The 228645-nt window shown below is 49.1% G+C and carries 222 protein-coding genes, 1 tRNA gene, 1 other RNA gene, 1 pseudogene and 1 riboswitch; of the genes and pseudogenes, 97 read left to right on the forward strand and 128 right to left on the reverse strand.

What is annotated here, in order from left to right; translation table 11 throughout:
• The 25 genes from ABF87_RS14740 to ppc form a co-directional block, all read right to left on the reverse strand.
• Window positions 1-286 (reverse strand): hypothetical protein (locus ABF87_RS14740; RefSeq protein ID WP_205012655.1); only part of this gene is annotated, 286 nt, incomplete at its 3' end.
• A gap of 14 nt (window positions 287-300) precedes the next feature.
• Window positions 301-972 (reverse strand): Bax inhibitor-1/YccA family protein, encoded by a 672-nt coding sequence (locus ABF87_RS03630; RefSeq protein WP_160827778.1) that lies wholly within the window; start codon window positions 970-972, stop codon window positions 301-303.
• A gap of 143 nt (window positions 973-1115) precedes the next feature.
• A complete protein-coding gene (locus ABF87_RS03635) occupies window positions 1116-1556 on the reverse strand; it encodes a hypothetical protein (protein WP_160827779.1) in 441 nt (146 codons plus the stop codon).
• 23 nt (window positions 1557-1579) lie between these two features.
• Window positions 1580-2623 carry a Holliday junction branch migration DNA helicase RuvB gene (gene ruvB / locus ABF87_RS03640; protein WP_160827780.1) on the reverse strand — a complete coding sequence of 348 codons (1044 nt, stop codon included), beginning with the start codon at window positions 2621-2623 and terminating at the stop codon, window positions 1580-1582.
• Window positions 2624-2648: 25 nt separating this feature from the next.
• Window positions 2649-3233, reverse strand: a complete 585-nt coding sequence (gene ruvA, locus ABF87_RS03645; protein ID WP_160827781.1) for a Holliday junction branch migration protein RuvA — start codon at window positions 3231-3233, stop codon at window positions 2649-2651.
• Window positions 3230-3748, reverse strand: a complete 519-nt coding sequence (ruvC, locus tag ABF87_RS03650) for a crossover junction endodeoxyribonuclease RuvC (RefSeq protein WP_160827972.1) — start codon at window positions 3746-3748, stop codon at window positions 3230-3232. Before ruvC ends, ruvA begins: the two co-directional genes overlap by 4 nt.
• Before the next feature lie 26 nt (window positions 3749-3774).
• Entirely contained in the window at window positions 3775-4500 is a 726-nt protein-coding gene (locus tag ABF87_RS03655) for a YebC/PmpR family DNA-binding transcriptional regulator (RefSeq protein ID WP_160827782.1), read from the reverse strand.
• Between the two features lie 149 nt (window positions 4501-4649).
• Entirely contained in the window at window positions 4650-6497 is a 1848-nt protein-coding gene (gene glmS, locus ABF87_RS03660) for a glutamine--fructose-6-phosphate transaminase (isomerizing) (protein WP_160827783.1), read from the reverse strand.
• A 51-nt stretch (window positions 6498-6548) separates the two neighbouring features.
• Window positions 6549-7922, reverse strand: a complete 1374-nt coding sequence (gene glmU, locus ABF87_RS03665) for a bifunctional UDP-N-acetylglucosamine diphosphorylase/glucosamine-1-phosphate N-acetyltransferase GlmU (protein WP_345789869.1) — start codon at window positions 7920-7922, stop codon at window positions 6549-6551.
• Window positions 7923-8149: 227 nt separating this feature from the next.
• Window positions 8150-8572, reverse strand: coding sequence for a F0F1 ATP synthase subunit epsilon (locus ABF87_RS03670; RefSeq protein WP_160827784.1), 423 nt, complete (start codon window positions 8570-8572; stop codon window positions 8150-8152).
• 17 nt (window positions 8573-8589) lie between these two features.
• Window positions 8590-9969 carry a F0F1 ATP synthase subunit beta gene (gene atpD, locus ABF87_RS03675; protein ID WP_160827785.1) on the reverse strand — a complete coding sequence of 460 codons (1380 nt, stop codon included), beginning with the start codon at window positions 9967-9969 and terminating at the stop codon, window positions 8590-8592.
• A gap of 30 nt (window positions 9970-9999) precedes the next feature.
• The gene (atpG, locus tag ABF87_RS03680) at window positions 10000-10884 is read right to left on the reverse strand and encodes a F0F1 ATP synthase subunit gamma (protein WP_160827786.1); all 885 of its coding nucleotides are present in this window, start codon (window positions 10882-10884) and stop codon (window positions 10000-10002) included.
• A 4-nt stretch (window positions 10885-10888) separates the two neighbouring features.
• Window positions 10889-12430 (reverse strand): F0F1 ATP synthase subunit alpha, encoded by a 1542-nt coding sequence (gene atpA, locus ABF87_RS03685; protein WP_160827787.1) that lies wholly within the window; start codon window positions 12428-12430, stop codon window positions 10889-10891.
• A gap of 10 nt (window positions 12431-12440) precedes the next feature.
• Window positions 12441-12977 carry a F0F1 ATP synthase subunit delta gene (locus ABF87_RS03690; RefSeq protein WP_160827788.1) on the reverse strand — a complete coding sequence of 179 codons (537 nt, stop codon included), beginning with the start codon at window positions 12975-12977 and terminating at the stop codon, window positions 12441-12443.
• Window positions 12977-13450: a F0F1 ATP synthase subunit B gene (locus ABF87_RS03695; RefSeq protein ID WP_160827789.1), complete on the reverse strand. Its 474-nt coding sequence runs from the start codon at window positions 13448-13450 to the stop codon at window positions 12977-12979. The genes ABF87_RS03690 and ABF87_RS03695 overlap by 1 nt, the downstream gene beginning before the upstream one ends.
• Before the next feature lie 45 nt (window positions 13451-13495).
• Complete coding sequence (atpE, locus tag ABF87_RS03700; protein WP_046848906.1) at window positions 13496-13768, reverse strand: F0F1 ATP synthase subunit C; 273 nt, start codon at window positions 13766-13768, stop codon at window positions 13496-13498.
• A 55-nt stretch (window positions 13769-13823) separates the two neighbouring features.
• On the reverse strand, window positions 13824-14633 hold the full coding sequence (atpB, locus tag ABF87_RS03705) for a F0F1 ATP synthase subunit A (protein WP_160827790.1): 810 nt from the start codon (window positions 14631-14633) through the stop codon (window positions 13824-13826).
• A gap of 24 nt (window positions 14634-14657) precedes the next feature.
• On the reverse strand, window positions 14658-15038 hold the full coding sequence (locus tag ABF87_RS03710; protein ID WP_160827791.1) for an ATP synthase subunit I: 381 nt from the start codon (window positions 15036-15038) through the stop codon (window positions 14658-14660).
• A 236-nt stretch (window positions 15039-15274) separates the two neighbouring features.
• Entirely contained in the window at window positions 15275-16411 is a 1137-nt protein-coding gene (locus ABF87_RS03715; protein WP_160827792.1) for a PilT/PilU family type 4a pilus ATPase, read from the reverse strand.
• A 34-nt stretch (window positions 16412-16445) separates the two neighbouring features.
• Window positions 16446-17486, reverse strand: a complete 1041-nt coding sequence (locus tag ABF87_RS03720) for a type IV pilus twitching motility protein PilT (protein ID WP_160827793.1) — start codon at window positions 17484-17486, stop codon at window positions 16446-16448.
• A gap of 423 nt (window positions 17487-17909) precedes the next feature.
• Complete coding sequence (locus ABF87_RS03725; protein ID WP_160827794.1) at window positions 17910-18158, reverse strand: YfhL family 4Fe-4S dicluster ferredoxin; 249 nt, start codon at window positions 18156-18158, stop codon at window positions 17910-17912.
• Window positions 18159-18175: 17 nt separating this feature from the next.
• The gene (gene coaD, locus ABF87_RS03730; RefSeq protein ID WP_160827795.1) at window positions 18176-18655 is read right to left on the reverse strand and encodes a pantetheine-phosphate adenylyltransferase; all 480 of its coding nucleotides are present in this window, start codon (window positions 18653-18655) and stop codon (window positions 18176-18178) included.
• Entirely contained in the window at window positions 18648-19205 is a 558-nt protein-coding gene (gene rsmD / locus ABF87_RS03735) for a 16S rRNA (guanine(966)-N(2))-methyltransferase RsmD (protein WP_345789870.1), read from the reverse strand. Before rsmD ends, coaD begins: the two co-directional genes overlap by 8 nt.
• An 11-nt stretch (window positions 19206-19216) precedes the next feature.
• Complete coding sequence (locus ABF87_RS03740) at window positions 19217-20524, reverse strand: pitrilysin family protein (protein WP_160827796.1); 1308 nt, start codon at window positions 20522-20524, stop codon at window positions 19217-19219.
• Between the two features lie 63 nt (window positions 20525-20587).
• Window positions 20588-23383, reverse strand: coding sequence for a phosphoenolpyruvate carboxylase (ppc, locus tag ABF87_RS03745; RefSeq protein WP_193567991.1), 2796 nt, complete (start codon window positions 23381-23383; stop codon window positions 20588-20590).
• 135 nt (window positions 23384-23518) lie between these two features.
• Here ppc and hemC point away from each other — a divergent pair, with 135 nt between their 5' ends.
• The 3 genes from hemC to ABF87_RS03760 all read left to right on the forward strand — a co-directional run bounded on the left by hemC (window position 23519) and on the right by ABF87_RS03760 (window position 26602).
• A complete protein-coding gene (gene hemC / locus ABF87_RS03750) occupies window positions 23519-24475 on the forward strand; it encodes a hydroxymethylbilane synthase (RefSeq protein WP_160827798.1) in 957 nt (318 codons plus the stop codon).
• A gap of 2 nt (window positions 24476-24477) precedes the next feature.
• A complete protein-coding gene (locus tag ABF87_RS03755; RefSeq protein WP_160827799.1) occupies window positions 24478-25266 on the forward strand; it encodes a uroporphyrinogen-III synthase in 789 nt (262 codons plus the stop codon).
• 160 nt (window positions 25267-25426) lie between these two features.
• Window positions 25427-26602 carry a heme biosynthesis HemY N-terminal domain-containing protein gene (locus tag ABF87_RS03760; RefSeq protein ID WP_160827800.1) on the forward strand — a complete coding sequence of 392 codons (1176 nt, stop codon included), beginning with the start codon at window positions 25427-25429 and terminating at the stop codon, window positions 26600-26602.
• Between the two features lie 176 nt (window positions 26603-26778).
• Here ABF87_RS03760 and ABF87_RS03765 read toward each other — a convergent pair whose 3' ends face one another.
• Window positions 26779-27816, reverse strand: a complete 1038-nt coding sequence (locus ABF87_RS03765) for a CDP-6-deoxy-delta-3,4-glucoseen reductase (RefSeq protein ID WP_160827801.1) — start codon at window positions 27814-27816, stop codon at window positions 26779-26781.
• Window positions 27817-27863: 47 nt separating this feature from the next.
• On the opposite strand from ABF87_RS03765, the gene ABF87_RS03770 reads away from it, so the two are divergent.
• The 5 genes from ABF87_RS03770 (at window position 27864) to aroG (ending at window position 33233) form a co-directional block, all read left to right on the forward strand.
• The gene (locus ABF87_RS03770) at window positions 27864-28760 is read left to right on the forward strand and encodes an SDR family oxidoreductase (protein WP_160827802.1); all 897 of its coding nucleotides are present in this window, start codon (window positions 27864-27866) and stop codon (window positions 28758-28760) included.
• A gap of 299 nt (window positions 28761-29059) precedes the next feature.
• Window positions 29060-30283 (forward strand): type II secretion system F family protein, encoded by a 1224-nt coding sequence (locus tag ABF87_RS03775; RefSeq protein WP_160827803.1) that lies wholly within the window; start codon window positions 29060-29062, stop codon window positions 30281-30283.
• 37 nt (window positions 30284-30320) lie between these two features.
• Window positions 30321-31181, forward strand: coding sequence for an A24 family peptidase (locus ABF87_RS03780; protein ID WP_160827804.1), 861 nt, complete (start codon window positions 30321-30323; stop codon window positions 31179-31181).
• A gap of 3 nt (window positions 31182-31184) precedes the next feature.
• Complete coding sequence (gene coaE, locus ABF87_RS03785) at window positions 31185-31805, forward strand: dephospho-CoA kinase (protein WP_160827805.1); 621 nt, start codon at window positions 31185-31187, stop codon at window positions 31803-31805.
• 369 nt (window positions 31806-32174) lie between these two features.
• Window positions 32175-33233 (forward strand): 3-deoxy-7-phosphoheptulonate synthase AroG, encoded by a 1059-nt coding sequence (gene aroG / locus ABF87_RS03790; protein WP_160827806.1) that lies wholly within the window; start codon window positions 32175-32177, stop codon window positions 33231-33233.
• 73 nt (window positions 33234-33306) lie between these two features.
• Here the strand turns inward: aroG and ABF87_RS03795 are convergent, their stop codons facing one another.
• Window positions 33307-33771, reverse strand: coding sequence for a Fur family transcriptional regulator (locus ABF87_RS03795; protein WP_205012656.1), 465 nt, complete (start codon window positions 33769-33771; stop codon window positions 33307-33309).
• Window positions 33772-34175: 404 nt separating this feature from the next.
• Between ABF87_RS03795 and ABF87_RS03800 the strand changes: the two genes are divergently transcribed.
• Window positions 34176-36275 carry a TonB-dependent receptor gene (locus ABF87_RS03800; protein WP_160827808.1) on the forward strand — a complete coding sequence of 700 codons (2100 nt, stop codon included), beginning with the start codon at window positions 34176-34178 and terminating at the stop codon, window positions 36273-36275.
• A gap of 63 nt (window positions 36276-36338) precedes the next feature.
• Here the strand turns inward: ABF87_RS03800 and ABF87_RS03805 are convergent, their stop codons facing one another.
• The 5 genes from ABF87_RS03805 to ABF87_RS03825 all read right to left on the reverse strand — a co-directional run bounded on the left by ABF87_RS03805 (window position 36339) and on the right by ABF87_RS03825 (window position 41674).
• Window positions 36339-37439, reverse strand: a complete 1101-nt coding sequence (locus ABF87_RS03805; RefSeq protein ID WP_160827809.1) for a calcium-binding protein — start codon at window positions 37437-37439, stop codon at window positions 36339-36341.
• A 68-nt stretch (window positions 37440-37507) separates the two neighbouring features.
• Window positions 37508-37855 carry a YdbL family protein gene (locus tag ABF87_RS03810; RefSeq protein ID WP_160827810.1) on the reverse strand — a complete coding sequence of 116 codons (348 nt, stop codon included), beginning with the start codon at window positions 37853-37855 and terminating at the stop codon, window positions 37508-37510.
• A 28-nt stretch (window positions 37856-37883) separates the two neighbouring features.
• Complete coding sequence (locus tag ABF87_RS03815; protein WP_160827811.1) at window positions 37884-38099, reverse strand: YnbE family lipoprotein; 216 nt, start codon at window positions 38097-38099, stop codon at window positions 37884-37886.
• Between the two features lie 110 nt (window positions 38100-38209).
• Window positions 38210-40642, reverse strand: a complete 2433-nt coding sequence (locus ABF87_RS03820) for a YdbH domain-containing protein (RefSeq protein ID WP_160827812.1) — start codon at window positions 40640-40642, stop codon at window positions 38210-38212.
• 231 nt (window positions 40643-40873) lie between these two features.
• Window positions 40874-41674 (reverse strand): hypothetical protein, encoded by an 801-nt coding sequence (locus ABF87_RS03825; protein WP_160827813.1) that lies wholly within the window; start codon window positions 41672-41674, stop codon window positions 40874-40876.
• Window positions 41675-41956: 282 nt separating this feature from the next.
• On the opposite strand from ABF87_RS03825, the gene ABF87_RS03830 reads away from it, so the two are divergent.
• Window positions 41957-42967, forward strand: a complete 1011-nt coding sequence (locus tag ABF87_RS03830) for a metal-dependent hydrolase (protein ID WP_160827814.1) — start codon at window positions 41957-41959, stop codon at window positions 42965-42967.
• A 23-nt stretch (window positions 42968-42990) separates the two neighbouring features.
• Here the strand turns inward: ABF87_RS03830 and ABF87_RS03835 are convergent, their stop codons facing one another.
• Window positions 42991-43692, reverse strand: a complete 702-nt coding sequence (locus ABF87_RS03835; protein WP_160827815.1) for a type 1 glutamine amidotransferase — start codon at window positions 43690-43692, stop codon at window positions 42991-42993.
• A gap of 161 nt (window positions 43693-43853) precedes the next feature.
• Here ABF87_RS03835 and ABF87_RS03840 point away from each other — a divergent pair, with 161 nt between their 5' ends.
• From ABF87_RS03840 to ABF87_RS03850, 3 genes are all read left to right on the forward strand, one after another.
• Complete coding sequence (locus ABF87_RS03840; RefSeq protein ID WP_160827816.1) at window positions 43854-45239, forward strand: DUF2868 domain-containing protein; 1386 nt, start codon at window positions 43854-43856, stop codon at window positions 45237-45239.
• A gap of 3 nt (window positions 45240-45242) precedes the next feature.
• The gene (locus tag ABF87_RS03845; protein ID WP_160827817.1) at window positions 45243-46640 is read left to right on the forward strand and encodes a GTPase/DUF3482 domain-containing protein; all 1398 of its coding nucleotides are present in this window, start codon (window positions 45243-45245) and stop codon (window positions 46638-46640) included.
• A 534-nt stretch (window positions 46641-47174) separates the two neighbouring features.
• Window positions 47175-48017: an HDOD domain-containing protein gene (locus tag ABF87_RS03850; RefSeq protein WP_160827818.1), complete on the forward strand. Its 843-nt coding sequence runs from the start codon at window positions 47175-47177 to the stop codon at window positions 48015-48017.
• Window positions 48018-48129: 112 nt separating this feature from the next.
• Here the strand turns inward: ABF87_RS03850 and ABF87_RS03855 are convergent, their stop codons facing one another.
• Window positions 48130-49224 carry an acyltransferase gene (locus ABF87_RS03855; RefSeq protein ID WP_164503136.1) on the reverse strand — a complete coding sequence of 365 codons (1095 nt, stop codon included), beginning with the start codon at window positions 49222-49224 and terminating at the stop codon, window positions 48130-48132.
• 186 nt (window positions 49225-49410) lie between these two features.
• On the opposite strand from ABF87_RS03855, the gene ABF87_RS03860 reads away from it, so the two are divergent.
• A complete protein-coding gene (locus tag ABF87_RS03860) occupies window positions 49411-49920 on the forward strand; it encodes a CinA family protein (protein WP_160827976.1) in 510 nt (169 codons plus the stop codon).
• A 20-nt stretch (window positions 49921-49940) separates the two neighbouring features.
• On the opposite strand, the gene ABF87_RS03865 is transcribed toward ABF87_RS03860, so the two are convergent.
• From ABF87_RS03865 to ABF87_RS03940, 16 genes are all read right to left on the reverse strand, one after another.
• Window positions 49941-50558 (reverse strand): YqhA family protein, encoded by a 618-nt coding sequence (locus tag ABF87_RS03865; RefSeq protein WP_164503137.1) that lies wholly within the window; start codon window positions 50556-50558, stop codon window positions 49941-49943.
• 208 nt (window positions 50559-50766) lie between these two features.
• Complete coding sequence (locus ABF87_RS03870; RefSeq protein ID WP_160827819.1) at window positions 50767-50925, reverse strand: DUF2442 domain-containing protein; 159 nt, start codon at window positions 50923-50925, stop codon at window positions 50767-50769.
• The gene (locus ABF87_RS15230; protein ID WP_160827978.1) at window positions 50922-51044 is read right to left on the reverse strand and encodes a DUF4160 domain-containing protein; all 123 of its coding nucleotides are present in this window, start codon (window positions 51042-51044) and stop codon (window positions 50922-50924) included. Before ABF87_RS15230 ends, ABF87_RS03870 begins: the two co-directional genes overlap by 4 nt.
• A 137-nt stretch (window positions 51045-51181) precedes the next feature.
• A complete protein-coding gene (locus tag ABF87_RS03880; protein WP_160827820.1) occupies window positions 51182-51802 on the reverse strand; it encodes a DUF3465 domain-containing protein in 621 nt (206 codons plus the stop codon).
• A gap of 270 nt (window positions 51803-52072) precedes the next feature.
• Window positions 52073-52960 (reverse strand): succinate--CoA ligase subunit alpha, encoded by an 888-nt coding sequence (sucD, locus tag ABF87_RS03885; RefSeq protein ID WP_160827821.1) that lies wholly within the window; start codon window positions 52958-52960, stop codon window positions 52073-52075.
• Between the two features lie 12 nt (window positions 52961-52972).
• Window positions 52973-54154 (reverse strand): malate--CoA ligase subunit beta, encoded by a 1182-nt coding sequence (locus ABF87_RS03890; protein WP_160827822.1) that lies wholly within the window; start codon window positions 54152-54154, stop codon window positions 52973-52975.
• A 248-nt stretch (window positions 54155-54402) separates the two neighbouring features.
• Window positions 54403-55350: a CoA ester lyase gene (locus ABF87_RS03895; protein WP_160827823.1), complete on the reverse strand. Its 948-nt coding sequence runs from the start codon at window positions 55348-55350 to the stop codon at window positions 54403-54405.
• Window positions 55351-55810: 460 nt separating this feature from the next.
• Window positions 55811-56779: an ADP-ribosylglycohydrolase family protein gene (locus ABF87_RS03900; protein ID WP_160827824.1), complete on the reverse strand. Its 969-nt coding sequence runs from the start codon at window positions 56777-56779 to the stop codon at window positions 55811-55813.
• Between the two features lie 9 nt (window positions 56780-56788).
• Window positions 56789-56971, reverse strand: a complete 183-nt coding sequence (locus ABF87_RS03905) for a Trm112 family protein (RefSeq protein ID WP_160827825.1) — start codon at window positions 56969-56971, stop codon at window positions 56789-56791.
• A gap of 207 nt (window positions 56972-57178) precedes the next feature.
• Complete coding sequence (locus tag ABF87_RS03910; RefSeq protein ID WP_160827826.1) at window positions 57179-58015, reverse strand: ParB/RepB/Spo0J family partition protein; 837 nt, start codon at window positions 58013-58015, stop codon at window positions 57179-57181.
• A 41-nt stretch (window positions 58016-58056) separates the two neighbouring features.
• Complete coding sequence (locus tag ABF87_RS03915) at window positions 58057-58815, reverse strand: ParA family protein (protein WP_160827827.1); 759 nt, start codon at window positions 58813-58815, stop codon at window positions 58057-58059.
• Window positions 58816-58868: 53 nt separating this feature from the next.
• Window positions 58869-59516, reverse strand: coding sequence for a 16S rRNA (guanine(527)-N(7))-methyltransferase RsmG (rsmG, locus tag ABF87_RS03920; protein WP_160827828.1), 648 nt, complete (start codon window positions 59514-59516; stop codon window positions 58869-58871).
• Window positions 59513-61411: a tRNA uridine-5-carboxymethylaminomethyl(34) synthesis enzyme MnmG gene (gene mnmG, locus ABF87_RS03925; protein ID WP_160827829.1), complete on the reverse strand. Its 1899-nt coding sequence runs from the start codon at window positions 61409-61411 to the stop codon at window positions 59513-59515. The genes rsmG and mnmG overlap by 4 nt, the downstream gene beginning before the upstream one ends.
• 386 nt (window positions 61412-61797) lie before the next feature.
• On the reverse strand, window positions 61798-64176 hold the full coding sequence (locus ABF87_RS03930; RefSeq protein WP_160827830.1) for a fatty acid cis/trans isomerase: 2379 nt from the start codon (window positions 64174-64176) through the stop codon (window positions 61798-61800).
• Between the two features lie 87 nt (window positions 64177-64263).
• Window positions 64264-67536 carry a DUF748 domain-containing protein gene (locus ABF87_RS03935; protein WP_160827831.1) on the reverse strand — a complete coding sequence of 1091 codons (3273 nt, stop codon included), beginning with the start codon at window positions 67534-67536 and terminating at the stop codon, window positions 64264-64266.
• Window positions 67537-67823: 287 nt separating this feature from the next.
• Window positions 67824-68231, reverse strand: a complete 408-nt coding sequence (locus ABF87_RS03940; RefSeq protein ID WP_240143507.1) for an FKBP-type peptidyl-prolyl cis-trans isomerase — start codon at window positions 68229-68231, stop codon at window positions 67824-67826.
• Between the two features lie 206 nt (window positions 68232-68437).
• Between ABF87_RS03940 and ABF87_RS03945 the strand changes: the two genes are divergently transcribed.
• The 6 genes from ABF87_RS03945 (at window position 68438) to ABF87_RS03970 (ending at window position 73024) form a co-directional block, all read left to right on the forward strand.
• Window positions 68438-68905, forward strand: a complete 468-nt coding sequence (locus ABF87_RS03945; protein WP_345789871.1) for a YbaN family protein — start codon at window positions 68438-68440, stop codon at window positions 68903-68905.
• A 243-nt stretch (window positions 68906-69148) separates the two neighbouring features.
• Window positions 69149-70639 carry a PAS domain-containing methyl-accepting chemotaxis protein gene (locus ABF87_RS03950; protein ID WP_160827833.1) on the forward strand — a complete coding sequence of 497 codons (1491 nt, stop codon included), beginning with the start codon at window positions 69149-69151 and terminating at the stop codon, window positions 70637-70639.
• 244 nt (window positions 70640-70883) lie between these two features.
• Entirely contained in the window at window positions 70884-71249 is a 366-nt protein-coding gene (locus tag ABF87_RS03955; RefSeq protein ID WP_160827834.1) for a DUF3135 domain-containing protein, read from the forward strand.
• 41 nt (window positions 71250-71290) lie between these two features.
• The gene (locus ABF87_RS03960; RefSeq protein WP_160827835.1) at window positions 71291-72079 is read left to right on the forward strand and encodes a polyamine aminopropyltransferase; all 789 of its coding nucleotides are present in this window, start codon (window positions 71291-71293) and stop codon (window positions 72077-72079) included.
• Window positions 72080-72178: 99 nt separating this feature from the next.
• Entirely contained in the window at window positions 72179-72370 is a 192-nt protein-coding gene (locus ABF87_RS03965) for a DUF3460 family protein (protein ID WP_160827836.1), read from the forward strand.
• 141 nt (window positions 72371-72511) lie between these two features.
• Complete coding sequence (locus tag ABF87_RS03970) at window positions 72512-73024, forward strand: hypothetical protein (RefSeq protein ID WP_160827837.1); 513 nt, start codon at window positions 72512-72514, stop codon at window positions 73022-73024.
• 44 nt (window positions 73025-73068) lie between these two features.
• Here the strand turns inward: ABF87_RS03970 and ABF87_RS03975 are convergent, their stop codons facing one another.
• Window positions 73069-73905 carry an SDR family oxidoreductase gene (locus ABF87_RS03975; RefSeq protein WP_160827838.1) on the reverse strand — a complete coding sequence of 279 codons (837 nt, stop codon included), beginning with the start codon at window positions 73903-73905 and terminating at the stop codon, window positions 73069-73071.
• A gap of 285 nt (window positions 73906-74190) precedes the next feature.
• Between ABF87_RS03975 and ABF87_RS03980 the strand changes: the two genes are divergently transcribed.
• Both ABF87_RS03980 and ABF87_RS03985 read left to right on the forward strand, forming a co-directional pair.
• Entirely contained in the window at window positions 74191-74556 is a 366-nt protein-coding gene (locus ABF87_RS03980) for a DUF6164 family protein (RefSeq protein ID WP_160827839.1), read from the forward strand.
• Window positions 74557-74688: 132 nt separating this feature from the next.
• Window positions 74689-75213: a cytochrome P460 family protein gene (locus tag ABF87_RS03985; RefSeq protein ID WP_160827840.1), complete on the forward strand. Its 525-nt coding sequence runs from the start codon at window positions 74689-74691 to the stop codon at window positions 75211-75213.
• A gap of 54 nt (window positions 75214-75267) precedes the next feature.
• Here ABF87_RS03985 and ABF87_RS03990 read toward each other — a convergent pair whose 3' ends face one another.
• Window positions 75268-76320: a hypothetical protein gene (locus ABF87_RS03990; RefSeq protein WP_160827841.1), complete on the reverse strand. Its 1053-nt coding sequence runs from the start codon at window positions 76318-76320 to the stop codon at window positions 75268-75270.
• 201 nt (window positions 76321-76521) lie between these two features.
• Here ABF87_RS03990 and ABF87_RS03995 point away from each other — a divergent pair, with 201 nt between their 5' ends.
• Both ABF87_RS03995 and zapD read left to right on the forward strand, forming a co-directional pair.
• Window positions 76522-77451, forward strand: a complete 930-nt coding sequence (locus tag ABF87_RS03995) for a histone deacetylase family protein (protein WP_160827842.1) — start codon at window positions 76522-76524, stop codon at window positions 77449-77451.
• Window positions 77452-77569: 118 nt separating this feature from the next.
• Complete coding sequence (gene zapD, locus ABF87_RS04000; RefSeq protein ID WP_160827843.1) at window positions 77570-78325, forward strand: cell division protein ZapD; 756 nt, start codon at window positions 77570-77572, stop codon at window positions 78323-78325.
• A 194-nt stretch (window positions 78326-78519) separates the two neighbouring features.
• Here zapD and ABF87_RS04005 read toward each other — a convergent pair whose 3' ends face one another.
• Both ABF87_RS04005 and ABF87_RS04010 read right to left on the reverse strand, forming a co-directional pair.
• Entirely contained in the window at window positions 78520-80040 is a 1521-nt protein-coding gene (locus ABF87_RS04005; protein WP_160827844.1) for a chemotaxis protein CheW, read from the reverse strand.
• Window positions 80040-82868 (reverse strand): PAS domain-containing methyl-accepting chemotaxis protein, encoded by a 2829-nt coding sequence (locus tag ABF87_RS04010; protein ID WP_160827845.1) that lies wholly within the window; start codon window positions 82866-82868, stop codon window positions 80040-80042. The genes ABF87_RS04005 and ABF87_RS04010 overlap by 1 nt, the downstream gene beginning before the upstream one ends.
• 476 nt (window positions 82869-83344) lie before the next feature.
• Between ABF87_RS04010 and arfB the strand changes: the two genes are divergently transcribed.
• Together arfB and ABF87_RS04020 are read left to right on the forward strand one after the other, a co-directional pair.
• Complete coding sequence (gene arfB / locus ABF87_RS04015) at window positions 83345-83812, forward strand: alternative ribosome rescue aminoacyl-tRNA hydrolase ArfB (protein WP_160827980.1); 468 nt, start codon at window positions 83345-83347, stop codon at window positions 83810-83812.
• A gap of 70 nt (window positions 83813-83882) precedes the next feature.
• A complete protein-coding gene (locus ABF87_RS04020; RefSeq protein WP_160827846.1) occupies window positions 83883-84881 on the forward strand; it encodes a serine/threonine protein kinase in 999 nt (332 codons plus the stop codon).
• A gap of 80 nt (window positions 84882-84961) precedes the next feature.
• On the opposite strand, the gene cphA (ABF87_RS04025) is transcribed toward ABF87_RS04020, so the two are convergent.
• The 6 genes from cphA (ABF87_RS04025) to ABF87_RS04050 all read right to left on the reverse strand — a co-directional run bounded on the left by cphA (ABF87_RS04025) (window position 84962) and on the right by ABF87_RS04050 (window position 94309).
• Window positions 84962-87535, reverse strand: coding sequence for a cyanophycin synthetase (gene cphA, locus ABF87_RS04025; protein WP_160827847.1), 2574 nt, complete (start codon window positions 87533-87535; stop codon window positions 84962-84964).
• Window positions 87532-89853 (reverse strand): cyanophycin synthetase, encoded by a 2322-nt coding sequence (cphA, locus tag ABF87_RS04030; protein ID WP_160827848.1) that lies wholly within the window; start codon window positions 89851-89853, stop codon window positions 87532-87534. Before cphA (ABF87_RS04030) ends, cphA (ABF87_RS04025) begins: the two co-directional genes overlap by 4 nt.
• A gap of 225 nt (window positions 89854-90078) precedes the next feature.
• Window positions 90079-90552 (reverse strand): DUF1854 domain-containing protein, encoded by a 474-nt coding sequence (locus tag ABF87_RS04035; RefSeq protein WP_160827849.1) that lies wholly within the window; start codon window positions 90550-90552, stop codon window positions 90079-90081.
• Window positions 90549-92846 (reverse strand): ABC transporter ATP-binding protein, encoded by a 2298-nt coding sequence (locus tag ABF87_RS04040; RefSeq protein ID WP_160827850.1) that lies wholly within the window; start codon window positions 92844-92846, stop codon window positions 90549-90551. The genes ABF87_RS04035 and ABF87_RS04040 overlap by 4 nt, the downstream gene beginning before the upstream one ends.
• 291 nt (window positions 92847-93137) lie before the next feature.
• On the reverse strand, window positions 93138-93746 hold the full coding sequence (locus tag ABF87_RS04045) for a DUF3619 family protein (protein WP_160827851.1): 609 nt from the start codon (window positions 93744-93746) through the stop codon (window positions 93138-93140).
• Complete coding sequence (locus ABF87_RS04050; RefSeq protein ID WP_160827981.1) at window positions 93743-94309, reverse strand: RNA polymerase sigma factor; 567 nt, start codon at window positions 94307-94309, stop codon at window positions 93743-93745. Before ABF87_RS04050 ends, ABF87_RS04045 begins: the two co-directional genes overlap by 4 nt.
• 286 nt (window positions 94310-94595) lie before the next feature.
• On the opposite strand from ABF87_RS04050, the gene ABF87_RS04055 reads away from it, so the two are divergent.
• Both ABF87_RS04055 and ABF87_RS04060 read left to right on the forward strand, forming a co-directional pair.
• Complete coding sequence (locus tag ABF87_RS04055) at window positions 94596-94781, forward strand: DNA gyrase inhibitor YacG (RefSeq protein ID WP_160827852.1); 186 nt, start codon at window positions 94596-94598, stop codon at window positions 94779-94781.
• Window positions 94781-95938 (forward strand): sensor domain-containing diguanylate cyclase, encoded by a 1158-nt coding sequence (locus ABF87_RS04060; protein WP_160827853.1) that lies wholly within the window; start codon window positions 94781-94783, stop codon window positions 95936-95938. The genes ABF87_RS04055 and ABF87_RS04060 overlap by 1 nt, the downstream gene beginning before the upstream one ends.
• 50 nt (window positions 95939-95988) lie before the next feature.
• Here ABF87_RS04060 and ABF87_RS04065 read toward each other — a convergent pair whose 3' ends face one another.
• The 3 genes from ABF87_RS04065 to argJ are packed head-to-tail and all read right to left on the reverse strand — an operon-like array spanning window position 95989 to window position 99066.
• The gene (locus tag ABF87_RS04065; protein WP_345789873.1) at window positions 95989-96951 is read right to left on the reverse strand and encodes a Nudix family hydrolase; all 963 of its coding nucleotides are present in this window, start codon (window positions 96949-96951) and stop codon (window positions 95989-95991) included.
• Window positions 96948-97829 carry an ATP-binding protein gene (locus ABF87_RS04070; protein WP_160827854.1) on the reverse strand — a complete coding sequence of 294 codons (882 nt, stop codon included), beginning with the start codon at window positions 97827-97829 and terminating at the stop codon, window positions 96948-96950. The genes ABF87_RS04065 and ABF87_RS04070 overlap by 4 nt, the downstream gene beginning before the upstream one ends.
• Window positions 97830-97839: 10 nt before the next feature.
• On the reverse strand, window positions 97840-99066 hold the full coding sequence (gene argJ, locus ABF87_RS04075) for a bifunctional glutamate N-acetyltransferase/amino-acid acetyltransferase ArgJ (RefSeq protein WP_160827855.1): 1227 nt from the start codon (window positions 99064-99066) through the stop codon (window positions 97840-97842).
• 336 nt (window positions 99067-99402) lie between these two features.
• Here argJ and ABF87_RS04080 point away from each other — a divergent pair, with 336 nt between their 5' ends.
• Window positions 99403-100659, forward strand: a complete 1257-nt coding sequence (locus ABF87_RS04080; RefSeq protein ID WP_240143509.1) for a D-alanyl-D-alanine carboxypeptidase family protein — start codon at window positions 99403-99405, stop codon at window positions 100657-100659.
• Between the two features lie 34 nt (window positions 100660-100693).
• On the forward strand, window positions 100694-100921 hold the full coding sequence (locus tag ABF87_RS04085; RefSeq protein WP_160827856.1) for a sulfurtransferase TusA family protein: 228 nt from the start codon (window positions 100694-100696) through the stop codon (window positions 100919-100921).
• Window positions 100922-100983: 62 nt separating this feature from the next.
• Here the strand turns inward: ABF87_RS04085 and pmbA are convergent, their stop codons facing one another.
• Window positions 100984-102342 (reverse strand): metalloprotease PmbA, encoded by a 1359-nt coding sequence (gene pmbA / locus ABF87_RS04090; protein ID WP_160827857.1) that lies wholly within the window; start codon window positions 102340-102342, stop codon window positions 100984-100986.
• A gap of 77 nt (window positions 102343-102419) precedes the next feature.
• Between pmbA and yjgA the strand changes: the two genes are divergently transcribed.
• A complete protein-coding gene (gene yjgA, locus ABF87_RS04095; RefSeq protein WP_160827858.1) occupies window positions 102420-102968 on the forward strand; it encodes a ribosome biogenesis factor YjgA in 549 nt (182 codons plus the stop codon).
• A 55-nt stretch (window positions 102969-103023) separates the two neighbouring features.
• Here yjgA and ABF87_RS04100 read toward each other — a convergent pair whose 3' ends face one another.
• Window positions 103024-103848, reverse strand: coding sequence for a YiiX/YebB-like N1pC/P60 family cysteine hydrolase (locus tag ABF87_RS04100; protein WP_160827859.1), 825 nt, complete (start codon window positions 103846-103848; stop codon window positions 103024-103026).
• Here ABF87_RS04100 and ABF87_RS04105 point away from each other — a divergent pair.
• Window positions 103847-104155 (forward strand): hypothetical protein, encoded by a 309-nt coding sequence (locus ABF87_RS04105; protein WP_160827860.1) that lies wholly within the window; start codon window positions 103847-103849, stop codon window positions 104153-104155. The genes ABF87_RS04100 and ABF87_RS04105 overlap by 2 nt on opposite strands.
• 84 nt (window positions 104156-104239) lie before the next feature.
• On the opposite strand, the gene ABF87_RS04110 is transcribed toward ABF87_RS04105, so the two are convergent.
• From ABF87_RS04110 to ABF87_RS04135, 6 genes are all read right to left on the reverse strand, one after another.
• Complete coding sequence (locus ABF87_RS04110) at window positions 104240-104674, reverse strand: hypothetical protein (RefSeq protein WP_240143510.1); 435 nt, start codon at window positions 104672-104674, stop codon at window positions 104240-104242.
• A gap of 47 nt (window positions 104675-104721) precedes the next feature.
• Window positions 104722-105900 (reverse strand): acetyl-CoA C-acyltransferase family protein, encoded by a 1179-nt coding sequence (locus ABF87_RS04115; protein ID WP_160827861.1) that lies wholly within the window; start codon window positions 105898-105900, stop codon window positions 104722-104724.
• 45 nt (window positions 105901-105945) lie between these two features.
• Window positions 105946-106317 carry an Hpt domain-containing protein gene (locus ABF87_RS04120; protein ID WP_160827862.1) on the reverse strand — a complete coding sequence of 124 codons (372 nt, stop codon included), beginning with the start codon at window positions 106315-106317 and terminating at the stop codon, window positions 105946-105948.
• Window positions 106318-106320: 3 nt separating this feature from the next.
• A complete protein-coding gene (locus tag ABF87_RS04125; RefSeq protein ID WP_160827985.1) occupies window positions 106321-108234 on the reverse strand; it encodes a lytic transglycosylase domain-containing protein in 1914 nt (637 codons plus the stop codon).
• A 154-nt stretch (window positions 108235-108388) separates the two neighbouring features.
• Window positions 108389-109732 (reverse strand): NADP-specific glutamate dehydrogenase, encoded by a 1344-nt coding sequence (gene gdhA / locus ABF87_RS04130; protein ID WP_160827863.1) that lies wholly within the window; start codon window positions 109730-109732, stop codon window positions 108389-108391.
• 399 nt (window positions 109733-110131) lie between these two features.
• Window positions 110132-111418 (reverse strand): porin, encoded by a 1287-nt coding sequence (locus tag ABF87_RS04135; RefSeq protein ID WP_160827864.1) that lies wholly within the window; start codon window positions 111416-111418, stop codon window positions 110132-110134.
• Between the two features lie 288 nt (window positions 111419-111706).
• Between ABF87_RS04135 and ABF87_RS04140 the strand changes: the two genes are divergently transcribed.
• The 3 genes from ABF87_RS04140 to ABF87_RS04150 are packed head-to-tail and all read left to right on the forward strand — an operon-like array spanning window position 111707 to window position 113933.
• The gene (locus ABF87_RS04140; RefSeq protein ID WP_160827865.1) at window positions 111707-112366 is read left to right on the forward strand and encodes a protocatechuate 3,4-dioxygenase; all 660 of its coding nucleotides are present in this window, start codon (window positions 111707-111709) and stop codon (window positions 112364-112366) included.
• A gap of 14 nt (window positions 112367-112380) precedes the next feature.
• Window positions 112381-113334 (forward strand): thioredoxin-disulfide reductase, encoded by a 954-nt coding sequence (gene trxB / locus ABF87_RS04145; RefSeq protein WP_160827866.1) that lies wholly within the window; start codon window positions 112381-112383, stop codon window positions 113332-113334.
• A gap of 44 nt (window positions 113335-113378) precedes the next feature.
• A complete protein-coding gene (locus tag ABF87_RS04150; RefSeq protein WP_160827867.1) occupies window positions 113379-113933 on the forward strand; it encodes a Smr/MutS family protein in 555 nt (184 codons plus the stop codon).
• Window positions 113934-113943: 10 nt separating this feature from the next.
• Here ABF87_RS04150 and ABF87_RS04155 read toward each other — a convergent pair whose 3' ends face one another.
• Window positions 113944-114315, reverse strand: a complete 372-nt coding sequence (locus ABF87_RS04155) for a TraR/DksA family transcriptional regulator (protein ID WP_160827868.1) — start codon at window positions 114313-114315, stop codon at window positions 113944-113946.
• 98 nt (window positions 114316-114413) lie between these two features.
• Window positions 114414-114947, reverse strand: a complete 534-nt coding sequence (locus ABF87_RS04160; RefSeq protein WP_193567996.1) for a peroxiredoxin — start codon at window positions 114945-114947, stop codon at window positions 114414-114416.
• A gap of 726 nt (window positions 114948-115673) precedes the next feature.
• Here ABF87_RS04160 and ABF87_RS04165 point away from each other — a divergent pair.
• Window positions 115674-116408: a hypothetical protein gene (locus tag ABF87_RS04165; RefSeq protein WP_160827870.1), complete on the forward strand. Its 735-nt coding sequence runs from the start codon at window positions 115674-115676 to the stop codon at window positions 116406-116408.
• Between the two features lie 95 nt (window positions 116409-116503).
• Here the strand turns inward: ABF87_RS04165 and rsgA are convergent, their stop codons facing one another.
• Genes rsgA through ABF87_RS04180 form a run of 3 tightly spaced genes read right to left on the reverse strand, consistent with a single transcriptional unit; the run spans window position 116504 to window position 118988 of the window.
• Window positions 116504-117397 (reverse strand): ribosome small subunit-dependent GTPase A, encoded by an 894-nt coding sequence (rsgA, locus tag ABF87_RS04170; RefSeq protein WP_160827871.1) that lies wholly within the window; start codon window positions 117395-117397, stop codon window positions 116504-116506.
• On the reverse strand, window positions 117394-117735 hold the full coding sequence (locus ABF87_RS04175) for a 4a-hydroxytetrahydrobiopterin dehydratase (protein ID WP_160827872.1): 342 nt from the start codon (window positions 117733-117735) through the stop codon (window positions 117394-117396). Before ABF87_RS04175 ends, rsgA begins: the two co-directional genes overlap by 4 nt.
• On the reverse strand, window positions 117732-118988 hold the full coding sequence (locus tag ABF87_RS04180) for a M48 family metallopeptidase (protein ID WP_160827873.1): 1257 nt from the start codon (window positions 118986-118988) through the stop codon (window positions 117732-117734). The genes ABF87_RS04175 and ABF87_RS04180 overlap by 4 nt, the downstream gene beginning before the upstream one ends.
• Window positions 118989-119127: 139 nt before the next feature.
• Here ABF87_RS04180 and orn point away from each other — a divergent pair, with 139 nt between their 5' ends.
• Together orn and ABF87_RS04190 are read left to right on the forward strand one after the other, a co-directional pair.
• On the forward strand, window positions 119128-119673 hold the full coding sequence (gene orn / locus ABF87_RS04185) for an oligoribonuclease (RefSeq protein WP_160827874.1): 546 nt from the start codon (window positions 119128-119130) through the stop codon (window positions 119671-119673).
• Between the two features lie 144 nt (window positions 119674-119817).
• Window positions 119818-120234: an EF-hand domain-containing protein gene (locus ABF87_RS04190; RefSeq protein ID WP_160827875.1), complete on the forward strand. Its 417-nt coding sequence runs from the start codon at window positions 119818-119820 to the stop codon at window positions 120232-120234.
• Window positions 120235-120315: 81 nt separating this feature from the next.
• On the opposite strand, the gene ABF87_RS04195 is transcribed toward ABF87_RS04190, so the two are convergent.
• The gene (locus ABF87_RS04195) at window positions 120316-121716 is read right to left on the reverse strand and encodes a pitrilysin family protein (RefSeq protein ID WP_160827876.1); all 1401 of its coding nucleotides are present in this window, start codon (window positions 121714-121716) and stop codon (window positions 120316-120318) included.
• Between the two features lie 223 nt (window positions 121717-121939).
• Between ABF87_RS04195 and ftsY the strand changes: the two genes are divergently transcribed.
• The 15 genes from ftsY to ABF87_RS04270 all read left to right on the forward strand — a co-directional run bounded on the left by ftsY (window position 121940) and on the right by ABF87_RS04270 (window position 133478).
• Window positions 121940-122989 (forward strand): signal recognition particle-docking protein FtsY, encoded by a 1050-nt coding sequence (gene ftsY / locus ABF87_RS04200; RefSeq protein ID WP_160827877.1) that lies wholly within the window; start codon window positions 121940-121942, stop codon window positions 122987-122989.
• 18 nt (window positions 122990-123007) lie between these two features.
• The gene (gene ftsE, locus ABF87_RS04205; protein WP_160827878.1) at window positions 123008-123661 is read left to right on the forward strand and encodes a cell division ATP-binding protein FtsE; all 654 of its coding nucleotides are present in this window, start codon (window positions 123008-123010) and stop codon (window positions 123659-123661) included.
• A complete protein-coding gene (gene ftsX / locus ABF87_RS04210; protein ID WP_160827879.1) occupies window positions 123658-124569 on the forward strand; it encodes a permease-like cell division protein FtsX in 912 nt (303 codons plus the stop codon). Before ftsE ends, ftsX begins: the two co-directional genes overlap by 4 nt.
• 118 nt (window positions 124570-124687) lie before the next feature.
• The gene (gene rpoH / locus ABF87_RS04215; RefSeq protein ID WP_160827880.1) at window positions 124688-125539 is read left to right on the forward strand and encodes an RNA polymerase sigma factor RpoH; all 852 of its coding nucleotides are present in this window, start codon (window positions 124688-124690) and stop codon (window positions 125537-125539) included.
• Window positions 125540-125590: 51 nt separating this feature from the next.
• Window positions 125591-125683 (forward strand) — tRNA-Ser (locus ABF87_RS04220).
• A 195-nt stretch (window positions 125684-125878) separates the two neighbouring features.
• Complete coding sequence (locus tag ABF87_RS15395) at window positions 125879-127090, forward strand: integrase arm-type DNA-binding domain-containing protein (protein ID WP_160827881.1); 1212 nt, start codon at window positions 125879-125881, stop codon at window positions 127088-127090.
• Between the two features lie 105 nt (window positions 127091-127195).
• Entirely contained in the window at window positions 127196-127486 is a 291-nt protein-coding gene (locus tag ABF87_RS04230; protein WP_160827882.1) for a hypothetical protein, read from the forward strand.
• Window positions 127487-127589: 103 nt separating this feature from the next.
• Entirely contained in the window at window positions 127590-128117 is a 528-nt protein-coding gene (locus ABF87_RS04235) for a hypothetical protein (RefSeq protein WP_160827883.1), read from the forward strand.
• Window positions 128118-128223: 106 nt separating this feature from the next.
• Entirely contained in the window at window positions 128224-128454 is a 231-nt protein-coding gene (locus tag ABF87_RS04240; RefSeq protein ID WP_160827884.1) for a transcriptional regulator, read from the forward strand.
• A 2-nt stretch (window positions 128455-128456) separates the two neighbouring features.
• Window positions 128457-128969 (forward strand): hypothetical protein, encoded by a 513-nt coding sequence (locus tag ABF87_RS04245; protein ID WP_160827885.1) that lies wholly within the window; start codon window positions 128457-128459, stop codon window positions 128967-128969.
• Window positions 128962-130554, forward strand: coding sequence for a YfjI family protein (locus ABF87_RS04250; RefSeq protein ID WP_160827886.1), 1593 nt, complete (start codon window positions 128962-128964; stop codon window positions 130552-130554). The genes ABF87_RS04245 and ABF87_RS04250 overlap by 8 nt, the downstream gene beginning before the upstream one ends.
• Window positions 130551-131039, forward strand: a complete 489-nt coding sequence (locus ABF87_RS04255; protein WP_160827887.1) for a hypothetical protein — start codon at window positions 130551-130553, stop codon at window positions 131037-131039. Before ABF87_RS04250 ends, ABF87_RS04255 begins: the two co-directional genes overlap by 4 nt.
• Before the next feature lie 51 nt (window positions 131040-131090).
• Window positions 131091-131477 (forward strand): helix-turn-helix domain-containing protein, encoded by a 387-nt coding sequence (locus tag ABF87_RS04260; protein WP_160827888.1) that lies wholly within the window; start codon window positions 131091-131093, stop codon window positions 131475-131477.
• A gap of 260 nt (window positions 131478-131737) precedes the next feature.
• On the forward strand, window positions 131738-132076 hold the full coding sequence (locus ABF87_RS04265) for a hypothetical protein (protein WP_160827889.1): 339 nt from the start codon (window positions 131738-131740) through the stop codon (window positions 132074-132076).
• Between the two features lie 967 nt (window positions 132077-133043).
• Window positions 133044-133478: a hypothetical protein gene (locus tag ABF87_RS04270; RefSeq protein ID WP_160827890.1), complete on the forward strand. Its 435-nt coding sequence runs from the start codon at window positions 133044-133046 to the stop codon at window positions 133476-133478.
• 115 nt (window positions 133479-133593) lie between these two features.
• On the opposite strand, the gene ABF87_RS04275 is transcribed toward ABF87_RS04270, so the two are convergent.
• A complete protein-coding gene (locus ABF87_RS04275; protein ID WP_160827891.1) occupies window positions 133594-133767 on the reverse strand; it encodes a hypothetical protein in 174 nt (57 codons plus the stop codon).
• A gap of 294 nt (window positions 133768-134061) precedes the next feature.
• Here ABF87_RS04275 and ABF87_RS04280 point away from each other — a divergent pair, with 294 nt between their 5' ends.
• The 12 genes from ABF87_RS04280 to ABF87_RS04330 all read left to right on the forward strand — a co-directional run bounded on the left by ABF87_RS04280 (window position 134062) and on the right by ABF87_RS04330 (window position 143667).
• On the forward strand, window positions 134062-134334 hold the full coding sequence (locus ABF87_RS04280; protein WP_160827892.1) for a hypothetical protein: 273 nt from the start codon (window positions 134062-134064) through the stop codon (window positions 134332-134334).
• Window positions 134321-134512 (forward strand): hypothetical protein, encoded by a 192-nt coding sequence (locus tag ABF87_RS04285; protein ID WP_160827893.1) that lies wholly within the window; start codon window positions 134321-134323, stop codon window positions 134510-134512. Before ABF87_RS04280 ends, ABF87_RS04285 begins: the two co-directional genes overlap by 14 nt.
• A gap of 4 nt (window positions 134513-134516) precedes the next feature.
• Complete coding sequence (locus ABF87_RS04290) at window positions 134517-134696, forward strand: hypothetical protein (RefSeq protein WP_160827894.1); 180 nt, start codon at window positions 134517-134519, stop codon at window positions 134694-134696.
• Window positions 134697-134968: 272 nt separating this feature from the next.
• A complete protein-coding gene (locus tag ABF87_RS14650) occupies window positions 134969-135145 on the forward strand; it encodes a hypothetical protein (RefSeq protein ID WP_193567992.1) in 177 nt (58 codons plus the stop codon).
• A 44-nt stretch (window positions 135146-135189) separates the two neighbouring features.
• Window positions 135190-135393: a hypothetical protein gene (locus ABF87_RS04295; RefSeq protein WP_160827895.1), complete on the forward strand. Its 204-nt coding sequence runs from the start codon at window positions 135190-135192 to the stop codon at window positions 135391-135393.
• A 183-nt stretch (window positions 135394-135576) separates the two neighbouring features.
• Complete coding sequence (locus tag ABF87_RS04300; protein WP_205012657.1) at window positions 135577-135966, forward strand: ImmA/IrrE family metallo-endopeptidase; 390 nt, start codon at window positions 135577-135579, stop codon at window positions 135964-135966.
• A 597-nt stretch (window positions 135967-136563) separates the two neighbouring features.
• On the forward strand, window positions 136564-137508 hold the full coding sequence (locus ABF87_RS04305) for a glycosyltransferase (protein ID WP_160827896.1): 945 nt from the start codon (window positions 136564-136566) through the stop codon (window positions 137506-137508).
• 31 nt (window positions 137509-137539) lie between these two features.
• Window positions 137540-139594: an HAD hydrolase-like protein gene (locus ABF87_RS04310; protein WP_160827897.1), complete on the forward strand. Its 2055-nt coding sequence runs from the start codon at window positions 137540-137542 to the stop codon at window positions 139592-139594.
• Entirely contained in the window at window positions 139591-139830 is a 240-nt protein-coding gene (locus ABF87_RS04315; protein WP_160827898.1) for a hypothetical protein, read from the forward strand. The genes ABF87_RS04310 and ABF87_RS04315 overlap by 4 nt, the downstream gene beginning before the upstream one ends.
• Before the next feature lie 129 nt (window positions 139831-139959).
• The gene (locus ABF87_RS04320; protein ID WP_160827899.1) at window positions 139960-141207 is read left to right on the forward strand and encodes a lipoprotein-releasing ABC transporter permease subunit; all 1248 of its coding nucleotides are present in this window, start codon (window positions 139960-139962) and stop codon (window positions 141205-141207) included.
• Entirely contained in the window at window positions 141200-141889 is a 690-nt protein-coding gene (lolD, locus tag ABF87_RS04325) for a lipoprotein-releasing ABC transporter ATP-binding protein LolD (protein ID WP_160827900.1), read from the forward strand. Before ABF87_RS04320 ends, lolD begins: the two co-directional genes overlap by 8 nt.
• A 65-nt stretch (window positions 141890-141954) precedes the next feature.
• Window positions 141955-143667: an ABC transporter ATP-binding protein gene (locus tag ABF87_RS04330; RefSeq protein WP_160827901.1), complete on the forward strand. Its 1713-nt coding sequence runs from the start codon at window positions 141955-141957 to the stop codon at window positions 143665-143667.
• Window positions 143668-143689: 22 nt separating this feature from the next.
• Here the strand turns inward: ABF87_RS04330 and ABF87_RS04335 are convergent, their stop codons facing one another.
• From ABF87_RS04335 to ABF87_RS04375, 9 genes are all read right to left on the reverse strand, one after another.
• Window positions 143690-144013, reverse strand: coding sequence for a class I SAM-dependent methyltransferase (locus tag ABF87_RS04335; RefSeq protein ID WP_160827902.1), 324 nt, complete (start codon window positions 144011-144013; stop codon window positions 143690-143692).
• A gap of 416 nt (window positions 144014-144429) precedes the next feature.
• Window positions 144430-145521: a sulfate ABC transporter ATP-binding protein gene (locus tag ABF87_RS04340; RefSeq protein WP_160827903.1), complete on the reverse strand. Its 1092-nt coding sequence runs from the start codon at window positions 145519-145521 to the stop codon at window positions 144430-144432.
• Window positions 145518-146396 (reverse strand): sulfate ABC transporter permease subunit CysW, encoded by an 879-nt coding sequence (gene cysW, locus ABF87_RS04345; RefSeq protein ID WP_160827904.1) that lies wholly within the window; start codon window positions 146394-146396, stop codon window positions 145518-145520. The genes ABF87_RS04340 and cysW overlap by 4 nt, the downstream gene beginning before the upstream one ends.
• A 12-nt stretch (window positions 146397-146408) precedes the next feature.
• Entirely contained in the window at window positions 146409-147242 is an 834-nt protein-coding gene (cysT, locus tag ABF87_RS04350; RefSeq protein WP_160827905.1) for a sulfate ABC transporter permease subunit CysT, read from the reverse strand.
• 203 nt (window positions 147243-147445) lie between these two features.
• Entirely contained in the window at window positions 147446-148279 is an 834-nt protein-coding gene (locus ABF87_RS04355; protein WP_160827906.1) for an EAL domain-containing protein, read from the reverse strand.
• 51 nt (window positions 148280-148330) lie between these two features.
• Window positions 148331-148678, reverse strand: coding sequence for a DUF2325 domain-containing protein (locus tag ABF87_RS04360; RefSeq protein ID WP_160827907.1), 348 nt, complete (start codon window positions 148676-148678; stop codon window positions 148331-148333).
• Between the two features lie 41 nt (window positions 148679-148719).
• Window positions 148720-149724 (reverse strand): sulfate ABC transporter substrate-binding protein, encoded by a 1005-nt coding sequence (locus ABF87_RS04365; RefSeq protein WP_160827908.1) that lies wholly within the window; start codon window positions 149722-149724, stop codon window positions 148720-148722.
• A 26-nt stretch (window positions 149725-149750) separates the two neighbouring features.
• Entirely contained in the window at window positions 149751-151418 is a 1668-nt protein-coding gene (locus tag ABF87_RS04370) for an alginate export family protein (RefSeq protein WP_160827909.1), read from the reverse strand.
• A 138-nt stretch (window positions 151419-151556) separates the two neighbouring features.
• Window positions 151557-151757 carry a YezD family protein gene (locus ABF87_RS04375; RefSeq protein ID WP_160827910.1) on the reverse strand — a complete coding sequence of 67 codons (201 nt, stop codon included), beginning with the start codon at window positions 151755-151757 and terminating at the stop codon, window positions 151557-151559.
• Between the two features lie 160 nt (window positions 151758-151917).
• Here ABF87_RS04375 and ABF87_RS04380 point away from each other — a divergent pair, with 160 nt between their 5' ends.
• Together ABF87_RS04380 and ABF87_RS04385 are read left to right on the forward strand one after the other, a co-directional pair.
• Window positions 151918-152097: a hypothetical protein gene (locus tag ABF87_RS04380; RefSeq protein WP_160827911.1), complete on the forward strand. Its 180-nt coding sequence runs from the start codon at window positions 151918-151920 to the stop codon at window positions 152095-152097.
• 166 nt (window positions 152098-152263) lie between these two features.
• Entirely contained in the window at window positions 152264-152881 is a 618-nt protein-coding gene (locus ABF87_RS04385; protein WP_240143511.1) for a hypothetical protein, read from the forward strand.
• 3 nt (window positions 152882-152884) lie between these two features.
• On the opposite strand, the gene ABF87_RS04390 is transcribed toward ABF87_RS04385, so the two are convergent.
• The 4 genes from ABF87_RS04390 to ABF87_RS04405 form a co-directional block, all read right to left on the reverse strand.
• Window positions 152885-154126, reverse strand: coding sequence for a multifunctional CCA addition/repair protein (locus tag ABF87_RS04390; RefSeq protein ID WP_160827912.1), 1242 nt, complete (start codon window positions 154124-154126; stop codon window positions 152885-152887).
• A gap of 203 nt (window positions 154127-154329) precedes the next feature.
• Window positions 154330-154818, reverse strand: a complete 489-nt coding sequence (locus tag ABF87_RS04395) for a cytochrome c (protein ID WP_240143512.1) — start codon at window positions 154816-154818, stop codon at window positions 154330-154332.
• A complete protein-coding gene (locus tag ABF87_RS04400) occupies window positions 154818-155354 on the reverse strand; it encodes a DUF411 domain-containing protein (protein ID WP_160827913.1) in 537 nt (178 codons plus the stop codon). The genes ABF87_RS04395 and ABF87_RS04400 overlap by 1 nt, the downstream gene beginning before the upstream one ends.
• On the reverse strand, window positions 155351-155800 hold the full coding sequence (locus ABF87_RS04405; protein WP_160827914.1) for a plastocyanin/azurin family copper-binding protein: 450 nt from the start codon (window positions 155798-155800) through the stop codon (window positions 155351-155353). The genes ABF87_RS04400 and ABF87_RS04405 overlap by 4 nt, the downstream gene beginning before the upstream one ends.
• Before the next feature lie 159 nt (window positions 155801-155959).
• Between ABF87_RS04405 and ttcA the strand changes: the two genes are divergently transcribed.
• Window positions 155960-156862, forward strand: coding sequence for a tRNA 2-thiocytidine(32) synthetase TtcA (ttcA, locus tag ABF87_RS04410; protein WP_160827988.1), 903 nt, complete (start codon window positions 155960-155962; stop codon window positions 156860-156862).
• Here the strand turns inward: ttcA and ABF87_RS04415 are convergent.
• On the reverse strand, window positions 156854-157240 hold the full coding sequence (locus ABF87_RS04415; protein WP_160827915.1) for a DUF2784 domain-containing protein: 387 nt from the start codon (window positions 157238-157240) through the stop codon (window positions 156854-156856). The two genes, ttcA and ABF87_RS04415, sit on opposite strands and share 9 nt — an antisense overlap.
• 161 nt (window positions 157241-157401) lie before the next feature.
• Window positions 157402-157752, reverse strand: coding sequence for a BON domain-containing protein (locus ABF87_RS04420; protein ID WP_160827916.1), 351 nt, complete (start codon window positions 157750-157752; stop codon window positions 157402-157404).
• Between the two features lie 396 nt (window positions 157753-158148).
• Here ABF87_RS04420 and ABF87_RS04425 point away from each other — a divergent pair, with 396 nt between their 5' ends.
• The 3 genes from ABF87_RS04425 (at window position 158149) to ABF87_RS04435 (ending at window position 160942) form a co-directional block, all read left to right on the forward strand.
• Window positions 158149-158919: an MBL fold metallo-hydrolase gene (locus ABF87_RS04425; RefSeq protein WP_160827917.1), complete on the forward strand. Its 771-nt coding sequence runs from the start codon at window positions 158149-158151 to the stop codon at window positions 158917-158919.
• 131 nt (window positions 158920-159050) lie between these two features.
• Window positions 159051-160082, forward strand: coding sequence for a helix-turn-helix domain-containing protein (locus ABF87_RS04430; protein ID WP_160827918.1), 1032 nt, complete (start codon window positions 159051-159053; stop codon window positions 160080-160082).
• 65 nt (window positions 160083-160147) lie between these two features.
• Window positions 160148-160942: a class I SAM-dependent methyltransferase gene (locus ABF87_RS04435; RefSeq protein WP_160827919.1), complete on the forward strand. Its 795-nt coding sequence runs from the start codon at window positions 160148-160150 to the stop codon at window positions 160940-160942.
• A 24-nt stretch (window positions 160943-160966) separates the two neighbouring features.
• Here the strand turns inward: ABF87_RS04435 and ABF87_RS04440 are convergent, their stop codons facing one another.
• From ABF87_RS04440 to cutA, 7 genes are all read right to left on the reverse strand, one after another.
• Window positions 160967-161446: a cytochrome c gene (locus tag ABF87_RS04440; RefSeq protein ID WP_160827920.1), complete on the reverse strand. Its 480-nt coding sequence runs from the start codon at window positions 161444-161446 to the stop codon at window positions 160967-160969.
• Window positions 161447-161722: 276 nt separating this feature from the next.
• Window positions 161723-162961 (reverse strand): MFS transporter, encoded by a 1239-nt coding sequence (locus tag ABF87_RS04445; protein WP_160827921.1) that lies wholly within the window; start codon window positions 162959-162961, stop codon window positions 161723-161725.
• A complete protein-coding gene (locus ABF87_RS04450) occupies window positions 162948-163277 on the reverse strand; it encodes a DUF190 domain-containing protein (RefSeq protein ID WP_160827922.1) in 330 nt (109 codons plus the stop codon). Before ABF87_RS04450 ends, ABF87_RS04445 begins: the two co-directional genes overlap by 14 nt.
• 16 nt (window positions 163278-163293) lie before the next feature.
• Window positions 163294-163677, reverse strand: coding sequence for a fluoride efflux transporter CrcB (gene crcB / locus ABF87_RS04455; RefSeq protein ID WP_160827989.1), 384 nt, complete (start codon window positions 163675-163677; stop codon window positions 163294-163296).
• A gap of 81 nt (window positions 163678-163758) precedes the next feature.
• On the reverse strand, window positions 163759-164346 hold the full coding sequence (locus ABF87_RS04460) for a TlpA disulfide reductase family protein (RefSeq protein ID WP_160827923.1): 588 nt from the start codon (window positions 164344-164346) through the stop codon (window positions 163759-163761).
• A 151-nt stretch (window positions 164347-164497) separates the two neighbouring features.
• Window positions 164498-166441, reverse strand: a complete 1944-nt coding sequence (gene dsbD, locus ABF87_RS04465; RefSeq protein WP_160827924.1) for a protein-disulfide reductase DsbD — start codon at window positions 166439-166441, stop codon at window positions 164498-164500.
• Window positions 166442-166457: 16 nt separating this feature from the next.
• Entirely contained in the window at window positions 166458-166781 is a 324-nt protein-coding gene (cutA, locus tag ABF87_RS04470; protein WP_160827925.1) for a divalent-cation tolerance protein CutA, read from the reverse strand.
• A 145-nt stretch (window positions 166782-166926) separates the two neighbouring features.
• Between cutA and ABF87_RS04475 the strand changes: the two genes are divergently transcribed.
• Both ABF87_RS04475 and ABF87_RS15240 read left to right on the forward strand, forming a co-directional pair.
• Complete coding sequence (locus tag ABF87_RS04475; protein ID WP_160827926.1) at window positions 166927-167124, forward strand: hypothetical protein; 198 nt, start codon at window positions 166927-166929, stop codon at window positions 167122-167124.
• A gap of 328 nt (window positions 167125-167452) precedes the next feature.
• Window positions 167453-169564 (forward strand): methyl-accepting chemotaxis protein, encoded by a 2112-nt coding sequence (locus tag ABF87_RS15240; protein WP_275689404.1) that lies wholly within the window; start codon window positions 167453-167455, stop codon window positions 169562-169564.
• A gap of 138 nt (window positions 169565-169702) precedes the next feature.
• Here the strand turns inward: ABF87_RS15240 and ABF87_RS04485 are convergent, their stop codons facing one another.
• The gene (locus ABF87_RS04485; RefSeq protein ID WP_160827927.1) at window positions 169703-170668 is read right to left on the reverse strand and encodes an ornithine cyclodeaminase family protein; all 966 of its coding nucleotides are present in this window, start codon (window positions 170666-170668) and stop codon (window positions 169703-169705) included.
• A 161-nt stretch (window positions 170669-170829) separates the two neighbouring features.
• Here ABF87_RS04485 and typA point away from each other — a divergent pair, with 161 nt between their 5' ends.
• Together typA and ABF87_RS04495 are read left to right on the forward strand one after the other, a co-directional pair.
• The gene (gene typA / locus ABF87_RS04490) at window positions 170830-172644 is read left to right on the forward strand and encodes a translational GTPase TypA (RefSeq protein WP_160827928.1); all 1815 of its coding nucleotides are present in this window, start codon (window positions 170830-170832) and stop codon (window positions 172642-172644) included.
• Window positions 172645-172881: 237 nt separating this feature from the next.
• Complete coding sequence (locus ABF87_RS04495; RefSeq protein WP_160827929.1) at window positions 172882-174159, forward strand: hypothetical protein; 1278 nt, start codon at window positions 172882-172884, stop codon at window positions 174157-174159.
• Between the two features lie 110 nt (window positions 174160-174269).
• Here the strand turns inward: ABF87_RS04495 and ABF87_RS04500 are convergent, their stop codons facing one another.
• The 12 genes from ABF87_RS04500 to panB all read right to left on the reverse strand — a co-directional run bounded on the left by ABF87_RS04500 (window position 174270) and on the right by panB (window position 191477).
• Window positions 174270-175334, reverse strand: a complete 1065-nt coding sequence (locus ABF87_RS04500; RefSeq protein WP_160827930.1) for a PD40 domain-containing protein — start codon at window positions 175332-175334, stop codon at window positions 174270-174272.
• A 234-nt stretch (window positions 175335-175568) separates the two neighbouring features.
• On the reverse strand, window positions 175569-177176 hold the full coding sequence (locus tag ABF87_RS04505; protein ID WP_160827931.1) for a type I restriction-modification system subunit M: 1608 nt from the start codon (window positions 177174-177176) through the stop codon (window positions 175569-175571).
• Complete coding sequence (dinD, locus tag ABF87_RS04510; protein WP_160827932.1) at window positions 177173-178042, reverse strand: DNA damage-inducible protein D; 870 nt, start codon at window positions 178040-178042, stop codon at window positions 177173-177175. The genes ABF87_RS04505 and dinD overlap by 4 nt, the downstream gene beginning before the upstream one ends.
• Window positions 178035-179150, reverse strand: coding sequence for an AAA family ATPase (locus ABF87_RS04515; RefSeq protein ID WP_160827933.1), 1116 nt, complete (start codon window positions 179148-179150; stop codon window positions 178035-178037). Before ABF87_RS04515 ends, dinD begins: the two co-directional genes overlap by 8 nt.
• Entirely contained in the window at window positions 179147-180163 is a 1017-nt protein-coding gene (locus ABF87_RS04520) for a virulence RhuM family protein (protein ID WP_160827934.1), read from the reverse strand. Before ABF87_RS04520 ends, ABF87_RS04515 begins: the two co-directional genes overlap by 4 nt.
• 14 nt (window positions 180164-180177) lie before the next feature.
• Window positions 180178-181440: a restriction endonuclease subunit S gene (locus ABF87_RS04525; RefSeq protein WP_160827935.1), complete on the reverse strand. Its 1263-nt coding sequence runs from the start codon at window positions 181438-181440 to the stop codon at window positions 180178-180180.
• On the reverse strand, window positions 181427-184420 hold the full coding sequence (locus ABF87_RS04530; protein WP_160827936.1) for a type I restriction endonuclease subunit R: 2994 nt from the start codon (window positions 184418-184420) through the stop codon (window positions 181427-181429). The genes ABF87_RS04525 and ABF87_RS04530 overlap by 14 nt, the downstream gene beginning before the upstream one ends.
• A gap of 182 nt (window positions 184421-184602) precedes the next feature.
• On the reverse strand, window positions 184603-187017 hold the full coding sequence (gene gyrB, locus ABF87_RS04535) for a DNA topoisomerase (ATP-hydrolyzing) subunit B (RefSeq protein WP_160827937.1): 2415 nt from the start codon (window positions 187015-187017) through the stop codon (window positions 184603-184605).
• Between the two features lie 76 nt (window positions 187018-187093).
• The gene (gene dnaN, locus ABF87_RS04540; RefSeq protein ID WP_160827938.1) at window positions 187094-188209 is read right to left on the reverse strand and encodes a DNA polymerase III subunit beta; all 1116 of its coding nucleotides are present in this window, start codon (window positions 188207-188209) and stop codon (window positions 187094-187096) included.
• 188 nt (window positions 188210-188397) lie between these two features.
• A complete protein-coding gene (gene dnaA / locus ABF87_RS04545; protein ID WP_160827939.1) occupies window positions 188398-189774 on the reverse strand; it encodes a chromosomal replication initiator protein DnaA in 1377 nt (458 codons plus the stop codon).
• 68 nt (window positions 189775-189842) lie between these two features.
• Window positions 189843-190673, reverse strand: coding sequence for a pantoate--beta-alanine ligase (panC, locus tag ABF87_RS04550; protein WP_160827940.1), 831 nt, complete (start codon window positions 190671-190673; stop codon window positions 189843-189845).
• 12 nt (window positions 190674-190685) lie between these two features.
• Window positions 190686-191477, reverse strand: a complete 792-nt coding sequence (gene panB / locus ABF87_RS04555) for a 3-methyl-2-oxobutanoate hydroxymethyltransferase (RefSeq protein ID WP_160827941.1) — start codon at window positions 191475-191477, stop codon at window positions 190686-190688.
• Window positions 191478-191727: 250 nt separating this feature from the next.
• Between panB and ABF87_RS04560 the strand changes: the two genes are divergently transcribed.
• Window positions 191728-191898: a hypothetical protein gene (locus ABF87_RS04560; protein WP_160827942.1), complete on the forward strand. Its 171-nt coding sequence runs from the start codon at window positions 191728-191730 to the stop codon at window positions 191896-191898.
• Here ABF87_RS04560 and folK read toward each other — a convergent pair.
• From folK to ABF87_RS04580, 4 genes are all read right to left on the reverse strand, one after another.
• Window positions 191882-192385 carry a 2-amino-4-hydroxy-6-hydroxymethyldihydropteridine diphosphokinase gene (gene folK, locus ABF87_RS04565; RefSeq protein ID WP_160827943.1) on the reverse strand — a complete coding sequence of 168 codons (504 nt, stop codon included), beginning with the start codon at window positions 192383-192385 and terminating at the stop codon, window positions 191882-191884. The two genes, ABF87_RS04560 and folK, sit on opposite strands and share 17 nt — an antisense overlap.
• Window positions 192386-192395: 10 nt before the next feature.
• Window positions 192396-193781: a polynucleotide adenylyltransferase PcnB gene (gene pcnB, locus ABF87_RS04570; protein WP_160827944.1), complete on the reverse strand. Its 1386-nt coding sequence runs from the start codon at window positions 193779-193781 to the stop codon at window positions 192396-192398.
• Between the two features lie 358 nt (window positions 193782-194139).
• An RNA gene (gene rnpB, locus ABF87_RS04575) (RNase P RNA component class A) lies at window positions 194140-194438 on the reverse strand.
• A gap of 339 nt (window positions 194439-194777) precedes the next feature.
• Window positions 194778-195461 (reverse strand): hypothetical protein, encoded by a 684-nt coding sequence (locus ABF87_RS04580; RefSeq protein ID WP_160827945.1) that lies wholly within the window; start codon window positions 195459-195461, stop codon window positions 194778-194780.
• A 581-nt stretch (window positions 195462-196042) separates the two neighbouring features.
• Between ABF87_RS04580 and ABF87_RS04585 the strand changes: the two genes are divergently transcribed.
• Window positions 196043-199348 (forward strand): mechanosensitive ion channel domain-containing protein, encoded by a 3306-nt coding sequence (locus tag ABF87_RS04585; protein WP_240143513.1) that lies wholly within the window; start codon window positions 196043-196045, stop codon window positions 199346-199348.
• Between the two features lie 77 nt (window positions 199349-199425).
• On the opposite strand, the gene ABF87_RS04590 is transcribed toward ABF87_RS04585, so the two are convergent.
• The 3 genes from ABF87_RS04590 to ABF87_RS04600 form a co-directional block, all read right to left on the reverse strand.
• Window positions 199426-200793, reverse strand: a complete 1368-nt coding sequence (locus tag ABF87_RS04590) for a hypothetical protein (RefSeq protein WP_160827946.1) — start codon at window positions 200791-200793, stop codon at window positions 199426-199428.
• A 406-nt stretch (window positions 200794-201199) separates the two neighbouring features.
• Window positions 201200-202546: a TolC family outer membrane protein gene (locus ABF87_RS04595; protein WP_160827947.1), complete on the reverse strand. Its 1347-nt coding sequence runs from the start codon at window positions 202544-202546 to the stop codon at window positions 201200-201202.
• An 87-nt stretch (window positions 202547-202633) separates the two neighbouring features.
• Window positions 202634-203287: a protein-L-isoaspartate O-methyltransferase gene (locus ABF87_RS04600; protein ID WP_160827948.1), complete on the reverse strand. Its 654-nt coding sequence runs from the start codon at window positions 203285-203287 to the stop codon at window positions 202634-202636.
• A gap of 67 nt (window positions 203288-203354) precedes the next feature.
• A riboswitch (TPP riboswitch) is annotated at window positions 203355-203495 on the forward strand.
• Window positions 203496-203534: 39 nt separating this feature from the next.
• Here ABF87_RS04600 and thiC point away from each other — a divergent pair.
• The 8 genes and pseudogenes from thiC (at window position 203535) to ABF87_RS04635 (ending at window position 212776) form a co-directional block, all read left to right on the forward strand.
• Window positions 203535-205430, forward strand: a complete 1896-nt coding sequence (thiC, locus tag ABF87_RS04605; protein ID WP_160827949.1) for a phosphomethylpyrimidine synthase ThiC — start codon at window positions 203535-203537, stop codon at window positions 205428-205430.
• A gap of 33 nt (window positions 205431-205463) precedes the next feature.
• A complete protein-coding gene (locus ABF87_RS04610; RefSeq protein ID WP_160827950.1) occupies window positions 205464-206288 on the forward strand; it encodes an undecaprenyl-diphosphate phosphatase in 825 nt (274 codons plus the stop codon).
• A 493-nt stretch (window positions 206289-206781) separates the two neighbouring features.
• Window positions 206782-207218 (forward strand): annotated as a pseudogene (locus tag ABF87_RS14720) (MCP four helix bundle domain-containing protein); the annotation flags it as partial.
• 9 nt (window positions 207219-207227) lie between these two features.
• Window positions 207228-208460, forward strand: a complete 1233-nt coding sequence (locus ABF87_RS04615; RefSeq protein ID WP_345789876.1) for a methyl-accepting chemotaxis protein — start codon at window positions 207228-207230, stop codon at window positions 208458-208460.
• Between the two features lie 255 nt (window positions 208461-208715).
• Window positions 208716-209597, forward strand: coding sequence for a hypothetical protein (locus ABF87_RS04620; protein ID WP_160827951.1), 882 nt, complete (start codon window positions 208716-208718; stop codon window positions 209595-209597).
• Between the two features lie 232 nt (window positions 209598-209829).
• Window positions 209830-210318 carry a macro domain-containing protein gene (locus tag ABF87_RS04625; protein WP_160827952.1) on the forward strand — a complete coding sequence of 163 codons (489 nt, stop codon included), beginning with the start codon at window positions 209830-209832 and terminating at the stop codon, window positions 210316-210318.
• 17 nt (window positions 210319-210335) lie between these two features.
• Window positions 210336-211760 (forward strand): glutamate--cysteine ligase, encoded by a 1425-nt coding sequence (locus ABF87_RS04630; RefSeq protein ID WP_160827953.1) that lies wholly within the window; start codon window positions 210336-210338, stop codon window positions 211758-211760.
• Between the two features lie 2 nt (window positions 211761-211762).
• A complete protein-coding gene (locus tag ABF87_RS04635; protein ID WP_160827990.1) occupies window positions 211763-212776 on the forward strand; it encodes a M14 family metallopeptidase in 1014 nt (337 codons plus the stop codon).
• 27 nt (window positions 212777-212803) lie between these two features.
• Here ABF87_RS04635 and ABF87_RS04640 read toward each other — a convergent pair whose 3' ends face one another.
• Complete coding sequence (locus ABF87_RS04640) at window positions 212804-213256, reverse strand: rhodanese-like domain-containing protein (protein WP_160827954.1); 453 nt, start codon at window positions 213254-213256, stop codon at window positions 212804-212806.
• A 100-nt stretch (window positions 213257-213356) separates the two neighbouring features.
• Here ABF87_RS04640 and ABF87_RS04645 point away from each other — a divergent pair, with 100 nt between their 5' ends.
• From ABF87_RS04645 to ABF87_RS04680, 8 genes are all read left to right on the forward strand, one after another.
• The gene (locus ABF87_RS04645; RefSeq protein WP_160827955.1) at window positions 213357-214088 is read left to right on the forward strand and encodes a pseudouridine synthase; all 732 of its coding nucleotides are present in this window, start codon (window positions 213357-213359) and stop codon (window positions 214086-214088) included.
• Window positions 214089-214117: 29 nt separating this feature from the next.
• Window positions 214118-214345: a DUF2835 family protein gene (locus ABF87_RS04650; protein ID WP_160827956.1), complete on the forward strand. Its 228-nt coding sequence runs from the start codon at window positions 214118-214120 to the stop codon at window positions 214343-214345.
• Between the two features lie 102 nt (window positions 214346-214447).
• On the forward strand, window positions 214448-216112 hold the full coding sequence (gene ettA, locus ABF87_RS04655) for an energy-dependent translational throttle protein EttA (RefSeq protein ID WP_160827957.1): 1665 nt from the start codon (window positions 214448-214450) through the stop codon (window positions 216110-216112).
• A 165-nt stretch (window positions 216113-216277) separates the two neighbouring features.
• A complete protein-coding gene (locus ABF87_RS15245; RefSeq protein WP_345789877.1) occupies window positions 216278-216376 on the forward strand; it encodes a hypothetical protein in 99 nt (32 codons plus the stop codon).
• The gene (locus ABF87_RS04665) at window positions 216331-216651 is read left to right on the forward strand and encodes a DUF2442 domain-containing protein (RefSeq protein ID WP_160827958.1); all 321 of its coding nucleotides are present in this window, start codon (window positions 216331-216333) and stop codon (window positions 216649-216651) included. The genes ABF87_RS15245 and ABF87_RS04665 overlap by 46 nt, the downstream gene beginning before the upstream one ends.
• A 34-nt stretch (window positions 216652-216685) precedes the next feature.
• Window positions 216686-217279, forward strand: coding sequence for a DUF5677 domain-containing protein (locus ABF87_RS04670; protein ID WP_160827959.1), 594 nt, complete (start codon window positions 216686-216688; stop codon window positions 217277-217279).
• 66 nt (window positions 217280-217345) lie between these two features.
• The gene (locus tag ABF87_RS04675; protein WP_160827960.1) at window positions 217346-217597 is read left to right on the forward strand and encodes a type II toxin-antitoxin system prevent-host-death family antitoxin; all 252 of its coding nucleotides are present in this window, start codon (window positions 217346-217348) and stop codon (window positions 217595-217597) included.
• Window positions 217594-217848, forward strand: a complete 255-nt coding sequence (locus ABF87_RS04680; RefSeq protein WP_160827961.1) for a Txe/YoeB family addiction module toxin — start codon at window positions 217594-217596, stop codon at window positions 217846-217848. Before ABF87_RS04675 ends, ABF87_RS04680 begins: the two co-directional genes overlap by 4 nt.
• 10 nt (window positions 217849-217858) lie before the next feature.
• Here ABF87_RS04680 and ABF87_RS04685 read toward each other — a convergent pair whose 3' ends face one another.
• From ABF87_RS04685 to ABF87_RS04700, 4 genes are all read right to left on the reverse strand, one after another.
• A complete protein-coding gene (locus ABF87_RS04685) occupies window positions 217859-218362 on the reverse strand; it encodes a lysozyme inhibitor LprI family protein (protein ID WP_160827962.1) in 504 nt (167 codons plus the stop codon).
• Window positions 218343-218855, reverse strand: a complete 513-nt coding sequence (locus ABF87_RS04690) for a lysozyme (protein ID WP_160827963.1) — start codon at window positions 218853-218855, stop codon at window positions 218343-218345. Before ABF87_RS04690 ends, ABF87_RS04685 begins: the two co-directional genes overlap by 20 nt.
• A 49-nt stretch (window positions 218856-218904) precedes the next feature.
• A complete protein-coding gene (locus ABF87_RS04695) occupies window positions 218905-219954 on the reverse strand; it encodes a class I fructose-bisphosphate aldolase (RefSeq protein ID WP_160827964.1) in 1050 nt (349 codons plus the stop codon).
• A gap of 197 nt (window positions 219955-220151) precedes the next feature.
• The gene (locus ABF87_RS04700; protein WP_160827965.1) at window positions 220152-222176 is read right to left on the reverse strand and encodes a hybrid sensor histidine kinase/response regulator; all 2025 of its coding nucleotides are present in this window, start codon (window positions 222174-222176) and stop codon (window positions 220152-220154) included.
• Between the two features lie 189 nt (window positions 222177-222365).
• Between ABF87_RS04700 and ABF87_RS04705 the strand changes: the two genes are divergently transcribed.
• Both ABF87_RS04705 and ABF87_RS04710 read left to right on the forward strand, forming a co-directional pair.
• On the forward strand, window positions 222366-222695 hold the full coding sequence (locus ABF87_RS04705; RefSeq protein ID WP_160827966.1) for a nucleotide pyrophosphohydrolase: 330 nt from the start codon (window positions 222366-222368) through the stop codon (window positions 222693-222695).
• A 122-nt stretch (window positions 222696-222817) separates the two neighbouring features.
• Window positions 222818-223678: an HDOD domain-containing protein gene (locus tag ABF87_RS04710; protein WP_160827967.1), complete on the forward strand. Its 861-nt coding sequence runs from the start codon at window positions 222818-222820 to the stop codon at window positions 223676-223678.
• 123 nt (window positions 223679-223801) lie between these two features.
• Here the strand turns inward: ABF87_RS04710 and ABF87_RS04715 are convergent, their stop codons facing one another.
• Window positions 223802-224950 carry a class I SAM-dependent methyltransferase gene (locus ABF87_RS04715; RefSeq protein WP_160827968.1) on the reverse strand — a complete coding sequence of 383 codons (1149 nt, stop codon included), beginning with the start codon at window positions 224948-224950 and terminating at the stop codon, window positions 223802-223804.
• 274 nt (window positions 224951-225224) lie between these two features.
• Between ABF87_RS04715 and ABF87_RS04720 the strand changes: the two genes are divergently transcribed.
• Window positions 225225-225779, forward strand: a complete 555-nt coding sequence (locus ABF87_RS04720) for a DUF2141 domain-containing protein (protein ID WP_160827969.1) — start codon at window positions 225225-225227, stop codon at window positions 225777-225779.
• 7 nt (window positions 225780-225786) lie between these two features.
• Window positions 225787-226611 (forward strand): alpha/beta hydrolase, encoded by an 825-nt coding sequence (locus tag ABF87_RS04725; protein WP_240143514.1) that lies wholly within the window; start codon window positions 225787-225789, stop codon window positions 226609-226611.
• A 31-nt stretch (window positions 226612-226642) separates the two neighbouring features.
• On the opposite strand, the gene ABF87_RS04730 is transcribed toward ABF87_RS04725, so the two are convergent.
• Both ABF87_RS04730 and ABF87_RS04735 read right to left on the reverse strand, forming a co-directional pair.
• Window positions 226643-227767 carry an FAD-dependent monooxygenase gene (locus ABF87_RS04730; protein WP_160827971.1) on the reverse strand — a complete coding sequence of 375 codons (1125 nt, stop codon included), beginning with the start codon at window positions 227765-227767 and terminating at the stop codon, window positions 226643-226645.
• Window positions 227764-228645: LodA/GoxA family CTQ-dependent oxidase (locus tag ABF87_RS04735; protein WP_193567995.1), on the reverse strand; the 882-nt coding region annotated here is incomplete at its 5' end. The genes ABF87_RS04735 and ABF87_RS04730, both read right to left, overlap by 4 nt.

The following is a 228645-nucleotide window of genomic DNA, read 5'->3' on the forward strand; positions in this document are numbered from 1 at the left end:
ACGATAATAGAGGCAAGCCAATCATTAGGGATAGGTGAATCGGTATTGAGGCGTTGGGTGAAGCAGTTGCGACAGGAACGAATAGGAATCGTCCCGCAAGCAAAGGAATAAAGAAACTCAGCCAATCTGAAGGTGTACCCTTCGGACTATTGATTAACATCTCCCGTGTTCTTGGAAATAACACCACGATAAACATTATAAGTGCCAAGGCAGAGAAAATTTGCATCCAATCCATTTTATCCTCTTCATAAAAAAAGCCCCGGCATAGTCGGGGCTTTATATTCACTCAGCAATCCAGATTTAATCATCATTACCCATAATACCTAAGATCTGCAACAAGCTGATAAAGATATTAAAAATAGTCATATATAAACCGATAGTGGCTAACACATAATTGGTTTCCCCGCCATGGATGATACGACTTGTATCATATAAAATGAATCCACTCATAATTAAAATGACTGCTGCGGAAATTACTAATGACATAACCGGTATCTGTAGAAAAATATTAGCTAATGAAGCAAGCAAAATCAGTAGAAAACCGACCATTAAAAAACCACCCAGAAAATTAAAATCTTTTCGCGTAGCAAGTGCATATGCAGACAGACCCATAAATATTACACCTGTGCCCGCCAACGATAATGTAATAATGTTGCTGCCATTAGGTAATGATGCATACACTGTCAGTATCGGCCCTAACCCAAAGCCCAACAGACCTGTGATTAGGAAAACAATTCCTATCCCAGCCGGTGAATTGGCAAACCGGGGCAGCACAAACATCGCAATTAACATTCCACCAATCACCGAAATCAAATATGTCATCTGGGGCATATTCAAAAACATTGAAAGTGCTGCTGTGAAACCGCTGAATAACAATGTCAATGACAACAACATATAAGTATTACGCAATACTCTGCTGGTTGAGACTCCAGACGATGAACTACGCACAACTGTCGAATAGTTTTGATTCATTTGTTACGACCTCCATCTAAAATTAATACAAATCATTCTCGTGAATACTAAGACTAATATATCAAACATATGGTTCAAATTGCCGATGACATATTGTTTTCGACTAAAAATACACACTCTTAATAATAATCTGAATTCTAAATTTAAACAGTTTTAGATTTAGAAAGTGCAAAATTATAAACTAGAAAAAAGCCTCCCCGTTCGACCAACGTGATGTTGAGGCTGATCAAGCCCGCATCAAAATCTGCTGTGCCTGAATAATTAATATGTTTTTCTCCCAACAGAGAAAACGCACTGGCCATGCGGGAAAAATTCAATTCTTGAATGGTCTTGAATCGACCAAACTGGCGATACTGGGTCAGTATATTTTCTAATTGCTCATCATTTATCACTTGTTTAGTTTCAGGTGCCAAGTGAAGTAAAACAACCGATCTATCCCAGCTCGAAATTTCCTTTAGAATTTGAGTAATTGCAGGCTCTGCGCTCCGGCTATAATGATCTCTTTCTCGACCTGTATAAAAAAACAACATGATAGCGAACGTTAAAAATGCGGCGACAATAATACGAAGCGTCTGAACTTGCATAATTACTCAAAAATAAATTTTTATTAATAACTATCTTCCCAGAGACTACTATTTCCGCCATTCTGTGGAATAGCAATACCAAAATGCCGATAAGTGGCAATAGTAGCTATACGTCCTCTAGGTGTACGTTTCAGGAATCCTTGCTGGATCAGATATGGTTCCAATACCTCTTCAATCGTATCACGTTCCTCGCTGATAGCAGCAGCGAGATTATCAATGCCTACCGGGCCGCCATTGAATTTTTCCATTATCGTCAACAGCAGCTTTTGGTCCATCATATCCAATCCGACCAAATCGACATCCAACATTCTCAAAGCTTCATCAGCCACCGGACGAGTAACGTGCCCATCAACTTTAACTTCAGCAAAGTCACGAACCCGGCGTAACAATCGATTGACTATCCGGGGAGTACCGCGCGAACGCCGCGCAATCTCAAAAGCACCCTCCGATGATATTGTTACATTTAATAATCGCGCAGAGCGAGTGACTATTTTGCTGAGTTCACCAGGTGAATAAAACTCGAGGCGCGATACGATTCCAAAACGATCACGCAAGGGGTTGGTGAGCATACCGGCGCGGGTTGTAGCTCCGACTAAGGTAAAGGGCGGCAAATCAAGTTTCACAGATCTTGCTGCTGGACCCTCACCAATCATAATATCTAATTGATAATCCTCGAGTGCCGGATAGAGAATTTCCTCCACCACTGGAGATAACCGGTGAATTTCGTCGATAAACAAAACATCATTAGGTTCAAGATTAGTCAATAATGCTGCCAAATCACCGGGGCGCTCGAGAACTGGGCCAGAAGTCTGACGTAAGCTCACGCCCATTTCCCGGGAAATAATATGAGCCAGTGTGGTCTTTCCCAATCCTGGCGGACCAAACAGCAGAACATGATCGAGAGCTTCATGACGATTTTTTGCTGCTTTAATAAAAATCTGCAATTGCGCAAGAATTTTTTCCTGACCGATATATTCGTCGAATTGCTTGGGACGTAATGCGCGCTCAAACACATCTTCCTGTGAAGACGAAGAAACTGCGGTCATTAGTCGATCAGTCTCTATCATGGAATCCCTTGAATCTCATTGTTTATTATTTTTCTTTAGATAATAATTGCAGGGCTTGTCGAATACCATCTGATAACGACCCATTCACAGTAACGTTTTTGACCGCCCAGTCAGCTTCACGTTCACTATAACCCAATGATAATAGAGCATTAATTATGTCATCCGAGTTTGTGATGGGGATTGGTGATTGACTCAGCCCCCTGACTGCAGAGCTTAATTTATCGCGTAATTCCAGCAGCAGGCGTTCGGCGGTTTTTTTTCCAATCCCCGGTACTTTAATAAGCCTCGCACTATCTTGCGAAACTACCGCCTGATGCAGATCAGAAACGCTTAAACCGGAGAGGAGGGCCAATGCCGTTCTTGCGCCAATCCCAGAAATTTTCACCAATATGCGGAACGTTTGCCGTTCTGATTCCGTTAAAAAACCGAACAGCAAATGCATATCCTCACGAATGACGAGGTGCGTATAGAGCGCGACTGAAACTCCCGTTTCGGGAAGGTCATAAAATGTACTCATGGGCACATCGATCTCATAGCCCACTCCTTGCACATCCAATACTACCTGTGGAGGGTGTTTTTCACGCAATATCCCTGCCAACCGACCAATCATACTAACCGCCCCCGCTTCATACGATAACCGGTTAATGGAATTCTCCCCAAATTCAATCCATTATGTGCATGGCAGATCGCACATGCTAAAGCATCTGAAGCATCCGCACGCGGACTATCCATTAAGTTCAGCAAACGCACCACCATGTCTTGCACTTGGTTTTTTTTTGCATGACCATTACCAACCACGGCTTGTTTGATTTGCAATGCAGTATATTCTGCTATTATCAGATTTTGCTTAACTGCAGCACATATCGCTGCACCACGGGCCTGTCCTAGCAAGAGCGTTGATTTAGGATTGATATTAACAAACACCTGCTCAATTGCCACATATTCAGGTCGATATTCGGTAATAATTTCATCCAAGCCATCTAAAATCACTTTAAGTCGATCAGGTAAGGTACCTTCGGAAGTTTTAATACAGCCACTACCAATGTAGAATAAACTGCCCTCTGTATGATCAATCACACCAAATCCCGTGATCCGCAGCCCAGGATCTATACCGAGAATACGAATTTTACCCCCCGTACATACAACAGAATTTATTCGTCCAGCACGGCATTAGTGTATACATTCTGAACATCATCAAGATTTTCCAAGGCATCAATTAATTTTTGCATCTTTATTACGTCATCACCGGTCAATACAGCTTCATTGCTTGGTTTCATAGTAACTTCCGTCAATTCCGCTTTAAAACCTGCTTTTTCTAAGGCTTCCTTGATTCTTATAAATTCGTAAGGTGCAGTAATCACTTCAATGCTGCCATCATCATTAGTCACAACATCTTCTGCTCCAGCATCTAATGCCGCTTCCATAAGGCTATCTTCATTGGTGCCGGGTTCGAAGATCAGTTGCCCACAATGCTTGAATAAAAAATTGACGGAACCATCCGTTCCTAAATTCCCCCCATATTTAGTGAAAGCATGCCGCACATCAGCAACAGTACGAACTCGATTATCCGTCATGCAATCAACCATGACTGCTGCACCGGCTATTCCATACCCCTCATAGCGAATCTCTTCATAATCAACGCCTTCTAGTTCACCACTTCCACGTTTAATTGCACGTTCAACATTATCTTTTGGCATGTTCTGATCATATGCCTTGTCAACAGCCAACCGCAAACGCGGGTTACTGCTAATATCACTGCCCCCCATTCGAGCAGCCACAGTGATTTCCTTGATTAGTCGAGTAAAAACTTTTCCGCGCTTGGCATCCTGCGCAGCTTTCTTATGCTTAATATTAGCCCATTTGCTATGACCTGCCATATTTCAATTACCCTTTCTTAAGCCAACGTATACCAATAGTTGATATCAGAAGTATACAAGCTTTTCAACGATAATCAGCTCTTGTATTTCTTAATTCTGAATCAAAGCCTCTGGTCAAGTCAGAATCATCTCGATAGATAGATTTGACATTATTCGACTGTTACCGCTTTAGCTAGATTTCTCGGTTTATCGACATCCGTTCTTTTCTCCAATGCGACATGATAGGCTAGAAACTGCAAAGGAATGGTATGAAGAATTGGACTGAGTAAACCAGCATGTTCGGCTAATCGAATGGCGTGCAAGTTTTTACTTTCCGTAATGTGAGAATCAGCATCTGCAAATACATAGAGCTCCCCCCCGCGCGCATGTACTTCTTGCAAATTGGACTTGAGTTTTCCAAGCAATTGATCATTAGGTGCAATCGCAACGATTGGCATTTCGCTATCAACTAGCGCTAACGGTCCATGCTTCAACTCACCTGCTGCATATGCCTCAGCATGAATATAAGAGATTTCCTTGAGCTTCAGGGCGCCTTCCATGGCAATCGGATAATGAACGCCACGCCCCAGAAACAATGCATGTCTTTTCTGGGCAAAATTTCTGGCCCAGTTCTTGACTTGCGACTCTACTTGTAAAACATTATGTAACGCAAGAGGTAAATGTCTTAGCGCCGCAATCATTTTTTTCTCATCCTCTGGGGATAGATGGCGGCGGATTTTTGCAAGTGTTACAGCCAGCAACAAGAGTGAAGCAAGTTGTGTCGTAAAAGCTTTGGTTGACGCCACGCCAATTTCTGGGCCTGCTCGAGTTAGAAATCGCAACGTGGTCTGACGTATCAATGCGCTTTCTGGAACGTTACAAATTGCCAAGCTGTAAAGATGACCTAATTTTCTTGCGTAACTCAGCGCCGCTAACGTATCTGCGGTCTCGCCCGATTGAGAAATTCCGATGACTAGCGTATCGGGATCGGCAATAGGGTCACGATAACGGTATTCGCTGGCTATCTCGACATTACAGGGTAAGCCGGCAACACTTTCCATCCAGTATCTAGCTACCAAGCCAGCATGATAGCTGGTTCCACACGCGATGATCAGAACTTGATTGATGCGTGAAAAAATTTTTTCTGCTTCATTGCCAAATAAATTAGCCGAAATTGATTGGGCGTTGAATACCATTTCAAGTGTATTTGCGACTGCACTCGGTTGCTCGAATATTTCTTTTTGCATGAAATGAGCATAGGGACCCAATTCAATTGCTTCATTCGAAATACTACTTTCGTGCACAATACGATCAACCGCCTCGCCCGTTTGTTTATGCAAACAATTGACGATGCGGTATTCCTGGCTATTTATTTCAGCGACATCGCCTTCTTCCAGATAAATAATATTGCGAGTAGTCTTTAGCAATGCTGAGGAATCCGATGCCACGTAATTCCCATCTTTTCCTACACCGATCAACAAAGGCGCACCATTTCTTGCTACAACAATCCGCTCCGGATGAGTTTCTTCCATGACAGCAATCGCATAAGCGCCCTGAAGCTCAGCTATCGAAAGACACACGGCTTGCATCAAATCAGTCGCCTGCTTCAGCTTGAAAGCAATTAAATGTGCGATGACTTCGGTATCGGTATCCGAAGTGAATATGTAGCCTTGTTTCTTGAGAAAAATACGTATGTCTTCATGATTTTCGATGATGCCGTTATGAACGACAGCTATTCGTAATTCTTCTCCTGAAAAATGAGGATGAGCATTGCGTTCAGAAGGCTCTCCATGTGTTGCCCAGCGCGTGTGTGCAATGCCTGCCAGCCCAGATGTTTTCTGTTCTGCAGCAAGTTTTCGTAATTCAGTTACTCGCCCCGTCGTACGCAATCGATGCAAGCCATCATTGGTTACCACCAATCCTGCCGAATCATAACCTCTGTACTCTAGACGCAACAATCCCTCTAAGAGAACAGGTACTATGTTTACTTTCGCAATTGCCCCAACTATTCCGCACATCTCAACTTCTCCCTTATACAGCGAGTTTTCTCACTCAATGACGTTGGAATTTTATTTTTTAGATTTTGTTGGACGTTTCCAATCAGAAACGCTCACTTGCTTAGCTCGCGACAAAGTCAACGCATCTTCGGGCGTATCTTTTGTAATCGTCGATCCCGCTCCAATAGTAGAACCTTTAGAAACTCTGACGGGTGCGACAAGCTGTGTATCGGATCCGATGAACACATCATCTTCTATGATGGTTCGATGCTTATTTGCGCCATCATAATTGCAGGTAATGGTTCCTGCACCGATATTGACTCTCTCTCCAACCTCGGAGTCCCCAATATAACTTAGGTGATTAGCTTTACTTCCAGCAGCTATGTGGCTATTCTTCACTTCAACAAAATTACCGATATGCACTTTATCCAGAAGCATAGTGCCAGGACGAATTCTTGCAAAAGGACCAATCTTACAGCTTGCTCCTATCTCGGTATCTTCAATGACACTGCAGGGAGCAATCTGCGTTCCTGCTGCAACAATAACATTTTTCAAAATGCAATGGGAACTTACATGCACGCCATCGCCCAGCTTGACAATCCCTTCAAAAATACAATCAACATCAATTGTGACATCTGATCCACAAGTCAACTCACCTCGCACATCAATCCGCGCCGGGTCCATTAAAGTAACACCTTGATCCAATAATTTATTTGCATATTCTTTTTGATAAATTCGTTCCAGTTCGGCAAGTTGAGTTTTATTATTGACGCCCATGATCTCCCAGAAATTGTCAGGCTGAACTGATTTAACAGTTATGCCTTGGCTTGCAGCAATCTCAATGAGATCTGTCAAATAATATTCCCCTTGCGCATTTTTATTATTAATTTTTGATAACCACTCATGCAAATAACGATTGGGAATTGCCATAATTCCCGTATTAATTTCACATATATTTTGTTGTTCTTGGCTGGCGTCTTTTTGTTCGATGATTCCCGTAATCACGCCTGTCTCAGCATTTCGTAAAATTCGACCATAACCACTTGGGTTTTCCATGGTGGATGTAAGTAATGCGCAATGTTTATCTTCTACAGCATCCAGCAATTTCTTGAGAGTATCAGCCTTAATTAGTGGAACATCACCGTACAGTATCAGAGTTAAGCCCTCTGGATCGAGATGGGATTGTGCCTGCATGACAGCATGCCCCGTGCCAAGCTGATGTTCTTGTACAACCCATGTCAGATCGGCCATGGGGATTGCTTGTTTAATTTTTTCCCCGCCATGCCCTATTACTGTGCATATTTTATGAGGCATTAGCGAACTGACCGTTTTAATGATATGAAGAAGTAAAGGCATGCCCGCCAATGGATGCAGAACTTTTGGCAGAGATGATTGCATGCGCTTTCCAACACCCGCCGCAAGAATTACGATATTCAGCTTTGTCACAATAGTAGTTTCCTTCTGGTAAAAATAGATGGGTTAATCAATTTCTTAGAAGTACACAATCATTTGTATAAATCTCATTGTTTATAGATATTCTTCCAAAACAATGATTAATCTTTATCGAAGAATTTTTCAGAGCCGGTAATATTTGATTCCTAGCAAAGTCAATATCTTTTGTATAAATGAAAAAAGGCGACATATCGCATGTCGCCTTTTTAATTTTGGAACAATTAATGTCCCCGCTTTCTCAATTTATCAATTGCCGCCAATTGTGCCATCGCTTCGATCAACTCAGCTTGCGCTTTAGCATAATCCAATTCGGATTCACGATTTTGCATAGCCTCCTCTGCAACTCGTTTGGCTTCTAATGCTTTCACTTCATCAAGATCATGGCTGCGTACGGCAGTATCTGCCAGAATTGTGACAACATCCGGCTGAACTTCCAGCATACCGCCTGACACATAAATTAACTCTTCTTCTTTCAATTGTGCCTTAACGCGAACCATCCCAGACTTAATCTTCGTCAGCATAGGAGTATGACGGGGATAAATACCTACTTCTCCCATTTGCGCTGGTGCAACTAAAAATTCCACTGGTCCAGAATAAATAGACTCTTCGGCACTTACGATATCAAGATGAAAAATGGTGCCCATCACAATTATTCCTCTGATTATTGAAGAGTTTTAGATTTTTCCACAGCTTCTTCGATACTACCGACCATATAAAATGCCTGCTCAGGTAGTTCATCATATTCACCTTCAACAATACCTTTAAATCCTTTGATAGTATCCTTGAGAGAGACATATTTTCCAGGAGATCCAGTAAAGACCTCTGCAACATTAAAAGGTTGCGACAGGAAGCGTTGAATTTTACGGGCCCGGCTTACAACCAATTTATCTTCGGGTGAAAGTTCATCCATTCCCAAAATAGCGATAATGTCTCTCAATTCTTTATATCGTTGCAAAGTTTGCTGTACAGCCCGAGCGGTATTATAGTGATCTTCACCTACAACTTGTGGATCAAGTTGACGGGAAGTGGAATCTAAAGGATCTACGGCTGGATAAATTCCCAGTGAAGCAATATCACGTGACAACACGACCGTCGCATCCAAGTGACCAAAGGTAGTTGCTGGCGATGGATCAGTTAAATCGTCCGCCGGCACATAGACTGCTTGAATCGAAGTAATAGAACCTGTCTTCGTAGAAGTAATACGCTCTTGCAGTCTTCCCATCTCCTCAGCAAGGGTAGGCTGATATCCCACCGCAGACGGCATACGACCCAACAATGCAGATACTTCGGTTCCTGCTAAGGTGTATCGATAAATGTTATCGACAAAGAACAACACGTCACGCCCCTCATCACGAAATGATTCAGCCATGGTCAAACCGGTAAGTGCTACGCGAAGACGATTACCGGGCGGTTCATTCATTTGACCATACACGAGAGCGACCTTATCAAGAACTTTAGAGTCTTTCATCTCATGATAAAAGTCATTACCTTCACGCGTACGTTCTCCTACGCCTGCAAAAACTGAGTAGCCGCTGTGCTCAATCGCAATATTACGAATCAATTCCATCATATTGACAGTTTTACCGACTCCAGCGCCGCCAAAAAGCCCAACCTTTCCACCCTTAGCAAACGGACAAATCAAATCGATCACTTTGATTCCGGTTTCCAACAATTCAGTCGATGCCGATAACTCATCAAAAGCAGGTGCTTCACGATGAATCGACATATGCTGCTCGGCTCCAATATCACCCATTTCATCAATTGGACGACCCAATACATCCATGATTCTTCCCAATGTCTTCGTTCCTACCGGCACTGAAATTTGTTTACCAGTATTCTGGACGATCATTCCCCGACGTAACCCATCGGAAGATCCCAGTGCAATAGTGCGGACAACGCCATCACCAAGCTGTTGTTGCACTTCTAGCGTTAGATCTGATCCTTCCATAACCAATGCATCATAAACTTTTGGGAGGGATTCGCGCGCAAACTCCACATCAATCACTGCACCAATACACTGAACAATTTTTCCTTGACTCATCGTTGTTCCCTAAACTTATATACAAAAATTTTAAACGGCCGCAGCACCACCGACAATTTCAGACAATTCTTTGGTAATTGCGGCTTGTCGTGATTTGTTATAAATCAACGTTAATTCATCAATAACACTGCCGGCATTATCTGATGCTGCTTTCATAGCTACCATACGCGCAGATTGTTCGGATGCCATATTCTCAGTAACCGCCTGATAGATTAATGCTTCCACATAACGCACCATAATATCATCAATGACTGGTTTCGCTTCTGGCTCGTAAATATAATCCCAGGTAGTTTTAGGTTTATCACTACCCGATTCATCACTATGCATGCGTTCATCAGTCAACGGAAGCAATTGCTCCATGACAGGCTCTTGTTTCATGGTATTGATAAAACGATTATAGAAAACATATACACGATCGAATTGATCATTGGTATAACCATCTAATACCACTTTAACTGCACCTATCAGTCTTGACATGTCAGGCGTATCGCCTAAAGCCACCACTTGAGAAATGACATTCGCGCCAATTCGGCTCATGAAGCCCAAACCTTTGTTACCGATACAGCACACTTCGATTTGTTCGCCTTCTGATTGCCAATTCTTCATCTGAGTAAGAGCTCTACGCAAGATATTGGTATTTAATCCACCACAAAGTCCTTTATCCGACGTCACGATGATAATACCCACACGCTTGACTGTATCCCGAGCGATCAAAAAAGGATGTCGATACTCAGTATTAGCCCGGCTCATGTGAGCTGCCACATTACGTATTTTCTCCCCGTAGGGACGGGCCTTTTTCATGCGATCCTGAGCTTTACGCATTTTTGATGCCGCCACCATTTCCATGGCACGCGTTATCTTTTGCGTATTCTTTACGCTCTTGATTTTATTCCGGATTTCTCTGCTGCCAGCCATTTGCTTAGTATGTTCCGTTTTGCTTGAATTCTTGAATTGCTGCTGTCAACTCTTTTTCGGTTTCAGCATCCAATTCCTTACTTTTCTCAATTTTATCCAATATGGCACCGTGCTGACTGCGTATATAGCTTTTCAATGCGGATTCAAATGCTAATGCACGATTTACTTCAACATCATCAAAGTAGCCATTGTTGATTGCAAAAAGTGTGAGCGCCATTTCTGAAACGCTAAGCGTTGCATACTGGGGCTGCTTCATCAATTCTGTTGCCATCTTTCCGCGTTCAAGCTGTTTACGGGTTGCTTCGTCCAAATCCGAAGCAAATTGTGCAAATGCTGCCAATTCCCGATATTGAGCTAATGCCAAGCGTATGCCACCACCAAGTTTCTTGATTACCTTAGTTTGTGCAGCACCTCCTACACGTGAAACCGAAACACCAGCATTGATCGCAGGTCGAATCCCTGCATTAAACAAACCGGTTTCAAGAAATATTTGCCCGTCAGTAATTGAAATTACGTTGGTTGGAACGAAAGCGGTCACGTCACCAGCCTGTGTTTCAATAATCGGCAGAGCCGTCAAAGATCCAGTTTTTCCTTTTACAGCGCCGTCGGTAGCTTTTTCGACATATGCAGCGCTTACTCGCGCTGCTCTCTCTAGTAAACGAGAATGAAGATAAAAAACATCACCGGGATAAGCCTCTCGACCCGGTGGACGTCTCAATAACAGAGAAATTTGCCTATAAGCCCATGCTTGCTTGGTCAAATCATCGTAAACGATCAGTGCGTCCTGACCTTTGTCGCGAAAATATTCCCCCATCGTACAGCCTGAATACGGAGCAATAAATTGCATAGCAGCGGATTCTGATGCTGTTGCTGCCACGACGATGGTATATTCCATCGCACCATGTTCTTCCAATTTGCGAACCACGTTAGCTATCGAGGATGCTTTTTGGCCGACCGCAACATAGATACAAAGCATGTTTTGGCCTTTTTGATTAAGAATTGCATCAATGGCCACTGCAGTTTTTCCTGTTTGACGATCACCGATAATCAATTCCCTCTGGCCACGTCCAATTGGAACCATGGAATCCACTGATTTGAGCCCAGTTTGAACCGGTTGATCAACTGACTGCCGCCAAATAACCCCTGGAGCAATTTTTTCGATAGGCTCAGATTTTGCTGCTGTAATCGGGCCTTTACCATCAATGGGCTGCCCTAGCGAATTTACTACGCGACCGAGCAATCCTTCACCTACCGGTACTTCAAGAATGCGACCAGTGCACTTGACCGTGTCGCCCTCACGAATATGCTCATAAGCACCCATGATCACGGCCCCCACTGAATCTCTCTCAAGATTCAAAGCCAAACCATAAGTATTTCCAGGGAACTCCAACATCTCGCCCTGCATAACATCTGATAAGCCATGAATACGCACAATGCCATCTGTCACCGAAACAATGGTGCCTTGTGTACGAACCTCTGCTGTATCAACAAGTCCTTCTATCCTTTTTTTAATCAGTTCACTGATTTCGGATGGATTTAACTGCATTTTTTAACTCCTAGCTTTTAAGGGCAATGGCCATGGCTTCTAATTTACCGCGCACCGAGGCATCAAGAATCTCATCACCAATTTCAACTTTTACACCGCCAATTAACTCTGGATCCACACTCACCCGAGCCTCTATTTTGCGCTTAAACTTTTGTTCGAGATCGTCTACCAATTTTCTAAGCTGCTTTCCTTCTAAGGCAAAAGCGCTCACTATCTTGGCTTCTAACACCCCTTCATGCTGGGCTTTTAATTGCTCGAAGAGTTGACTAATCTGTGGCAATACCTGCATTCGTTTATTATCTGCCAATAGCATCAATAGATTACGAGCCTCTGAATTAAATTTACTCTTGCCGATCTCAAGAAATATTTCTCCCAATTGCTTCGCCGTAACCACAGGATTACCTACCAGCAATTTGAATTCGCCACTCTCGGCAATCATTGCGGCAAGTTGCAACATTTTTGACCATTGAGATAGTTCATTACTGGCCGCAGCATGCTTATACACTGCCTCAGCATAAGGTCTAGCAACTGTAATCGCTTCAGCCATTATTTCAAGTCTTCCTCAATTGAAGCTAATATATCTGCATGCGCCTTGGCATCGACTTCACGCCGCAAGATTTTAGCAGCGCCCGCCACTGCCAATTGCGCAGCATGTTGGCGCAGCGCTTCTTTGGCGCTAAACATTTCATGCTCTATATCCGCTTTGGCACCGGCAACTATTCGATCCCCTTCTTCTTTTGCGGTTCGCTTGGCTTCTTCAACTACTTCCGTTGCTCGCTTTTCTGCTTGCAGAATGATCTCGGAAGCACGTTGCTTAGCTTCTTTCAAAACATCAGACGAGCGTTGACTTGCCAGTTCTAACTCATGACGACCTCGCTCACCAGCAGCTAACCCATCAGCTATAGTTTTTTGGCGATCTTCAATCGCTCGCAATAAGGGTGGCCAAACAAACTTAATCGTGAACCAAATAAACACCGAGAAGGCTATCGCCTGAGAAATTAAAGTAAAGTTAATATTCATGACAAGCCTGTAAAATCTGATCTATACAACAGCAATAAAACATTATTATTGAATTACTGCCAGCAATGGATTGCCGAAAGCAAACAACATAGCCAATCCTACAGCAATAATGAATGACGCATCAGTCAAACCAAGTAAAAGAAATACCTTGCCTTGCAAAGTTGGAATCATCTCAGGTTGGCGAGCCGCTCCTTCTAGAAAACGACTGCACATCACACCCACACCAATACATGCTCCTGCCGCACCTAGACCGATCATCAAACCAATGCCAATCCCGGTGTACGCCTGAATCATTGCCAAAAACTGCAAATTCTCCATTATAATTTCCCTTTATCAAGATTAATAATATACAACAAAAAGAAGCTTTTAAAACTCAGTGAGATTCATGAGCCATTGAGATATAAACCACTGTTAGCATCATAAAAATGAATGCCTGCAGCGTTACGATCAATATGTGAAATATTGCCCATCCAGCACCGAGAATAGAACCAAAGATTGTGCCGGATATCCCTGTTGCCGCCCACATACCTAGCAACAAGAAAATTATCTCCCCAGCATAAATATTCCCGAATAGACGCAGCGAATGCGATAGCGGTTTAGAGACATACTCGATGAAGTTGAATAGTAGATTCAAAATCCACAGCAATGGATTACTTCCAAATGGCGTACAAAAAAGCTCATGCAACCAACCCCCGAGTCCTTTCACTTTCACATTAAAGAACAGCATCAAAAACCATATCGAAAGCGCCAAAGCAAATGTAGTATTGACATCGGTAGTTGGCACAATCTTCCAGTTATGCAAGCCGAATCCATGCTCCAGAATCCACGCCATGATGTCGATCGGCAGAATATCCATTGCATTCATCATCAGCACCCAGATAAAAACCGTCAATGCCGCAGGAGCGACAAACGCATGCCGATTACCATGAAAAGTATTTTTCACCTCATTATCTATGAATTCTACAGCGAGCTCGACAAATGCTTGTCTTTTTGAAGGCACACCTGGTGTAGCCTTACGCACTACTAGCCAAATAAAGCCGAGACTGATGACACCTAAAATTATAGATGTTATCAAAGTATCAACATGCAAAACCCAAAATGAACCTTCGCCGACTTGCGCTGTTAAATAAGTGAGATGATGATCAATATAGGATGTTGGAGTGAGTTCTGTTCCTGATGCCATGCGCTTCCCGATTACTTATATGAATTAGCTTTTCTTTGTATCATCTGTTACCAACAAGGCCAAGCTATGAATCAAAACAATAAAAATGAATGTTCCTACGAAAACTATTGCATTCACGCTCGCATAAAATTTGAATACTACCCATAACAAGCCTATCGTTAGTATTATTTTTACCGCTTCAGCTCGTAAAGCCAACCTAACTGTATCACTGGCTATGTATCCTATTTTACTGGATACGATGATTGCAAAGGCGGCTGATGACGCTACACTAACAGCTCCGCCCAATATCGCCGACATGCCACTATGCACATCAAAAAAAATCAGAAAAAATCCTGCTATTACGATAGTAATAAGGCTTTGTATACGCAGAACAATATAAAGTGGTCTATTTTTTATCCAAGACACATTACTTGATTTTTCTGCTAGAGCAGTCTTTCAGACTGTATTTCTGCACGCTTAAAAAAGCGCGTATGTTAGCCCAATTAACTTATTGAGTCAATGAATGGAAACTGGCGTGATTTTAAGGAGCAATCCGGGATTAAGATAGCTTATTGAAATAAAAATGATCTCATTTGAATGAGAAAGAGAGAGATATACAAAGAAAAGGAATAGTTACTGATCAATTCATGCATATATTTCTCTTATGTGATAGACAAGTGTTTTATATTTGATGAAAAATCTGTGTTTTTAACTTCTGCTCCGGCGATCTTAATTTGCAATCTAAGTTCGTTCATAGAATCGGCATTTCTTAACGCGTCTTCGTAACTGATTTTCCCTGTTTCATAAAGCTCGAATAGGGCGGTATCGAAAGTCTGCATACCCATTTCGCGAGATTTTTTCATGATCTCTTTAATTTCGTGAACATTACCCTTGAAAATCAGATCCGCTATCAACGGAGAATTCAGTAGCACTTCAATTGCCGCTACGCGGCCCTGACCATCTTTGGCAGGAATCAATCGCTGCGCTACTAATGCTCTTAAATTCAACGACAAGTCCATCAGCAACTGCGTACGTCGCTCTTCCGGGAAAAAGTTGATGATACGATCAAGAGCTTGATTTGCACTATTTGCGTGCAGTGTTCCCATACAAAGATGGCCTGTTTCAGCAAAGGCAATCGCATGCTCCATCGTTTCACGGTCTCGAATTTCCCCGATCAAGATGACATCCGGTGCTTGTCGCAGAGTATTTTTTAATGCCGCTTCCCACGAGTCCGTATCCACGCCTACTTCGCGCTGAGTAATTACACAATTGATATGCTCATGCACATACTCTACTGGGTCTTCAATCGTGATGATATGACCGTAACTATTTCTGTTCCTATGACCGATGAGTGCTGCCATTGACGTCGATTTTCCAGAACCGGTTCCACCGACAAAAATCACCAATCCTCGTTTGCTCATTACCACTTCCTTCAGCACTTGCGGCAACCCCAAATCATCAAACTCCGGAATTTTTGTTGTGATGGTTCGAAGCACTATACCTACGCGCTGCTGCTGAACGAAGGCATTTACACGAAAACGCCCAATTCCGGGCGGATTAATTGCAAAATTGGCTTCTTTGCGGGTTTCGAATTCTGTGCATTGACCCTCATTCATAATGGCTTTCGCCAGCATTTCGGTATGCTGTGCTGTCAGCGTTTGCTGCGAAACCGGCGTCATTTTTCCATCTATTTTCATTGCAGGCGGAAAACCCGCTGTTATAAACAGATCTGATGCTTTCTTGCTGAGCATCAAACGCAGCAGATCGCACATAAATTTCATCGCTTGTTCTTTATCCATTGCGCACCTCTAAATTCTGATTGATCTGAATCTTTTATCTGAAATTATCTTTATTCATGGCTTTACTTCTTGCTTCTGCGACTGAGATGACGTTACGTTTTACCAAATCAGTCAGATTCTGATCCAGTGTTTGCATGCCAACCCCTTGACCTGTTTGAATCGCTGAATACATTTGCGCCACCTTTGCCTCACGGATCAAATTACGAATAGCCGGCGTGCCGATCATTATTTCATGCGCTGCCACACGCCCCTTGCCGTCTTTTGTTTTCAATAAAGCTTGAGAAATCACGGCACGCAGCGACTCCGACAGCATAGCCCGCATCATTTCTTTCTCTTCTGCCGGAAACACATCGATAATACGGTCAATAGTTTTAGCTGCTGAGCTGGTGTGCAACGTCCCAAACACCAAATGACCCGTTTCTGCTGCAGTCATTGCCAAGCGAATCGTTTCCAGATCACGCATTTCGCCCACTAAAATGATGTCCGGATCCTCACGTAATGCCGAGCGAAGCGCATTGGAAAAACTCAGGGTATCTCTTCCTATTTCGCGCTGATTAATCAAGCATTTCTTACTTTCATGCACAAACTCAATGGGATCTTCCAACGTGAGGATATGACCATACTCATTTTCATTAATATCATTGATCATGGCAGCCAATGTGGTTGATTTTCCTGATCCAGTAGGTCCTGTCACCAATACGACGCCGCGAGGCTGCTTAGCAATTTCAGCGAATATCTTGGGAGCCTTGATATCTTCCAAACTGAGCACTTTGGACGGAATCGTCCGCATCACAGCCGCAGCACCGCGCTGTGTACTGAATGCATTCACACGAAAACGGGCAAGATTGGGAACTGCAAAAGAAAAATCACATTCCAGATGTTCTTCATAGAATTTTCTTTGACTATCATTCATGATGTCATAGATCATTTCATGCACTTCCTTATGATTCATTTCGGGCAAATTGATGCGCCGAATTTCACCATGAACACGAATCATCGGAGGCATACCCGCAGATAAATGCAAATCTGATGCGCTATTTTTTACCACGAAAGCCAACAGCTCCAATATGTTCATTATGATGCCCTCTTGAGACAATTTAGTGGTATTGCTAATGCGAGAAAAATATCTAGAAATACAAGCTTCGAGTTAACCAACTCCAACTTGCTAACGGGACAAGGAAATAAAAATTAAGGGTAAATTTATCAAACGAAGCACTATGTGAGACAGAAAAGATCATTCACTCTTTTCAGTCAAAGAAATAATGCACTTGAAGTTTTATCGATTTCGATTGCTTTACAGGGCGCTGTACCGATCTCTATTCAGCATAGCCATATAGGACGACGCATGTTCTTATTGCCAAGGAAAATTCACAGTAATGATCGCGAGAAATTCTGAAAAGAGGGATCGTCAAACATCGCAGATGAGCGCGATAAAAGCAGAATTTTGAGTTTGACTCCCCATATGTCTGAGCGTAGCATCTCTTCCGACACCATTCGCTTATTTGGAAACAAGAGCTTGATATTTAGCTCGTAACTCCTCTTTGCTCTCAATCTTATCAGGATTGATAATGATGCAATCGACAGGGCATACCTCAACACACTGAGGTTCATTGTAGTGTCCCACACATTCTGTGCATAAATTCGGATCGATCAAGTAGATTTCTTCACCTTGCGAAATGGCTCCGTTAGGGCACTCTGGTTCACACACATCGCAATTGATACATTCGTCGGTAATAATCAGTGCCATCTTGTTATCTCACAAACCTATCTTATAACTATTTTTTGCAGTTTTTCAGCAACCAAAGGTTGGACAAAAGTTTCAACATTCCCTCCCAGCGATGCGATCTCACGAACGATTGTGGCAGAGATGAACATATATTGCTCGGATGGCGTCATAAATAATGTCTCCACATCGGGGTACATTCCGCGGTTCATGCCAGCCATCTGAAATTCATACTCAAAATCCGAAACCGCACGTAAGCCGCGCAGAATAATTCGCGCATTCTGCTGTTGCAGAAAATTCATCAACAAACCTGAAAATGGCATGATCTTGACGTTCTCGCAATCCATTAAAACTTTCTGCGCCATATCGACCCGTTCCTCGATGGAGAAAAATGGCTTTTTACCACTATTGATAGCCACAGCTACGATGACCTGATCAAACAGACGCGAGGCACGACGCACCAGATCTTCATGTCCGCGCGTGACGGGGTCGAAAGTACCGGGGTAAACCACTTTATCCATGCGATACTAACTCCAGAAGCTGATAACAGACTTTGCCAGCTCTGCCGCTACGAGTCACATTCCACGCTTTATCAGAACACCCATTCCCTTGTGTTTCGATATAAACCGTCCCATCCTTCTCAAGATGAACTGGCAGTAATGGCAGCAATGTCGGCAACAATTCCAGACGGTAAGGCGGATCAAGAAAAATCAGATCAAATTGCCGCACATCGGATTGCAGAAAAGCCAGGGCATTCATCTTAAGCAACTCAACTTGAATCGCCGACAACCTTGTTTTATTTTCTCGAAGCGCAGCATAAGCACGTGCATCATCCTCCACCATCACAACTCGCTTCGCTCCCCGGGACGCAGCTTCGAACCCCAAGGCACCACTACCCGCAAATAAATCGAGGCAATTTAAACCGCTCAGGTCCTGCCCCAACCAATTGAATACCGTTTCCCGAATTCTATTCGCAGTTGGTCTTAAGTCCGAATAATCCGGGAAAGTCAGCAAACGACTGCGCCATTCGCCTCCAATAATGCGAACCTTGCCTCGAGTTGACACCATCATGCTTCAAAAATTCATTGATCAAGAGCACCCACTATGACAGCGACCATGCCATCCGGTTGGATACGCCGCTGAAAAGCATCTCGAATCTGCTCGACCGTCACTGCCTCAACCGCTGTCAAATAATCATCCAAGTACGTCAGCGGTAAATTATAAAAACCAATCATGGAGAGATATCCGAGGATCTTACTATTACTGTCGATACGCAATGGAAAACCGCCAATGATATTTTTTTTGGCCGCGATCAATTCCTCTGCTGTAGGCCCTTCCTTCACAAAATCTCTGAGCACCTTCAGCGTAAGTGAAAATGCATCCTCAGATTGTTCTTTCTTGGTCTGTAAGCCGATCAAAAACGGCCCTTGTTCTTTGAATGGGGAAAAATAACTGCTGACACTGTACGCCAAGCCACGCTGTTGACGAACCTCTTCCATCAAACGCGAAACGAACCCACCGCCTCCAAGAATATGATTGCCCACTAATAGCGGAAAATAATCGGGATCAATCCGACGCAATCCCGGATAAGCCAATTGAATATGACTTTGGGTTGCTGGATGCGAAATCCTTCTTATGCCTGCGACAGGAGCTTGAACGGTTGGAATTGTCACTTGACGTGATCCAGAAGGTAAATCCTCCGTCAGGGACTTAACGATAGTTTCCGCCTCACTTCGGCTTACATCGCCAATGATCGCAATCACCACTTGATTAGTCACATAATTTGATTTATAGAAATCAAGTAAATCTTGTCGCTGCAATGAACTGACGGTGTCAATTTCCCCTATTTCGTTGAGTCCATAAGGATGATCACCATAGAGCATTTTCGTGAGCTCTTGATCAGCAATATAATCCGGTTTCGTGCTCGATTCCTTGATTCCGGCCACGATTCTGGCTTTCTCGCGCGCCAATACCGTCGGTGAAAATTCAGGATGTTGAATGATGCGGGCCAGAACATCGAGCGCTTGTTTACGTTCACGATCGCTGCTCAAGGTGCGCAAAGAAATGCCGGCACGGTCGCGATCGAAGTGACCATGGATTTGGGCGCCCACATCGACCAATGCAGTAGTAATCTGATCCTCGGTCAAACCGCCAGCCCCCAGGCTGAGCATGTGTCGCACCAGATTGGCACAACCTGATTTGTTGATCACATCCCTACCACTGCCGGCGGCGAACTCGACGCTGATATCCAATATCGGCAAATCATGATTCTCGACAAAATATACGCGTGCACCAGCCGGTGTTTGCCAAAATTGAATAGGCAAAGAAGCCCATACCCATTGCGAACAAACACTGAACAATACGGCACATATCAACCGATTAATCTGCACTCACACCTCCTGCACATACACTTCAAAAACCACATCCAATCAGTCACATTACCTCAAGAAAACCTAACCGCTATTACGCAATCCGGCTGTCACGCCATTAATGGTCAAATGTATCGAACGCTTCACTTCTTCGCTATCTTCCCCTGATCGGTAGCGGCGCAATAATTCCACCTGCAAGTGATTTAGAGGATCAATGTAAGGCGTTCTATTTCGAATACTGCGCGCCAATGTTGGATTATCCTGCAATAACTCAGTATGACCAGTCACCGCAAACAGCCATTTCTGGCTCCTTTCCCGCTCTTCTTGAATCCGTCCGAAGATTTGTTCTCGTAATGTCGTATCTTCCACCAGTTCGGCATAGCGCGAAGCAATGCCCATATCCGTCTTGGCCAGAACCATATCCATATTCGACAGCAATGTTTGCATGAAAGGCCATTTCTGGAACATTTCCTTGAGTAATGCCAATCCTTCACCCTCTGCCTCTGAGCTCTCCTGATTCACAAAAGCTTCCACTGCATGGCCAAAACCATACCAGCCGGGCAGCATCATCCGGCTCAGACTCCAGCTGAACACCCAGGGAATTGCGCGCAAATCTTCAATAGCATCCGAATTCTTACGTGACGGGGGTCTGCTGCCGATATGCAATCCAGCCATCTCCCGTATTGGCGTAGATTCCAGAAAAAATTGCTTAAAGCCAGGCGTCTCATAGACCAGATCACGATAAGCTGCAAACGATGCGGAAGCGAGCTTTTCCATCGCAGCATAGTAACGATCTGCATTTGCGCCAATCACATCATGACTGAGCAACGTGGCCTCCATTGTCGCCGCAACCAATGTCTCAAGATTTCGCCGCCCTATTTCTGGTTCTGCATATTTGCTGCTGATGACTTCTCCTTGCTCAGTGACACGTATCTGGCCATTTACGCTACCGGGAGGTTGCGCCAGGATACTCTGATAGCTGGGCCCGCCCCCTCGTCCCACCGTACCACCGCGACCGTGAAATAACCGTAAGCCCACGTCATGCCTGGCAAAAATTTTGGTAAGTTCGATTTCAGCCTTATAAATTTCCCAATTTGAGGTAATGAAACCGCCATCCTTGTTACTGTCAGAATAACCCAGCATGACTTCCTGCACATTACCACGTGAATTTAATAGCTTACGATAATAGGGTAACGAAAATAATTGATCCATGATATGCCCGCAGCTACGCAGATCACCAATTGTTTCAAACAACGGGATGATATTGAGGTGTAATTGTGGATCTTTACCTGCCTCCAGCAATCCCACTTCCTGCAGCAGCAGAGCCACTTCAAGAATGTTCACAATCCCAGTAGTCATGGAAATGATGTAATTGGGCATCGCATCTCGCCCGAACCGACGATGAATTTCCGCTGCACATTGCAAAATACGCAGTTCTGATTGTGCCATTTCGGAATAAGCGGAATAAGATGCTGACAAAGGCCGCGGCGTGCTGATTTCTTCCAGTAACCATGCTATTCGTTGCTCTTCATCCAGTTGCACATATTCATGCCGTGTTCTGTGCTGGAATAATTCAGTCACGACTTGTTCATGAATTTTACTGTGCTGGCGCATATCCAAAGGAGCCAGATGAAAACCGAACACATCAACCGCGCGGCGCAAATTTCGCAATGCGCCGCGCGCTACCCACGAGGATTTATGTTGTTTCAGCGAACTAATGATGACATCGAGATCATGCAGAAATTCCGCGCTGCGTTCATACGGCTTGCAATTCGCCACCGAAACGGGTGGCGTAACCTGGTGACCGAGCTTGCGGCAAGTCTCTGCCAAGCGTGCAGCAAAACTGAGAAAAATTCGCCGGTACGGCTCATCGGATCGATTTGGAATATCGGGCGCCTTCGCAGCCAGCGCTTTTACCTCATCACTTACATCAACGATTCGCTCTGTCAAGCTCATTGAACGACCAATCTTGTTGACTTCGTCCAGATAAAAATCCAATGCCAGTCCGGATTGGCGTTCAATGGCCCGCATCATTGCTTCATGCGTGACGAAAGGATTGCCGTCCCGATCCCCGCCAATCCAACTGCCGATGCGAAGAAATGAAGTCACATATGGCGCATTCGCTCCCAGCAAACGTTCCAATAAATCCTCTATTTTGGCGTAGATATAGGGAATTTCCGTCAAGAACGTATAGCTGTAATAGGCCAAGCCATTTTCTATTTCATCATGTACCGTCAACCGTGTCGGCCGTAGCATGCGTGTTTGCCATAATATTTGAATGGTAGCCCGCAAACCTTCTTCATTATGGCGTAATTCGTTCGGAGTAAGTTCGGTGCGCGCACGTTCTTTGAGCAAACGCTCTATCGTTAACTGACAATCCAGAATGCTGCGTCGCTGAACCTCAGTGGGATGAGCGGTCAGAACCGGTGAAACAACCGCTTTTTTAAAGAATTCATTGAGGACAGTCGCGTTTTTTCCTTCCAATACACGCTCCAGCGCTAATGTTACGCTCCCCGCCTGAGGCGTGGAACCTGCCCGCAGGTGTGCACGACGACGCCGATTATGATGAACGTCTTCAGCAATGTTAGAAAGCAAGGAAAAATAGCTAAATGCCCGAACGACAGGCAATGAATCTTTGTCACTCAGTCGATTCAGAATGAGATCAAGCTCCTGCCGAGCTTTCGGGTCCTGATCCCGATGAAAGCGAATTGCAGTTTGGCGTATATTTTCAACCAGCTCAAAAGCACTTTCACCTTCTTGTTCTCGTAGGGTATCCCCCAGCATCCGGCCCAGAAAACGAATATCCTCGCGCAATGGCAGATCTTTATCTCTCTCCACTAAATTCTCGGCTCTTATAGTCCCTACATCAGCAGCACTCATTGCAATAGTCATCCACGGTTAAAAATGAATCCAGCACATGCTTGCAACAAGCCAAGTCAGTACTGACCATGCTAAAATGATTACCAATAAGATTTCTTTGAAGATTTTTTTGTAATTTTTTCATTTTATAAATTAATGCCCAACTCATTCTTACCCCCCAAGAAACTAGTCATCGCCTCCCGAGAGAGTCTACTGGCCATGTGGCAAGCCCAGTTTATTCAAAACCGTTTAAGCGAATTATACCCGCAAACTGAAATCAGCATACTCGGCATGACTACGCGCGGTGATCAGATTCTGGATCAATCGTTATCGAAGATCGGCGGAAAAGGTCTCTTCATCAAAGAACTGGAACAAGCTCTAGAAGATGGCCGGGCCGATATTGCGGTGCATTCAATGAAAGATATGCCGATGAATGTACCCGAAGGATTCAGGCTTGCCGCCATCACGGAACGAGAAGATCCTCGAGATGCTTTCGTTTCCAATCAGTATGCCAATCTTGAATCACTGCCAGCAGGCAGTATTGTAGGCACATCCAGCTTGCGCAGAGAAAGTCAATTACGCGCTCGGTTTTCCAATCTCCAGGTACAACCTTTGCGTGGCAATGTGCAGACCCGTTTACGCAAACTCGATGAGGGGCAATATGCTGCCATCATTTTGGCGGCCGCGGGGTTAAAGCGGCTGGGACTATCAGAGCGAATCACTGCGTTGCTTAGTCCTGAGCAGAGCTTACCTGCGGTAGGACAGGGCGCTCTAGGCATCGAATGCCGAGAGGATCGTACAGATTTAATAACGATGATGCAACCCTTGCATCATCCAGAAACTGCTCATTGTGTGGAGGCGGAGCGGGCTATGAGCCGCTTACTGGGAGGTAGCTGCCAGGTTCCGCTGGGGGCATTCGCGAAAATTGTCGATGGCAATCTTCAATTGCGCGGCTTTGTTTCGCAGCCCGATGGAACGCGCATTGTGAATGCTGAACTCAATGGCAAACCAGAAAACGGCATCAAAATGGGTGAGGAACTTGCTCAACAGCTTATCCAGCAAGGAGCGGATAAAATTCTGGCCAGCTTAGTTCATGCCGAGGGGTGGAAATAGCATTGCCTCTGGATCAGCAACTGAGCGGCATCAATGTCTTGGTAACCCGGCCGGCACATCAAGCAGCATTTCTCTCAGACCGCATTCGTGCCATGGGAGGTAACCCCGTTCTGTTCCCGGTGCTCGAAATTACCGATATTGATGACCAAACACCTTTGATTGACTTGATTACACGCTTGGATGAGTTTGATTGGGCAATTTTTGTCAGTCCCAACGCCATCAATAAAGCGCTGAAGCTGATTTCCGAACAACATTCTCACTTACCCCCGCAGTTGAGAATCGCTGTGGTCGGAAAAGGTAGCGCCGATGCTCTGAAACGCCACGGAATCCATGAGGTACTCGTGCCGACTGATCAGTTTGACAGCGAGGCGCTACTCAAGTTGAGCGAATTACAGAACATGAAAGGAAAACGCGTTGTCATCTTCCGGGGTAATGGTGGGCGGCAGTTATTGGGCGACACACTCGTTAGGCGTGGCGCCATTGTCGAATATGCCACGTGTTACCGGCGCGAGAAACCCAGTGTGGATACCGCACCATTATTGACGGCCTGGTCGCAAAACCAGATACATGCAGTAATCGTCACCAGCAGTGAAGGCTTGCATAATTTATTTGACATAATAGGCAGCCTTGGCCAACAATTGCTGAAATCAACCCCCATCTTTACAGTTCATGAGCGTATCGCACTAACAGCAAGAGATCTTGGGTTAAAAGAGATTGTGTATTCACCTTCACATGGAGATGAAGGATTACTTGAAAGTCTGCGCGTATATTTTAATTCGAAATTAGAATAATGATGCCAACTCAAAAAGATATGAACGACTGTCTTCAAAAAGAGACGCTTTCAGACCATCTCATTCTATCGCTTCAATTGATCGTTTTTAATATGCATGAGCAGTGCTCACCACGATTTAATTTTAATAATTGTCGATCCTACCCTAATGAGGAGAACCTATGAAACTAATAATCTGGCTACTCGCGCTGTTCGCTGCCGCCGTAGCTGTAACGCTGGCTGCTAAATATGCTACTGGGCATGCATCGATCGTCATGCCGCCCTATCAATTGGAACTCTCACTCGAGCACTTCATCATCGGGGTAGTCGCAGCATTTTTCGTTTTTTATATTTTAGTACGATTGATATTAGGGATCTTTGGGTACAGTCAGCATTATCGTCATAAAAAAACCGATACCACGTTACTGTCTGGACTAAAATCATATTTCGAAGGAAATTATGCCAAAGCACAGAAAAATGCTGCAACAGCCTTAAAATTAACCGATTCACCCATCATCACCGCGATCAGCGCTGTCATTGCGGCACGCTCAGCACATGAGCTCGACGATACCAAAGCACGCGATCAATACATCGACACCGCACTTCGCAAAGCACCGGCGGAGAAATCTTTGAGCCTGATGGCGAAAGCCGATTTTTTATTGAGCGAAGGCAATCATCAGGAAGCGCTTGAAACACTGCATGGCTTATATGCGAATGGCGGATTGCAACCCTCTTCTGCGCTTCAACTTGAACTGAAAGCACAGCAGCAAGCAAACAATTGGGATGCAGTGCTAGAACTCGCCAATATCCTTGCAAAACGCCAATCCACCAACCAAGCATTGGTGAAGAAATTGAAGCATGATGCTCAACTGGAAAATATCAAGCGCAAAGGAACTGATCTGCATACGCTCAATCACTACTGGCAAAGCCTCGCTCCGCTGGAAAAAATGGACAGCAAGGTAGCCGCTGCTGCGACCCGCGCTTATATCGCTTTGGGAAGTTGTTCGACTGCGCACCAGATCATCGAACAAAACGTTCCGGTCACGTGGGACAATGAGTTGATCGAACTGTATGCGGAATGCTTGGATTATCATGTCAACCGTCAAATCGAATGTGCCGAAGTCTGGCTCAAATCCCATCCCAACAATGCACAGTTATTGCTTACCTTGGGTAAGCTCTGTACACATTGCGAGCTTTGGGGCAAAGCGCAGAATTACCTGGAAGCCAGCCTGTCCGTGGAACCTGGACAGAAGGCACATTTTGCATTAGCGCAACTCAATGAAAAACTGGGCAAACATGAATTAGCGATGGATCATTACAATAAAGGGCTTGAACTGACGCTCAAGCAATTAAGCTGAGCTATCCCCCTGCACACTGATACTCTTGGGGAGAAACATTTAAAACAGTGGCGAATGACGCGCGATCAGACACGAGGGAAATCAGGCAAAAACGCAATTCAAGATAAAAGGAAGGATAATCAGCGTTCTGAACCTGATTCCCGGGAAACTAAGTACATAGCTTTTAAAACTCTTCGTTATGCATTACTAGTTGACGGTGTAAACACATCAGAGAAAAAAGCATCTTTAGGTAAACCGCATTGCGTCGTAAAGTCATGGTAGGCCGCTTTCACCATCAGAGGTGTGCCGCAGGCATAGACCTGATAAGCGCTCAAGTCATCAAAATCCCGCATCACCGCCTGATGCACCAGACCAGTTCCTCCTTCCCAATGATCGGATTCCAGCGGCTCGGACAGCACAGGAACATAGGTGAAATTATCGTGCTCCCGCTGCCACTGTTCCGGCAGATCAGTCAGATACAGATCCGCCTTGGTGCGCGCGCCCCAATATAGAATCATTTTCCGTTTATTTTCTCGAGTTCTCTCTTGAAAGAAAACATACTCCAGAATACTTTTGATCGGTGCAAATCCAGTGCCGCTCGCCAAAAAAATGATCGGCCCGTTCCCTGGTGTATCGCGAAGAAAAAATGAACCCAACGGCCCCCTGAACCGAAGCATGTCCTTGACCTTCATTGTGGTAAATACATGTTCGGTAAATACCCCGCCTGGGTAATTACGCGCATGTAATTGTAGAAACTCGTCATCCTGGGGTGCATTTGCAATCGAAAAACTGCGACGTTTTCCATCCTTCAGCAGAATATCGATATATTGACCGGCAAGAAATTGCAATCTCTGATTGGCCGGCAGCTTTAGAAAAATAACCATCACATCAGGTGCAACCAATTCCAGTTTTTCGACCCGACAAGGCAGCGTCTTGATTTCGATATCCTTAATAGCGCTGATCTCATGGCATTCAATAATCAGATCGGATAAAGGGGAAGCACTGCAAAACAGCGCATCGCCAGCTTCAATGTCTTCTTTGGACAGAGTCTCTTCATTATATCGACCATAATCGACCTTTCCTTGTATGATCTTGCCCTTGCAAACGCCGCAAGAACCGTTGCGACATCCGTACGGCAACGAGAACCCTTCGCGCAACGCCGCATCTAGAATTGTTTCGCCGGGCTCAACTTGTATGACATGCCCGCTGGGCTGAATAACGATTTGATACGACATTGAATAGCAAGCAAATAAAAAATATAATCAATCAAAAACTAGCGACTATGAAAAAAACTTTGTTAATTGTTGGTTGTGGTGATATTGCACAGCGCGTAGCGCCTCTGCTGCAGAAATATTATCGCATCATCGGCCTATGTCGAAATGTAGAGAACCTCGGTCAATTACAATCGCATGGAATTATTCCCATTCTCGGGGATTTAGATAATCCGAAGAGTCTTGAGAAGCTCGCTGGCATTGCACAACGGGTACTACACCTAGCTCCCCCTCCTAACCACGGATTACGTGACCGGAGAACTAAACATCTGCTGTCTGCATTGTCCAAACGAACAAAAAAACATGGCTCGATTTTACCACATCGCCTACTCTATATCAGTACCAGCGGGGTGTATGGAAATTGTGACGGCGCGCTGATTGATGAAACGTATCCAGTACATCCAGAAAATGATCGCGCCTTACGCCGACTGGATGCGGAAAAAAACATCCGTGATTGGGGAAGGCGCAACCGGGTTGCCGTCTCAATTTTGCGTGTACCCGGCATTTATGCAGCCGATCGGTTGCCCTTGAAGCGCCTTCGCGAAGGCCATCCTGCCTTATCGGCTACGGATGATAGCTATACCAATCACATCCATGCAGACGATCTTGCGCGAATAATCTGTGCAGCACTGCAGTTTGCTAAACCGAACCGAATTTACCACACCAGCGATGATTCTCATCTGAAAATGGGGGACTATTTTGACCTCGTCGCAGATTATTTCGATTATCCCCATCCACCTCGCATCACCCGAGAAGAAGCCAAGCAATGCATTTCCCCTATCATGTTTTCTTTTATGAAAGAGTCCAGACGCTTAAAAAACACACGCATGAAAAAAGAATTACATGTTCAATTGTTGTATCCGACCGTCCACCAGGGCATCGAAGCTGCCAAAGCCGCCAAACAATAGATAACTGTTCAGTTTGGCCTGGTGAGTTAAAAATGATCGTCGCTTTTCACTCAGCAATTTTTGCGAAAGAGTAAACAGCGGTCAGGCAGCACTCTTTGGTAAACGCACGGTTATGAAATTGTAAGCAGAATAAGCCTGCATTCAATGCAACCAGATCTTCAGCCTAGTCATTTTCAGAGTTTCCCTAAGAATTTAACAAACTCTGCCGTTAAGACCCGCACACATTCAGAATAATTCAGGCCACATTTTTTTCATCAACAAGCAATACTGGATTACCTTGGGATCAGGAGTTCATTCTTATGGCAACTTTAACAGCGCGTGCAGAAAAGAAAATCAAAGAAATTAACTATTCATGGGAAGGAAAAGATAAAACCGGTAAAGAAATAAAAGGTGAAATGCGCGCTGCCGGAACGGTTGTCGTCACATCTACGCTGCGCCGCCAAGGTATCAAAGTGACCAAAATAAAGAAAGTACAATCAGGCGGAAAAATTACCGATAAAGATATCACTCTGTTTACCCGTCAATTGGCCACCATGATGAAATCTGGGGTACCACTTTTGCAGGCTTTTGACATCGTGGGTAAAGGACACAGCAATCCGGCGGTACGAAAACTATTGATGGACATCAAAACCGATGTCGAAACCGGTAGTAATTTGGCAGATGCATTTCGCAAGTATCCGCTGTATTTTGATGCATTGTTTTGCAATCTTGTAAAAGCAGGCGAAGCGGCTGGTATTTTGGATAGTCTGCTGGATCGCTTGGCCACTTACAAAGAAAAAATTCAGGCTATTAAAGGCAAGGTCAAGTCTGCACTTTTTTATCCCATTTCGATCATTGTCGTCGCATTCGTGATCACAGCCGTTATCATGATTTTTGTCATTCCGGCCTTTAAAGATCTGTTCGAAGGATTCGGTGCTGAGTTACCCGCTCCCACATTGATTGTCATGAATATTTCCAACTTCTTCGTCGCGTATTGGTGGGCTATCATTGGCTGCTTGGGAGGAGGAATTTATTCTTTCATGTACGCTTGGAAGCGTTCAGTAGCCATGCAGCGCGTGATGGATCGATTTGTACTCAAGCTGCCTATCTTCGGGGAAGTCATCCGTAAGGCCACCATTGCACGCTGGTCACGAACCCTGTCGACCATGTTTGCGGCCGGCGTTCCGTTAGTCGAATCGCTGGATTCCGTCGCCGGAGCAGCAGGAAATCATATCTATTATGAAGCGACCAAAAATATTCAATTAGAAGTGAGCACAGGTAACAGCTTGACGTCATCGATGGCCAATACTACTGTATTCCCAAGCATGGTAGTACAAATGGTCGCTATTGGCGAAGAGTCCGGTTCACTGGATTCCATGCTCGGAAAGGTAGCTGACTTTTATGAAGCTGAGGTTGATGACGCTGTTGCCGCGCTATCGAGTTTGATGGAACCCATGATCATGGTCGTGCTGGGAACGCTGATCGGCGGCATGGTCGTTGCCATGTATTTACCCATCTTTAAAATGGGGATGGTCGTCAATTAATTCTGAATCTTGCAAATTATTTCCTAAAATATCGCTTATGACATTTATTTCGATGTTGCAAGACATGCCGGTTTTCTTTATTGGGTTCGTCACACTCATGGGTCTGATGGTTGGCAGTTTTCTGAATGTCGTCATCTATCGTCTGCCCGAAATGATGAAAAGAAATTGGCAGCAACAATGTGCAGAACTGCGCGGCGAAGTGATAGAGCCACAAGCAACCTTCAATTTGATTTTTCCGCGGTCGGCCTGTACTCATTGTGGACACACAATCACTGCGCTGGAAAATATTCCGGTAATCAGCTACATCGTTTTGCAGGGGCGCTGTTCTCGATGTCATACACCGATCTCGTGGCGTTATCCTCTGGTAGAGGCAATATCAGCTATCATGAGCGGTGTGGTTGCGTGGCATTTTGGCTTTGGCTTGATGACAATTGCAGCACTGATGTTTGTATGGACCCTCATTGCACTCGCAGTCATCGATTTGAATACGCAATTACTCCCCGATGACATCACCCTGCCCTTGCTTTGGTTGGGGTTGCTCATTAATATGACTCACGGCTTTACGGACATTCATTCTGCGATCATCGGCGCTGTGGCAGGATATCTTTCGCTATGGCTGGTTTATTGGAGCTTCAAGTTAATAACCGGAAAAGAAGGCATGGGGTATGGCGATTTCAAGTTGCTTGCTGCGATAGGGGCATGGTTGGGATGGCAAATGCTGCCGCTGGTTCTTCTTTCTTCATCCTTAGTTGGCGCATGCGTCGGAATCGGATTGATCGTTGCTGCAAAACTGAAGAATAATATGCCGATCCCATTCGGACCCTATTTGGTCGGTGGCGCAGTCATTGCGCTATTCTGGGGTGAACAACTCAATAATGCATATCTCCGGCTGTTTTAATCGATGCCCTTGATTATCGGACTCACCGGCGGAATAGGTTGTGGTAAATCTGCAGCTAGTCAGCTTTTTTCTGAGCTAGGAATCGATGTCATTGATACCGATGTCATTTCACAGCGATTAACCCAATCGGCAGGTTTGGCGATTGATCTGATCCAAAAAGAATTTGGGAAAGATTTCATTACTGCCGACAACGCGTTGAATAGAAGCAAAATGCGCCAATTTGTCTTTTCGAATGATGAAGCACGACTCAGGCTCGAGAACATTCTTCACCCGCTCATTCTTCAGGAAACTTTGCTGCACATTGAACAATCGCATTCGGCCTATATTATCCTGGTTGTCCCGCTGCTATTAGAAAATAAGGAATACCGCGCACTTGTTCAACGCATTCTCGTGATTGATTGCGATGAAGAACAGCAATTAAGGCGAACCATGTCGCGCAGCCGATTAACCGAACAGCAAGTAAGAGCCATCATGGCCGCTCAGGTTTCACGGCAAACTCGCTTGCGCAATGCTGACGACATCGTCGTCAATAATCATGATCTCGCTCATCTAAGGTCGCAAGTTATTCAGCTGCACCGCACATATCTCTCGCTTTCACAGAATTTGGCACCCCCAATGTCATGAATGCTCACTGAAAGTCCGAAATATCTTCTATTCGTTGATCAGCATCGCGCAATAAATCCAGCCTCCAAAGAATTCTCTGAAGAACAGAGGAATTATTCTGGCCGAATCCGTGCAAAAGCTCTGAAACAAGTGGCGAACTCGAGGCAGGCAGGATAACCAACTTTGAAAACCCAAATTCCATTTAGTATAGGACCTGATTTTAGCGCAGGCCGATATCAACCGGTCGAGTGCGTTAGCTTTTCAAAGTTTGCTTAAAGCCCGTCTTGTTCTAATGAAATGCCTGGCATAGGTTAAAATACGCAGCTTTATAACCATCGATTGACGAAATTCATCGATTCTACAAAAACTTCAGCCCATATAAGGACTTCTATGAAATACCAGACCGATGATTTGCGTATTATCGGCGTACATGAGCTTACTCCTCCGGTAGAACTGCATCGTGAATATCCGATGACGGAGTTGGCTACCGAAACGGTTTTTTCTGCGCGACAAGCCATTCATCGCATTCTTCACGGGGAAGATGACCGCTTGTTGGTGATTGTGGGTCCGTGTTCGATTCATGACGTGGATGCCGCGCTGGAGTATGCGGCCCGCCTGAAACACCTGCGTGAAACATTGAAGCAGCACCTGCATATCATCATGCGGGTTTATTTTGAAAAACCGCGCACGACCATCGGTTGGAAGGGATTGATCAATGATCCGGATTTGAACGACAGCTTTCACATCAACAAAGGATTAAGAATGGCACGCCGGTTGTTGCTCGACTTGAATACGATCGGCATGCCTTCAGCCACGGAATATCTTGATCTCATCAGTCCACAGTATTTATCAGATTTGATCTGTTGGGCCGCTATCGGCGCCCGCACGACTGAAAGCCAGGGACATCGGGAGCTGGCTTCGGGGGTATCATGCCCGATCGGCTTCAAGAATGGTACCTATGGCAATTTGAATATCGCCATTGACGCCATTGGTGCAGCATCACGCCCGCACCACTTTTTATCGGTTACAAAAGAAGGTCATACGGCCATTTTTGCTACCAAAGGAAATGAAGATTGCCATATCATTTTGCGAGGTGGCCGTAAACCTAACTATGATCCCGCCAACGTTGCTTCAGCAGTGGAAGAATTAAACAAAGCCCAATTGCCGCCCCGTTTAATGATCGATTTCAGCCACGCCAATAGTCACAAGGATTATCGACGCCAACCGGAAGTAGCGGCGAACGTGGCCCAGCAAATCTCCGCGGGAAATAATGCGATTTGTGGCGTGATGATTGAAAGTCATTTGGTTGAAGGCAACCAAAAAGCTGAAGGTAAAAAACTCGAGGAACTGACTTACGGGCAAAGCATTACCGATGGTTGCATTGGCTTTGAAACAACAGAACAGGTATTGCATCAGCTAGCTGATGCAATCGAGCAACGACGGAATTAAGAGAACTCTACATACTTCTTAGACTACAAAATACGTTCCCGAATATTGATGGATTTTTCGATCATTGTCACTTTTACTGCGGCTTGATCTGGCAATGCTCGCAAATGCCATGAAGTTCCAATTGCTGATGTGCCAGGGTAAAACCGGTGCTTTGAATGCTGCGCTCCAATTCCGCGATGATATGCTGTTTGATGCCGATCTCTTTCACACTACCACAGCGATCGCAAATCAGGAACTGAGGCGTCTCATGCTGATGCTCACAGGTGATGTGAGCACATGACATATACTGGCCAGATGTCTCAAGTTTGTGAACCAGCTTTTCCTGAATGAGAAAATCAAGCATGCGATATACCGACATTACGGGGAGTGCCTCGTGAAAATGGGTTTTATAGCGCTCAACAATTTCATACGCAGATAATGGTGTAGCAGCAGCAAGCAAAACGATCAACACGTTCTTACGCTTATCGGTCAATTTTGCGCCTGCTAAGGTGCACACTTCCTGTGATTTTTTGATGATCTGATCAATATCAAGTGGCATATCGCTGGATTTCATGGCTTTGGAACAGTATAAGAATTCTGCAAAGATATAGCTTTGAACTTCAAAATCAGAAGCATACTTTAATATGGATAGTTATTTTACTCAATGATTTTCTTGATGATTCAGATCACATCTTTTCACCGCCAGCGCCAAACTCCGATGATCGTCCACCCGATCTTGAAATAGCGCTCAGAGCAGGTAAAACACGCAGCTTCACCGTTAACCCTGAATGCAATATCACGCTCAGAATAGTCTTGTCGTCTGCTATGATATAACATAACATAAGAAATAAAACCTAGAGTTTTATTGCGATACTGATCGACCAATGAGATCGCTATCGCCTGTGGGTAAATTTGCTTATCGTGATTAGAAATAAAAGACTTCTGAAAGGGCAAGGAAGCAGCATGAGAATTTCCCGGAAAGGGCGACAAACCGCTAATCAGCACACCGTTTCTATGTCTTCAGCTCATGACGTCATCGTGCTATTGATAGTCCTAAGCATATCGCCCCTCTATGCACAAGAGGCGGCCCATTCACCAAAATTACCGGGGATGACGGTTACCGCCTCACCCTATGAGAACCGCGACGAGCCGGAAATGACACAACCGGTCAATATCATGCAAGGCGATCACTTACGTCGTAAGCGCGAAGCCAGTTTGGGCGATACCCTGTCCCAGGAATTGGGGGTTTCATCGAGCTCATTCGGTCCGGGAGCCAGCCGCCCCATCATTCGTGCTTTGGATGGTCCGCGTATCCAGATTCTGGAAAACGGTATTGGAACGCTCGATGCGTCTTCCTTGAGTCCCGACCACGCCGTTACGGTAGAGACATTGAATGCATCCCAGATCGAAATTTTACGCGGACCGGCCACTTTATTATATGGCGGAGGTGCGACTGGCGGGGTGGTCAATGTTGTGACGGATCGGATTCCGACACGATTGTTCAAAACGGCTTCGGGCAATGCTGAAATCCGCGGCAATACCGCAACCGAAGAAAAAGCAGGATCATTCAACGTTAATAAGAGTTTCGGACAGATGTCGTGGAGTCTGGGTGCTTTCAAGCGCAAAACAGAAGATTACTCCATACCTGGATATGCCAATAACAGTCATCTGCCAATTCATAGCAGCCATGATCCGCAAGCGAATCCAAATGACAGGCATATCGTCAGAAATAGTGCGGTGGATTCACAGGGCTTGTCAGTGGGAGGATCTTATATTGGTGAACGCGGATTTTTAGGTGGATCGATCTCCTTGCTGGAAAATAATTACGGAATTCCCAGTCCGGAGCTGGCGAGCGTGGATCAAACGCAAGCACGTTACAATTTGTCCGGCCAACTTGATCAACCCGTAGCCGGCATAGAAAAAATCAAAGTTCGCACCGGATACAACGACTATAAGCACAAGGAAATCGAAAACAGCGGAGAAGTCGCAACGCGCTTCAAGAACCACGAGCTCGAAACCCGCGCCGAATTCCTGCATGCACCCATCGCCGGAGTGACTGGTTTATTTGGTGTTCAATTTCAAGATCGCAAATTTTCCGCTATCGGCGAAGAAGCCATTGTGCCGATTACTCAGTCACGTTCTACTGGGATTTTTATCGTTGAGGAACGCAATTGGGAAAAGGTGCGGCTCGAATTTGGCGGCCGTTATGAACATGCCTTTCGCAACCCGCAAAATATTACCGACCCATCGCGCGGATTCGATCTTTTTAGTGGATCAACCGGCGCATCGTGGAATTTCTTTCAGGATTACCATATAGGATTGATCGCAATTCACGGTCAGCGTGCGCCGGCAATTGAAGAGTTATACGTGAATGGCATCCATCACGGTACCGCGACATTCCAAGTGGGCGACCACGCGCTGCGCAAAGAGGCTCACAACAATGTCGATCTATCCTTGAGCAAGAAATCCGGCTTTATGAGATGGAAGGTTAACGCCTTTTATAATCGATTCAACCATTATATCTTCTATAAAAGCGTCGATAGCAATGGCGACCGGTTAGCCGATCGCGTCAACCACGACGGTGAATTAACGGCGGATGGCGAATTCCTGGTGCAGAACTTGGCGCAAACCGACGCGGTATTTTATGGCGCAGAAGCGGAAGTGGTTTTTTCCCTCAGGCCGGACAATTTGGATTTACGCCTGTTTACCGATTATGTCAGAGCCAGGCTCGGTCAGCATAACGGTAACGTTCCGCGGGTTACACCACAACGGTTCGGTTTCGAATTAAATTACCGTTCCGGGCCGTTCGCAACCAACCTGACCACGATCCACGTATTGCGTCAAAATAAGGTTGCAGAACTGGAAACCCACACGTCCGGTTATACCTTGCTCAACCTTGAGGCGAGCTATCGGCTCAGATCAACCCGGTCAAACGGAATCTGGCTATTTGTACAAGGCAGGAATTTACTCGATGAAGAAATGCGCGTGCATACATCTTATCTGAAGAATTTCGCACCGTTGCCGGGAAGGGCGCTGATCGCAGGGATACGATCGGATTTTTGAAACAATCAGCACATTACCCAATCCCGTGAGTCACTCGTTATTTTCAGAACCTTCTTAGGTAACCTATACGCCTGGATTATATTCGATTCCGCTTTGCTGCAACCCGACGAGATCAATGTTCGCGGCATTGGCTTCAGAGCTTGCAGCGATTTCCAATAGTTGAGCCTGCGAAAACGCGCCGCCGCTTCCTTCCAGCAAGCCAATATAAAAATCACGATCGGCTTGTAATGGCGCCGTACCGACGACATTCAGATAGACCGTATCGACAAATGCCTCGTTGGTCAGATTGCCCATTGCGCTCAGTGCCAGTTGCGCGACATCAAACATGTTCTGTCCAACATCGAACAATTTCAGCCCGATACCCACATAATCCGGCCGCGCCTGTATCGTATCCCCATCGAAAGCAGCACCAATCAGACGGGCAGTATTGTTGGCCGATTGTCCTTCATCGAGATCGATCGCGATAGATTTATCGGCAAATTGCAAGCGCTCGACATTGGTCAGCGTATCGTTGCCATCGGGCCCGGCAATACTGAAAGTCGGAATTAACCGTGAAGTTGAATAATTCTCAAAGGCGCTGCTGAATATTGCCGTGTCGATTCCCTGACCGCCGTCCATGACGTCATCGCCTTCCAGGCCATTCAATGTATCATTTCCCGCACCAGCTTCGAAAACATCAGCCTCTTCAGTACCAAGCAGTTCATCAGCATTGTCCGTGCCCGTAATGGCCGTATCGAAGGTAATGATAGAGGTGTTGCCGGCAAAGTCGGTAGGGGAATTAATGCGCGTCGAATGATCAGCCTGCAATGATAGCGTTCCATCAGTCGGCAGTTGAGAATATGTGAAGGTGCCTGCATTCATACCGGGAAAATTTACAGTCCCATCCTTGATAAACAAAAAGTTGTTCGGAACCACATAATCGGGTGTCAGAAACCCCCGATCAGCAAAACCCTGCGTCGCTACAAGCACATTCTTGCCATTGGTCGCAGCATTCGGGAGATCGTGGGGAATCGTGAACGTGTGGGTGTCATTGCCGTCACTGGAAATAATGGAATGACCCGCCCATGACTGCTGATGATCATCATCCCCGCTAAATTCAATGAACTGTATATTTCCGTCGGCGTTCGAATACACTTCATTGACATGAAAAATATGGAAAGTCACGTTATTCTCCTTATGAAATCAGCGCTTCGATCACCGCATAATCACGACTTCGATGATTCGCTCGGCACCTATTTTTTTCTCCACTGTCCATTGATCTGAATCCAGGTTCCAGCAGGTACTTTCCGCAATATTTCTTCGGCATATACTTTACCGACCTGCTCAATATCAATGCCTTGGGCAGCCGCTTTTTCTTGATAAATGGCCTTGCGCTGAGCATTGATCGCGTCAGCCTCCGCCTGAGCACTCGGCTCACGCGCCACCACGTAGCCATCAATTCGCTCTCCAATCACGCCGGATGCTCGCAATGCCTCAAGATTCTGGGCCCATGCTACTGCTCCGCCTAATAATAGTGACACGGCAATCGCATTGATGATTCCCCGCCAGCCTTTTGTCGTTATCGTTGGGATATTGTGCATATCTTTGTTCTCCTTAATTAATAAGACATTAGAAAATGCCGGGGTTGGCTGCAATATCTTTTTTTGCTTCTTCTTCCAGTTTGACGCGAATATCCGCATCCAATTTAATATTGAGATTGATGGTGATGGGCTCTTGCGGTGTTTCGACCTTCACGGTCGGAGCGCATGAGGAAAACGCCAGGCAGCACAGAACCGCCACGATTAGAAAAAAATTCATATCAGTCGCCTGATCGGTGTCGCGCATGATTGCACTCCTCTTTGATGGATTCCGGGTCTCGGACAACGTGATGATAAGCCTGTGCTTCTATTTTCCACCTGCGGCAAATCCGTATGTTTGTCATCGAATATCGCACATCAGTTTAATTTGACCGATCCGCGCAAAATTTCATGAGACAGATTATAGCCTTGATTGATGGTATCAAGAATTTTATCAATATCAGTCTCCAGTTTGATATTCAAGCGAAAAGACCGTCCCTCCTTGACGTCGGGATTATTCCCCAGCAATGAAAGTTTGGCTATCAAATCCTGTTCTACCGATTTATCCAGGTTCAATGCCAGCTCCGAATAATGAAAATCCTGCAAGGCTTGCAGTAATAAATTCATTTCTTCGCCGGCACCGGTCAAAAATTGCGCAGCTTTTTCCGATTGAAAGCGCAGGACTCCCGGCGCTTCTGCGGACAGATGGCCGTTTGTGATCAACACCCTTTTTTTCTCCAAGGTGATGGGAACGTCTCCACTCAGGTATCCGGTGCCTGTCAGGCCTTTTACATTGATCAAGTCAAAAAAAGTATCCAGATTGATATGATCAATGAGTATCCGCAGATGGGAACGGGGCGAAGCGGGATCGATAACGGCGGGCGCAAGCGATACGGTACCATCCATCATTGAAAAATGCATATCCTCGAGTGCGAGGCGAGGCAATTTAGCAGGCTTGATTTGATAGCTCATATGCAGATTCTCGAGAGGTACGCCCGGATCAATACGGCGAACAGTGATGCGCTGTGCAGGTGGACTGCTCAGTGCGATCAAGTCGTTCAAACTGAGCCTTGCATTCAGATCATTCACGCTGGCGGCTTCGTGCTTAAACGAAATGCCTTGCAGATCGACTTTGCCGTGACTATGGCTGACTCCCTGTTTCTTCCAGTCTATATGGGCATTCGCGCTGACGGAGCCAGTCACATTTCCGAAAGCATCGAGCACCGGAAAAATTGTGCTCGGCTGTAATCCTTTGGGTTTAAAACGCAATGGCGTCAGTTGAACGGTCAGCTTTCCCTCTCCGTTTTCCGGCGCATGCTCAGCGGTTAACTTCAAATAACGCAAACCCGGCACACCGGCCGTGACATTCAGGAGGTATGTCATTGGCTTGCCCTCGGTGCGCTGATTCTCGAGATTACCGGAAACTGACACCGTCTTGAAAAATGGCTGCGGCGCCTGATGCTGCACTTGCCCAATGGCAAACCGGGCAATGTCGTTGCCGGCGGCGTTACCCAGCTGCGCATCGGCTGAAATTGCGCTAAGGCTCAAATGAGATTGCGGCAGAAGCAAAGCCGCTTCATTGAGCGCAAGCTGACCGTGATAATGCCGGTCACTGTTCAGTTGACCATTAAGAAATATTCTTCCGGGGTGGATATGCGCTTCAACCGGCGCTGATTCTGCTTTTTTAATCGACAGGCTGAGATCCGAGGAAGATAACGCAATCGCATGTTTAAGCGTCCAGCCCTGCGATGTCGCCATTAATTCCAGATCGGCTTGAGAGACCGAAAAAGTCACCGCTTTCTTGAGATTCGCCCCTGTGCCGTAATCCATCTTTCCAACAATGATCTGGGCTGGATCCCGTAATCCCGCACGCCAAGTATCCTGTCGATTCTCTATCTGTATCGGCACGACGATCGACAATTGTTCGATGCCGATGGACTCCCCATTGAATTGACCATTGCTGACGTTGACATCGAACTCGCCTGCCCATCCATCCGGGTTGTGCAGATGTCCTTTCAACGTCAATTTTTCAATGGCACCTTTGTCTGATGCAATCTTACCATTCTGCTTGGCTGGAGATTCTGCACCGACAATGTGTATGGTTGTGAACACAAAATCGAAACCTACATTCTGCAACTGGAAAGCGTCAAGAGCCAAGGCAGCTTCACCTGCGAAATGGGAAATTTTTGCTGTGGGCAAATTTAAATTACCTTCCTTGATGGATATTTGCGCTTGCCCATGGCCTTGTGGCGTTACGATGCCGGTCAACTCAGCATTGACTCGACCGAGGAGACTGTCTGCAATGGCTCCAAACTGAATTTCCTGCTTACCTACCTGAGGTTGCGAGATATGACCTGACAACGCTATCTTTATTTCTCCCGCCGTCGAGCGCAAATGAATGGCTGAATTTTTGAGTGATACGACAGGCAACCAAGGCAGGCTGATATTTCCCGAACTCGATGCCATCGATGTGGGTGGAAATGGAGATCCGTTTCGTAAATCGAGCACCACGTACAAACCGTCAATATCAATCGCGACCGGCTGTCCCACAAGCAATCCGGGCAATTGCCACGCCACATTGATCTTCCGGATGTTGAGTTCTTGATGAGGCCCTATGCTGACTTCATGCACCCGCAATGTATTGAATGTGAATTCCTCAACGGTCAGAGCGTGCAGTGGCAAACCATATTTATTCAATTCGCGGGCGATGAATGATTCCAGCACGACAACGCGTAACAGATAAAGTCCCAGCACAGCGATCAGCAGAACGCTGAATAAAATGAGCAACCCGTGTTTTAGCAGTCTAGCCATGGCTCATCATGCGTGTCGTCAAAACTTGGATTCAGTGTATCAGAGGCTCGATGACATGAATGCGATATTTTTTCTGGCTTTGGATGTAGGCAGTATAAGACTAATCGCTGGAAGAATTTTGTAAGGAAAGGAAAAAGAATCACGACAACATCATTTTCCATTAAAAAAATTTCTGAACCAAAAAATTTTGGTACTGTCCCGCGCTTAAGGCGCGGGATGATTCATACTATGTTAATCACGCAAATACTGCACGTTGACAGATTTAGACGCAGACGGGCCCAGCGTGCCTAAATTATATTGCACGGTGCCGCCATAATCACCGAGTATGGGGTCACCGAATGTTTGATCAACAGGATTACAGGAATAATCCGCAAAGTTGGTTGTTTTAGCTTCGTAAGTGATCGCTGCCGGGGTTTTCGTGATATGTCTGAGGCGAGTCGCAAATGGAATCGTATCGGCTTTCGTGCCCCATGCCGAATAGGAATCACGAGTAGCATGATGCCATTCAGCAATTGTTCCGTTGATATCCACTATGGCTAATCGTCTCAGGTTCACGTTATTGATATTGGAACCTGTTAAATTTCTGACGGTCATCTTGATGTTAAATGTACGTTCGCTATTGGCCGGTTTTGTGAATTCCTGAATCAAACGCAACCGCCCGTCGGTTGTATTGCGCGTCACCGTGCAAGTATTTCCGGAGCAATTGCATGCAGAGGTTGCGAATCCGACATCATCAAAATTAGTACTGTAACGAGGATTTGAACCACTGTTGCAGAGCGCGTACCCTTCTCTGTACATATGATTACTTTGACCGGAGGTTCCTCTGAATTCAGTGATATTGCCATCTCTGGATATGGTTACGATAGGTGTTCCAGAAAAAGTATGGCATTGAGGAGCGGCTAATTGTGGTGAAATTGCCTGAGAATTGGCATCTTCATTTCGGATGTTTCCGCTTTGTTGCGCATGAAGCATACCGATGCTTGTCAATAGCAATACGAGGAAAGAGCTAATTAATATTTTTAAATTTTTCATTGTTAATCTCCAATTTAATGAGCAAAACAGAATTACTTAACTGAAATTGTTTTAGAGAGCCTCTTGCTTTTGGTCAAATCAAGAATCAGATCTGAAAATGAACGTAAAATACATTTACTGCAGGATAGGGCGCATAAATCTTCATACCACTACTTTTACACAACCCTATCGATGAAGCGTACAACATACGTTTGATCTGAAGTGTGACAATTGTCACACTCAAACCATTAAACCATGCTCAGCATGGCCGTTATAAACAAAATTAACTCTCCGGATGAATGTATGGATTTATTAACCCAGGGCTTATTGGGCACCGCAATGGCGCAATCGGGTGCCCGGCAACAGGAAGTTCGCCTAGCAACCGGCATCGGTTTTTTTGCAGGCATTGCAGCGGATTTGGATATCTTGATTCAGTCAGAAAATGATCCTTTATTGACGATCGAATTTCACCGTCATTTTACGCACTCGCTGTTTTTTGTACCCCTCGGCGCATTACTGGTTGCGCTTGTGTTATGGCCGTTCTTGCGCAAGCGCCTGTCTTTTTCGCGCTTGTACTTATTTACATTCCTGGGATATTGCTTGAGTGGTGTTCTGGATGCGTTTACCAGCTATGGCACTCACCTGTTATGGCCTCTCAGTGATGCCCGCATCGCCTGGAATACCATTTCGGTCATCGACCCGGTATTTACGTTGATCTTGTTGATTGCCGGAATCATTGCTTTCCGGAAGCACGCACACACTGCCGCGCGCGTGGGGTTGTTACTGGCTGCGCTGTATATGTCATTTGGCTGGATGCAGTTGCAACGTGCTCACACATTGGCCGAGGAGCTGATTGCAGAAAGGGGTCATCAGGCGCAATCTGTGCTGGTAAAACCAACGCTTGCCAATCTCGTGCTCTGGCGTTCGGTCTATGAAGTCGATGGCAAATTTTATGTCGATGCCATTCGCGTGGGGTTGTGGTCAGATTCTCGCATTTATCCAGGCGAATCGATCAAAAAGTTCGTGTTTGATCGGGACCTGGATCAGGTGCCGGCGGAGTCGGTACTGGCGACGGATATTGCCCGTTTCAGTCATTTTTCGGATGGTTATCTGGCGATTCGTCCGGAACAACCGGATGTGCTGATCGATGTGCGCTATTCCAATCTGCCGATGACGGTAGCGCCGCTGTGGGGCATTGAAATCAATCCTGATCAGCCGGGTCAGCATGCCAAATATGCGCTCTATCGGGATGCATCGCACCAGACCCGGCAAATATTTTTGTCGCTGCTGCTGGGCGAGCATCTGCTCGATTGATTTTTCAGCTTATGAACGCCGCCTTATTTCAAATTGACGATCCAGTGACGATACAAGCGGTCGGCAACCGCATTCAACGCCGCCACGCGCTCAGACAGATCCTTCTCGATATCTTCCAATGATTGCACGGATGGTTCATCGAGGCTGGCAAGTTCTTCCGCACCGACGCTGCACCAGTCGATCACCAGCCGTTCGGTCATTTCGACATGGCATTGCATGCCTAAATGCATGTCCAAGGCAAATGCCTGATTCTCACAGTAAGGACTGGATAGAATGCAGGTGGCACCGTCGGGAATACTGAAGGCTTCACCGTGCCAGTGAAATGAATTGAAGCTCGTTAAATCACCGAACCACTGCCGCGCGACGGAATTATCCGGCACGCTGACTTCGCCCCAGCCCATTTCCTTGACTGGATTGGCGCTGACCTCGCCGCCGAGCGCCTTGGCCATCAATTGCCCGCCCAGGCAATGCCCCAGCACCGGCATGTTTCCGTCGACTGCCTGCCGGATCAACGCTAACGAGGACGCGATCCATGGCACATCATCATTGACGCTCATCGGACCGCCCATGAATACCAAGCCGCTGAATTCATTGACATCCTTTGGAACTGTCTCACCGGCGTCGATTTTGATCAGACGCCATGGAATATGATTGTTATCGAGAAATGTGGCAAAATAGCCTGGCCCTTCGATAGGAAGGTGTCTAAAAATTGCAATCGGCTTCATGGATTTTTCCTGCCATAAATTTGAGTGATCTAATAACGAATTCTAGCCTGTTTCAGCCATTTTTTCTGAAAAGCAGGCATACTCTCTTAGAACCCTGTGAAACACAATTACATCCGCGCTAATCATTTCTCCCTCATCATTGTTTCGAAACGGTGCATTCCATGTCAGTAAGCAAGCCTACATTCGCTGATTTGGTCCGCATCGAGCAATTACGCAAGATTGAATCCGCCAAAGCGGACGATTTGTCCTACGCCAGTATCAAAGACCTGCCGCGGTCCATCAGCGGTGATTTTCATTACTCGGAATTCATCCATCGGCTTGCTATCCGGGCCAAACGCATGATCCAGGATAATGCGCTGGACACTGTGCTGCAGCAACCTCAAAAACAATACCGCCGCGCTCATCATATTTGCGTGGCAGCCGGCATTCTTTTGGGTGGACTTGCCGCGAGTCAGGCAGTCAGCGGCGAATCCTCGACGCTGAATATTTATTGGTTGCTGGCGGTACTGTTGGGGTTCAATACGATTTCGTTATTGCTGTGGCTGTCCGGTGTGATGCTGAATCTGCAAAGCTTGAGCAGCGGCATTGTGGCGCAACTGGCAAGCTGGTTGCCTTACCGGCAAAAAAAAGAGCCCACCATCGCATCGCTGGCAACGCAGTCCTGGTGGGAAAGTTGCCTGACCGGTGAAGTTGGCAAATGGCGCGTCAGCGTATTGACGCATAAATTCTGGCTGGCGTATTTGGCGGCCGGCATAGTGCTGCTGGTGCTGCTCATGCTCGCCAAGCAATACAATTTTATCTGGGGAACGACGTTACTTCCTGATAACACGCTACCCAAGCTCACACAGATTCTCGGCGCACCGCTGGAAGCGATGGGTTTGACCATTCCGAGCGATCCGCAAACCGTCGCCAGCCGCATCGGCATCAGCAAGCAGGACGCCGAGACACGTACAGCCTGGGCCAATTTCCTGATTGGCGTGCTGCTCGTGTATGGTTTCTTTCCTCGCCTGCTAATGCTGGGCTTGTCGCGCATCATGCAAGCGTGGAGGGAACGCCGCTTTAAGCTCGATTTGTATTTGCCCTATTACATCGACCTGCGTCAACGTCTCATGGCAAGAGAAATACGCGCTGAGATCGTCGACGCCGACCCTCTGGCAGGAGCCAAACCGGCTGAAGTGACACGTCCGCCGGAAAACTTGGCGCTACCCTCCAATGCCCAGGCATTTGGCATTGAACTCGATCAAACCACTCATTGGCCGAACTCGATGATCTGCCGCATCAATATCGTTGACCAGCAATCGCAAGACGAAGCCAAGGCGCTGATCAGCACCCTGAATGGCCCGCTCGTGCTGGGCGTTGCAGCCCATCGCTTGCCGGATCGTGGCGTGCAGCGCCTCATCAAGGAATTGGTGGATAGCACAGACAAGAAGCCTTGGCTGATTCTTCTGAGCAAGCCAGCGGCACCAGTCAGCAGCGCCCGTGAATTTGCCTGGTTCCGCCTGGCTGAAGTATGCGGCATTCCGGCAGAACATGTCATTACTCAATAACGTATGGCCAATCATCCTCATCATAGCAACGCATTGCTCAATGTCGCGGTAGTCGGTCACACCAACACCGGCAAAACCTCATTGATCCGGACGATACTGCGCAGTACCGAGTTCGGCGTCATCGAAGATGCGGCAGGAACTACCCGGCATGTCGAACAAGCGACCATTTCTGCCGATAATGAACCCATTTTGAACGTGTATGATACGCCCGGGCTGGAAGACTCCCGGGCGCTGCATGCCCATATCAAGAAATTGCAGGCCAAATCGAGATTGTTATTGCCAGCGCAGGTACTGGAACATTTCGTCACGCATGTTGCCGTAAACGATCCATTGGAGCAGGAAGCCAAAGTCATCCGCCAAGTCCTACGCAGCGATATCCTGTTATATATTATTGACGTACGCGAACCCTTCCTGGAGAAATACCGGCTGGAACTGGACATACTCACGCAGGCGGCAAAGCCGATCGTTCCCGTCTTCAATTTCATTGCCGGGCATCAGCAGGAACTTGCGCTATGGCGCCAGAACCTTGCTGCCTATAATATGCACGCAACGCTGGAATTCGATACCGTGGCATTTACTTTTGAAGCCGAAAAACGCCTTTATCAGAAAATGCAGACCCTGGCGGAAACTTATTACACGCCGTTGCAAAAGCTGATCGATTACCGCGCCAAACTCTGGAATCAACTCTGTCTTTCCGGCGCCAAACGAATAGCAGACTTGATCGTCAGCGTGGCTTGCTATCGCGAGAACAAGATGATGAAGCATCATCAGATTGCAAATTCTTTAACCGAAGATCGGCTGCATGACTTTGTCCGCAAAGCCGAGCAACGTTGTTTACATGACTTATTGTCGCTGTTCAATTTCCTCGAAAAGGATGTCGCCATTCAGAACATCCCCGTCAGCAATGGCCAGTGGCAACTGGATATTTTCGCTCCCGGTATCCTCAAAGCCTACGGGCTCGATCTTGGCAGCGCCGCCGCCAAAGGAGCCGCCGCAGGCGCGGGCATCGATCTGATGGTTGGCGGCATGAGTCTGGGCGCAGCCAGCGCACTCGGCGCACTTGCCGGTGCGGGCTGGTCGACGTTCAAGCGCTATGGCGATGAAATCAAAGCAACGGTCCAAGGCACGACATGGCAGTGTGCTGACGAAAACACGCTCCGGGTGCTCTATCTGCGGCAGAAACATCTTTTGAAAAAGCTGATGCACCGCGGACACGCCGCACAGGATGCATTGCAGGTCGACCAGGTTGATCTTGAAAAACTCCCCGATCAATGGAATAAATTAATCAGCGCATTACGTCAGAATCCGACTTGGCAGGATTCGTCCGTGGCACGTAATGCCCATCCTCAATTCCGCGACATAGAAGCCAAGCTTGTGGATGCGCTTCTGGACGAACGCTAGATCCATCTCAGTGCAAACTTGCATCGCTGGATTTACCCTCCCATTCTATCCCTCTCGTTTTGCTTTGAATTTCCGGCGATTTAAGTTCCTCCGTTGACGCCCCTCATCCTGCCAAGCTGCATATCCACAACCGTTTCTTCATTCGATGAGGAATGGCATTATTTCTACGCTTATCCGACACTTCTCCCCTTAAATTAACCGGCAATACGCCGATATTGGATATGGCATAAGCGGAACACGCGGATGAAAGTACTGAAGTTGATCACTGAACTGCCGTAATCAATTTTTCTAAGGAAGCTGAAAAAGTTGCGAGCAATTTTAAGTGCGCAGGAATTGAGCGGAAAGTGCGGTTTACAAGAAATATATGCGCATATTAACTGATTTCAGCCAACGCCTGACCGAATGCAGTAATTTTTCAGAGCTTCCTAAAACTATTCGGATTGTCGGCATGCTGCAACGGGAAGACAAAAGCACTGATGACATATCCCGGCACTGCCGATAATTTGATCGCTTTTTTTGACGAGTGAAATGTAGATGGATCCCTGTACGATAGTCACCAATATTCGTTCAATTTTTTCCTTACCGGATGTTGTCGTTCGCATCAATGAATTGATCGATGCCGGCGAAACGACCAATCTCGAGCTGGAACGGGTGATTCTGAACGATCCGGCGTTAACGGCAAAACTGCTGAAGTTTGCCAATAGCTCCTATTTTGGACTTTCCGGAAGAGTCGACACGGTATTGCGGGCCATTTCCATCATCGGCCACAAAGAACTCAGAAATTTAGTGGTCGCGTCATCAGTGACGGAAACCTTCAAGGATATTCCGTCGAATTTGGTGAACATGGACACGTTCTGGTACCACAGCGTGACGAGTGGCGTTACTGCGCGTCTATTGGCTTCCAGTGTCGACAGCAGGGAACGCTTCTTTATTGCCGGATTATTGCATGGTGTGGGCCGTCTGATCCTGTTCAGTCAATATCCGAAAGAATCGGCCAAGGTTTTGAGTTGTATCAATCAAGGCGAAGAAGCCGCCATTCATGCCGAACGTAAATTTTTTGGCTTCACCCACGCTCAGTTGGGCGCTGAGCTATTGCGCCAATGGCGCTTACCGGTAAACATCTGGAAGACAGTTGAATTCCAACTGGACCCGATGCATGAAGAAACCTACAAATATGACGCCAGCACATTGTGCGCCGCCGTCAATATCGCCAATTTCATCCAGCCCTGCACCAATCAAAAGGCGAATGGTGAGAAATCCATACCGACGCATGCATTCGAAGCCTGGAATTTGTTGGGGCTGACGCCTGAGATCATAGAATCGGTGATCGCCGTGACCAGACTGCAAGTGATTGAGTTATTCAATATCGTGAGATAAGTGTAGTGCTTACTGCCTGCTTCTTGGTCGCTTCCGCCAAAATATTACGTTTCGCAGCAAGTACCGAGATTCAATCTTTTAATCTGCGAGCACGCAATTTCATCCCGGTGCTTCAAACGCCGGCAAACATCACCAATAATCCGGAAGCCAGAAACCCGCTCGGCAATGCGATATGCAGCGGTTTGCTGACAGGACGCTCCTCGAACCATTTGAAAAGCATGATGCCGACACCGACGCTGGCGCAAAGTGCCAGCATCAAACCCCATAGCTGAACCATCGGCTGGTGCGGCAAGAATCTGAAGAAGGCGGCATTGATGGCCAGCGAAACCGGGAAATGAATCAGAAAGATCGAATAGGAAGCACGTCCAATAAAAATCACACACTTCGGGATATACACATGTCTCAACGCATCGTAATAATGAACCAATCCGATGAGCAACATGGTGCCGCCTGCCACCGCCAGGCGTGAACGAAAATCGACCATCAGCGCCAAGAAAATCAGCCCGATCAGCATGATCAGCCACAACCACCGATAACGGCTCTCTAAAACCCAATACACCAAAACCCCAAGCCCGTACGAACCAAAAAAATACAACGCCGTTTCGTCCCAAACCGGATGACGATTAAAAAAGAACAACGATGCGGCTGTCAGAACGAAAATGAGCGTAAAACTCGGCCATGGCATAACTTGCAATTGCGAATGATGAATCTGGAAATGCTTGCTAATCCATAGCAACAGCACCGTTAACGCAAATAACTGAAGATCAATGGCGACATACCAAACACCAGCCGATAACGCCTCTTGGTCAAGCAGATTTTGCAACAACATGACGTGCGCCAGCAGTTGAAAAAAATTCGGCGCTGACGGAATCGAGTCATGGGACATCCAAATCCTCGCAAGGGCCGCGCAACCTATCGCCACCGTCAACGCAACGAGATAAGGCGTAATCAATCGTACATACCGTTGCTGAATCAGCCGCATGGGATGCGTGACGATGGATCGGCCGTGGGGCGCCAGTTTTGCCGCTAATAAAAAACCTGAAATGACAAAAAACATGTGCACCACGATTCTGCCATACTCGCGCAACCAATCGATCACAGCAGGCAGCAGCGGATACGCGATGCTCGACATGGGCCCGTACATGGCAAGATGATGCATTACGATCACCAAGCAGCAAGCCGCTTTCAATGCATCGATCAAGGGCATTCGGGACGAATGTTGGGAAGGAATTTTGCTATTATTAATGGCAAACAAAGAACAATAGAATATGCTTGAATACAACCACTCGACCAATAGTGTCTTGCATACTAACATGCTATGAGTTGCGAGGCTACTTAGCTTCTCAGCTTTGGTGGAGCTTTTTTCGACACTCACTCAGGAAACCATAACATTATCGAATCACATCATCTGTACGATATTGCGAGCAATGTCGGAATCCACCTGGTGGAATCCGGGTTGATGCTGGTTACGGCCGAATCATGTACCGGCGGCTGGTTAGGTCAGGCAGTGACCGCAATCTCGGGCAGTTCAAGCTGGTACGATCGCGGCTTCATCACTTACAGCAACGCCGCCAAATGTGAAATGCTGGGAGTTCAGTCAACCACGCTGGAACACTATGGCGCCGTATCGCCTCAAACCGCCCGGGAAATGGTTCTGGGAGCGCTCAACCGCAGTCACGCCCAGATCGGTGTTTCCATTACCGGCATTGCAGGGCCTGAAGGAGGCACCGCTACAAAACCGGTAGGAACGGTCTGTTTCGCGTGGGCAATGAAACAGGGGAATGTACATCAGCTAACGCGTCTGTTTCCAGGAGATCGCGACGAAATTCGCAGCCTGGCAGTCGCTACCGCATTGCAGGGCATACTTGAAATACTGAACGATGCAACACCCTCTATAGCTTGAAACAAGGCAGCGATGTCGAATCAGTGCTCGCCCGATTGCTGACTGGTCTGAGAAATAATCCGGTCGCAATAGGCAATGGCGATGGCTGAAAGCAGAAATGCCATGTGAATGCCGGTCTGTGCAAGCAGTGTTTTTTCATCATAGGAACTGGCGTTGATGAAGGTCTTCAGTAAATGGATCGACGAAATGCCGATAATGGCCGTCGCCAATTTCACCTTCAATACCGATGCATTGACATGCGACAGCCATTCCGGTTGATCGGGATGGCCTTCCAGATTCATGCGGGACACGAACGTTTCATATCCGCCTATGATGACCATAATCAGCAGATTCGAAATCATCACCACATCGATCAATCCCAGAACCACCAGCATGATCGCCGTTTCGGTCAGTTTAGTCGGCCTCTCGGCGCCCTTGATGGTAACGGTGTCGAGAATATGCTGCAATGAAGTAGGATTGCCCATCACAGCGCCGATCAGATCGGTCAATTCCACCCAGAAATGAAACACATAGACACACTGCGCCAGAACCAATCCGAGATATAACGGCAATTGCAGCCAGCGGGTGAAAAACAGAAAATAGGCAATGCGGGGAATTTTGATGGCCGGGGGAATACCGGATTTATCGTTCTGTTCCATAACTTTCTATCAGATTAAAAAATGCCGCAAGAATAGCACAACAGGGGTTAAAAATATGTGGATTCCTTGAATATTGGAGATTTTGGGCTGTTCACTTCGAATTTCAAGCGCAGCTACGAAATAGTTTGTCTTTTGGCTTTACGTTTTTCCATAGCCATTGGCGCGTAATTTCGAGGGAATGGAGCTACTACACAGCAATTTAAATAAATCACGCCATTTCAGTTTCGGTCAATCCGGCTAGCAAGGTTTCAGGGGCAATATCCTGTTCATGAAGCCACGTCATAGCTCCGAATACAATTCTTGCTTGATTGAAATAATGCACATCACGTAACTCCCGAAAAACACCGTGATGGAGATACGGTTTCATATCGAAAATCCTCTGCGGCCATTCGCTAGTTCCCAATCTGCCACCAATTCATCGCGATGAAGTTCAATCCATGCTTGTACTAATCGCAATTGTTTCCGTAGCAATTCTCCTGCAATGATTTCCCCATCATCAAATCTCCTGTTGTAGTTTGAGTTGACAAAAGAAGCTCAATATTTAGCGTACGGGATAATCTCTTTGTTTTAACGCTATTTGACGCCGAGCTCTATCCACCAATTCGATATACTTCGCTGCAATATTATTGATAAATAGCATTATTATGGAATAGCCATCCATTTTCATGAATTCCGGCGGGATCATGATGTGTCCAATGGATCACTCCGCCTTTATCATTCCACTCGTACTCACCAAAAAATTCAATCTGATCATTTAAAAACAATTCATTAATTCTTGGTGCTAAATCAATATTGTGAGAAATCAATAGCGTTTGTTTTGACTTCAATTCGATTACAAATCTTTGATGACGACTGCCATTAAGGTCATCAGATAATATGGCAACTACAGTTCCGGTTCCATAGACTTGCACATTGCTTCGAGCTTCAGCAAAAACTTTTGCTAACAATGTATCCCCATCGGGTTCTACTGTAACAAAATCAGAAATTAGACCTACTTTCAACAATCCATTAAAAGCATTTCCATAAACATAGACCTCATGATCTTTGGTTCCGATATAAATATCGGTATCCGGATAATACCGCGCCAAATACTCATCCAAAGCAACAGTTTTAGTCCCAGCATGATTAAAAAATTGTGGATAAGATTTTTCGGCAAAATCAAATAATTTATTACTATCAGCCAGAAAATTCTCAGCAAATGATATTGATGGAATTAATAACAAAAGAATAAAAATAAATTTCATAACTAAATTTCTACTCCTAAAGTAGCTATTCACGATAACCAACAAGACTTTTCTGTTACGGTAGAAATCTTCCGATTCTGAGATGTTTAAGAACTTATGATATTTTTTTAGGTCTGAAAATGATCAAAACATCAGTTAATCAATCAGTTAAGATTTATTTGTATTTTACTCAGAGAGCAAAGAAAATAGCGATGACTTCATCAATACAAATAAAAAACCCGGAAGCTAATGCTTCCGGGTTTTTTATTCTAACAATAACTTCTGTTACAGCTACAACTTCGCCAGCGCTTCCGCGACCGTTTGTCCCATCAGCGACGGGGTAGGGCAGATGGTGACGCCGAGTTCTTTGAGGAGTGCGACTTTCTCGGCGGCGCTTTCGCCAGCGGATGAAATAATCGCACCGGCGTGGCCCATGCGGCGGCCTTCGGGCGCGGTCAGTCCGGCGATATAGGCCACCAACGGTTTGCTCATGTTTTCTTTGGCAAATCTGCCGGCTTCCACTTCCTGCGGGCCGCCGATTTCACCGATCATCAATGCGACTTTCGTTTCCGGATCCTGCTCCAGTTTCTCCAGAACGTCACGATGCGAGCTACCGGGAATGGGATCGCCACCGATACCCACCGACGTCGAGATTCCAATGCCCAGCAAGCGCATCTGATCGGCAGCTTCGTATCCAAGCGTACCAGAACGCCCGACCACGCCGACATTGCCGCGGATATAGATGTGCCCTGGCATGATGCCCAGCATCGCGCGTCCCGGACTGATGGTGCCGGCACAGTTGGGGCCTGTCAGCATCATGCGTTTTTCCTTGGGAAAGCGGCGCAGAAAATTCTTGACCGTCATCATGTCCTGAGTGGGAATGCCGTCCGTGATCGAGACACAGAATTGAATGCCCGCATCTGCAGCTTCCATGATCGAATCCGCCGCGAAGGCTGGTGGCACGAATACGATACTGGCTTCGGCGCCGACCTGATCGACCGCTTCCTGCACGGTGTTGAATACCGGTAATCCCAGATGGGTTTGCCCGCCTTTTCCAGGTGTTACGCCGCCGACGACGTTGGAACCGTACTCGATCATTTCCTGCGCATGAAAAGTGCCGATTCTGCCGGTGAAGCCTTGAACGATAATGCGTGTTTTTTCATTGATTAATATGGCCACTTCTTTGTACTCCTAGGCGTTTTGGGCGACGACGTCGTTGCGGGCGCGGACGACTTTTTCCGCGGCTTCCGCCAACGTATCGGCAGTAATGATCGGCAAACCGCTCTCGGCAATGATGCGGCGTCCTTCCTCGACATTGGTTCCAGATAACCGGACCACCAACGGAATTTTCATATCGATATTTCTGACGGCCTGAACAACGCCTTCTGCAATCCAGTCGCAACGATTGATACCCGCAAAGATATTGACCAGCATCGCTTTGACATTGGCGTCCGCCAACACTAACCGGAACGCCTTCTCGGTACGCTCGGCTGATGCGCCGCCGCCGACATCGAGGAAGTTGGCCGGTTCACCGCCGGCCAATTTGATCATATCCATCGTCGCCATCGCCAAACCAGCGCCATTGATCATGCAACCGATATCGCCGTCCAAGCCGACATAACTCAAGCCGGCTTCCGCAGCAGCCACTTCACGGCTATCCACTTGCGTGTTATCCCGCAGTTCGGCAATTTTATGGCGACGGAACAACGCGTTTTCGTCAAACACCATTTTGGCGTCCAGCGCCATGATGTCATTCGTGGCGGTGATGACGAGTGGATTGATCTCCAGTATATTCGCATCGAGATCGCGCAAGGCGCGATAACAGCCTTTGATGGTTTTGACCGCATGATTCAGTTGCGCGGCATCGATACCGAGTCCGAACGCCATGGTACGTGCCTGGAAATCCTGTAACCCGACCGCAGGTTCGATATAGATTTTGATGATCGCTTCCGGATTGGTGACCGCCAGCTTTTCAATTTCCATACCGCCTTGTCCCGATCCGATCATGATGACGCGCTCGCTGCTGCGATCGATCATAAAGGACAGATACATTTCTTTGGCAATCTGGGTTCCCGCTTCGATGTAGAGCCGGGAACACATTTTTCCGGCAGGGCCGGTCTGGTGCGTCACCAGTTTCTTTCCGAGCAATTCTTCAGCGGCTTTCTCGACTTCGTCATGCGTTTTACACACTTTGATGCCGCCGGCTTTTCCGCGTGCGCCCGAGTGAATCTGCGCCTTGACCACCCAGACACCGCCTTCTATTTCCCTGGCGCGTTGCACCGCTTCCTCAACGCTATAGGCCAAACCGCCTTCGGCGATTTTTACACCATATTCAGCCAGGATTTCTTTTGCTTGATATTCGTGAATATTCACTTCAATTTCCTCGACATGTGCACTACATTAATTCAATCATTCAATAGATTTATCAACCAAACATTCTCACAAAGCTCTGCAAGGCTGCGGCAACCCGGTCATACTTCATCGAGATCAGATTCAGCATGCGCATTCATTTCTCGTCAATCACATGCGCTGAACATGCTTTTGCCTTGCCAGATCGTCGCTTTTCTTCTTTTCCAGAGCTTTCTCAAAGACAAAGGCCGGTTAGCGCGGCCTTCCTATCATTAATTTTTCGCGGCAATGGCTTCTGCCACTTTCACCACATTGTTCGCCATTCTTTCTGAAGCTGCATCGATCAAGCGGCCATCCAATGCAGCGGCGCCTTTACCTTGGGCGGCAGCTTCCTTGAGCGCTGCCAGAATGCGTTTTGCTTTTTCAATTTCACGGGCAGGGGGAGTAAAAACTTCATTCGCCAGCTCAATCTGCGTCGGATGTATCGCCCATTTGCCTTCACAACCCAACGCGGCAGCGCGTTTGGCTGCCAACACGTAACCTTCGGGATCTTTGATATCACCGAATGGGCCATCGATCGGACGCAATCCATAGGCACGGCACGCGACGATCATCCGGCTGATCGCAAAATGCCATTGATCGCCCGGATAATCCGGATTCAACCCGCCGATATTGGTGGTTCTGGCGCGATTGCTGGCGGCATAATCAGCGACGCCGAAGTGCAGGGCTTCCAGACGTCCTGATGCACCGTTACGGGCAATATCTTCGACGTTCGCCATGCCCAGGGCAGTTTCTATCAATGCTTCCAATCCAATCCGATTTTTCAGACTTTGCTGCATTTCAAGCTGGGTGATCATGGCCTGCACCATGTAGATATCCGCGTATACCCCCGCTTTCGGAATCAACAGGGTGTCGATCTTGCTTCCGGCTTGCTCCACCAGATCGACGACATCACGCACCATATACTGCGTATCCAGGCCGTTGATGCGGACTGATACAGTGATGCCATGTCCTTTCCAATCCAGATCATTGAGCGCCTGAATGACATTTTTGCGTGCTTGAATTTTATCATCCGGCGCCACGGCATCTTCCAGATCGAGGAAAACGAAATCAACGCCACTATTGAGTGCTTTTTCAAACATTCCTGGACTGGAACCGGGCACGGCCAATTCACAGCGCTGCACACGTTGAAGAGTGGTTTCATATAGCGTATGACTCATTTTTCCTCCAAAATTGTAAATAGGTATAGTAATCCATCAGATCAATCAAAAACCCTTCCGCAGAACGCTGAATGAGCAGTGTCCTCTGCCGAATCCGCACTCGGTGGCGAACATGACATCAGGGCATACTGTGATTCGTGGTTTAACAATGCAGGTAATCTTGATGACGTGAATGGTTGTACTATGTGGTTTTTTGTTCTTGTTTCTTGTGTTTAAGAGATCAATTAGTTAGTAAATTATAACTATTCTCGGGGAATTTATCTACCGAGCCGCCGCCCCAGCGAGGAAGGGCCACATTATTGCTACCCCGATCGAATGCGGAAGCATAAGAGTCGACGGGTAATGCTGAACAAAATCTGTTGCCTTTCCAAGTTTCTGCAAGCTCAAAACAACGCCTGTAATTTTTTCACCTGATTCTAAGTGGATTGTTTGCTGCCTGATCTTAGTTTTTTAACGCTTTTTACAATCGTGCGCAGGCTTCGGCCGCGGCTACCAGCTTCCGGTAGCGTGCCATCCACACGAGGGGTATGCCGCCGCTGAGTTCTTGTCGTTGCGCCGTGGATGCTGCCACGATGGCGCCGAGCATGATGGAGCGGCCGCAACTGTCGCCGCCGATGCGGATATTCTCTTCAATCGCGCTACGATAATCCGAGACATGCTGCGCAAGATGGGCAATGATCGGTACGCCTTCCGGCACATGACAGGCCGAACCGAAGCGCTTAGCCAGTGCGGCAGAGTCAAGTCGAGCGGCGCTCAAGGCTTCTTCAACCAGCGGTGCCAGTGTCTGCCCCGCATGTGGGAGCGCATCCTTCAGCGCTTGCGTAACCGGATCGCCATCCAGAACCTGCCATAGTACGGCGCTGGTATACTGCGCTGCCGCGATCGCCATGTCATTGTCATGCGTCAGGCGCACCACGAGTTCCACCTTGCCGGCTAACGACTGTTGCGATCCAGTATGTGTGGCCACTAACGGCGGTAAGGCTGCCAAGGCTGAAAACTGATCATCATCAGCGCCGGAGATTTCGGGGAACTCCTCGGGTTTCAGTGTAAGCAGGCGATGCAGTGTCTGACGGGTAGGAGAGTCCACATAACCGATGTAGGCGCCGCCCGGGCCAAAATGAGTACAATATTCCGCTTGATACTGAACACGGTTGAATGCCTGATGCTGCGCCAGATGCCGCAGCATTAGCCAACTTATCTCGCCATAGGCTGACGCATCGCCAGCCGTTTTGGCGCCATGCGCGAAGTAACCCCGCGTATCCGCGTAATCACTTGCGTCAGGTTGTAAAAACACCAATCCTCGATTTTTTTCAATCTGCGCAATTCGCTCGGGGTCATACAGCCAATGCAGACCCAATGACGCTGCATCGGCAAGCAGTGCGCCTAAAATAGCCGCTGCGCGCGGCTCTAGTCGTGCATGTGCATCCATAACCGCGATTTATTTAATATCCACATCAGCAGGAATATGGCGGGCGTCATCCGCCAGCATCACTGGAATCCCATCTTTAATCGGGAATGCCAATCGATCGAGCTTACAAATCAATTCCTTGTCATCTTTTTTATAAATGAGCGGCCCTTTGCATAAAGGACATACTAAAATTTCCAGCAATCGTGCATCCATATTTTTCCTTGTTGAGTTTAACCGATGTTAGGGTAGCGCTGATTGTGACCACGCAAACGAATTACAGGGTTGCGCGGCACTCGTTCCCTTGCCGATCTGCGGGGCATGTCTGTGTTACTGCGTTGCGTGCGCCTCGCTCTCCAGTTTGCTTAATTCATCTGCGCTATTTGCCAAGCCAACGAGATCCGAAAGCAGCATGTTCCTACGTCACAGTTTACCGAGAATATCATCCAACTGATCCAGATTGGAATAGTGGATGACGATACTTCCTTGCCCGTTTTTCTTCGGTTTGATGTCGACCTGGGTACCGAGGCGCTCGGACACATCTTCCTGCAGCCGCAGCAGATCGCGGTCAGGCTTATGAATCTTGCGCGCGATCGGATGTTCGATCTGATTGACCAGCTTTTCTGTTTCCCGCACCGACAGCCGTTTCTGCACTATCAGATTGGCCAGTTTGATCTGCTCCGCCGCCGCCAATGGCAGAAGCGCGCGGCCGTGCCCCATTTCGATCTTGCCCTGCATCATCAATTCCTGTACCGGAGCGGATAGATGGAGCAGGCGCAGCAGATTCGAAATCGTGCTGCGCGAATTCCCCAGCGCTTCACCGGCAGTTTGATGCGTCATGCCGAATTCATTGATCAGGCGTTGGATACCCAAGGCTTCCTCCAGCGGATTCAGGTTCTCGCGCTGGATATTTTCAATCAGCGACATGGCCAGCGCAGATTCATCGGCGACATTCCGCACCAGCGCAGGCACTTCGTTCAATCCGGCCAATTGAGCCGCCCGCCATCTTCGCTCACCGGCAATGATTTCATAGTGATCATCATTGACCGGGCGCACCAGAATCGGCTGCATCACGCCCTGCACCTTGATCGACTCCGCCAATTCTGCCAAGGCGACCTGATCCATGTTGGTTCTGGGTTGATATTTCCCGGGCTGCAGGCGGGATATCTCAATGTTCTGCAGAGATTCTTCTGCAGTGCCTCCCTCATCAGGGGAGAACAAAGCATCGAGTCCTCTTCCCAGTCCTTTTTGTTTTACCATCGTCGATCCCATCGGGTTATCTTTTCATACTGTTGACAAAATCAGGCATGCAATATCTCTTTGGCAAGCTCGAGATACGCCTGTGCGCCTTTGGATTGCTCATCGTGATATAACACGGGCAAGCCAAACCCCGGCGCTTCCGCCAGACGTACATTGCGCGGAATCACGGTGCGGTAAACTTTTTCGCCAAAATGTTTCTGCAATTGATCCGAAACCTGTTGCGCCAGGATATTGCGCGGGTCGAACATCGTGCGCAGCAATCCTTCAATCCGCAGGGTGGGATTGAAATTATTGCGCACGCGCTTGATCGTATTCACCAGATCACTGAGGCCTTCCAGCGCATAATATTCGCACTGCATCGGAATCATGACTGCCCGGGCCGCGCATAATCCGTTCAGCGTGAGCAGGTTCAGCGCGGGCGGGCAATCGATCAGAATATAGTCATATTCGTGCGCGATGACCTCCAATGCCGTTTTCAAGCGTGTTTCCCGCTGAGATAATTCAACCATTTCAACTTCTGCGCCGGCCAAATCACGGTTGGCCGGAATCAAATCATATTTACCCTGAGTTCCCGTCACCCGGCTTGCTTGTATTGATGCATCGCCGAGCAGAACATGATAAACCGTGACCTGAATAGTCTGTTTATTGACGCCGCTGCCCATCGTGGCATTTGCCTGCGGGTCGAGGTCGACCAGTAAAATACGTTGTCCCGAAGCTGCTAGACTGGCTGCCAGATTAACGCTGGTCGTCGTTTTTCCGACACCGCCTTTTTGATTGGTTATCGCTAGAATTTTCGTCACAGTAATGAACTCCTGTATTCATTATCTTGATTGAATCAAAGCTGCGCCATGTATTACCGCGTTTGTTTTCTGATCATCATCAATTGCCGTTGCGCATCCAGATCCGGAACAGTTAGCGGCACGATGCGTTCAAGCACAAAGGGAGGCTGAATCTGGGCAAGCTCAGCCTCGGAACAACGGGCCTTCATTGCAATCCAGCGGCAGTCTTCATTCTCGTGCGGACTTAGCCGTGCGGTCAAGCGCAGGAATTCTCCCAATTCGGAGAATGCGCGTGAAATGATGACATTTATTTTTTCAGGCCATTGAACGTCCTCGATCCGTCGCGCGACAACCTCCACATTATTCAATGCGAGTTCAATTTTCGCCTGCTGCAAAAAAGCCGCCTTTTTCTGATTGCTTTCTACCAGAATCACATCCCAGTCCGGTCTTGCCAAGGCAATCGGAATGCCGGGCAAGCCTGCGCCGCTGCCGACATCGATGATCCGCGAACCGATCAAATAAGGCACGACTGCTAAGCTATCCATCACATGCTGAACCAGCATATCTTGTGGCTTACGGATCGCGGTCAAGTTATGAAGCCGGTTCCATTTTTCGATCAGCAACAGATATCGTTCGATCGAGTCATTGAGCGATGGGTCCTGAAGCGGAAAATCATCGCCAAGCTTCTGCAGGCATTGCTCGATCTGCTGCCCCAGGCTCATGCGCGTTGTTTGTTGTCAGCCATGCCCAAACCACGCTTTAAATGCACCAACAATAACGAAACCGCAGCAGGGGTGACCCCGGAAATTCGCGAGGCTTGACCCAGAGTTTCAGGTTTATGCTGATTTAATTTTTGCTGCACTTCATTCGACAACCCCTTGACTTGGCAATAATCGATGTCCTTGGGCAGCACGGTATTTTCATATTGCGCCTGGCGGGCAACATCTTCCTGCTGACGCTGAATATAACCATGATATTTTGTCTGGATTTCCACTTGCTCAGCGACCTGCGGATCGGTGACGGCCATGCCTGTGCCCGGTAGCGTCATCAATGACGCATAGGTCACATCCGGTCGACGCAACAATTCTGTCAGGGTATATTCCTTTTCGATACCTTTACTCAACACACGAATCGCATCTTCTGCGGGCAGCACGCCCGGCCACAACCGGATGGAATCCAGCCGCTGCTGTTCATGGATAATGGCTTCCTGTTTGGCGCTGAATGCTGCCCAGCGTCGGTCATCCACCAAGCCCAGCTTCCGTCCGATTTCCGTCAACCGCAAATCGGCGTTATCTTCTCGCAATTGCAAGCGATATTCGGCGCGACTGGTGAACATACGGTACGGTTCAGTGACTCCGGACGTCACTAAATCATCGACCAATACCCCCAGGTAGGCTTCATTGCGCTGGGGCGACCACGCGTCTTTTTCCTGAATTCTGAGCGCCGCATTGAGGCCGGCCAGCAAACCTTGTGCAGCCGCTTCCTCATAGCCGGTTGTGCCATTGATCTGGCCGGCAAAAAACAAATTTTCGACAGTTTTGGTTTCGAGCGAGCGCTTCAGATTGCGTGGATCGAAATAGTCATATTCGATGGCATATCCTGGGCGGGTGATGTGCGCCTGTTCAAGGCCCGCTATCGAGTGGATCAATTTCACTTGCACCTCGAACGGCAGGCTGGTGGAAATACCGTTCGGGTATATCTCATGCGTGCCCAGCCCCTCGGGCTCAAGAAAAATCTGATGTGATTGCCGCTCTGAAAAACGCACCACTTTATCTTCAATGGACGGGCAGTAGCGCGGCCCGACACCTTCGATTTTCCCGGTAAATAGCGGCGAATCGACCAATCCGTCGCGGATGATGTCATGGGTAGCGGCATTCGTGCTCGTGATCCAGCAGGAAACTTGGGGCGGGTGCTGAGAACCTACGTTCATGAAGGAAAACACCGGCGTGGGTTGATCGCCCGGTTGTTCCGTCAACTTGGAATAATCCATGCTTCGGCCATCGATACGTGGCGGCGTCCCGGTTTTTAGCCGGCCTGCTGGGAATTCCATATCGCGCAGCCTCTGGGCGAGCGTCAAAGAGGGTGGATCTCCGGCACGCCCGGCTCTAAAATTCGTCTTGCCGATATGCGCCAATCCCGCCAAAAATGTGCCGACAGTTAAGATAACGGCTCGCGCATGGATTTTAATGCTGAGTTGCGTGACGACGCCTCGCACGCGATCGTGCTCGATGATCAAATCATCCACACCCTGTTGCATCACTCGCAAATGAGGCTGGTTTTCGATGCGCTGACGTACAGCTTGCCGATATAGCACTCTGTCGGCTTGCGCGCGGGTTGCGCGCACCGCAGGCCCTTTACTGGAATTGAGCACGCGAAATTGAATCCCTGCCTCATCGGTTGCCATGGCCATGACACCGCCCAACGCATCAATTTCTTTCACCAGATGGCTTTTACCAATTCCACCGATTGACGGATTGCACGACATCTGCCCGATGGTCTCGATGTTATGCGTCAATAACAGGGTATTGCATCCCATTCGCGCTGCGGCCAATGCAGCTTCGGTGCCCGCATGTCCACCGCCGACGACGATGATATCGAATTCTGCATGGCTGCTCATAATGCTGACACTCGGATGTGCATAATCAAATTTTGAAGAAATTCTGAAAACTACTGCGCCCGCACTTATCGGCGAAGCTGCGTTGAAACCCGGCTAAAAATCTCCCTTACAACCGGCAAATTGCACTTTCTCACCCAGTTTCTCCTTGCCTGATCATCGCTTGTTCCGCGCGTTTCCTTTCTCAGAAGTTTTTAACGATGACGAGAAGGATGTTATAAGGAAGATGTTTCACGTGAAACCTTTTCAGCAGTCTGTACAAAAAAGTCTATTCAGGTTGCGATTATAGGTGGAGCAGAATGATGAATGCAAGCTTTGACACTTGGCGTTCTGCGAACGCCATCGACCTCGTCCCCTGTATTCATCGCAACGCAAAAAGGAAAAAAGAATCAGAAATTTTCATATCGATTGATGTCGAAAATACCTGCCAACAACGGTTGCCGTTCTTTTTGCCAGGCAGTGATATCGTGCAGGATTTCCCAGAAGTTGGGATGTGTTCGCCTGACTCCCCATTTATTCACGATTTGCTCGAAATGTGAACTGGTCTTAGCATTCGCCAACTGAGACACGAAATCGTCGATATCCGAGTCAACCATATCGAAAATAAAATTTGGATAACTACCGGTGATGCCCGGAAAAATAGTGAGACGATCTTTTGCCGGCTGGAAGCGCAATTGTTCCCCGAGCATGAATGCCACGTTGCTGTGCGCGCGATCCCTCAACAACGTATAAACAGTGCGTTTATGATGCTCATCGCGCACACGCACGAAAGTGACTTCCGGAAGATGCAGGATGCCACTCAGCTCTGATGCTGGACGTGCCGCAAGTGCGGAAAGCGCTTGGTCAATGCGCTGAATCCACGCCGGTTGCCCGGAACGGCTGCATTCCGACTGTTGACAGCGATTCAGCTGATCATGCGCCATATCATTGACGGGCTTGAATCGCGCCAGCATCCGCGCCACCAGTTCATGCTTGGGATCATCGGTGATGAATTTTTCTTGCGATGGCGATGCATCGTCGATGTCTTCGTAAAACAGGCCAAATTTCAATTTGCCCAGATCCTGATACCAATCGCTCAATACCGCTTTTCGTTCCCCCGCCGGCATGAGCCGCAAGAAATTATGTTCCGAACTATTCCGTATCAGATCGAAATAAAGTCGCGTCAATACCTGATGGGCCACATTGCCATACACATCATAATTAACGACCAGTTCATAATAAGTCCGTTCAAGCAATGGATAATCCATCAACCACAGCGTTTGCGGTTCATCTCCTGCCCATCCGCGGACAACCGAGGCACTATTATGGTGACGAAAGATAGTCAGCAGAGCATTCTTGTTTTTCCCGCCACCATTCCAGACATGGCTCAATGCAGCGCCTTTCGAATGGACCGTGGTATAGTGATTCTGCCGCAGTGATGAATAATCCATATGCTTCCCGAGATAGCGCAACCAGTTTTCACCCATCGCCAGCAAATCGTCATCCTGACCAGGCATTCCCAACAAGGGGATGGTCTTGCGCTGATAGGGCGCGTCAGTGACGAAAAGATCCGATTTCGGATCCTGGAACATCACCCAGAAATGATCGCGGATCACATCAGTCGCAATTTGCCCACGGCATACCGGCCCATGAATGAAGGTACGCACAAAGTATTCGGCATCATCCAGCATGAACTGATAACGGGAAGAGGCGGGGATATCGGCAAAGGTTACAAATGGATTGGCGCGCTCGGTATAACCATATCCCGGCAAATTCCTTACCTGCCAGTTTTTTTTGAAAAACAACTCGTCGATCCGTTGCAACTTGGCTTGATTCAACGGATAGTTGATTCGACGTTTATGAACGATGTTTCCCGAAATTGGCCTCAAGCGATAAAAAAATGGCCTCATCGGATCATCGTTCGGATTGACGGTAGCAATCGGCTCTATGTCTTTACCCGGCGGTGTGGCGGAACGCAGGACTTCAAAAAAACGCGACTCTCCTTTCACATCAGGGAAATAGAGAAACGCCATGAACAGATGCTCAAACAACCAGCGAGCCACTAATTTTCCGCGTTTGTCGCTGCGATTGAGCAATGCTTCCCATTGGCGAATGGCCTGTTTCTCTGCAACCGCAAGCGTTACCGGTTCATCGGGAATCTCGGCGCCCTGCTGAATCCAACCGGCCAGCAGGGCATATTCGTCGTCATTCAAGCCGGTGACTGCAAAGGGCATGCCACTCAACGGAAATTTTCGTGCAAACTCGGAAAATTTTTCCGTAGAAACGCATTGATTTTTCCGCGTGATCCCCAGTTCGAGCGAATCCGGTAATTTACTATTCGGCGGGAATGGAGATTGTTTGGCCAGAGAAATCATTCCAAGCATCAATGGTTGAGACTGCTCATTGTCCGCTTCGAGCACGGAATAAAAACCGCGTTCGCGCCAGCCGGAAACCGTCGTTTCATCGACCCCCAGGCGGGTAGGTGGCATGGCTTCGGTGCGTGCCCCGCCATAAATCGACTCATGAAATGCGCCACGCTGCAACCCCTCGGAGCTCTCCAGCTTCAACTGGCAAGGCGCGTCATAACAACTGTGACAGGACAAGCACTTGGATTCTATGAGCGGTTTAATTTCCTTGGTGTAAGACACTGGACGCTCAACGGGCGCGGGTAGAGGAACTGGTGCCGGTGCAGGAAATGAGTGATCAACGATCGATGGGTGATTATTCTGACATGCCGCCAATAAAAACAAACCGCACAACACACCCAGGAATCGATGTGGAACACCCATGAATACACACTCCATTTGAAATATCATTAACTCCGGGCACAGGCATCCCTTACCACGAAACCATTGGCACAGATCGATAAAATTTGTTTATTTAAGTAGAAACTCGGCGCGATTTCCCGTCTTTTGCTCACTTTCTTCCGATTCGTGACTGCCGACGATAAAGATCCGCTCATCTGGAATTTTACCAGTCTCGACTAACCAATTACGCGCCGCAGTGGCGCGGCGCTCGGCTAATCCAGCCAAATCACTTTCATTGATCTGTAGATGCTCGAGGATAAGCCGTTCCATTTCCGGAACCGGCAGGCTTTTGGTCAAACCGATGGCATTCTTGGGTTTCTCGAATGATTCCTTTTTATACACCGCTTCAAGATATTTCTGATATTCCTCGGGTGTTAGCTTGAGATCTTCGATCGCGCCGCTGGCAATTCCCTTTTTAGTCTGTTCCGCCAGCTTCTGTGCTTTCACCTTATCTTGCAATATAGCGAGTTTGAGTCCTTCATGATCTTCTGCGGCATCAGCATGACCAGAAATTTCCAAATCAAGTGATGGGCGATCGTTCAGAATTTCCGCCAGCGTTTCCAGGCGTTTCGCGGCTGCCTCATCAATCTCGGCAAAACCTGGTGTGAACGAAATTTCAGACAGCTCCTCGCCGCCCTCAAATGCAGAAGCGAGCAATGCGAACGGCGCAGTAATGGCTTTCGTGATCAAGTTGACGAACGCCTTGAAGACCAGCGCGCCAATATCGAATTCCGGATCATTGATCGAACCGCTCAACGGCAGATGAAGATTGATCTCGCCGCGACGGTTCTTCAAAATGGTGAGGGCAAGGTCAAGCGGAAGCGAGACAGCGCTTTCGCTTTCAACCTTATCGCCGAGCGTGAATTGGTCGAGAAAGATTTTATTCTCTGCCGTCAGCGCGCCTTTTTCGACATGATATTGCACATCGGCGGATAATTTTCCTTTTTCGATCTCGTATCCGACATATTTTCCCGAGTAAGGACTGAATTGCGGCAAATCGATGTCTTTCACGTTAACAGCCAAATCAAGAAAGAATTCCGAGCTGAAGGGCTCTATTTTCCCTTTGATTTGCAAAGGCGCGGTTTTATCCAACGCCCCATGAATATCAATGACGCCGAATTTACCTGGATATAACGGGCCGATCTGCCCCTTAAGTCCGGTCAAATTGGCACGATAATTCGGTTTGATGAACCGGTCATGAAAATTGATATTACCGTTCTGTAATATAACTTTTCCAATTTGAATGAATGTTTCTTCCTGCGGCTTGACCTGATACACATTCACCGGCTCGATATCCGGCGTGGTGACTTTGACTTCAACCGCATTCTTGTTGCCTGCAGGTGCTACGTCAACCTCGAGCGGTTGATCGATCTGCACGATGTGCACCAGATTCAGCTCACCGCTCGGCAGTAGGGTCATGCGCGCGAAGAAATCGCTGAATTGAATCGTTTTGATATCGACCCGCATGGGATCCGTGGTCACGTTCAAACCACTGACATCCATTTTTTTCCACCGGAACAAATCCTGAGCGATATTCGGATCAAATACATTCAGGTTGTAAAGCTTCGCTTCACCATTCACAAGCAGCTTCAGCGGATCACCATCCTGCGCTTTCAGCTTGCCTACAAAGGAGACATCACCGCTGGTGATCAGCGCCTTCAGCTTACCTCCCGCCCAGCCTTGCAAAGACACGAGATCCACCGAATCCAGATCGAGGACAAGATCCGTCATCAAAGGAGCCCATGCCAATGCTCCATTCACTTTCATCCGTCCCCGCTCATTGACGCGGGCATTGATCGTCATGTTTAACGGCTTCTTGCCGCTCAGATCAATATTTTCCACCATGATATCCAAAGGATCGATCACCATCGGTGGCGTTTTGGTCAAGGTCATATCGTCGTAGCGCACTGACGCCGCCTTGAGATTCACGCGCTTAATCTGTGCAACCCATGGACTATCATTGGGGACGGGTGATTTTTTCTCGCCGCTCGCTTCTTCAACCACTTGCGGCGCCGGATCTGGTTTTACAGCTGCTGAGCGGGGATCGGGTTTTCTGGCAGGAATAGGCGCTTTCGCCAGCTTTATTTTGCCGGGGGCACGGGCAGTATTTTTGGAGCGAGGAGATTGCTGGGCTTCTACCGGAGTCTTGCCATCCTTGGGATTAAAAAGCCGCGTCAAGTCGATCGCGCCAGTGGCATCGCGCCGTAACGTTGTGCGCAAACGGTTCAATGTGATGTCATCCAGCTCGATCTTATGTGCCGCGTTGTCGATGATGATCTGATCGATTTCAAGTTCGGCCAGCGATAGCGCGGGCTCTTTCGCATTATCCGGCAGTATCGCGGCCTGATCGATAACCAATTGAATATGCGAAGGAGCTTTACCGGTTAAGTCGATTTTCTTCAGCTCAGCGCGCATGTGCTTCAGGCTCGCTTGATAAGGTACTTCCACCGCATCATTCTTGAGCGCCAATCGCCGTAACGCCGAGTTTCCGGTCAGCGTAATTTCAGGAGTCTGCTCATGGGCTTGTGAAAAAGTAATCATCCAATCGCTCTCGAAGAATCCCGACCGCAACTGGATGCCCTTCGGAAATGGTACGTAGTGATTCAGTTCCATCAAATCCAGCTCAGTGAGCTTGATTGCCAATGTCGCTTCTTGTTTATCAGTGAAGGGTCGTAACTTGCCATCGAGCTTCAGAGGCGAACCGTTGATTTTTGCGCTGAAATGCGGCTCGATCCAGCTTGTCAGTGTGCTTTCAAAATTGGCAATGATTGGGATGCCAAGATTGATGTCGCTGATTTGATGATCGGCTTTCTTGTACTGATCATCAAAACCGAAATGCCCGCCTTGTATCACGATATTACTGATGGAAAACTGCGCAGAGCCTTTTTCCTTGGGGCTGTCATCGGCAGGTTGACTAAACTTTTCCAATAAATCGGAAAAATTGAAACGGTCTTCTGCTTCCCGAACGATATGCAGCCTTGGCTCCACGATTGAAAATGCAGTGACGACCGGGGCGCGCCGGGTTATCGATTCGATACTGACATCAATATGCAATTTTGCAAATGAAAACAGCGATTCCGTCTTTTCCGGCTCATCGATTCTATTGCCAATGCGAAAATCCTGAACGATTAACTCGAGCGTATGCGGTTTGATTTCGATTTTCGCTACGCTGACCGGACGCTGCAGCATTTCGGATAAGCGTTCCTCAATCTGGGATTTTGCGTACCCCGGCAACCAGAAATAGCTCAACGCTGCGATGAGAAGAATCAGCGCCGCGATCACACCGACACTGATGATCAGCCGTTTATGGGAAATGAAACGCTGCCGTACAGTCGTGGTCATCGCGATACTCCTTTTGATAGCTACAAGCCCACAGGCAGGCCAAGCCAATATGTTGTGTAATGCTCAGTTTTTATTTGCCTTGTACGCATGAGCCTTCTGAAAAATCATTCCTTCAAATAATCCATGCACTGAGAAGCTCTGAAAAATCCCTGCGCTCGCCATCGGTCAGATTGCATTGCAGCGAGGCTCGACCTATCTTGATCATTCATGAACTGCGCGGGTTGCCGGGATCTCTGTATCGCTCTTGGCCTTTTCAAAGCTTCTCCAAGCTTATTCTATGCAACTGGTTAGTGGTGCGACCCAGCTTTGAGGCCCACCAGTTCGACATCAAAAATCAATGTCGCATTCGGTGGAATGACATTGCCTGCACCCCGTTCCCCATAAGCCATGGAGGGTGGAATGATCAACGTGCGCTGCCCGCCCACTTTCATGCCTTGCACGCCTTTATCCCAGCCTTTGATGACTCTGCCAGCGCCGAGCATGAAAGAAAAGTGTTCCTTGCGGTCCAGCGAACTATCAAATTTTTTACCTTTTTTATCGGGAGCCGTTTCATCGTAGAGCCAACCGGTGTAATGCACATTGACCGTTTTTCCGATCTCTGCCTCTTCTCCGTCGCCCACCTTGGTATCGATTTTTTGAAATAAAGGATCGTCGGCCGCATGCGCCGGATTCATAACGATCAGTTGAGTGAACATGAAAAAGGCGCCTATCAGGAGGCTCAAATTAAATAAGTATTTTATATTACGCATAAATTTCCCCAGAAAATGAACTATGATCAAACCTGACATCAAATAGACAACTCACGGCTATTATAACCGCTTAGGATATAATGTGTTGTCATGGGTTTTAGGCGAATTGGATTTGTTTAATTCGTTGATTCAGAACATCTGAGTTTTTATAATTGCAATACCTACATTTTCATGCCCCTTCCACCATGGCCAATGACGAATATCAAGCCAAGAATCCACAATCCAGCGATTTACTGAGTTTGCATGCTTCGCCTGTCGTGCGCGCCATCTATTTGAGCATCGGCTTTCTGGCCTTATTGTTGGGCGTCATTGGCGCATTTCTGCCGGTTTTACCGACGACACCGTTCATTCTGTTGGCCGCCGCTTGTTTTGCCCGCGGTTCGGAGCATTTTCACCGCAAACTGTTAGAGAATCGCATCGCTGGCCCCATCATCATGGAATGGCGCATGCACCGCAGCATTCCGCGTCATGTTAAGCGCTGGGTTTATCTGTTGATGGCGATATCGTTCAGCAGCTCGATGATCATCGTGCCGGAGGTCTGGCAAAAAACCATGCTGTTCGCGCTTGGATTGACGCTGGTTTTCTTTATCTGGCGCATCCCCGTCAGAGAAATTCGCTGACAGTTTTCGTCATCTCTATCTCTCCGTTGAATTTCCTATTCTTGATTCCTTGAACTCCACAATTATTTTTCTGTAGCACAGCATCAATTATTAATTTATTGATTATTTATCATATTGGTTAATTAAGAGATGAATAATTAAAGAAATTAAAAATTATTCCGACAGATACTTTCCTGCGCTTTTAACAACCATGGTGAGCAAGTAATGAGGATCAACGAACCTGTTACCCAGAGAGATATGGGTATGGACAACAATTGTGAGATTATTTCCACGACCAATTTAAAAGGTATTCTCCTATCGGCCAACGAAGACTTCATCAAAATGAGCGGCTATACCTGGGAGGAGCTCAAGAACAAGAATCACAATATCATCCGTCATCCGGATGTGCCTCCTGAAGCGTATGCGATGTTGTGGGATACCTTAAAAGCAGGCAATGCATGGATGGGTCTGGTCAAGAACCGCAACCAAAATGGTGATCACTATTGGGTGGATGCGTTCGCAAGTCCGCAATACGAAGATGGCAAGATTGCCGGTTATCAGTCGGTACGGGTTAAACCCGAAAAAGCGTGTGTGGATCGGGCCGACGCGTTATATGCGCAAGTCATGGCCAAAAAAACAGCGGATGATAAACGCCGCTCCAAAATCGATGACGTAAAATTGACGCGATTTCCAATCGGTTTTTCTGCCAAGATCGCGTTGGCAACGTCATCTGTGTTTGGCCTTGTCTTTGCAGGTTTGGCAAGTGCCGGACTTATTTCGCCGTTATCTGCGCTGGCTGGGTTTATGATCGGCAGCGCAGTTTGTTCCGCTGTTAATTTTCACATGCTCAAAGCGCTGCGCGTGCTGGCGGCAAAGTCGGAAAAAATAGCCAACGATCCATTGGCCCGGTATGTGTATAGCGGCAGGAATGATGAAATAGGTCAATTGGAATATGTGCAAATATTCCAGCATGCAAAATTGCGCACGGCGATTGGCCGGGTTAAAGAATCTTCATCGGTACTTGAGCAAGCCGCTGCCGATATTGCGAATGGCAATACCGACCTCTCCGAACGCACTGAGAATCAAGCATCCAGTCTGGAAGAAACCGCATCCAGCTTAGAACAAATCACCTCTACAGTGCAGCAAAATGCTGATAATACGAAACGAGCTGCTCAGCTCGTTATTCACTCTCGCGAACAAGCGGAAAAAAGTGGAATAGTATTTTCCAGCACCATGGATGCCATGCATGAAATCAACGAAAGTAGTAAAAAAATTGCGGATATCACCAACGTGATTGATGAGATCGCATTTCAGACTAATTTATTGGCGTTGAATGCCGCGGTAGAAGCAGCTCGCGCAGGAGAACAAGGGCGTGGATTTGCAGTCGTCGCGAATGAAGTCCGCAATCTGGCCAGTCGAAGCGCCGAATCTGCAAAACAAATCAAGGATATGATCATTGATAGTGTTGCCAAAGTGGAAAATGGAACGCAATTGGTCAGCCAGTCTGCCAAATCATTAAAAATGATCACTGAAAGTGTGACGGAAGTCGCCGATATCGTTGATGAAATTTCACAATCGTCTCAGGAGCAGGCGCATGGCATTGAACAGATCAACCAAGCCATTATGCAAATTGACGAGGTCACTCAACAAAATGGCCAATTAGTGGAAAAACTCACAGCCTCCAGCAGTGCCATGAGCACAAAAGTCAAAATGCTCTCTGGCCTGGCTGATCAATTCAAGGCAGAGACTCATTAGTTTCGTCCTGTGGCAGGTTATATTGTTCGATTCCCACTTAATATTGGATCAGGGGGAAATTAGCTTTCGTTGATGCATTGCACTCTTAACAGAACATAAGAAGGAATTCTTAAAACACGTCTGCACTCAACAATGAGCGCGATGAACAAAAGATATCAGTCATTGCATTCTAAGTTCTAACTGGTATCGCTACTTGTCAATCATAACTTCATCTATACTATGCTCCAATAAAAATGGTGAAAAAATGATAGATGAAAAAAAAGAAAAGCCTTCCGATTTTGACTTCGACACCTGGTCGGCAATGGCGCAACAAAATCCAGAAAAATTCGAAGCTATGCGTCAGCAGTTAATCGATGATCTAATCGCAAAGACGCCCGCTCATCTCAGGCAGCGGATGATTGGCTTGCAATGGCAGATTGACCAGATGCGCAGGCAAGCGGCTAACCCGCTGGCTGCCTGCATACAAATTTCTAACCTCATGTGGGACAATGTACTGAAGGAAAAAGGACTACTGAACGCGTTACGGGAGCCTCGATCGATTTTGAAAGCGCTAAAGAGCAAGCCGCCCGGGAAAGTTCTTTCGCTTGAACACTATAAATCCACTAAATAAATTCTACAGCTTCATTTCAATCCATTCCGCAACCATGTCTGATGAATAAGCAGCCGGCCAGATTCGTCAAGAAAAATTCGCGCCGTGATTTAGATATTGTCATCAGCGAACAAAACGGCGTGCGATTACTCCACTTGGGCGGCAATATGACGCAAAGCGCCATGAGAATCAACGCACCCAATGAACTCGAGTTGCTGTATACCCAATGTATGATGAGTTTCTTGTTATTTAACCCCTCACCTGCTCAGGTAGTAATGATCGGGTTAGGGGGCGGATCATTGGCGAAATTTGTCTATCATCGCATACTTCAGACTAAAACGATTGTGATTGAAAACAATCAACACGTGATTGATGCTGCCACCCATTTCTTCGAATTGCCTGCGAATAATGACCGTTTTCAAGTTGTGCTGGCCGATGGCGCGCAATTCGTCGAAGATGATGCATTGAATGTCGATATTCTGATGGTCGACGGTTTCGATGATGGTCAGCAAATTGCCGCGCTCTGCAGTCAGTCATTTTATGATCGAGCATATGAAGCACTTGGTAGTGAAGGTATTCTGGTCGTGAACCTGTTAAGCCGAGATAAACGCGTACATACCTATTTGCAGCGCATCGGTGAAAGTTTTCACGGTCGTGTCGTAGCGATGTTGTCGGAACCTCAGGGAAATCTGATCGTATTTGCATTCAAAAGAAGCCCTGGGAAAGTGGCGTGGAAATCATTGAGAAGCAGAGCAACGATACTTGCAGAGCAGTACCATCTGCCGTTTCCGGATTTTGTATCGAAATTACGCAAATACACGGAGAGCCACGGTCTGTACCTCGAAATTTGAATGCTCAATATCATCAGCTGCGCACCGCTTGGATAGACCCTCATGACTGTGCTAAAGTTGAATTTTACCTACCTAAAGAATAAATAAGGATCAAAACAAATGGATTACAGTTACGAATCGGAGCACACCAAATTCATACGCGAGCTCCTCGACAAAAACCCAACGTTAGAAAAAAAACGTGAAGAAGCGCGCAACATTTGGTGGGAAAAGAAACTGAACAAAGAAGAACAACAACGTTTCAAAGAATCCTCAGTTCCCATGAAGCCCTATGTTTATTTTGGCGGGGAATAATCGCTAAAAACTGCCGATGCGGTGTCTTCTCTGAGGATTAATTCAAATATCAAATGAGCAGCTCGCACCGCAAGCCCTTCACTTTTAAGAAAGCTTTGAAACCACTGGGCCTTCAATCAGGAAGGTAGCAAGTGTATCGATATGAAGAAATCAATCACGGGATTGATGCTGATTTTTTTGACAGCCTGCGCTAACTCCTTGCAGTTTTTAGCTGCTAACCCCGATCTGCACAGACACCAAGAAAACATATTGGGAGAACATACGACGCTCGGCAAATGTTCCTTGTATAAATTGCAATCCGATGCACGGTCGTTTATGCGTGTTCTGCAATTTAGAATGCGCACCGATCCGGAGACCTCCATATCCGGAATTCATGCGTTTGATCTGAGGTACCTTCCTAATGTCTATGCAACCAATTCTCCTACCAATCCTGATGCGGTAGCTGTAACCATCGAGACTGATCCTGAAACTCTGCCGTACAGTCCGCGCAATCAGAGCGGCGAGCCAATCTATGCCTTTGTGCTGACACTCAAACAGATTGATGACATCACTGTGTATGCATCGCTGAAAGGAGACCCTTATCTCGGCAACATTGCCTGGGACATTCTGCGAGACTGCGCCTCTGACCGAACCCCGTCCCAGTTGCGAAGATAGACAAGCCGCTCGCGCCACCTGGCGAGATATGCTGTGATGACTCCCTAATTGTTATTACCGGATTTCGCCAGCAACACATCCAATGCACGCGTGCTGAGAATGCGCTTGAGGATACCGAATAAATGCGTAGGAAATGTCACGTAATAACGCGCCTGCGGCCTGCTGGCCTCCAGTGCATGAATCACGCGTTCCAGCACCGCCTCAGGCGGTAATGTGAATGGCACAGCCGGGCCGGGCTTATTGAGGCGATTCAAAACCCCCTGGTATCTCTCGTGATGAAAACTATTGGTGATGTCGATATATTTTGACAACGCCTTCACCGCGTTCATGCGGAATTGACTTGCAATGGGGCCTGGCTCAATCAGGCTGACATGAATATTACTGCCCTGCAATTCCAGCCGCAGCGTGTCGCTCAAACCTTCAATGGCATACTTTGAAGCATTATAAGCGCCACGGAAGGGCAAGGCCACGAAACCGAGCACCGAGCTATTTTGTATGATCCTGCCATATCCCTGCCGACGCATGACCGGTAGGACGAGATTCGTCAACTCTTGCCAGCCGAATACATTCGTTTCGAACTGCGCACGCAGTGCATCGCGGCTCAGATCTTCCACCGCACCGGGCAAACCGAATGCGCCATTGTTGAATAACGCATATAACTCTCCCTGTGTCCGGCGCATCACTTCCTCGAAGGCGAAATTGATCGAATTCGAGTCTGTCAGATTCAATTGGAAGCTTTCCAATCCCTCGGCCAATAAAGCTTGCACACTCTCTCGCTTGCGAGCCGTTGCAAATACCCGATACCCCCGCGCATGCAAACCCTTGGCGACACAATGACCAATCCCGCTGGAACAGCCAGTAATCAATATGGTTTTTTTCATTGATCAGTTCAACCTTTAAACATAACGCCATGCAGAGTGAATTCTCCGATGGCTTGACAAAAAATTGGATGCGGCGATAGCATCGAACCCCATCATCCGATTTGCCTCTTGCCTTCTTGCTTTTGGGCAGATCCGGAGAGGAGCGGCTACAAAACAAGAGGAATCTGGGCGAGTAAGCGCAGTTTACCAGTGATGCAGCATGTTACGACCGATTTCAAGCGACAGGGTTAGGCACTATAGGTTCTTAGAAAGTTTCCTTAAAAATAGCATGAGAAAAAATCAGCCATGGCAAAAATTCTATTCCGTTTACAGAACGTTTCTGACGATGAGGCCAATGATGTCCGTGAGCTGTTGATTGATAACGCCATTGATTTTTACGAAACCTCTGGCGGAAATTGGGGAGTTTCCATGCCAGCGATATGGCTCAAAGATGATGATCAATTCCCGCGGGCACGCGCGTTACTGGACGCCTATCAGGATCAGCGCACAACCCGAATGCGCAAAGAATACGCTCAGTTGAAGCGGGAGGGCAGAAACAAAAGCTTGATAGACTCGATCATACAACGACCCGTATCGTTCATGATTCATTTGGCGCTGGCGTTACTCGTCCTGTATTTATCGACTAAACTGGTTTTGGATCTGTTTCCTTGAGAGACTCTGAAAACTACCGCGTTCAACCAGGCTACATTGGGATCAGGCTTCGTAATGCTCATTTCCCACTGAATGCGGTATGATGATGCGCCAAAGTCTGTTATTGATAAACATTCTAAAAAGGAGAGAAACATGAACTTTGCTTTAAAAACCCTTGCGGCTTCATTGCTTGCCATTCCGCTGTATGCCAGTGCCGGTGGCGATCCTGAGTACGTCAAGTTTCCACAGGGCTATGAAAAAAGCTTTACCCAATATGGCACGATGAACCGCGCAAACCAAACGCAGGTTGCCAAGCTGTACGCCAATGACGCTGCCATTTCCAGCTATTCGCAAGGCAATAAAAGTGGCCCCGGTTCGATCGTGATCATGGAAATCTACAACCCCAAGAAAGACGCCAATGGTAAACCGGTTGCAGGCAACGATGGCCAATTTGAAATTGACTCACTCGCAGCAGTCGCCGTGATGGAGAACAGAAATAACTGGGACGCAGCTTTTCCGAAAGAAAATCGTACCGGTGACTGGGGCTTTGCTGTCTATAATCCGGATGGCACACCCAAAAGCAACGACCTGAACTGCGTGCAATGCCATACCCCATTGCAAGCCCAGGATTATCTATTTACCTATCAAAAACTGGTTGATTTCGTCAAGAAAAAATAATGTTGATGCGTTGATCTGATGGTTTTAAAAAACCATCAGATTTCCTCTTCATTGCTATTTCAAACTGCTCATGCTCTGATTCAATTTGGATCGGCAGTTTTCTTCCTTACCGGCCAAATCCAGCACACCGGCTGCTCTCATACATTCATTGTACTCAAACAGGATATCGGTTTTTTTCTGCGCAACGTCCATTGAAGTGGATATTTGTTTGATTTGCTGCGCGACTTTCTTCAGATCAACATCGGCAATGGTGGCGCCAATCCCATCGATGCTTTTCTTGGTGGCCTCCAACCGCTGCAGCGATTCACGATTGATCTTGTTGACCTGATCCGCGAAGGCTTGGTTCGCCTTGCCGGAATAATTCCTCAGTTCTTCCACGTTTTGTTGTGTGATCGCGGCCAGTTTTTCCTGATAATTGTTCAGCTCATCTTGAACAAAAGTATTGATTTTTCCGTTGAAATTATCCAGTGATTGATCGATTTCCTGGCGGAATGACTGCATTTTCGCCTCTACCAATTGATTGATATCACCATCCAAGCGTTTCACGATCGTCTCGGAAATTTTTTCAATCGGTGGACGAGACTGGATAATCTCATCTTTCGTTTCGCTGAGACTGGACTTGATGTCAGTGGCGAATGATTTTTGCGTATCGTTGAATTGACTCAGTGAATTTCTTCCACTCTCAGAAATGGCCCATGACACCAACAACAGATCCTTTTTCTTTTTCTGATCAAGGCCGCGGATCAGATCATCCAGAATCTCCGCAGATACGTCGTGATTGGCGGCATCATTCAGATAGCTGATGTTTGCGGAATTCATCAATCCTTTCAGATTGCTGTGCACCACCTCGACATTGGCGTCTGCTCTGGCCAGCGCAGTAGCCTGGCGAATCAGCTCATAGGGTAAATAAACCACCAGCAACACGGCGAGGAGTCCATAGGCGGCAAGTCTCCATTTCTGGAACTTGATGAATATGATGCTCAGATAAAATAATACGATAATCAAAATCACAGAAGGCGCCAGGATTTGTACGAAATCCAGCCAGCTCCTGCCAGCAAGCACATCAAACGAAAAAAAATTTGTTATTGTTGCGATAAACTCATTCATCAATTACTCCCATCTGCAGAAAAAGGCACTAACATATCAATAATATTATTTTGTTTTTATCTGTAATTTGAATTTCCAGAGTATGGGTAATTTATCACGGCAGAGCACGATTGACCGAACAAACTTTAGGAAACCGATCGCTGCAGCTTCAGCACAGACTTTGGTTGCGCGCCACCACCGCAGAACACATAGGAAAGCACCTTGAAAACAGCCTATATCACTCACCCAGTCTGCCTCAAGCACGACATGGGCAACCATCATCCAGAATGTCCTCAGCGATTGGTTGCAATAGAACATCAGTTGCAGGCCACTGGGTTATTGTCACATTTGCTCCGCTATGAAGCGCCATTAGCCGATATGGCTCACTTGGCCAGAGTTCATACGCAAAGTTATATCGATAGCATTCGATCAGCCGCACCGGCATCGGGATTGGTGGCGCTCGATGGCGACACAGCGATGAATCCGTTCACACTCGATGCCGCACTGCGAGCCGCCGGCGCAACCGTGCTCGCCACCGATCTGGTCATAAGTCGCGAAGTGGACAATGCCTTCTGTGCCGTGCGCCCTCCCGGACATCATGCAGAATCGGATCGCGCGATGGGTTTCTGCGTATTCAATAATGTTGCCGTTGGGGTTGCGCATGCACTCCAACATCACCAATTGTCGCGCGTGGCCATTCTGGATTTCGATGTGCATCATGGCAATGGCAGCGAAGAAATTTTTCACGATGATCCGCAGGTGATGCTGTGCTCAACCTTTCAGCATCCCTTTTATCCATACTGCGGCGCGGATAGCGCCAATGAGCACATCATCAATCTACCGCTGCCACGCGGCGCTGATAGTTCGGCCTTTCGCAACGCAGTAATTGACCAATGGCTGCCGTCACTCGAAACGTTCAAGCCCGACATGATATTTGTATCGGCCGGGTTCGACGCGCACCGCGATGACGATATGGCGCAACTGAATCTGGAAGACGACGATTATGTCTGGATTACCCGGGAAATCCGAACGATTGCAGAGAAATACGCTCACGGGCGCATCGTTTCGGTGCTGGAAGGCGGCTATGCGCTGAATGCGCTCGGCCGCTGCGTTGCCGAGCATATTCGCGTGCTCCATGCCGACCGGTTCTGAATGCGCTGTGCGCCAAGCGGCCGAGGAATCCTCTGTAAAACCAATTTTTTATTTGTGAAATACCTGCGCTTGAGGCAAGATTCTACTCTTCCAACATCTTTGTAATTGCTGACTCATTGTGATCTGTTACGAACATCCCCTCAATGAACGTATCCGGGCTTTGTTACGACTGGAAGACCTATTCAAGAAAATCGATGTCTTCTCCAATAAAGAGACTGCTATCGAGCACCATGCCGCGCTGGCGGCATTATTCGAAGTTCTCGAAATCACCAGCCGGGCGGATATCAAATCCGATTTACTCCAGGAGCTTGAGCGGCAGAAACAAATCCTCGAAATGTTCCGCAAGCATCCGCAGGTCTCGGACACCGCGTTGAACGACGCGCTCAACAGCATTCAGATCACTTTCAGGGAAATGCTTGATTTGCCCGGCAAGGTGGGAGAGCATCTGCGCGAGAATGAATGGCTGATGGCGATCAAGCAGCGCATCAGTATTCCCGGCGGTTGCTGCGCATTTGATCTGCCGTCGTATCATCATTGGCTCAGTCAGGATACTGCTCAAAGAACAAAGGACATCCAGGAGTGGCTGGCGCCGTTTCTGCCGGTGCGCAATGCCTTTGGAATCGTCTTGTTCCTGCTCAGAAAAAGCGGCAGAACGTCAGCATTCGTCGCCAATCAAGGCATTTTCCAGCAAACCGGTGTCGAATATGCGGCTCATTTATTACAGCTCAGGCTCGATGATGAACTACCGTGTGTACCGGAAATCAGCGCCAATAAATACGCGCTGAACATCCGCTTCATCCCGGCGCAATCAGGTCAGAAAAGCAAGCTATACGAAGACGATGTTCCGTTTGAAATCACCTTCTGTAATCTGTAAATATCCTAAGCCTGAGTTTTCCTAATAAACAATTCGCAGCGATCCCAGGGAAGTGCGCCGCATCTTGCAGCAAGAACTCTTCAAGTTTTACACTGAGCTGTGGATATTGAATGAGCGGTTCATCAGTCCGTCACAGGATAGTCGCTTGAACAGACATTCTATCGGCACCTGCGGCAGGAGAATTTCTATCAGGATCAGGCCAATGCGAGTTGCTGCGTTCGGAATGCTCGGGCTATTTTTTCCAGATCCAGCACGGGCAGCATGCGAATGGCGTTGCCATCCCCAATCTGGGCCAGTTTATTGGAGTGGATGGCATGCATCAGATCATCATGTTCGGGTCCGCCGAGGCGCGGTAATTCTGGTTCCCATTGCACCGATTCGATCGATTTCAGAGCGGGGATGGCAAATCCCATCGCTTCATCGTCGATTTCCACGACCAGCACGCTTGCGGTAGAGGAAATCTGCGCAGGACACCCCGTGATGAGTCGGCTCAGGCACACCACTGGAACACTGCGGCCGCGCACGATGATCATGCCCAGCATGGGCCCCGTTTGCTCAAAAATCGGAATGTCACACGTAAATGGCAGGATTTCCCGGATTTGCTCAAATGGAGATGCCGTCTCACTACCAAGCAGGTAGGTAATCATATTGCGCTTCCGGTCACCCCCTTCATGACCTGCAGAAGCTGCTTGATGCTGGCGCGCGTTGGCCCGATTCATGATGACGACATCCGCGAGCGCGCTGATTTGGGTATCGCTCTGCAATGCTGCGCTATTCAATACCAGCAGTTGCGACGCCAGGATCGATTTCTGCAAAGTGCCTGCGGCCGGCAGGGCTGATTTGGGTAGCGCGCCAGTAAACAAAGCCGGTCGCGGTAATGCATAATCCGGAACATCGATGACATCGCTCGCACTAATGCGCACGACATCGATTACCTTGTTGACTAAAAACGCCACCATACCCTTGGGTAGCAATAGGATGAACGCCTGAGTGGAAATGGCCGAATCGAGCTTTCCCAGGCCGCAGACTTGTAACAGATCAAGCACCGGGACTTTGTTCCCAGCGTGTTCGATGACGCCGCGGCAACTGCCCATGGCTAAGGCAGATTTTTCTATCACAGGATCGGATAACGTCGTGTATACCGCCATGGCATCGATGGCAAATGCGATCTGGTTGCATTGCAGCAATAACGTCGGCAATGCCTTTTCTTTCTGACCAGTACTTTCGCCATAAACAACGGTAATGGCGCTGCCGGAATGATTACATTGCGTCATCGGAACATCTTTGAGCATGGCCAGAGCTGCCGGGGACAATAGATTAACCAATGTACCATCGTCATTGCGGTGTATGCTGCCATAAAAAATCGATTGATCTGCAGTTGCAAAAGTGGCGTGATTGATATCGTGCACATCACCGGTAAACACACCTGTGACGGCCTCCGTGAGCAACCCCAGCAACTTGTTCTCATGCACCATGATGATGACGCTGGAAAAAGGCTGCGTTGTCGCTGCTCCACCCAGCACGATGCGCAAATCGATGACCGGCACCAGGACACCGCGCAGATCGATACCGCCGATGACATAGCCGGCTGAGCAAGGTAATTTGGTCAACACGCCGCAAGGTATGACTTCACGCAGGTTTTGCATCGGCAATCCAAGATTCATGCCGTCAATACGAAAGCCACCGAACCCTGACTTTGCTGCTGTCGACTCCATTAATTTTCCTTCTCTTTCGCATGGGCGATTTGATCGATCAGCAAACTTACCTGCTTAGCCATTTTGCTTTGATTTTCTGCCGATTCGGCAATCTCCGCCACGCTCTTGCTGGTCTTGGCGACGCCAGACATGATGCCTTCAAAACTGCGAGAGGCTTCGCGGCTCACTTCGGCTCCTTTGCCGACATGCTGGGCTGATTCTTCGATCAGCTTGGTAATCTCGCGTGCGGCAATCGAGCTGCGTTCTGCGAGCTTGCGTACTTCATCGGCCACGACTGAGAAACCGATGCCATGCTCTCCAGCGCGTGCCGCTTCAATGGCTGCATTGAAAGCCAGCAAATTGGTTTGGTTCGCGATCTCGTCGATGACGCCAACGATTTCAGAAACTTGTGAAGAGCTGGCTTGGATAGCGGTAATCGCAGCAATCGATTTCTGCAAGGCATCGAATCCTGATTGCGCCGCAGTGGACGAATCATGCGCCAGGTCTGCCGCCACGATGGAATTGGTTGCAATCGCATTGACACTCTCGACCAATTCGCGGACATGGGCATTCATTTCGGCTGCCCCAGTTGCGATGCGTTTCTCCAGTTGCACTTCACTGGTGACATCGTGGGCGTACTTGACGATTTTCATTACCTTGCCATTGAGGTCGAAAATGGGATTATAAGTAGCCTGGATCCATACATCGCGATTGAATTTTCCGACGCGATGAAAGCGCCCGCTAATGAATTCCCCTTCACTCAATTTAAGCCAAAAATCCCGGTACTCCTTGCTTTGTGTGTATTCCATGCTGCAGAACATGCTATGGTGCTGGCCTTTTATTTCCCGCAAAGTATAACCCATCGCCGCCAGGAAATTGCGATTCGCCTCCAGCACCTGACCATTCAGATCAAATTCGATGACGGCTTGGCCGCGATCGATAGCGGCCACCTTGGCCTTGAATTCCGAGGTGTGCAATTTGCTGTCGGTGATGTCTATGGCAAACTTCACGACTCTGACTGGGTTGCCGGAAGGATCAAAAATGGGATTGTAGGTAGCCTGAATCCAGACTTCATGATTATTTTTGCCGACGCGCTTGTACTCGCCCGCTTCAAATTCACCGCCCGCCAGGCGTTCCCAGAACGACTGATAAGTTGCACCTGAAGCTTCTTTCGGATCGACGAACATGCGATGATGACGGCCTTGAATGTCCTCGAGGCGATACCCCATGAGCTTGAGAAAATTTTCATTGGCATGAAGAACCTTGCCGGTCATGTCGAACTCGATCATCGCTTGCGAGCGGTCGATAGCGTGCAATTTCCCATCTATATCCAAACGCTCGAGTTTGGATACAGTAATGTCGTCCGCTTGGATGATCACTTTAGTCAATATGCCATCGAATCCCAGAATCGGACTGAAATTAGCCAGAAACCAACGCTCGAGACCACCGGCACCCTTGCGCCGGACTTCGATGTTGACCGGTTGGAGTTCGCGCAATGAGCGCCATAGATCGATATGGGCGTTAGTGCGCATGTCTTCCTCGAATTGGATATGGCTCTCATGTTTGCCCACGAGGTCTGGGAGTCCATAGCCGAGGGCATTTTGCATACACTCGTTGGCACTGAGAATATGACCATCGGCCGATAACTCCATCAAGCAACTGCTTTTCGAAACGGCATCCATTCGGGCGGACATTTCTATCGTCTCCATTTTTGCCATCGTAATGTCACTACAGTATTTCACTACCCGTGAAGGCTTCCCATCCAGATCCAGAATTGGGTTATAACTGGCCTGTATCCAGATTCTCTTGCCATTTTTTCCATAGCGGAGATACTCTCCAGCATCAAATTGACCCTTGCTAAGTTTTTGCCAGAAAGCGCGATAGGCGCCTCCGTTGGCTTCTTCTTTGCAAACAAAGATTCGATGATGCTTTCCTTTGATTTCCTCCAGCGTATAACCGGTTAAATCCAGAAAATTTTTATTAGCATCTAGGATGTTACCCCCCAAATCGAATTCGATGATGCCCTGTGAGCGTGATATGGCTGCAATTCTTCCTTCATTGGCAATAGAAGCCAGTTTGTTACCGGTGATGTCGCTGGCAAATTTAATGATTTTATAAGCTTTTCCCTCTGAATTCATAATTGGCGTATATGTAGCTTGCAACCAAACGCAGCGGCCTTGCCGATTCAAACGCATGAATTCGCTTTGTTTGAATTCCCCAGCACGTAAGTCATTCCAGAAAGCTTGATAATCTTCGCTCTGAGCATAGGTTTCACAGCAAAATATCCGATGATGCTGTCCAGCGATTTCTTGCAAAGTGTAGTCGAAGATTTCCAGAAATTTTTGATTAGCGGTGAGAACGATGCCATCGAGGTCGAACTCGATCTCAGCCTGAGTACGATTGATGGCCATGATTTTCCCGTCGTCTTCAAGCGATTTGATCTTGCTCCCGGTAACATCCGTCGCGATTTGGACGATTTTGCAAGGTTTGCCCGCAGCATCGAGAATCGGAATATAGGATGCTTGAATATAGCGATCACACCCATCAGCCGCATTACGATGGAATTCCCCATTCACAGACTCGCCGGTTCGAAGCTTTTCCCAGAGCGATGTGTTTTCACCGCTCTCTGCAGCACCCACCACGCACAGGTGATCATGATGCTTGCCGAGCAAATCTTCCAACGCATAGCCGAATAGCGACAGAAAATTGGCGTTGGCATCGAGTATGATGCCATTGAGATCAAATTCGATAGTCGCTTGAATATGCTCGATGGCTTTGTAAATACTGGCGATATAGTGCTGATCACACTCTGTTAAAGGTTTCGTTTTTGCAGATGCTAATGCGGACATATTGTCGAGTTCTCCTGAGGGTTATAGTGCAGTATCTCTCACGCTGTTCTACTTATTGCGGCCAAAATAGTGCTGGGTTTAGCGTGAATTGAGGGCAATTCAGTCATCTTTTAAATGCCTTCGTTTGCTGCGCAGAAGCAGAAGAACGATCAGAATCTACCAGCATGATCCTCAGTCCTGGATCCTAAAATTCGAGCACGCCAAGAATTCGTTGAGCCATTGATGAACATCAGGATGATGGTTTAGAAGAGTTACGCTAAAAATGGCATAAAATTCAAGATTGCATTGATTAAATACAAAGGATGATTAAGCAGGCTGTCGCATAGGGGTTTCGAGGATGCGAATGTGTTATCTGCTTTTTCTGGTTTTAACCGAATGATTGCAATCTGTTATTTACACAGTCGGTAATCAAATGATGAGGAACGACACAGCATCTTGCAACATGACCTCAATATTCCGTGGTTCAATTAGGGATGATGAATAAATATCCGATAACTCAATGCAATAATCAGGATGGAAACACTACTCAGTTGATCATCTCCAGCCAGCTCACGATTCCGTTGAGCGAAATCGACACTCAAGCCGTCCGCTCGCAGGGTGCGGGCGGACAGAATGTGAACAAAGTCGCGACGGCAGTTCATCTGCGCTTTGATATCAACGCGTCCTCATTGCCCGATCAGTACAAGGAAAGACTGCTGCAATTGAAGGACAGTCGCATCAGCAATGAAGGTGTGATCATCATCAAAGCGCAGCGGCATAACAGTCAGATCAAGAACAAGGAAGATGCGCTCAATCGGTTACGCGATCTGATCAGAAGCATCCTAAGTCCGCGGAAAGCCCGTACGCCCACCAAACCAACCAGAGCTTCGCAACTCAAACGCCTGGAAAGCAAGGCATTGCAAAGCCAGCGAAAATCGCTGCGCGGCAGGATTGAGGAGCAATGATACAATTCATGCGGACGAAAAATCCCTTAGATACATCGCAGCAATATCACTCACAACAAACATTCGATTCATGGCAGAAAATAATAACCAGACAATCCCGGCCTTTTCCTCTCTGACGCCCGATTGCGTCATGAATGCGCTGGACAGTCTGGGTTATCGCTGCGACGGCCGTTTGCTGGCGCTCAATAGTTATGAAAATCGCGTCTATCAAGTCGGCATAGACGACAGCCTGCCGTTGATCGCAAAATTCTATCGCCCGGAACGCTGGGTGGATGCAGCAATCTTGGAAGAACACGGATTCATGCAGGAACTGGCCGACCATGAAATTCCGGTCGTGCCTGCGCTAGCAGTCGATGGAAACACATTGCATCGCTTCGAAGCGTTCCGCTTCGCAGTTTTTCCGCGGCACGGCGGACGAGCGCCTGAATTTGAGGATCGCAACACGCTCGAGTGGATGGGGCGTTTCTTGGGGCGCATACATGCCATCGGCGCACTGAAACCTTTTGCGCATCGCCCCAAACTGGATATTACGAGCTTCGGTGAAGAACCGCTGCGTTTCTTGCTGAGCCATCAGATGATCCCGGCCGATCTGAATTCGGCCTACCGCAGCGTTGCTGAGCAGGCGCTGGCGGGCGTGCGCGGTTGTTTTGAACATGCTGGGAATCATCCGGTATTGCGCTTGCATGGAGATTGCCATGCCGGCAATGTATTGTGGACGGATCAGGGGCCGCATTTCGTGGACTTTGACGATAGCCGCATGGGACCGGCGGTGCAGGATTTATGGATGCTACTGTCGGGCGATCGCGCTGACATGACGCGGCAATTGCTGGACGTTCTGGAAGGTTACCAGGATTTCTATGAGTTTGATGCCCGTCAATTGCATCTGATCGAGGCATTGCGTACATTGCGGCTAATTCATTATTCCGCCTGGCTGGCGCAGCGATGGGATGAACTAGCCTTCAAGCACGCCTTTCCGTGGTTCAATACCCAGCGCTATTGGCAGGAACGCATTCTGGAGCTACGGGAACAGATTGCATTGATGATGGAACCGCCACTGCAATTGCTGTGAACATACACAAAAAACAAGGGAGAGATCGTCCCGATCTCTCCCTGCGGAATTCAACGACTTAAAACGCTGAAGCGGTTCGATCAGCCCAGAGCAATGCGATTATTGATCTGCCCGAGCGATTGTTCCACCTGATCGACCAGAATCAGGCATAGTTCACCGTCTTCCAGTTTGGACAATGCCGCTTCGATGGCAATATCTTCGCCCACGATCTCGCTGACTTTCTGCGTACGCTTGGCGTTTCCCAACCCTTCCCGCAACAATGTCAGCACTTCGCCATCGGCGCGTCCGCGTTGGCATTTATCTTGATATAACACGACTTCATCGAAGGCATCGCCGAGAATTCGGGTCTGTTGACGAATATCTTCATCGCGGCGGTCACCCGCAGCGCTGATCACAACCGAGCGTTTCTTCGATGGAATATTATCGATCGCACTGACCAACGCCTGTATGGCATCGGGATTATGACCATAATCGGCGATCAACGTCGCATTGCGATAATTGAACAAGTTGAAGCGGCCGGGAGCGGTTTGCGCATCGCTGACGAAGCTTGACACGCCGGCACGAATCACCAGCCAGTCCAGGCCAGCTGCCCAGCCTGCGCCAATGGCCGCCATGGCATTTTCGACTTGGAAGTAAATGCTGCCATTCTGGGTCAGCGGAATTTCACTCAACGGAATGCGGTATTCGCCATGTTCACCGGCGGCGACGATACAGTGGTTTTCGACATAGATGACGCGCTTGTGCTGCGCGCGATGTTTGATCAGCACTGGATGATGCGCATCTTGCGCAAAGAAAATGACTGAACCCGGGCAATGATCAGCCATGCTCGCAACCAGTGGATCAGCCGCATTCAGCACGGCGTAACCGGTTTTTGGCGTCACGTTCTGTACGATAACGCGCTTCACGATCGCCAGTTCTTCAGCGGTATTGATGTACGCCATGCCGAGATGATCGCCCATCCCGATATTGGTCACCACGGCCACGTCGCAGCGATCGAATCCCAAGCCTTCGCGCAGCATCCCACCACGTGCAGTCTCCAGCACGGCGGCATCCACATCCGGATGAAACAGAATGTTTCGGGCACTCTTAGGACCGCTGCAATCACCGGTATCGATGCATAGATTATTGACATATACGCCATCGGTACACGCGAGTCCGACCCGTTTCCTGTCTTTCTCGAATACATTGCCGATCAGGCGGGCTGTGGTGGTTTTTCCGTTCGTACCGGTGACTGCGACGACCGGGATACGCGCGTCATCGCCTGGAACAAACATATTATCGATAATGGCTTCACCGACTGCGCGCCCTTTTCCAAACGACGGTTGCAGGTGCATGCGTAAGCCAGGCGCAGCGTTGATCTCGATGATGCCGCCGCCCTGATCTTCGAGGGGGAAAGCCACGTTATCGCACACGATATCGATGCCGCAGATGTCCAACCCAACTACTTTGGCTGCTGCAACCACGCGCTCTGCCAGTTCAGGATGAACGTCATCGGTGACATCGGTCGCCGATCCACCGGTCGATAAGTTGGCATTGCTGCGCAATACTATCCGCGCTCTTTTCTCAGGAATCGATTCAGCAGTAAGCCCCTGAGACGCCAAATAGGCCAGCGAAATTTCATCCAGAGGAATTTTAGTCAATGACGTCACATGACCTTCGCCACGCATCGGATCGCGATTGATCTGATCGACGAGTTGACGAATGCTTTGCACGCCATCGCCGATCACTTGCGGCGGATCGCGCCGCGCTGCGGCAACCAACTTGTTGCCGACCACCAGCATGCGAAAATCGTACCCGGGAAGATACCGTTCAACCAGCACATTGTCGCTGAACTCTGCCGCTATCTGATAAGCCGCTTTTACCTGTTTGGCATCAACGAGGTTCACAGTTACCCCTTTACCTTGATTGCTATCGAGGGGTTTCACGACGACAGGAGCACCTATTTCGCATGCTGCAGCCCACGCGTCGTCTGCGCTGTCGACATTTCGGCCTTGAGGAACGGGAATTCCCGCAGCATACAGTAGCGTTTTGGTGAGTTCCTTATCCTGTACGATGGTTTCGGCAACCGCACTGGTCATATCGCTCTCAGACGCTTGAATACGACGTTGCTTGCTGCCCCAACCAAATTGCACCAGACTACCTTCAGTGAGACGGCGATATGGAATGCCACGAGCAACCGCAGCCTGCACAATTGAATATGTGCTCGGTCCAAGGCGTATATCTTCATTCAGCTCCCGCAGACGAAACACCGCCCCATCCAAATCAAACGGCGTGTTGTCAACGGTTGCCGCGAACAATGATTGAGCCAATTCAAACGCGAGTCTGCCGACTTTTTCTTCACTGTATTCGACAATGACCCGGTAGGTATTCGCTTCCGGTGTATGAACCGTTTGGCTGAAGCTTATCGGACATCCGGCCTGTAACTGAAGCCCCAGCGTTGCAGACTCGAGCACATGCGCAATAGTGATGGCTGCATTCGGGTCATCAGGCTGACGCAGAGAGATTTGTGGAAAACGCTCGCGCAATCTCGCCTCAAAATTGGAGATCGTATTAATATTCGTTTCAAATTCGCTGCAAAGAACAGTAGCCTCAATAGACGTGCGCTGGCTCCATACGTTTGGTCCACGTAATGCTCGAGTACGTAATACTTTCATAATTTAATTCCTTGAGTTTGTAGGCCGATTGGGAAATCCTGATTTCCCGGTTTGAATTTTTCTTGAGTAAATCCGGACGATTCGATGCCGCTCCGAATCAGATCCGGCTCGATGCCGAGTGCCCATGCCGCTCCAATAGCAGCGAGGATATTTTCGATTTCTTCCGTTCCATGCGGATTACCATCCGAAAATATCTCAGCGAGCTTGAGCAGTGGCAATTCATAAGAACCCGTAGCTAGTGCAATGGCATTATCACGCAGTATCACGGCCCGTTTTCCTTGAGTGGAACCCGTTCCATTGATGCGGTGTTGTGTGACGACCGGCAAATCAGGATCACTGCTGAAGAAAATGACTTCTCCATGGCACAACTCCGACATTTCAACCAGCATTTCATCTCTAGCATTGAGAACGGCCGCACCGACGGGGAGCTTGATGTCCTTCTCGACATCGTCAACGGCTGCTGCAGTAGGCGTTACCACATCGATTTGGGTGCGCAATACATTGAAAACTTGCTTTAACGTTTCAACCCCGTGTTGACCAAAATGATGCGCCGGATCGATATTGGTGATCACTCCCACGTGACAGCTATCATAAGCCAGCCCTTCATTCAGGAGTGTATCGAAACCGTTTTCAAATACTGCCGCTTCAACCGTTGGATTCATCAACGTGCGATTGGCAGCAGACCAGCTAGCACTGTCGTTCTTGTCAATTTTGCGATAATTCAGGTAAAGACCGTCGCTGCACGTCAAGCCTGTTTGCTGGCCGGAAAGAATGAGTAGCCGTGCAACGAGATAAGCGACAGAGGTTTTGCCGTAGCTGCCGGTAATTCCAACGATAGGAATACGACCGTTTCCTTGATCCGGAAATAAATGATTGACGATGGCTTTTCCCACTGGCCGAGGAGTTCCCACAGCAGGCTTGATGTGCATCAACAGGCTGGGTCCTGCATTGACTTCAACGATGGCTCCGTCTTGTTCATTCAGTGGACGAGAAATATCGCTCGTGACCAGATCAATGCCGGCGATGTCCAAACCCACAACCCGCGCCGCTAAGGAAGCAATGGCGGCAGTACTGGGATGAACCTGGTCGGTCACATCAAAGGCATGATTTCCATTGCGTTGAATGACTACGTTGACCCCGGCGGGAACAATCGAATCACTGCGATAACCCTGACGAGCAATTTCTATTCGCGCCGCACTATCGATGCGAATCAAATTCAACGGATGATCTTCCGTTGTTCCACGGCGGGGATCAGAGTTAATCTGAGATTCAATCAATTCGAGAATAGTTGATGTACCATCTCCTGTGACTGACACAGAATCGCCGCGGGTAGCAGCCACGAGTTGCCCGCCAACCACCAACAGGCGATGTTCGGTGCCAGCGATATATTGTTCAACCAGCACGCCAGTGCCTTCTTTCAGCGCAACATGATACGCCGACTCAATTTCATCCTGATGGCTCAATTCTATGAACACGCCGCGTCCATGATTGCCGTCACAGGGTTTGACCACGACGGGCAAGCCAATATCGTTGGCTGCTTCCCAGGCTGCCTGAGCGCTTTCAACCATGCACCCTTCAGGCACGGGCACGCCACACGATTGCAATAATGCTTTGGTCAAATCCTTATCGCGGGAAATACTTTCTGCAATAGCGGGGGTTCGATCCGTTTCCGCAGTCCAGATGTGACGGCAACGTGCGCCATATCCTAGCTGAACCAGATTCCCTTTGGTAATGAGCCGCTTGGCAGGAATATTGCGCGCGACAGCAGCATCCACAATGCAGGCTGTCGATGGGCCAAGCCAGAGCGAATCCACCAAATCCCGAAGATTTTCAATAACGCCAGCCACATCATAGGTCGGATGCTGATGCTGCTCGAAGTTCATCGCAGCCAATACCAGCTCACGCGCATAATGCAGCGCAGCGCGCGTAATCTCCTCGTGCCATGCGCTCAAGGCGACTTTATACACTCCCCGCACCGAGGTTTCGCGCGCTCTGCCAAAACCACCGCGCATCCCCGCTAAATTCTGCAATTCCAACGACACGTGCTCAAGGATATGGCATGGCCAAGTGCCTTCCTTTACTCGACGCAGAAAACCGCCGCGTTCTTCATAACTGCAGCGATGTTCGATCAGTGACGGAAGCCATTCCGATAAACGTTCATAAAACCCGGGAATCCTGTCTGAAGGAAAATCTTCCAGATCGCCAATGTCAACCGTTGCTTCCAGAGCCGGATAATAAGTCCACAGATTCGGACCATTCAGGTGCCTGATTTCAAGAAACTTTATATCTTTCGGAGGATAATCGTTTGAATTAGACATACATCTAAATTGAGTAATGACATGAAGCCATTAACGCCGAGTAAGCTTATTGGTTTACACATGAAGGAAAATAATTCTCAAATCGATTAGGCAGCTTCTAAAAGCGAACGAAGCCAGACAAGGCGAGATTAAGTGAAAAAGCACGGCTTACGAGTGATAAATGAGCACATTCTGAGTTAGTTTCAATCTAGTAGGACCGATCGACCAGCAGCCACTCAGCGTCTCTTAGAGAAAATGATCCAATAACTTGCGACTATGGCGATCAAGCGCCAGGCGATTGCGGATCAAAAAATGAACACCATGACTATCGGTGATCATCAGCGATGAGTTCGTCAATCGACGAATATCTTCTTCGCCTTTAAGACTGAATGAAGTGTCGCCACGGTCGGTTTCAACATGCCAGGTACTCGGAGTGATAAAACTGGATACTTTGTGCAGACGTTTTATTTCCGGCATGAATTCACGACTGACCAGCTCGGCCTCGATAAGTTGCCGATAGCCCTCAGGCAAATCAATCAAGCGTTCTATCCACACCAGCTCGTGTCCATGTGCATCAACCAAGGCAATGCCCTGATCAGGATCGGTAATGGGAAAAGACCTCACGGGAATGACGCCCTCCAGCGTAACTCCCGACTGATCATTGAACACCAGTCGACCAAAGGCATTGCGCAGCAATTCAAAGGTGGGTACGTGGCTCATTTATGATCCCCTACAACACTATGTGGCTCGACCACAGGAATAAATCCTCGCTCTTCAGTATCAACATTGCGCGCTTGGGCCTGATATAACCGGTGATAATAACCTTCCCGCGACATCAGCTCGACGTGATTGCCGATTTCCACAATTCTGCCCCGGTCGAGCACAACCAATCGATTGGCTTCTCGCAATGTTGACAATCGATGAGCAATCGCAATCGTGGTTCGACCCCGCACCAAATTATCCAACGCTTTCTGGATATCTTTTTCTGTTGTGGTATCGACCGAGGAAGTGGCCTCATCCAATATCAGGATTCGCGGATTGATCAGCAGCGCGCGAGCAATTGAAATACGCTGGCGCTCGCCACCGGAGAGCGCTTGCCCCCGTTCGCCAACGAGCGAATCATAGCCGTGCGGCAGGCGCAGGATAAATTCATGCGCGTGCGCAGCGCGGGCAGCAGCCACGATATCCGCATGGGTTGCATCCGGTTTGCCATAGGCAATATTTTCGGCAATGGTGCCATAAAACAAAAAAGGCTCCTGCAATACCAAGCCTATGTGTTTACGATATTCAGTAACCGGTAGGGAACGGATGTCATGACCATCGACGATAATAGCGCCCTCAGTGACATCATAGAAACGGCAAATCAAATTGACCAGCGTGCTTTTTCCAGAGCCGCTATGCCCGACCAAACCGATCATTTCCCCCGGTTGAATCTCCAGGTTGATATTGCGCGTGATGCTTCGGGTTCCATAGCGAAACCCAACATTGCGCAACTCAATCCGGCCTTGCACGGTAGCCAAATGAACCGGGTTGATCGATTCAGGAACACTGGACACATGATCCAGAATATCAAAGATGCGCTTGGTACCGGCGGCCGCCTTTTGCGTTACCGACACGATGCGGCTCATCGAATCCAGGCGGATGTAGAACCGACCAATATAAGCAAGAAAAGCCGTCAGTACCCCAACGGTAATTTGATCCTTCGATATTTGCCAGATGCCGAACACCCATACCACCAACAATCCAATTTCGGTCAACAATGTCACCGTGGGTGTAAATAACGACCAGACTCTGTTGACGCGATCATTGATTTGCAAATTCCGCTGATTGGCAGCCAGAAAACGGGCTGCTTCCCTTTTTTCCTGGGCAAAAGCTTTTACTACTCGGATGCCGGGAATAGTATCGGCTAATACATTATTTACTTCGGCCCAAATGCGATCCACTTTTTCAAAACCGATTCGCAATCGATCCCGAACCAGATGAATCAGCCATGCAATGATGGGTAAAGGCACCAGGGTAACCAACGCCAGCCATGGATTGATGGATACCAAAATCACTGCCGTCATACAGATCATGATGACGTCAGTGGCAAAATCAAGCAGATGCAATGAAATGAAAAGATTAATCCGGTCAGTCTCGGCGCCGATGCGCGCCATCAAATCACCGGTACGTTTGCCGCCAAAATATTCCTGCGACAAATTCAACAAATGTTCATACGTGGTGGTACGCAAATCTGCACCGATACGTTCGGATACCAGAGCCAGCATGTAGGTTCGCGCCCAACCCAAAATCCACGCCAGGATGGCTGCCCCCAGCAAACCGGAAAGATACAGTTTTACTAACTCGATATCGATCGGCTGACCATTTTGATAGGGAATCAATACATTATCCATCAGAGGCATGGTTAGATAGGGCGGAACCAAAGTGGCCGCGGTACTACAAAGCGTCAGCAAGAAACCAATCAATAAACGCCCTTTATAAGGCTTTGCAAAACGCCATAAACGCAGTAGTGTCCATGTGGAAGGAGGAGCGTGCGTTTGCTTCTCACAAACCGGACATTCGTCCTGATCGATTGATAAGGCAATTCCACAGCGAGGGCACCGAGCTTGCTCTTCGTCCTGCGAGAAAACTTTACCACTTAAATGACGATCCCGCTGCTGCGCAAAGCTTTCGATCAAACGATTGACGGCCAGATCGTTACCCAGTCGATACCGCCAATATGCCAGACGTGAATACCCATCAAATAATTCCAGGTAACCCACTCCCGCATGATCCCTTTGCGTCAGCATCACGTCAGGCTGGTAGTGCCAAGCTTGCCACGCGTCATCGCTAGCCATTTTTACCAGCAACCGCTGAGTAGTTACTATCGCAATCCCCTCTGCAAAATACAGCCGGGTATCCAGATCAATGGTAATCCACGACAGTACCTTCTCTTCTTCTAGCAACAGCGGTGAAAGCGAATCTGCCCAAGGTGAAGGAATGGTATTGATGAGTAAAGGAGATGTTTGCTGCATTGGCTAAGCTGCACAAAAAGATAGAGTCAGATTTTAATGAGAAAAGATAACTGAAGTGACGAAATTCATATCAGTCTGTCATTGGAGCGAGTGACACCGTTCGTAAAACTTTACATGACTGCTCACATTCCCGTTCACCCATTACAGACGGATGCTTAGTTCATAGCACTCAGCTTGTTCGAGCCGTTCTCAATGTATCAGCGATAGCGCCTTCCTACTCTTGTTCAGATGCAGGCTTGAGGAAGAACGGAGCTTCTATCGGAAATACAGCAATATGATGTTCATCGATGGTCAGTTACGAGAACCCATCCATTCATCAAGCTCGTTATCCATTATTCGGACATCGACCGGCGCATTTTCAATCGGCTCGACTGTGCTCTCCAGAGTGGTCTCAGCAGGAATATCCGGAGTCACCTCAGACTCATCCATGAGGGGCGCGACATCGGTGGACAAGTCATCCTGCACCTCAGGCATCGCATCGACACGGGCATTCGTCGATAAGTCATCCACCAATTTAAGCACGTCATCGATGTATTCATCGATTAACTCATGCTCATCATCAGTGGCACTTTCTCTTTCTGTAGGCATATGGTCAACCAGAACTGTGGTATCGGATAATTTGCCACGTTCAAGAAATTGCCAATAGGTTGCTGGCACCATCGTAAAAACAAACAAAATAGCCAACAGCAGCAACATCTTGCCGGGATGAAAATGCGGTGCGTGAACCCCGAAAACGGAAGTGCCATTTCCAGAATTCATGATTTCCAATGTAGGGTGGCAATTTTCCAGAGCTGCCCGTCGAACGGATTGCAGTCGATACAGTGTACTTTGCTTGATATTCTCAGCAGCGCTCAAATCCAATAATTTGGCAATTTCCTTTCCCAGCTCTTGCTCGTTCATAATTTAACCCCTCTTTCTCTGAGTATCGAAGCCAGTGCATGAGTCGCTCTTGAACAATGGGTTTTCACGCTTCCCTCGGAGCAATTCATCACTGCGGCGGTTTCCGCCAGGCTCATTTCCTCCCAGTAACGCAATATGAATGCTTCACGTTGACGTGCAGGTAGAATTTCCATGGCTTTTTCCATTAATTCAATTAATTGCGCTTTCTCAAGCTGTGCATCGGGTTCAGTGGATTCTTGTTTTACGGGCAATGTTTCGAGAATATCGAAATCCTCGGAATTTTTATCAGGATCATTCGGCGCAAATGCAGAAAACAGCGTCGTCCATAACGACCGAGTCCTCTGCCGACGATAATAGTCCCGAATAGTATTCTGCAGGATGCGTTGAAATAACAAAGGCAATTCCTCAACCGGTTTCGAAGCATACTTTACCGTAAGCTTCATCATAGAGTCTTGAATGATGTCCAATGCAGCATGTTCATCATGCACTGCAAACAACGCCTGCTTATAGGCACGTTTTTCAACTTCAATCAGAAAATCCGAAATTTCTTCACGAGTAGCCAGAATTATCAACCTTTACTTTAAGTAATTAAACATAAATTAAGAAAATTTGAGTTAACATCCATAAAATTTTTGTAAAATACACAAAAATAGTGTGATGTCTCGCAATGATCACGCAGGGCTCATGTGTATAGCTTTAAAGAGTAAGCAGGATGTATTAACGCGTCACCATGACCCTGGGCGGGCAGTAGGATGTGAAAAATAGTTCAATTCTACAATCACTCTCGTAATTATTTTGTAAAACCCGATCATCATATAGCATTTATTGACCCGACAATGATCTGCTTTTATGCGTAAACACTTAGTCAAATGTCCTCAATGCAGCAAACAAGTCGTTTGGGATGCCAGCAGCCCATTTCGACCTTTTTGCTCTGAGCGGTGCAAAACAAATGATTTATCTCATTGGGCCCAAGAGTCCTATCGAATTCCAGAATCCGAAGATCCTCAGGAAAATGAAAAACCGGGGCCATCATAATGGATGACTCAATGTATGAGAAGAATCGCCTTCTGCAGCGCAAGCTGGACAATTTAATCAAACAAGCTCAAGCAAATGAAAGAAAACAACAATTATATGAATCATTCGGCTTTGACATCATCGGAGTCGATACTCCCGCACAATTGAGCGAGCTATTGCTGTGCCAGATGTCCAGCCGCTTTCAGCTTGTTGATGTCGTGCTATGCCTTGTCGACCATCATCAGGACACGGAACACTTATTTTTCAATCCAAACGAAGAAGCCCACCTTTATTACACCAACCGCCTGCTCATACTCGATACTGAGACTGACGCAAATCTCATTCAATTACTGCCGGACCATCCGCTACTGGGCAATCCCGTATTAAAAAAATATCGATGGATGATCCTCAATTTAGAAAGCTGCGCTCAAGTGAAAAGCGCTGCACTATTGCCCCTGACACGAAGCGGACGCATCATTGGCACGCTGTTATTGTTAAGCCATGACATCAATCGTTATCAAGAAGGTGTGGGAACGCTGTTTTTGCAGAAACTATCAGCCATGACCGCCGTGGCCATCGAAAATTGCCTTAACCAGCAAAGAATCAAAGAGATAAGCTATCAGGACACGTTGACACAAGCCTATAACCGCCGTTACTTTGATTTACGACTCAAAGAAGAGATCGCCCGCTGCATGCGCTGCGATGATGACCTGATTTGCATGTTCCTCGATGTCGATCATTTCAAGAAAATCAATGATACCTACGGCCACCAAACCGGGGATCGCGTCTTGAAACACATGGTCAATTTGATCAAGGAACAAGTTCGCACATGCGATATCGTGGCGCGGTATGGCGGAGAAGAATTTGTCGTGGCGTTACCGATGACAACGTTACAAGCAGCCCATGACATTGCAGAACGCTTGCGTCAAACGATCTGCTCGGCTACGCTGAATTTTCAGGATAAGCCGCTCAAATTCTCTATTTCGATCGGCATCGCTTGCCTGCAAAGTTTGATAACGATACAACCACAGGATATCGAAATACTGTCTGCCGCGCTGCTGGATAAAGCCGATCAGGCCTTATATGCGGCCAAATCGGGCGGCAGAAATCAAGTCGCGGTATATGGGAAACGCCAAGTCTCAGTGAATCGCGCCCAATCCATGCAAAAACAGCTTTAGGAAGCTCCAAAAAACCACTGCTGCGGTTATTCGTGCTACACGATGCTCATTTACCATCCGCGCATCATTGCAACGCCATGCGCGCCCATTTCTTGCGCTATCGACCCATCTTCACGGCTGAGCCCACCCAATGCATACACAGGCATGGCGCAATCCCGAATCAACGTGGCAAACTTTCTCCAACCCAACGGTGCAACTTCCGAATGGCTCAGGGTAGGATTGACAGGACCCAGTAAAACATAATCGAACCCAAGCTGCTCAGCCGCAAACAATTCTTCGGCGTTATGACACGATGCGCCACAGATGCCATACGCCGGCTCAGGACGAGCCGATAGCGCCATCAGTTGCGAGGCACTCAAATGCACGCCATCGGCGCCGATGCACCGCGCCAGTTCCGCATCACCGTTGATGATCACCTTGCCTTGATAGGCATGCACCAACCAAATGACGTGTCGTGAGAATTCCTTCAGGTCAACGGATGCCATCTGTTTCTCACGGATTTGAAACAACCGAACGCCCTTCTTCAGACCGCTTTCGATGCGCTGCAGCTCGTGTTCAATGGTCATTTCAGCAGCGCAGGTGATCGCATATATGGAAGGCAATGACAACGACTGCAAGATCGGGCCATTGGCCGGCAAAATGGGCGATACGTCAACCTGATGCGGAAATTGCCAGCTCAAGCCCTGGTTTTCACGAGCGATAAACTCGCCTTCCCATTCCAGCACACGAAAAAAATGCAACCTGACCGTGGCATGCGCATAATTAAAAATGCGAGTCAGCCAAGGATGCGCAACCCTGACCTGAATGCCTAATTCTTCCCATAGTTCGCGAACCAGTGCGTGCTGCAAGGATTCATCTTTCTCCACTTTGCCGCCTGGAAATTCCCAATAGCCTGCATATATTTTTCCTCCAGGCCGGCACGTCAGCAAAAACTGACCATCAGGCCGCAGGAGCACAGCAGCCACGACTTCAACGACAGGGGTTGGCTCTGAAAGCGAAGAAGATGTATTCACAACGATTGAGAATGATCAGTCGATCGTTCTCTGCCGGCCCAATCGCGGGCAAATTGCCAAGCGACACGGCCGCTGCGCGAACCCCGCTGCAATGCCCATTGCAACGCTTCTGTGCGCGCCATAACGGTCATTTCCTGAATGCCAAAATGACTCAACCAGGTGCGCACGATGTGCAAATAACTTTCCTGATCGAAAGGATAGAAGGATATCCACAAACCAAAACGCTCCGATAAGGAAATTTTTTCCTCGATGGCTTCACTGGGATGCACTTCTCCATCACTGTGCCGCGTATCGAGATTATCGCGCATGAATTCGGGCACCATATGACGACGATTCGAGGTCGCATAGATCAGCACATTATCTGAAACCGTCGCTATCGACCCATCCAGCACTACCTTCAACGCTTTGTAGCCAGGTTCATCGGTTTCAAAGGACAGGTCATCGCAGAACAGAATGAATCGCTCCGATCGCTGATGGATTTTCTCGACAATATCATGCAAGTCGATCAGGTGATGTTTTTCCACCTCGATCAGGCGCAATCCATCCTTGGCATATTTACTCAGCACAGCCTTGATCAGCGAAGATTTACCGGTACCGCGCGCACCGGTCAACAATACATTATTCGCCGGGAAACCTTGCACGAACTGTAGCGTGTTCTGATCGATGCGTCGCTTCTGCTCGTCAATGCCGGATAGCGCATCGAGCGTAATCTGGTGCGGATGCATAATGGCCCGAATATAGCCATATTGGCCTTGCTTGCACCAGCGAAAAGCGTCGGCTGCATGCCAATCCGGATCGGGCTGGGCCGGTGGCAGGAGTTTCTCCAATTGATCGAGCAGCCTATCGGCTCGCAAGCAGAGCTTATCAATATCATTCATCGAGGTTGGATCAACTGCGATAGCTGGCGTTAATCTTGACGTAATCATATGAAAAATCGCACGTCCAAACCGTCGTCGACGCTGCACCTCGATTCAGCACGACCCGCACGGTGATTTCGGCTTGGCTCATCACCCGTTGCCCATCTTCCTCGCGATAATTCAACGCCCGGCCGCCATGTTCCGCAACCAGCACCTCATCCAGGAACAATTGCAGCTTGCTGACATCGAGATCATCGATTCCGGCATAGCCGATCGCGGCCAGAATACGTCCCAGATTGGGGTCGGAAGCGAAAAAGGCGGTTTTGACCAGCGGAGAGTGCGCAATCGCGTATGCCACTTTGGCGCACTCATCCACATCCTTGCCTGCATCTACTTGCACAGTAATGAATTTGGTCGCGCCTTCGCCATCGCGAACGATCATTCTGGCCAGATCGGCAGCAACCGCTGTGATCGCATCCTGTAACACAGTAAATTCCGCGCTATCCTGCTGGGTAATTTCTCGATGACCGGCTTTGCCAGTTGCCACCACAATGAACGCATCATTCGTGGAAGTATCTCCGTCCACCGTAATGCGGTTGAACGAATGATCGGCCGCATGCCGTGCCATTGCTTGCAATGCAACCTGACTGACGGCTGCATCGGTGGCGACATACCCCAGCATGGTGGCCATGTTCGGACGTATCATGCCGGAACCTTTGGCAATGCCGGTAATCGTCACCGTCCTGTCTTCGATCTGCACCTGTCGAGATGCCGCCTTCGGCACGATATCCGTGGTCATGATGGCCTGCGCGGCGCTGAACCAATTGTCCCCCTTGCAGTTGGCTACGGCTGCAGGTAATCCGGCTACAAGTCTATCCACCGGCAGCGGCTCCATGATTACACCGGTTGAAAAGGGCAGGATTTGCTGCGTCGAAAGCCCTGTCAATCGGGCTAATTCAGCGCATGTCATCAGCGCATGCGAAATGCCTGCATCGCCGGTACCGGCGTTGGCATTGCCGGTATTGACCACTAATCCGCGTATGTTCGATTGGGCCAGATGCTGCTTTGCAACAATCACCGACGCGGCGCAAAAACGGTTCTGGGTAAATACGCCGGCGACTTGAGCGCTTTCATCCAGCAACATCACCAGCAAATCCTTGCGATTGGGTTTCTTGATGCCCGCTTCGGCAATGCCGAGCGTGATACCGTCAACGGGCAGCACATGTTCAGGAAGTAACGTAGGAATATTAACGGGCATGATCGATCGTCAGCATTTCAAAAATGTCGCTATGCTACCGCATCTTTGAGATGTTTTTGTAACATTCTGATCAAGAAAACCACAATCTGATGATCAGCCTGCTTACCCGGATGCTGTTAATCCATAGCATGGCACGAGCACCGTGATTATATCTCAACCATATGAATAATATGATGATTCATCATTTGTTGTCACTATCTGAGCTTCAGGAAATCACCATTGGCGTTGTTGTCCTTGAATTTAAGGCGGTTTTTTGCCCTTATTTCGCATTTGCAAAAATTGCAATTGTATGAGAATGGCCTTAACGGTAATATTCAATCACTCTCAGGCATTTTTATGATGAACGGTATCAGGCACACAGTGATTTTGAAACAAATGAGCGCAGAATTGTTGGTAGCTCTTGTCATATTGTCGATGGTTTTGCTGGCGCATGTCCGACCAGTCCACGCCAACCCCCGCCACGCTTCAATTGCCATTGATGCCGACAGCGGCGAAGTTCTGCACGAATCAAACGCCGACGCCAGCCGCTATCCAGCTTCGTTAACAAAAATGATGACACTGTACTTATTGTTCGAAGCTCTGGAACAACGCAAGCTGTCATTGGACAGCCGTATGCCGGTCTCTGCTCACGCCGCACTGATGCCGCCCACCAAAATCAATCTGCAAGCAGGCGATACGCTGAGTGTGCGGGACGCGATTCCTGCGCTGATCGTGCGTTCCGCGAATGATGTCGCAGCCGTCGTGGCCGAAGCGCTGGGGAATACCGAACCCTATTTTGCACGCATGATGACTGACAAGGCGCGCTCATTAGGCATGTACTCGACGATCTTCAAAAATGCCTCGGGCTTGCCGGATCATGAACAAAAAACGACAGCTCGCGATCTGATCAAGTTGTCGATACGCTTGATGAAGGATTTTCCGCAGTATTATCATTATTTCTCGACCCGATCATTCAGTTACAAAGGGACTGTCTACAACAGCCATAATCGAATGATCAGCAATACCCGCGGCGTAGATGGCCTGAAAACCGGTTTTATAAGAGCTTCTGGATTCAATGTGGCAACTTCCGCCAAGCGCGGCGAGCGCCGCGTCATTGCCGTGGTGATGGGTGGCCCGACTGCAGCTTCGCGCGATTATTATATGTCGCAACTGCTGGATCGCAGTTTTTCCGGAGAGAAGGGCATTCAATTAGCCAGCACTTCTTCTCAAGCCCGTAAGACAGCCGCTGCCGTCAAAAAAACCATAACTTCAGATAAATCAATTAAGCCGGTCAAACAAGCGCCTGAGCTAAGAGCCCCGACCAAAGCGAGACAGGTCGAATTACGCGCTCAATCCCAGAAGGTTTCGCTCACGCGCAATCAAAACTGGGAAATTCAGATCGGTTCTTATCACGCCCATGATCGGGCGCAGGCGCAAGCACAGGCAGTGACCCGCTGGGTACCGGGTTCGGTGGTCATTAGCGAAGTGGAAGTCAGCAATCGCAAATTCTATCGTGCCCGATTGGTTGGCTTGCAGGAAAATCAGGCGCGATCGGCGTGTCAAAATTTATCGCGCCAGAAAATGGAATGTTTGGTCGTACGTTCTCATGGCTGAGGAAGCCATATCTTCGGAGGTTTGGATTCAAGCAATGCGCATCGACAATGAATTAGACGTACGCGGTTTGGTATGCCCATTGCCTATTTTACGCACCAAGCAATCGTTGTCAGCAATGATCAGTGGACAAACGCTGCAAATCATTGCCACTGATCCAGCCTCAGTTATTGATTTTCAGGTTTTCTCAGAGCAGACGGGAAACGAATTGTTATTCTTATCCGAAACGGCGGGCGAGTTCATATTCGTTCTGAAAAAGAAATAGCAGCCTCCCTTTCCCATGCATCAATCGATAGAAAAGCTCCGGAAAAAGGACCAGCCATAGCATCACTCGCCGGCGATCGTCATGCGATCGATCAGTACCGAACCGCATTGTTTAGAACCGCGCACCATCACATCGCTACCAATGGCCGCTATACCGCGAAACATCTCCTTCAGATTACCTGCAATCGTGATCTCTTCTACCGGATAGGCAATTTCACCACGTTCCACCCAGAATCCCGAGGCGCCGCGAGAATAATCACCCGTAACCGAGTTCACGCCATGGCCCATCAGTTCGGTCACCAACAGACCGGTATCCATTTTTTTCAATAATGTCTGGAAATCCATCGGTGCCGCGTTGTACATGATCAGATTATGCGTACCACCGGCATTTCCCGTGGTACGCATGCCCAGCTTGCGGGCCGAATAACTGCCCAGAAAATATCCTTTCACTACGCCATTTTCGACCACATGGCGCTCGACCGTTGCCACGCCGTCATCATCAAATGGACTGCTGGCCAGTCCTTTATGCAAATGGGGCGATTCGCGAACCTGAATATCAGCTGCAAAAACGGACTGGCCGATGCTATTCAATAAAAAGGAAGATTTTCGATAGAGATTACTGCCGCTCACTGCCGAGGCGAAATGTCCGATCAAACCTGCTGCGATCGGCGCTTCAAATAATACCGGCACTTCGCAGGTTGTGATTTTGCGAGCGCCAAGTCGAGCGGCGCTGCGCTTACCGGCCTTCTGCCCAACGCTTTCGGGGGATTCCAGATCGGCTGCATCGCGCGCCACACTATACCAATAGTCCCGTTGCTTGCTGTCGGCCTGTTCCGCGATCATGGCGCAGCTCACACTGTATCGTGACAGCGGATATCCCCCCATGAACCCCAAGCTATTTGCATACACGAATTGCGATTCACTCGCGGAAATTGTCGCGCCCTCGGAGTTGGTGATGCGTTTATCCACTTCATAGGCCGCTTGTTCGCATTGTCTGGCCAGACCGATGGCCTGTTCCACCGAAAGTTCCCATGGATAGTACAGATTCAGCGACGGATAATCCCGCGCCAACAGGTCTGCATCCGCCAGCCCGGCGCAATCGTCATCCGCAGTATAGCGGGCGATCGATAGCGCGGCGGCGACGGTATCGCTGATGGCTTGGGGAGAAAAATCGGAAGTGCTGGCATTGCCGCGTTTTTGCCCGATATAGACCGTCACCGACAATCCTTTGTCACGGTTGTATTCGATCGTTTCAACCGCGCTCTGCCGCACTGTGACATTTTGGCCGAAGCCATTCGATACATTGGTTTCGCACGCAGTAGCGCCACCTTTTTCGGCGTGCTTCAAAATATCGCGCGCTATCTGTTGCAGCGTTCCTGGGGAATATGAAAATCGAGAATCAGATACTGGTAGATTGTCCATACAAATCGATGTAGCGCATTGCCTGCGCCGTAACAAGAAGTGAAATAATAAAGGTACCCGGACTCATATAAAGCGCTATGATACCGCTTCCTGACATCACAACACAGATTATCGTGCAAAATAACCCAGAAAATGACGATCAGCTCCTTCCCATACCGAGCAAGACTCAGCGCAAGAAACAGATGCACGCATTGCAAGACATCGGTGAGCAGTTGGTTGATCTGGATGATAAGAGACTCAAGGAACTCGATTTGCCAGATTCTCTGCTCGAGGCCATTCAGCAAGCTCGTCCGATGAACAAGCATGGCGCACGGCGTCGGCAAATGCAGTATATCGGTAAATTGATGCGTACCGTTGATGTACTGCCTATTCAGGAAAAACTCGACGCCTGGCAGGGTGTTTCAGTCCAGCACACTGCCCGATTACATCTGTTGGAGCGCTGGCGTGAACGGTTGTTGACCGACGAGCATGCGTTGACCGAATTTGCTCAAGCATACCCTGGGGCAGATTTACAGCATTTACGGATATTGATTCGTAATGCCCAAAAGGAAAAAGCTGCGGACAAGCCCCCGAAAAGTTTCCGGCTCCTGTTTCAAGAATTGCAGACACTTATCCCTGATCACTAAACGCACGATGCAGCGACGATTCAATCAACTCTGACTTTCGTCGCACAAACCTAAATCATTCAAGCGAAGGCCCCTCATCTGAATTTTCGGGTCCACAGGGAAGAAGCCCCTTTTTTTGCAAATTGTCGCTCCAGGCCAGGGAGCGGTAGTCAAAACCATTGGCAATGGAAGGCTTGATGATATCGAAAAACGGGGAGATGTCGAAATCGCGGGGAGTATACAAACTGTAATGCCGGATGTGATAAATCTCGGCATAACAATCCACGTGCATGGGGTTATCCGACCAAGTCCGCTGTATCTCCGGCAGAATCGGATAACGCACCGACTCAAAAGCTTGCGCAATGAGGGTCGAACAAATTGCCCGGGTCGGGTCGCCGCTGCCGAGCGCCAGCAGACGCCTGCGGAATCGGGCTGGCACCGGCACTGTCGGCAATAGATATCTCACCAGATCAAAAACATGCTTCAAGTCATACTGATGACCCAAGCGCGTGATGACATAATCCACCACTCGCTTGCGATCTTCATCGCTCAACCCGACAGGCCGGCAAATACGGGTGTGCATCTGGGCATATTGAGCCAGTGTCACGGCGCGCACGCCTTCTTTCAGATCCGCTTCAATCAGTACTTTTGGCAACTGCCAAGGCGAATCGTGAGACAACGCGTTGCCAACATACAATGCCGCATGTGACCATGTCGATTGGGTCAGATATTTGATAGCGACACTGATACGCGTATCTCCTTCCACCAACAGCACATCACCCGGTTGCAGATTTTCCAATAACTGCTGCTGGGTAACCGTTGCAACCTGTGTGCTCTGCCGTATCGGTTTGGTCAGGAATTTCGCCAACCCCCGTCCTGCTACCTCAGAGATATACCCCATGAATGCTCCTTCACATTCCTATTTTTCATTAACCGAGCAACCTAAATGTCGATTAGAACCCACCGCCCATTCATCACGGCCAATTCTATTATATGCGGCTACAATACGTTTTGTGATTGATTCTCGGTTTTTTACGACTGAACATGCTCTCCATTTGCTGGTCATTCTGATCGCCGGCATAGCCGTTACCATTTGCGTCATATTGCATTATCAGGCTCTGCGCTTCCTGAGCCGCACGATCGGCGCCATACGCATCCTCACAGCTACGGAGAACTTGGCCGCATTTGCTGACCAAATCGGATTCTGACAGGAAAGATTGACGAAACAGTGGTGAAAGAAAGGGAAGACATGCATCCCTTTGAACGATGTGAATCTCGAATTAAACCGGGTCTTATTCTGCTGCAGGTTTTCTTTCCAAGTTTCTGATTTTTTCGAAAAGCGCTTCTTTTTCGCTTTCTAATTCTTTATAGCGCGCATACAAACGATCCAGATCCGCAGTATATTTTTGAACCCGCTCATCCTTATCCACTCTGCGCTGGATATAATCGTCATAATTCGGAATGGGAACGCTTTTTCCAGTGAAATTGAGCGGCGTCGGATCAGGTGATTCCAACATTTCATTACGACGTAATTCCTGAGTCATCAGAAATTGTTGATAAGTGGATTGCGATTCTTGCGAAACCCGCATCATTTCTTTTTCCAGTCGGGAGATTTCAGATAATGTCGATTCGTCCAACTGAGCCCAAGCAGCGACTGACACGGTAAGGAAAAAGACTAAAACTAGATTGCGCATGGCGTTAAAAATTGACTCGAAGATAGTAACCATACGCGCCTGAGAACACTTGTCAAGCCCCCAAATAAAGCCAGAGGTTGCTAAAGCCGCTCAAATACAGCCGCAATTCCCTGACCACCACCGATGCACATCGTGACCAGCGCATAGCGTCCCTTACAACGATGCAATTCATAGATGGCCTTGATGGTCAAAATGCTGCCCGTGGCGCCGATTGGATGGCCTAACGCAACGGCACCGCCATTTGGATTGGTTTTTGTCGGATCAAATTGCAGTTCTTTCGCGACCGCGCATGCTTGCACGGCAAAAGCCTCGTTCGATTCGACGACGTCAAGATCCGCCACGGTCAAACCAGCCCGGTGCAATGCCTGCTGCACGGCAGGAATCGGGCCGATTCCCATCAGTTTCGGATCCACACCGGCATGACCGTAAGCAACCAGCCGCGCCAGCGGTGTCAAATTGCGCTTTTCCGCTGCGCTGCCGTCCATCAGCACCAATGCAGCAGCGCTGTCGTTGATGCCTGAGGCATTGCCTGCGGTCACCGTTCCGTCTTTTTTGAATACCGGCCGCAACGCGGCCAGACTCTCGGCGCTGGTATCCACACGCGGATGCTCGTCAGTATCAAAACTCACTTTTTTCTTGCCGGCAATGATTTCGATCGGCAGGATCTGCTCCTTGAAATAACCGTTCTGGATCGCATGCAGGGCGCGGCGATGGCTTTCGGCCGCATATTCATCCTGTTCTTGTCGGCCGATGTGCCATTTGGCGGCGATATTCTCTGCAGTCATCCCCATATGTACATGATCAAACGGATCGGTCAATGCTCCGACCATCATGTCGACCGTATTGCCGTCATTCATGCGCTGACCCCAGCGCAGTGCCGGTAATAGATATCCGGCCCGGCTCATGGATTCTGCGCCCCCAGCCACGGCCACATCGGTATCCCCGAGCAGAATATGCTGACTCGCTGAAACTATCGCTTGCAAGCCACTTCCGCATAAGCGGTTCACCGTCAATGCCGCCGTATGCTGCGGCAACCCGCCATTGATGCTGGCTACCCGCGCTAAATACATATCCCGAGGTTCGCCATGAATGACATTGCCAAACACCAGATGGCCCGTTTCCTCAGGATCAATACTGGCGCGTGCTATCGCCTCCCGCACGACGCTCGCCGCTAACTCAGCCGCTGCAATCTGTTTGAGAGCGCCGCCATAATCGCCAATCGCTGTCCGGACGCCGCTCAGAATGACCACTTCTTTCATGTATGCCTCTTATTGACGGAAGAAATACAGTATCCAGCAGCCCCATCATTGCTGCCGGTCATATTCTTCCAATAATTTTTCCAATACGGCAATCACCTGGATGCACTCATGGCGCAATGAATCCAGCCGCTGGGCAACAGCATCCAGTTGATTGTCGTTGGCCAGGTTTTCCAGTAGGTGGCAAAGATCGGCAAGCGCATCGGCGCCGATCATCACGCTACTGGATCTCAGGGTATGCGCCGCCCGCGCTAATTGAATGTTATCGCAGGCTTCGAAGGTCTGTTCGATCTGGGACAAATATTTCGGTAAGGACTTCAGATAAACGGGTAACAATTTTTGTAAAACGCCGACGCCATTTGCCGAATCCAGGCGGCGCAATTGATTCAATTTATCCAGATCGAGAATGGGTTTATTCATCGCTCATTTTGCCGCGACGACGCCCAAGCGCTCTTTAAGCGTTGGAGAATTATGGCCATGATCCAACACCTTGGCATAATACATGGAATTCTTTAAGACCTTCTTGACGTAATCGCGCGTCTCATTGAACGGAATCGTTTCAGCATAAATCGCCCCTTCCAGCGGCCGAGTCTGATCACGCCAGCGCCTGGCCCTCCCGGGGCCGGCATTATAGGCGGCAGAGGCCAGCAACGGTTGATTATCCAACGTACTGAGCACGTGCTTGAGGTAATAGGTGCCAAGGCGCAAGTTGGTATTCACATCGGTCACCAGGTGCTGGCGAAAATTCTGTATGCCCAGTTGTTTGGCCACCCATTGTGACGTGGCCGGCATCAATTGCATCAATCCGACCGCCCCGGCATGGGATTTGATATCCGCAATAAAGCGGCTTTCCTGCCGAATCAGGCCATATACCCACGCTTCGTCCAGCGTATGCTGCTGCAAGATCTTTTTCAGCGATTGCCGGTGCGGAGACAAAAACCGCAGACTGAAATCATGCTGCGACACGGTCTTGTTGGCGGTATTGATGGCGCGGTCGTACAATCCGTTGCGGCGAGCCACTTCGGCAGCCGCCAGCAGTTGCGCGTCGGTAAAGCCGCGTATCGTCCAACTCCATTCGCGTAACGCTTCCGTTCTCAGATCCATACGTGAAAACGCCAAGGCTCGTTGTATGCCGGGTTTACGCTCCATCAATTTGACTTCATCATTGGTCACCCGATAGGTCTTATCGGCGATGGTCAGCATGGTTCCTAATTCTTCGCGCGCCAGTTGCCCATAAAAACTATGTTCTTCGCTCAGCGGGATGAACAGGGTATTGGCATCGAGAACCTTACCTTTGGTTTTCAACGCGCGCGCTTTCCAATATCGCCACGTATCGACTTGCTGCTCGGTCAGCGACATTCTGTTGATGGTACTCAGGACTTCATTCCAATTCCCGACCCTCAAGGCAGCGCGCACTTGCCATCCGAGCACGATATCGGTGGGTGGGTAAGTTTGCGTGGTGTTCTGCGCTTCCTTGAACCAGTCCAAAGCACGCACATCATGACGCATCGCCGCCCGATATCCCAGTCGCGACAAAAAATACGAGCGATCGGATGCAGTCAAGCGGTTCTTGACTTTCAGCCATTGTGTATGGGCCTGGTCGGTATCGTTTCGCAGCAAACGCAGCAATGCAAACAATGCGATTTCACGATCACTGCGCGACTTGACCAAGCTTTTCTGAGCCTCCAGATAGCGCAACGGATTCTTGGCGGCGCTATTCAAATTCGCAGCGTTCAACCCTTCAGCGCTAGGAAGATAGCGATTCACTTGCGTGGCCATACCCGTTTGTCCTTCTTCCAAGGCCAGTCGGATGCGTTTCCACAGATCCTCGCGCGAAATTTGCCCGCTCAGGATCAAGGATTGGAAAATCCCAACGCAACTATCAGGCAAACTTGTCGGCGTATTCCAAATCGCTCGTGCATCCGTGATGACTTGCTGATCACCATTGTCGAGACGACGCTGATAGGCATAGCACAATAATTCAATATCGTTATTCACCAGTTGCGGATATTCTTTATCAAACAACGGCCACTGCTGATTTTTGCCTAAAACCTTGAGCCAATCCGACCGCAAGCGATCTGCAACCAGGCTGCCTTCATAACGGGTAAGGAAATGACGAATACTGGCCGTATCGGTCGTTCGCAACTGCATGCGCAGTTGATAATATTCCACGTAGGGCCATAGTACATGGCGTTTCAGCCGGGGCGCGTACTCATCCAGACGTTTGGCATTGCCTGATTGAAACGCTTGCCTGGCAGCAATAAACTCACTATCTTGATTTGCTGACAGCGTGCCGGCCCAAGCGAGAAGAATCAACCCCAACAGATAATTTCTCATAGTGATGACCATTCAGCCTTACATGAAACACAAATAAGATACTAGAACAAATGCTTACAATCAACCCGGCCCATCTAGCCGCATATCCCGATTACGCCATGGGCGCTCCCTATTCACTGAAATTCAGATCATCCGATGAAAGATAGTGACACGATCAAATGATGCCTTGCCCCAGCATGGCATCGGCTACTTTAACGAAACCGGCAATATTGGCGCCATCCACGTAATTCACGCTACCGTCAGCTTTGGTGCCGTACTTCAGGCAGGATTTATGAATGGCGCGCATGATTTCCTGCAATCGCGCGTCGACCTCTTCGCGCGTCCATGACATCCGCATCGCATTCTGGCTCATTTCCAAGCCGGATGTCGCTACGCCACCTGCATTGCTTGCTTTGCCGGGGGCATACAATACTTTGTTATGAATGAAACATTCAACCGCTTCGGCAGTTGATGGCATGTTCGCGCCTTCGGCGACGCAGATGACGCCATTATTGACCAGCATCTTCGCATCCTCACCGGTAATCTCATTCTGCGTGGCGCACGGCAAGGCCACTTGAACAGGGACATGCCAGGGTTTCGCGCCCGGCAGATAAGTGACATTGACACGTTTGGCGTATTCATCCAGTCGCGCATAGAGGTGATTCTTCACTTCGTTTAATATGGCCAATTTCTCCGGCGTGAATCCAGTCTCATCAACGATGGTGCCGCTGGAATCTGACACGGTGATGACTTTGGCTCCCTGCGCCATGGCTTTCTCAACGGCAAATTGCGCAACATTACCCGAACCGGACACGGAAACCCGCATGCCTTCGAGATAACGCCCCGCATGCTTCAATACTTCCTGAGCAAAATAAACGGTACCATAACCAGTTGCTTCGGGCCTTATCAATGATCCGCCAAAACTCAGGCCTTTACCGGTAAACACACAATCCGCCCGATTGGACAATTTTTTCATCATGCCCGCCATGAAGCCGACTTCACGACCCCCGACGCCGATATCACCGGCTGGAACATCAGTATCGGAACCGATATGGCGGAATAATTCGCTGATGAAAGCTTGGCAGAAACGCATGATCTCACCCGGGCTTTTTCCTTTCGGATCAAAGTCAGACCCTCCTTTTCCACCGCCCATCGGCAATGTCGTCAATGCATTCTTGAAAGTTTGCTCAAATGCCAGGAACTTGAGAATCGACAAATTCACTGACGGATGAAATCGAATACCGCCTTTGTAAGGTCCGATCGACGAGCTGTGCTGAATTCGGTAACCACGGTTGACTCTGACTTCGCCATGATCATCAACCCATGAAACGCGAAAAATGATGACTCGCTCCGGCTCAACCAAGCGATCCAACAACCCATGTTCGGCATAGCGTGAATTTTCAGTGATAAAAGGCCACAAGCTCTCTATAACTTCAGTGACAGCCTGCATATATTCTGGTTGATTCGGATTGCGCTCAGCAACGTACGCACTAAACTCCTCAAGACTCTTATATTTCATTTCATTTCCCCGGTTAGTGAAAGGTTATTTTTTGAACAGCAATTCTGCCAAATTAACGTGCAGGCTGCACTGTATTTTTAAAAAATAAGATTTTCTTGATAAAGTTCTTTCTGAGTACGCATATCAATCGCATAATTTTTATGATATTGCTGACAAAAATCATGATGCTCACTATGGTAGTGGAAATTGACTCAACAAATAGTTGAAGAATAGCCTAAAAAAATGGCTTATTTCAGAAAATACATTGTGGGAAACTCTGGAATAGATAGAGAGCGATGGCTAGCTTCAACAAGCACCCCTTATGAATGCAGATAAATGAGCATGTTGAGACTGATTTCTACACATGCAGCCACTGCTCACGCTTTCCTAGCACTGTCATCACGACACAAGCTGAAAAAATTAAAACGAAAATGTGGCATCTAACGAAAATAAAAATTGATCTTTCTTTCCATCAAATGGCCTGAATGCCATATCAATTCCATCCGCTCTGTCATAACGAACATTTTTTCGAATGATGAGATTTTCTAATGACTTCCATCCAAATCTCTTTGCTGGCTTCCAATTGGCGCCCAGCGTCACGGCATAATAATCCGCTGGAGCGCTAATGAATGGAATATTACCTGCATAACTGATCCCTTTATTGTTTAACGCCGAGAGTATTCGATACGGTGAAAAAACACGCCAGCCATTCCGATCATGGAACCGTTCGGCGCGTATGCCTAAAGACAAATCGCGAAACAGGTCGTAAGTCAGGTGAGTGTTGATGCTGTACCAAGCGGCATTCTGAATGCCTCCCGGGAGATTGATTTTACTTGCCCAGCCGTGCGTATGGTGAATGACCATATGGGTTTTAGGTGTCCACCAACGTTGCAGAACCGTGCTATACATCAGCCAGGGTTCGTCGACGGCCGTAGTGCCATACGTTCCGCCAATCTGGGCTGAGGTTCTTTTATCATCGCTATTCCAGATAATATTGAGCAATGCGCCCCAATTATCCAGATGCTTATCAAAACCGCCATCCCAACCGCCCGTGGCGCTCCCGGTCGTTGCGCCGGTTTGCACAAGCCAATTTTTAGTGGCTGAGAAGCTCGTTAATAGGCCGGTATGCGTAAATGGCTCGCCACTATTGAGAATATAAGCGCGGGTATAAAAAAAATTATCAGGTGCGGGAACGCTTTCATAACCGATCGGCGTATAAAAATGGCCCAGTTTGATATTAAGCCCTTCTCCAAACGGAACATAAGCTTCCAAATACGCCTGCGGCAGTGCTATGCCGTAAGTGCGGGTTGAGTTGCAGCATAAATTGAGATCCCAGTTCCCCCTATTTGAGGGCTCGCCAGTATTCTCATCGAAAGCAGAAATGCCGAAAGCCTGCGCGTAGATGGCATCGGTTCCAAACAAAAAGTCAAAACGACCGCCGATATCCCACTGCCTGCCTTCTGATTCTACCGAGCGCTGTAAAAACAAATTCAATTGATTTACCTGAAATTGATTGGCACGATCGGCAAAAGTCACTGTGCCATTGAATCCATCGGAAGGGTTGTTTGCATTATAGGTCGCTCCACCGTTAATCCAGCCACCCAGTTCCAGTCGGCTTTTCTTGAGTAAACTGGTTAAATTATTGGCATGCGCATGACTGAAATAAAACGCGCTTAACAATAGGGTGGTGATCAACATATATTTCATTCAGATTACCTCTTTAAAAATATCAAATTTTGGATTGCTATTGATCTGCACGAAAACGCTGATCAATTGACTGCACGAGCGAATCGCTTCATTGCGCGGCACTCGCTGCCTCGCCTCTCGTGTTGATAGGTCTCGGCTACGTTCCGTACGCCTACCGCTTCTCTCGTTCCCGAGTTAGCTTGGATATGAAAGAATTAATTCCGCTTCACACAATCTATATCTACGAATGCTAGTTAACTTGATGAGATATCTCAACCGCGCCCGTTTTAGGGTTAAGGACCTGACGCTATGAATACACTCTCCAGAAGAAAAATACTCAAACTAAGCGCGCTGAGCGGCTTGGCCACTGCGCTCGCCAACACCAGTCTTGCTCAGATAATGAAGTTGATGCCCACACCCAGTGAAACGCAAGGGCCGTTTTACCCAATACACGAGCAACGCGACAAAGATAGCGATTTAACCCATCTAAACGGTCACACCGCTCCGGCACAAGGTCAGCACATCATGGTGCGCGGTCAGGTGTTGGATATTGCTGGAAACCCCATTGCTGGCGCTCTGCTGGATATTTGGCAAGCCGATGGCAATGGTCGATACCGTCACCCTTTGGATCGCAATCCGGCACAACTGGATCCTAATTTCCAGGGTTGGGCAATGATGAGCAGTGATCATAATGGCTACTTTCAGTTCAAAACCGTGATGCCTGGCGCTTATCCGGCAGACAGAGACTGGATCAGACCGCCCCATATTCACTTTAAGATTTCGAAACCGGGATATCGCCCCCTGACCACGCAAATGTATTTCCCGGATGAAAAGCTCAATGATGCGGATTTGCTGCTACGAAGCAAATCGATTGCTGAGCGCACTGTGATGATGGCGAAAAAGCTCGAGCCGGAAGGAAATCTGTCTATTTACAGGTACAATATCGTGCTTGACTTACTTCGCAACTAAACTCTCGACTAATCATGACAACAAAACACAGCTCATTGCTTATTTTAGGTTCCGGCCCAGCGGGCTACACCGCCGCTGTCTATGCGGCGCGCGCTAATTTAAAGCCGGTATTGATCACCGGGCTGGCTCAGGGCGGACAGTTGACCACGACCACGGATGTGGACAACTGGCCGGCCGATGCAATGGGTGTTCAAGGCCCCGAACTAATGGAACGGTTTCAGAAACATGCGGAACGTTTTCAGACTGAAATTATTTTTGATCACATTCACACTGCCCAATTAACCGAGTCTCCACTCACGCTCATCGGTGATCAAGGCACCTATATCTGTGATGCGCTGATCATCGCCACTGGCGCTTCCGCGCAATATCTGGGATTACCGTCCGAGGAAGCTTTCATGGGACGGGGAGTATCGGCGTGCGCAACATGTGACGGTTTCTTCTACAAAGAACAGGATGTGGCGGTTGTTGGTGGCGGCAACACGGCCGTGGAAGAAGCGTTGTACTTGTCCAACATTGCCCGCACTGTCACCGTAGTACACCGGCGCGATCAGTTTCGCTCGGAGAAAATTCTGATTGATAAACTGATGGAAAAGGTACGCAATGGCAACATCAAACTAGCGCTTAATCATGTGCTGGACGAAGTACTGGGCGATCAATCCGGTGTTACTGGCATGCGCATCCGCAGCACTCAGGATAATTCGCCCCAGGAGATTGACTTGCAAGGCATTTTTATCGCTATTGGGCACAAACCCAATACGGATATTTTTAACGGTCAATTGGATATGGAAAACGGTTATCTGGTCACACGCGGCGGTCGTCAGGGCGATGCAACAGCCACCAACATTCCGGGCGTTTTCGCGGCGGGAGATGTGCAGGACCATATCTATCGGCAAGCCGTCACGAGCGCCGCAAGCGGCTGCATGGCTGCGCTGGATGCGGAAAAATACCTCGACAATTTAAGAGGCTGACCCACGAAGGTTAAGATTAATCGATACTGTCACATGGAAACTCAATGACTGACCAGGATTTTAACGAAAATGACAACGAACAAGCATTATTTCATGCAGCAATGCATGATGTGATGCGGTTGCCCGCATCCAACACTGTCATTCAACGCAATTCCCCTGTTTCTCCGCTGCCCCGGAAAAAAATATCAGAGGATACAGCGGTTGTTGACGATATGCTGTCAGATCATATTTCCATTGAAATCGAAGCCGGCGATGAATGGTCATATACGCAACCCGGTATGTCACATCAAACACTCAAGCGTTTGCGCCGCGGTCACTGGAGAATTCAGCAAACGCTCGATCTGCATGGCTTCACGCGGGATGAGGCAAGACAGGAACTGAACATTTTTCTAACGGATTGTCTTCGAAAAAACTATCGTTGCGTGCGAGTCATCCATGGCAAAGGGTTAAGCTCGCAAAACCGGGAACCGGTGTTAAAAACGCGTATCGGTAATTGGCTGATTCAGCGTACTGATGTACTCGCATTCTGCCAAGCCCGACCAGAGGAGGGTGGCAGTGGCGCGGTAGTGATTTTACTTAAGGCTGCCAGATCGTCCTGAATGGTGGCTTTCAAAGCGAGGTATTGGACTCGTGTGGAAAGGCTTTTTCATACTGAGTCTGACATTCGATGCACCGCTGCGCGGATGGATAGGCCAGCAACCGCTCAAATCCAATCTCGTTACCGCAATCGATACAATCGCCAAACTCCAGTTCACTCAGATATTTCATCGACATCTCTAATTCGCGCATTTCATTGATCTGCCGATCCACCAGCGCCGTATCGATATCGTCGGGAATATTATTCAAATAATCAGTCGCATTGAAATCTTGCGCCTCTGCCGAATGTCCCATTTCAGTATGGATTTCCTTTTGCAGATCCAGGTAGCGCCTATGCAGCGCAGCTTTCAATTGAGTAAGTTGCTCTTCAGTAAAATTTGCCATATTAAACCTCCTCTAGGCATGATGTCCCGCAATGCGGGCCGAGACTGCCGATTGTCTTTTGATGAAAATCAAGAAAGCATGTTACGACAGTCATATGGTTAGGCCATACGCAAGTGCTTCAAGTCTTCAATCACTTCCGCAGAATTACGCGCTGCACTTGCCGATAGATACAGCCGGGCAATTTTTCCTTGCGGATCGATCAAGAACGTATTACGTTTAGCAAATTTGACGACCCCGAGATTGATCAAGGAATGATAGTCTGCCGCAACTTCTCCTGTGGTATCGGCCAATAACGGAAATTGCAAATGAAATTTTTTTGCAAAATCCGCATGACTACTGGTGTCATCCACACTGACACCGACTACTTCCGCCCCCAAATTCACCAATTCCTGCAATCCGTCTCGAAAAGCGCACGCTTGCTTTGTGCAGCCCGGCGTGTCGTCTTTCGGATAAAAATACAATGCCAGCCATTTGCCTCGAAAATCAGCCAGGCTCTGAATTTTTCCATGCTGATCAGTCAATGAGAAATCCGGCGCCGATTGACCCACTTTCAATGAAGCTTTCTGTCTGGAAAAATACCAGAACATGAACCCCAATGTCATTACCGCCAAGAGAATGGTCAACTCTTCCATCATGCTTACACGTCCTTTTTATTTCATGAATATCCTAACCATGCAATCTAATCACACAACAGCCAGCGCTGGAGAAATCTGGTGAATGTATCTGCTAAGCTTTTCTTTCATAGCTGCATATTTTCCCGAACCCTATATGGGATAGTAGTCAAATAGACTCTCTATCCTAATCATTCACGCCATCAGCACTAATCTTCAAGACCTTACTCATCCATTAAAGTTTCAACAACCACTTGTATTTAAACCAAATATCTGAATCGACTCTGAAAAATGTCTCTCATCGTTATCTTGGTTGCGATTGAATTTAAAATTTTTTCTAATTTATGATGAGAATAATATATATTAATAGAAGTTCTGATCAGTAGGCTGAAACAAAGGTTGAGGTTGTTTTTCCCAAGAAAAATTGCGACAAATGTAGCAACCGTTTCTTCAGATTTCTGACGCCAACAGCTCGCAAGAATGGCGCCGCACTCCACTCATATGTTAACCCAGGCAATGAACTGGAGCACAACGTTTAAACTTGATTGAGCCAATCAGCAGCATATCACTCTGATGCATATTTCAGCGGGAAATACTGTTCTGCTGCACGATTCCAGTTGCATTTAGTGACAAAATGATCAAAGTCAAGTTATTTCTTGACTTTGTCACAGCATGTTACAAACCAAACATCCATCAATACAATCATGTACTTGCAGTATCTTTATCTTCATTTGAAAAGGGGTATCAATGGCCACAGGACAAGAAGTTTTGGCACACTATCAAATCACCATCGATCAGGCCCAACAATTTATTCTGGCAAATATCAAACAACCTGATGTTATTTTTGATACTGCAGAAGATTTTGGCATCACCACTCAACACCTCAGCGACATCACTGGATACTCAACAAACATTATCAGCGGCTTTTTTGGTTCTTTTGGGCTGGATACCGTAGAGCTTGACGACATCCGCATCTTGTTCAACTCAGAATTAGACAATGGGTTTAGTCTCATTGGGTTCAATAATCGCAGCGATGTGTTATCGACTGTTTCACTCAGCAGCTTGGTAAAAGCTGATGTTGAAATTTCGGATTACAGCGATTTTTTCAAGCCTGTATTCAGTTATCAAACAGACGATGGTCTGTATACGCCTGATGAACTCGGTGTTCCGGGCAATAGCGTTCCTGCAACCGAGGCAAGCATCGAGTCTCTGGTATATGGCACCTTGATCAAGGTTTACGCTGGGCTTGATGATTCCGAATTAACCGTACTCAAAGACTTTTCCCATAACGCCGCCAATATCGATGAGTATCGAGCGCTACTTACAGACGCTTTGGGTGATCCGGCAATCCGCAGCGATGAGGAATTAGCCAATCTGATCGCAGATGAAACTGTAGCGCTGATTAATGAATTCTGGTATGGCGATGTCATGGTGAATGGAACTCTTGACCTGAGCCTATTAGGGTTAGCTGGCATTGCCTGAGGGTATGCTATTCATTTGATTCCATTGAAGCACCTTATTTCTGTATTCACGGCAATCATCTCAAGCAGGATAAACCTCGGGTCAACTCAGGATTTTCAGCTCAGCAATCGTTGATAAAATGCCAGCCGCTTGGGATGAATTTTTCCTTGCTGCGCAGCTTGCACGACGGCACAACCCGGTTCTTGACGATGCCGGCAGTTACTGAATTTACATTGGCCTATGTAAGGATGGAACTCGATGAATCCCCACATCACTTCTTCAGCTTTAATGTGATTCAATCCAAACTCCTGAAATCCGGGAGAATCAATAATTGCGCTGGTTGCATCCATACGATAAAGCTGTGAGTGGGTAGTCGTGTGGCAGCCGGAATCCAGCGCCACCGAGATGTCTGCCGTGGCTCGCTCGGCATGCGGAATCAATGCATTCAGCAATGTGGATTTTCCCATGCCGGATTGACCCGCCAATACACTCAGGTGCCCAGCCAGATAAGGATGTAATGCCGAAATATCACTCAAGGCGCTGAGCTGGAGTACCGGATACCCGAGATCCTGATAAAGAGCAAGCGTTTTCATGGCTGCTTGCGTCGGTTCGGCGAGATCGGCTTTATTCAGGACGATCAACACCGCAATGTGAGCGCTTTCCACAGCGACCAGACAACGATTGATCAATTCTTCGCTGAAACTGGGAACGGCTGCAAGCACGATAATGACTTGGGTTACATTTGCAGCGATGATTTTCTCCTTGAAAGCATCACTGCGGTATAACAGCGAAGTGCGCGGATGGATTGTCTCGATTACGCCCTGACCGATGGTCGTTCGTTGTATTTCAACTTGATCACCGCAGGCCACTCCGCCTTTTTTGCCGCGCATCACGCATGAAACGATATCTCCGCCCTGGATTTCAACCGAGAAATGCCTGCCGAACGCAGCAATGACCTCCCCATTCAATCGGGCCGCTAATCGTTCCGGAAGTTCGGAGCGGGTGCTCAAATGGAAAACAACTGATCTATTTTGGCCGCACAGATGAAATCATTTTCCGATAAGCCGCCGATTGCATGCGTGGTATAGGTCACCTCGCACTGACTGTAGCTCACCTTCATATCCGGATGATGATCTTCGCGATGGGAAACCCAGGCCACCGCATTCACAAAAGCCATGGTTTGATAATAATTCTTGAAGGGATAGATTTTGCTGATGTGCTTATCCTGCAATTGCCAGCCATCGATCTGCTGCAGAAAAACAGAAATTTCGTCGCTTGACAATGGCGGCACACCGCCCTCACATGGCTTGCACTGCTTGGAAGTCAAATCACATACGGTCGTGTTCATGCTTGCCCCTGACTTTGTAGATGAGCCACCCGGATCGAGGCGGGCGGGTGCGAGTCGTAAAAAGCCGAATGCAGCGGATCCGGCGTCAATGTTGCGGCATTATCCTGGTACAGTTTTACCAGAGCCCGAATCAAGTCATCCGCTGATGAATTTTGTGCCGCAAAAGTATCAGCTTCGAACTCGTGTTTACGCGAATAAAGGCTCGATAGCGGATGCAACAAAAACGTAAATACCGGCATCACCAAGAAAAACAGCAGCAGAGCCATCGCTGTCGATGGTACAGCGGCGACCTCGACTCCGAGACCCTCATAAAACCAGCCCTGCTTCATCAGATAGCCCAGGATCCATAAAAAAGCCAGGCTCATCGTAAACGAAATGATAATGCGCTTGATCACATGGCGATGTTTGAAATGTCCTAATTCATGCGCCAGCACTGCTTCAATTTCGCTCGGATTGAGGCGCGAGAGCAGCGTATCGAAAAACACGATACGCTTGGTCTTGCCAAACCCGGTGAAATACGCATTGCCGTGATTGCTACGGCGAGAACCGTCCATCACGAACAATCCGCTGGCTTTGAAACCGCATTTGTTCATCAACTGTTCAATACGCATCTTGAGCGTGTTATCTTCCAGCGGCGTAAATTTGTTGAATATCGGCGCAATCCAGGTGGGATAAATCGCCAGCACAAACAGATTGAATGCAATCCAAGCCAACCACGCATACAGCCACCAGTTATCTCCCATCTTTTCCATCAACCATAACACGGAAAATAACAAAGGCGCACCCAGCAACAGTCCCAATGCACTTTGCTTGATCAGATCAGTGAAAAACATCACCGGCGTCATCTTATTGAAGCCGTAGTGTTCCTCGATGACGAAGGTGCGGTAATAGCTCAGTGGAATTTCCGCGACGCCCATGATGAAAAATGTGCTGATGATCAACGCCATGCCATGCGCCAGCGGATCATTCAGCCAGCCCGCCCAGAATTCACTCAACAGGTTCAGGCCGCCGCCCAACGTGAAAGCCAGCAAAAGCATTCCATGCAACACAATGCTCGGATAACCGACAATCGTCTTGGTACAGGTGTAATTCGCAGCTTTTTGATGATCACTCAAACTGATCTGACTGGCAAACTCTTCCGGCACCTTATTCTGATGGGCGCGTACATAACGGATGTGCCTGATGGACAACCAGAATTGAGTCAGCGTTGTGAGCGTAAATGCAATAAGAAAAACCCATGTAAATGTCTGCATAGTCGTTAATTAAAAAACAAAAGAATGATATCGATTAGTCACTTGTAATCCGATTCTTTTTTGTGGAGGTAGAAAAGTGACGGACTAGTGCCAATATGACACAATTAAGCACATTCCATTCAAAAATATCGAAATAATTATGGCACAAGATAACGATAACCTCATCTGGGTCGACATGGAAATGACCGGACTCAATCCCGATACCGATCGTATTATTGAAGTAGCTTTGGTGATCACCGATGCCCAGTTGAATACCGTAGCGGAAGGACCCGTGCTGGTTGTGCATCAACCCGACGCAGTGCTCGAGGGGATGGATAAATGGAACAAATCGACGCACGCCAAGTCCGGGCTCATCGATAAAATAAAGGCTTCTCTCTTACATGAAGCTGAAGTCGAAGCCCAGATGATCGAATTTCTTAAACTGCATGTGCCACCCGGCGTCTCTCCAATGTGCGGCAATTCAATTTGCCAGGATCGCCGTTTCATGGTGCGATCGATGCCACAATTGGAAACTTATTTCCATTATCGCAATCTGGACGTCAGCACCCTGAAGGAACTGGTCAAGCGCTGGAAACCGGAAATAACTGCTGGTCTCAGTAAAGAAAGCAAGCATCAGGCGTTGGCTGATATTTACGATTCCATCAATGAATTGAAATACTATCGCCAGCATTTCATCACGGCCTGAGCTGCCATTAATGATGAAATTTACCAGTGTCACATGGAATAGCGAGCATCTCGATTTCCAGAACTTTACAGGCTATGATACCTCTAAAATTCGAAAGGAAATTTCATCTTTCATTCATCAATTATCACACTTAGGAGAAACACGATGCTGCCCAGAAAAAATTTATTGGTCATGACGATTGGAACGGCGCTAGTACTTGCTTTGAGCACAGCCTCGGCTTTTGCCGCGGATGCTCCCAAGGAAAATGGCCATCAACATCAAAACAAACAAAGCAGCGGACATGGGGATGGCAAATCCGATAACCATAGCGGCCATCAATGTGAACACATGATGTCATCGGTTGATCAAGACAAGGATGGCAAAATCAGCAAGGCAGAATTCATGAAACATCATGAAGCCTTATTCGATAAGAAAGACACCAACAAGGATGGCTTTCTGGATGATACCGAGATGCACCAAATGATGATGAAGCATATGCATAAGCATAAACATGATCATCAGAAAGAGAAAAGCGGCGACCATAGCCAAGGCAGTCAAAGCGATACCGAGCACAAGCATTAGGACGCTCACTCCGAACCCAAGACCAATTTACAATGAGCTCTAGCGATCGCTTAAAAATGAGCGGTCGCCAGAAAAGCTCAATTAATGCCTTAATCCAACGGGAGCCTTGGGCGGCGTTTTTTGCTCGATGGATTGTGGATCAAGAACCGCCACCGTCAGTGTGTCGTCATTGAAATATTTCTTTGCAACATCGCGAATCTGCTCAGTAGTAACCGCTTTCAGTTTTTCCAGAATGATGTCTATATCGCGGTATGATAAGCCGATACTTTCAATACGGCCAATCTGCATGGCCTGGGAAAATATCGAATCACGCTGATAGACATGGCCGGCAATCACTTGCGCCTTGACTCGCGCCAATTCCTCTTCGGTAACTCCATCCTTGATAATTTTTTCGATCTCGCCGCGCAAGGCCTTTTCCAGGTCTGCCACAGTCTTGCCTGCACTCGGCACCGCGCTGAGAAAGAACATACCCGGGCCACGTGACGTGGCTCCATATCCTGCACTGGCTGAATTAGCGATGTGATGTTCTCGCACCAATGATTTGTTCAACCTGGCAGAAGCATGGCCGTCCAGTATGCTCTCCAGCATTTCCAGCGCATATGGTTCCCAGTCGGTAGTTACATTCCGAATCGCCGGAACATGATAACCCATGATGAGATAGGGCAATTCAGCAGGCGCCTTGACAATGATCCGCTTGGTACCCACCTGTGGCGGTTCGACCTGGGGCTTGCGGGCATCAAGCTGCGGCAAAGTCCGTTTTTCGATAGCGCCATAATATTTTTGCGCCAACTGAAACACATCGTCCGCTTTCACATCTCCGACCACCACCAGAACAGCGTTATTCGGCGCATACCAGCGATCGTACCAGTCTTGCGCATCGTCAACGCGCATATTCTCGAGATCATTCATCCAGCCAATGATCGGATTCTTGTAAGGATGTGCCTGGAAAGCGATCGACATCATTTTTTCATATACCAAGGCGCGCGCCTGATCATCGGTGCGCAGCCTACGCTCTTCCATGACGACTTTGATTTCCTTGTCAAACTCTTCCTTGGTCAGCACCAAATTACGCATGCGATCCGATTCGAGCTCCATCGCCATCGGCAAATGCTGTTTATGCAGTTGCTGATAATAACCGGTGTAATCATAGCCGGTGAAGGCATTTTCACGACCGCCGGCGGCAGCGATCTTTTTTGAAAACTCACCGTTAGGGATTTTTTCAGTGCCTTTGAACATCATATGTTCCAGCACATGTGCAACACCGGTAACGCCATTGACTTCATCGATACTACCGACCCTGTACCAGATCTGCGAAACGACTACCGGCGAGCGATGATCCTCCTTCACGATCAGCTTGAGTCCATTGGTAAGTATATAAGCATGTGGATTGGCAAAGGCTGAACAGGAAACCAGCAAGCCGGATATCAATATCCATCTGATCAGTGAAAGAAAAATTGTACTAATGCGATAATCTGGTTTCATTTTTACTAACCCAAATACGAGTAAACAGAATAAAATTAAGCTTTGGAAGCCTAGAAATTTATTGCGCTCCGTCATGCTCCGTTGAAGCCAGTCTCAAAATACCCATTGATTTCTCGTAAAAAACTATGGGATTGAACCTGCTGCCGCTTGGCTTGACCATCGCGCTCTATCTTTTCAGAGCTTCCTGTGAGAATTTTCATGCATATTTGTAGAGCCTACCAGAATGTTTAGCTTTTTTAAATCCAATAAAAATCCCATTGATCCCGCCACTGACAGCGCGGATACCCCTCAACCAGAAGACATCACTCCAGAACCAGAATCCGATATCCAGGAAGACAAACCCATCAGCTTTGCCGCCAAGCTTAAAATGGGCCTTGCCCGCACCCGGCAAAACTTGGGTAAGCAATTGTCAAGTCTATTCGGCGGCGGCAAAATTGATGAAGCATTATACGAAGAGTTGGAAACCATCCTGCTGACATCCGATATCGGCGTAACCGCGACTCATGAAATTCTTGAAAATCTACGCAGGCAAGTCAAGCGCGACGCGCTCACCGACTCTACTCAATTGAAACAGGCGTTGAAGGAAGCATTGATGACTATGCTTGAGCCGTTGGCTCAGCCTCTGGATACCGCCACTCATAAACCTTTCGTGATCATGATAACAGGCGTGAATGGTGTCGGAAAAACAACCTCTATCGGGAAGTTAGCAAAGTACTTTCAATCTCAAGGAAAATCGGTACTGCTCGCGGCTGGCGATACCTTCCGAGCAGCGGCCCGGGAACAACTGATGGTGTGGGGTGAACGAAATAATGTCACGGTCATAGCACCGGATGGCGATCCGAATAAAAAAAGCGATCCCGCCGCAGTGATTTTTGATGCTGTCAATTCCGCCAAAGCCCGTGGAATCGACATCGTACTTGCGGATACCGCCGGACGGCTCACGACTCAACTGCATTTGATGGAAGAAATCAAGAAAGTCAGACGGGTGATCACCAAGGCCATGCCGGATGCGCCGCATGAAGTGTTATTGGTGCTCGATGCCAACACGGGCCAAAATGCAATTGCTCAGGTGAAAGCTTTTGATGCGGCATTGGATGTCACTGGTTTGATTTTGACCAAGCTGGACGGTACCGCTAAAGGAGGTGTAGTGGCCGCGATTGCCGGCCAATATCCACAAAATCCGCCGGCATTGCGTTTCATCGGCGTAGGAGAAGGTCTCGATGATTTGAGACCTTTCGATGCCAAAGAGTTTGTTGACGCAATGTTTGATTGATCAACATACCGGGTCTATATGATCATTTTCAAGAATGTCTCGAAACGCTATGCGGATGGTTTCGTCGCGCTGAATAACATTGACTTGGCTGTTGAAGCAGGTGAAATGATATTTTTGACAGGTCATTCAGGAGCCGGCAAAAGTACGCTGTTGAAGCTCATCGCCGCCATTGAGCGGCCGACTTCGGGCACGATCACGATCAGCGGCCAAAATATCGCTCAGCTCAAGCTGAGCGCCATTCCTTTTCTGCGCCGCAAGATTGGATTCATTTTCCAGGATCACAAGCTGTTATTTGATCGCAATGTGTTTGACAATGTATCGTTGCCACTGCAGATCAGCAATTTTGACAACAAGACAAGCGCCAGTCGTGTGCGCGCGGCGCTGGATAAAGTGGGTTTGCTAAAAAAGGAAAAGGCCATGCCCATCACATTATCAGGTGGAGAGCAGCAGCGATTATGCATCGCGCGCGCCATCGTGCATCGCCCCAATATTCTGATTGCGGACGAACCGACAGGAAATTTGGATGTTGAATATGCGCGGGAAATCATGGCCTTGTTCAACTCTTTCAATCAAGTTGGGGTAACGATAATGATTTCAACTCATGATGGCTCTTTACTGGAAGATACTCAGCATCGAATTCTCGTGCTGAATCAAGGAAAATTAGCCGCATGATCCGCGCCTGGATAGCGCAGCATGCCTTTGTACTTCTGCTCACGCTGAAACGACTTATTTCTACCCCAATGACCAGTCTGCTGAGCATTATCGTGATGGGCATCGCCTTGAGCTTGCCGACCGGTGTTTATATCCTCATGAAAAATATAGAATCAGCGACAGGACAAGCGATTAATTTGCCGCAGATGAGTCTGTTCCTGAAGCACAATCCGACGCCGCAAGACCTCTCAGGAATCCGACAGCGGTTAGAAGAAGAGCCTCATATCATACGTTTTCAATTTGTTTCCAAGGAAGCTGCCCTTTTTCAGTTACAGCAGAACAATGGATTGCCAGAAATCACGGCTCATCTATCCCAGAATCCGCTGCCAGATGCCTTTATTCTTCACACCCAGGCCAATTCGTCCGAATCATTGGAGCAATTACGCCAAGCCATGCAGGAATGGCCAGAGGTTGAACAGGTGCAGTTTGATTCTGTCTGGATCGAACGGCTGAATGAATTGCTGAAGTTGGGACGATTCATAGTGCTGATGCTGGCAATTCTTCTAAGTTCTGCAATTATTGCCATTATGTTCAATACTATACGGCTGCAAATCCTTACTCAACAAGACGAAATCGAAATCTCTAAATTGATAGGCGCTACAGATAGTTTCATCCGTCGACCGTTCCTTTATTTTGGTGCATTACAAGGCTTTGTCAGCGGAGTGGCGGCATGGATTTTTATTGCTTTTTTCATCGAAAGATTAAACGAAGAACTCATAGGGCTCGCTCGCCTGTATCAGACTGACATCCATTTACAGTATTTATCTATTGACGATAGCTTAAGCTTGTTATTCTTTTCCGCTTGGTTGGGCTGGTTGGGCGCTCGATTGTCCGTCGCCAACCATTTATGGAAAATTGAACCTCGATGAGAAACAACGATACCCCTCAGCGAAACTTTTCAAACGACTGGCACTCTCACAATCGGAGTGCTAGAATTGGCAAAAGGTGGGAGTGAGTGTACATACATCTGATGAGGAGATTATTGCAATGACGAATGCTTTAACCCTACCCTTGATGGGTGGAAGTTTGGAAAATTATATTCAGTCAATTAATTCTTTCCCCATTCTTACCCAAGAAGAAGAAAGGAGCTTGGCCCAGCGTTTATGGAATCATGGCGATATTGAAGCTGCACAACGTTTGATCTTGTCGCATTTACGATTTGTAGTTGCGATTGCACGCGGTTATAAAGGATATGGACTTCCGCAAGCCGACCTGATACAGGAAGGCAATATCGGCTTGATGAAAGCAGTCAAACGTTTTGATCCAGAACGAGGTGTGCGACTGGTGTCATTTGCTGTCCATTGGATCAAGGCAGAGATCCATGAATTTATCATGCGTAATTGGCGATTGGTTAAAATTGCAACTACCAAGCAACAGCGCAAATTGTTCTTCAATTTACGCAGCATGAAACAGGGGTTAGACACGATGAATCCTCAAGAAGTAAGCGCAATGGCAACACAGCTCGGTGTGAAAACTGAAGAAGTCATCGAAATGGAGAAACGTTTCAATGGATCGGATATTTCTTTGGAGCCTTCATCAGATGAAGACGATGAAGACACCTACAGCCCCATCAATTATCTTACTGATGGAGCCGAGCCCTCGCAAATCTTGGAAAAGGAGCAGATCACGGGGTTACGCGACCAAGGTCTACAGCAATCACTGGCAAGTCTCGATGATCGGAGCCGCCATATCATCGAATCACGTTGGTTAAGAGAAAATGATACGGCGACTTTGCATGATTTAGCTGATGAATTAGGCGTATCGGCAGAGCGTGTTCGTCAGATTGAAGCAAAAGCATTACAAAAAATGCGAAGCGTCATTACAGCTCACGCAGAATAACTCGAACTTGCGTTGCATCACAGTTCGAAAGAACAAAATTTTAGTTTTAACGGAGAGGTACCGAAGCGGTCACAACGGCGCTGACTCGAAATCAGTTGGTCAGGGTAACTTGGCACATGAGTTCGAATCCCATCCTCTCCGCCATCTATACACCAAACGTTGCCTAGCAACACCAAAAAACCTCAATAAAATAAATAATCTTACAGTAATTTAGCCAACTATTGGCAACCCTGAGTAAAGCGGGTAACATACTTGAAAGGCGGGTAAATTTAAGGGCAAGGAATTACCCGTAGTTTCATTACCCGTTTTATTGTTGTTTACCGGTATTCAGGGGGTTACGTGAAACTCACCGATTCAATCATTAAAGCTGCAAAGCCCAAGGATAAGCGCTACAACTTACCCGACGGTAAAGGACTGGCGCTATGGGTACAGCCTGACGGCCAGAAGTGCTGGCGCTTTCGTTATTACTTTAACGATAAAGAAAAGATGTTATCCCTGGGCTTCTATCCCGCCGTATCGCTGGCTGCAGCAAGACAAGAACATACCCGCTTCAAAGAATTGCTGGCACAAGATATCGACCCTTCCGACAATCGTAAGGAACAGAAACGGCAGCAGGCAATGGCGGCAACCAATAGCTTTGAATCGATAGCCCATCTTTGGTGGGATCACTGGAAGCATGATAAGACCGAACGCCATGCGGATTACACGATGCGACGCATGGAAGCAGACATATTCCCTGTTATTGGTGCAAAACCGATCAATGGGATTACAGCCGCGCAATTGATAGCGATGATCCGCAAGGTTGAGGCCCGTGGTGCATTGGATATTGCCAAGCGAGTATTGACGATGTGTGGACAGGTCATGCGCTATGCAGTGGCACATGGACTCGCTGAACGTAACCCAGCAGCAGATATCAAGCCTTCTGACGTATTAAAGCCTGCCAATAAAACAAATTACACCCGATTAAGTGAAAAGGAATTACCCGAGTTATTGCGGAAAATAGACGGGTACGAAGGTCAGCCACTTACCCGTTTTGCATTGCAATTGATGGCGCTAACGTTTGTGCGTACTGGTGAATTGATTGGCGCCCGATGGGATGAAATTGACCTGACCAAAAAGGAATGGCGCATACCGGCTGAACGCATGAAGATGAAAACACCGCATATCGTCCCCCTATCCGATCAGGCTATTGATATCTTAACGAAGATAAAGAACCTATCTGCTGACGATATCCTGCTGTTCCCAAGCGAGCGCAGAGACGGCAAATCGATGAGCAATAACACCATTCTTTATGCACTGTATCGGTTGGGTTATCACAGCCGCATGACAGGCCACGGTTTCAGGGGCATAGCGTCAACGATCCTTCATGAACGCGGCTATAACCATGACCACATTGAATTACAGCTAGCACATGCCCCACGCAATGCAGTATCAGCGGCTTATAACCATGCACTCTACCTTGAACCACGAACAAGGATGATGCAGAACTGGGCGGATTATTTGGAAGGGATAAAGGCAGGTGCGGCAGTATTGCCATTCAGGGCAGCATAACGAGTTTAAACCGCCGCCTGACGGTTTCAGGTAAAGAGCGGGGTTATCAAGTGTGCAGCACCTGAAGCCCCTAACCACAACACAAACTTAATAGGAGTTTGAATCATGGCTAATAAAGATTTTACCAGCAACAATGACATCAAAAAAGCACGCACGCACCGCAAGTCACGAATTAATCCAAAAGTCATAGCTAATATCATTCACTTATCCATTGAGTGGAGGAAAGAATCTGCGCGGAATCAGTGGAGCGATGCATTAAAAATATACCTTGCCACTCTTAATGATAATGACTTTAATATAGCTCAGCATGTAGTCAAATTCATAGCACAGAAACCATGCGCTATCGACACTTCATATTTATGTGAAGTCATCCCTTTCCCAGCAATTAAAAAATAGAAATTATTTTGATAAAACCACCCCTAGCCCGACGGGGCGAAAAGCGGAAACCTTCACTGCCTGGGGTGAACTTCATTATATTTTCTTTTGAATAAGCAGAAATATGAAAAAAATCAAAACCAAAGAATACTCAAGCGCAGGGACTTGGCTTAAAAGTCTTACTGATGAAGATAGGAAAAAAATCACGCGATTGTATGAAGATAATCTGCACCATATTAAAGCTAAAGATATTTTAAAAGATGCAATACATAAGGCAATTGATAACCCGGAAATGACGCCGGGGGTAAAAGAAATAGGTGAAATGTTTATTTATATGCTTCTTTCGTGCGGAGAATCTTTCGACTATACATTTGATGGAGCAGCTAAGGAAATTGTAGACATAGCAAGAGTCGAAATTCCCAGTGCGGGAGGTAAAGCACGAGCAGAAAATGATGAGAAAACCGATTATCTTAAAGAGATTGAAAAAGAAGCTAAAGCAAGAGCTGAGCAATTTAACAGATATGGTTATAAAGCTGATTTCGTTAGAGAAATGTTAAAGAAATATCCGAAATTAAAAGATGACAAAGCCATTAACACACGCTTAGGACAATTGGCAAAAAATGGAAAGATTGGGCGTTGGCAGAAAAAATAAACTTACCCTTCAGCTAGCAGACTCACCCGGCTGCTAGCTCATTCGTATCAAATCATTTAGTTCATGAATAGTATGCGGCTACCTTCAATAACAAAGGATAGCTACTATGACACAGAAGCAACAATTACCCACCCCGGACGCACTACCTGCCACCGGCAAAAGCCGGTTCAGTCAATTCAAGAAATTCATACCCATAAGCAAAGAGAAGTTCAGGCAGTTATCAAAAGAGGGGCGCGCGCCACAACCCGAGCGCATGGGAATCAGGTGCACCTTTTACGACAATCAAGAGCTTCATAGATGGCTTTCTGATCCGATCAACTATCGGGCGGGGGTGTAGTGATGCAGACACCAACAAAAAAGCCGCACCCGGCAGGGGTAACGGCTTATCAGAATTCACGCGTCAATTATAACATTCATAATCCACTGACTGAAGTCGAAAGCCGCTTAAATGGTGTAGTCAAACGCCAGAAAGGTGGATTACTGGCATTCTGTCCCAGCCACGATGACCGCAAAGGCCGCAGCTTGGCCGTATCGACTGGGCGTGAAGGTCAAGTGCTAATGCATTGCTTTGCTGGCTGTTCTATTCACGAAATAACGCAAGCAATCGATTTAAATCCTGCTGACCTATTCCCGCGCTCAGATAATCAAAACTACGATCCACAGACGCGCTCGTACTTTTCTGATTGGCAAACTCTTAGTGCATTACGGTATGACGCGCTTGTTGTGCTGAGTGCAGCCAGAACCATGCTTAGAGGTGAAAAGCTGGCTGAATCGGATGTCACCTTTCTATCCGGTGCAGTAATCCGGATTAATGAGGCCGCAAGTTACTCAAGAGGTGCACGCCATGAATAGTCTGGAAAATCAAGCTATGGAAATGCTTGGCGCCATCAACAATAAAAATATCATTCCTTCTAACGGCAGATATGCTGACTTGAATCTTAGTGCCGCGATTGATTCAAATCTGGCTTGGCCAGAACCGCAGCCACTATTAGCAAAACTACAGCCAGAGGCATACCCTGTAGAAGCTTTGCCGAATGGCATACGAGCTGCAGTGCAAGAGGTACATGGATTCGTTAAAGCCCCATTGCCGTTGGTTGCTTCTTCAGCATTGGGCGCTTTGTCCGTAGCAGGTCAAGCTTATGTTGACGTTGAACGAACCTCTAAATTAACTGGCCCGGTTAGTTTATTTCTCTTAACCATTGCCGATTCTGGCGAGCGTAAATCCACTTGTGACGGGTTTTTCACTAAAGCTTTACGGGATTATGAGCAAGAGCAGGCGGAAGTCATGAAGCCAGAAATAGAACGTTATCAGGCTGAAATGGATTCATGGAATGCTGAACGGGATGGCTTGTTGTCAGCGATTAAAGAAGCAGCCAAGAAAGACAAACCCACTAATCAATTAAAAGCCAATCTTGCTGAGCTTCAACAGGACAAACCTGAGCCGCCAAGAATACCCAGAATCTTACTGGGCGATGAAACACCCGAAAATCTAGCATGGCGACTGGCTAAGGAATGGCCTTCAGCGGGTATTGTATCGAGCGAAGCTGGTTCTGTTCTTGGTTCACATGGCATGGGTAAAGATTCAATCATGCGAAATCTTGCGTTATATAACACGCTTTGGGATGGCGGCACCCATTCAATAGGTCGAAGGACATCAGAATCATTCACGGTTAAAGGTGCGCGATTAACTACAGCGTTACAGATCCAAGAAGCTACCCTGCGTGAATTTAATGATAAATCCGGGAATCTGGCACGCGGCACAGGATATTTTGCGCGATTCATGATTGCTTGGCCCGAGTCAACACAGGGCACACGATTATTTACTGAGCCGCCAGAACACTGGCCAAACCTTGCAGCATTCAATAGTCGAATCAGTGAAATATTATCGACACCTGCCCCATTAAACGCTGAAGGATGTTTAGAGCCAGTTTTATTGAAGTTCACGCCAGAAGCAAAGGCACTATGGATTGAGTTTTATGACAGCATAGAGTCAATGCTATCCAGTGGCAAAGAACTGTATGACGTGCGTGACGTTGCCAGCAAATCAGCAGATAACGCAGCCCGGCTAGCAGCCCTATTCCATGTTTTCACATATGGTGTAAATGGATCAATAGGCACAGATAGCTTTGAAAGTGCAAGCAGTATTGTGGCATGGCACCTGAATGAATCTCGTCGTTTCTTTGGTGAATTAGCCTTACCGTCTGGAATGGCAGACGCGGTACGGCTGAACGATTGGTTAATTCAGCATTGCAAGCAAAACTGCACGCAATTTGTCGCAAAACGATTTGTGCAGCAGTACGGAACCGTGAGAGATGGAATGCGGCTTGATGCTGCCATCAATGAGCTTGAATCATTGGATCGCATTCAAATAAGGAAAGACAGGAAGAAAGTGTCAATCTGGCTAAATCGAAGGATCGTGAGCAAGGAGGTAGCATGACTTTACTGGAAATTATCCGCAAAAAGAAAGTTGCTACAGCTACAGACGCTACAGTTGCTACACATAATCTACAAAACAAGCCAACTGTAGCAAATGTAGCAAGTGTAGCCGTAGCAAATCCCAATAATGAAAAAATCAATCGAGATATTGAAAAGGTCAGATCGTGTCTTGTCCAGATTGGTGAACCTGAGGAAAATCATTATCTGATACTGAACAAGTGCAAACGTGACCCTGAAGCCTTGGTGTACTATCTCGGACTTGCAGAAGAAAGTAATCGAAAAAAACGACGCGCCAATGTATTGAAAATACTAAAAGATAATCCGAGCACACAACGTGCAATCCACCACGACACAGAAACTGATCCTGATAACGTGATTCTGACCATTGCCATTCGGGATCAATACACTTTTAAAATGTCGATACCGAAGCACAAGTACGATTCATTCACGGTACTCGAAATTATAAAAGAGGCTGCGGTTCAGTAAATAAAATTGAATCTTTGAATATCAGTTAGTTAATGTTAAGGAATGTTAAAAATGAATGAAAAACAGCAACAAGCAATTTTATTGATGGCAGAAGGCAAAATGTGTCAGGAAGTAGCTGAAGCGCTAGGAGTGACCCCTAAAACAATCAGTACATGGCGCGCTGATCCTGACTTTAAAGCTGCACTCAACCAACACCTGCACAACATTCAAGAAGCGCATTCAGAGATATTGCGTAATTTGCAAGGCTTGGCATTAAAAACCATTGAGGATTGCTTGAATGATCCAGAATTACCCGTAAAAGATAAGCTAGCGGCTGCGTTTAAAACTATTGAAATAGGAAAAACCACCATAGCACAGCCTGGCAGTACTGATGCCTACGAGATAAAGGCGCAAGAAAATCACAATCTGAAAGTTAATCGGCTTTTAGCTGGTGTTTAAAGACAAATGCAAAATAACTTCTTGATCGATTACCAATGATTGAAAAATAAAATTCATCAGAATCACTCACACCCAATCATCTATCAATGGCCTAGGTACCCCCCATCTGGGCTTTTTGGCTTCTCTGAACCTAAATCTCAGGTACTTAGATACTGCACAGAGGGCAATAGTGGCTAGTGCTCAGGATTGAGCGCAAGCGCAGCCAGCATACAGGCCTGAGAAAGCCGGTAACGTTACCGGGTTATCGACAGTAGCAGATCGTGCTGCTAAATCTGGCGCAAGCTGCAGCAATGCTTAATGTGTCAACTGATTCAGTTCAGTTTGCAAAGAAAGTGCTTGAACGTGCGTTTTCACACAGAAAAATATTTGGAAATACTCCACCATTATTGCGAAGTTGCCGCTCCTTTGGCCAGTGTGTCTCCCTCCCAGCGCACTGGTTTTTCTTATGCGCTATTCAAAGTCAATTCGAGCGCAGAAATATTTTTGATTTGATCGGACTAGATGGATGCTTAAAGTTAAACCACCGAGAGCTAAAAAAAGGGGGTACTTTTCAAAAAACGGGTAAAATTACGGGTAAATTAAAAAACATAAAAATGTAGATCTTCATATTTATTAGCTTTCATGGAATAATATGAACCCCATCCTCCCGCCAGATGTATTTTAAAATCAGTTAGTTAGGACAATTTTTACAAGTTGTCCCTCATAAAAACCCGCATTAAAATATTCGTATTTAAAGATTCTTTATTAGTATTTAATAATAAGTTTACTCTTTACCCAAATTATTAAAACCCGCCTGCAAGTTCACAATGGTTTCGATTTTGTAGCACAGCATGTCATGGCTGCATTTGTTCATGTTGGAAGCTTTTTAATAAAACAGGGTATCAGGGTATCACGGGGACATAATTCTCAACCTTTTATTTATTCCTATTTCATTTTTATTCTCTATTTTTCTTTTTTTAAAGTCTTTACTTTTCTAATACCCCTTCTACCCCCTTTAAAGGAAAGAGTAATAATAATAAGGAGTTAGACGGGGTACTAAGAATTATCCTAATACCCCCACTGATATTTCAGATTGTTTAAAATCAATAACTTATTGATACACCCTACTATACAAATCAATTAGTTACAAATTACCGATTATCTTACAACGTAATCTCATAGTCCCAACCCAACAAACAAAATAACTCAATGATTATAAATGAGAATGGCCCGTGTTTCGGGCCATGATGAGTATTACTTAATGCGTTTAAACGGGGCAATTTCTCTAAACTTGTGCGGACATCAACAAGGCTCTGAAGTGTTTGGTCAGGCGGTGGACTGATCTATACTCTATGTGTTACTAATAGTAATAATTTATGTAGAAGTTAATTAAATTAAATCATAATGTTGTGACATAGAATATCCTATAAATTTTATTGAAAGAATAATTGCTTTCATACAATTGCCGAATCCAGCTATTCAAAAAACTATGAATCAATTATTTTCTAAAAAATAAAAATGTACGAATCATTGCCACCTACCCCTTGTAGAGGGTTGTTTTTTAGTTCAGTAATAATCATATTCTCTATGGGTCAAGTTATATCATTGATATTTGCCTATTTCTTTGCATTCGAAATAAGTGCCGCTATGAGAGAACATGGTAATTTAGTCGATATTGAAACAAATAGGCGCTTTACCTTAGTACATTTGGTTATGATTTTATTAATTAGTACATTTGAAAGCGTAACGGCACTTGCGGGTCTTTATGGAATTTGGCACTGGAAAAAATGGGGAGTCTATATAGTTGTATTTATGGGAGTTTATTACATTATCTTTGCATTAATAGACGGTGCCTCACCAAATGAATTAAGATTAGGGTTAGGATTGATGGATTACACTAGTAGCTATTTTTTTACTTTAGGGCCATATAGAATAGATTTGCCGCCTGGAATACTAGGCTACATTTTGCTAGTGTATGGAGTTTATAGAGCTATAAAGAGAAGGTGGGAATGGTTTCAATAAAATTACTTAGCAAATTTTGAAAAAAAAAGGCTTTGACGCTTTCTCGTCGTTATATTTCTTAGGGCGTGCCATCTTTCAATTAAAACACCCTACAGCCCCATTATTCCTGCCTACGCTACCCTCTGCCCTTAATATCAAAAAATAAGCTTTCCCATGAGGTTTTAAATGAGCCGCGTTTTGCCATACGAGCACTGAAACCAGCAGCTCCAAGTTTTTGGCTGCGGTATTTGCGGCGCTTGCGTTTTGGAGCTTCAGTGCTGGGCTGTTCTTTATCATCTGGCTTACACATTTCTCATTAACCCTTGAGCCCGACCAATTGCTAAGAGCGCGTCATCACGTGAAAATCCGTTGCGTTTAAACGTGGCTGCGCAAGCTTCTAAATCTGTTGCTGATGGCTCGGCCCCTAATCCTGTCAGCCATGCGATAGCATAGAGGGTTTTTGGGCATTTGGGCTTGCTTCGCCAATCTTCTATTATTTGGCTGCCTGCATAGTAATACGTGGCCCACGTCAAGCAAACAAGGCCACGGCCTAGGCGCGGGATCCCTTCCTGTTACTGGAATTGATTAATAAAGGTGCTATCCAGTGACGAGGAAAAAGGCAGCAAAACAATCAGAAGTTGTTGAAGGCGAATTGATACCGGCTGAACCCACCTCCCGTCAAATCAAACTGGTAACCGTCATGGATTGCAAGCGGGAAATGGCCAGAGTCTATAGAGATTCACGCCAAGGCAGAATAGATATTCAAGACGGCACGCGGCTAGTTTACATGCTGGCACAGGTAGGAAAATTAATTGAAGTAAGTGAGCTTGAAAAACGAATTGAAGCACTTGAGAAGGAACAACATGAAAGCACTTAGGAAAAGAATTGACGCTATTGAACAACGAAGCCGCCCAAGCCCATATCCTGAAGGCTGGCCGGTATTGGTGTCTGATGAATACACTGACGAGCAAATTGAAGCGCTTAAGATTGAAATCGGGCGGGTTGATATTTATCGAGAGAATGACCCGGCATGGGTAGAAATGTTTATAGGATGAACCAGTGGATAAAGACAAAATGAAGAAATCTTTTCTTAATCGTATCGAAGCAATTGAATCACGGCGGATAAATAGACAGGTCAATGAGCCGATTACCTTTTTTGACGAAGAATGCGGCATGACAATGCAGGTCATTGGAAATGGGCTTGTTGTGCCGTTACCGATCGACGATGAGAAAGAATGAGAAGCAATGGCAACAAATTATTATGCGTAAAAATATCAAAACAAGAATCGAAGCACTAGAGGATAAAGTAACTTTTCGAAAGGGGGCCAACGCCGGGCCTAGTTTATATTTCCGGATTGCCTGATAGCAAAACTTTTGAAGAGGCCAAGGCAGAGTATAAGGAAAGGCATGGTTTCGATCTGCCAAATAATGCGCCAGTTCTCAAAATAGTTGCATACGATGGACGTAGACTTGGAACGTAAGAAGCGTAAAAAATAGAGGATTAAGTTAAAGTGAAAAATTTTGAAGCACGAATCGCCAAACTTGAAACAAAGCATTCAAACCAGCTACTTGATGCTTTCTATGAGCTGGCGTGCAAGCTGGCCATAGAACAAAAATTACCAAAGCCTGACAAACCGAAAGATTTGCCCATAGCCCTTAAACGATTGGCCGATTACTTGCCTGACTAATGGCGATTTAATACGCGGTGCAGCGTGCAATGGTGGCTAGTAGGTTGGCTAAACTTGAGGTCGGCACAAATCAGCATGTGGAAATTTCCACACCCTCTCAAGCAAAAGCTGCAGAAATGCTGAATGTGTCTCGTGAATCGGTAATATCTGCCCGTAAAGTCATAGATCAAGGCTCAGTAGAGCTTATTAAAAAAGTTGACGCTGGAAAAATAGCCGTAAGCACTACCGCAAAAAAACAGAATTGCTAAAAGAAGGGAGTCGCTTGTGTTTAAGTACCTGGTCATTGAAATTCTACTCAAGAAGCCGATATAAGTTTTTTAAGCAGAATTTTGTATAATCCGCGATCAAAGCCGGTTGTGTTGACTAACATTGAAAAGAGCAAGTACTATGCAAATTAGCATAAATTAACCCATAAATATAATTAACTAGCTATGTCTACACAAGCAAAAGAAGTGCTTGAAAAATACTGGGATAAGGAAATACCGATAGATCTCATAAAGTTAGCCACTGCATTGGGCGCTGAGGTAAAAGCTGATCCAAATTTGGCTACAAGCGGAGAATTTAACTGCACTAATGATGGCCCTTTAATTCAGTACAATAATACGGAATCAAAGGTGCGTCAGAGGTTCACTATAGCTCATGAAATTGGACATTACGTTCTTGGGCATGGCGGTGCATATAGAGATAGCCCTAATGAATTTTCTTTAGCTAATCATGATCCCTTGGAAATTGCGGCCAATCGATTTGCTGCAGAATTGTTAATGCCTGAAGAGGTACTGAGTCTTTTGATTTTCAAGAAAGGTATAAAAAGATATAGCTGAGCTTTCAAATAAGTTGTAAGTTTCTCAGATTGCTATGCAATATCGTTTAAAAAATCTTGGATTGATAAGTTGAAAGAATTGGTCGACATACTGAGGAAGTCTGTTGACAACAAAAATAATTAAAATAGGCATAAGATTTTTTAAAAACACAGGGGTACTTTTCAAAAAACGGGTAAATTAAAAAAACACAAAAATGTAGATCCTCATGTTTATTAGCTTTCATGGAATAATATGAACCCCATCCTCACAAAAAGCCCTTATTCATCATAAAAATATTAACTTAAAAAATCAAACCACCCGGGTTCAGGAGTTTACAATAGAGTGAGCAAATATCTTTCTCAAATGATGAGTTATCAACAATTAAGAATATGACTCATATCCTCTCGATAATTTCATCAGTATCATTCCACGAGCGGCTATTTGACTAAAGAAATACCGTTACGTATATTGAAGTACCGTCATTCATTGAAATTATTTCTCTGTGCAACAATGGATGGAACATAATGTAGCGAATATTATTCCTGCATGCATGTACACTGCCCAGCATGCGAGTAATTCAGCGACAGCTCACTATCCTTACCGAACTTTTTTTACCTGATGCGACAGTCTAACGGACATATTCCTGCCGGCAGGATCAACCAACCGCTGGTTAGCGTCGTGATTCCTGCCTATAATCATGAGCGATATATTGGTGCGGCAGTCGACAGTGTGCTGCAGCAAACCCTATCCGATCTTGAACTGATCGTCATCGATGACGGTTCAACCGATAAAACGGGGGAGATTGTCAGAGCCTATGACGATCCAAGACTTTATTATCATTATCAAGAAAATCAGGATGCCTATAACGCGCTCAACAAAGGCTTATCACTCACCAACGGCAAATATATCGCTATTCTTAATTCGGATGACGTATTTTCGTTAAACCGCCTGGAGCGTCTGGCGAATTTTTCTCAAGAAAAGGGCGCAGCCTGTATTTTCACCGATGTGGTGCCGATCTCTGCTGACGGTGCGGAATTGACTGATCCCCATTTCATCTGGAATGTCTGGCATCAGAAAAATCGTAACTGGTACTTCAATTGCAAGGATCTCTATCGAGGTTTTCTAAAAGGTAATTTTATGGTCAGCACCTCCAACCTATTCATGACAGCAGAAGCGATGAAAACGGTTGGCAATTTTAGCTCGCTCAGGTATTTACATGATTATGATTATATTTTCCGAATGATACTGGCATTCCCACAGGGCGTTCACTATCTGGATCATGAAAAGCTGCTGTATTACCGCATCCATTCCGCCAATACCTTGAGCGAAGCCGCTGTCATCGGCAGAGTACAGGATCAGAAATTAATTACTCAATACATGATGGCGAGAATTCCGGACAGTTACCGCGACGATGTCCGCACGGGAGCTGAGCGATTGATCGAATTAGGAAATGAGCTCCATGATGTCAAAAAAGCGCTTGAACCACAGAAAGCTCAAGGCGTTCGTCCAGCGTTGAGAGAATTGCTCAGAAGCCTGAAGAACTGGATTGCTCGTAAATGTTGATCTCCTCGCCAGTTGAAGTGAGCTCCATACTATGAAGCATTCGACGTATTATTCGCTGGCATCGCTGATCAAAGCCGGTAAAAAAAGAGCTAGAAAAAAAGAGATCATTTCTTTTGATCTTTTCGACACGCTGCTCATTCGCCGAATTCATGATCCCGACCTGGTGAAATTGCCGGTCGCGCGATATATCTCTGATCTTGCCAAGCAGCAAAACATTCATAAAGGATGGCAGAGTATCCAAAAAATGCGCGATGCCATCGAACGCGAACACCGGCAAGAGACTGCAAAAAATTTTGAAGATCATGAAGCCTGCTATCCCTTATTCATGCAGGAGCTGCTTCAAAAGGTGTTCGGATCCGCTTTTGATGAATCGCTGCTGCAAAAAGTCACGAATTATGAACTGGCGATGGAAAATTCCATGCTGGTTCCGAGACAGGCGCTGGTCGACTGGATGAAAGAGCTTTCTCTGGCGGATAAGCGGATTTTTGTCATTTCCGATATTTATCTGCCGTCGAGTCATTTGCAAAAACTGCTGCAATATGCGGGTTTGGATCAGCATATCGAACAGGTTGTCTCATCTGCGGATACTTTTTTGGCCAAAGCTTCCGGAAAAGCCTATGCGTTGCTGGCACAAAAATTTTCACTGCCTTATGAAAGCTGGCTGCATATCGGTGACAATCCAATCGCAGATGGGGTTCGAGCTGCAGAGGCCGGGATCGATGCGCTAATCATTCATGACCCTCGTGAAGACCAGCGCAAAGCCATCATAAAACGTTATTTTCATTATAGTGATCTCAAGCCGTTTTGGCGCGGCAGAGCATTGCAACAGTTAATGGCGCCACTGGAAGGAGAAAACCAGTCTGCCTCGGCACTCTACGCAGAAGGTTATAATTTTATCGGCCCTTTGATTGGGATGTTCCTGCAGCAAATCAGGAGGATCTGCCGTGAAAAATCAATTACCAAGATTTTTTTTCTGTCGCGAGAAGGATGGATTTTCAAGCAATATTGGGAAAAAACCCTGGCGACGCTTTATCCTGCTGGCGATCTTCCGCAAACGGAATACCTGTATGTCAGCAGAATAGCGCTGGCTGGCGCATCATGCGCATATCAGGGATTAACTCAAATCAATGCCGACATCGCACTTGTACCCGCAGGCAATCGCGATTTTCGCGATATCTGCCGAATCTTCAGCCTGTGCCCGGAAAAATTTACTTCGCATCTAGCTGCTTACGATTTAAAGGTGGATACCTGCCTGAGTCCGGCACATGAAGGGTTTCGAGCTGAACACAGAGAAAATTTGAATGCTTTGCTGAAAGATAAAAATTTCCAAGATGAAGTAAAAAGCCAAACTAGAGAGGCAAATGAGGCGATGCAACGCTATTTCACCGAAGCCGGCCTGTTTGAGCATGCCAACGTCGCTATCGTCGATATTGGCTGGATCGGCACTATTCAGCGGTTTCTGTTCGAAGCCATTGCCCACCGGGAAGATTGTCCTAATTGCTATGGCATGCTTTTTGGAGCAACCCGTACGATTGCATACCCGGAAACGAGTAAAAACCTCATTCAAGGCATCATGTTCGATCGGCGAAGCTTTGACCTGGCAGGAAGCACCCTGCTGTATGCACAGGATGTGTTCGAAGAGGCCTGCCGCGCTCCGCATCCGACGCTAATGGGCTATGCGTTGACCGACGATGGGTACACGCTGGTGTTCCGCCAGACCGATGACGATAGCGGTCTGGCGGAACAAGAACAGGATCTGTATTTCGCTCCGTTGCAGCAAGGGATATTGGATTCTGCTGAGCGGTTTGCCGCCGCTGCAGCCTTGTTGAATTTCACATTCGAAGATTGGAAACCTTGGATCAATTACCTCTTCTTAAGCAAACTCGCTTTTCCGCGCGCTACCGAGGTCGCCAATATTAAACACCGTCACCATCTCGATGATTTTCACGGCAACAACAAACCGTCTGCAAACCTTGGTAAGGATTTCATGCCCTTGTGGAGTCAAACGCAATCGCAACTCAGATACAATCCATTTTTGCGGTTGCGGTATTTTCTGAGTCATTTACGCAGGAAAATCAATGAATGAGTAAAGTACTTAAAAAAAACTATGATTTACAGGGACTCGAAATTTTTCGCGTCGTCAAAATAGCATTGATAAGCAAAATTCTGCCCATTGGAAATTTCGCCACCGGTCCTGGCGTTCGATTTCTGATCATTCTCAGTCTATTGCATCACTTCGGGTATCCGATCTACCTATTGCTCGCTCGTTTCGGGCAGCGCGTCAATATACTGCGCCAGATCAGTGCTCGGCTGCGCCCATGATATTTATCGCCCGAACCCACAAAAAAACACAACAAATGAACGACCGGTAATTCATTGTTTATTTGTTATGCACTGACTAAATGTGGCACACTTCGGGATAAACAAACTCATTATCGGTAAAATACATTCGTGTCCCCGTATGAACTCTTCATTGGTCTGCGTTATACGCGCGCCAAAAAACGCAATCATTTCATCTCTTTTATTTCGCTCATTTCACTTCTTGGCATCACGTTGGGCATGACCGCGCTCATTACCGTAATGTCGGTGATGAACGGTTTTCAGAAAGAAGTACGCGCCCGGATTCTAGGAGTCGCCTCGCATGTCCAGATTACCAGCATGCACGGTAAACTGAGCAATTGGCAACAGACTATTGAAGAAGCCAGCAAGCACAGCGCCGTTGAGGCTGCCGCTCCCTATGTCAGCGCGCAAGGCATGCTGTCGCACAATCAGGTTGTGCAGGGCGTGCTGGTGCGCGGCATTTTGCCCGATAGGGAAGATCAGGTCGCCAATTTTGCCAAGACCATGGTGAGCGGCCAGCTTGATCACCTGGTGCCGGGAGAATTCGGTATCGTGATCGGCATGGAATTGGCGCGCACGCTGGGAGCGTTCACCGGCGACAAGATCACCTTGATTTCACCGCAAGGCCAAGTTACGCCTGCTGGTGTCCTGCCACGCCTGAAGCAATTCACCGTGGTCGGGATTTTTGAAATCGGCCATTTCGAATATGATTCCGGCCTGGTGTTGATCCATATGGCGGATGCACAAAAACTATATCGCATGGACAACGATGAAGTATCCGGTGTGCGCTTGAAATTGCATGACTTGTTTGCCGCACCGCAAGTTGTTAGTGAATTGCCGGCACTGCTGACCACCGATAGTTTCATCAGCGACTGGACTAAGCAGCATGCCAATTATTTTCGTGCCATTCAGATTGAAAAGCGCATGCTGTCTCTGATTCTGGCATTGATCATCGCGGTCGCGGCGTTCAATATCGTCTCCACCCTGGTCATGGCGGTTACCGATAAGCAATCGGATATCGCGATTCTAAGGACGCTTGGCGCCAGCCCGCGCAGCATCATGAAGATTTTTATCGTGCAAGGAACCTTCATCGGCGTCTTCGGCACGATCCTCGGCGTTGCAGGCGGTATGCTGCTGGCCTATAACGTCGGAGAAGTGGTGGCCTTCATCGAGTGGTTGCTGAATGTTCAATTCCTGTCGCGCGAAGTATATTACATCAGCAAGATCCCAACCGATCCACAAATGACGGATATTTCCACCGTCGCGATCACCTCGTTTATTCTGACTCTGCTGGCCACCCTCTATCCCAGCTATCGCGCCTCCAAGGTCAATCCGGCCGAGGCTTTGCGCTATGAATGATGCCGTTCTTGCCTGCCGGGGCTTATTCAAGCAATTTTCACAGGGGGATGTGGTTGTACCGGTATTGAAAGGCGTCGATCTCACACTGAGCAAAGGCGAAATGGTTGCGATCGTGGGCACCTCCGGCTCGGGAAAAAGCACGTTGCTGCATGTACTCGGCGGGCTTGATGCGCCAACTCGCGGAGAAATCGACATTCTCGGCCAAGACATCGCCCGCATCAATGAGGAAGAACGATGCCGCTTACGCAATAGCTCGCTGGGATTCATCTATCAATTCCATCACCTGCTGCCGGAATTCAGCGCCTTGGAAAATGTCGCGATGCCGCTGCTGATTCGCCGCATGCCCCCCCGAGAAGCGTATGACCGCGCAGCGGATATCTTGCAGCAAGTGGGTTTGAGCCACCGCCTGACCCACACGCCAGGCGAATTGTCCGGCGGCGAACGCCAGCGCGCTGCCGTTGCCCGCGCATTGGTCACGCAGCCAGCGTGTATTCTGGCCGATGAACCAACCGGCAATCTCGACCGACACACCGCCGAAGCAGTCTTCGACCTGATGCTGGAACTGAACCATAAAGTCAACGCCAGTCTGATCATTGTCACTCATGATTCACGATTGGCTAATCGTGCGCAACGGGTCAAGCAATTGATGGATGGAACTCTGCGTGATATCTCCAATGCATGATCCTCATGCCGGCAATTTTGTGCAAATAACCTTTATGTTCATTGATTTGATGTGACAGCTCGCGTATGCGTACCTTACTAACGTACATCATGGTATTCCCCCGACGCAGCATCATCGTGCTCGTTGCACTGCTGATTGCCGGTGTCGCCGAAGGATTGAGCTTAACCGCCTTGTTGCCTTTATTATCGATCGCTGTCGGTGAGTCCGGCGATAACAAGGATTCCGGCATCGGCAAATTCATGGAGAAAGCGCTGCAGGACATCGGCATCGATCCAACGCTGGATACCATTTTAATCATCATCGTCGGCGGCATGTTCTTCAAGGGAATCGTGCTGCTATTGGCCAACCGCCAGGTCGGCTATACCGTTGCGCATGTCGCCACCGCGTTGCGCCTGGATCTGATCGAAGCGTTGCTCGCCAGCCGCTGGCAATACTATTTGCGCCAGCCAGTCGGTTCTCTGGCAAACTCCATTGCCTCGGAAGCCTACCGCGCAGCCAATGGCTTTGAGCATAGCGTCAATGTCTTGGCGCTGGCGATCCAAGTGGTGGTCTACGCCATCGTGGCGCTGTTCATTTCCTGGGAAGCCACATTGGCTTCGCTGGTGATCGGTCTGTTTCTGTTGATCGTGTTGAATCGCCTGGTCAGCGCAACCCGTCGGGCCGGCACCAAACAGACACATCTGCTGCGTTACTTGTTGACATATTTATCGGACGTGCTCAGCTCGGTAAAATCATTGAAAGCGATGGCGCGGGATAACGTCGCCGACGCCATTCTACGCGAGCAAACGCAGCAACTGGAAAAAGCCACGCGCCGCGAAGTCATGAACCGGGCCGCGCTCACGGCCTTGCAGGAACCCATACTTGCAGCTTTGACCGCCAGCGGATTATATATCGCACTGGTGGTGTGGGAACTCTCTCTGCCTGAAGTGATGCTGATGGTCTTTCTGCTGACGCGCATTCTTGGACTGCTGAATAAAACACAACGCCGGCATCAGCAACTGGCCGCACAAGAAAGTGCCTACTGGGCTTTGCGCAAGGCTGCGGAAGAGGCGCGCACGGCAGCGGAAAGAACCACGGGAACACTCGAGCCGACATTGCAGAAAGGCATCAGCCTGCAGCATGTCAAATTTGATTATGGCCAGAAAACCATTTTCAAGGATCTCACGATCGAGATTCCGATCAATTCATTCACCGCAGTCATGGGATCTTCCGGCGTCGGTAAAAGCACATTGCTGGATTTGCTGTGTGGCTTGACGGAACCGCAATCCGGCGAAGTGCTGATCGACGGAATATCCCTGCATGACATCAATTTGCGCCAATGGCGCCACATGATCGGATATGTATCGCAGGACACCGTGCTGTTGCACGATACGGTCATGAGCAATATCCTGGTAGGTGAGCCGGCATTGACGCCTGACGATGCGGTACGCGCCTTGAAACAAGCCGGCGCATGGGATTTTGTCAGCGCTTTGCCGGAAGGATTGCAGACCGTCGTGGGCGAGCGCGGCGGCTTGTTATCCGGCGGTCAACGGCAGCGCATCGCCATCGCCCGCGCGCTGGCGCATAACCCGTCCTTCCTGATTCTGGACGAACCCACCAGCGCATTGGACCCCGAAAGCGAACGCATCATCTGCGAAACCCTTCAGCAATTGTCCAAAAACCTGACCATCATCGCCGTTTCCCATCAACCGGCGGTGATCAACGCTGCCGACCGCGTATTCATCCTTTCGAATGGCACGGCAGAGCCGCTGTCGCAACTTCCAACTCAAGTTGAATAAATTGCGATATGAGCTGTCGTACTTATTGTTTACAGTTTGCTATCGCAATCAGGCTCAACGAATTGGGCAAGAAAGAATCAAACCCGCACATTCTAAGATCCTGTTCAGTCCAGTGTGAGCGGTGATTTTCGAATGGATTCGCAGTGACTTCTTGCTCGATGAAATCCTTGGGCGTACTCACCAGGACGGTGCCGTTGCAGACTCGCTGACACTCTTTCAAGAAGAGATTGCCTTGCTCTTTGTCGAAGTGTTCCAAAATATCGATAGCCAGTACCAAATCGTAGATTCCGGCTTCCAGAGTTGGCAGGACTTCCAGCGCATCGCCGATGAATAGGTTGGTATGCATATTCATGCACTGCATTGATATACCCCGGATAACCTTCTATTCCATCAATTCTGATTTTCCATTCATGTTTGTCGCGCTGGCGCGCATGAGCGCCGTTAATTTCAAAAAGATTGATATTTTCCAAGTTTGTGCGTAGCAAAAACCCGTATTGCCCCATTCCAATGCCGACATCAAGAATTGTGGCAGGATTCTGTTGCTCGGCATAACCCACGATAGTGCTGAGCTGATTACTATAACTGAATGGCATATTTCCCCTAAAGATCAGTGCAGAAAGTTTCTGCCCGCGCAGATTATCAGCGAATTGATGATGGTGACAACTGGAAAAAGAGAGTTGACCCATCCGGACTATTCATTTTTCGTCCTCATGGGTCAATAATGATTGAGCAACGTCGTCGATTTGTCGCTGCTGGTCATGCTTATATCGAGTTCGCGGCTTGCTCGTGCTGATGCGGAAACAGATCAAGGCGGCGCGGCTTGATGAATACTTCGTCACCTTTTGCCAATTGTAATTCACGAAAACGTTCCTTGCTGATCTCCACCTGGATGGGCGTGATATCTTCATCGTTTTTACGCACCAGCTCCAACCGAACGATAGGCCCGACTGATAAGATGTGCACGACCAGCGCTGCCATGGCCGCTTCACCGTTCTGAACGCGTTCAACCTCGATTTCATGCGGCCGCACGTAGGCAATCGCGGTCATTTCTTCCGCTTCGGCATGCTCTGGCGCTGCGACGGCGATATCGCCGATCCAGGCATGGCCGCGATGCAAGCGGCTGTGGAACAGATTCACATTGCCGAGGAATTCATACACAAAAGGACTGGCGGGTTGTTCATACACTTCATCCGGTGTGCCGATCTGTTCAATACGGCCTTCATTCATTACCACAACACGGTCGGCGACTTCGAGCGCCTCTTCCTGATCATGCGTCACAAACACACTGGTGATATGCATGTCATCGTGCAATCTGCGCAGCCACGAGCGCAATTCCTTGCGCACCTTGGCATCGAGTGCGCCAAACGGCTCATCGAGCAGCAGTACCTTAGGTTCCACCGCGAGTGCCCGGGCCAGTGCGATGCGCTGGCGCTGCCCACCGGAAAGCTGGTGCGGATAGCGGTCTGCCAGCCAATCCAGTTGCACCAGATGCAGCAATTTCATGACGCGGTCGCGGATTTCAGCATTGGAGGGACGGAATTTCTTGGGGCGCACGCGTAAACCGAACGCCACGTTCTCAAAAATCGTCATATTACGGAACAGTGCATAGTGCTGGAATACAAAGCCGACCTGGCGCTCGCGCACATGCTGGTCGGTCGCGTCTTCACCGTGGAAAAGCACCTGGCCGCTGTCAGCGGTTTCAAGCCCTGCAATGACGCGCAGCAGGGTGGTTTTTCCGGAACCGGAAGGCCCCAACAACGCCAGCAATTCACCGGACTCAACCTGCAGGCTGACCTCATGCAATGCAGTAAACGTGCCAAAATGTTTGGAAAGATTCAGGACTTCAATGCTCATTCGAAACCTCTTGGGGTGTGTCGTTGTTTAATGCGGAGCTCGATCAATGTTTTCAGCACGAGGGTCACTAACGCCAGCAACGCCAGCAGCGAAGCCACTGCAAACGCCGCCGCAAAATTGTATTCATTGTAAAGAATTTCGACATGCAGAGGCATGGTATTGGTACTGCCGCGGATGTGGCCGGACACCACCGACACCGCTCCAAATTCACCCATTGCGCGGGCATTGCACAGGATTGCTCCGTACAGCAAACCCCATTTGATGTTGGGCAGCGTCACTTTATAGAACGTCTGCCATCCACTCGCACCCAGGACTACTGCCGCTTCTTCCTCTTCCGTGCCTTGTGCCTGCATGAGCGGAATCAGTTCTCGTGCAATGAATGGCACGGTCACAAATACCGTCGCCAGAACGATGCCAGGCACCGCAAAGATGATTTTCATGTCGTGTTCAGCCAGCCACGGTCCAAACCATCCCTGCAAACCGAACACCAGCACATAAATCAATCCCGATACGACCGGCGATACCGAGAAAGGCAGATCGATCAATGTAATCAGCAGGTTCTTGCCGCGGAACTCAAACTTGGCGATCGCCCATGCCGCGGCAACGCCAAACACCAGGTTCAAAGGCACAGCAATTGCCGCCACCGTGAGCGTCAATTGGATCGCAGAAACCGCGTCCGGGTCGGTGATCGCAGCCAAATACACTTCCACCCCTTTTTTGAAGGCCTCATAAAATACCGAAATCAGTGGAATGAACAAAAACAACGTCAGAAATACCAGCGCCAGTCCGATCAAGAACCAGCGTACCCACGTGGGCTCCTGCGTCGCGCGTTGTATGCGCGTACCAGCCGGTAGAGGAAATGTCATTGCAGTCATCAATAAATCACCTTATGTTTTACTACTGCGTCGCCGACTCCACCATTGCAGCAGATTGATAATCAGCAACAAAATAAAAGAAATCACCAGCATCACCACCGATAAGGCCGTAGCGCCGGCATAATCGTACTGCTCCAGTTTGGTGATGATCAGCAGCGGTGTAATTTCAGAAACCATCGGCATATTGCCGGCAATAAAAATCACTGATCCGTATTCGCCGATTGCGCGCGCAAAAGCCAGCGCAAAACCGGTCATCAAGGCCGGGAACAGCGCCGGAAAAATGACCCGAGAAAACGTTTGCCAGCGATTAGCACCCAATGTCGCTGCGGCTTCTTCCAATTCCGCCTCGATGTCTTCGAGCACCGGTTGCACCGTGCGCACTACGAACGGCAGACCGATGAACGTCAGCGCCACGAAAATGCCCAGCGGCGTGAAGGCTACTTTAATGCCCATGGGTTCGAGAAATTGGCCGATCCAGCCATTCCCTGCATATAACGCAGTCAATGCGATCCCGGCTACCGCTGTCGGCAATGCAAACGGCAAATCGACCAATGCATCGATGATCCGTTTACCGATAAAGTGATACCTCACCAATACCCATGCCACTAAAAGACCAAAAAAGGCATTCACCATCGCCGCCGCAAATGAAGCGCCAAACGTCAATCGATATGACGCCATCACACGCGGGGCCGTGACTATCGTCCAGAATTCCGGCCACGTCAGCTCAGCCGTGCGAATGAACGCAGCCGACAGTGGAATCAGGACGATTAAACTTAAGTACAGCAACGTAAAGCCGAGCGCCAAATTAAAGCCCGGCAAAATGCTGTGTTGTTTGAAAGTACTCAATTAGAAACCTCTGTTGGTTGATCGGTATGCATTCGCCAGCGTTCTGGCGGCTACATCACCCAATGCGGTATGCGCTTGATCAATATCTGTCATTTATTGTTTTCCTAAATTAATGAATCAACACAATGACGAGTGATGTCAACACCACTTGTCAGCATGAATGGAAGTAACTTATTACCCAGAATTGGTCATGTTTAGGTTTGTTAATGAACTTCTGTTTCTGAAACTGGCAATACTTCAATCATGGTGATTGCCCGCAATGGTTCACTCAATAAATTGCCCTGCAAATAATCCGCATCCGTACGCAGGACAGCCGCTAATTGCCGGGAAGTTTCCAGGTCTCTGACCAGCAATTTGGCGCCAAAGCTATGTATGGTGTCCGTCAACTCGGTGATTGCGTCATGCTGGATCAGATCGCTCGCCTCGATGCGCACGATGTCGGGATACAAACTACCCAGTTCCACCATCCATTCGCTTTGCGTCCCGCTGTAATTGGCCGCAATCTGATAGCCGCGGGAGCGATAATTGGTGATGACATGCTGCAATAATTTCCAATTCCGGTTCACAATGGCTGGTATTCCAATCACTATCCGCGATGTTTTCACACCGATCAGATCGAGAAAATTTTCAAATGCGCGGCCATGATCGTCCTTGACGCTTTCCAGCAAACGCGGATGCACATCGACAAATAAATGATCGATTTTGGACGCATTGTTGAAATAATAATTGAGCGCATGAATTGCCCGGCATAAGCGATCCAATTCAATGAGCTGATCATCCTTGGATGCCAGCGAAAATACCTGCCAAGGCCACAGCGCGACATCGTCATTGGCCTTGGAACGTATATACGCGGCGTGTCCGATGGTTCGGTTATGGTTGATGCTGAAAATGGGCTGAAAAACGCTGGTGATTTCGCAATGATAAAAAAAGCCGCTTATCCAACCTTGCTCAGTCCGTCTTAAGGAGTAATCGGTGGCCGATTGAATCAGTTCAAATTCATCGGCAGCAGTAAATGGTGCACTTGCTGATGTATTCATGGGACGATCTCCAGATACGATGATGTTGTAATGGATCAATGGTCGGATTCATCAATGGAATCGCTGAAACTGATCGTTTTTGTTCTCACAAGCACGATCCCAACAATAATCCGGATCTGTCTGATCGATATGCTGCAGCTTGTGCTTCAACTCATTGACTGAACGATGGCAAAAAACCAGGGGAATACCGCGCTGTTTAGCTTTTTCCTTGATGGAAAGCGCAAGCCGATGACTGACATAATCACAAATCACGACCACCAGACGAATCTTGTTCGGCAATGAACGTTTATTGAATTCTTTTTTGCGGCCATCCCAATGTTCGATCTGCATCGAATGCTGATGGGTAACGAGATGTTTGAATGATGTGATGTAGTCACCACCGACAATGAGAATAGCCATATTCAGTCCTTTCGTAGGCGCGCCGAAGCGCGCTATTACCTTTACTTCAGATAAATCTGATCAAATGTGCCGCCATCGGCAAAATGTGCTTTATGGGCGTTTTTCCAGCCGCCGAATGCCTCGTCGATCTTGAATAATTCAATCTTGGGAAACTTCGCGGCGTGCTTTTCAGCAACCTTCTGATTGGTGGGACGGTAAAAATGCTTGGCTGCGATTTCTTGTCCTTCTTCGGAATAAAGATACTCGAGATAGGCTTCGGCGACTTTACGAGTACCCTTTTTATCGACGACCTTATCGACGACCGCGACCGGTGGCTCCGCCAGGATGCTTATTGAAGGAATGACAATCTCGAATTTATTCGCGCCATATTCCTTCAGCGCGAGAAATGCTTCGTTCTCCCAAGAAATCAGTACATCGCCGACCCCACGCTCAACAAATGTCGTGGTTGAACCGCGCGCACCTGAATCCAAAACCGGCACATTCTTGTAGATATTCGAGACGAATTCCTTGACTTGGCTTTCGTCGCCGTTGAATTTGCGAGTGCCAAACTGCCATGCCGCCAGATAGTTCCATTGGGCGCCACCCGAGGTTTTCGGGTTCGGGGTAATTACGGCGATGCCGGGTTGCGCCAGATCATCCCAGTCCTTGATGCCCTTCGGGTTGCCTTTGCGCACCAGGAAAATGATGGTTGACGTATAGGGTGTGCTATTCAGCGCAAGGCGTTTTTGCCAATCTTCCGGCAGCAGTTTGGCTTTTTCGGCAATGGCATTGATATCATTGGCGAGGGCCAGCGTGACCACATCGGCTTCCAGCCCATCGATGACGGAGCGGGCTTGCTTGCCCGAACCGCCATGGGATTGGCGGATGACCACTTTTTCATTGTTTTGCGCTTGCCAATGCTTGGCAAAAGACGCATTGAATTCCTGATACAGCTCGCGGGTCGGATCGTAGGAAACGTTCAGCAAGGTTTTTTCGGCCAGCACTGTGTTGCTGATCAGCAAGCTCGCGGTAAACAAACTTGTCGTTAGCCAGATTTTCATTGTCATTACATTCTCCTTCAAGATTATGTGGGTTACAAAAGACTGATTAACACTTCAAAGTACAAGAAATCGGTATTGCCTGAGCGTTGATCCACGCAAGGGTGCACGCCGCTGGTGTCGCAATGCGGCGCCGCAGCGATACGGTTTTTCACAAACTCACCCGCAGTGAAGTGGGTATAGCCGAGGATAGTATTAATTCGTGGCGTGGGCTGATAACGAATCCGCCCTTCAAAGGAGTGGCCACCGAAATCGCCACTTTGGCCGGTGCGGTCACGGTTGAATCCGGGATCTTTAATGGTGTTGCTGATGTTACCGTCGAGAATATCGAACATGCGGTCAGTTTTACTGGCCAGCCAATATCCACCATAGCCCATTTCAAACCCCAGTTTTTGGGTTGGCTGAAACTCAAACCTGATTTTAGGCGCTTTCAAGTTTTCATAGATCACGTAATGATCGGCAGACCACGGGCGCGCAAACCCAAAGAACCGGTCAAAGCGGTTGTCAACATTATCAGTCGGATTCTTATCACCCGAGGCATAGCCATAAAACAAGTTAACACGTGGCTTCCAGGCATGGTCAAAAGTTTTTCCGAGTTCAATGGTATAGCCATGCGCATCCACGCGGTTGGTGCCACTGAAACCCAACTGATGGTTGTAGCTGACATCGAAATCAAAGTAGTGAGCAGCCTTGCCATAAATCCGAAAGCCGGGCATGTGGATCTGGCGATCAAGCCGGTTGGTAGCGGTAAAACCATTCGGGTCAGCCGTTTGCTTCTGGCCCATGTAATAAGCTTGCAGAGTAGCTATGTCAGACCATCTTCGCAACGTTCCGATTGCGCCGAAAAACCATAAATGATCGTTGGCTTCATCGAATTTGGTTTGCAGGCGTCTAACCGGCTGCATGCCGAACAGATCCAATTCCCAGTCATTGGCTTCCTTTCCCAAATTCAGACGAAAACCTTCAAAGGTATTGGTGGTGTTGCGCCATTCATTGCGCGCAATAAAACGACGGTCAGTCGCCTCATACGCCATGCGCCCTACACGGAAACGGATCGGCCGGTCATTGCCGCGATCATCGACCCCAAGTGCTTTCTTGAAATTCAATTCACCATACGCATTCAACAGATCGAACTCATTTCTTTCCTGATCGGTAATCGCATGTTTATTGTTGTACACGCGTGAATCCTGAAACTCGACCGCAAAACGGAAGGGATCCAGAATATTTTTTATCCCAATCCAGGCGCGATTGCGTAAAAAGAACGGATTATCCTCGCCGCCCTCAATACGCCGTATGTCATTGTTACGCCATTCGTATCGGGTTCGGTGCTCCAAACCGATATCCAGCCAAGTGATATCCTTGAACGCTTCGACGCCGATATCGCTCAGTTGGCGAACGTAGCGGGGCGGATCAGAATCAGGATTGGTGGCATAGCTGTTGGAACGCTGATGATAGCTGGTCGGCTTCTTAACTTCAGCCACTTTTTTTTCCGGTTCGATTGCCGGCAATGATTTTTCTTGCTCGGATGGTTTATTGCCTAACGGTTTGCCCATATCAACAGCCATCTGCTGCGCTACTTGCACGAAATGCTGCTGCATGGCTTGAAAATCTATCGTTGTTTTTTGATCAGATGATGCATTTGCAGTGGCCATCGTCAGTACGCTCAATGCCACAATGTGAATTAAAAACCTAAGAAACTGCACTTTATTCTCCTAAGTAAGCCCTCCGGAAATCCGGTTGAGTCACTGATAATTTGCTATTTCACCTCCTACATTGTCGGTCGGTGTGTTGTTGTTATTGCGCGAATTGCATCCTGGTAAGTAAGGCGACAAGCAGATGCATTATGATTTTGATGCCTTACGCCCTTGATTCACGCGAATTTTTTCCCGACACTCGATTTGAACAACTTTACCGTCATGGATCACGATCTCGACGGAACCATACTCAATACCATCCACAGCGCGCAGAATTTCCTGCGCGACATCGACAGGGACTCCCTTACTGTTTTCTCGGATATGTTTTGCTTCTAAATCAATATTCATTTACATCGCCTGATTGGTAAAAATATAACGGGAGCGAACAATAGCAGTATTTTTATATAAACAAAAATATTGTTTAATTAAATGAATATATTTATAAGTTATAAAGAAAATTTTTTGATGAAATATCATTGAATTAAAATACTATCCTGGAAAAATACAGGTGAAATGCCGACTAAAAGAATCCCGCATTGAAAATAATTTGCAGAACACTGAGAGCCAACAACTTGTGAATATGCTTGATCAGTTGAAACTACGAATCTGGGTGCTCGATCTGTACCGGGTGATGCACGGCGCACGCTATCGTGCGCCGTGCAGGATAGTCGTCAGCTTGCAATTGTGAAAACTATTCAATCTTTGCCGGCAAATGCTCTTAGCCGCAGTTGATCTTCAGGAATTGCACAGCATCAATAATGCTCAACCACATCAATCCACTTTGCGATAGACTAATGTGGCAACAAAAGAAAAAACATCAGATCCTGAAACTTATTAAGGAGTGCACATTTGTCATGAAAACGATTCATATACTTTTTTTAAGCGTGCTGGTAATGGGATTCTTATCGGCTTGCTCAACGACCCAGAAAGTAACGAATACGGCGCGGACAGCAACTGAGCAACTGCTCATCAGCGAAGCGGTTTCGCGCAGCCTGCCGAAACAAATTGATTTGGCATTACCCATGCCCAAAGGCGCAGTCGTCAAGCTGGAAGTCACTGGTTTGACCCCCGATAAGGATATGGCGAAGGGTTTAGTTGCCGGGTGGTTGGGATTATTGGGATATACGGTACAGGATGGCCCGGAAAACGCCACTCATCGAGTCAATGTCGTGGTTGATTCGCTAGGTTCCGAAGTAGGCACGACCTTCTTTGGCATTCCGCCCGTGCAAGCTTCACTGATCCCGATTTCCTTGCCTGAATTGGCGCTATTCAAGGCAGAACTGCAAAGTGGCTACTCACGCTTCCATTTGGATGTTTTTGATATGCCTTCTGGTCGTTTTATCGCGTCATCGTCACCGTTCATCGCCGACACGTTTTATAACGCCTATACGTTATTGTTCCTGATCAGCTTCAACAAAACCGATCTGACTTCTCCACCCAAAATCAGAACGTTCTCCAAAATGATGGATTAGTCATCAGCCCACATCGCCTGTATCTGCCTTGATGCAGGCGATGCGTGCTGCGCGCACCTGAGCATGAATTGCAGTCGGCAATTCGTCAGAACCGGAAAGCTTCTGATTGAGCTCCGCTGCAATCCTGCCTGCATTCACACTTTTAGCCGCGATCAGCGCTTTTTGAAACCGCTCTGCCTGCGGGTATGGCCTTGAGGCATAGCCTGGCCGGCCATGGAAATCGCAGGCGCATGCTTGCAAAAATTCTTCGAAGCGCTGTGGTTTCCGATACGCATCCACCGCCTGCAACATGTCGGCCACGGTCGATGGTTTCAGCTCCTCAGCCCGGTGCACGTCGCCGTGGTAGCGGGCAACCAGCAGCGCCAGATCACGACACTCTTTCGGAACCCGAAGACGTTCGCATAATTCTTGTGTCAAATGGATGCTTCGCGCTTCATGACCAATATGTCGCGGCCACTCTTCAGGAGGCGTCGTCCCCTTGCCCAGATCATGCATCAGTGTTGCAAAGCGCACCGGTAAGGAAAAATCTCGTGCTGCAGCATAATCGATCGCCAGCATGACGTGAACGCCGGTATCGATTTCAGGATGAGCGTACGCCGGCTGGGGAACACCGAACAGCACATTGACTTCCGGCATGATGCGCGCCAATGCGCCGCATTCACGCAGCATGTAAAACATTCGGGACGGATTTTTCTCCATCAGCCCCCTGCAAAGCTCCTGCCAGACACGCTCGGACACCAGCGCATCGACTTCTCCGTTATGCACCATGTCGACCATCAATGCCAGTGTTTCCGGTGCCATGCGAAAACTGAAACGCGCTGCGAAGCGCGCAGCTCGGAGAATGCGCACCGGATCTTCGGAAAACGCGGGACTGACGTGGCGCAGTATGCCGGCCTCAAGATCGGCAACACCGTTGAAAGGATCAATGATATTGCCCGCTTCATCCTTGGCAATGGAATTGATCGTGAGGTCGCGCCGCGCCAGATCTTCCTGCAACGTGACGTGCGGGGAAGTAAATACCTCAAACCCTTTATAACCGCGGGAAATTTTTCGCTCAGTTCGCGCCAGCGCATATTGTTCGTGCGTTTGCGGATGCAAAAAAACCGGAAAATCCTTACCGACAGGACGGTAACCCAACCGCACCATATCTTCAGGCGAAGCGCCGACCACGACATAATCACGATCTTTGACCGGTAATCCTAACAGTTCATCGCGAACAGATCCGCCGACCAGATAAGTTTTCAATGAGTCACCCTGGAAATTGTATGGATGGAGGCGAGCCCTAGCACCGAGAAATCGTAGGAATTCAGGAAATGCTGATTGATTCGGCGAACGAAATGAAGTGATAGACCTACGAAATGCAGTACGCGAGACATATATTTCAACACGACGGGCGAGCACCGCGCAACGATGCGATTCATTCGTGCAATCAATTAACCAGCGCTTCCTTAAGACTTACTCTCGAAATTCTTATACCAGATATCATAAATTTCATCAGGCCATAAGGATTTTATCCAAACAATGACGTCATCAACTTGCTGCTCCGTCAATTTCCCTTCCCACGCAGGCATAGAACCCATTTCAGGCGGAGTGCCCTTGAGGATGGTTTTTTTCAGAACGTCGGTCGAATGATGCCAGGCATGAGCGGTACCATCCAATGGAGGCGGTGGATATTTACCATCCGGCTTCGGTTTGCGCCAGTCCGGGGTTCCGGCCCCATTGGAGCCATGGCAGCCTATGCAGTGAATCGTATAGATGCGTTCACCGCGTTCAATTTGTGCTTGATCGAGCTTGCGCTCGATCAGCCCGGTCGCAGGATTGACAGCAGGGCGGGATAGCGCAGTCAGCGGCAGCCCATCTTTGCATGCGACCAGCAGCAAAGTCATCCCTCCCACGCCCCATAACAGAAAAGAATGTCGTATCTGAGCAATCGACATTATTTCAGGCGCATAACCGAGCTATTTTTGTCGGAATCGACCACCGGCTCTGCCGGTTGAGCTTTCTTGGCATAGGGATCATAACGGTTATATATCGTGGTGTCCTTGCGCTGTTCATCGCGTTCCTTGATCAACAGCACATTATAAGGATCACTTCGGGCACCCTCCATGCCAGGCGTGCCATGCGGCATGTCTGGTACGGACAAACCCACTGCTTTGGGTTTTTCCTTCAATAAACGGATGATATCAGGTGCCGGTACGTGTCCTTCGATTGCATAGCCATTCACAAGTGCTGTGTGGCACGACCCCAAGGATTCCGAAATCCCGGATTTTTTTCTGATCTCTTTATTGCCAACGTCATGAGTATTCACCGTAAACCCATGATCCCGCATATGATCGACCCATTTCGCGCAGCATCCACAGGTCGGGCTTTTATATACTTCAACCGTGGCTGTCGCAGCCGCCTGCGAAGCAATTCCGAACAACCCGATCGTCATCATTGACCCTGTCATCAGGGCCCATATTTGTCTTTTCATTTCTTCTCCACAGTTATTGTCCCACGCATTCTCTTGAAATGACCTGGCAAGGGGCACGCAAAATTGACTATTCCAGCACTTGGAAATTGCCAGATCAATTCTTTTTGTTCCCCCGGTTCGAGTCGAAGGAGGTCTGCCTCATCATGCGGCTTGTCAGGAAATTTACGCCGCCTGTTGGCGATTTCTTTCAGATCCGGAATTGAGCCAAGGATCATTTCGTGCCTGCTACTACCCCCATTTTTTACCACTAACCGGATCGTTTCACCTTCGTTTACTGAAATCTCAGCAGGTAAAAATAGATTATCCACTTGCGTCAATTCGACGGTGCGAGACACATTATTGTCATTCCCACGATGACCGATATCCACTTCTTCAGTCTTTGAATAGCTATCGGCTGAAAACAAGATCAAGGTCGCAAATGGTATAATCAAACGGCATTTGTTCATAGAATTCTCCTGGAAACTATTCTTGAACCCACTCATTCGCCACTATTAGAAGTTGATCATGCAAAATTGTTCCATCTGGCTTTATTATATTCTGCCATAAGATCCTTGCCATCCGCTGATTAAACCTCGAATAATTTTTCCGACTTATCGATAGAAATGATGCAGAAAAAAGTGCACTATAACGCCAACAAGCTACAGAAACGCATCCGGCGGCTGGTAGGCACGGCCATAGCCGATTTCAACATGATCGAAGCCGGTGATCGCGTCATGGTATGTTTGTCGGGTGGCAAAGATAGCTATGCATTGCTGGATATTTTGCGCAATCTGCAAGCACATGCGCCGTTGCACTTCGAGCTCATCGCCGTGAACCTTGATCAGAAACAGCCAGGCTTTCCTGAACAGGTATTACCCGACTACCTGACTCGGATTGGTATGCCTTTTCGCATTGTCGAACAAGATACCTATAGTGTCGTCAAGCGCGTCATTGCGGAAGGAAAAACCACCTGCAGCCTGTGCTCACGGCTGCGCCGCGGTGTTCTATACCGCGTTGCCGGCGAGCTGGGTGCCACCAAGATAGCGCTCGGCCATCATCGGGATGATATCCTGGAAACCTTGTTTCTCAACATGTTCTATGGCGGCAAACTGAAAGCCATGCCCCCCAAGCTGGTCAGCGATGACGGCAAGCACATCGTCATTCGTCCACTCGCTTATTGCAAAGAAAAAGATTTAGCGGCGTACGCGGAACTTGCGGATTTTCCGATCATTCCCTGCAATCTCTGCGGATCGCAAAAAAACATGCAGCGGCAAATCATCAAAGAAATGATGCAGCACTGGGATAAAAAATTTCCCGGCCGATTGGAAACGATGTTCCGGTCTCTGCAAAATGTGCAGCTATCCCATTTAGCCGACACTCGCCATTATGATTTTGTCAATTTAAAAGCGCAGGGAACACCGGTCATCGATGGCGATACCGCTTTTGATGAAGAAACATTCGAGCCTACCATTGAAGAAATGCTCCTTCCAACAGATGACGAAGCGGAAGATGAAGCTCTATCAGGATGATTTGGCAGGCTTTCGTTTCGTATCGACCGGTACCCACATGAAAGTTGCCGCCACTAGGCCGGCAAATAGCACGTACACTACAGTCAGCACATTTTCCGGCACCGTGTAGAACATGATCTTATGAATCCAGTACTGCAGGAAGCCAATGTCTATCTCAACCTGACGTAAGGCATTCTCCCAAGCTGTTAACGGGCAATTGACACCGATCAAAGATTCAATCACCACCCATCCGATCGCGGCCAAGTGCGCATAACGAAACCAGCGGTTGCGTACAAACGACAGCTTAAGCCACGCACCCATCCAAATGACGGGAAGGCTTCCGACCACAAACAGAACATAGAGAAAATGGACGATCAGTATGACATCCGCAAAGGTCATTCTTGGCTCCATCGGCTTCGGTAAACAGGTAATCCTTGGATTGATTCGAGAATTTTCCAGGATATATTTTCCGGCCGTTAGAAAGAATTTTTTTAAGGAAGTTCTGAAAAAGATACCAAGGATGCCCCACGCTCAATAGCCCTTCAGAACTCCTCTCAGGCTTAGTTGTAATCGCCAGTCCCCACAGTTCTCAGGTCATTCTTGATGAAGCGGATGCCTTTGACATTGCGAGCAATTGCCAGGGCCTTATCCATATCGTCGCGAGTATTGACGGTGCCGCTCAGCTCCACAACGCCTTTGGTGGTTCTGACATTGATATCGAAAGGCCGCAGCGAGAGTTCGTCAAGAATGGCTTCATGGATCTGGGTGGTGATCATAATATCCTCATACCGTTCCTCCGCGCCCTCAAAGGCCGGGGTTGATGTGCAACCTGAAAAAAGGAGGGTTTGCAACATGAGGAAAAGAACAATCGAGAACGATTGATTAACGAGTTGCTGCTGTATCTGTATCATGATGAGGTTCTCCTAACTGATTATCGGAAAAATGTCCCTCGTCACATTCAGATTGTAGAACTTGCTGTACTACCTTGAGTAACCCTATTCAATCCAAAATTCCAACGCTATTGAATTCTCCGGTAAGTATTCGCAAAAATCAGAATGCGAGGTATTTATGGACAGAGTAGCCCGCATCGATGCTAGTTTACAAAGCATTCCATTCCTGATGAGCATATTACCTCATTATCTTTGAGAAGGCTGTTTTTTCTCACGCAGCCGCGCATCCTCCAAAATGGCGTCAACCATTTGCTGATTCTTGGCCCGAATATCATCACAAATGTCCCGCGGGACACTGCCATTTCCAGTCACTTGATCATAATATTCTTTTTCCGATATTGAAAAGAGGGCTATCACATGCAATTCAGACAAATCCGCAACGCAACGTTGAAAATCAATTATGCCGGCAAGAAATTCCTGATCGACCCCTGGTTAGCAGGAAAAGGGGCGATACCAGGATTCGGCGGTACGATCAACGATCACATCCGCAATCCGACGGCCGAACTGCCGATCCCAGTCAGCGAAATCGTCGATGTGGATGCAGTCATTCTGACGCACGACCATCCGGATCACTGGGACGATACAGCCCGGCAGGCTATCCGCAAGGACATACCGTTTTTTGTGCAGCACGAAAAAGATGCGCAGGCGGTAAGGTCAGCAGGGTTTAATAACGTTCGGTTACTGGATGAAAATACCGATTATGAAGGCATAACGCTGATCAAAACGCCGGGCCAGCATGGCAGACCCAAGGTGCTGGAGGACATGAAAGCATTGCTTGGAGAAGTCAGTGGTGTCGTGTTCAAACATCCGGATGAAAAAACATTCTATATCGCCGGAGACACTGTCTGGTGCCAAGCGGTCGAGGATAGCCTGAACAAATACCACCCGGATATCGTCGTGCTGAATAGCTGCGATGCTCAGGTCATCGGCAACGAATCGATCATCATGGGCAAGCAGGATATTTACGAAGTTTACAAAGCCGTACCTGAAGCGACGGTCATCGCCAGCCACATGGAAGCGGTGAATCACGCTACCCTCACCCGAAAGGAACTGCACGAGTTTTTGCGCGAGAAGGCCATGACGCAGCGAGTATTGGTCCCCGAAGACGGCGAGTCCTATACTTTTTGAGTCAAGACTGAAGCCAGCGTGAATCTATGTTGCCAGATCGTTCAACTTGAAATATTGTCTGATTGTTCACGAGCATTGCCATGCGATCATCATTGAACGTAAAAAAACCGACTCTTTCACGGGATTTCATTATGTCCACTCCGTTAGTCGCAGTGATTGCTTTCAACCATTTCAGTCCTTTTCACTTGTCGGTACCGTGCATCATTTTTGGCGATCTGCTGCACGACCGGAAATTATTCGATCTCAGAATCTATGGATATGAATCCGGCAAACTGCGCTCCGGCGAAGGATTGACGGTTGAATCGACGCTCGACGCGGACGAATTGGCGCACGCCGATATCATCATCGTGCCCTCCTGGCGCGATCCAGCCGAAAGGCCCGAGCAGTCCTTGCTCGATGCCTTGGCGACGGCTTATGCGCGCGGCAGCCAGATCGTCGGATTGTGCCTGGGCACGTATGTGCTGGCACATGCCGGGTTGCTAAAGAACCGCAAGGCTTCGACGCACTGGGAATTCGAGCAGGATTTCATGCGCCGCTTTCCCGATGTGAAACTGGACAGCAACGCATTGTATGTCGACGATGACCGCTTGATTACCTCCGCTGGAACTGCCGCCGGTATCGACTGTTGTTTGTATCTGGTGCGGCAGCGTTACGGCAGTGTGATCGCCAACAAACTGGCCCGGCGCATGGTGATTCCGCCTTACCGAGACGGTGGTCAGGCGCAATTCATCGAACGCCCCGTTCCCATTTCAACGCAGGACACCCGGATCAACACGTTGCTGGATTACTTGCGAAATCACTTGAATCAACCGCACGCCCTGGACGAGCTGGCACAGTACAGCAAAATGAGTCGCCGTACGTTCACGCGACAGTTTTACAAGGCCACGGGAATGTCGGTGGGAGAATGGCTGATAGCGGAACGTTTGCATCGCAGCCAGGAACTGCTCGAATCCACTTCCCTGTCGATCGATGCCATCGCAGCGCAGGCCGGTTTCCAGTCTGCCACGTCGCTGCGGCAGCATTTCAAACAACGCTTCGATGTCACGCCGGGTGAATGGCGCAAAACCTTTCAGGGTAAACAGCCACCAGCAGCCGTAGCTCCCGTGTCTGATGATTCATATCCGTCCAGTATCTCTCCTGATGGACGTACTGGCGGCGCTTGACGAATATCTTGAAATAAGCGATCAAACTTTCTTATTTTTTCAATTTCATTTTTGGAGCACTATTTATGGTTGGTTATGTTGACGAAGTCGTCATTCCCTACGATCGCGATCTGGGACCGGTGCTGTTTGAACATTATGGATGCGATACCGCGCGACGTGTTGCAGAGCAGTCACCCGGCGATGTGCTGGAAATCGCTGCCGGCACCGGCATCGTTACCCGGCATTTACGTAACCTGTTGGGCAAAGACGCCCGCCTGACCGCGGTCGACATCAGCGACTCGATGATGGATCTTGCGCGCACGAAATTTCTCCCCGGTGAACAGGTCACGTTCCAGAATGCCGATGCCACCGCATTGCCGTTCGACAACGAAGCGTTCGACGCGGTAGTTTGCCAGTTTGGCATCATGTTTTTCGATCAGGAAACGGCATTCCGCGAAGTGTACCGGGTGCTGAAGCGCAAAAGCCGCTACCTGTTCCGCGTCTGGGATTCGGAACGTTATAATCCGTTCGCCAGTCTGAGCTTTGAGGTATTGAAGCAATTCTTTCCGTCGGATACACCCCGGTTTCTGTTTGATCCCGTTTCCTGCCACCAAATCGATCCACTCAAGGAGCAGTTGTTAACCATCGGCTTTGACCCCATCGTGATCTCGGTTCACCGCCATGAGTATGACATTTTCGACGTATCAGCCTTTGCGCGCGCATTGGTGTACTCGCCCGTGCTGTTTGAGATCAGAGATCGCGGCGGTGTTGACCCGGAAGAAATCGTCACTGCATTGGCCGAAGCGTTCAAAAGGGAATACGGCTCGAGCCCGATGCGCTACCCGATGCAGGCCATCCTGTTCGAAGCGGAAAAACCTTGAGGTCGCTATTCGCCTTGCCCGGTGTTAATGATGATGGTGGTGTTCGTGTTTCTGCGCTTGCGCAGGCTGTTCGGATGACGGTGTAGTGCCGATTCGATAGGTATCATGACAGGCCACGCATTTGCTCATGGCGTCGCTCAACTGCCGCAGTGTGAGCTTGGGGTCTTTTCTGGATTCCGCATCTGCGGCAATTTGATCGAAATCCTGATGCAAGGACATGCCCAGTTGCATGAATTCTTTGGGTAGCACACTCTTGAAATGATCCTCGGCTTTATGCGCCATGCCTAAGCCCAGGGGGCGGGCAGACTGGGCAACCGATGCCATGTCATCGGTTGAGAGCGCCATCAGGATATTTCGCGTGCCCGACAACAACGCGCGCATTTCCTCAAGCACATGATCGCGCTGCGCTTCGGAAAGTATGAGGGTTTGCCGATTGTCTGCGTCTGCAGCGACGGCTGACGTAGAAATTAACAAACAAACGATGATTCTTCGAATTTTCCGCACGTGACGCTCCTTGATAGTGAAATCGAGGTCTGACTGTAGCAGCCAGATGCGTTATTCTGCAACAGGTTTGAATTCGGCGCCGATCGCGAAATGCGTTACGAACATGCAGCAGCGGCACTTGCACGAAAGTGGCGTACAGCAGCACAGCCAGTACCGACCACAACAAGGTTTCCAAATATGGTTTGATCCCAGGCCAAGCGCCACCTGATATCAAGCCGGCCATGATCGCGATGAGATAAATCCAGACCTGTCGCCGCTCAAGCGTCAAGCGATCCATCAGCCGCGCACTCGCAATATCAGCAATGTACCAGCCAGCATGAATCCGGCAGCCAGGGCAAAGGCCAATTCCGGAGAAACCATCGTCCAAATCACCCCGACGGCTGCGCTCGACAAGAACTTGGTCGTGCCGTTGACGGTACCCAACGCACCGATGCTCATCGTCATGGTTTCTGCCCGAACGATATCCGCAGTCACGGTGGATTCCAGGGCTTCTTGCACGGCCACGTACAAACCGGCGATAAAGAAAATACCGGCCAGCACTTCGATGCTGTCAACCGCGAACCAGAATGCCAGCGCAGTCGACACTGCAGTGACGGCTCCCAGGAAATAGCCGGCTACAAGGATGGGCAAATGGCCAATACGGTCGGCCAGCCACCCCACCGGCCAGGAAACCACAACCTGCACGGCGTTGCGCCATACATACAACAATCCCGCCACTTGCGCCGCCTGCACTACGCCCATCGACGGGGTGAGCAGCGTGGTGGCCGCCAGGATCAGCAGCGCATGGGAAAAATCACCGATGCCAAAGATGCCCACTGCACCCAGATACCGTTTGAACCGTACCGGCAATCCGCGCAATGTGTCGAAAAATTTCAGCGCCGGATTCGGTGAATGTTGCGGATCTTTGACCAGCCACAGAAAAGCCAGCACCGCCAGCACACCGGGAATGACCGACAGCCACAATACGAAACGAAACGGTCCGGCAGTGTCTTCCCAGTGCCAGTCTTGCGCCAGTCCCAGCAACGCCACGCCCAGCAAAGGACCGAGCACCGCGCCTATCGTATCCGCCGCGCGATGAAAGCCGAAGGCGCGTCCGCGCGTAGCCGGGCTTACCGCTTGAATCACGATGGCGTCGCGCAATGGGCCGCGTAAGCCCTTGCCAAACCACGACACCACCCGCCCGAGCAGAATGAGCACCCAGCCAGAGGACAATGCGATCAATATCTGGCCGACCGGCGTCAGTCCGTACCCTACCAGCACCAGCAGCTTGCGGTGTCCCAGCTTATCAGCGATGTAGCCCGATACCATTTTGGTAAAACTCGCCACTGCATCGGCAACGCCTTCGATAAAGCCCAGCATCGCCGCCGGAATGCCGAGAACCGCGAGAAAACCCGGCAAAATCACTGTCGTCGTTTCGTAGCAGAAATCGCCCAATGCGCTGGTAATGCCTGCGCCTGCAACCGTGCGGTTAAACCAACCTTTCGCATCGGAAGGCTGGAGATCATTCTCCGGCATCGGTTTCTCCGGTCATGCCGAACTCGATCGGCGTTTTGACGTAAAACACTTCCACACCTTCCTGCTGCAGATGCTGAAACATGCACTCCGCCTGTTGTTCGCTGACAGCCATCGTCACTTCGACCGGCTGATCAGTCAGTTCAAAGAAGTGCGCGGCATGCAGCCTGCGATCGCGTCCGAAGCCCTCAGCCGCAACCATCAGCGTTGCGCCGCCAATTCCCAGCTTCATGGCCGCTTGCAGTAACCACTCTCCGAGCGGCTGGTGACTATGCTGGCGGTCTTGCTGGGTAAAGAAAGTCAATTGATAACCTTTCATGGCATTCTCCTTGGAATCAGACGGCTTTGAACGCGGAAACAGTCGCCAATCCCAGCATCGTCATTACTAAAGAACCGATCACATGCGCGCTGATTGCACCGGTCGCCCACAATATGCGCCCTTCCTGGATCAGCACCGTGACTTCGGCGGAAAACGTAGAAAATGTGGTCAATCCGCCCAAAAAACCGGTAATGACAAATAAGCGCCATTCGGGCCCAAGCCCGGAATGATTGGCAAAGATGGCAAGCGCTACACCGATCAGGTAGCCGCCGATAAGATTCGCCGCCAATGTACCCAGTGGAATGGCTGGAAACAACGCGTTGAGCGATATCCCTAACAGCCAGCGCAGCACCGCGCCGAGAGAAGCACCTAAACAAATGGCTAAAAGCGAATTGAAAATAAATGGAACCTCAGTCAATTGAGTTTGCCATGTGTCATCACTCGTTCACACCCAGCGCAGCATGACGACATGATCGCTACATCATTGGGTTTGAGTTGACGACTCAGCGTTAGGATTTTGTTTCAACAACGGAATCACAGCCTTTTCGAGTTTGCCCTGATTGACAAGCCCCAAGTAGGTTTCGACAATCTCGCCGGAACGATTGATGACCACCGTATACGGCAGCACCGACATTTTGTTGCCGGCAGCCTCGACCAATGACCAGGCACTCATGCTGCCGACCAGTACCGGATAATTGATGCCGAACTCCTCGCTGAACGCTTTGACTTTCTCTGCTTGATCGAGTGCAATACCGACAAACACTAAACCCTGTTCGCGGAATTTCTCCTGAGTTTCAATGAACTCCGGGATTTCTTCCTGGCATGGAATGCACCAGGTTGCCCAGAAATTGACCACCATCACCTTTCCGAGCCATTGCGACACCGCTTGATCCTGTCCTTGCATATCCGGCAAACTGGCCGCAAGAATGGCTTGCGCACCCTGCTGGCTGATCTCGTTCGTCAAGGGAATCTGCGGAACAGCGCTGAAATGCGACCGCACCCAGATACCCGCAGCCAGTGACACTGCCGCCACCGCTGAATACAACACAATCTGCTTCATTATTGACATCAATGTATCCTTCAGAATTGAAAATGCGCTTTTTTACCGCAGATCATTGCTCAGGTCATCGGAACATGACCATTCGAAACAATCCTCTGCATTCGCGCATACTTGGAATTAATGGGATGGAACGCTTGCAACCGCGTGTGTGGGATATACCTCAGATCAATACGGCATTCAGTACCGTCAGAAAATCCTTCTTATTCAGAAAGCCGATGATCTTGATGTCAGGAACATCATTACCTTGGCGATCGATAAACAGGATCCCTGGAGGTCCGAACAACTTGAAACGTTTGAGCAGCGCCGCATCATCCGGCGTGCCATCGGTCACATCAATCTGCAGCAGAACGACATCCTGCAAGCGCGACTGCACTTGCGTATCGGATAACGTAAAACGCTCCATTTCTTTGCAGGAAACACACCAATCGGCATAAAACTTCACCATGATGTATTTATCCTGGGATTGGCGGATATAGTCATCCAATTCCGCCACCGTTTTTACCCGCTGAAACGGCAAATTCTGATAACTTCCAGTCGCAGCGCCATTCATGTCGATACTGGTCGTGCTCGCCGTGGTCACACCCAGTTTTGACAGGGGTTGCAGCATATCACGGCTACCCGACAACACACCGATCAATAAAGCAACGCCGAGCAACAAGGCAATGACGCCGACGCCTTTGAGAAACTTTTGCAATCCGGAAGCTCTTTCAGGCAAGGGATCAATGGCATGCAGATAAATCGCTGAAATAATCAGCAACGCCGCCCATAGCAGCATATGCATCACATCGTTGATCACCGGAGAAATCAACCAGATCGCGACCCCCAGCAACAGCACGCCAAAAAACCGCTTGATCGATTCCATCCACGCACCGGCTCTTGGCAATAATGCTCCCGCCGAGGCGCCCAGCAGCAATAACGGCACGCCCATGCCAAGCGCCATCATGAACAATGCCGAGCCGCCGAGAACGACATCGCCGGTCTGGCTGATATACAACAATGCTCCGGCCAGCGGGGCTGCGACGCACGGGCCGACGATCAGCGCCGACAAAGCGCCCATGCCGAACACACCGGTCAACTGGCCACCTTTCAACTGCCCGGCTTCCTCGGATAACTTGGTTTGCAGTGAACCCGGCAATTGCAATTCGTAAAAACCAAACATCGAAAACGACAGCAATACGAAAATCAGCGCAAATGTTCCCAGTACCCAGGCGTTCTGCAGTGCAGCGGACAACATCGACCCCGACAAACCAGCAGCAATGCCCGCAATGGCATAGGTAATCGCCATGCCGAGGACATAGGTCAATGCCAGAATGAATCCATGACGCTTGGTCACATGCTTGCCGCGATTGGCAATGATGCCGGATAAAATCGGAAACATCGGAAACACGCAGGGCGTAAACGCCAGCAACAGGCCGATACCGAAAAAGCCGGTCAGGATCAGCCAGAAATCCCCAGTTTGAAACATCTGGTCGATTTTGTATGCTTCCGTTTCAATCGCGGGTGCCTTCGAGGGTATCTGAAACAGCTCAGCCGTAGCATCAATCCCAGCCGCAGCGGCTTTGCTGCTCACAGTTTCAGCAACTGCTCCAATGGCGGCCTTCACAGCCGGCAAGGTCAATTCAACGACTTTATGAATCGGTGCATAGCATACGCCCACCGGCTCATTACACCCTTGATAAGTTGCAGTCAGCGTAACCGGTTGCTCCGTGCCTGGATCGTCGCGCTTCAGAGAAATCACGGCCTGAACCGGACTGTAATAAACTTCGGTCTGACCGAACGTCATATCGTCTTTCATCTTACCGGGCGGTAAGGCAACATTCTGAACGGTCATGCCCTCCTGTTTCGGTTCAAACGCGATCTTGCCGCGGTACAGATAGTAATCCTTTGCCGGCGTCAAATGGGCAATCAAAGTAGTGCCATCGCGAACTTCGACCGATATTTTGAAAGCCTCATCCGGCGGCAATAGCTCTTGTGGATTGGTTTGACCCAGGTTGATACCCAGACCCTGCAATTTTGAAAACAGGTTGAAAGACCCTGTTTCCTGCGCAGACGCGTGCGTTCCGGTCAAACAGGCCAACAGTAACAAAAAATGGAATAATCGCATCGGTATACAGTAATATTTAATCAGTAGCGGAGGTTTCTGTGGCTATCCACTGCAAATAAGCAGGTAAGCCATTATTTATAGGAACCAGAATTACTTCCGGAAGTTCATAAGGATGCATCATCTTGATCAACTGTTCAACCTTGTCATAATGCTGTCGTTCGGTTTTGATCAACACAGGTATCTCATCCGCCGATTCGATCTTTCCTTGCCAGCGATACACCGACGCGCACGGACTCAGGACATTCACACAAGCAGCCGCACGCTGATCGATCAACGCCTCGGCACATAACAAAGCGGATTTTTTATTCGGAAAATTGCTGATGATAAGTACGGGTTCCATAAAAAACTGCTCATAGATCTACAATTGCAGATTTTACCTTGCTAATCGGCTCAGTGGAAAAATGAAATAACGAACGTTGCCAACTGGGCATCTCAGGCCAATAGGCATATACTTCACAACAATGTTACTGAAAGGAATTGAGCACATGAAAGGACTCTTCAATCTGGTCATCGCATTATCGATCATCACACCCATCACGATTTTTTTTGGCTATATCATCATGGATGAAGGCGATCAATTTACCGCTGAGCATTATATGGTCACCGGGCTCAGCACCATTCCCTTCATTTTTGCGTTGCTCGTCAAGTTTCTGATGTCGGGAGCGGACAGCAATAGCAAATAACACTTCAAAAGCTTCCTATCAGCGGAATTCTTGTCAATGTAACACGCGCCGGGTAGGCAACCTGTAATTGGGTGAGAAAGCTCAGCTTATGTGGAATAAATGAGTATTTCGAGCCTATTTCCAAACAAGCGCACCAGCTTGGCAACCGCAGCAGGATTTGACGTTTTCTTAAATGCATGAAACCACTACATTAAAGAGTTTTTAGCATTTTTTGGTATTGCTTCTCAGCGCTTTTCCCCGCATCAATACTCACAAAGAAAGTTCTAAAGAGTCGGTGTTATTTTCCGTATGAAAATTCCTACGAATCATCAACCACGGAGTAATTGCCATGACGCTGCTAAATCAAATGAATATGTCCCATAAACTGACTATTCTGACGGTTTCTTTACTGATTATAGCGGCTGTGCCGATGACGCTTTACGTCAACACGGTGATCCACGATCTCGATATCACCAAGCGCGAAGCAGCCGGTACGGGGCCTATCATTGCATTACAAAAAGCCGTGCAATATGTTCAACAACATCGCGGCCTCTCGGCTGCATTTTTGAACGGAAATGATGCGCTCGCCAACCGCATATCCGAAACCCAGCGCGAATTGAACAAAGCCGTCGAGGTCGTCGATGTCAAGCTCAAGGAAGCCAACATATCGGCTCAAAACGTTTCAGTTTGGTCAAATCAAAAGCAGCGCATTCTCGACATTCAAAGAGCGATCATGGCGCGTCAGCTCAAAGCACCTGAAAGCACCGCACAACATACCAAAATAGTTCAAGAACTGATGCTCTTCAGCGAAGAAATCCTCATCGAAGCCGATTTGTTGCTTGATCCTGTGAAGCATACGTATTTCCTGATGAATGCAACCATGTATAACGCGCCAAGGTTAGCGGAAAATATCGGTCAAATGCGGGCAGCCGGCACATCGCTTCTGGCTGCGGGAAAAATTGATGTTGAAGGCCATACTAAATTGGCGGGGATGTTCAGCAATGTCAATCTGTTCTTTTCCGATTTCATGCGCAATGTCGAGAGAGCCATGCAATCCGATGCCGACATGAAAGCCGAGCTTGGGTCAAAAGGCAATGAAGTCAAGGCGATGATTGATAAAACACTGCATATGACGAATCAGGAATTGCTACAAGCAAAAGAACCAAAAATGCCCTCAGCAGATTATTTTGCAGAGTATACCCGCACGATCGATGCGATCTATGATTATAATTTTCTTGCCGCCGACTATCTGGTAAAAACACTTCAATTGCGGCAAGAACATCTGCAACAGACGCTATATTTCGCGATAGGTATCCTGATGGCTACCCTCATCGTCACGATCATGTTTGCAATCTTTATCGTACGCGGCATCACCCGTCGGGTGCAAGAAGCCATCAATATCGCCAATGCCATAGCCAACGGCGACCTCACCCACCGGATTGAAGTAACTTCAACGAATGAAACCGGCCGACTACTGCAGGCGTTACAAACGATGGAGACCAACCTTATAGATCTGATCGGCAAAATACGCGCGGGAGCGGATCAAATCACTACGGCTTCGGGTGAAATTGCATCCGGTAACTCGGATCTCAGTCAGCGCACCGAAGAGCAAGCCTCTAACTTGGAAGAAACGGCTTCATCAATGGAAGAATTGACCTCCACCGTCAAGCAGAATGCCGACAATGCGCGCCAAGCCAATCAACTGGCGGCCGGCGCTACCGAAGTCGCGATGAAAGGCGGTACCGTCGTCGGGCAAGTGGTGCAAACGATGAATTCGATCAACGAAAGTTCGAAAAAAATTGTCGAGATCATCAGTGTCATCGATGGCATTGCCTTCCAGACCAATATCCTGGCGCTCAATGCCGCCGTCGAAGCAGCGCGTGCCGGTGAGCAGGGCCGTGGATTTGCGGTGGTAGCGACAGAAGTACGCACGCTGGCGCAACGCTCCGCAGCAGCCGCTAAAGAGATCAAAGAACTGATCAGTGATTCTGTGTCTAAAGTGGAAAATGGCACGCACCTGGTTGATGAAGCAGGCGCCACGATGGATGAAATCGTCACTGCCGTAAAACGCGTGACCGATATCATGAGTGAAATCTCAGCCGCATCGCAGGAACAAAGCTCGGGCATCGAACAAGTCAATCAAGCCGTAACCCAAATGGATGAAGTCACGCAGCAAAATGCAGCATTGGTGGAAGAAGCGACGGCCGCGGCGGAATCGATGCAAGAACAAGCACAAGCATTAACGCAAGCGATCAATACCTTCAAACTATCGGGTACCCACTCGGAGCCAACGATGGCAGTCAAGCGAAACCGTCGTCCGGCTGCCGTAGCCAAATTGCCCAACCGTGGCCCAGCAACAAGGCATGCGGCGCAAGCAGCCGAAATGAAGACTGAAACAGCCTCAACTCAACCGCGCAAAATGGCAGCAGGCGGTGGTGGCGATGATTGGGAAGAATTTTAAGGAACGCTAATTCATTCGGCGGCGAATGAAATGAAACGGAAGCTGCACGGAACAACAACCGAGACCCATGCAAAAAATAGGCGAGAAAGAGAGTAACGCGCAACGAAGCAATTCGCTTTGCAGTCAATCAGCGCTTCCCTAACCATCCATCAGCGTGCCCTGCGAGCAAGCACAGGCGCGCTGATACGCCAAGCCCGCAACCGCCAGATCACCCAGCGCCAATCCCCGAAAAGCAAAAGCCATGCGCTCTTCGGCAGTGCTGCGACCGGGCACGGTTCCAGTCACCAAACCGGTCAAATCTCCCGCGATCAGTTTCGGATCGACCAGCGGCTTTGCCATACTGGCTTCCTGTTCCACATCATCAACGATGATACGATCCAATGCCGACATACTCTCAGCCAGCCATGGCGCAGCCAGATCCGTCATGGTCACGAATGCGCCCGGTTTCAGCCAACGCGCATCCAGAAATGGTTGCAGTTGGGGCGATAATGTCACCGACGTAACGATCAAATCAACCTGTTGGATCGTTTCTTGCGCAGTGTGCGGCGTAGTGACCGGCAATCCCATGCTTTCCACCTCATGGCAAAATGCGTCGCGGCTGGCCGCTCCCCGTCCAAATACCCGTACTTCCCTGAGCGGAAACAACGCTGAAAAAGCCTGCAAATGACTGCGGGCCTGGACACCGCAACCGATGAAAGCAATGCTTGACGCGTCTGGTCGAGCAAGCCGTTTGGCAGCCACCGCACTCAAACCGGCAGTACGCATGGCGGTCACCCAGTTGCCGTCGAGTATCGCGAGCGGTAATCCGCTACGGCTATCGAGCAGGGTCACCAACGCATTGATGCTTTCCAATCCATGATTAGGATTATCCGGATTCAGCACCAACGCTTTGACGGCAAGATACGGTGGATCATCGGCAGCCGCCAGGGTAGCCATCATATAGCGGCCATCGGGTGGCGTAATCACCGCTTTGGGAGCATTCCACACGTACTGCCTGCGGCCCAGCAATAAATGCTCGATGCTGGCAACCACATCCTGTGGCGTCAATGACAGCGATTGCAGCACATCCCTGGAAAGGTAGCGAATCGACGGCGAGGTTTGCATCCTGCGTTTCCTGTGGTGATGGGTCTGTTTGAACTTTACCGCAATTTCATTGCCTTTGTGCAGTAATCAAAATTGATCATAGGAATCATCAAGATCAACTGCTATAATACCCGACCCCCCACACCGTACCAACTAACAGCTTATTTTTTTGAGGAATTATCATGTCTCGTCCAATCCGCAATATCGCCATTATCGCTCACGTTGACCATGGCAAAACCACGATGGTTGACAAATTGCTGCATCAAGCGGGCACCTTTGCCGCACATCAGCAAATTTCCGAACGTGTGATGGATTCCAACGATATTGAACGCGAACGCGGCATCACCATTCTGGCCAAGAATTGCGCGATCGATTATGAAGGCATACACATCAACATCGTCGACACACCCGGACATGCCGATTTTGGCGGTGAAGTCGAACGCGTATTGTCGATGGTCGACGGGGTGTTATTGCTGGTTGATGCGGTCGAAGGTCCGATGCCCCAAACCCGGTTTGTCACCAAGAAAGCGCTTGCCCTCGGTTTGCGGCCAATCGTCGTGATCAACAAAATTGACCGTCCTGGTGCCCGTGCCAGTTGGGTGGTCGATCAGACCTTCGATCTGTTCGATAAGCTCGGCGCCAACGATGAGCAATTGGATTTTCCGGTCGTGTACGCCTCCGCATTGAATGGCTTTGCCACTCTCGATCAGGAAAAACCGAGCCCGGATATGCGTCCGCTGTTCGACACCATTCTTAAACACGTGCCCGCGCCCACCGGTAATCCCGATGAACCGCTGCAACTGCAAATCAGCGCGCTGGATTATTCCAGTTTCGTCGGCCGCATCGGCATAGGCCGGATCCATCGCGGCAAGTTGAGGCCTAACCAGGAAGTCATGGTGATGATGGGCGACAAACCGCCGAAAAAAGCCAAAGTCAATCAAGTGCTCGGCTTCCAAGGATTGGAACGGCTACAGATGAAGGAAGCGCTGGCAGGGGATATCGTACTGATCAACGGCATCGAAGAACTCAGCATCGGCACCACGCTGGCCGATGTCGACAAGCCTGAAGCGTTGCCGGTGCTCGCAGTGGATGAACCCACTCTGACCATGACCTTTCAGGTGAACACATCGCCTTTTGCCGGCCAGGAAGGCAAGTTCGTCACCAGCCGCCAGTTGCGTGAGCGCCTGGAAAAGGAGCTGTTGACCAATGTCGCCATGCGGCTGGATGAAACCTCCGAAACGGATTCATTTTTGATCTCCGGGCGCGGCGAATTGCATCTGACCATTTTGCTGGAAAACATGCGCCGCGAAGGCTACGAACTGGCCGTATCGCGCCCGCATGTCGTGATCCGCGAAATCGATGGCGTCAAATGCGAGCCGTTCGAAATGCTCACGGTCGACGTCGACGAAGCCAATCAAGGCGCGGTCATGGAAGCCCTGGGCGCACGCCGTGGCGACTTGCAAGACATGGTGTCGGACGCCAAAGGGCGGGTGCGGCTCGATTACCGCATCCCGGCACGCGGCTTGATCGGTTTTCAATCCGAATTCATGACCATGACCCGCGGCACCGGTCTGATGAGCCATGTATTCGATGAATTTGCGCCGATGCGTCCGGAAATTCCACCGCGCCGCAATGGCGTGCTGATTTCGTCGGAACACGGCGAAGCGGTCGCCTATGCGTTATGGAAACTGCAAGACCGCGGCCGCATGTTCGTCAGTCCCGGCGATCGATTGTACGAGGGCATGGTGATCGGAATTCACAGCCGCGATAATGATTTGGTCGTCAACCCGATCAAAGGCAAGCAGTTGACCAATATCCGCGCTTCCGGCACCGATGAAGCAGTGACATTGACGCCACCGATACAGCTCACGCTGGAATCCGCGATTGAATTCATCGCCGATGACGAATTGGTCGAAATCACGCCCAAGACGATCCGCATCCGCAAGCGCTTCCTGCTCGAACACGAGCGCAAACGCGCATCGCGCGTCGCGGCCTAACCACTCAGTATCATTCGTTTGATTGCAGCGGGTAAATATCCTTTTTACCCGCTGCATTTCACGAAACTCTCTCCACCTTCTTCTCAGCATTCCTTAAGCTACCGCCACATCACCGACAAGCCGCCAGTTTGACGAACTATCAGACTTTATTTTATAGTCGATACAGAAATACCTTTCATTTCTGCACCCAGCAGCACGAATGCGCGTTTTTCCCAATACAATAAGGAGATCGACAGCATGAAAACAATCACATCATTTCCCTCAAGATCTGTTCAACCACCCTTTAAAACCTCAAGACGGTTTATCTGGGCCGCAATCGTCTGCATTCCGGTGATCATTTCCGGCTGCAGCATCGGCGATAAAATCGATAAGGTCACCGATACCGTCAGCGACGTGACCGGCAATACCGTCGCTGCCTTGAATGACGCGATCGATGCGTTGGATCAAAATTCATCGTCATGGCAGGCAGTGCTACAGCAAACCACCCAGAAATTGACTGCCGATGCCCAATCCACCGTGCGCAATGAAGTTTCGGATTTGCTTAACCGCAGCGTAGCCGCAACTGGCACGGAATTGCGCTGCAATGTCGACTTCATCGGTTCGCGCGTGCGCCAAGCCCTGGTCAGGATACGCGCGCGCCTGCTGCATCAGTCGGTACCCGCGGTTGAACCCGCCTTGTGCCACGTCGTTCCTGCCGCAGTCGACATGGCGCTGGACTCCAGCCGCCGCAACAAACTCGAATTCTTTGGTTACGATTTTGATACCACGCCGATCAAAGTCTCGCTGCACAGCAAATCCGGCACGACCGACGTGTCATCCAAACTGGACCGGCTTACGCACTATCACATGACGCTGAATCTCGGTGCCAATGGTGTGCCGCTGTCCAGTAGTAGCGACCGCCTGACGCTGGAATGGGAAAACCGGCCGATTTCCAGTATTGCGGTCATTCAGCCCGCTACACCGATCTGCCGTGAAAAAACGGAAACTTATACACGCAGCACGAATTTCTCGTTCACACCGCCGCATACTCGCGGTGATCGCGAATATTCCGGTCATGGACCCGAAGTATGGGCCACAGCGCGCTGGGTCAAAGAAGATACCCGGGTCAACTTGCATCTGTGGATGAAAGCTCAGGAGACGCGCAGCGATTGGACGACTGCGGAAGGAGAACGCATCGAACCGTACTACAATGCGCCATCGGGTTGGCGCATCGATAGGATCGAAAGCGGCACGGAAAGCTCAGCGCACTATATCGATACCGATCACAACGATGATCCTCAAGGCAGCGGGCCCAACGGTCCGGTCAAATTATTCACCTTCCGCGGCGATCGCGATGGCGATGATGCCGGCAGTTATACCAGCGTCGAGGTAGACTTCAATCCGCTGGTCGTCAAATTGGTAGAAACCGCCAACTGCGCACCGTCTTCAGCGGTTAAATCGTTGGAAATCAAAGATCTGATCGCCCCAGGTACGCTGCGGCGCTTTCAACCCATGATGTTGAAACTCAAACCATAGCACACGCACGTTCGCAACATAATGCCGCCGGTTTTCACCCGGCGGCATTAACTCAAATTTTTATCAGAACTGCAATTTAGCTGCGGCTTCAATACAGCTACTTCGATACTTTATTTTCGTTCCGATGCATGGGCTTCAGATTTCGCGTTCTTACTGCTCAGCAGATTGGGCGGTGGACCGATCGGCTCGAATTGTTTGAGCAGCGGCACGTCATCCTTGTTGATTGAGCGCAGATCCATATCATACGAGCCGTGCGGCCCCCAACTGCCGGTAAATTTCTTGCCGTCCGGCGTGAACGTCCAGCACATATCCTCGCCGCCAGTATTGATCGCATCGCCGAGATTCACCGGCTGCTGCCATTCGCCCTCGGCATTCTGCTGCGCAATCCATTCGTCATGCCCGCCGCGCGAACCCAGATCGGTGCGCATGCTGGTGATGATCAGACTCTTGCCGTCTTTCGACAACCCAGTCCAGTGCATGTGATCGCGCTGCGGTGAATTGATCTTCGGTCCCAGGCTGACCGGCTTTTGCCATACACCATCCTTTTTCTCGACTTTCCAGATGTCGCTGTCCTGTGTTACGCCCGGTTGGTGATAACTGAAATAAATCAGACTATCGGATGCGATGATCGGGCAATGCTCCTCGCCAGTCGGCGTATTGATGCTCGGCAGCTCCGGTACGTCGTTCCAGTTTCTGGCCGCTTGCCACACGCCATCGATTTTCTGCACCACGTACAGATCGCCGGATAACATATTGCCCGGCTCGTAGCGGGTGAAATAAATCACGTTGCCATCATCGGAAAAACTTGGCTCCAGATCCCACGCCGAAGTATTGATGTTCGGCCCGACCTTGGGATCGATTCCCGGCCCCAAATGAACCGGCTCCTGCCACTCACCATCGGCCAGACGCGACATCCAGATATCGAAACTGTAGTTCCCCCCGGGCGACTGAACACTCCCCTCCCGCGTCGACACAAAAATCGCCGTCTTGCCGTCGGCGCTATGGGTAATTTCCATCTCCGACCCTGACGTATTGATTTTCCCGCCGATGCTGTTGGAAACCCGCGGATGCTCCGTAGCCGCTCCGCTGCTGAAATCGTGCATGCCGGGCATGGCGTGGGAAATACTGGGTGTCAAAAAGAACAGCAGCGACACGGAAAAAAATTTCTCTTTCATTTATTAACCTCGCTTTTTGAGTTACTCTGGCTCCTGTAAGAATAGGCTGATCTATCTTGTATCACAATTCAATTTATCGCTAGTGATGTAAAGAATTGTTATGGGTTGTAAAATTCAGCTCTTCTCTTCAAAACGCAAGAAGCTCAAGCATGTGGAGATGGAGCGTAACATATTGGCAAAGGCTGCGGCCTGGTTTACAAACAACAAAGATTAATGGGAAAGCGTACCAACTAATCAAGGCAAAGGTGGTAAGCCCAGCTCCTTGAGAAACTGGTTATGCTTACCGGTATTCTCGACAATTTTTTCCTCACACTTAACCAACTCGGCGTTGACAGCCTGCAAATCAATTTTTTCCTCTGCCGTTGCAGTGCTCACATAACGCGAGATATTGAGGTTATAGTCGTTTTTCTCGATTTCCTCCATCGACACCCGGCGCGAGTAGCGGAGCTCTTCCTTGCGGTATTGGTAGGTTTCGACGATTTTGTCGATGTGCTCCGGCAGCAAGCGGTTTTGGCGTTTGCCTTTTTCGAAATATTCGCTGGCGTTGATGAACAACACGTCATCCGGTTTTTTGCAACGCTTCAGGACCAATATACAGACCGGTATACCGGTGGAGAAAAACAGATTGGCAGGCAAGCCGATCACGGTGTCGATATGGCCGTCTTTCAACAACTTGGTGCGGATGCGTTCTTCCGCGCCGCCACGGAACAGCACGCCATGGGGCAGAATGATCGCCATCACACCGCTGTCACTCAGAAAGTGAAAGCCGTGCAGCAGAAAGGCAAAGTCGGCGGCGGATTTTGGGGCAAGGCCATAGTTCTTGAAGCGGAAGTCTTCACTCAGGGTTTCGTTCGGCTCCCACCGATAACTGAACGGCGGATTAGCCACCACGGCATCGAATTGCAGCTTTTTGGCCGGATTCATCTCGTTGAGAATATCCCAGTCGTTGAGCAACGAATCGCCGTGGTGTATCTCGAATTCGGTATCCTTCACCCCATGCAGCAGCATATTCATGCGCGCCAAGTTGTAAGTGGTAATGTTCTTCTCCTGACCGTAGATTTTGCCGATGCCGTGGGGCCCGAGCTGCTTGCGCACATTCAGCAGCAATGAGCCGGAGCCGCAGGCAAAATCCAGCACCTTGCTCAGCTTTTGCTTTTTGCCCGTTTTAGGTTCCTGGCTGTCCAGTGTGACAATTTCAGAAAGGATGGTGGAAATCTGTTGCGGCGTATAAAACTCACCCGCCTTTTTGCCGGAACCGGCGGCGAATTCGCCGATCAGGTATTCATAGGCATCGCCCAGAATATCCATGTCGGTGCTGAATTTTGAAATACCCTCGGCAATCTTCTGGATGATGGCGCAAAGCTTGGCGTTGCGTTCCGAGGGTTTCTTGCCCAACTTCTCGGAATGCAAATTAATCTCGGAAAACAGGCCTTGAAAGGTGCTTTCAAAGGATTTTTCTTCGATGTACTTGAAGCCTTTCCACAGCGTATCCAGCAGATCAGCATGCTGCGTGCGTGCCATTTCGGCGACGCTGCTCCAGAGGTACTGCGGTTCGATCACATAATGCACCTTGATGCGCATCTGTTTTTCGAAGTCTGCGGTATCTGCGGCGTTCTCTTCGTACCAGATGGCCAGCGGTGCGCGTTTGTCGCCCTCTCCAGAGGTTGGGTAATCATTACCCAGCTCCTTCTTCGCCGCTGTCTCGTAGTTGTCCGAAAGATAACGCAAGAACAGGAACGACAGCATATAGTCGCGAAAGTCGTCGGCATTCATCGCGCCGCGCAACTGGTCGGCAATATCCCAAAGCGTTTTGCCGAGTTGGTTCAGTTCTTCTTTAGTCATAGATTCCCTTTTTCCTTGCTGGTCGGCGGCAAGGTTTTGGTCGTTTTTGCCAGCTTCTTTTCTTCAGATTTCACCCGCCGCTCCAGCTTTTTTAAATCCTCTTCGGCAGGTAGGCTTTCCGGTTTAATGCCGCGCTGTCCAAGCATCTCACGCACACTCACGTTGTTTTGCACATGCTCATCGGTAATGGCCCGCTCGCCTTGCAAATTGGTCTGCGCCACATTGTGATTAGTCATCTCGGTTGCAAGATTTTTGGCGGCAATCGTCAGGGTGGGCAAAAAATCCGCCAACGGACGGCTTTTCACAATGCCGTATTTGTCTTTCATGGCCTGCGTGGTGTGTCCCCCAAACAAGGCGTGATCGCCTTTTGAGCGAATGCGGCCAAAACCGTCATCGTCCACCCCTCGCTCGAAGATATTTTGCGACAGTGACTTTTCCGATTCCCTCAGCCGGTCGCGGGCTTCCATCCGCGCTTGGAGTTGCATGCGGTCTTCAATTAACTCCTGCTTGCGGGTCTGCACCGCAAAATAGCTTTGTGCAAACGCAATCTCGGGTTTGCGCGGGTCGCCATTCTGCGCAATTAGATAACAGGCATAACGCGTAAGCATAAAATCATCAATCTCACGCATCCCACCCTTACCCAATTCAATCATTTTCGTGACGCCACGAAAATGATCAGAAACCGCATGACCAGAAGCCTCGCACGATTCCATTGCGCGATTGATAGCGGTCTGGAAATTTTCCCAGCGAACGTAACCCAGTTGCTCCTGTAAATCGCGCGCAAACCAGAACTCGATACCATCAGCATCGGCGCGCTGTGCCGCAGCCTCAAGATGATAGTGCAAAATTTGCAGTTGCTTATCCATGTGTAGCCTCTTCAATCAATTCCGGGAACAGTTCAGGGTTGAACCGATAGTTCGCCATAAAGTCGCTCAATATTTTTTTGAAATGCCGCTTGTTCTCCTCCAACATCTCGCGAGGCTCAAACAGCGAATAGTTGCCGTGGCTTAACACGTTAATCAAACGCGCATGTAGGATGCCGTCTTCATCGTCCTGCTTGATGCAAGCGGAAAAATTGGGGAAGCCGTGAAATGTGGCCGTCTTTTCCAAGATGCTGCGCAGGATATTGAAGTGATAGGTATAGAGCTGGTCTGTCTCTACTGCCTCAATTAATTGCTTGAGCAAAGCAACATGATGAAAAAACGGGGTTTCACTGGTGTAACGTAGTGTATAACTGCCAGAACCTTTATCGCAGCCGAGGAAATATGGCTGCAGCGGATTATTCTTTCCCCGCTCATTCAGCGTATTCCACATCACATTGAAAAACAGCGCATGGTGGGTTGAAATGACAGCCTTGATTTTCCCGTTCAAGTCTTGCAGCAGGTTTGCCAGATGACAAGCCACTGCAATGGCATTATTGTCGTCCAGCGATGAGATGGGATCATCGACATAAATGTATTTGACCCACGCATAGGCCTCTTGCTCGTCTATCGCCAGTTGAGCCACCGCGAGAAAGAAACACCAAACAAAGATATTCTCTTCGCCGCGCGATACCTTGATCGCGACCGGCTCGCCGTTTGCATCCCGGTCGCGGAAGAAAGTAATTTGCCAATCGGCGTAATCGATGAAAAAATTGAAGTCCGCATAGCGCTCCAGCAACGGGCCGATCCGGTTTTCCATTTCCAATTCTTGCAGCCCACCAAAGAAACGCGAATCGCGGTTCAAGCGCAACACCCGCCGCTCATCATTCTCCAGGTCGTTATCCCAGTAAAACAGGTCTTCAGTAAAGGCGTTGAAGTACAGCGTATCCCGCGCATCACCGTTCTTGCCCAGGTTTTTGAATTCCATAGACAGACGGGTCTTGCCCGTGCCGTTGTAGGCGAATAGCAAAATGTATTTCTTCTCTGCCAGCTTTTCGCGCAGATGCGTGGCCAACCGGGATAGATCGATAAAGTGGGGATCAGCGGCCGTCATGCGTCTGCCGCCTTGCGGTGCTTGATCTTGTTTTCCAGCGCTTTCAGCTCGGCTTCGTCCTGTGCATCGGCGGCTTGTGCTTCCTCGGCTTTGCGGCGCTGGTCGTAGTCCATAAACTGCGAGGTAATCTGTTGCTCCATACTGGCATGGCTGACTGAACCGGCACCGGCCAGCAAGGGAAAACCGTTGGCGGTAATGATCTGCCCGACGTTGTCGCGCCAGAAAGCCATGCTGGTAATGGTTTGGCGTTTAGCGCGCAGTTCGGCGGTTTCCAGAAAGATCACCACCAGGCGGTTCAGCGTGTCGATTTCGTCTTCGCTTAGGTAATTCTTGGCAATCAGAATATCCCGCTTGCGCACTTGGGACCCTTTCCAGGTGAGCAAACCAAAATGGTCATCGGCGGGGTTGGCGCGAGCGAGGATGATCTCGGCGGCGGTCTTTTGCGTCACCGCATACAGCAACAGGTTTTGTGCCGAGGCGAAAAACTGCTGGGTGGCCTGATCGGTCTTGTCGTAATCGGCTGCCAGCGCGAACAGGTCGCGCACTTTTTGATAGAAACGCTTTTCCGAGGCGCGAATATCGCGGATGCGTGCCAGCATCTCATCGAAATAGTCCGGGCGGCCATCGGGGTTCTTCAGCCGCTCGTCGTCCATGACGAAGCCCTTGCGCAGATATTCCGCCAGCACCGTGCTGGCCCAGCGGCGGAATTGCACCCCGCGTGGTGAGCGCACCCGGAAGCCCACGGCCAGAATGGCATCCAGGTTGTAGAGTGTGACGGGGCGACGTACCTCACGGCTACCCTCGGTTTGAACTGTCAAGGATTCCTTGACAGTTGCAGCGGAGTCGAGCTCGCCATCTTCAAAAATGTTCTTCAAATGCAGCGAGATGTTCTGCTTGGTAGCGTTGAACAGCTCCGCCATTTCTAACTGGCTCAGCCAGACTGTTCCTTGCTCGGCGCGCAGTTGCACCTGGGCTTGGCCGTCTTCGCTGGTGTAGAGGATGAGCTGGGTCACGCGTCCATCTCGGCTTAGGTATCTATGCCGTCGTCATCCACGGCCGGGAAAAGCTGTTGCATCAACCCTTTTTTGTGAACCTTGAGGGCTTCGAGTTTTTGGGTTTGGGCGGTGATCAGCTCATCGACAGAGATGAGACAATTGGCAATTCTTTGTTGTTCATTAGGGCCAGGAACTTTTAATTCAAATTTCATCAACTCTTTCACCGCTATATTTGCCTGATTTGCATTTCCGCGAGAAATTGATGCTATGAATTCTTGGTACTCAGTAGTATTAATATTGGAAAATAAAAATCTGCTATTAACCTCTGCTACAACTTCCAATTTTAGGAGATTCTGATTAAGAAAACCTTCATTGGAGTGATGCACAAATACTCCACGACCAACAGCAGAATCAACCAACTCTGGCTTTGAACCTACAGTCGTGATAATAATTTCACCCTTGTTAAGCTTGTATCTTTCATAGTCTCCAGCTAACTCAGAGGCTATAAAAACCTTTTCACTATCTGGTTTAATAAATTCTGCCCCCAAATCAGAAACTCGAATAATTCGAATCCCTTCGCTTCGATAATCTTGTGACTTAAATGCAAACCCTTTCGTGTATGTTGCCAGCTGCCCCAGCTCTTTCAATTCCCACTCCCCCTTACCTCGAAACTCGGGAAAGCGGAGTTTGGGCACGGTTTCGCCTTCGGCGGGGAAGAGTTGCTGCATCAGGCCTTTTTTATGGGTCTTGAGAGCGTCGAGCTTTTGGGTTTGGGCGGTGATCAGCTCGTCGATGGAAGTGAGGCAATTGGCGATTTTTTGTTGCTCATCTATATCTCTAGGGAGATTAATCCCAACCTTTTCAAGATTTTCAACTGAGAGACCAGGCTGCGCTTGGCCTGTTGCAAATTGATTCAAGTTTAGAAGTACTAATTTGTAAAAAAGCCAATTAGTATCCGCACCAGCTTTAGGCGTGGTTACAACGGCATGCTCGGTTGCATGAAATCGACCTGAAACTAGGTTAACGTTCCCGCACAGCGCGCCTTGCCGACCAATAAGCGAATAGGTTCCTTCGTGTGTATATGTTTTCGTGTACCCACGCAACCCGTTACCGCCATAACACGGATATAAATTGTCGTTTGATCGCTCCTGTATTTCTGAAGCCTGAACAAACTTTCCTGCCTGCATATCACAAGCATGCTTTAACTGCTTAACTTCCCACTCCCCACCATTCCGAAATTCGGGAAACCGCAATGCCGGAACCAAACCCTTTTTCTCCTGCTCACTCATACGCATTCAACCCCGAAATTTCCCGGCCACTGCCAAGTTTTTGCAGATAGGGCACCAGATCGGCCATCAGAGCCAGTTCGGCTTCACGCCGTGCTTTCCAGCCCAGCCCCAGCGGACTAAGCAGGTCGGTGAGCTGTTCGCCGTCGAAGATCATGCGGCTCATGATGGCATCGACAAAGGCTTGCAGCTCGACGGTTGGCAAGCCGTGTTTGTCGGCGATATGAGCCAGATCGACTGCGGCCTGTTGCGCCTTGAAGGTCTGATAGCCTGCACGGATTTCCGTTTCGCTCAGCACTTCGCCGGTTGGCAGGCTGTTGATGTAGGCGATGATGTCTTCGCGCTCTTCCATCAGGTTGGCGTTGGCGCTGATGAGCTCGATGAGCTGGGCGCGGGTCATTTTCTGCTTGCCGATGTTCTGCGTGGATTTGGCGATCAGCCCCATGATGTAGTCGTAATCGATGAGGCTGGAAGCAAACAGCACCAGGTCGAATTCCAGTTGCTGCACCGCTGGATCCGTTTCATCGTCTTTGCCCTGCTTGCGCTTGAGTTCCAGCGCGGTGTCGAGATAGGCGGCCTTGAAGCTGCGCAGGGTGTCGGTGGGCAGTTGCTGCTCGATGGTCTTTCTGCTCTTGTCGTCGAGGTCGGTGTATTGCTCCAGTTGGGTCTTGAGCTTTTGCACTTCCTTGAAGCAGTTGATGAACTCGGCCTTGGCGGTGTCGCCCCTGAGGTTGACCACTTGCGAGGGCTCGCAGGCCAGCCCCTTGGCGGCCATGAATTTTTCCAGTTCGCCCACTGCGGCCTGGTATCTCTCCACCACCACCGGCGCAGGGTCCACCAGCCAAATTTCCCGCGCGCGGTCTTTGGCTGCACCAGAGAATAGCTTGATGGCAGCGTCGACTTCTTCTTCCTGATAGCGGAAGTCGAGAATGTTGCCCCAGGGCTTGCTGTCGTTGAGCACGCGGTTGGTGCGCGACAAGGCCTGGATCAGGCCGTGGTGCTTGAGGTTTTTATCGACATACAGGGTGTTGAGGTATTTGGAGTCGAAACCGGTGAGCAGCATGTCCACCACGATGGTGATGTCGATCTTGTTCTTGCGCGGGTAGTCGGCATTGCTGTACTTCTGATTCTTGATACGCTGTTGTATGTCCTGATAGTAGAGATCGAATTCGCTGAGGGTGTGATTGCTGCCGTATTGCCGGTTGTAGTCGTCGATGATGGTTTTGAGCGCAGCCTTCTTTTGCTCCGGTTCTTGCTGGTTGTCTGCCTTTTCCTGTGTCAGGTCTTCCTGTAACTGCTGCACATCTTTATTGCCTTCCGCCGGTGGCGAGAACACACAGGCGATATGCAGCGGTTCGAAGGTTTCATCTTCGGCCTGCTTCTTGGCCTGCAGGGATTTGAACAGCGCGTAGTATGCAATGGCGTGGTTGATCGAGGCCGTGGCCAGTATCGCGTTGAAACGGCGGTGGTCGGTGGCGCTGTCGTGCTTTTGCAGGATGGCGTCGATGACGGCTTCCGGCGGCGGGGTTTGGCCCTTCTTCGGTTTCTTGTCGCCCTCCTTGCCGAAATAGTCGATGTGAAAACTCAGGACATTTTTGTCTTCGATGGCGTGGGTGATGGTGTAGGCGTGCAGTTCCTTTTCGAAGATGTCTTTGGTGGTTTTGTAGGAGCCGATATTGCCGTCAATCTGCTGATAAGTGGCGTTGTCGTCGAAGATGGGCGTGCCGGTAAAACCAAACAGTTGCGCCTTGGGGAAGAACGCTTTGATGGCGTTGTGGTTGTCGCCGAACTGGGAACGGTGGCATTCGTCGAAGATAAAGACGACGCGCTTATCGCGCATGGGTTCGAGGCGTTCCTTGTAGGTCTGTTTACCCTCTTTCTGTTTGGCCTTGTTGCGTTGGCTGTTTTCGTCCAGCGCCAGGCCCAGCTTCTGGATGGTGGTGACGATGACTTTGTCGGCGTAGTCGTCCGACAGCATGCGCCGCACCAAAACTTCGGTGTTCGTGTTGTGCTCGACGCAGCCTTCCTGGAATCTGTTGAATTCCTCACGGGTCTGGCGGTCGAGGTCTTTGCGGTCTACCACGAACAGACATTTTTCGATGTCGGAGTTGTCTTTCAACAAGGTGGAGGTCTTGAACGAGGTGAGTGTCTTGCCGCTGCCGGTGGTGTGCCAGATATAGCCGTTGCCGCGATTCTGGTGGATGCACTCGACAATGGCCTTGACCGCATAGATTTGATACGGGCGCATGATGAGGATTTTTTGCTCGCTCTGCACCAGCACCATATAGCGGCTGATCAAGCGGCCCAGGTTGCACTTTTCGAGGAAGTCGTCGGCAAAGTCGTGCAGGTGGCCGATTTTATTGTTGTTCTCGTCGGCGTGCTGGTAAATGGGCAAGAAGCGCTCGTCGGCATTAAAGCTGAAGTGCTGGTCACGGTTGTTGGCAAAGTAACGCGTGTCGGTTTCGTTGCTGACGATGAATAACTGCATGAAACAGAGCAGCGTATTGGTGTAGCCGTTGCCGGGATCGTTTTTGTAATCGACGATCTGCTCCATGGCGCGGCGGGGGCTGATTTGCAGGGATTTCAGTTCGACCTGCACCAGCGGCAGGCCGTTGATCAGCAGGATAACGTCATAACGGCGATGGCTGTTATCGGTATTGATGCGAAGCTGGTTGATCACTTCGAACTCGTTCTTGCACCAATCCCGGATATTGACCAGCATGTATTCCAGCGGAGTGCCGTCCTCACGGGTGAACTTGCCTTTCTCGCGCAAGGCCTGGGCGGCGGTGAAGACATCGGTAGTGATGATTTCGTCGCGCAGACGGGCGAATTCAGCATCGGTAAGGTGGACGCGGTTTAACGCCTCGAATTTTTGGCGGAAGTTTTGCTCAAGCGCTGCCTTGTCACGGATGTCAGCGCGGTAGCTATATTTTAGATTGGTGAGCTTGGCAATTAAGCTTTGTTCGATCTGGGCTTCTTTCGTGCTCATTTGCAATGTTCAAAATAGGTTGTGTACGCATTACAAAAACCAACCGATTAACCGGCCGGAAGCGCTCAGCCGGTTTTCACAATCCGCTCATCTCTCTTTCTGGCGTATAAAAATGATCCACCAGATGCAAACCATTTCGAAGTACCCTTAATAAGTTTTGCGATCCGACAAAATTGAAATATCTAAATATCGATATTCGTCGCCCGCAGCGCATTCCTCTCGATAAACGCCCGACGCGGTTCGACGACATCGCCCATCAGCGTGGTGAAGATTTCGTCGGTCAGGATGCTGTCTTCGATTTGCGCGCGCAGCAGGCGGCGGTTTTGCGGGTCCATGGTGGTTTCCCAGAGCTGGCTCGGGTTCATTTCACCCAAGCCTTTGTAGCGCTGCACGTTGAGGCCCTTTTTGGCTTCGTCCAGCAACCATTCCAGTGCTTGCTTGAATTCGCTGACTGCGTGCTTGCGCTCGCCGCGCTGGATGTATGCATTCGAGCTCAACAGGCCGTCGAATACCTGGGCGGTTTTCTGGATCTGGGCATAATCGCCGCTTTCGACGAAATCATTGTCGAGATGGCTGATCATCTGGTTACCGTGTGACATACGGATGATTTTTAGCCGGTATCGTTCATGTACCTCGTCAAATTCCGCGGCGATGTGGACGTCCTTGGTTCGCGCTGCCAGTCTTGCGGCGCTATCGATCGCTGCCTGCTCGTTGCTCAGGTCGACATCCGGCTGGCGCAGCAACGCATACATCACGTTCCGGTCAATCACTTGACTCATGCGCTCGATGACAGCTTCCGCCAGAATGTATTCGTGGGCAATGCTTTCCAATGTCTCTCCGCTCAATGGCAGCTTGTCATCGCCGGTATGCAATTCGGCATCGGTCAATGCCAGGCTCAGCAGATATTGCTTTAATTCCTGATCATCCTTGACATAGCGTTCTTTCTTGCCGTGCTTGACTTTGTACAGCGGCGGCTGCGCGATGTAGACATGGCCGCGCTCGATCAATTCCGGCATCTGGCGGTAGAAGAACGTCAGCAGCAGCGTACGGATATGCGAGCCGTCGACATCCGCGTCGGTCATGATGATGATGCGGTGGTAACGCAATTTGTCCGGGTTGTATTCATCCTTGCCGATGCCGGTTCCGAGCGCGGTGATCAGCGAGATGATCTCTTGTGACGAGATCAGCTTGTCAAAGCGCGCCTTTTCAACGTTCAAAATCTTGCCCTTGAGCGGCATGATCGCCTGGAATTTGCGGTCACGCCCTTGCTTGGCGGAGCCACCGGCGGAATCACCCTCGACCAGATACAATTCGCACAATTCGGGGTTTTTTTCCTGGCAATCGGCCAGTTTTCCGGGCAATCCCATGCTGTCGAGCACGCCCTTGCGCCGCGTCAGTTCACGCGCCTTGCGCGCTGCTTCGCGAGCCCGCGCCGCTTCGATGATCTTATTGCAGATGGTTTTGGCATCGATTGGATTTTCCAGCAGAAATTCGGATAATTTTTGCGTCACGACCTCTTCCACCACGGGGCGCACTTCGGATGACACGAGTTTTTCCTTGGTTTGCGAGGAAAATTTCGGTTCAAATAACTTGACCGATAACACGCATGACAAGCCTTCGCGCATGTCGTCGCCGGAAGTCTCCACCTTGGCTTTTTTTGCCAATTCGTTCTTTTCGATATAGTTGTTCAGCGTGCGCGTCATCGCGGCACGCAGGCCGGTCAAATGCGTGCCGCCATCCTTTTGCGGAATATTGTTGGTGAAGCACAGCACCTGCTCGGTATAGCTGTCGTTCCACTGCATCGCCACTTCGACGGTGATATTGTCCTTCACGCCGGTGGTGTAAAAAATCGCCGGATGCAATACGGTTTTGCTGCGGTTGATGTATTCGACGAAATTCTTGATGCCACCCGTGAAGGCGAATTTTTCTTCCTTGCCGGTGCGTTGGTCGATCAAATGAATCTTGACGCCATTGTTCAAGAAAGAAAGCTCGCGCAGGCGCTTGGCAAAGATATCGTAGTGATATTCAACCTGACCAAAAATCTCCTGGCTGGCGAGAAAATGCACTTCGGTGCCGTGGCGTTCGCTTTCGCCGATGACTTCCAGCGGCTTCATCGGCACACCCATGCGGAATTCCATGTGATGCACCTTGCCGTTGCGGCGTATGGTCAATTTCAGCCATTCCGACAACGCGTTGACCACCGATACCCCGACGCCATGCAAACCGCCGGATACCTTGTACGAATTGTCGTCAAACTTCCCGCCGGCATGCAGTTCGGTCATCACGATTTCCGCAGCCGAGCGCTTCAGTTCGTCATCCTGCTTGATGCCGGTCGGAATGCCGCGGCCATTGTCGAGCACGCTGACCGAATTGTCCGGATGCAACGTGACCGTAATTTCATCGCAATGACCCGCCAATGCTTCATCGATGGCGTTGTCGACCACCTCGAACACCATGTGGTGCAAGCCAGTGCCATCGCTGGTATCGCCGATATACATGCCCGGTCGTTTGCGTACCGCATCTAAGCCTTTGAGAATTTTGATGCTTTCTTGATCGTAGTCGCGTGAAGTATCGTTGGATTGGTTCGGATTAGTCATATTGAATGCGTTAAGTGATGAAATGATTAGAAAACAATGCCAGGAGGCGCTTTGGAGCAGGTCAGTCGGCGGGCCGTCAGATTCTCATCGGCATGACGATATATTTAAATTCCGTATTGCCGGGAATGGTGAGCAGGACACTGCTGTTGGCGTTTTCAAATGCGCAGTGCACCGTTTCGCTGTCGACATTGTTCAATAAATCGAGCAGATAGGTAATATTCAGGCTGATGTCGATTGGCTCGTCCTGATAGCCGATTTCCAATTCTTCCTGAGCTTCCTCTTGCTCATTGTTCTTGCACACGATGCGTAAGCTGTTCGGATTGATGATCAGCCGCACGCCGCGAAATTTTTCGCTCTGATTGGACAAGATGGAGACACGCTGAAGCGCTTGCAGTAAAACCAACCGATTGATTTCAAACTGCTTGGTGTTCTTGGTCGGAATTACCCGGTTGTAATCCGGAAATTTTCCATCGATGACTTTCGATGTCAGAACGATATTGGAAAAAGAAAACCGGATCTTATTCTGAAAATAGTCGATTTCGACCGGATCGTCGCTGTCATTGAGCAATTTCGACAGTTCAAACACTGCCTTGCGCGGCAGAATGACTTCCTGCTTTTCATGCGCGTCGTCCAGATGGGTAGCGATATAGGCCAGGCGATGGCCATCCGTACCGACACCGATCAGGTGATGCTTTTCGATCAACAATAACAGCCCATTCAGATAATAACGGATGTCCTGTTGTGCGACAGCGAACTGAACATGATGCAGCAAATTTTTCAGTTCCTTCTGCTTGAGCGTCACGACAACATCGGATTTGGCTTCTTCTGCAATTTCTGGAAAATCTTCCGCCGGTAAAATTTGCAGATTGAAAGCACTGTGCCCGGATTTTACGTACAAGTGATCATCCTTGCGCGTCAAGGTTACTTCAGCATCGTTAGCCAAGGAGCGCAGGATATCCTGAAGTTTTTTGGCAGCGACGGTCAACGAAAAATTCTGTGGGTTCAAAGAATCATACGCAGCCGAGGTTTTGATCTGTATTTCCAGATCAGTGGTCAAAAAAGTGGTCTTTTCCTGATTTTGCTGAATCAGAACATTCGATAAGATGGGTAATGTTTGGCGACGCTCGACAATTCCGGTGACAGTTTGCAAAGGTTTTAACAGGGTATCTTTGTTGGTTTTGATTAAAAGCATTTATATAAAAATAATAATAATTAAATAATGTCAGCAAAGTTCATGTATAAATTATGACATCCAATGAATATCAATAAGATAGCATAGATTTGATGTCTGTATGATGACTGTATAAAAACTGGACAAATTGTGGATAACTATGGCGATCATTTTTTTACCGTAGTTATGCACAATCTATTCAATCGTTATCAACCCCTCAAAATGAGTATCAGCGCGTTGAAATCCCGGCTTACGATAGGATCGGAAATGCGCAATTCATTGATCTTACGATAACCGTGCAATACTGTCGTGTGATCTCTACCGCCAAAGGCTTCGCCGATATCCGGTAAACTGAGAGAAGTCAGCTCCTTGGCGATCGCCATGGCCATTTGCCGCGGTCTGGCAACCACTCGTGATCGTTTTTTGGAATACATGTCGGATACTTTGATCTTGTAGTAATCGGCCACGGTTTTCTGGATGTTTTCGATCGAAATCTGACGGCTTTGCACGGCGAGCAGATCCTTGAGCGCTTCCTTGGCCAGATCCAGCGTGATGTCCTGGCCGATGAAACGCGAAAAAGCCAGGACGCGCTTCAATGCGCCTTCCAGTTCGCGTACATTGGAGCGTATATGTTTGGCAATGAAAAAGGCCACATTTTCATCCAGATGGACTTTTTCCAGCTCTGCTTTTTTGAGCAGGATGGCGACCCGCATTTCCAGTTCCGGAGGTTCCACCGCGACAGTCAATCCCCAGCCAAAACGCGATACCAGCCGTTCTTCGAGACCGGAAATTTCCTTCGGATAGGAATCGCAGGTGATGATGACTTGCTTATGGGTTTCTATTAATGCATTGAAGGCATAGAAAAATTCTTCCTGGGTGCGGTTCTTTCCACCGAAAAATTGCACATCGTCGACCAGTAGCAGATCCAATGAATGGTAATACAGCTTGAATTTATCGAACGCCTTGTGCTGGTAAGCGCTGACCACGTCGGAGACATATTTTTCGGCGTGAACGTAACGGATTTTGGCATGTTTGTTATGTTCATGGACATAATTTCCGATCGCCTGGATCAGATGCGTTTTTCCCAGCCCAACACCGCCATAGATGAACAATGGGTTGTAGGCGATGCCAGGTGATTCCGCTACTTGAATGGCGCCCGCCCGCGCCAGTTGATTGGCTTTTCCGGTCACAAAATTCTCAAATGTGAAAGCCGGGTTCAGCCGGGTGGTATTCTTTCGGGCTGCAGGTGGACTCGGGGCGCTGTTGACCGGTTTAGGAGGGTCGGGTATTTTTACAGGAACCGGTTCGGGCGCGGCTTGTTTGACTTCGGTCGAGTCCGCAAGTTTTAGATGAAATTGGATATGCTTGGCGAAATAGCCTTGCGCCATCGATTCGATATGCACAATGAAGTTATCCTTCACCCACTGAGAGACGAAACGATTTGGCGCAATCAGCACGACTTCACTATCGCTGTTCAGGTCCGAGTCAATCTGCAGTGGCTTGATCCAGGTGTTGAATTGCTGAGCATTCAGTTCTTTCTTGAAATGATCAAGGCAGGATAACCAGAAGGTTTGAAGTGATTGCATAATTTTTTGTTCTTGAGCTGCGTGGTTTTAGAGGAAAACAACCGTACAAGTGAATGTACAAAAAATTTTTAATCGTCTATTTCTATGTTGTCGATCAAGCGGGTATGGTTCAGCCACGCTGCGCCCAGTATCACCAGTCGAGTGTCGCCCGGGTGAGCTGGCATGAGAGAATCCTGTCTTTGGATTCGAATGTAATCGACCTTCCAACCGCGTGTCGCGAGATGCAAAGTAGCATTGTCTTGCAGCGTCAGAAAATCCTGATTGCCGGAAATGATGGCTTGTTTGATGTGAAGAAGCGTTTGATACAGATTGCAGGCTTCTGCGCGTTGTTCTTTGTTCAGGTATTGATTGCGGGAGCTCAGCGCCAACCCATCCAATGCACGAACGGTTTCGCCGGCGACCACGTCAATCGGCACATTCAATTGGTTGACCATTTCACGTACGATATGCAACTGTTGATAATCCTTTTTACCAAAAACCGCAAGATTAGGTTGAATGATATTGAATAATTTCAGTACTATCGTTGCAACACCACGAAAAAAACCTGGACGGAATTCTCCTTCGAGAATATCCGCTACAGGGGGTAATGCTAACAAGAATTCTTGCTTCGTAGGGAAAAGAATTTTTTCATCAGGCGCGAAAAGGGTATTGACATCAAGCCCAGCCAGCAGTTTGCAGTCATTCTCGAAGGTTCGTGGGTAGCGGTCGAAGTCCTCATGCGGCAAAAATTGCAACCGGTTGACGAATATGCTGACCACCACACACTCCGACAATTGCCTGGCATGCTTGATCAGCGCCAGATGACCGGCGTGCAGATTGCCCATGGTCGGCACAAAGGCAATGTGCCGTTCGCTGCTCAGGTGTTGGCGCAGCGATGCAATGTCAGAGAAGATGTTCACAGCAGGAAATGATTAAAATTCATGTTCTTGAGCTGGGAATTGGCCGGTTTTGACGGCGCTGACATAGTTGCTGACGGCTTCCTGTATACTGCCAGCTCCAGCCATGAAGTCTTTAACAAAACGAGGTTTTTTGATGCGGTACAATCCCAGTGCGTCGTGCAACACCAGTACTTGAGCCGAACAGTCTGCGCCTGCGCCGATGCCGATGGTGGGAATCCGCAATGCATGGGTTATCTTTCTGGCTAGTTTGGCGGGAATGACTTCCATCAAGAGCATGGCCGCGCCTGCTTTTTCTAAAGTTTTGGCGTCATCCAGCAATTGTTTGGCAGTTTTGTCGGTGCTGCCCTGTAATTTATATCCGCCCAACTGGTGTATCGATTGCGGCGTCAGGCCGATGTGCGCGCATACCGGAATGCCCCGCTGGGTCAAAAATTGAACAGTATCGGCCATGATTTTTCCACCCTCGATTTTGACCATGTGCGCACCAGCGGCAAGAAGCCGGGCGGCATTGTCGAATGCCTGCTGGGGCGATATCTGATAGCTGCCGAAGGGCATGTCGGCGATAATGAATGCTTTGGTAGAACCTCGCGCGACACACCGCGTGTGATAGAGCATGTCCTCCATGTTGACTGATAACGTCGTGCTCTCGCCCTGCAAAACGTTTCCGAGTGAATCGCCGATCAGCAATGCATCGATGCCTGCATTCTCAAGTATGTCGGCAAAAATCGCGTCATAGCAGGTCAATACAGTGAATTTTTCATTGTTCTCGACCATTTGTTGCAGTGTCGCCAGTGTAGTTTTCATGCTTTTAACAACTCAACTCTGATGTTTGTATGCTTACGAGGTGCCTAGCATTCTATTTTACAGAGCTTTCATTTAAAATCGCCTTCTTTTTTTGGCAGATAATTGAATAATGGCGTGATTTTTCTCACAGTGAATCGATAACGAAAAACGTTATGGTTGAGTGTAGGTTAACGAATGCATTACAAAATGCAGCAAGCGTGGATCATAAGAAACCGGATGTGAGTAATTATTTTTTGAATGGATCACGACTATGAATAAATTGGATCTAAAAAAGGACGAGGAACTGAAAGCAATCGAATTCAGTAAATTGACAGTGGGAGAAATCTATTCATTCTCGCAATGGATAATGACAGAAGATGATAGCGACTTGAATCGATATAGATCACAGGCCGATCAATTCATGGCTAAGGATAAGGAATAGCGAGCCGCTTGAGCCGTTGGTCATCACATGCCGCGCTCAAGGGCGCAATAGGGCCGAGACCCGGAATATCACACTCAGGCGCGATTTCCATCAGTGGCTTGAGTACGAAGCCGCGCTCTACCATACGCGGATGCGGTAAGGTCAATGCCTTATCATCGCACTGCAGATCAGCATAGATCAGAATGTCCAGATCCAACGTACGCGGCGCGTTCAGGGATTCGCGCACCCGCCCGTGCCGTTGTTCGATCGCCAGCAGCGCATGGAGCAGCTCGAGGGGAGCCAGCAGGGTTTCTATGCAGGCGACCGCGTTGATGAAATCCGGTTGATCCAGGCGTCCAACAGGCGCGCTGCGATATAACGAAGACCGGCCGATCAGGCTTGTATGCGGAAGTTGTGCTAATTCTTCAAAGGCGCCTTGCACCTGATCGATCGGGTTGTCCAGATTGCTGCCCAGCGCGATGAACGCCCGGTTTGGGGAATTAGTCATGCGGAAGTGATCACGGTTGCGTGTCAGGAATCATCGTATCCGATCCCGGATCGTTGGAAGGTGACGCCTTTTTACGGCTGCGCCGACGTTTGTTTCGTTTGGGACCGGGTTGGCTGGAGAGCATTTTTTCGCGTTGATCGCCATCGGCGGACAAAAAGGTTTTCCACCATTCGCCCAATTCGGCATTGAGTTCGCCGCTTTCACAACGCAACATCATGAAATCGAAAGCGGCGCGGAACCGTGGATGCGTCAGCATGCGCAGCGGTTTGCGCCCGGCGCGCGCTTCAAACCGCGGTTGCATGGTCCATATTTCTTGGATCACGGCATCGAAACGGCGTGGAATCGCGAGCTTATTGCGTTGAATCGACAGTATCGTGTCGATGGCCTTGAATAACGCCGGTGCTGGTTTTTCACCGCCAGCTTGGAGGGAATTCCAGCGCGACAGCACTTCGTGCCATAACAGAATGGCAAACAGAAATCCTGGCGACACCGGTTTGTTCTGCCGGATGCGCTCATCGGTGTTTTTCAATGCGATGGTAATGAAACGCTCGCCCAACGGCTGCTCCAGAATGACATCGAGCATCGGCAGCAAGCCGTGATGCAATCCCCGGGCGCGCAACTCGACCACGCACGGCAAGGCGTATCCCGACAATAACAATTTCAGCATTTCGTCGAACAGCCGCGAAGGCGGCACGTTATGCAACAATGGCGCCAGATCGCCGATTGGCTTGGCGGTTTCGGATTCAATTTGCAAGCCCAGTTTCGATGCCAACCGCACCGCCCTCAGCATGCGCACCGGATCTTCGCGGTAGCGTTGTATGGGATCGCCGATGATGCGCAGTCTCTTGGCCTTGATATCCTCATAACCTTTCATGTAATCGAGGATTTCTTCTTTGGCGGGATCATAGAACAATGCATTGACCGTGAAATCGCGCCGTGCCGCATCTTCCTCCTGACTTCCAAACACGTTATCGTGCAACAGCCGGCCATGCTGATCGGTTAACTGTATCGCTACCGGATCATCCTCCTCCGTTGATGAGCCGCGAAACGTCGATACTTCGACCGTTTCCGCGCCGCACATCACGTGAACTAAGCGGAAACGCCGGCCGATGATGCGCGAGCGGCGGAAAATATGATGAACTTCCTCCGGCGTTGCATTGGTGGCGATATCGAAATCCTTCGGCGTGAGGCCCAACAGCAGATCGCGCACCGCGCCGCCGACGATATAGGCCGAGAACCCCGCTTGCTGGATCTGAGTGGCGATTTTCAGTGCGCACGGCGTGATTTGATGACGACGGATGCCATGACGTTTAAAGGGAATCACGGTCAGCGTTGAGGTCGAACTGGAAGCAGGCGTTTTGCGACTGAATACTTGATGAAGAAATTTACGGATCATTATGAATTATTGAAATTATCCGGCTTCAATTATACATGGCAATTCATTCTGCATATGTGCGGTAATCCATCAAAAAAACTCTGATTCGTCGACTGCATGAGCGAATTTGTTTCGATGCACGATGCACCATTTTCTTGCCTATCGTATTGATAGGTCGAGATTGCTGCGTTCTGTGCACTGACCGCTTCACCTCGTTTGCGGCGTTAATCACTGTTCGTTAGGAAATTCTGAAAAACGGCTGCGCGCGATTTTAGCGCGTTGACATCAAACCCATCATGTTTGATGCCTCGTAAGCTGAGCCTTTTGCTGATCGCGGCTGGCTATTTTTTCAAATTTCCTGGAAGTTCGACCCATTCTGGGGTGAAGCTAGCCGATAAGCCGGGTTCTGTCGTGGACAGTCATTCCTCTAGATGCGCAGTTACCCGCGCATTCAAGCAACCTACCCGCAGGCTCTGCGAGCAACATCATCGCCTGCCTATTTGGTCTTGCTCCGGATGGAGGTTACCGCGTTTCACCGTAACTCAATACGCTCGTCTCTGTGGCCCTGTTCCTCGCCTCGCGGCGGACGGTCGTTAGCCGTCATCCTGCTCTGTGGAGCCCGGACTTTCCTCCCCCGCCGTCCGATTGAACAGCGGCAGCGACTGCCTGGCTAACTTCGCCGGTTATTCTAGCAACATATTCTAGGCTAGGAGGGATATTTAAGGCGTGGTTTCTATTACACCCTTATTTGTGTGGAATAGGTCCATGATTATATTAATTTTTAGAAATGATTGCTTACAGGAATGTTCACAGTCATCTCAGGGTTAGAGGAAAGCACAACTTTCCTGCAGAACAAACAGAAATCTTGTCAACGATCTCTGCGTGTGTCCATGTAGTGCTAATCATGAGAATTCGTTTTGATTCAATAGCGAAAAAATACGTTGTACACAGAGGAGAAACTAACCCGATCAGGAACAGCATTTGGACCGGATCAGTTTTCTATAGTGATGCTGTGATTTATTGCTGGGTGGTTGTTGTTCCTATTGTTTCGGCTGCTTCGATATCAGGGGTTGCTGTATCGGGGTTCACAATGGGCGTTTGGACAATGAGGACGATTGTTTTCATCTCGGTTGCGGTCAGACAGATATTCGGCAATACGCCATGCAATCCGGCGCTCGGAAAGGAAAAACCCGGAACACCGATTTCCCATACCAGATTAAAACGCTGACTGCGTTTCATATCTTCAAATGATTCACGCCAGGTTTCACTCTCCGATCGCAGGCCATAACCCACCCATATTTCACCATCTTCAATGAATTCAGTCACATCGACTGGATTATACGAAATCGAAGTGGGCACGATGGGTTGCAATTTACCGCTGGTATACGACTTAGGCCCGGCATTTTCATGGTTATCATCGATATTCCACCACGAAAAACCATCTGTGAGCCACAGAACATCAGGTTTGCTCTTGAACCGCGCGCCTACGAAAACATCACCGTTCTTGAAATGATCTTCCGGAGAGATGATCACATGATGATCGAGAATGATTTTGTCAAATCCACCGCGTAACGAAGTTTGAGGAAAACAGTATTCCGCAGGGGTTGAAAATTTCGTTATTGCGGTGCTATCTGCTTGAGATAACGAGGCATTGAATAAAAGGATACTGATTAAAAATAACTTACAGGAAAAGTTTTTCATGAAAGATTCTCTTATTAAAGATTAAATATACGAATTCTACGATAAGTTTGGATGTTAACCGGTGTCGCTTGAACTCAGTGAGAATATGATGCGCTTTACTTTCCAGGGTGGCTTTCAGGGAAATTCGCTTGCTTTCCATGTCCTCGATGCATTACGGTATCATTCGGTGTAATCAATGCCCTTATGAACCCTTTCGAGTTGGCTTAGAAATACCGATATTCGTATTCACTGGCATCGTACTGTGCAGCCAGCGACAGTGTGGAAAGCTGAAAAAGACAGCAGCGCGAGAGTTTGCAGAATCAGATGATGCGTGATGCTGGGCGGTGGTTGCATCAATGACTCCATGATCATTCTTTCCTTAAAAAATCAACATTATTGTTGCTTTTGGTATCACTTTATTTGAGGAAATCCTCAGGTAAGAATACAAAGCTTGTGCTTTGAGAAGATATGCTTATATGCTTTTACCCGCGCATTCTGTTTCAAGACCAATAAAAATCAATGCGGCAAATTGCCGCATCAGCCGATCCGAATAGCTTCGGAGTTGACAAAGCCGTACCCATTTTTTCACAGTGACTTATCCCATGCGTATGTTCTGGCTTAATAACAAATTTCTGTTTCCTTTCTTATTGATGTGCCTGTTCATGTTGTTGTCGGGCGTTGCCCATTCGAAAGCTGAGGCTTCAGTGTCGAAGGCGATCAGTGCGGCACGGGCAGCGGTGGATCGCAGCAAAATGGATGATGCCCAGCGCCAAACGGCGATCGACTATTTGGAAGCTGCGCGTGCTGATGAAAAAGAAGTGGAAGCATTGAGTGAACGTTTGATCGAATTGCGCGCCGAATCTGCGGATCAGCCCAAGCGCATGGAGCAATTGCAGAAAGCGCTGGCCGCGAACTACGAACAGGAATTGCTCGAATGGGCCAAACGCTTACCGGCGAATGCCGATGGCGACACGCTGGAGCAGATCCTTGAGCGCGAGCGCACGATGGTGGCGGATTTACGCGCCCAAATCGAAACGGCCGGAGAAGAGCTGGCGTTGATGTTGTCGCGCCCGGTGCAGACCGAAGATGAAATCGCTTCGCTGCATCGCCGCATTGAAGAATTGTCCGCGCCGCTGATGGCGTCCAAGGACGAGCCGGCGGCGCTGCATGAAGCGCGGCGCTTGCGCCGGAGCAGCGAGCAGCGCCGTTTGGAAGCGCTGCTGGAATTGCGCCTGGCGGAGCAGGATACCGCCACGCAGCGCCAGAGCCTGAATGAACTGACGTTGCGCGAATTGCGCTACCGGATGGGATTGCATGAAAAACGGGTCGCGCATTTACAACAACGCATTACCAGCCGTGGCCGGCGTGAATTGGAAGCTCTGGTCGAACAACTGGAAAAGCGTGAGCAGGAGCTGACCGGCAGCCATCTCATTCTTGCTTCCGCAGCGGCGACCAACCGCGTCATCGGGGAAGAGTTGATGCGGCAAAATGAGCATTTGTCGCAAGACCGGGCGGCGTTGGTCAGCAATGAGCAGGCGCGCGAGCGCATTGCCGTGAATTTACAGGACAGCCGCGTCCGGCTGGACATGGGCAGCGCTAATGAACGCGTCGGCCGCTGGTTGTGGAGCGAGCGGCGGCGCTTGAAGCCGGCGGCCAATCTTCAGCAGCGCTTGATAGCACTTCGTGATGATCTGGCTGATTTGCGCTTGGAGCGAGTGATGTTGAACGAACAGCAACGAGATTTGCTCGACATCGGCATGGTGGCCCGCACATTGATGGATGCGCATGCCGAGGAAAATTCGGAGCGCGTCAATGAAAACATCAAGACCCAGTTGCAGCCGTTATTGCAAAAACGGGTGGAATTGTTGTTTTTGCTGGAATCGTTGCTGCAACGGCGTATTTCGGCATTGGAACAAAGTGAGCAGGCTCTGCAGGAGCAGATCAAAATCAGCCGGGAATTGCAGAAGATGCTGGATCGCCGCCTCCTATGGATTCCCGGCCATGGCATCGTCGACAGCGACTGGGTGCAACGATTGCCGGAAGGTGTGCATGACTTGCTCAAGCCGTCGCGCTATTTGACTGTGCTGGCATTGAGCGTGCAGGACTTCCAGCAGCGGCCAGCGCCATGGATCGCCAGCCTATTGCTGGTATTGCTGTTGCTGGAGTTGCGTCGCCGCGCGCCCGGGCGGATTGAAGCGCTGGCGGCGGACACCTACCAGGTTCGCAAAGATAGTTATCAGACCACCGTCAAGGTGTTGATCTGGACTTTTCTGGCTGCTTTGCCCGCGCCTGCAGCGTTCGCGTTGCTGGGACAGCTGTTGCAGGATATCGGCAATCCTGGCCGCTTCAGTCATTCGCTCGGTCAGACCTGCATGCTGATGGTATTGCCATTGCTGGCGGTGCAATTGCTGCGCTGGACCAGCATGGAGCACGGCCTGGGCCATGCACATTTCCGCTGGACGAAGCAACGGCGCAGCGCATTGCGCCGCTGGTTGTCGATCGCGATGATCGTGTTCCCATTATATTTCGTCAGTTCGCTGGCGTTCATCCGCAAGCTGGACTTGGCCATCGATATCCAGGCGCGGCTGGCGCTCGTGCTCAGTTGCGTGATATTGGCGTGGATCCTGTGGCGCCTGCTCGATGTGGGCCGGCTTTGGGTGATTCGCGGCGTCGTCAGCGAACCGTCGTCGTTGCGTAAATTATTGCGAATTCTGCTGCCGTTATCGCTGCTTACGGTGGCTGTATTGGCGCTGACCGGCTATATCTTCTCGGCGGGCATGATTCTGCAGTCGCTGCTAGCCAGTTTCAACGTGATTGTCGTGATTGCGGTCGCGCTCGGTATGCTGGCACGCTGGTTTTTGCTTGGCGAGCGGCGTCTGGCGTTGCGCCGGGTGGAGGAGCGCCGTCAGGCTGCAGCTCAGGCGGCGGAGGAATCCAAGGAAGTGACGCCGGAACCGGATGAAAACATTACGCTGGAGCAGGTCAATACCCAAACGCAGCGGCTGTTGCGCGTGCTGCGCCTTACCATGCTGGCGCTGGGTTTGATCTGGGTATGGGTTGATCTGTTGCCCGCCATTACGCGGCTGGATGAAATCGTCTTGTGGCATTTCAGCGAAACCGGCGCCGATGGCGCCACGGTTCAGCAACCGGTGACCGTCATGGCGTTGCTGCTGGGCCTCGTCACGTTGGCGTTGACTACTGCCGGTGCCCGCAATCTGCCGGGATTGATCGAAATCAGCTTGTTATCGCATATCCGCATCGATGCCGCTTCGCGCTATGCCATTACCAGCGTATTGCGATATGCGATCGTCATTGGCGGTACCTTAGTAGGCCTGAGTTTTCTCGGCATGCGCTGGTCGCAACTGCAGTGGATGGCGGCTGCGTTGACGGTTGGTCTGGGATTTGGCTTGCAGGAAATTTTTGCCAATTTTGTGTCCGGCATCATTTTGCTGTTCGAGCGGCCGTTCAGGGTCGGCGATGTGATCACCGTCGGCGGTTTTTCCGGGCGGGTCACGCGTATCCGTACGCGCGCCACGACCGTTCTGGATTTCGATAACAAGGAAATCGTGATTCCGAATAAAACCTTCATTACCGGTCAGCTGACCAACTGGACATTGACCGACACGATCACCCGGGTCGTGATCAAAGTGGGAGTTGTGTATGGCAGCGATGTGGACGCGGTGCGGTCGGTACTTTTACAAGCGGCCGTCAAAGATCAACGAGTATTGACCGAGCCTGAACCATCGTGCTGGTTTGTCGGGTTTGGCGCCAATGCGCTCGAATTTGAATTGCGGGTATTTGTGAATGCCGTCGGCGATCGGATGGAGGTTCAAAATGCGATCAATACCCGGATTACGGCTTTATTTGCCGAGCGTGGCATCGAGTTTGCGCCACCATCTGCAGCTTGATTCTCATATATGGCCTGCTGCGACGCTTATTGCCCGGGATGCTGGAATACCATCGCGGGCAATAAGCGCCCGCTACCCTAATCCGCGATTGCTTGAGTGGCGCTACCTCCTTTCGAAGAAGTAACCGTCACATGCGCTGGCGGCACGGCAATGCCAGTTAGTATCACTTCATAGCGGCCAACCGCACCGGATTGCGGCATCGGAAAGGTATCGGCTCCGACTCGCAAGGTCAACTCTGGAATTGCGCCGGAATTTAAAGCGATCTTGTCGCTTGAGAGTGCTACCACTCTGAGGGTTTGCGCGGCGGCTGCCCAGGTTGCAAGCTGGATGTCCACTTGATCAACCAGACGGATGTCCTGTGTGGTGCTGAGTCCACCGGCGCTGAGCGCGGTGACCGTGAGTTGCGCCGGCATCGGATTGCTGTTGGCGGCATTCAAGGCGATGCGCTTGAAGAATGTGCTCTCTCCATCGAATACCATCGGGGTGTTTTGATGACTTTGCGGGTTGAGGAGTTTGACGCTCGCATGAGGTGGCGCTTTAGCCCAGGTGTTGATACGCGATGTCGTGACACCGGTGTTGTTGTTGGTGCTGCGAAAATAGCTGACACGCACCGATTCTATGCCGGGCGGTGTATTCGACTCGTCAAAGATCTTGCCTTGCACAGAGAATAAATTGGTTTGCACTGCATTGTTGCCGTTGCCATCCAAGTCGACGCCGGCAGGGCCTTCGATGCGGAAATAGTTGATATTGCAATGACCGCCGACGACTGCATGCTCGATGTTCGGATCACCGACATACCCTGTGGGCGCAGCGGGAGCAATGGCTGGATCCCATATCAGGAAGGGGCCGACTTCGCCGCTGAGCATGGTTTCAAACGGTGTACCGCCGCCGATATCGCGCGTGACGTTAATGGCTTTGGTTCCAGCCGTGGCTTGATAGACTTCGGGCAGACAGCCGGTGGCTTCATTGAGGAAGGGATGCCAGATTTTATATTCTCCATCGGCTGGCACATCGGCCCGCAAACGGATGCGGCCAAACGCGAACTGATCGTTCGGTGCCGGATCTCCAGCGCCATAGGCAGCCTCCAATCCCAGCACCAAAATCGCTTGTCCGCCGCCGGCAAGATCCAAACGGGCGTCCGCTGCCCACCAGAACGCTTCGGCTCCAAAACCAGTAGCTTGAGACGTGGGATTGCCAGGTATCACCGGATCGTAAAAGCACATGCCAGTAGCGCCATCGCCGTCCAAGCATAACTGCAAGGTGACGCCGTTGGCATCGGAAAACCACGTCGGGAAGTGATTGATGGGGTGGATCAATCCCTTGCCGGTCAGCGCCGATTGGGCCGATGGAATGTTGAGGCCGAGCAATGATGCCGCTACTGCGGTAGTGATAAGGAATCTTTTGCTGATGCGCGAAGCTGATGCTTGAATGTCAGAGAATTTCATATTGATCACCTCGTAAATTGTGAAAAAGTCATGTGCCGTTGTTACGATGTACGCGACTGCGAAAAAGGGGAGATCAATCCTGAAAATCAATTACCCAAGAAAACTCTGAAAAAAACAGCAAGCGGCGGTCAGACTGGGCGAAGCGGTTCAACGTCCATAATTTTCGGGAGTCAATGAACATTTTGAGCCCGATTTCAACGCAATCTGACGACCGAGGGCGGTAGTTTTTTTCAGAGTTTCTTGATGCTGCGTGCAAGACAACTCCCCCGTAAGAAGAATGAAATAGGGGGGCTGATAAGTAAAGTGGGAATTTTCTGCAAATCGCCTAAGGCTTTACTTAAAAAAACATAGGCTTTGATTTATCCTCAGAAACAATGGCCGGAGCCATTGGAGAAGGAGTGTTCTATTATTTGACCAGCATGGCGTTGATTTGAATCAAGGCATCCTCATCCAGTTCGCCTGCTTCCGCGCTCAGTCGCAGCCGTGCCATGAGGTAGGCGTGATACGCCTTGGCCAAATCGCGCTTGGCGGCGTACAGTTGTTGCTGGGCGTTCAGCACGTCGACTTCGGTGCGCACGCCGACTTGCTGTCCCAGCATGGTGGAATCGACTTGGCTCTGAATCGATTTCAGCGCTTGCGTCAGAGCCTTGACCTGAGCGATGCCGTTGGTGACGTTCAGGAATTGCTGACGAATCTGCAGCGTGATGGTGCGTCGGGTGGTTTCCAGATCATTCAATGCGCGTTCTTGCAATGCCAGCGCTTCGCGAACTCGGGACTGCACCGAAAAACCCTGGAACAGCGGCACATTGAGCTGAAGGCCGATGGATTTCGATACCAAATCAATGCCGCGCCCGGTGATCGCGCCGCCGACACCGGTCTGGTCGCTGTATTGCGCCACTAGATCAAGAGTCGGATAATGCTGCGCTCCGGCCCGCTTGACATCCTGCTGCGCCATCTCATACGCGGCTTTCTGAATTTTAAGGGTGAAGTTCTGTTCTTCGGCCACTTTCACCCATTCATCCATGCTGCCATAGCGCAGATTGTTCAAATCGGATGCAATTTCCTTCGCACCGGTCAGTGCGCCCGGGAAACGATCAATGATGCCTTGCAATGAGCGTTTGCGGATTTCCAGCGCATTCAGCGCAGCAATTTCCTGCGACAGCGTCAAATCATGCCGGGCCTGGGCTTCATTGGTATCTACGATGGTCGCTACGCCGACTTCGAAGTTGCGCTTGGCTTGCTCCAGTTGAATTAGAATGGCTTTTTTTTGCGCCTCCGCGACCTCGATGTCGATCTGAGCGTCGAGCACATCAAAATAGGCTTGCGCCACGCGCAGAATCAAATCCTGCGCGGCGAGGACGAATTGCGCATCGGCTCGGCTGACTTCGATCTTGGATTGTTGATAAATGACGATATTTTCCATGCGGAAAATGGGTTGCGTGGCAGAAAGAGTGACCCCGCGGCTTTGAATCGTGACTTCTGGAGGATTAGTCCTGCCCACGCCGGTCACGAAAATACTGTTGGGATCGACTTGCTGAACCGTTCTCGATGCCGACAACGTGATGTTCGGCAGAAAGCCGGCCCTGCCTTGCACCACTTTTTCCTGGGAAGCCTGATGTGCTGCGCGAGCCGACCGATATTGCGTATCTTGCGTCAAGGCCTCCTGATAGATGGTCATGAGGTCGGCTGCGCGCAGAACCGGAGCGCAAACCATGCCGACCACGGCAGCCAAAACGATGAACAAAAATTTCATAGGGTTTCCGATAGCAATTCAGACCTCAGTGAAGCCGAAGCGAAACACCGATCGCTGTATCGAAAAAATCGCGCAAAGTTTGAATACTCAAAAATTGAACCGTGTCGGCTGCAATGCATTGATCAGTGGCGCTGTCACCGTTTCAAACAACGTCTTGGCGGTAAATTCGCCGGGCGCAACGCAAGTGATCAGTTGGGCTTCCATGACGGGATCTTCGCCGACGATCGCAAATAACCGTCCGCCGGGATTCAGGCTGTGTTGAAACGCGTCAGGCAGAACCGGCGTCGATGCCGTCAGCACGATCACGTCATAGGGTGCATGATGCGACCAACCACGCGCGGCATCGCCTTGCTCAACGGTGACATTGGTGATGTGATGCGTGCTCAGATTGTGTTCTGCCATGGCTTTGAGTTCAGGAATGATTTCAACGCTATGCACGTGTGCGCCTCGTTCAGCCAGAAGCGCCGTCATATATCCGGTGCCGCTGCCGACTTCGAGGATTTTGTCTGTTTTTTTGACATGGAGTTCCTGCAGGATGCGCGCCTCCATTTTCGGCGTCAGCATCACTTGGCCATGGCCCAGTGGAATTTCCATATCCACAAAGGCCATTGCAAGGTATTCGGCAGGCACAAATTCTTCGCGTTTTATTTTGTATAGCAAGTCCAGCACATCGTCGTCCAGTACATACCACGTGCGAATCTGCTGTGCCACCATATTAAACCGTGTTTGTTCAATATTCATTTCTTTCCAGTCCGTATTTCTTATTAAGGTAAGACTTGCAATTATTTCACATTTCCATTAGCTTCACAGCATCAGCTAGGGGTCCGTTTTCAGAACACAATGATCTGAGAGTTTTAAGCATCTCCTTTGAGAGTTGCTTGATTGGTGAGAAAGTCCCTTACTACCTGACGCGGATAATGCCGCCGTAGGGAAGCTGGGGTTCATCCTCCCGCTCTTTATGGCATTTACTTAAGGAGCAACCATAATTATGAGTATTTCAGCTTTAAACCAAAAAAGTTTTTCCAATAGCACCGCTGAAGTCGATGCGGCTGCCGTTAAACCATTACCGAATTCACGCAAGATCTACGTGCAGGGTTCGCGTCCCGACATGCAGGTGCCGATGCGCGAAATTTCTCAGACCGACACGCATACCAGTTCGGGTGGCGAAAAGAATCCGCCGATCTGGGTGTACGATACGTCCGGGCCTTATACCGATCCGGCGGCAAACATCGATATCCGTTCCGGCTTGCAGGCGTTGCGTGAACAATGGATCGATGAGCGTCAGGATACTGAACGATTAGCCAGTCATAATTCCGCATACAGCCAAGCGCGCTTGAACGATCCGAAACTGGCCGACATGCGCTTCAATTTGCAGCGTTTGCCACGCCGCGCCAAATCCGGCTTGAATGTCACGCAGATGCATTATGCGCGCCGCGGCATCATTACGCCGGAAATGGAATACATCGCCATCCGCGAAAATCAGCGCGTGGAAGGATTTGGCATGCAACAGCATGAACTGTTGACGCGCCAGCATCCGGGGCAGGATTTCGGCGCGGCGCTGCCGAAAACGATCACGCCGGAATTCGTGCGTGACGAAGTGGCGCGCGGACGTGCGATCATCCCGGCCAACATCAATCATCCTGAATCGGAACCGATGATCATCGGGCGCAATTTTTTGGTGAAAATCAACGCCAACATCGGCAATTCCGCGCTCGGGTCGAGCATCCAGGAAGAAGTGGAGAAAATGACCTGGGCGATCCGCTGGGGCGGCGATACGGTGATGGATTTATCCACTGGCAAGAACATCCATGAAACGCGCGAATGGATCATCCGCAACAGTCCGGTACCGATTGGCACCGTGCCGATTTATCAAGCCCTGGAGAAAGTCGATGGCAAATCGGAAGAACTGACCTGGGAAATCTTCCGCGACACACTGATCGAGCAAGCTGAACAGGGCGTGGATTACTTCACGATACACGCCGGCGTGCGTCTCGCGTACGTGCCGATGACGGCGAAGCGCATGACCGGCATCGTGTCGCGTGGCGGCTCGATCATGGCGAAATGGTGTCTGGCGCATCACCAGGAAAGTTTCCTGTACACGCATTTCGAGGACATCTGCGAGATTATGAAGGCGTACGATGTCAGTTTTTCGCTCGGCGATGGTCTGCGTCCCGGCTCGATCTACGACGCCAATGACGAAGCGCAGTTCGCCGAACTGAAAACCCTCGGTGAACTGACGAAAATTGCGTGGAAACATGATGTTCAGACCATGATCGAAGGCCCGGGCCATGTGCCGATGCACCTGATCAAGGAAAACATGGAATTGCAGTTGAAACATTGCGACGAAGCGCCTTTCTACACCTTGGGGCCGCTGACTACCGACATTGCACCGGGTTACGATCACATCACGTCGGCGATCGGTGCGGCGATGATCGGCTGGTACGGCACGGCGATGCTGTGTTACGTGACACCGAAGGAACACCTCGGGTTGCCGGACAAAGACGACGTCAAGGACGGCATCATCACTTACAAAATTGCGGCGCATGCCGCCGATCTGGCGAAAGGCCATCCCGGCGCACAGATCCGCGATAATGCGTTGTCCAAGGCGCGCTTCGAGTTCCGCTGGGAGGATCAGTTCAACCTGAGTCTCGATCCCGATAAGGCACAGCAATTCCACGACGAAACCCTGCCGCAGGAAGGCGCCAAGGTGGCGCATTTCTGTTCGATGTGCGGCCCGCATTTCTGCTCGATGAAAATCACTCAGGACGTGCGCGACTATGCTGCCAATCAAGGTGTTGCAGAAGCTGACGCATTGTCTGTGGGCATGGCGCAGAAATCGGCGGAATTCAAGGAGAAAGGCGCGGAGATTTACAGCAAGCTATAATTGTCCATCTGATCACTACTCAAGCAAACGCCGATGGATTTAATTTTACTGTTGAAAGCGCTGATCCTGGGCGTTGTCGAAGGGTTGACCGAGTTTTTACCCGTTTCCTCCACCGGCCATTTGATTCTGGTCGGGGATTTGCTGGATTTCAATGACGAGCGCGGCATGGTGTTTACCATTGCAATCCAGTTGGGCGCCATTCTGGCGGTATGCTGGGAATACCGCGGTAAGATTGCCGAAGTCATACGCGGCATTGGTTCCAGCCCTGCCGCCAACCGCTTTGTCATCAACCTGCTGATTGCGTTTCTACCGGCGGCAGTGATGGGACTGTTGTTCATCAAAACCATCAAGCTCTACCTGTTTCACCCGGTGCCGGTGGCGCTGGCGCTGATCATCGGCGGCCTGCTGATTTTATGGGCCGAGCGCCGACAGCATGTCATCGACGTCGAGCAGGTCGATGACATGGACTGGAAACACGCGCTGAAAGTCGGTCTGGCGCAATGCCTGGCACTGATTCCGGGCACGTCGCGCTCCGGCGCTACGATCATCGGCGGTCTGTTTTTCGGGCTGTCGCGCAAGGCGGCCACGGAGTTTTCATTTTTCCTGGCGATCCCGATCATGTTCGCCGCGACATTTTACGATGTCTACAAGCACCGCGAGTTTTTGCATGCAGACGATCTGGGCATGTTTGCGGTCGGCTTCGTTTCCGCCTTTTTGAGCGCTCTACTGGCCGTACGCGGTCTGCTGCGCTTCATCAGCCAGCACGATTTCACGGTGTTTGCGTGGTATCGCATCGTGTTTGGCATCATCATTCTTGTGACCGCCTATACCGGTATCATCGCCTGGTCGGAAGTTTGAAATGGAATAACGTCCTGGCGGAGCGGGTTTACAGAAATTCCTCTCGCTCTTGATGATGCCTGGCGCGACTCATGTGGCGCTTCTTCAATAAAAAGGCTCTAAATGCGCCTTTTCTCCATTTGAGAAATGTCGAAACCTCAGTTAGTTCAACTATCTCAAAGCCTTGTTGCACTCTTCTCAGAGAACTTACATTTTTCCTACAACCTAAGAATATAGGTTTATTTATCGTTATTGTATAGAGCAGCGGTATCACAGCGACAGCGTTGTTGGAGTAACGACGCAGTCGATTATTGCTGCGGTTTTATGATCGACATGCAATTCATCATGACATTAAGCAGCAGAGCGAGTACTGATATTGATCGGCATTTAAAGGGAATGAAGTGGCAGCGAATGAATCGGATTGCACCCGACATTAATTGATCGATTTGATAAAAGATACGAAAGGAGAATGATGATGTTGAACAACATGTCCATTAAGTCTCGGTTGATAGTGATGATTATATTTTTCTCTCTATTGCTGACGGGTATCGGGACTTTTGGTATTTCAGGATTGAGTCAAAGCAATGATGCATTCAAAGGCGCCATCCCACTGGGAGATTTGGGTCTCATCGTTGATCGCATGCAGCGTGCGCGTCTGAATGCTGTCATATCGGCTTATGGAAGAAATGGCGAAATCGTGAAGCAGCGGCAAACATTGAACGAGCAAAGAGATGTCGAGATCGCAATGACATGGAAGGTGTATCTGGCGAATACGCTAACTGCTGAAGAAAAAAACTGGCGGATGATTTCGGGCAACAATGGAAAGCCTATATTGAAGAGCGTGATCGAACCATGGTAATGGCTGCATCGGGAGAATTTGATCAGGCCATCAAAAATGCCACGGTTGTCGCAACACCCAAATTTGAGGTTGCGCATGCTACGTTATTCAAACTGCTGGAGCTGCGGCGCGAGACGGCTAACAAAGACTATGCGAATGCCGAGAGCGATTACCAGAAAACGCTCAGTATCACGATAGCGGCGGTGATATCGGGAGTGTTATTGGCGATGCTGATCGGATACTTACTGGTGCGAGCCATAGTCGGGCCGCTGAATAAAGCGATTGACGCGGCCAATAGGGTAGCTTCGGGCGATTTGACGGGTCAGATTAACGTGGATTCCACCAATGAAATGGGCCGTTTATTGCAAGCCCTCAAAGCCATGAACGAGAATTTACTGGATCTGGTCGGTAAAGTACGCCACAGCACTGAATCGATCACCACGGCATCGAGCGAAATCGCGTCGGGCAATTCGGATTTAAGCCAACGCACCGAAGAGCAAGCCTCCAGCCTGGAAGAAACTGCTTCATCGATGGAACAACTGACCTCGACCGTGCGGCAAAATGCGGACAATGCCCGGCAAGCGAATCAACTGGCCGTCGGCGCATCCGAAGTTGCGATGAAAGGTGGAACGGTGGTAGGACAAGTGGTGCAAACGATGAGCTCGATCAATGACAGTTCGAAGAAAATCGTCGAGATCATTGCTGTCATCGACGGCATTGCATTTCAAACCAATATCCTGGCGCTGAATGCAGCAGTGGAAGCAGCTCGCGCTGGCGAGCAAGGCAAAGGTTTCGCGGTAGTAGCGACTGAAGTGCGCACCCTGGCGCAACGTTCGGCGGCAGCAGCCAAGGAAATCAAAGAATTGATCAATGATTCGGTGGCAAAAGTCGATGAAGGCACCAAGCTGGTGGATAAAGCAGGCTTGACCATGGACGAAATCGTCATGGCAGTCAAACGTGTAACCGATATCATGAGTGAAATTTCAGCCGCATCACAAGAACAAAGCTCGGGGATTGATCAAATCAATCTAGCGGTCACGCAAATGGACGAAGCAACGCAGCAGAACGCTGCGTTGGTGGAACAAGCATCTGCTGCGGCAGAATCGATGAAGGAGCAAGCCCATATTTTGACGACAGCTGTCAGCGTATTCAAATTCAACGACCAAGCTGAAAATATCGCTTCTACACTGGCAGCGAAAAAACCATCCACCGCCACCTTGGCCAAGCTGCCGACTCGCCGGTCGGCCCTTAAAAGAGAAGGTGCTGAAAACAATGCGAATGCTGTAGCGGAAAAATCTGTTTCAACACCCCGTAAAGCAGCTACCGCTGGCGGTAGCGATTGGGAAGAGTTTTAACAAACAGACACTCCGACACTAATTTTCAGGGTCTTCACAACCTAAATCCTGGCGATACCGGAGAACACTCCGATATCGCTTTGTTTGAGAAATAGGTTATTGAATTGCGGATGGGAGCATCAAGGCGAGAATGCGGCAATTTGCCGCATTGACGCGATCCATCGATCCGATAAGCTCTCTTTGATGGAATCATAAAAGGTTTATATGTATGATTCTAATCTTCCTACAATTAATAACTTATAAGAGGAGAATCACGTGATCAACCATCAACCATCAACTATGAATAAGCTGTCGATGGCAAAAATGTTGTTCATCGGCCTGCTGGCGGCATTCCTCTGCAGTCATAGCGTGTTCGCGCAGACCCTCATGAAGGATTCTTACATCATTCTGTTCCAGAAGGATGCAGGATTGGTCGATCCGCCCAATCCTGCGAATGCGGGCAATGTTCCTTTCGGTGAAACGACTTCCGGGCAGACCAAGGAAGAGCTCATAGCAACACTAGGATTGAATGGCGTCATTGTTGCGATTTTGGAAACCATGAATGGCATCGTCGTCAGGATGAATGAGCAGGAAGCTCAGAGATGGCGCAATGATGCCCGGGTTCAGTTGGTTGAGCAGGATAGGGAAACCACAATCGCTGAGGCTGCGTCTGAGGATCCAGTCGATTTTCCAGTCTATCGCAATGGCACCTTGACCGTGCCCCGCGTCGATACCGATGAACAGATCGGGTTATTTCAGAATGGGGTGTTTCAGTATGATGGCTCGATCGATGCCTGGCGGTTGCAGGATTACAAATTAACACCCGTAGCTGATATTTTCCTACTGGAAAATGACGGTGTCGAATTAATCATTAAAGAATCATTGCCGGCTCAGGTTTTTTTGAAGGTAAAAGGCAGTTTTCCCAGCCCTTGCGGAAAAATAGACCGAATCAATCATCGTCTCAAGGATAATCGTTTTGAAGTCGTCATCACAGTTGGAAGCACGGTATCAGACGTGGCACTTTGTGCAGCGGTCGTAACGCCGTTTGAAACCGTGGTGCCATTGCCTGTCTATGGCTTGCCTGCCGGAACATATAGTTACATCGTCAATGGCAAGATGACTGGCAGCTTTGAACTGAAGAGCGACAATCAGATATAGACGCATCAAGCTAGCGTATCAGCGTTCAACAAAAAAGCTTCCGGTGGAATCGGGAGCTTTTTTCTTTCTTGGGCACGTCACGACGCCCTTCTCTTGTATCAAGCGCATAGTTTCTCCTTGGATTTTTTTATCGCACGCAGAAGAGATAAGGCGCGCGGTTGACGCTGCATATATCTTTCTGTACATTCATTTCAAGATGCAGCCTTTTTTCCACTCTAAAACTTTAAATCAAATGATTCATCACGTTAGCGGCGACATTCTTTTATCCAAAGCACAAGCCATCGCGCATGGCGTGGCTCCGAATGATCCTTTTTCCAGTGGCTTGGCATTGAGCTTGCGGGAGCAGTGGCCGGCCATGTACAAGGATTTCCGGCATTTTTGCCAGACTACCCATCCCAAGGTCGGAAGCGCCTGGGTCTGGGGCGGCGCCGAAGGCGCGCGCATCATTAATTTGTTTACGCAGGAGGCAGCGCCGGATCACGCATCCAAGCCGGGAAAAGCGACTGTCGAGCACGTGAATCATGCGTTGCGGGAATTGCGCCGGTTGATGGACGCTGAAAAATTTCACAGCCTGGCGCTGCCGCGCCTGGCCACGGGCGTGGGGGGATTGAATTGGGAGGAAGTCAGTCCGCTGGTCAACAAGCATTTGGCGGATTTGAGCGTTCCCGTGTATGTCTACGTCACATTCCAGAAAGGCATGGCTGCACACGAGCCTGCTTAACGGTTCGAATAATCGACATGGGCCAGGAAATCCACCAGACGCAGTTCAATGATCAGGTTTTCGCGGAATATCAGCGCCGGCTTCGAGCGGAAACCGAACTACTGGGCGCTCAGCTTGCAGAAGGGTATTTTTCGCGCAAAGGTGAAATCGGCGGTTATGAGCTCGAATCCTGGCTGGTGGATCACAATTACTTTCCGTCGCCGATCAATCAGCGGTTTCTCGATCGCCTGAACAATCCGCTCGTGGTGCATGAGCTTTCGCGCTTCAATGTCGAGCTGAACGGTGCGCCCCAGCCGCTCAAAGGCAACGCTCTAACCGCCATGTCGCTTGAATTGAACCGGAATTGGCAGGCGTGCCAGGACGTGGCGCATGGCATGGACAGCGTATTGATGATGATCGGTATCCTGCCGACCGTGCGGCAATCCGATCTGTGCCTGGCCAACATGTCCGACCTCAAGCGCTACCGGGCGCTGAATGAGCAAGTGCTGAAGCGGCGCTGCGGCCAGCCGCTGCATATCTGCATCCACGGCCGGGAACATCTCGACCTCGATCATCCGGATGTGATGTTGGAAGCGGCCACAACGTCATTTCAGGTTCATCTGCAGAGCGCCCAAGACAAGGCGGTGCGGTATTTCAACGCTTCGATCATCGCTGCTGGGCCATTGATTGCCGCAGCGGGGAATTCGCCGTTATTATTTGGCGCTGACCTATGGGATGAAACTCGTGTTCCCTTATTTGAACAATCGGTTGAAGTGGGCGATCCGCCGCAGCAGGAACATCACCGGGTGAGTTTTGGCTGTGGCTATGCTCAAGAATCGCTGTTCGAATGCTTTGCAGAAAATCTGGCCCATCATGCCGTACTGCTGCCCATTTTGATGGATGCGCCATCGCAACAATTTGCTCATCTTCGCTTGCACAACGGCACCATCTGGCGCTGGATCCGGCCGCTTGTCGGCTTCGATCCGGATGGCACGCCGCACTTGCGCATCGAGCAGCGCGTATTGCCCGCCGGGCCAACGATTGCCGATATGATCGCGAATGCCGCGCTGTTTTTTGGTGTCGCTCGATATCTCTCCGATTTGCCGGATGCGCCGGAGTCGGTTTTTAGTTTTGACGACGCCCGCGACAATTTTTATCGTGCTGCACGGCGCGGGCTGCAATCGCAGCTTGCCTGGCTCGATGGCAGCACCGTCGAAGCGCGTACGCTGTTACTGGAAGAAATGATTCCGATGGCGCGGCAAGGTTTGACCGCCCTGGGAATCGATAAAGGCGATATCGACCTGAATCTCGGCATTCTGGAATGCCGGATCAAATGCGGCCAGACGGGTGCGGCATGGCAGCGCGCCTACCGTGACAAGCACCAGTGCGATAATCTGCACCTTGTGGCCGCATATCTCGAGCGGCAGCGCAGCAATGCGCCGGTGCATGAATGGGAAGTGTGAATATGCTGACGGAATGGGATCATCTGCCGGAAAAATTTTTACATGTCGAAGCCAGCGAATTACATGCCATCCTCCCCGGCCCGGCGTTGATACATTTACCGGGCAGGCGAGAGGCGCCGCTGTTCGTGTCGATCCTGCTGCATGGCAATGAAGATACCGGTCTGAAGGCAATGCAGGCCGTGCTGAAGAAATATCAGCAGCAGCTGCTGCCGCGTGCGTTGTCACTGTTTGTCGGCAATATCGAAGCCGCGCGCGCGGGTATGCGCCGACTGCAAGGTCAAGTGGATTTCAATCGCGTCTGGCCCAGCGACGAGGATGCCCCGATCACGGAGGAGCACCGCATGATGCAAGCCGTGACTGATATCATGGCAAAGCGCGGCGTGTTCGCCAGCATCGACATTCATAACAATACCGGTTTGAATCCGCACTATGCGTGCATCAATCGGTTGGAGGAACCGTTTCTGCATCTGGCCACGATGTTTTCGCGCATCGTCGTGTATTTCACCCATCCCAAGGGCGTTCAGTCGGAAGCATTCGCGCAACTTTGCCCGGCGGTTACATTGGAATGCGGCAAGCCCGGCGGCATGGGCGGCGTCGAGCACGCGGCGTCGTTTGTCGAGGGTGCGTTGCATTTATCGGATTTTCCGACCCATCCGGTGGCGAGCCAGGATTTGGAGCTCTTCCAGTCGGTGGCGGTCGTCAAGGTGCCGGATACGGTCAGTTTGAGCGTTGGGGATCCATCCACGGATCTTTGCTTGATCGAGCAGATCGACCACTACAATTTTCGCCTGCTGGAACCAGGAACGCAATTGGGAACGATTGCGAACGCTTGCCCTGCGCCCCTGCATGTTCATAACGGCGCGGATGTGGACGTGAGCGGCCAATACTTTGAAAACCGTGACGGCCAATTGCTGACCACGCGGCGCGTGATGCCCGCCATGCTGACGCGCGATATCCGCATCATACGCCAGGATTGCCTGTGCTATTTGATGGAGCGCCTCGACCGGCCATTTTGACGCTTGAAGTTACTCAGAGCGATAAGCTTAGCTCTGTATCCACGGCAACCCAGCCGCTTTCCAACCGGAAGCCTTGCCGCGCTGGCCACTTTCATCTCGGTCACCTTCGAATCCTTCGAGAACGTTGTAACAATCGGTAAATCCGCTTTGCGTTGCCATGATCGCGGCTTGATTCGAGCGCGAGCCGCTGCGGCAAATGAACAGCACAGGCAAGGCGTTATCCACTTGCCCGGCTAATTGGTTGAGAAAGCCGGGATTGGGCTGCATGCCGGGGTAGGAACGCAGTTCAATTTCGGTCGCGCCGGGAATGCGGCCGACCCAATCCAGTTCGGCGCGCGAGCGTACATCTACTAGCTGCGCCCGAATCGATTCTTGCAGCAGGTGATAGGCTTCGATCGGAAGCAATGCTCCTTTATACGGGAGTTCCAGTTCTTCAGCGCGCTGCCGTGCTTTTTCCAATATTTCTGTCGTTGTGTCCATAGGGTCACCCGGGTGAGGTTATTAATAATGGTGGATCGATTGCCTTTATAATAGGGCATTTCCGATCGTGTGCCCACGCTTGTTTCTATTATAGTCTGTCATGGAAAAAATCCGCTTATCCAAATTGATGTCCGAACAGGGAATATGTTCGCGCCGCGAAGCCGATCGTTTCATCGAGCTTGGTTGGGTATTCGTCGATGGCGAACGGATTTCCGAGCTCGGCACCAAAATTTTTCCGACCCAAAAAATCACGTTGAATAAAGCGGCGCAGGCGCAACAAACGCAGCAGGTGACAATATTGCTCAACAAACCGGTCGGTTATGTGTCCGGACAACCGGAGCCCGGGTATCAACCGGCTATCGTGCTGATCAAGCCGGATAGACAATTTATGCCGCCACACTCAAGTAAGCGTTTTCAGCCCGCGCATCTGAAAAATTTGGCTCCCGCCGGAAGATTGGACATCGATTCTCAAGGGTTATTGGTGCTGACGCAGGATGGCCGGATCGCCAAGCAATTGATCGGCGAGGATTCACGTATAGAAAAAGAATATTTGGTGCGGGTCATGGGGGATCTGCCGCCCGCCAAATTGGCGCTGCTGAATCATGGCCTGAGCCTGGATGGTCAGGCATTGAAACCGGCGCAAGTGAGCTGGCAAAATCGCGATCAATTGCGCTTTATCCTGCATGAGGGCAAAAAACGCCAGATCCGTCGCATGTGCGAGCTGGTCAATCTGGGAGTGATGGGATTGAAGCGCGTGCGTATCGGCAAAGTGAAATTGGGTAATTTACCGGAAGGGCAATGGCGCTATCTGGAGGATGGCGAGCGCTTCTGATTGTTTTTAACAACGATAGGGGTCGCTGCATGCATCAACATGTGCGAATCGTGCTTAACATCCCGACTTATCAACTGCTGCATTACTATCGAGGTGAAATCGATACCGTGGCGGCGACGACCACCGATGGCCGTGTCATTCATTTTCCCGCCAATATCCTGCGCTCCGTGGTGCACAGCGATGGCGTCTATGGCACATTTGAATTGATTTTTGATGAAAATCATCAATTTGTTTCGATCAATCGTATCGTTGACTAGCTCGCTACGAGCCGATGACTTGCAATCTTTCATTGCCAGGCGGGGTGAGTTAAACTCGTCATCCGGCAATTTTTATCATCCAATCACAATACAGATAATCCCATGGCTCAATACGTAATGTCGATGCTCCGCGTGAGCAAAATGGTTCCTCCGAAGCGTCAGATCATCAAGGATATATCGCTCAGTTTCTTCCCCGGCGCAAAAATCGGCCTGCTTGGGCTGAACGGTTCCGGAAAATCCACAGTGCTGCGCATCATGGCGGGTGCGGACAAGGAATTTGACGGCGAAGTGCAGCGCTTGCCGAATATCCGCATCGGTTACCTGCCCCAGGAACCGGAACTGAATCCCGAGCATACCGTGCGACAGGAAGTCGAGGAGGGCATGGGTGAAGTGATGCAGGCGCAAAAAAAACTCGAGGAAGTGTATGCGGCTTACGCCGAAGAAGGCGCGGATTTCGATGCGCTCGCGGAAGAGCAAGCGCGGCTGGAAGCGATTATCGCCACCGCTGGCAGCGATACCGAGCACCAGATGGAAATCGCTGCCGACGCATTGCGGTTGCCGTCGTGGGATGCGACGATCAGCCACTTATCCGGCGGGGAAAAACGCCGTGTGGCATTGTGCAAATTACTACTCGAGAAACCGGATATGCTGCTGCTGGATGAGCCGACCAACCATTTGGACGCAGAATCCGTGGATTGGCTGGAACAGTTCCTGGTGCGTTTTCCCGGCACCGTGGTGGCGGTGACGCACGATCGCTACTTCCTCGACAACGCTGCCGAGTGGATCCTGGAGCTCGATCGCGGTCACGGCATTCCGTGGAAGGGCAATTACTCGAGTTGGCTCGAGCAGAAAGAAGCGCGGCTCGAGCAGGAAAACAAGCAGATCGATGCGCATATGAAAGCGATGAAGCAGGAATTGGAATGGGTGCGGCAAAATCCGAAGGGACGCCAAGCTAAATCGAAGGCCCGTATTGCCCGTTTCGAGGAGCTCAATTCGCAGGAATACCAGAAACGCAATGAAACCCAGGAAATTTTCATTCCGATCGGCGAGCGGCTCGGTAATGAAGTGATCGAGTTCAACGGTGTGTCCAAATCGTTTGGTGACCGGCTGTTGATTGACAATCTGAGCTTCAAAATTCCCGCGGGGGCGATCGTCGGCATCATCGGGCCGAATGGCGCCGGTAAATCGACATTGTTCAAGCTGATCACCGGCAGGGAACAGCCTGATGCCGGCAACGTCAAGATCGGTCCGACGGTCAAGATCGCGCATGTCGACCAGGCGCGCGACACATTGGAAAACGATAAAACGGTATTCGACGCCATCTCCGGCGGCAACGACAATCTGGTGGTCGGCAAATACACGACGCCGGCGCGGGCGTATTTGGGTCGTTTCAACTTCAAGGGCGGCGATCAGCAGAAAATCATCGGTCAGCTCTCCGGCGGTGAGCGCGGCCGGTTGCATCTGGCGCAGACACTGATCGCAGGCGGCAATGTGCTGCTGCTTGACGAGCCTTCGAATGACCTCGACGTCGAAACGCTGCGTGCATTGGAAGATGCGCTGCTCGAATTTGCTGGCTGCGTGTTGGTGATCTCGCACGACCGCTGGTTCCTCGACCGCATCGCCACGCATATTCTGGCCGCCGAAGGCGACTCGCAATGGACCTTCTTCAACGGCAATTACCAAGAATATGAAGCCGACAAGAAAAAACGCCTGGGCGAAGAAGGCGCCAAACCGAAACGGATACGGTATAAGCCGATTAGCAGGTGACTATAAAATTCCTTCCGCAAGGGATAAGTATCCAACTATCAGCCAGTTTTTCGGGATTGTGATCCAAATATTCTGGCGGGAACTGCTCCGCGCACATTCCCATGCGCTGTATGCCGAGCATGAAGCGTTGACAAAGGTAGTTTGCCGAAACGAGCATTGGCGTTAGTGCTGGAATGGGCAGTACAGCATCGGATCAAATTGATGGAGGATTGGGATCTATGTCAACAAAAACAGCTAACCAAGAGCATTGCGCCTCTGGAGTAATTGCTGCAGCGTCTTGGCGTATTCGTTCAGCGACTGTACTGCCTGACTATCGTCTTTCTGTGACTTGTAATGACGGAACCACAGGTTTGGTCGATTTGTCGCAACTCATTTTCAGCGAAAATCCGGGTATATTCGATGCACTGAAGGATGAGCAATATTTCAATCAAGTTCGCATCGAAATGGGTGCGCTCACATGGTCGAACGGTGCCGATTTAAACCCAGCTTGGCTGCATGACGAGATTGAGAAAAATGGAACTTGGTGTATTCCAGTGTGATTCGCAAAATCTGACCCGTTAGGAACGTGCAGCTATGACATTGAATCAAATTCTTGAGATTGCCAAAGAGCTTAGCACATGGATTCATACGCACATTAGAAAGGCAGAATACCCAAAAAATCCTGGATTAGCTCTTTTTCAACAGTCACAAGATATTTGTGATGCTATAACTATTTTAATCAAAGAAAATTTACCAGGCCCAGCTTGGGCTTTGGCTCGTCCGATGGTGGATACCTATGTGCACGGGTTGTGGTTACTCAATCATGCGTCGGATGAGAAAGTCAACGAGTTTCTTGCTGAAAATAAGCTGCCTAAATTTAATGAGCTTCTGAAAGCCATTGGAAATGATGAAGAGACGGGTGGAGCATGGATACACAAAATTTGTGAACTTAATCGCAAGGATTTTCATGACCTTACACATGGAGGAATTGAGCATGTCTTACGAAGAATCACTGATGACTCAATTGAACCGAATTATCCAGAAGATGAGCAAATCAGGTTAATGCATATTCAAATTGAAATACAGTTTGCCATTGGTGCCCATCTCCTTGCTTTAACGAATAATCAAGCGGGAATAGAAAAGCTTGAAGGGATGGCGCAGCAATATGGAACAGTAGCTTGGTATTAAGGTTGACCTCATAAGTTCACATGCTAAACTTGCTGTACTTAATTCTGTACCAACAGAGGTATTTTCATGGATGCAATCAGTTATACGACAGCCCGTGCCAATTTGGCCAAAACAATGGAACGGGTTTGTAACGATCACTCACCTGTTATTATTACGCGCAAACGGGAAGCACCCGTTGTCATGATTTCTCTTGAGGATTACCAGGCAATGGAGGAAACCGCGTACTTACTTCGTTCGCCTGCTAATGCACGGCAGCTATTGGAATCAATTGCCGAACTTGAAGCAGGAAAAGGTATTACGCGAAAGCTGAGTGAATGAATCTGATTTTTTCTCCCCCTGCTTGGGATGATTATCTTTATTGGCAAAAAACAGATAAATCCACAGTAAAAAGAATTCATAGTCTAATCAAGGCAATTCAGCAAACGCCTTTTGAAGGGATTGGTAAACCGGAGCCGCTGAAGCATGGTTTGTCGGGTTATTGGTCAAGGCGTATTAATGATGAACATCGAATTGTTTATAAGGTGAACGGCAACGATCTGTTCATCGCTCAACTTCGATACCATTACTGAAAATGTCAATTCATTGTTCTTTAGTCTCGTAATTCATAAAATAGTACAACAAAATCATTGCTCTATCTTTAATCAGCTTAGCGCGATAATCCCCCCCTGAAATGACCATCGAGCTGCCGAATTTTTCAGTGGTCCAGTTGTGATTGATGAATTCGAATTCCTGATCCCGGTAATTCAGCCAGGCAAGCTGGGATTTTTTTAAGGCCTGCTGCGATTCCTCAGGCAAGTGAGCCATTAATTGGCGATAGGCGGCGTTAAGCTCGTTATCCAGAAATTTCTCGTAGGCGGCATAGGCCGTCACATATTGCTGTGTCGTGTGCGCTGTCTGCTGAATATTGCGTTCGTAGGGTTGGGCGCGTTTTAGGAAATCGCCGACATAATCCGGTGCGTCAGGATTGTCTATCGCTTGAGTGGACAGGCTAAAGCATAGCAATAAACCGGTCAGCGCGATAAGATGCAGTGCTCGGGCTAACCGGATGCGGATGTTGAAGTCATTACCAATGCGCATAGACATTTTTGGAGTAGATGTTCCATTCCGCGTTGCGCCGCTTGTTCAAACCTTCCATGACCTTGCCCTGGGATCTATTCCAGGATTTCCAGGCGGCTTCGAGGTTGGGATATTTTGTCAATGCGGCGGGGTTGTTGACGAGTTTCAGGACTGATGAAGTTGCGAAATTGCCCAGTCCGATATTGAATGCCAATATGACCAGCGCATCGAATTGATTCTGCATGAGGGATGCGGAGACTTTGGCGTTCACGCCGTCGACGAAAGGCTCCAAGTCTTCAAGGAACAAGGTTTTTGCTTGTTCCTGAGTGATGCCCTTTCGATAACCGGCGCCGAACTCATTCCATTCTTGCAGGCTGATCAGGTGACCATAGCCTATGGTCGCGCCGGTTACCCAATCGGTAATCTCATCGCCATTCTGGTCGTCATAGGGTTCGCTTCTGAACGATTCGATCGACATCAGAAGATCAATTCCTTGGTCACTCATTTGATGGTTGGACATAGCCTCCTCCTTTTACTGACATTTGAGTTGCGCCATTCTGGTTAGAATTCTACGCCACTGTCACGTCATTCGATAAATAGACATCCTGGATGGCGTTCAGTAATTTGATCCCATCCGCAAATGGCTTTTGGAAAGCCTTGCGGCCGGAGATCAGGCCCATGCCGCCGGCGCGTTTGTTGATGACCGCGGTTCGAACGGCCTGGTGCATATCATCGCTGCCTGATTCGCCGCCGGAATTGATCATGCCAATGCGGCCCATGTAACAATTTGCCACTTGATAACGCACGAGATCGATGGGGTGGTCGGTGGTCAGTTCGCTATAGACTTTCGGATGGGTCTTGCCGAATTTGAGCGCGGTATAACCGCCGTTATTGACGGCCATTTTTTGCTTGACGATATCCGCGCCGATGGTGACGGCCAGATGATTGGCCTGGCCGGTCAGGTCGGCGCTGACATGGTAATCCTTGTCGGCCGTCTTGAATGCGCTGTTGCGGGTATACGCCCATAGAATCGTGGCCATGCCCAGATTATGCGCGTGTTCGAATGCTTCGGTGACTTCCTGGATCTGCCGGCGCGATTGCTCGGAGCCAAAGAAAACGGTCGCACCGACCGCGCAGGCGCCCATATCGAAGGCTTGGTCGACGCTGGCAAAAATGGTTTGATCGTATTGATTGGGATAGGTCAGCAATTCGTTGTGATTGATCTTCAGTATCATCGGAATTTTGTGCGCGTAGCGCCGCGATACGATGCCCAGCACGCCCAGGGTCGACGCGACGCCATTGCATCCGCCTTCGATCGCAAGTTCGAGAATCTGTTTGGGATCGAAGAACATCGGATTGGGCGCAAACGAGGCGCCGGCCGAATGCTCCACGCCCTGATCCACTGGGAGCAAGGATAAATAACCGCTTCCGGCCAAGCGCCCATGATCGTATAGCGCCTGCAAATTGCGCAGCACGCTCGGCTTTCGGTCGCTTAATGCCATGACCCGATCGATGAAATCCGGGCCGGGCAATTGAAAATGATCCTTCGGTATCGTTTTGCAAACATGGTTGAGCAGCACATCGCTTTCGTCGCCTAACATCTTTGAAATATCTGTCATGGTGTACTCCTTGTGTGCGGAATGCGCATCCGTTATGAGTGAAATGAGTTTTTGACCGGATAATGGTGCTTGCTGAAGCGCGCGCCATTGCCTATTGCTATCATAGCAAATAGAGTCACTCACACTCAGATAATGTGAGCATCAGAAAACCTGCGGGTAGGAGTAAGAATAAGGAGCTACTTTTGCTGCGATTGCGTTCAGATTTTTTCAACACCCGAATCGGACGGATTGTTCTCATTGAGCGGTTTTAAGCATTGCTCAATGGTCTCGCTCAGTTCGGTCATGTTGATGGGCTTGGTGAGGTAATGCACGAAACCGGCATGAAGCGCACGTTCGACATCCATTGTCATTGCATCCGCAGACAGTGCGATGACAGGAATGTCGCAGATTGCCGGATCAGCTTTTAAAGCTTCCAGAACGGCGTAACCATCGATACCGGGCAGATGGATATCCAGCAAGATGACAGCCGGTTTATAGCGTCGGGCCAGATCCAAACCAAATTCGCCGCGTGTTGCCGAAATCAGCTTCAAGTGGGGAAAATACTGGAACATGGCTTCGACCACGCGCAGATTGGATGCATTATCTTCAATATACAGCACCAGCCATTCCTGGCCATCCGTGGTAAAGATTTTTTCCTGCAGTTCTGCGCTTTCGTCGGGAGCGGACGTGGTTTGGGTAATCAGCGGTAATTCAATCCAAAACATTGAACCTTTGCCTAACGTGCTGTTGAACCCCAGCACGCCCCCCATCAGTTCGGCCAATTGTTTGCACAATGCAAGCCCGATACCGGTGCCTTCGACTTCGGTGAATTCAGCACCGAGCCGCTCGAACGGCTTGAACAGTTGCGCAAAATTTTCATGCGCAATGCCGGGACCGGTATCGGTAATGCATAGCCGTACGATATTGCTGGCCGGAAATTCTCGGGTAATGTCGATGCTGCCATTGATAATGTTGTATTTGACGGCATTCGAGAGCAAATTGACCAGTACTTGTTTCAGGCGGGTTGGGTCAGCGAGAACGGTGATATTTTCTTCGCATTCGTTGAGCAAATGAATTTGTTTTGCCCGAGCAACAGGTTGAATAATCTCGATAACGGCCCTGAGGATATCGCTGAGATTGATCGGTTGTAGTAAGACCGTCATTTTTCCTGATTCGATACGTGCGAGATCCAATAATTCATTGATCAGTTTCAACAGATAATCGCCGGCGCGGTGGATTTCATGGACAAATCGCGATTGTTTCGGAGTAAGATTCTGATATTCAAGAACATGTGAGAACCCAAGAATGGCATTCATCGGCGTTCTCAGTTCATGGCTCATACGAGATAAAAATTCGCTTTTGGCGCGGTTAGCGCGCTCGGCGTCGTCCCGTGCCGCGGTCAGCTCGGCAGTGCGCAATTTGACGCGAGTTTCAAGATCATCATTGAGCGCCTTGAGATTTTCTTCAGCTTCCTTGAGATCGGTGATATCAGTAATCGAGCCCACCATGCGCATAGGTTTACCGTGAATATCCCGAATGGCTTCGCCGCGCGACAGTATCCACCGGTAACTGCCGTTTTTGTGCTGCAATCGCAATTCCACACGGTAAGGCGCATTGTTCTCGAGATGTGCCTTAACCGCCTGATCGACGATGGGCTTGTCATCCGGATGAATGAAATTGAAGAATGATGAACCATCCGCAGGCAACTCATCATCGCGGTAACCGATGATTTCTTTCCAGCGTGGTGAATGATAGGCTTGTCCGGTCACCGGATTCCAATCCCAGATGCCATCATTGGTCGCTTTGAGAACCAGGCGCATGCGTTCTTCGCTCTGGCGCAGGTTGGTTTCCATCTGTTTGCTTTCAGTGACGTCGTTACCGATGCTGATCATGAAATTAACCCGACCTTGATCATTGCGCAATAGGGTATTGTTCCATTCAATCAACCGGTATTCGCCGGCTTTCGTCAGCCAATAATTGATGTGCTGGTGCGCCGAAATGTCTGAACTGGCGGTCATTGCTTCAAATGCTTCTTTTTGAACGATATAGGCATTTTCAGGCGCCACGAAAATGTCCCAGGGGCATTTTCCGGCGACTTCTGCAAAGGTGAATCCGCTGAGTTCCTCACACGCGGCATTGAATCGATAGATGCGCCCTTGAGAATCCAGCACGACCACCAGGGCACCTACATTTTCGATGACGGCATTGAGAAAATCCGGGTCACGCATTGATTGATCGATCATACTGTTTTGCAATAGAAAAGATTAAAGAGAATCTTGTTGTACTTCAGAGTGTGAAATAGGAAGATTAGGAAGAATTTTAAACCCAAACAATGGTATTCTTTTTGGCAATTAAAGGCCGAAAAGCGTTCCTTAACAATGAATCTATCCACGCCAGAATTGCTGCTTCATTCAACAATTGACCGATTTTAAGTGAGTGATATCAAAGAAATTACTGAATTATTGATCAAATTCCGCGATGAACGGGATTGGGCACAGTTTCATACTGCAAAAGACCTGGCTCTGGCGCTGAATATCGAAGCCGGTGAGCTACTGGAAGCTTTCTTATGGAAGACTTCCGAGCAGGCCGATCCTGAACAGGTCAAGGAAGAACTCGCGGATGTGATCGCGTATGCATTCATGTTGGCTGAAAAGTATGATTTTGATGTGCGCCGGATCATGCTGGAAAAGATTGAGCGCAATGCCCAGAAGTATCCGGTGACAAAATCCAAGGGAACCGCAAAGAAATATACCGAGTTATAGCTGGCGCCAAGCATTATGCTCGGAGTCTAAAAGCCATTCACAATCATCGTTTTTTTGATTCAAGGGCGCTGCTTGGTTAGAATGGCGCTGCACAGTGGAAATTACATCGGAGGAATCACACTATGACACATGGCGTTGGTCTACAGCATTCTCTTGATCGTATCGATACACTTCCCGCGCTGCCGGTCATTGCACAGAAATTGCTGACATTGGCGCTGGATACGGATGAGGGAGAAGCGCAATTGCTCAAGCTCATTGCCCAGGATCCGCAGATCTCGGCCAAGATCATCGGCTTGTCGAACAGCGCCCTGTTTGGCTCTCCGCGCAAGATTACCTCAGTCAGCGATGCGGCCATGTGCTTGGGATTGACGCAGGTCAAATCGGTCGCGGTCGGGATTGCGACGATGTCGGCTTTGGCCAAGCCATCCGAAGGCAAATTCAAATCCACGGATCTGTGGACGCACAATATGGCCATTGCCAACGCGATGCGCGTAATTGCCCGACATATGCCCGCGCGTCTGCGTCCTCTGGATGATCAGATATTCCTGGCGGGCCTGCTGCATGATATCGGCTATAACATATTGAATTTCCTTGATGGCCATGCCAGCGATGCGCTGTACGAAAAACTCAGTGCCGCATCCGACGATTCGCTGCTGAACATCGAACAGCAGCTGTTAGGAACGCATCATGGTGAACTCGGTGCACGGCTTGCGCTGCATTGGGGATTGCCGGAAGAAATCGTCGCGGTTATTCGCTATCATCATATGCCCGATAATGCCGACGCTGAAGCCGGTCAGCCGCTTGTGAATCTGGTTCATCTCGCAGAGAAACTCCTGCCGGATCTGGGGATTCCCGAGCATATGGACCGGAAAATTCTGCCCCAGGAATGGATTGGGTTGGGAATCGATGCCATTGAACAGGATGCCATCGCCAAAGAAGTAGAAACAGTGGCAGAGCAGGCCAAGCAATTGGCCATCGCATAGCAGAATGCTAAAAAATTACTGGGAATATTCAGGAAGCCGGCAAATTGGGCGAGTCTGAGTACAACGTGGTTTGACCGACGCAAGTATTTTCCAGCTCGTCCGCAACGTCATCTTTCCTGAGCGCTATTTCGAAGCCAATCGCCATAAGGACGTGATTTCCGCTGCACGTGCGGGGTGCAACGGATCATCGGTATCGGCTACGCGCGGATGGCACGGCTGTATGTCGGAACGACCGAGGATCGTCAAACCAGCTTCATCGATGAGCGCAAGCAATGTTTCTCGAGTTCGCAAACCCAGATGCTCGGCAAAATCGGAAAGAATCAGCCAGCCTTCGCCACCGGGAACCAGATGAGCGCCCAGACCACGCAGAAATCCGATCAACATGCGATTGTCCGGATCGAAGATGGCTTGTTCCAGCGGCGAACTCGGGCGCCCCGGAAGCCAAGGGGGATTGCAGACAATCAACGCGGCTTGTCCTGCCGGAAAAAGGTCTGCCTGCACCAGATCTACGTGTTTCATGAAATTCAGGCGAGTCAGATTCTCGCGTGCGCATTCCAGTGCGCGCATATCCTGATCGGTGGCGATGATACGCTGGATACCGCGGTGCGCCAGTACCGCAGCTAAAATTCCCGTGCCGGTGCCGATATCGAATGCAATGGATTGTGTTGCAATACTATCCGGTAAGGGTACGCGGTTAATCAAATCGACATATTCGCTGCGGATCGGCGCGAAAACGCCATAGTGCGGATGAATTCGCGCGTTCAGCGCTGGAATGTCAATCCCTTTTTTGTGCCATTCATGCGCGCCAATCACGCCATGCAATTCCCGCAATGAAACGATGTAACCGTCAGAACGCGAGCCGTAAGCCTGCAGGCAAGCTAACCGAACATCAGGCGCACGGCGCAATGGAATACTATGATCTGCCGCGACGGGAATCAGTAACTGGCCCAATATGCGGGCACGCTGCGCCTGCGCCTGACGATGCGCGTGAAACGCTGCTGTGATGGATGGATGAGGAATGCTCTCCATGCGTAGCGCACGTTTTTTTTCGATGCGCCGCGCTAGCGCTTGCAGGAGCTGACGCGCATTTTGAAAATCACCCCGCCACAACAGTGCAATGCCTTCGCAGGCCAGCCGGTAAGCGGCGTCAGCGCTGATCCGGTCATCGATGACCTGGACGCGCCGCGGTGGCGGTAGATTTTTCTCCGAGCGCCAGCGGGCGGATTGTTCTTCGCCCTTTTCATTCCAATGCACGAACGGATAATCAGACATGGCAATCGTTGAGGTGCGCCTTGTTGCAGATGATGTTTGGGTTGATGCGGAGATCTCGGTACATGACGAGGTAGAACGTGGGTCGATGATGATCAAACTTGGAATGAGCCGGTATTATACCCTCCATGCGATTAGAATTCGGTTGATTACCAGGAAAATGGATTTCGCAATAATTTTTCAGGGTGTTGTTGAGATTTTTTTGAAAGCATGCATCTCCGCGCTGTGTAGAATTGTATATGTTTGCACACTGTCGATTTTTTCTATGGATATACTTATGAAAATGGTTCATTTTAAAAATAAACCGCCCTCCCGTCAGGACTCCGGGTTCAGACGAAAATTCTGCCAGGTGGCCTCGTTAGCCATGCTGAGCCTATTCATTGCGGTGCACGCCGATGCGACCGAGCCGTCCTTCAACATCAAACCGCATGAGGTGTCGGAGCGGTGTGACGCCAAAGTGGCCCAGATCCGTGTCACGGTCAATAACGTCAAGGCGGGCGGGGTTCTCAACGTTGAATTATATGATGATCCAGAGCACTTTCTATTCAAAAAAGGGCGTAAGCGCAAGGTTCGCGTTCCCGCGGCACAGGGCCAACAGATCGTCTGCATGAATCTCGATCGGCCCGGTACTTATGCGGTCGCGGTCTATCATGATCGCGACGGTGACCGGAAATTGAAAAAACAGTGGAATTTAGTGCCCAGTGAGCCGTTCGGCTTATCGAACAATCCGGATAATCCTAGCAGCTTCCCGAAATTCAGCGATTCTGCATTTACCACGAATTCACAAGGTGCGGATATCGTCGTTAATCTGCGCGAAGCTCCCGAACGATAGTATGCGCATGCTGCTGAGCTTGTTGACGATCGTTGCCGTTGCTTACGTGGCGCTGGTGCTGCTGGTGTACTGGGGGCAATCCCGGCTGATGTATTTTCCACAGCAACAGCTCAGCGATACCCCGGCTGATATTGGTCTGGAGTATTCAACGGTGCATATCGCCACCGGCGATGGCGAAACATTGCATGGCTGGTGGGTGCCAGTGCCAGAGGCCAAAGGAACGGTGCTGTTTTTCCATGGCAATGCCGGCAATATTTCCCATCGCATCAATTATCTGGCGATGTTCAAACGGCTGGGTTATCACACGTTGCTGGTGGATTACCGGGGTTATGGCCGGAGCAGCGGCACGCCATCGGAAGCCGGTATGTATGCGGATGCGCAGGCAGCGTGGCGTTATCTGATCGACGTTCAGGGACATGCACCGGCACAAATCGTATTGTTCGGGGAATCGCTCGGCGGTGCAGTGGCGGCATGGTTGGCGGGCCGTGAGCAACCGGGCCTGTTGGTGCTGGCTTCGACGTTCACATCAGCGCCTGACCTGGCGGCAACGCTGTATCCGTTTCTGCCGGTGCGCTGGATTGCCCGCTTTCAGTACGACACGCTGGCGTCGCTGAAGTCGGTGGCGTGCCCGGTTTTCATCGCCCATAGCCCCGACGACGAGATCATCCCGTTCGGACACGGTCAGCGGTTATTTGAGGCGGCCGCGGAACCGAAGCAGTTTCTGACATTGGAAGGCGGACACAATAGCGGCTTCATTTTCATGCAACCGCGCTGGATCAAAGCACTGGGAGGGTTTATGGATGAACGGATGAGCAAGCTGCCTAAACAATAGCGATGAATCTATGGGCTTCGCGGCAACCGATTCAGCGCTTGCCGGTAGAAGTATGGCGGCGGCGCCAGAATAATGAATCGGCCCAGCGCTGCTCGGTGGCATAGTATCCCGCCCGGGTAGCGATGTACTCAGAAAAAATTGCTTCCAGATCCTGACTGAAATGCGCAATCGCAGCCGTTTCCCCGGATAAATAGCGAATAACGACCTGTCCGGCCATCCAACCATGCCGCAATCCTTTGGTGATGCCCTGCGATGACAGCGGATCGAACGCCATGGCGGCATCGCCGATGGCCAGCCAGCGGTCACCAAAAAAATGGTCCAGGCGTTGACTCCTTGCCGAACAGACAACAGGCTTACTCATTGTCGCAAACGATTGAAGTATAGGGGCCACGGCCCGGGTTTTGCCAAGTACGACCCGCCAACTATTCTCAATCGAATGTTTTCTCAGATCGATCAAATCCGGATCAGTAATGAACATGCATACGCCCTGCCCATCGGCCAGTGGAGCGAAATACCACCACCCGATTTCGCAGGGTTCGATCACGATGTGGGTCGTGCGATCGTTGATCGGCCCGGCACAGCTATGGTAATTTCGGATCAGTGCTATTTGCGCATCCCATGCAATGATATGGCTTGCTTGCGTCCTGGCGATACTGGCTGATTTGCCGCTGGCATCGAGCACGAATTGGGTTTCCATGCAGCAGCGAACTTCCTCGGTAACAATATCGATTCTCCAGGCAGCGCCCGTCCAGCTTAATTGCTGAATTTTTGCGTGTTCAAGGATCAGGGTGCCTTGTCGGCGCACGTGATCGGCAAATTGCCGGTCAAATTGGGGACGCGTAAGATTGAGGCCATGGCCGAACGGGTGATAGAAATAATCCAATTCATGCGGTGTATGCTCATTTCCCCACCACGACACTACTCCTGCGCAGTGAAGGTGGCTGGTCGCGTCGCTGCAAATGGCTGAGATTCCCAATTCCTGAAGCACGCCCATCGCGGATGCGGGCAGATGCTCGCCCACGCGCGGTTGATGATACGATCCTTTTTCAATCAGAGCGACGCGCAATCCATTGTTGGCCAAACGCAACGAGGCGGCAAGACCGCAGGGGCCGCCGCCGACGACAACCACATCGTATGAATGGCTAGATTTGATCAACTGAATGGGTTACGTTCGGTTTCGATGAATTTGTCATCCTTTTCGATAATGAAGCCGAGTTCTGTCCACCATTTCACCATATCGCCATAGCTGTTGATTCCGCGTGCGAACCGTTGTATTTCGCCGGAATCGGTGAGGGCCTCGACCGGGCGTTGCGCTGGCCACCATAATTCCCCACAATCGAGAAAATCAGCCTGCCATGGCAATGCCATGCGTTCGGTGAGAAAGCCTGGCGGCAAGCTTTGCTTGATGCGGAAAGGCGCCTCATAGGTCGCTGACTGTGCGATCACATAGGTGACCTCGATTCCGGGGAAAAAAGGCGCGCCTATGCAGCCTTCCAATGCCGAGCGGGTCAGCGCAGCCGGTTGTTCTTGTAAAGGAAGGTCTTCGAATGGAACAGGTACAGGCTCTGCTGTCCAATCGGCGCTGAAGTTACCATTGGCCCATTGTTCCATCATCGCATATTGAAGTTCGGTCAATGCCGCATACTCGCCTTGTGTCGGATCATCGGGATCGAGTCCGCTATTGAGCTTGGGCATGTTCGGCGGCATGGACGGCGGTAAGGTATTGGGATCGACCGGAGTATTGGGTTTCATCAGCCAGTTGATGATTTTCTGCCGCGCAGGTTTGGCTGTATCACTGTTATCCGCCAACTGGGTCAGCCGCTGTTGGGACAAGAAATTGCCTGCGCCACCATGGTGGCGGTTGGCGCGCTCAACGACCCAATGGAGTAAAACAGTGCGCTTGAGAATCGGATAAATATCCTGGGTAAACGAAGGCACTGCTTTCATCAGCGCTGGGTTGAACACTTTTGCGCTTACATTCAACGCCTGATCGTACCAGGTCGTCATGTTCACAATGCCGGGCGCATAGGCGGG

This window comes from Nitrosomonas sp. JL21 (assembly GCF_009833095.1).
GTDB lineage: Bacteria > Pseudomonadota > Gammaproteobacteria > Burkholderiales > Nitrosomonadaceae > Nitrosomonas.

What these genes read in the sequence shown, in the direction of transcription:
- ABF87_RS03630 (WP_160827778.1), bottom strand. Translation starts at nt 972, where the DNA reads ATGAATCAAAACTATTCGACAGTTGTGCGTAGTTCATCGTCTGGAGTC.
- ABF87_RS03635 (WP_160827779.1), bottom strand. Translation starts at nt 1,556, where the DNA reads ATGCAAGTTCAGACGCTTCGTATTATTGTCGCCGCATTTTTAACGTTC.
- ruvB (WP_160827780.1), bottom strand. Translation starts at nt 2,623, where the DNA reads ATGATAGAGACTGATCGACTAATGACCGCAGTTTCTTCGTCTTCACAG.
- ruvA (WP_160827781.1), bottom strand. Translation starts at nt 3,233, where the DNA reads ATGATTGGTCGGTTGGCAGGGATATTGCGTGAAAAACACCCTCCACAG.
- ABF87_RS03655 (WP_160827782.1), bottom strand. Translation starts at nt 4,500, where the DNA reads ATGGCAGGTCATAGCAAATGGGCTAATATTAAGCATAAGAAAGCTGCG.
- glmS (WP_160827783.1), bottom strand. Translation starts at nt 6,497, where the DNA reads ATGTGCGGAATAGTTGGGGCAATTGCGAAAGTAAACATAGTACCTGTT.
- ABF87_RS03670 (WP_160827784.1), bottom strand. Translation starts at nt 8,572, where the DNA reads ATGGGCACCATTTTTCATCTTGATATCGTAAGTGCCGAAGAGTCTATT.
- atpD (WP_160827785.1), bottom strand. Translation starts at nt 9,969, where the DNA reads ATGAGTCAAGGAAAAATTGTTCAGTGTATTGGTGCAGTGATTGATGTG.
- atpG (WP_160827786.1), bottom strand. Translation starts at nt 10,884, where the DNA reads ATGGCTGGCAGCAGAGAAATCCGGAATAAAATCAAGAGCGTAAAGAAT.
- atpA (WP_160827787.1), bottom strand. Translation starts at nt 12,430, where the DNA reads ATGCAGTTAAATCCATCCGAAATCAGTGAACTGATTAAAAAAAGGATA.
- ABF87_RS03690 (WP_160827788.1), bottom strand. Translation starts at nt 12,977, where the DNA reads ATGGCTGAAGCGATTACAGTTGCTAGACCTTATGCTGAGGCAGTGTAT.
- ABF87_RS03695 (WP_160827789.1), bottom strand. Translation starts at nt 13,450, where the DNA reads ATGAATATTAACTTTACTTTAATTTCTCAGGCGATAGCCTTCTCGGTG.
- atpE (WP_046848906.1), bottom strand. Translation starts at nt 13,768, where the DNA reads ATGGAGAATTTGCAGTTTTTGGCAATGATTCAGGCGTACACCGGGATT.
- atpB (WP_160827790.1), bottom strand. Translation starts at nt 14,633, where the DNA reads ATGGCATCAGGAACAGAACTCACTCCAACATCCTATATTGATCATCAT.
- ABF87_RS03715 (WP_160827792.1), bottom strand. Translation starts at nt 16,411, where the DNA reads ATGGATAAAGAACAAGCGATGAAATTTATGTGCGATCTGCTGCGTTTG.
- ABF87_RS03720 (WP_160827793.1), bottom strand. Translation starts at nt 17,486, where the DNA reads ATGAACATATTGGAGCTGTTGGCTTTCGTGGTAAAAAATAGCGCATCA.
- ABF87_RS03725 (WP_160827794.1), bottom strand. Translation starts at nt 18,158, where the DNA reads ATGGCACTGATTATTACCGACGAATGTATCAATTGCGATGTGTGTGAA.
- coaD (WP_160827795.1), bottom strand. Translation starts at nt 18,655, where the DNA reads ATGGATAAAGTGGTTTACCCCGGTACTTTCGACCCCGTCACGCGCGGA.
- rsmD (WP_345789870.1), bottom strand. Translation starts at nt 19,205, where the DNA reads ATGATGGTGTCAACTCGAGGCAAGGTTCGCATTATTGGAGGCGAATGG.
- ppc (WP_193567991.1), bottom strand. Translation starts at nt 23,383, where the DNA reads ATGAGTGCTGCTGATGTAGGGACTATAAGAGCCGAGAATTTAGTGGAG.
- hemC (WP_160827798.1), top strand. Translation starts at nt 23,519, where the DNA reads ATGCCCAACTCATTCTTACCCCCCAAGAAACTAGTCATCGCCTCCCGA.
- ABF87_RS03760 (WP_160827800.1), top strand. Translation starts at nt 25,427, where the DNA reads ATGAAACTAATAATCTGGCTACTCGCGCTGTTCGCTGCCGCCGTAGCT.
- ABF87_RS03765 (WP_160827801.1), bottom strand. Translation starts at nt 27,816, where the DNA reads ATGTCGTATCAAATCGTTATTCAGCCCAGCGGGCATGTCATACAAGTT.
- ABF87_RS03770 (WP_160827802.1), top strand. Translation starts at nt 27,864, where the DNA reads ATGAAAAAAACTTTGTTAATTGTTGGTTGTGGTGATATTGCACAGCGC.
- ABF87_RS03775 (WP_160827803.1), top strand. Translation starts at nt 29,060, where the DNA reads ATGGCAACTTTAACAGCGCGTGCAGAAAAGAAAATCAAAGAAATTAAC.
- ABF87_RS03780 (WP_160827804.1), top strand. Translation starts at nt 30,321, where the DNA reads ATGACATTTATTTCGATGTTGCAAGACATGCCGGTTTTCTTTATTGGG.
- coaE (WP_160827805.1), top strand. Translation starts at nt 31,185, where the DNA reads ATGCCCTTGATTATCGGACTCACCGGCGGAATAGGTTGTGGTAAATCT.
- aroG (WP_160827806.1), top strand. Translation starts at nt 32,175, where the DNA reads ATGAAATACCAGACCGATGATTTGCGTATTATCGGCGTACATGAGCTT.
- ABF87_RS03795 (WP_205012656.1), bottom strand. Translation starts at nt 33,771, where the DNA reads ATGCCACTTGATATTGATCAGATCATCAAAAAATCACAGGAAGTGTGC.
- ABF87_RS03800 (WP_160827808.1), top strand. Translation starts at nt 34,176, where the DNA reads ATGAGAATTTCCCGGAAAGGGCGACAAACCGCTAATCAGCACACCGTT.
- ABF87_RS03810 (WP_160827810.1), bottom strand. Translation starts at nt 37,855, where the DNA reads ATGCACAATATCCCAACGATAACGACAAAAGGCTGGCGGGGAATCATC.
- ABF87_RS03815 (WP_160827811.1), bottom strand. Translation starts at nt 38,099, where the DNA reads ATGCGCGACACCGATCAGGCGACTGATATGAATTTTTTTCTAATCGTG.
- ABF87_RS03820 (WP_160827812.1), bottom strand. Translation starts at nt 40,642, where the DNA reads ATGGCTAGACTGCTAAAACACGGGTTGCTCATTTTATTCAGCGTTCTG.
- ABF87_RS03825 (WP_160827813.1), bottom strand. Translation starts at nt 41,674, where the DNA reads ATGAAAAATTTAAAAATATTAATTAGCTCTTTCCTCGTATTGCTATTG.
- ABF87_RS03830 (WP_160827814.1), top strand. Translation starts at nt 41,957, where the DNA reads ATGGATTTATTAACCCAGGGCTTATTGGGCACCGCAATGGCGCAATCG.
- ABF87_RS03835 (WP_160827815.1), bottom strand. Translation starts at nt 43,692, where the DNA reads ATGAAGCCGATTGCAATTTTTAGACACCTTCCTATCGAAGGGCCAGGC.
- ABF87_RS03840 (WP_160827816.1), top strand. Translation starts at nt 43,854, where the DNA reads ATGTCAGTAAGCAAGCCTACATTCGCTGATTTGGTCCGCATCGAGCAA.
- ABF87_RS03845 (WP_160827817.1), top strand. Translation starts at nt 45,243, where the DNA reads ATGGCCAATCATCCTCATCATAGCAACGCATTGCTCAATGTCGCGGTA.
- ABF87_RS03850 (WP_160827818.1), top strand. Translation starts at nt 47,175, where the DNA reads ATGGATCCCTGTACGATAGTCACCAATATTCGTTCAATTTTTTCCTTA.
- ABF87_RS03855 (WP_164503136.1), bottom strand. Translation starts at nt 49,224, where the DNA reads ATGCCCTTGATCGATGCATTGAAAGCGGCTTGCTGCTTGGTGATCGTA.
- ABF87_RS03865 (WP_164503137.1), bottom strand. Translation starts at nt 50,558, where the DNA reads ATGGAACAGAACGATAAATCCGGTATTCCCCCGGCCATCAAAATTCCC.
- ABF87_RS03870 (WP_160827819.1), bottom strand. Translation starts at nt 50,925, where the DNA reads ATGAAACCGTATCTCCATCACGGTGTTTTTCGGGAGTTACGTGATGTG.
- ABF87_RS03880 (WP_160827820.1), bottom strand. Translation starts at nt 51,802, where the DNA reads ATGAAATTTATTTTTATTCTTTTGTTATTAATTCCATCAATATCATTT.
- ABF87_RS03895 (WP_160827823.1), bottom strand. Translation starts at nt 55,350, where the DNA reads ATGAGTCATACGCTATATGAAACCACTCTTCAACGTGTGCAGCGCTGT.
- ABF87_RS03900 (WP_160827824.1), bottom strand. Translation starts at nt 56,779, where the DNA reads ATGGATGCACATGCACGACTAGAGCCGCGCGCAGCGGCTATTTTAGGC.
- ABF87_RS03905 (WP_160827825.1), bottom strand. Translation starts at nt 56,971, where the DNA reads ATGGATGCACGATTGCTGGAAATTTTAGTATGTCCTTTATGCAAAGGG.
- ABF87_RS03910 (WP_160827826.1), bottom strand. Translation starts at nt 58,015, where the DNA reads ATGGTAAAACAAAAAGGACTGGGAAGAGGACTCGATGCTTTGTTCTCC.
- rsmG (WP_160827828.1), bottom strand. Translation starts at nt 59,516, where the DNA reads ATGAGCCTGGGGCAGCAGATCGAGCAATGCCTGCAGAAGCTTGGCGAT.
- mnmG (WP_160827829.1), bottom strand. Translation starts at nt 61,411, where the DNA reads ATGAGCAGCCATGCAGAATTCGATATCATCGTCGTCGGCGGTGGACAT.
- ABF87_RS03930 (WP_160827830.1), bottom strand. Translation starts at nt 64,176, where the DNA reads ATGGGTGTTCCACATCGATTCCTGGGTGTGTTGTGCGGTTTGTTTTTA.
- ABF87_RS03935 (WP_160827831.1), bottom strand. Translation starts at nt 67,536, where the DNA reads ATGACCACGACTGTACGGCAGCGTTTCATTTCCCATAAACGGCTGATC.
- ABF87_RS03940 (WP_240143507.1), bottom strand. Translation starts at nt 68,231, where the DNA reads ATGTTCACTCAACTGATCGTTATGAATCCGGCGCATGCGGCCGACGAT.
- ABF87_RS03950 (WP_160827833.1), top strand. Translation starts at nt 69,149, where the DNA reads ATGGACAACAATTGTGAGATTATTTCCACGACCAATTTAAAAGGTATT.
- ABF87_RS03955 (WP_160827834.1), top strand. Translation starts at nt 70,884, where the DNA reads ATGATAGATGAAAAAAAAGAAAAGCCTTCCGATTTTGACTTCGACACC.
- ABF87_RS03960 (WP_160827835.1), top strand. Translation starts at nt 71,291, where the DNA reads ATGAATAAGCAGCCGGCCAGATTCGTCAAGAAAAATTCGCGCCGTGAT.
- ABF87_RS03965 (WP_160827836.1), top strand. Translation starts at nt 72,179, where the DNA reads ATGGATTACAGTTACGAATCGGAGCACACCAAATTCATACGCGAGCTC.
- ABF87_RS03970 (WP_160827837.1), top strand. Translation starts at nt 72,512, where the DNA reads ATGAAGAAATCAATCACGGGATTGATGCTGATTTTTTTGACAGCCTGC.
- ABF87_RS03975 (WP_160827838.1), bottom strand. Translation starts at nt 73,905, where the DNA reads ATGAAAAAAACCATATTGATTACTGGCTGTTCCAGCGGGATTGGTCAT.
- ABF87_RS03980 (WP_160827839.1), top strand. Translation starts at nt 74,191, where the DNA reads ATGGCAAAAATTCTATTCCGTTTACAGAACGTTTCTGACGATGAGGCC.
- ABF87_RS03985 (WP_160827840.1), top strand. Translation starts at nt 74,689, where the DNA reads ATGAACTTTGCTTTAAAAACCCTTGCGGCTTCATTGCTTGCCATTCCG.
- ABF87_RS03990 (WP_160827841.1), bottom strand. Translation starts at nt 76,320, where the DNA reads ATGAATGAGTTTATCGCAACAATAACAAATTTTTTTTCGTTTGATGTG.
- ABF87_RS04005 (WP_160827844.1), bottom strand. Translation starts at nt 80,040, where the DNA reads ATGGAGTCGACAGCAGCAAAGTCAGGGTTCGGTGGCTTTCGTATTGAC.
- ABF87_RS04010 (WP_160827845.1), bottom strand. Translation starts at nt 82,868, where the DNA reads ATGTCCGCATTAGCATCTGCAAAAACGAAACCTTTAACAGAGTGTGAT.
- arfB (WP_160827980.1), top strand. Translation starts at nt 83,345, where the DNA reads ATGAATAAATATCCGATAACTCAATGCAATAATCAGGATGGAAACACT.
- ABF87_RS04020 (WP_160827846.1), top strand. Translation starts at nt 83,883, where the DNA reads ATGGCAGAAAATAATAACCAGACAATCCCGGCCTTTTCCTCTCTGACG.
- cphA (WP_160827847.1), bottom strand. Translation starts at nt 87,535, where the DNA reads ATGAAAGTATTACGTACTCGAGCATTACGTGGACCAAACGTATGGAGC.
- cphA (WP_160827848.1), bottom strand. Translation starts at nt 89,853, where the DNA reads ATGTCTAATTCAAACGATTATCCTCCGAAAGATATAAAGTTTCTTGAA.
- ABF87_RS04035 (WP_160827849.1), bottom strand. Translation starts at nt 90,552, where the DNA reads ATGAGCCACGTACCCACCTTTGAATTGCTGCGCAATGCCTTTGGTCGA.
- ABF87_RS04040 (WP_160827850.1), bottom strand. Translation starts at nt 92,846, where the DNA reads ATGCAGCAAACATCTCCTTTACTCATCAATACCATTCCTTCACCTTGG.
- ABF87_RS04045 (WP_160827851.1), bottom strand. Translation starts at nt 93,746, where the DNA reads ATGAACGAGCAAGAGCTGGGAAAGGAAATTGCCAAATTATTGGATTTG.
- ABF87_RS04055 (WP_160827852.1), top strand. Translation starts at nt 94,596, where the DNA reads ATGCGTAAACACTTAGTCAAATGTCCTCAATGCAGCAAACAAGTCGTT.
- ABF87_RS04060 (WP_160827853.1), top strand. Translation starts at nt 94,781, where the DNA reads ATGGATGACTCAATGTATGAGAAGAATCGCCTTCTGCAGCGCAAGCTG.
- ABF87_RS04070 (WP_160827854.1), bottom strand. Translation starts at nt 97,829, where the DNA reads ATGAATGATATTGATAAGCTCTGCTTGCGAGCCGATAGGCTGCTCGAT.
- argJ (WP_160827855.1), bottom strand. Translation starts at nt 99,066, where the DNA reads ATGCCCGTTAATATTCCTACGTTACTTCCTGAACATGTGCTGCCCGTT.
- ABF87_RS04080 (WP_240143509.1), top strand. Translation starts at nt 99,403, where the DNA reads ATGATGAACGGTATCAGGCACACAGTGATTTTGAAACAAATGAGCGCA.
- ABF87_RS04085 (WP_160827856.1), top strand. Translation starts at nt 100,694, where the DNA reads ATGCGCATCGACAATGAATTAGACGTACGCGGTTTGGTATGCCCATTG.
- pmbA (WP_160827857.1), bottom strand. Translation starts at nt 102,342, where the DNA reads ATGGACAATCTACCAGTATCTGATTCTCGATTTTCATATTCCCCAGGA.
- yjgA (WP_160827858.1), top strand. Translation starts at nt 102,420, where the DNA reads ATGATACCGCTTCCTGACATCACAACACAGATTATCGTGCAAAATAAC.
- ABF87_RS04105 (WP_160827860.1), top strand. Translation starts at nt 103,847, where the DNA reads ATGAATGCTCCTTCACATTCCTATTTTTCATTAACCGAGCAACCTAAA.
- ABF87_RS04100 (WP_160827859.1), bottom strand. Translation starts at nt 103,848, where the DNA reads ATGGGGTATATCTCTGAGGTAGCAGGACGGGGGTTGGCGAAATTCCTG.
- ABF87_RS04110 (WP_240143510.1), bottom strand. Translation starts at nt 104,674, where the DNA reads ATGGTTACTATCTTCGAGTCAATTTTTAACGCCATGCGCAATCTAGTT.
- ABF87_RS04115 (WP_160827861.1), bottom strand. Translation starts at nt 105,900, where the DNA reads ATGAAAGAAGTGGTCATTCTGAGCGGCGTCCGGACAGCGATTGGCGAT.
- ABF87_RS04120 (WP_160827862.1), bottom strand. Translation starts at nt 106,317, where the DNA reads ATGAATAAACCCATTCTCGATCTGGATAAATTGAATCAATTGCGCCGC.
- ABF87_RS04125 (WP_160827985.1), bottom strand. Translation starts at nt 108,234, where the DNA reads ATGAGAAATTATCTGTTGGGGTTGATTCTTCTCGCTTGGGCCGGCACG.
- gdhA (WP_160827863.1), bottom strand. Translation starts at nt 109,732, where the DNA reads ATGAAATATAAGAGTCTTGAGGAGTTTAGTGCGTACGTTGCTGAGCGC.
- ABF87_RS04135 (WP_160827864.1), bottom strand. Translation starts at nt 111,418, where the DNA reads ATGAAATATATGTTGATCACCACCCTATTGTTAAGCGCGTTTTATTTC.
- ABF87_RS04140 (WP_160827865.1), top strand. Translation starts at nt 111,707, where the DNA reads ATGAATACACTCTCCAGAAGAAAAATACTCAAACTAAGCGCGCTGAGC.
- trxB (WP_160827866.1), top strand. Translation starts at nt 112,381, where the DNA reads ATGACAACAAAACACAGCTCATTGCTTATTTTAGGTTCCGGCCCAGCG.
- ABF87_RS04150 (WP_160827867.1), top strand. Translation starts at nt 113,379, where the DNA reads ATGACTGACCAGGATTTTAACGAAAATGACAACGAACAAGCATTATTT.
- ABF87_RS04155 (WP_160827868.1), bottom strand. Translation starts at nt 114,315, where the DNA reads ATGGCAAATTTTACTGAAGAGCAACTTACTCAATTGAAAGCTGCGCTG.
- ABF87_RS04160 (WP_193567996.1), bottom strand. Translation starts at nt 114,947, where the DNA reads ATGGAAGAGTTGACCATTCTCTTGGCGGTAATGACATTGGGGTTCATG.
- ABF87_RS04165 (WP_160827870.1), top strand. Translation starts at nt 115,674, where the DNA reads ATGGCCACAGGACAAGAAGTTTTGGCACACTATCAAATCACCATCGAT.
- ABF87_RS04175 (WP_160827872.1), bottom strand. Translation starts at nt 117,735, where the DNA reads ATGAACACGACCGTATGTGATTTGACTTCCAAGCAGTGCAAGCCATGT.
- ABF87_RS04180 (WP_160827873.1), bottom strand. Translation starts at nt 118,988, where the DNA reads ATGCAGACATTTACATGGGTTTTTCTTATTGCATTTACGCTCACAACG.
- orn (WP_160827874.1), top strand. Translation starts at nt 119,128, where the DNA reads ATGGCACAAGATAACGATAACCTCATCTGGGTCGACATGGAAATGACC.
- ABF87_RS04190 (WP_160827875.1), top strand. Translation starts at nt 119,818, where the DNA reads ATGCTGCCCAGAAAAAATTTATTGGTCATGACGATTGGAACGGCGCTA.
- ABF87_RS04195 (WP_160827876.1), bottom strand. Translation starts at nt 121,716, where the DNA reads ATGAAACCAGATTATCGCATTAGTACAATTTTTCTTTCACTGATCAGA.
- ftsY (WP_160827877.1), top strand. Translation starts at nt 121,940, where the DNA reads ATGTTTAGCTTTTTTAAATCCAATAAAAATCCCATTGATCCCGCCACT.
- ftsE (WP_160827878.1), top strand. Translation starts at nt 123,008, where the DNA reads ATGATCATTTTCAAGAATGTCTCGAAACGCTATGCGGATGGTTTCGTC.
- ftsX (WP_160827879.1), top strand. Translation starts at nt 123,658, where the DNA reads ATGATCCGCGCCTGGATAGCGCAGCATGCCTTTGTACTTCTGCTCACG.
- rpoH (WP_160827880.1), top strand. Translation starts at nt 124,688, where the DNA reads ATGACGAATGCTTTAACCCTACCCTTGATGGGTGGAAGTTTGGAAAAT.
- ABF87_RS04230 (WP_160827882.1), top strand. Translation starts at nt 127,196, where the DNA reads ATGGCTAATAAAGATTTTACCAGCAACAATGACATCAAAAAAGCACGC.
- ABF87_RS04235 (WP_160827883.1), top strand. Translation starts at nt 127,590, where the DNA reads ATGAAAAAAATCAAAACCAAAGAATACTCAAGCGCAGGGACTTGGCTT.
- ABF87_RS04240 (WP_160827884.1), top strand. Translation starts at nt 128,224, where the DNA reads ATGACACAGAAGCAACAATTACCCACCCCGGACGCACTACCTGCCACC.
- ABF87_RS04245 (WP_160827885.1), top strand. Translation starts at nt 128,457, where the DNA reads ATGCAGACACCAACAAAAAAGCCGCACCCGGCAGGGGTAACGGCTTAT.
- ABF87_RS04250 (WP_160827886.1), top strand. Translation starts at nt 128,962, where the DNA reads ATGAATAGTCTGGAAAATCAAGCTATGGAAATGCTTGGCGCCATCAAC.
- ABF87_RS04255 (WP_160827887.1), top strand. Translation starts at nt 130,551, where the DNA reads ATGACTTTACTGGAAATTATCCGCAAAAAGAAAGTTGCTACAGCTACA.
- ABF87_RS04260 (WP_160827888.1), top strand. Translation starts at nt 131,091, where the DNA reads ATGAATGAAAAACAGCAACAAGCAATTTTATTGATGGCAGAAGGCAAA.
- ABF87_RS04270 (WP_160827890.1), top strand. Translation starts at nt 133,044, where the DNA reads ATGGGTCAAGTTATATCATTGATATTTGCCTATTTCTTTGCATTCGAA.
- ABF87_RS04275 (WP_160827891.1), bottom strand. Translation starts at nt 133,767, where the DNA reads ATGTGTAAGCCAGATGATAAAGAACAGCCCAGCACTGAAGCTCCAAAA.
- ABF87_RS04285 (WP_160827893.1), top strand. Translation starts at nt 134,321, where the DNA reads ATGAAAGCACTTAGGAAAAGAATTGACGCTATTGAACAACGAAGCCGC.
- ABF87_RS04300 (WP_205012657.1), top strand. Translation starts at nt 135,577, where the DNA reads ATGTCTACACAAGCAAAAGAAGTGCTTGAAAAATACTGGGATAAGGAA.
- ABF87_RS04305 (WP_160827896.1), top strand. Translation starts at nt 136,564, where the DNA reads ATGCGACAGTCTAACGGACATATTCCTGCCGGCAGGATCAACCAACCG.
- ABF87_RS04310 (WP_160827897.1), top strand. Translation starts at nt 137,540, where the DNA reads ATGAAGCATTCGACGTATTATTCGCTGGCATCGCTGATCAAAGCCGGT.
- ABF87_RS04315 (WP_160827898.1), top strand. Translation starts at nt 139,591, where the DNA reads ATGAGTAAAGTACTTAAAAAAAACTATGATTTACAGGGACTCGAAATT.
- lolD (WP_160827900.1), top strand. Translation starts at nt 141,200, where the DNA reads ATGAATGATGCCGTTCTTGCCTGCCGGGGCTTATTCAAGCAATTTTCA.
- ABF87_RS04330 (WP_160827901.1), top strand. Translation starts at nt 141,955, where the DNA reads ATGCGTACCTTACTAACGTACATCATGGTATTCCCCCGACGCAGCATC.
- ABF87_RS04335 (WP_160827902.1), bottom strand. Translation starts at nt 144,013, where the DNA reads ATGCATACCAACCTATTCATCGGCGATGCGCTGGAAGTCCTGCCAACT.
- ABF87_RS04340 (WP_160827903.1), bottom strand. Translation starts at nt 145,521, where the DNA reads ATGAGCATTGAAGTCCTGAATCTTTCCAAACATTTTGGCACGTTTACT.
- cysW (WP_160827904.1), bottom strand. Translation starts at nt 146,396, where the DNA reads ATGACTGCAATGACATTTCCTCTACCGGCTGGTACGCGCATACAACGC.
- ABF87_RS04355 (WP_160827906.1), bottom strand. Translation starts at nt 148,279, where the DNA reads ATGAATACATCAGCAAGTGCACCATTTACTGCTGCCGATGAATTTGAA.
- ABF87_RS04360 (WP_160827907.1), bottom strand. Translation starts at nt 148,678, where the DNA reads ATGGCTATTCTCATTGTCGGTGGTGACTACATCACATCATTCAAACAT.
- ABF87_RS04365 (WP_160827908.1), bottom strand. Translation starts at nt 149,724, where the DNA reads ATGACAATGAAAATCTGGCTAACGACAAGTTTGTTTACCGCGAGCTTG.
- ABF87_RS04375 (WP_160827910.1), bottom strand. Translation starts at nt 151,757, where the DNA reads ATGAATATTGATTTAGAAGCAAAACATATCCGAGAAAACAGTAAGGGA.
- ABF87_RS04385 (WP_240143511.1), top strand. Translation starts at nt 152,264, where the DNA reads ATGAAAACGATTCATATACTTTTTTTAAGCGTGCTGGTAATGGGATTC.
- ABF87_RS04395 (WP_240143512.1), bottom strand. Translation starts at nt 154,818, where the DNA reads ATGTCGATTGCTCAGATACGACATTCTTTTCTGTTATGGGGCGTGGGA.
- ABF87_RS04400 (WP_160827913.1), bottom strand. Translation starts at nt 155,354, where the DNA reads ATGAAAAGACAAATATGGGCCCTGATGACAGGGTCAATGATGACGATC.
- ABF87_RS04405 (WP_160827914.1), bottom strand. Translation starts at nt 155,800, where the DNA reads ATGAACAAATGCCGTTTGATTATACCATTTGCGACCTTGATCTTGTTT.
- ttcA (WP_160827988.1), top strand. Translation starts at nt 155,960, where the DNA reads ATGCAGAAAAAAGTGCACTATAACGCCAACAAGCTACAGAAACGCATC.
- ABF87_RS04415 (WP_160827915.1), bottom strand. Translation starts at nt 157,240, where the DNA reads ATGACCTTTGCGGATGTCATACTGATCGTCCATTTTCTCTATGTTCTG.
- ABF87_RS04420 (WP_160827916.1), bottom strand. Translation starts at nt 157,752, where the DNA reads ATGATACAGATACAGCAGCAACTCGTTAATCAATCGTTCTCGATTGTT.
- ABF87_RS04425 (WP_160827917.1), top strand. Translation starts at nt 158,149, where the DNA reads ATGCAATTCAGACAAATCCGCAACGCAACGTTGAAAATCAATTATGCC.
- ABF87_RS04430 (WP_160827918.1), top strand. Translation starts at nt 159,051, where the DNA reads ATGTCCACTCCGTTAGTCGCAGTGATTGCTTTCAACCATTTCAGTCCT.
- ABF87_RS04435 (WP_160827919.1), top strand. Translation starts at nt 160,148, where the DNA reads ATGGTTGGTTATGTTGACGAAGTCGTCATTCCCTACGATCGCGATCTG.
- ABF87_RS04445 (WP_160827921.1), bottom strand. Translation starts at nt 162,961, where the DNA reads ATGCCGGAGAATGATCTCCAGCCTTCCGATGCGAAAGGTTGGTTTAAC.
- ABF87_RS04450 (WP_160827922.1), bottom strand. Translation starts at nt 163,277, where the DNA reads ATGAAAGGTTATCAATTGACTTTCTTTACCCAGCAAGACCGCCAGCAT.
- ABF87_RS04460 (WP_160827923.1), bottom strand. Translation starts at nt 164,346, where the DNA reads ATGTCAATAATGAAGCAGATTGTGTTGTATTCAGCGGTGGCGGCAGTG.
- dsbD (WP_160827924.1), bottom strand. Translation starts at nt 166,441, where the DNA reads ATGCGATTATTCCATTTTTTGTTACTGTTGGCCTGTTTGACCGGAACG.
- cutA (WP_160827925.1), bottom strand. Translation starts at nt 166,781, where the DNA reads ATGGAACCCGTACTTATCATCAGCAATTTTCCGAATAAAAAATCCGCT.
- ABF87_RS04475 (WP_160827926.1), top strand. Translation starts at nt 166,927, where the DNA reads ATGAAAGGACTCTTCAATCTGGTCATCGCATTATCGATCATCACACCC.
- ABF87_RS15240 (WP_275689404.1), top strand. Translation starts at nt 167,453, where the DNA reads ATGACGCTGCTAAATCAAATGAATATGTCCCATAAACTGACTATTCTG.
- ABF87_RS04485 (WP_160827927.1), bottom strand. Translation starts at nt 170,668, where the DNA reads ATGCAAACCTCGCCGTCGATTCGCTACCTTTCCAGGGATGTGCTGCAA.
- typA (WP_160827928.1), top strand. Translation starts at nt 170,830, where the DNA reads ATGTCTCGTCCAATCCGCAATATCGCCATTATCGCTCACGTTGACCAT.
- ABF87_RS04495 (WP_160827929.1), top strand. Translation starts at nt 172,882, where the DNA reads ATGAAAACAATCACATCATTTCCCTCAAGATCTGTTCAACCACCCTTT.
- ABF87_RS04500 (WP_160827930.1), bottom strand. Translation starts at nt 175,334, where the DNA reads ATGAAAGAGAAATTTTTTTCCGTGTCGCTGCTGTTCTTTTTGACACCC.
- ABF87_RS04505 (WP_160827931.1), bottom strand. Translation starts at nt 177,176, where the DNA reads ATGACTAAAGAAGAACTGAACCAACTCGGCAAAACGCTTTGGGATATT.
- dinD (WP_160827932.1), bottom strand. Translation starts at nt 178,042, where the DNA reads ATGGATAAGCAACTGCAAATTTTGCACTATCATCTTGAGGCTGCGGCA.
- ABF87_RS04515 (WP_160827933.1), bottom strand. Translation starts at nt 179,150, where the DNA reads ATGACGGCCGCTGATCCCCACTTTATCGATCTATCCCGGTTGGCCACG.
- ABF87_RS04525 (WP_160827935.1), bottom strand. Translation starts at nt 181,440, where the DNA reads ATGCGTATGAGTGAGCAGGAGAAAAAGGGTTTGGTTCCGGCATTGCGG.
- ABF87_RS04530 (WP_160827936.1), bottom strand. Translation starts at nt 184,420, where the DNA reads ATGAGCACGAAAGAAGCCCAGATCGAACAAAGCTTAATTGCCAAGCTC.
- gyrB (WP_160827937.1), bottom strand. Translation starts at nt 187,017, where the DNA reads ATGACTAATCCGAACCAATCCAACGATACTTCACGCGACTACGATCAA.
- dnaN (WP_160827938.1), bottom strand. Translation starts at nt 188,209, where the DNA reads ATGCTTTTAATCAAAACCAACAAAGATACCCTGTTAAAACCTTTGCAA.
- dnaA (WP_160827939.1), bottom strand. Translation starts at nt 189,774, where the DNA reads ATGCAATCACTTCAAACCTTCTGGTTATCCTGCCTTGATCATTTCAAG.
- panB (WP_160827941.1), bottom strand. Translation starts at nt 191,477, where the DNA reads ATGAAAACTACACTGGCGACACTGCAACAAATGGTCGAGAACAATGAA.
- ABF87_RS04560 (WP_160827942.1), top strand. Translation starts at nt 191,728, where the DNA reads ATGAATAAATTGGATCTAAAAAAGGACGAGGAACTGAAAGCAATCGAA.
- folK (WP_160827943.1), bottom strand. Translation starts at nt 192,385, where the DNA reads ATGACTAATTCCCCAAACCGGGCGTTCATCGCGCTGGGCAGCAATCTG.
- pcnB (WP_160827944.1), bottom strand. Translation starts at nt 193,781, where the DNA reads ATGATCCGTAAATTTCTTCATCAAGTATTCAGTCGCAAAACGCCTGCT.
- ABF87_RS04580 (WP_160827945.1), bottom strand. Translation starts at nt 195,461, where the DNA reads ATGAAAAACTTTTCCTGTAAGTTATTTTTAATCAGTATCCTTTTATTC.
- ABF87_RS04585 (WP_240143513.1), top strand. Translation starts at nt 196,043, where the DNA reads ATGCGTATGTTCTGGCTTAATAACAAATTTCTGTTTCCTTTCTTATTG.
- ABF87_RS04590 (WP_160827946.1), bottom strand. Translation starts at nt 200,793, where the DNA reads ATGAAATTCTCTGACATTCAAGCATCAGCTTCGCGCATCAGCAAAAGA.
- ABF87_RS04595 (WP_160827947.1), bottom strand. Translation starts at nt 202,546, where the DNA reads ATGAAATTTTTGTTCATCGTTTTGGCTGCCGTGGTCGGCATGGTTTGC.
- ABF87_RS04600 (WP_160827948.1), bottom strand. Translation starts at nt 203,287, where the DNA reads ATGAATATTGAACAAACACGGTTTAATATGGTGGCACAGCAGATTCGC.
- thiC (WP_160827949.1), top strand. Translation starts at nt 203,535, where the DNA reads ATGAGTATTTCAGCTTTAAACCAAAAAAGTTTTTCCAATAGCACCGCT.
- ABF87_RS04610 (WP_160827950.1), top strand. Translation starts at nt 205,464, where the DNA reads ATGGATTTAATTTTACTGTTGAAAGCGCTGATCCTGGGCGTTGTCGAA.
- ABF87_RS04625 (WP_160827952.1), top strand. Translation starts at nt 209,830, where the DNA reads ATGATTCATCACGTTAGCGGCGACATTCTTTTATCCAAAGCACAAGCC.
- ABF87_RS04630 (WP_160827953.1), top strand. Translation starts at nt 210,336, where the DNA reads ATGGGCCAGGAAATCCACCAGACGCAGTTCAATGATCAGGTTTTCGCG.
- ABF87_RS04635 (WP_160827990.1), top strand. Translation starts at nt 211,763, where the DNA reads ATGCTGACGGAATGGGATCATCTGCCGGAAAAATTTTTACATGTCGAA.
- ABF87_RS04640 (WP_160827954.1), bottom strand. Translation starts at nt 213,256, where the DNA reads ATGGACACAACGACAGAAATATTGGAAAAAGCACGGCAGCGCGCTGAA.
- ABF87_RS04645 (WP_160827955.1), top strand. Translation starts at nt 213,357, where the DNA reads ATGGAAAAAATCCGCTTATCCAAATTGATGTCCGAACAGGGAATATGT.
- ABF87_RS04650 (WP_160827956.1), top strand. Translation starts at nt 214,118, where the DNA reads ATGCATCAACATGTGCGAATCGTGCTTAACATCCCGACTTATCAACTG.
- ettA (WP_160827957.1), top strand. Translation starts at nt 214,448, where the DNA reads ATGGCTCAATACGTAATGTCGATGCTCCGCGTGAGCAAAATGGTTCCT.
- ABF87_RS04665 (WP_160827958.1), top strand. Translation starts at nt 216,331, where the DNA reads ATGTCAACAAAAACAGCTAACCAAGAGCATTGCGCCTCTGGAGTAATT.
- ABF87_RS04670 (WP_160827959.1), top strand. Translation starts at nt 216,686, where the DNA reads ATGACATTGAATCAAATTCTTGAGATTGCCAAAGAGCTTAGCACATGG.
- ABF87_RS04675 (WP_160827960.1), top strand. Translation starts at nt 217,346, where the DNA reads ATGGATGCAATCAGTTATACGACAGCCCGTGCCAATTTGGCCAAAACA.
- ABF87_RS04680 (WP_160827961.1), top strand. Translation starts at nt 217,594, where the DNA reads ATGAATCTGATTTTTTCTCCCCCTGCTTGGGATGATTATCTTTATTGG.
- ABF87_RS04685 (WP_160827962.1), bottom strand. Translation starts at nt 218,362, where the DNA reads ATGTCTATGCGCATTGGTAATGACTTCAACATCCGCATCCGGTTAGCC.
- ABF87_RS04690 (WP_160827963.1), bottom strand. Translation starts at nt 218,855, where the DNA reads ATGTCCAACCATCAAATGAGTGACCAAGGAATTGATCTTCTGATGTCG.
- ABF87_RS04695 (WP_160827964.1), bottom strand. Translation starts at nt 219,954, where the DNA reads ATGACAGATATTTCAAAGATGTTAGGCGACGAAAGCGATGTGCTGCTC.
- ABF87_RS04700 (WP_160827965.1), bottom strand. Translation starts at nt 222,176, where the DNA reads ATGATCGATCAATCAATGCGTGACCCGGATTTTCTCAATGCCGTCATC.
- ABF87_RS04710 (WP_160827967.1), top strand. Translation starts at nt 222,818, where the DNA reads ATGACACATGGCGTTGGTCTACAGCATTCTCTTGATCGTATCGATACA.
- ABF87_RS04715 (WP_160827968.1), bottom strand. Translation starts at nt 224,950, where the DNA reads ATGTCTGATTATCCGTTCGTGCATTGGAATGAAAAGGGCGAAGAACAA.
- ABF87_RS04720 (WP_160827969.1), top strand. Translation starts at nt 225,225, where the DNA reads ATGAAAATGGTTCATTTTAAAAATAAACCGCCCTCCCGTCAGGACTCC.
- ABF87_RS04725 (WP_240143514.1), top strand. Translation starts at nt 225,787, where the DNA reads ATGCTGCTGAGCTTGTTGACGATCGTTGCCGTTGCTTACGTGGCGCTG.